The organism is Campylobacter blaseri, assembly GCF_013201895.1.
Taxonomy (GTDB): domain Bacteria; phylum Campylobacterota; class Campylobacteria; order Campylobacterales; family Campylobacteraceae; genus Campylobacter_B; species Campylobacter_B blaseri.
Genome location: NZ_CP053841.1, coordinates 57,672 through 288,357, shown reverse-complemented (window position 1 = coordinate 288,357; position 230,686 = coordinate 57,672). Strand labels below are relative to the sequence as shown.

Below are 230,686 nucleotides of genomic sequence, written 5' to 3'. Positions count from 1 at the left end.
TTTGCAAAAGGAAAAGTTTTTCTAGTTCCTAAAATTTGACATTTTTGATTTACACTTTTAGCCAAATTTAGCATTTTATTTGTATAAGTTGCAATGGCACAAGAGTATTCAAGTAAAACCTGAGTAAGCTTCCAAGCTTTGTGAATGTTTGCATACTCTCCTTCGTAAGCTAAAAGCATATCGCCCTCTTTTGCAAAACTTCTACTTGATTTTACAAACTTTACTTCACAATCTAAAATTTCAGCTATTTTTGCTGAAATTTCAGTGCAAGAAGCTACGCAATCAACTCTAGTAAAAAGCTCTAATCTTGCTTTAGTTTTTTCGTAACTTTGCAAACTTGTAGTCAAATCCATAAAAGGTAAATCTTCATTTATATACTCTAAAATTTCACTATTTGTTATCATTTTTGCACCTAACTTTTTTTATTTATTATATTTAGTATTATAAACAAAAGTGTTGAAATAATTATTAACACCAAGCTTAACATCATTGCCAAATCATAATCCCCATCAAAAACTGCATTATAAATAGCAAGTGAGAGAGTATCGGTTTTGTGAGTTATGTTTCCACCTATCATTAAGCTTATGCCAACTTCGCCTAAAGCACGACCTAAAGCAATAATTAGTGCTTGAAATATGCTTTTTTTAATGCTTGGTAAAACTATAAAAATAAGTGTTTTAAACTCGCTTTTTCCACTTATCAAAGAGGCCTCTTTTACATTTTTTGGAAAAAGTTCAATGGCTGATTGAACAGGTTTTACAAAAAGAGGAATTCCTGCTATAAAACCAGCTATAACTAAAGCTTTAAACTCAAATATAAAATATATATTCAAATTTGCAAAAAATGAGCCAATAAAACCATTTTTTCCAAGCAAAATCAAAAGAAAAAAGCCAATAGCAACAGGTGGAAAAATAAGTGGCAAAGTTACCAAAGCTTCAACTAGCCACTTAAGTTTTGAGTTTGTAGTTGCTAAAAAATTTGCTAAATACGTTCCAAAAATCATAAAAAGAAAAAAACAACAAGCTAAAATTTTAGCACTTAAAATAAATGGCTCATAGACCATATTTGCTTATAATCTCTTTTGCTTTTTTAGTTTGTAAAAACTCTAAAAACTCGCCACAAACTTCAAATTTAGAACAACTATCTAATTTTAAAGCTATGATTTGTATAGGTTCATATAAACTCTCATCAACTTTAACCATACCACCAATTTTATCCTTTATAGACAAAGCTTCACTTAAGTTAATAAATCCAGCATCAACTTCGCCACTTAAGACATAAGAGGCACTTTGAGGAACGGTTGAGACAAATAAAAGTTTATTTTCTATATCTAAATTTGCACTTTTTAGAGCTTGCGAGGAAGCTATGCCATAAATTGCTTTTTTGCTATCTGGTAAAGCTACTTTTTTTATATTTTCATTTGTTAAATCATTTATGCTTTTAATTTCTGTATTTTTTGGATATATTAAAACTAGCTTTCCATTACCTATCTTTTGTTCGCCAATTTTATCTAAATTTGAGCTATCAAGATATCTTTTATCGCCTATAATTAGTGTTATATCTTGATTTTTAGCTTGAGTAGTAACTTGCTTCATATTTCCAAAAATAGCTTCTATCTTATTTTGATTTTTGAAATTTTGCAAAAGCTCCAATGTCATCTTTTTATACCCTGCACCAGCTGCGATACGAATATCGCTAGCACCTAAACCCACTACCAAACAAAATAATAAAAATATTTTTTTCATTTTTATCCTTTAGTTAAATTTAAATTAAATGCCTTTGTACTAACGCTTACTTCGTCTGCAACTTTCAAATCCAAAGCTTCATCTACAACGATTTGAGTTATTTGCTGTCCAATGGAAACAGTAACTACAAAAATGCTATCTATTTTTTCAATATTTAAAATAGAGCCAGAAAATGAAAATTTCTGACTACCTTGGGTTTTGAGCAAAAGCTTTTCAGGACTTCCTTGTCTTGTTATTTTTCCATCTTTTAATTCAATCATCTCATTTGCTAGTTTATAAATTTCACTAGGATCGTGGCTTACGAGTATTGTTGTGGTTTTAAACTCATTGTGAATTTTTAAAATTTCATCTTGAAGTTTAGCTCTAAGATTTGGATCAAGAGCTGAGAGTGGCTCATCTAAAAGTAAAATTTTTGGCTTTCTCATCATAGCTCTACCAAGTGCCACTCTTTGTTTTTGTCCGCCACTTAGTTTATTTGGATAGCGATCTTTTAAATTAGCAATATCAAGCATATCAAGCAGTCTTTGACAAAGAGTTTTGTCTTTTTGCACAAAGAGTAAATTTTGCTCAATAGTTAAGTTTTCAAACAAAGCATAATCTTGAAAAACAAAGCCTATACGCCTTTTTTGTGGTGGTAAAAATATCTTTTCATCTTGCCAAATTTCATCATCAACTTTTATCAAGCCAACACTTTTTTCAAGTCCAGCCAAACACCTTAAAAAGGTAGTTTTACCACTTCCACTTTGACCACAGAGTGCTAAAAAAGTCTTATCTTGTATCTGCAAAGTAAGATCTAAAAGCATATTTTTATTTGCACCAAAAAGCTCTTTTTTGATATGTAAATTTATCATCTTATTTTTCCTATTTTGCCCTGTTTTTATGGTTAAAAAAATAAACACTAAAAAGCACTACAAAGCTCATACAAAGCATTATAAAGCTATAAATATGTGCTGATTTATAATCAAGAAGTTCAGTAAATTCATAAATAGCAATACTAGCAACCTTTGTCTTTCCTTCCATACTTCCACCAACCATTAAAACTATCCCAAACTCCCCAACAGTATGAGCAAATGTAACTACAAGTGCAGTTAAAAGTGATGGTTTGATATTTGGCAAAGCAATTTTAAAAAGTGTTGTAAGCTTGCCTTTTCCGCTTAAATATGATGCCTCAATTATATTTTTGTTAAGACTCTCAAAACCACTAAGCAGTGGCTGAAACATAAAAGGCAAAGAGTAAATACAGCTTGCAAAAACAAGTCCAGTAAAGCTAAAAACTAATTCTATTCCAAAACTTTCATATAAAAAACTTCCAATAAAAGAGTTTTTAGAAAATGCAAAAAGTAGATAAAAACCCATAACAGTAGGAGGTAAGACAAGTGGCATAGCACAGATACTTTCAATAATAGGCTTAAACTTACTTTTGCTTTGGCTAAGTTTCCAAGCAAGTGGTAAAACAAGAAAAAATAGCACAAAAGTTGTTATAAATGCTAATTTAAATGAGACATAAAATGGGGTAAATTCAATCATAACTCACCACAAAAACATCTGTTGCTTTAATCAAAAAAACCGCATTTTCTTCTACTTTTAAATTTAGTCTATTTGCAGAATCTGTAGTTATAATGCTAGTTATAAACTCTTGGTTTACTGATGCTACTACTTTGGTTAAGATTTGCCCTTTTTCAATGCTTCTAATCTTTACTTTAATTTGATTAGAGTAGCTTAACATATCATCATTAAGTCTACCAATGGCAACAGCACTTGATTTAAAGCCAAGAGTTACCTCTTGGTCTATTTTAAGATTAAGATCAAGGCTTACTAAGGATAAATTTCCAATTTGACTACTAAAATTTACCTTATGTAAAGCCCCATTTTCTTGAATCTTAACTACTTTTGCTAAAATCCTATTCATAGCCGTAAGTTTTAAAAATCTTTTTAGCTCTATCGCTTTTTAAGAAATTATAAAAATCTGTCGCTAATTTGTTATCTTCATAGCCTTTTAGCAAAATCATACCTTGATCAAGTGGAGTGTAGAGGCTTTTGTCAACCTCAATGTAGTTTTTACCCGCTATATACTCATTTTTGCCTACTAGTGCAGATTTTGGAATAAAGCCAATCTCAGCTGCACTCAAAGCATAAGGTAAAACTCCCGAAATGCTCTCAGCATAGACTAATTTTGAGCTAATCTCATCAAATACTTTTGCATTTTTAAATGCTTCCAAGCTAGCTATACCATAAGGTGCTGTTTTTGTATTTGCTACTGCAATTTTGTGAATGTCTTTATCTTTTAAAAGCTCTAGCCCACGGCTCATATCACGCGTTTTTGCACTAAACATTACCAAAACACCTCTAGCATAAATTTCAGCCTTGTTGTTTGTAAATCCATTATCATATAAATCATTAGCAAATTTCATATTTGCAGCCATAAAAATGGAGTAGTTAGCTCCATTTTTTATCTGAGTATTTAACTTACCACTACTTGCTAATGCAACTTCTATCTTGTCATCAGCTCGGTCTTTTAAAAACTCTTTTTTTAATTCATCAATTACATAACCAATATTTGCAGCCGCAGCTACTCTTATTTCAGAAGCACTTAAGATACAGGCACTAATTAGTAAAAATATGAATTTTTTCATCTTATAATCCTATCATAACCGATGTTGATTTAATAACTCCATAAGCTTCATCTCCAACTTTTAAGCCAAGATTTTTAATAGAGTTTATTGTAATTATTGATGTTAAAATTTGGTTTTCACCCAAATCTAAACTCACCTCAGCATTAACTGCACCCTCGTTTATCTTTGAAATTTTACCTTTTAAGACATTTCTTGCACTGATTTTTAAATCTTTTTCAGAACTTATCATAACTGATGTTGATTTGATAATAGCTTTTGCCTCTTTACCGATTTCAAGACCTAAATTTTCTACTGAGTTTTTTGTAATTATTGATGCAATTTTAACACCACTTTTTAACTCTAAAACAACTTCTGAATTAACCACACCTGGAGTTAATTCTACCACTTTTCCAACAAAAACGTTTCTTGCACTAATTTGCATTGCTATCCTTTGTAAATTTAATATATTACCACTATGGTAATCTGCGTTTTTTGAAATTTGCTCCAAAAAACTAGCCTGAATTTCCTCTATTTTTTCATAAGTTATGATAAGTTTTTTAGCATACTCGCTAAGATAGCTTCCGCCTCCAGACTTACCACCAGCCTTTCTTTCAACTAAAACTTCATCTGATAAATTGTTCATCAAATCAATAGTATCCCAAGCAGACTTATAACTCATAGGAACATTTTTAGCAGCTTGTAAAATCGAGCCTGTTTTTTCTATCTCTTTTAACAACTTTATTCTTTTTTCTAAAATAAAATCACTCTCATTCAATTTAATAATAAAATTTGATACTAGCTCCATAAAATTCTCCTGTGTAAAATTATACAATGCAAAAAGTTAATTATATATTAATATATATAACGCTTCAAATTTTGTATATTTACCTGTATAGCTTATAATTACTATTTTAAGGAGAACTAATGAAAAAAATATTTTTTATAATACTATTTTTATTTTCAACACTTTTTGCTAATAGGGTAATTTTGGAAACAAGTGAGGGAAATATAACGCTTTCTTTATTTCCAGAAGTTGCACCAAAAGCAGTTGAAAATTTTCAAACTCATATTAAAAATGGATATTATGATGGACTAATTTTTCACAGAGTTATAAAAGGCTTTATGATGCAAGGTGGTGATCCAACAGGAACCAGTAGAAATGGGAACTCTATATGGAATAAAGATTTTGAAGATGAGTTTATGGAGGGAGTTGAGTTTGATAAAGCAGGAGTTTTAGCTATGGCAAATGCGGGTCCAAACACAAATGGAAGTCAATTTTTTATTACATTTGATAAAACGCCGTGGCTAAATGGATATCATACTATTTTTGGTGAAGTTGTTGATGGTTTTGATGTGTTAAAAAAGATAGAAACCTCTCCTACAAACAAATATGACAGACCTATTGAAGATATAAAAATTATAAAAGCAATTTTTCAAGAACTTGTAAATTAATTATTTAATGAAATTTATATTAAGTTATAAAATTTCCTACATAGATTTCAAAATTTATGCATTAAGAAATGTTATAGTTATTTTGCTCTAATGCTTTTATAGCTTTATTTAAATTATGTTCTTTTACAAATATATAATCGGTATTGAATGTAGAGATAACAAAAATTCCTATATCATTTTTGGCTAAAATTTGAGTAATTGATGATAAAACACCAACTAAAGAGAAATCAAGAATTTTATCTATACAAAACCCTCACATACAGAGTATTATTTAATTGCACTCCTAAGAACATTATCGCTAAGACATAAAAGTTATTTTTCTTTGCTAGTTTGGATTTCTATTTTAAAACAACATCATAAAAATTAGCCACTTCACATATTAAAAATTTCTGCTCTATTAATTTTAAATTCACATTCTATCTATTTAATTATATTTTTTATTTTATTTATTTTTAAAGATTTTATAATTAGAATATACCTATAGCTAATCTCTAAACTATTTAGGATAAAAAAATGAAAATATTCTTTCAAAAAACGATTTTAATTACCTCATTCATCATTGCTTTATCTTTTTTTTGGTTCAGTAACAGCCTATATGCAACAGATAAAGAAAATGTTAAATCTATAGAGCTTTCAAACGATGTGTTGCTAGAAGAATCTTACAGAAATAAAATAGTTCACTATATCGGCATTGTTAGTGGAATCTATGAAACAAAAGAGGGAATTAAAAATATATATTTTGAAGATAAAAAATTTTCAAAAAGAATTATTGCAACAATATTTCCTAGTTTTGGTAAGATTGAAACAATCCATAGTGGAGATAAAGTAAAAGTTACTGGTTATGTCAAAATATATAAAAATAAAGCCCAAATCAATCCTTTGGATAAAAGCATGATTGAAATATTAGAATTTAAAAAAAATAAATGCATTGATAGTATTAATTTTTCAGACATTCCTAGCAATCTAGGTAATACTATTTTTTTGAATAACGTTAAGGCTTTAAATATTTATACTTTTACAAGTAAAAATGGCAAAAAGCATATTAATTTTAAACTATCTAAGGATGGATATATATACAATGCCATTGTATTTGAAGGTTTTTATAATGATAAGATAAAAGGTATACTAAAAAATAATAATTTATTTTGTGCAAAAGTAAAAGTGAGCGAATATAAAGGAGATATTTCATTAATTATTAAAGAAATATATGAATAATAACGATGCTCTATGAAATATTATTATATATGATTCCAATTATTACCGGCTTTGGGTTTGGTATTATATCTGGTCTTATTCCTGGAATTCATACAAATACTATATGCGCTATACTTCTATCTTTATTTTTTACAACAGCTCTTAATGATGTAAATGTACTATATATAGCTACTTTTATAGTTTCAGCAGCCATGACTCATACATTTTTTGATATTTTCCCAAGTCTTTTTTTAGGAATTCCGGGTGATGAAGTATATGCCCTACTACCTGGACAAAAAATGGTAAAAAGAGGGAAAGGATTAGAGGCATTAAATATATCAATAAGCGGTAGCTTGCAAGGATTTATATATTCTTTTATATTATGCATATCGCTATTTTTAATTATAGTCTATTATAATGATAAGGCTTTAATAAGGTTTGAAAATATAATTAAAGAAAATATGTTTTTAATCCTTTTGACCATTTCTATTTTTCTCATATTAACAGATAAAAATAAAATATTTTCCTTCTTTGTATTTATATTTAGTGGGATATTAGGTGTCTTAACTCTTGGCAGCCCGAATGTACCAAATCCTAACCTATCAGCTTTCAACGGTATCTTTCCAGCCCTTACTGGACTATTTGGACTAAGTGGGTTAGTGCTTGCTCTATTTGCCAGAACATCGCCTATATGTAAACAAGATAAAAATATAAAATTAAATGTAATAACAAAACCTAGAAGTTCGCTTCTTGGCTCCATAGGTGGGATCATAACAGGGTTTCTTCCGGGTCTTGGATCTGCTAATGCCGCAACCTGTATGCTGCTAATAGAAGATTTTTTAAATAAAAAAAATATAAATAAAAGCGAAAGCGAAAAAGAATATATAGCATCAACAAGTGCCATAAACACATCTGATGCTGTGTTTTCTATAATGACCATATATCTGATAGGCAAATCAAGATCCGGTGCCTCTGTGGCTATAGAGCAAATAATACCAAACATACTAATAAATCATGCTATGATAATGCTATCCTCCATGGGAATAGCTGCCTTATTATCATTTTGGCTAATACATAAATTAAAATATAAAATTATTGAATTTTTTTCAAACATATTTTATAAACCTTTAACATTTTGCATTATATTTTTTTTAATATTTGTAGTATATTTTACTACCTCTTTATGGGGGCTTTTTATACTTGCTATTTCGACATTACTTGGGATAATGCCATATATATTTAATGTAAGAAAAGGTCAAATGATGGGGTTTTTTATACTACCTACCATTTTATTTTTTTCAGGATATCAAGAAAATATAGTTTCTTATCTAAATTTAGAAGCTAAAATAAAAATATATCCAGAGCTAACTCTATACAATATAATAATAATTTTTTTCTCGGCTATATTTTTGGCTATATTTTTATATAGAATTTTAAAAAGGAAAGCTATTGAGAAATAAATATCTTTTTAATTTAATTTATTTTTTAACAATATTATTGCTATTTTTGATTATAGATATATTTCATATAGGCAATACTCTCATAGTAAATTACGTAGCTGATGGAGATACAATCCATTTTAATAAAGGCGTAAAGTGTAGACTTATGTATATTGATGCTCCAGAGAATTTTGAAAATAAAAAATTTCTAAGAGACTATAGTCAATGCCAAAATACAACAAAAAAAGAACTTCTAAATGCAGGTAAAAATTCAACATATTTTTTAAGAAGTATTATAAAAAAAGGTGATCAATTGACTGTAAAAATTATAGATACAGATCAGTTTAACAGGCAAGTTTGCATAATTTTTAAAAATAATGAAAATATAAATAATATAATGATAGAAGAGGGCTATGCAGTTCCTTATCAAAAATTTATACACACAAAAGACAGGGCTTTTTACAATGAATTAGTAAATAATAGCAAAAATAATAAAAAAGGAAATTGGGATAAATACTATGACTTCATGAATTGCCTACTAAACATAAGAAATTAATATTATAATAGTTAAATTATCTACTTTTATTGCTTTTTAAAACATCTATTCAGTTTATAAAACAAGTCTCTAGCTATTTTTAAGATATTAAATTATTGTTAATATTTATAGCAAATATAATTTTATTGGTATAGTTAGAAACATTGCAACATTAAAATGCTATAACTGCTATTCTTGGAAAACTGTATGGCCAAGAATGCTAGTATTTAGGGAATTCAGAGTAGAAATATATCCCATACTGGATTCGAACCAACTGTCTATTGTCCCCTTAGATAGATGTTTCTCTCAACATTTATAAGATTTTTTAGGTACAAATTTAATACTTAGTCTATATAACTTTTCTAGCTTAGCTATATAGGCTATTAATAAGTAACTAATTTAAAAAAGAGTTAATTAAAAAAATATAAACTTTTACATATTATTGGCTTAGGAATCTAATAAGCTATCTACCCCTTTTCTCTTTACCTCCCTCTAAAACACTTGAATCTTTTTTCTCAGCTTTAGAGTTTATTGCATCTGTAGGTATGTTAGAGAGAACCTCTTCATTATTAAGCATCAAAACTCCTTGTATGTGTATATTTATAAGTAAATTATACTAGAATTAGAACTTAAAATTAATTTAACCTTAATCTAGGCTAGAGAAGGGGGTATATAAAATGAGTATTGAAAATATGATTTATCTAGTATTTATATTGTAATTTGTATAATTTTCATATCTATACAAATAAAAATAAAGGATAACAGATATGTTTAGATTAGTGTTTCTATTAATAGATAGTTTTAGTTTAGCTAATGCTTATGAACTCTATGGGGTAGATATGAGAGATTTATCTATCTTAGCTAAGTACTTCTCAGCTGGAGAGCTTGGGAGAAAAGAGTTAATTTATAATTTAGTATTTCATTTAGTTGTATCTTTTGGATTATCTCTATCTTTACTATTTTATATTAAGCATTTACTAAAAACTAAATATAATAAAGATATTACAAAATACCTTATAATAATCTTTTTCTACTATGTGTTTTTATTATCCTAGCATCTGTTTTTTACTTAGTTTTAAATGAAGAAACTTTTAGAGAAATTTATTATAAAGATGTTAATTCTTCTTTAACATTTGAATACATTATCTTATGTTTGTTTATATATGTAAATATATGTATAAACCTAAGCTGATTTAAAAAGGGGAAACCCCTTTTTTAATTGTATAGCCTTTTCTCCATATTATATAAGGATAGGAATGTTTTACTAACGTTTCCCAGCCTCTAGTCTGTTCTGGATAATATTTTCTATCTACTTTCTGTTTATAACTATCATATAAATTTTTATCGTGGTTTTCTTAAGCTGTATAGCTATTTTTATTTTCTCTTTAAAACAATAGTGTATAATTTTAGAAATATTAAAGGATATTTTAAATGACTAGAATTGCTATTATGCTTTTTATTAGTTTAGGTTTTTTAAATGCTTATGAGTTATACGGAACTGATATAAGGGATTTATCTATATTGGTTAAATACTTCTCTATTCCTTTTTACCAAACAAACCCTTATCTTTTTTCAACTATTTTCCATATCACTATCTCTTTTGGTTTAGCTTCTTTAATTATTTTTAGTTACTACTACTATCAAGAAAAGGTAAAGAATAATCCAATTTCGTATCTTTACATACCTCACATTTACAATGTAGCTATGTTTTTTATAGCTCCAATTGAAAGTCTTTTTTTAGTATCTTTATATATACTTATTTTTTCTATTCACTACAACTTGAGAATTATGTGTGGTTTAGATGGGATTAGAAAGGATAGCAACAGTAGTAATGAAGATGCTGTTATTTACTCATACCTTATTACTACTATTGTTCTTATAAATATATTAGTATTAAACTAATATTATCCTAATGGTAAAGTATTTTCAAAACGATGTCCTCGTTGGAGGAATTTTTCACGTTCCTTAGCCTTTAGCATTTTTATATAACTATCATATATATTCTCATCTATTTTTTTCCTTAAACTATTTATGCTTTTTTCCATATATCCTTATTAAATCTATAAGGCAGAGATAAAACAAGAATTCAAAACCACTTATAGAATCAATATCTCATCTATTTAGGTAAGAAGTATGGGTAATGTATATTATTTTCTATCTATAATTTATGATGGTGTCCCGTACAGGGTTCGAACCTGCGGCCCTCTGATTAAGAGTCAGATGCTCTACCAACTGAGCTAACGAGACATAGGAAATTATTATATTACCTTTTTTATAAAAAAAATATTAAATATCTATCTTTAAAAGTGTTTTATTTTTGTAGGTTATTTGAAATTTTAGTGAGAAATTTAAAATTTTGTGCCTTGAATTAAAAGCTATTGTATTTTTTGGATGCTAAAAATAGTTCATTTTGTATCTTATCTTTTGCCTTAGCAATCTCTAAATTTTCAACTGAAAAAGGTAAACTTAAACTATAGTTTATAGTTGAAAATGGTTTAGGTAAAATCATACCGTCCCAACTCTTAAACTGCCAAAATTTACTAGCTTCATAGTTTAATGCATATATATCTAAATTTTGTTTTTGTGCAATTATTACAGCTCCATCTGCTACACTATGCTTTGGGCCTCTTGGACCATCTGGGGTTATGATAACATCCACCCCATTTCTTATCTCTTTAAAAGCATTTATCAAAGCTCTTGCCCCGCCTTTTGAACTAGATCCTCTGATCGCCCCTATTCCAAAATGGCTAATAACTCTAGTTATAATCTCACCATCTTTGTGATCACTTATAATGACTTTTCCCTGTTTTTCACCATTGTAAGCTTTGCTCCACCAGTGCCTATAAGCAAAGCTCATCATAGCAAGTCTTCCATGCCAAAATACTACAACGCAGGGCTTATTTGGTAAATTTGTATCTGTGAATCTTTTTTTGCAAGTTAGAAAAATTAGCCAAATTAAGAAAAATATCACCCATTCAGCTAAGCTTAATAATACTCTTTTTTTAAGAGACAATTTCCCCATAAAGCACCATTCGTTTTGGATTTGTTATTTTAACATCCAATGTTTTTCCAAGAAGCTCTTCGCTTCCTTTTACACTAACCATAAAGTTATTAAAGCTTCTTCCTGCTACTTGAAAACCATCTCTTAGTTCCTCAAAATATACCCTATGCACTTTTCCAAGCTCTTTTTGTGTTATTTCATCTAAAATTTGCGTATGCCTGTTTTGCAAAGTAGATAGTCTTCTACTAGCTATCTCATCATCAATCATAGGTAAATTTGCAGCTGGAGTTAGTGGTCTTGGGCTAAATTTAAAAGAAAAAATTTGCTCAAATCTAACTTTTTCAAGCACATCCATTGTATCTAAAAAGTCCTCATCACTCTCGCCTGGATATGCTACTATTATATCAGTACTAATGCTAACATCTGGACACATTTCTCTAAGCTTTAAAGCTCTATCTAAAAACCACTCTTTAGTGTAACCTCTTCTCATTGCTTTTAAAACTCTAGTTGAACCACTTTGTAAAGGCATGTGCATGGATTTGCAAATTTTGTCATTATTTACAAAAACATCTAAAAATTTGTCATCCATATGAAGTGGATGTGGGCTTGTAAAACGAATTCTCTCAACCCCTTTTACATCTGAAATTTTAACTAACAAATCACTAAAATCAATTTTTTCATGAGAATTTGAAAATCTTCTACCATAATTATTTACGTTTTGACCAAGTAAAAATATCTCTTTTGCACCACTATTAACGGATTTTTCAACCTCTTTTAAAATTAAATTTGCAGGAATTGAAATTTCATCACCCCTAGTTTGAGGCACGATACAATATGAGCACTTTTTATCACAACCTATCATGATGTTTACAAAAGCTTTGTATTTAGAGGTTCTAAAATCTCCAAAAGCATACTCGCTGTCATCATAGTTTATGTCTGTGCTTATGAACTTAGGTGTGTTTACAGCCTTTGAAATTTTAGATGTATTTCTTGCACCCAAAACAAAGTCAACATATGGAGCACGCTTAAAAATTTCATCTCCTAAATGGCTTGCAGTGCAACCTAAAACACCGATTTTAGCACCATCTTTTTTAACTTTTTCAAAAGAGCCAATTTCACTAAAAAGCTTATTAACAGGTTTTTCCCTGACTGAGCAAGTGTTTATAAGTATTAAATCTGCTTTTTTTATATCATCTGTTAAGGCATAGTCCTCTTTTGATTTCAGCTCTGCGATGATATGCTCACTATCTCGAACATTCATCGCACAGCCTAAAGTCTGTATGAAAAGTAATTTACTCAAAGGATATGAACCTCATACATATATTCATTTTCATCTAAACCATATTTTACTGTTCTAAGATATGCACTAAAACCCTCTTCTTCAAAGTACTCTATCAAAGCTATAAGGTCTTTATGTGAATTTTCTTTATCAAAGTAATAAATTTTTTGTCCAACTTTCTTAATTTCCTCTTCAATTTTATCTAGAGTTATCTTTTTTGGCGCTTCATCAAGCTCGATTCTTGCTATCTTTAACTCCATTTTCAATCCTTTGCTTTTTTTAATCTATTAGTATATCAAATTTTATGTAAAAAATGGTTTAAACAAAATACAAGGCTTGTAATAGTATAATCACATACTACTCAAATTTTAAATCCATTAAAGATTTATCATTGTTAAATAAGGAAAATTATGGAAAAAATTAGTGATATTATAGAATCAATTGCAAATGAAAAGGGATTACCTGTTGATGAGGTAAAACAAAGAGTTATGACAGCTTTTATAAATACAGCCAAAAAACTTTTCGGTGAAGAGTATGAATACGAAGCATCAATTGACCCTACTACTAAAAAGGTTAAATTGTTTCAAAAAATCTTAATAGTAGCAGATAATGATGAAAATTTAGAGACTTCTAACAACCTAATCTCTATAAAAAAAGCAAAAGGGATAGACTCTAGTGCAGAAATAGGAGATGAGTTAAGTTACGATATAGATTTAGAAAATTTAGGAAGAACTGCCTCATTTACCCTATCAAAAGAGCTTAACTACCATATACAAAGACTTTTAGAAGAAAAAATATTTGAAAAGTATAATGATAAAGTAGGTAATCTAATCTTTGGTACAGTTATACATATAGATTCAGATGAAACTACCTATTTAGAAATTGAAGACTTAAAAGCATTTATGCCTAGAAAAAGCAGGATAAAAGGTGATGAAATCAAAGTTGGCGATATTATAAGAGGAGTTATTAGAAGAGTTTTTGTAGATGAAAAACAAGGAATTAAAATAGAAGTTTCAAGAACCTCTCCTAAATTTCTAGAAGCCTTGCTTGAAGCTAGCGTTCCTGAGATTAAAGATGGTAGTGTCATAATAAATGCAAGTGCTAGAATTCCAGGAAGAAGAGCTAAAGTTGCACTTACTTCAATATCGCCAAGTATAGATCCAATTGGCTCAACGGTTGGAACAAAAGGTATTAGAATAAACTCAGTAAGCAAAGAGTTAAAAAATGAAAATATTGATGTTTTAGAGTATTCTGCACAACCTGAGATAATGATATCTCGCGCTCTTGCGCCTGCTGTTGTAAATGCTGTTAAAATAGATAAGAAAAAAGCAAAAGTCTATATAAATCTTGATCAAAAAAGTAAAGCAATAGGCAAAGATGGTATAAATATCCGCCTAGCCTCAATGCTTACAGGCTATGAGATAGAATTAATTGAACCTAGTCAAAAAGAAACTAGCACCCAAGAAACCCAAACCAAAGATCTAAAATCGCTTTTCGGTGATATAGATTAATTCTCTAAAATCTTACTAGGCTCTCCAAAGAGCCTTCTTAGCTCACTTAGCTTCCTATCATCTTTAGATTCTTGCGCAGAAGAGCTTTGTCCTTGAAGTTCGCTCATAAGTGAACTTAGTTTTTTCTTATGATCCATACTTCTTTCTTCTTCGTGCTCTTGTATTTTTGTGAGCTTTTCTAAGTCTTTATCTATTTTTAGGCTATCTCTAGCTTCATTTTTTTTTTCGGGCTTAATTTCTATCTTGGTATTGTTATCAAAAGTGCTTCTTAAAACCTCTAAAATAGCTCTTGAACCCCTTCTTAAAAGCTCTTGGTTTTTACCTTCTGCTCTTGATATTAAATATAGCTTATTTTCTTCAAATTTAACAAACTCAACATCCTCTTCAAAACATTTTCCAATATCATAATCCCTGTCATAAATCCTTGCTAAAAACCTATCATAAGGACTCTCTTCTGGTTTGTTTGCAACATTAGAAGCTAAGCTTTCTTTTTCTGTATCTTCTTGTTTTAATGGTTTAAAAGTGCTTTGTTTAGACTGTTCTGTGCTTTTTTCTATGATTTTATCTATGCTTTTTAAATTCATAGCCTCCATCATCAAAAACATAGTCATAGCCAAAGTAAATCCACCATCACTATTTATAAAAAGCATATTTTTTGCTTCGCTTAGTATCCTTAAAAATCTCTCATACATTAAAAAACTAAATTTTGGATCTCTGTTTAAAAATTTATCTTTTAAATTTGCTATTAATTCATCTATAATTGTTTCAGGATCATAATTTTCAAGTTCTTTTATAATAGAAATTGCACTATCTCTATCTTGTTTTATTATTATTTTTAAAATTTCTTCAATTTTTTGTGGATCTAAAATTCCAAGCATAGAAGCAATTGCATCTTGTGTTATGTTTTTATCTGAAAATACAATTGCTTGATCAAGCAAAGTAATACTATCCCTAAGAGAACCTGAACCTCTTCTTGCTATCATATCTAAAGCTTCAATTTCGTATGGAATTTCTTCTTTTTTAATTATATTTTCAAGGTGGTTTACTATCATATTTTTAGCAATGGGTTTAAATCTAAAGTGTTGTGTTCTTGAAAGAACAGTTGCAGGAAGTTTTAGAGGATCAGTTGTTGCAAGTATAAATTTAACATAACTAGGTGGCTCTTCAAGCGTTTTTAACAGTGCATTAAATGCCTCTTTTGTTAACATATGCACTTCATCAATTATAAATATTTTAAATCTAGCACTAGCAGGAGCGTATTTAGTTTGTTCTATAAGCTCTCTAATATCATCGATTTTTCTATTGCTTGCGCCATCCATTTCCACTATATCGATATGTCTTCCATCATTTGCCATTTGACAATTTGGACAAATTTCACAAGGTTTGCTTGTTGGGCCTTGATCGCAAAGTAAAGCTTTGGCAAATATTCTTGCACTTGAAGTTTTTCCACTTCCCCTAAGTCCACTAAAAAGATAAGCATGTCCCAATCTTCCGTCATCTAATGCGTAAGAAAGTGTTTTAGACACACTTTCTTGACCTATAAGCTCTTCATAGTTTCTTGGTCTGTATTTTAGGGCTAAAGCTTGCATTTTTCTACCTTGAAATTTTGTAGTTCTATCTTTTTGAATATCTTATTAATATTATAAAATCCAAAACTATCAACTAATAAAAAAAGAAATTTCATACTAAATTATTCATTCATTATAGATAAAAGTTCTTCATTGTCTTTTGTTTTAATCATTTTTGAATACAAAAATTTAAGCGCATCAATATCATCCATGGTTGCAATAGCTGAGCGAAGTGCCCAAATTTTTTGTAATCTCTCAGGGCTTTGAAGCAACTCTTCTTTTCTTGTTCCGCTTTTAATGATATTAATTGCTGGATAAATTCTTCTATCGCTTATATTTCTATCAAGTAAAATTTCACTGTTTCCAGTTCCTTTAAACTCTTCAAATATAACCTCATCCATTCTACTGCCTGTATCAACTAAAGCTGTAGCTATTATAGTAAGACTTCCGCCCTCTTCTATGTTTCTTGCTGCACCAAAAAATCTTTTTGGCTTATGAAGAGCGTTTGCATCAACACCACCGCTTAGCACTCTTCCACTTGGTGGAGTAGCTGTATTATAAGCTCTTGCAAGTCTTGTTATACTATCAAGCAAAATTACAACATCTTTACCCATTTCAACGGCTCTTTTTGCTTTTTCTATAACAAGTTCAGAAATTCTAACATGGCTAATTGCAGGCTGATCAAAAGTTGAGCTAAAAACTTCACCTTTTACAGAGCGTTGCATATCAGTAACCTCTTCAGGTCTTTCATCAACAAGTAAAACTAAAAGTTCTATCTCTGGATGATTTTTTGAAATTCCATGCGCTAGCTCTTTCATGAGTTCTGTTTTGCCACTTTTTGGAGGTGCTACTATGAGCCCTCTTTGTCCTTTCCCTATTGGCGCAAAAAGATCGATAACTCTACCCGTTACTTTCATAGGATCATACTCTAGTTTCAACTTTTCAACTGGAAAAAGTGGAGTTAAATTTTCAAAAAGTGGTCTTTTTTTGGCTTCTTGGATAGTTTTATAATTAATAGCTTCAATTTTTAAAAGCGCATAGTATTTTTCTTGATCTTTTGGCTCTCTTACCTGTCCTGTTACTATATCACCAACCCTAAGTGCAAATTTGCGGATTTGAGACATGCTAACATATGCGTCATTTACACTATCTGTAATGCTTGCATCAATCCCTCTTAAAAAGCCGTATCCATCGTTTGTTATCTCTAAAATACCTGTAAAAAGTATAAAACCACCTTGTTTAGTTTGGGCTTTTAGTATCTCAAAACAAAGTTCTTGTCTTCTGTAAGCACTTGGATTTTCAATATTCATATCCAAAGCTAATTTAACTAAAGAATCAATAGGCTGAGACCTTAAATCCTCTATACTATATCCATCAACTGGAATATGAGTTCTAGTTTGTTTTTTATTATTGTTTTCCATTTGTCCTCTTTGTAATTTTGGAAATATTTGTAGATTTTAATTTCTTAAAGTGTAAATACAATTTTAGTCAATTTTTACTTATTTGTTTATTAATCTATTTTAAAGTGATAGATAAAACACGCCACTCATGCAAAAAGCAAATAAAAATCTTTGCCAAATTTCTATAGTATAACCGCTATTTAACAGCATTTCTAGATCTTTATTTAGATTATTATTAATCACATTATGTGATAAATAAACTTTATATCCAGAATCAAACATATATAAAAGATAAAGCAAATATAATAGTCCACTATTTATCCCTAGCCCAAATATACAAAAACTTAAAAACAAAAAATTAAATTGCGTTAAAAGAAAAAATATAGGGTTTTTTGCCCATCTTCTAGCGTATCCATAAATTAAATCTTTAAATTTTGTAGAGTTATTAAGAGCTACATCTAGACATTCAAAAATAAAAAATAAAATTACTAAGTTTCCCATTTATCTTTCTTCTTTTAAATAACCTATTATACTGAGATATTTTGAATTTTTAAAATTTTAACTTATAAATTTGGCAATAAGTTCTGTTATAATAAAATAAAAAACTATAGACAAAAAACTTATAAATAAAGTTTAAGTAAAAAACTTGAAAAAACTTTATATAATAGATTTTTATTCCTAAAATATAAAGTTATATAGCCAATACTGCAATTAAAAACAATAATAACTAAATTTTTATCTATAGATTTATTTTCCATCATAAAACTAAACCCTATAAAATAAATCTCTTAAGGGTTATATATATTTAATATAAATTTAACTAAGATATCTTGCTACTTTTAAAAATCAAAAGCTAGAAGCATAAAAGAATTCCTTATTTTTTTAGGCATAAATTTCATCAAAAGCCCTCTATATCCCATAAACTTTAAAAATTCTTTACTGTGATAATATTTTTTATATTTAATTTTAAAGCTTGAATTAAATTGCAAAAACTCTTCTAGGCTATTATATCCTAAAGCAAATTTTGCCTTATTGTTTTTCATTGCGTCATGTTTGTTTTGATTTTTAGCCCAGTAATCTCCAAAAACAAAATCTCCCATTATAGTTCCTGAAAAATTTTCATTTATAGTTTTAAAAAGCATTTGAAGTCTTTCTTTATCAAAATACATTAAAAATCCTTCAAATATAAAACAAAATTGATGATTTTTAAACTTCCTTAGTTGTTCAATATAGTTAAAATCAAAAATATCTGTAGCTATTAATGTGCTTTTATCTTCAATGTATTTTTTCCTAATCTCAATAACTTCAGGCAAATCAATATCAAAAAATTTAGCCTTTTTACTCCAAATTCTAAGACTTCTACTATCAAGTCCAGCTGCCATATTTACTATAACAGGAGAATCATTTTTTTCAATAAAATCTCTTGCTAACTTATCAAAAAAATAGGCTCTTGCTATAACGCCACCTCTTGTGAAATATGAGTAGTTAAGATATTTCAACTCATCTTCATTGAAATTTTCTAGAATTTTTATAGCAAATTCATCATTTAAAATAGGTTTTTTACTTTTTGCCTCTAAGGCTCTACAATATAATGGTATTAAAAGTGTTTTAGAGACTATATCTTTCATACAATACTCCTTATAATAATCATTATCATATTATAACATAAAATGCTTTTTTTAGTAAAATTTGAATTATTTGTAAGCTATAAAATATAAATTATTTTGGAACAGGATAATAACTATAAGGAGATGTAAATCTCCTTTAATATTATTTTAGGGTCTGAATGTGTTCAGCCACTGCTTTCATATCTTCTTCGCTCATTGAAGCCATTTGACCTTTCATAACAGCACCCATTTTAAAATCATTTTTACTGCCTGCTTTATAAGCCATCATGTCTTCTACCATTTTATCAACTTCTATAGTGTTTAAAGCTGGAATTTTACCAAGATATTTTTTTTCTGCTTTTGCACCATGACATGCAACACATTTTTTATATAAAGTAGCTCCATCTGCAGCTACAACGCTACTACATGCCAGACCTGCTAACACTGATACGATTAAAAATTTTTTCATTTTTCTTCCTTTTTTATAAGTATTTATTAGAGAATCTCTAATGTAATAATATAGCATATAAAATATTAACTATTTTTAAACAAAAGTTAATCCAACACTCTTTTGTTTAAGCTTTATAATGCTAAATTTAACCATTGGACTGGTGTGGGTTAGATGATTTATCTCTCTTTAAAAGCACCTATGCTTAAAATTTTATCCATTCTTTTTTCTAAAAGTTCATCTATGCTTAATTTTTCAAGCTCCTCAAGTTCTTTTAAAAAGTATTCTCCTAGTGCTTTTATGGCACCATCTTTATCTCTATGAGCTCCCATTTCTGGCTCTTGTATAACATCATCAATTAGTTTATGTTCCATAAGTTCACTAGCTGTAATCTTCATAGCTTTAGTAGCTAATTCACTTTTGCTAGGATCATTCCATAAAATTGCAGCACATCCTTCAGGTGAAATTACAGAAAAGACTGAGTTTTGCATCATAGCAAGCTTATCAGCAACCCCAATTGCTAATGCTCCGCCACTTCCACCTTCTCCAATAACTATGGATACAATAGGAGTTTTTAAAGCACTTAACTCGCATAAATTTCTAGCTATAGCTTCGCTTTGACCTCTTTCTTCTGCACCAATTCCTGGATAAGCTCCTGGAGTATCAACCAAAAATAAAATAGGTAAAGAAAATTTCTCGGCTAATTTTGCAACTCTTAAAGCTTTTCTATATCCTTCAGGATTTGGCATACCAAAATTTCTTTTTAACTTATGCTTGGTTCCTCGTCCTTTTTGCTCTCCGATAATAACTGCTTTTTTGTTACCAATATAGCCTATATAACAAACAATTGCTGGGTCATCCCTAAAAGCTCTATCGCCATGAATTTCATATCCATCTTGAACTAGAAGTCGTATATAATCAAGTGCGTAAGGTCTATCAGGATGTCTTGCTAATTGCAGTCTTTGGTATTCTGAAAGATTCTTATAAGTTTTTGAAATTTCTTTTTTTAAATTTTTTTCTAAAATTTCAACTGCATCATCATCGCCTTTGATTTTTGCACTTGAAATTTCTTCATCAATCTGCTTTATACCTTTTTCAAAATCCAAATAACTAGCCATAATTAATCCAACTTTTTAAATATTATAGAACCGTTAGTTCCACCAAAACCAAATGAATTGCTCATAACTATTCGTATGTCAGCTTTTCTTTTTTCATTAGCTACATAGTCTAAATCACATTCTTCATCTTTTTCTATCTGATTAATAGTTGGTGGAATAATTCCTTCTTGCATAGCCATTAAGCATGTTACTGCCTCTATAGCACCTGCTGCACCTAAACAATGTCCTACTTGTCCTTTTATAGAACTAACAATAGGAACTGAATCTTTTCCAAAAATTTCTTTAAGTGCATTAGTTTCATTTCTATCGTTAACAGGAGTTGAAGTTCCGTGTGCATTTACATAATCAATCTTAGGATTACCAGCCATTTTAAGAGCTTTTTTCATAGCTCTTAGTGGACCATCTAAAGTTGGTGATGTTATATGATAAGCATCTCCACTCTCTCCAAAGCCAATAATCTCACCGTAAATTTTTGCCCCTCTTGCTTTTGCGTCTTCATACTCTTCTAAAACCAAAGCACCAGCACCCTCACCCATAACAAAGCCATTTCTTCCTTTATCAAAAGGCCTTGATGCAGTTTTTGGATCATCATTTCTATCTGATAATGCTTTCATAGCAGCAAATCCGCCAACACCTGTTGCGCAAATTGCCGCCTCAGCCCCCACAACTAGCATTTTTTTAGCACATCCTACCTTTATAGTTTTCACCGCTTCGCATATTGCATGAGTTGAAGCAGCACAAGCTGTAACACTAGAAAGATTTGGTCCTTTTAAGTTATGTGCAATGGAAACAATTCCACCAAGCATATTTACAAGTGATGAAGGTATAAAGAATGGAGATATTCTTCTTGGCCCTCTTTTGTCGCACACAATTGAGTTTTTTTCTATATTTGGAAGTCCGCCGATACCAGCTGCTGAACTAACGCCAAATTCTTCGCTATCAAAATTATCAAAATTTGCATCCTCCATAGCTTCAGAGGCAGCTTTAAGTCCAAGATGAATAAACCTATCCATCTTTTTAACCTCTTTGCCATCTTCCACCACTTCAAATGGATCAAAATTTTTTACTTCTGCTGCTATTTGAACAGGAAAATCAGTAGCATCAAATAGTGTAATGTAATCAACTCCAGTCTTACCATCGCAAATTGCTTTAAAAGAACTATCTTTATCAAGACCAAGTGAATTTATCATTCCTATACCGGTAATTACGACTCGCTTCAAATTTTCTCCTTAATGTAGGTATTGTAAATTATAATTTTTCTATATAGTCTACAACATCTTTAATGCTAATTAGTTTTTCAGCATCACTGTCTGGAATTTCAACTTCAAATTTTTCTTCTAAAGCCATAATTAACTCAACAACATCTAGTGAGTCAGCACCTAAATCTTCTACAATTTTTGACTCCAATTTAATAGCCTCAGGGCTTACATTTAGTTGCTCTACAACTACCTCTTTAACATCTTCAAAAATCGCCATTTCAGGACTCCTTTATTAAAATAATTTTAATTTTACAAAAATTAAGCTTTTACATAGTTGAAAAGCTTAAAAATAATTATAACATAAAATTTCATTTGTAAATAACAAATAGAATTTTATCTTTAAAATCTACATATACAATCCACCATTAACCTTTATAACATCACCTGTTATATAAGAAGAGTAATCACTAAGCAAAAATGCAACTGCATTTGCAACATCTCTAGCTTCTCCAAATTTCTTTAAAGGTATTGCTTCTGAGTAATTTTTTATAATCTCTTCGCTAAGCTTTTCAGTCATTTCAGTTTTTATAAATCCTGGGGTAATACAATTAAATCTTATCCCTCTTGCAGCACCCTCTTTTGCAAAAGATTTACTCATAGCTATCATTCCACCTTTGCTAGCTGAATAATTAACTTGTCCAATATTACCCATTTCACCAACAACTGAAGCTATATTTACAACAGCACCAAAACGCTTTTTACTCATAACTTTAAGTGCCTCTCTTGAACCTATAAAAGCAGAGTTTAAATTTGCATCAATTACGCTAGTAAAGTCTTCTAGTTTCATACGAATTGCTAATTTATCATTTGTGATGCCTGCATTATTTACTAAATAACTAAGCTCTCCGTCTTTTTGAACTATATCTTTTATAGCATTTACAAATTCTTCTTCATTCGTTGCGTCAAATTTAATCATTTCGCCATCGCCACTATTTTGTTTAATCTCTTCAAGTAATGACTCTGCGATTTCAGGTTTTGAGCGGTAATTTATCCAAACTTTCAATCCCATATCTGCTAAAACTTTAGCTATACTTGCACCTATTCCTCTACTTGCACCTGTTATTAAAACATTTTTTCCACTAAATTTCATATATTTCCTTTAATTATAAAGATAAAATTTATTATAACTTTTAAATATTAATATCTTTTAAAACAGAGCCTCGTCCATCTCTTTTGGAATTTCAAGCCCCATTATTTTTAAAATAGTTGGAGCAACATTACTTAATCGTCCATTTTTTATACTGTCTACTCCATCAGCTAAAACAAAACAAAAAACATCAAACGTTGTATGATTTGTGAGCATATTACCATCTTCATCTTTCATAGATTCACAATTTCCATGATCACTAATTTGCATATAAGCATATTTGTGCTCTTGTGCTTTTTTAACTATTTGCCCTAAACACTCATCAACTACCTCAACTGCTTTAATTGATGCTTCATAATTTCCAGTATGTCCTACCATATCTCCATTTGCAAAATTTACAACGATAAAATCCTCACCATTTTCAATGCCTCTTATAACTTCGTTACAAACTTCATATGCACTCATTTGAGGTTTTTCATCATATGTTTTAACTTTTGGACTTGGCACTAAAACTCTTGTTTCATTTAATACAGGCTCCTCTTTTCCACCATTAAAGAAAAAAGTAACATGTGCATATTTTTCAGTTTCTGCTGTATGAAGTTGTGCAAGTCCTGCATTGCTTATAACATCACTTAGAGTATTTTTAATGTTTTCATTTTTTATCAATACTGGAAAATTAAATTTATCATCATAATTTGTCATTGTAATTATATTTTTAATTATATTTTTTCTTTTAAATTCACTAAACTCATCACTACTTAAGGCATTTATTATCTCTTTAACTCTATCATTTCTAAAATTTATAAAAATAACACAATCTTCTTCTTGTATACCTCCAAAATCCATAAAAGAAGCAGGTTTAATAAACTCATCTGTAATATCATTTTTATATGAATTAAATATATACTCGCTAGGTTTTTTGCTTTGGAGATTTTCTCCATCAACTATAACCTTATAAGCCTTTTCTACCCTCTCCCATCTTTTATCTCTATCCATAGCATAAAATCTGCCACTAAGAGTTGCTAAATTTGCATTTTCTTCAAGATGTTTTATGAACTCCAAACTACTTTTTGGACCCACATCTCTACCATCTGTTATAGCATGAGCAAAAACCTCTTTTCCTAAATCTTTTGCAAATTTATAAAAATAGTCAAAATGTTTTAAATGTGAATGAACTCCACCATCGCTATAAAGCCCAATAATATGAATCCTTTTAGTTTTTTTTACTAAATTTATTAAATCGCTATTTTTCTTAAAGTCATCATTTTTAATAGCTTTGTCTATTTTAATTAAATTTTGATATAAAATTCTACCACTTCCTATACTCATATGCCCTACTTCGCTATTTCCCATTTGTCCTTCAGGAAGTCCAACTGCCAAACCTGAAGTTTTTATCATTGAATTTGCTGAGTTTTGAAAAAGCCAATTATAAGTTGGTTTTTTTGCATTTGCAAAAGCATTAAATTTATCATTTTCATTATAACCTATACCATCAGTTATTACTAAAATTGTTTTTTGTGCCATTTTCTCTCTTTTAAAAAAATATCTAAGCATATTATAGTAAAATTATCTTTTAACTTTTTAAAAGGTGGTAAATGTTCTTTTTTTTATATAAATTTTTTAATATTAATATTTTCAGTTATTTAACCTCAAGAGCTGGATTGGCATTTTTCATAGCATTTGTTTTAACAATAAAATTTATGCCTAAATTTATAACTTGGGCAAGAAATAAAAAAGCTAATCAACCAATCTATGAACTAGCACCACAATCGCACCAAAATAAATGCAAAACTCCAACAATGGGAGGGATAATTTTTACTCTAAGTGCAGTTATTTCAAGTATATTATGTGTAGATTTAGCTAGCCCTTTTGCTATAGGTGGAATAATGTGTTTAGCGGGGTTTGCCTACATAGGATTTAAAGATGATTATGCAAAGATAATAGGTGGTAAAAATCATGATGGTATGAGTGCAAAAACTAAATTTGCATTACAAATTTTAATCTCTTTGTTTTTGGCTATTTTTCTTCTTGTTTTTACAAATTTAAATATGGATATTTATATTCCTTTTTACAAATATCCTATAATAAATTTAAAGTATTTCATTGTTCTTTTTTGGCTCATAGTAATTACAGCTAGTTCAAACGCTGTAAATTTAACAGATGGGCTTGATGGGCTTGCTTCTATACCATCAATTTTTTCATTGATGAGTTTGGCTACTTTTATTTATTTAAGCGGACATGCTATTTTTAGCGAATACCTTTTTCTACCCAAAATTGTTGGCATTGGAGAAGTTATTATAATATGTGCTGCATTAATTGGTTCTTTACTTGGATTTTTGTGGTACAACTGCTATCCGGCTGAAGTTTTTATGGGCGATAGTGGCAGCTTAAGTGTTGGTGCTTTTATAGGATACTGCGCTGTTATTAGCAAAAATGAGTTCTTACTAATTCTTATAGGATTTGTCTTTGTGCTTGAAACCATGTCTGTAATCCTTCAAGTTGGAAGTTTTAAATTTTTCAAAAAAAGGATATTTTTAATGGCTCCTATTCATCACCATTTTGAATTGAAGGGCTGGGTTGAGAATAAAATTATAATAAGATTTTGGATAATAGCTCTAATTGCAAACATAATTGCATTAGCTTCAATTAAATTAAGATAAATTTAAGGTAAATTTATGAAAAAATCTCTTTTTGGATACGGAAAGACTATAAAAGCAATTGCAAAAAGTGGTGGTTGGGATATTTATGATGACAAATTTAATGATATTTCAAGTGATGAGTATGGTAACTATCTACTACCACCAAGTAAATTTAACCCAAACGAAAGTGAACTTGAGATAACAACTCCAGGGTTTTTACCAAATAAAAATATTATAAAATCAGCTAAAAATTTAATTAGTGAATATGATTATTTCAAAGATACAAAACCTATTAAAGTTTGGATAAGTGGAACAAATGGTAAAACAACTACCACTCAAATGATACAACATTTAATGTCTAAATTTGGGTCAGTTATGGGTGGAAATGTTGGTGATCCTCTTGGAAATTTAGATAAAAATGCAAAATTTTGGGTGCTTGAAACAAGTTCATTTACTATACACTATACAAAATTTGCATATCCTAAAGTGTATGCTTTGCTTCCCGTAACTCCTGATCACCTTAGTTGGCATGGAAATTTTGAAGAGTATGAAAAAATCAAACTAAAACCACTTTTAATGATGGATAAAAATTGCACAGCTATAATTTCAGCAAAATATAAAAATATAAAAACAAAAGCAAATGTTATCTACTATGATAATGAACAAGATTTGGCTAAATTTTGTGATGTAAACCTAGAAGATATAAATTTTAGAGTTCCATTTTTACTTGATGGGTTAATGGCTTTAAGCATACAAAAACTTCTAATAAATGAAGTTGATGTGGAGCTACTAAATACTTTTAAACTAGACAAAAATAGAATTGAAGAATTTAAAGATGGTCTTAATAGAATTTGGGTAAATGATACAAAAGCCACAAATTTAGACGCCACAATTCAAGCAGTTAGAAGATATAAAGATAAAAAAGTTCATCTTATTTTAGGTGGAGATGATAAAGGTGTTTGTTTAAAACCACTATTTGAAAGTTTTAAAAATATAGATTTAATAATTTATGCCATAGGATCAAATACAGAAAAAATAGTAAAGCTATCAAAAGAGTTTGAAATCAAATTTTATAGATGCGAATTTCTAAAAATAGCTGTTGAAGAAATTAGTAATAACTTAAAAATTGGCGAAATAGCACTTTTAAGTCCTGCTTGTGCAAGCCTAGATCAATTTAGCTCATACGAAGAAAGAGGAAATGATTTTAAAAAATATGTTCGAAATATAAATATTTAAACTATTTTAACTTATATTTAAGCTTTATTTGTATAAAATTATATTTCACTTTTTGGGTGGTTGGATAGCTCAGTCGGTAGAGCAGCAGACTGAAAATCTGCGTGTCGGCAGTTCGATTCTGCCTCTAACCACCATTTCTTTATAAAATCCCTTAAATATCAAGCTTTAATTTACATTAAGAAATCTTAATGTTCTAATTTTATATAAAATTTTTTATTTTTTACTCTATCATAATATATTTTACCTTTCTATAAATAACAATAAAGAGATGATAACCAAAGTTACTACTGAATTTATTACTAAATCATTATTTTTACTACTCATCTTTTGTACTCTTAATAAATATTTATTGGTTTTATCTTTATATTATTAAAAAGTTATTTTATAAAATTAAATATATAAAATAAATCCTACTATTTTTCAATATCTATACTATTTTTACTTAATTATAAACTACGATATAAAGTTTAAAAATTTAATTCCGTAGATGATTTTTAATAAATATTGCATAAAGAAAATATTAAATTTTTTGATATAAATTTCAAGGATAACAACCATAGAAAAATTGTTCAAATATAATTTTAAACTTATACAACAACTTTAATACAAATACAATAAAAGTCAAAATAAATAACGATAATATCTGCAAACAAACCATTAAATGACTTAAATAACAAAGCAAATCTAATCTTTGTAAGAGTAAATTTATTTTAAAAATTATAATAACTTTATTAATTAAACAATATAAAATTATAATAAAAACCTATTTGACTTATATTTAAAATATTTTATTATTTGTTTAAATTAATAATTTTAAAGGAGAATGCTATGGCAAACATATCAAGACGAAACATTCTTAAAATGGGCGTAGTTGGCGCTGGAACTTTAGCATTAAGTAGCATAAATGCGACTGCTGCCGCAAACGAAAAAGATGTTAAATTTGATGAAGAGTGGGATGTTGTAGTTGTTGGTTCTGGCTTTGCTGGACTTGCAGCAGGTTTAACAACAGCAAAAAAAGGAAACAGAGTTTTAATCCTTGAAAAAATGGGAAGAATTGGTGGAAACTCCGTTATAAATGGCGGAGCAATGTCACTTCCAAATAACCCAGTTCAAGAAAAACAGGGCATTAAAGATAGTAAAGAACTATTTATGCAAGATTGTCTAAAAGCTGGTCTTGGACTAAATCACCCAGAGCTTTTAGAAACTCTAGCAAAAAGAGGCAATGACGCATATAAATTTTTAGTTGAAGAGGGTGTTGTTTTTGATGAGAATGTTGTAGCACACTTTGGTGGACACAGTGTTCCTAGAACTCTAACTACAAAAAATCACTCAGGTTCAGGATATATTCATCCAATGGTTGAACAATTTCAAAAAATAGAAAATTGTGAGCTTAGAAGAAGAGCTAAATTTGATGATTTTATAGTTAATAATAATGGTCGTGTAGTTGGAGTTGCTATTAGAGAAAATTATAGGTTTGATGATAATCTTTATAGTGATGACCTTGAAAATACAAGTGGAGAAAAGAAAATAATCAAGGCTAAGAAAGGTGTAGTTTTAGCAAGTGGTGGATTTTGCAGAGATAGAATTTACAGAAAACTACAAGACCCAAGAATTCCTGATGATGTTGATAGCACAAACCATGCTGGAGCAACAGCTGGGGTTTTACTAAAAGCCTTTGATTTAGGTGCTTATCCTGTTCAAGTATCTTGGATTCAATTTGGTCCTTGGGCTTCTCCTGATGAAAAAGGTTTTGGTATGGCACCGCTTTTAACTCAAGAAGGTATGTTTAAATTTGGTTTTGCTGTTGATGTTAGAAATGGAAAACGCTTTATGAATGAACTAGCCGATAGAAAAACAAGAGCTGATGCTGAGTTTAAAATTTTAAAAGAAGCTCCAAATGCCTATCCTATCGCAATAGGTTATGAAGATTCATTTAGATTAATAAATCCTGATGTTGTTAAAAAAGCTCTTTCAAACGATAAACTTGTTGGGGTATGCCAAAGCCTAGATGAAATAGCAAGTAAATATGGTGTTCCACTAGATGGTTTAAAAGAGAGTGTGAAAAAATATAACGAAGGTATCAAGGCTGGTAATGATGAATTTGGCAAACCAGTTGATCAACTAAAAGGCGAACTATTTAAAGAAAATGGTCCATACTATGTAATCCGCCTTTCTCCAAAACCTCACCACACAATGGGTGGTTTAAAAATCAACGAAAAGGCTGAGGTGTTATCTTCAAAAACCGGAAAACCAATAGAAGGTCTATATGCAGCTGGCGAGATAACTGGTGGAACTCATGGTGCAAGTAGGCTTGGTTCTGTTGCTATAACTGATTGTATTATTTTTGGAATGATTGCTGGTGAAAATATTTAATTTTGATGAGGCATATGCCTCATCTTTAGGCTATTTTAATTAAATACACTAATGTTTTTTTTTACAAATAATCCTATTTACTATGTTTATAAAATCATAATATTAGTTAATATATCGATAATGAATATTAATTTAATATTCATTTAAATATGCATATTATATAATAATTTTTTTAAATAAATTTCTAAGGAATATTTTTGAAAAACTTAATCAAAATCGAACTAGCTATTGTTTTGTTATGCAATATTATGTCAGTTGTTCAAGCAAAAGATGAAAGTGTAATACTTGAAGCAACAGAAGTTGTTGGCCAAAAATTTAAAGAGAAAGACAAAGCTTATATGAAAAGTGGGGCTGTAAGTATACGAGATGAGATAAATAAACAAGACAAAGACTTAGATGCCGTTATCCGTTCAGCTCCTGGAACTTTTACGCAGATGAACAAAGCCTCTGGTGCGGTTAGTGTAAATATAAGAGGTGGTACTGGTTTTGGTAGAGTAAATACAATGGTTGATGGGGTAACTCAGACATTTTATAGTAGTGGTGGTGACACTGGTGGAAAAGGCGGTGCTGGTTCACAATTTGGTGCATCTATTGACCCTGCTTTTTTAACTAGTGTTGAGATAAATAGAGGTTCTTTTAAAGGAGCCGGTGGCTCAAATGCATTAATGGGCTCAGCAAATTTTAAAACTATCGGCGTAGATGATATCTTAAGATTTGATAGAAATATAGGCGGTATGATAAGATACCAAAATGGAAATAATGATATGAAACCTGAATATATGGTTGCACTTGCAGGAAAGAGTATTTTTGATTATGGTGGCTGGCTTGGAGTTTTATATGGATATAGCCGAAAAACTATAACTCAAAATTACAAAATAGGTGGTGGAGAAACACATAAAGAACGAATGGATAAAAAAGTTAATCACCTAATAGATAAAATTGCAGGTGCGGGTGGATGGTTTTGTAGAAGCGGTGATCAAGATTGCATAGACAATGAAGTTAGAAAATATAATGTAGTTCCTTTCGATCCTGAAAAAGTTAAACAAAAACCAGAAAACCATATTTTTAAAATCGAATATGGTGATGATTATAATATTTTAGAACTTCAATACAGAAAAGGAACTAATCACTTAGCAGGTCGTAGTATAGAAAATGATACCAAACAGATTAATTATAATTTTTCTATACCTGATAACAATTTTATGAATTTAAATTTATTATATTCAAAAAATGAAAATTCACAAAACTATGATATTGGTTCTAGTATAATAAACAGAACTATTATAAAACCCTTGAAAGGGTATAATAAATCAACCATATTTGATATAAGTAATACTTTTGAGTTTAATTTTCCTTTTGATACAACTTTAAATATAACTACTGGTGTTAATCGTCTAGAAAATAAATATTCAAGAAATCGTTATCCCGACGAATTAAGAATTTATAAAATTTGTGAAGAAGATGAGGAAAGTGATAATTGTTTAGTTCCAAATGGCGAAATTAACAAAAATGTTTTTACTGAAGAGGAAAAAATAAATGCTTCTTTGCCTACAAACTCCTTTTTTCCACAGGGTAATCAAAAATTTAAAACTCTTTATTTGGATAATCAACTTAAATGGAATATGTTTACACTTGATTATAATATAAATTTAGTTAGATACAAAAATAGAGGAGAAAGTTTTAAAACTACATTTTTAAGCGAAGATGATTTAGAAAACAGGTGGGAAGGTTTAAATGATACAAAAGATTTTTTAAAAGATGAGCTTGATGATGCAACATCACCCGAAATAATAAAAAATTTAAATGAACAATTAAACAATGTTCAAAAAAGAATTAATGAGCTAAATAAACATTGGGATTTTTCAAACAATGAATGGAAAGCCCCCGTTATAAATGTAACAGATCATTATAATGAGGTAAAAAATAACTTTGTAAACTACTCTATGATGTTGACAGCAAATATAAATGATTATTTTATACCTTTTATAGGATATTCTAAAACTCATAGAGCTCCTACTATACAAGAAATGTTTTTTTCAAGCTTAGGAGATGCTGGGGTAAATTTAGGGCTTAAACCAGAAACAGCGAAAACTAAACAGATAGGCTTTAATGGTTTTTTAGAAGGAGCTTTTACAGACAATGATAAAATTGGCTATAAATTTACAGGATATAAGACAAAAATTAATAATTTCATACACAATGCTTCTGATTACAGAAATATAGGAATAAAACTGTCAGATGGAGATAGTGCATATGTTAAAACTATATATCATAGAAATTATGATCAACTAGTAACTATAAAAGGTTTCGAGGCAGAATTTAGCTACGACATGGGAACATTTTTTGCAAATATAGCCTACGCAAGACAAAAAACTAATCAGCCAGCCTCTTATAGTGATATATCAAGAACTGCACAAAGTCCAACTTCTGAACAAGCAGATGCTCAAAGCTTTGGATTAACAAAAGTAACAATTCTACCTAATAGCTATGGTTCAATTGAACTTGGAACTAGATTATTTGATCAAAAGCTCACACTAGGTACTGTAATTAAATACTATGGCAAAAGTAAAAGAAGTAAATATGAAACTGTTGTAATGTGTGAAGGTGGAATTAGGGCAATTAGCAAAAAAGATGTTAACCCTATATCAGGTATAGTAACATATAGACCACCTCAATGTCCAAGAATAAAAGATAAATATGGCAACACTACAGGAAATCAATATAAAAGAGTTGGTGAAATAGCAGAATATGAAGAAGTAGAAAGCCAACCAATTATTTATGATTTATATGCTATTTATGAGCCTAATAAAAATCTTATGATAAAATTAGCGATTGATAACTTAACAGATGAAAAATATGTAAACCCACTTGATGCAAATAACGATTCAGCTTCTCAATATATAGTAGGAATTCAAACAGCGGGTGGTAGTGATAAAAATGTAGAATTTTTCCAAAATAACTTTGCTCGTGGAAGAACTTTCAAACTAAGTTTTTCTTATAAATTTTAATAAATTTACAATTCCTTCTTTAGCTTAGCAAAGAGGGAATTAAAAGTTTAAATTTATGATTTAATTATATCCAAAAGCTCAAAAAAAATCTTTGATAATTTTTTATCTTTTTTATATGCTAAAACCAAAGTTTTATCTAAATCTGGTTCGTCTATATCAAAAAGTTTTATGCTATTTTTTATATCTTCTGTGATAAATTGAGAGTTAATAAAACAAATTCCAAGACCTGAAATAACCATTTGTATAGCTATGCTAAATGATTCTACTTCGCATGATATTTTTGGTTTAAAATTATTTTTTAAAAATATCTTATCAATCAATCCTCTAGTTCTTTGAGAATCTCTTGGAAGTATAAATTTTTCTTTTTTTAAACTACTTAATTTTATTTTAGGATATTTTTCATTAGAATTTTGAAATTTTTTGGATAATTTATGATTTAATGAAACTGCTAAATATGTTTTCTCTTTTTTAATAATTTCATAAGAAATTTCATCTGTTTCAATAGGTAATGTGAAAATTCCAAAATCAATATATGAATTAAGAATAGCTCTTTTGATTGCAATAGAAGAATTTAGTTGAACTATTTTAACATTAATTTTAGGAAATCTTTTACAAAAATTAATTATATCTTTATAAGTAAATGCATATCCTATTTGAGAAAATGCTATTTTTAAAGTTTTTTTATTGCACACCAGCTCACTTATCTCATCTTTTAAATTTTTTTGCAAATTTAAAATAACCTTTGCTTTTGAAATATAAATTTCACCAGCATAAGTTAGCGCTAAATTATGTTTTCTATCAAAAATTTGGACACCAAGTTCATTTTCTAAATTTAAAATTGTTTGCGATAAAGATGGTTGCGTTACTTTTAGATTATGTGCAGCCACTGTAAAACTTTTCTCTTTAGCAACCTCTACAGCGAACTCCATCTGTCTAGTATTCATAATTATCCTTTGATAATATATGTCTGTATTATAGTTAAAAACTATTAAATTATAAATTAAAACTATTTGACTTATAACAAAAAAAAGTTTATTATTTTAATAGAATATTAAAATATTATATTAACTAAAAAATTTAATAATTTTTTTACAAGGAGTGTATTATGGCAAATATATCAAGAAGAGATATGCTTAAAATGAGCATAGTTGGTGCCAGTAGCTTAGCTTTAAGTAGCGTAAATGCTAATGCCTCAGAAAATGAAAAAGATATAAAATTTGATGAAGAATGGGATGTAGTTATCATAGGCTCTGGTTTTGCTGGACTTGCGGCTGGTGTTACTGCAGCAAAAAGAGGCAACAAAGTATTAGTTTTAGAAAAAATGGGAAGAGTTGGTGGAAATTCTGTCATAAATGGCGGTGGATTTGCAGTTCCCAATAATCCATTGCAAAAGAAAGAGGGAGTCAAAGATTCTGATGAACTTTTTATTAATGATTGTTTAAAAGCTGGTTTAAATATAAACCATTTAGAATTACTACAAACTATTGCTGAAAGAGCAAAAGATACTTTTAATTTAACTCTTGAGTGCGGAACTGAATACTATGATAAATTATCACATTTAGGAGGACACAGTGTTCCTAGAACTATAAATACTAAAAATGGTAGTGGTTCAGGCATAGTTCATCCAATGGTCGCTGCATTTGAGAAAATTCCTAATACTGAAATACGTAAGCGAACCAAATTTGATGATTTTATTTTAGAAACAAATAAAGTAGTTGGCGTAAAAGTTAAAGAAAATTACAAATTTGATCAAAAGCTAATTGATGATGATAATGAGAATACTAGCGGAGAAATAAAATTTATAAAAGCAAAAAAAGGTGTTATTTTAGCTAGTGGTGGTTTTTGCAATGATTTATTTTTTAGGCAACTTCAAGATCCAAGACTTGGTGTAAACACTGATACAACTAATCATCCCGGAGCAACAGCTGGTGGGCTTATTAGTGCTTTAAAGATAGGTGCTGCACCAGTTCATTTATCTTGGATTCAATTTGGTCCTTGGGCTTGTCCTGATGAACCTGGTTTCGGTGTAGGTACAAAATTTAATTCGGGTGCTAGTTTTAGATTTGGAATTTCAGTAAATCCAAAAACAGGCAAACGGTATATGAATGAGTTAGCAGATCGTAAAATTCGTTCAGATGCAATGTTTAAGGTCATTGGGGACGATAAAAATTATCCTATAAATTTATGCGATTCTCAAGTCTTGCAACATACAGATCCAGAGAGAATAAACAAACCTTTAAAAACTGGTATTTTAAAACAATTTAATACTCTTGAAGAATTAGCTGAATTTTACAATATTCCTAAAGCTGATTTTTTAGAAACAGTTAAAAAATATAATGAATTTGTTAAGAATCAAAAAGATTTAGATTTTGGTAAACCTCTTAGTCTAGCTACGACTAAAGGCGTAAATATTTCAAAGCCACCATTTTATGCTATGCGCGGAACGCCAAAACTTCACCATACTATGGGAGGAGTTAAGATTAATACAAAAGCTCAAGTTTTGGATATCAATGACAATCCAATCCCTGGATTTTATGCCGCAGGAGAAGTGACTGGTGGAACTCACGGTGCTAGCAGATTAGGAAGTTGTGCAATACTTGATTGTTTAACTTTTGGAATGATAGCTGGTGAAAATATTTAAATTTTAATTTTTTAAGGAGTTAGAAATGGCAAATATTTCAAGAAGAGATATGCTTAAAATGAGTGTAGTAGGTGCTGGTGCTTTGGCATTAAGTAGTGTAAATGCAAATGCTGCAGAAAATGAAAAGGCAGTCAAATTTGATGAGGAGTGGGATGTAGTTATCATAGGCTCTGGTTTTGCTGGACTTTCTGCTGGTATAACTGCTGCAAAAAGAGGCAACAAAGTTTTAATCCTTGAAAAAATGGGAAGAATTGGTGGAAACTCAGTTATAAATGGTGGAATTTTTGCTGTTCCAAATAATGACCTTCAAAAAAAAGAGGGAATTGAAGACTCAAATGAGAGATTTATAGCTGATTGCATGAAAGCTGGTTTAAATATAAACCATGTTGATTTGCTAACTCAAATAGCAAACAGAGCAAACGATGTTTATAAGCTAACTTTAGAGTGTGGTGCACAATACCGCGACAGACTTGAAATTGCTGGTGGACACTCGGTTCCAAGAACATTTTCAACAGCAAATGGTAGTGGTTCAGGTATAGTTCACCCAATGGTTGATTACTTCAAAAAAATGGATGGCGTTGAGCTTAGAACTAGAACTAAATTTGACGAGTTTATACTTTCAGATAGTGGAAGAGTTGTTGGTTTAAAAGTTAGAGAAGGATACAAATTTGACTCAAAATTGCTAAGCGATGATGATGAAAACACAACTGGAGAAGTAAAATATATAAAAGCTAAAAAAGGTATTGTCTTAGCAGCTGGTGGATTTTGTCGTGATGTCTTCTTTAGGCAACAACAAGACCCAAGACTTGGTCCTGATACAGATAGCACAAACCACCCAGGTGCAACTGCTGGAGTTTTACTAAAAGCATTCCAAATTGGTGCAACCCCTGTTCAAGTTTCTTGGATACAATTTGGCCCATGGGCATGCCCTGACGAAAAAGGTTTTGGAGTTGGTTCAATGTATAATGTAAACGCAAGCTTTAGATATGGAATTTCAGTAAATCCAAAAACTGGTAAAAGATATATGAACGAACTAGCTGACAGAAAAACAAGAGCTGATGCAATGTTTAGAGTTATAGGAACTGACAAAAACTATCCTATAAATATTTGTGATTCTGAAGCTGTTAAAAACCTACTTCCTAACCACTTAGAAAAACCATTAGAGGCTGGAATACTTAAAAAATTTGATACTTTAGATGATTTAGCTAAAAACTATAATATCCCTGTAAAAGAGTTTAAAGAGACAGTTGCTAAATACAATGAATATGTAAAAAATGAAAAAGATGTTGAATTTGGAAAACCGCTTGATAAAACAGTTGTAAATGATATAACTATATCAAAACCACCATTTTACGCTGAAAGAGGAGTTCCAAAACTTCACCACACAATGGGTGGACTACTTATAGATACAAAAGCGAGAGTTATCTCAACTATGACTAAAAAACCAATTGAAGGACTTTTTGCAGCTGGTGAAATTACAGGTGGTGTTCATGGAGCTAGCAGATTAGGATCTGTTGCGATTGCTGATTGCTTAACATTTGGTATGATTGCTGGTGAGAATATATAACACTATTTCGGAGAGATAATTCTCTCCGTTATGTGTAAATTTAGTTCAAAATTTAGTTTTTTAAAATACAAATAATTATAGTTTTTATCTATAAATTTATAATTTTTATCTATTTGACTAATTAAAGAAAATATTTTATTATTTAACGAAAATTAAATTTTTATATTAATTTTTAATTTTAATAAAACTTTTTAAGGAGAACTTAAATGGCAAATATGTCAAGAAGAGATATGCTTAAAATGAGCATGATTGGTGCTGGAACTTTGGCATTAAGTAGTGTAAATGCAAATGCCAAAGAGGCTAAAGATGTTAAATTTGATGAAGAGTGGGATGTTGTAGTTGTTGGTTCTGGTTTTGCTGGACTTTCTGCTGGCGTAACAGCTGCTAAAAAAGGTAATAAGGTTTTAATTATTGAAAAAATGGGAAGAGTTGGCGGAAACTCAGTTATAAATGGTGGAGTTTTCGGTGTTTGGGGAAACGATTTCCAAGAAAAAGAGGGCATAAAAGACAGTAAAGAGCTTTATATAAAAGATATTTTAAAAGCTGGTGGTGGACTAAATCACCCAGAACTAGTAGAAACATTGGCAGATAGAGTAAGGGATGCTTACCAACTTACTAAAGATTGCGGTGCAAAATACATCATGCTAAAACTTCACGGAGGTCATAGTGTTCCAAGAGGTGCTTTGGCTGAAAGCGATAGCGGTGCTGGAATAATTAGACCAATGTCAAAGTTCTTCCAAGATATTGATGGTTGTGAACTTAGAAGAAAATGTAAATTAGATCACATTATAACTGATGAAAGTGGCAAAGTTATTGGGGTTGAAGTTAGAGATGAGTATCAATTTGACAAAGATGCACAAAATGATGACAAAGAAAACACAAGCGGAACAACTAAATTTATAAAAGCTAAAAAAGGTGTAGTTTTAGCAAGTGGTGGGTTTAGTAGAGATAAACATTTTAGAAAAGCTCAAGATCCAAGAATTGCTGATGATTTGGACTCTACAAATCACCCTGGTGCAACTGCTGGAGTTTTACTTGAGGCTCTTAAAGTTGGTGCTGAACCTGTTCAGGTTAGCTGGATACAAAGCTTACCACTATCAAGCCCTGATGAAAAAGGTTATGGTGTTTCATCTGCATTTACTCACGAAAGTTTTAGATTTGGAATTATTGTAAGCCCAAAAACTGGTAAAAGATATGGAAACGAGTTAGCAAATAGAAAAATTCAAGCTGATTATGAGTTTAAATCAAAAAATGAAGATGGAGTTTATCTTTTAAGTATGTGTGATAGCAAAGCTGCAGCTGAAATGCTTCCTGAAAAGCTAGAAAAAGTTCAAAAAGTTGGTATTGTTAAAAAATTTGATAGCTTAGAAGACATAGCAAAAGAATACAATATGCCACTTGATGAGTTTAAAAAGACTGTTGCAAACTATAATCAATATGTAAAAGATGAAAAAGATCCAGAATTTGGTAAAAATCTATCAAAAGATATAACAAAAGGTTATGATTTTTCTGTTGCACCTTTTTATGTATCTCGTGTAATTCCAAAGGTTCACCATACAATGGGCGGTGTAAACATTACTCCAAAAGCTGAGGTTATTTCTGCTGATACAAATAAGCCAATTCCTGGACTTTACGCAGCTGGTGAGATTACTGGTGGTGTTCATGGTGCAGTTAGATTAGGAAGTATGGCTATTGCTGATTGTTTAACATTTGGTATGATAGCTGGTGAAAATTTCTAAAACTAGGTTGAATGTCTTAGGTCTAAAATGCCTAAGACTTCTAAAAATTGTTGTAAATTTAAAGGTTTTATATGAAAACAGATAAATTAATACTAATTTTCATGTCCTGTATGCTTATATTTACATTTTCAATTTCTAATGACAACAATACTACGCAAGTAGAAATCACAAAAGAGATGGAACAAAAATACCCTATTAAAGCCCATCACTCACAAATTGGGCTATCCTGTTTTGATTGTCATGAAAATCAAGGAAATGACCCTTTTAAATTTAAAAATATCGGAGACAAAGGTTGCATTTCCTGTCATGGCGATAAAAAACGTGTTGCAAAGAGATTACAATATATGGATATGCTAAAGGCAAATCCTCATAACTCAGTTCACGATGGTCCAACTTTATATTGTGATGAGTGCCACTATGAACACAAAAAATCAACAAATATGTGTTTAGAATGCCACGAACATGAAGTTCCAAGATGGATGGGAGTAACACCATGAAAAAGCGTATAATATTTCTAATTTTTGTAATTGGTGGAGTTTTTGGGCTAGTTGCTTCTTTGGGAGTCTATTATGGACTAGAACTTACTAGTGATGAGAGATTTTGTGTTGTTTGTCATGAAATGGATCCTATGGTAATAGCATACAATGATGATGTTCACAGCGGAAAAGGCAAAACTGGTGTGAGAGCTAGATGCGTGGATTGCCACTTGCCGCATGATAATATAATCAATTATATATATGCTAAAGCTAGAAATGGAGTAGTTGAAGGCTATATTCACTTCTTTGAAGATGTTGAAAATATAAACTGGCATGAAAATAGAGCAAGAAGAAAAGATTTCGTCTTTGATGATGGTTGTTTGCACTGTCATACAAATGTTTTTGACAATGCACTATTAACAGACAAAGCAAAAAAAATGCATGCACACTATAAAAAACTTTTGAATACAAAAGATGAGATTGGTTGTGCTAGTTGCCACGTTGAAGTAGGACATATGGGGCTTAATAATATGCTTAATTATTGGGATCCAAAATACCCTATCTACGAGGATAAAGCTTATGAAAAAAAAGAGGAGCTAAGAAGAAATTATTTTAAAGATAGTTATGTTCCATCTGTTAAAAAAAGCTCTAAAAAAGATACAAATAGTAGCGACGAAAATAGCTCTAAATAATACATAAGTTATAATATTTGGCTGAAATTTCAGCCAAATAATCTATCTCTTGCTTAAATTTACTAAACTAACAAACCACATATATAATTTATAAAAGGTAGTGATATAAAACTCATCACAACACCCATAGCGACAGCCGAAACTGCTAGTTGGGAATCTAGGTTTGCTTTCATTATCATAGCACTTGCTAAAACCATTGGTGGCATACCGCATTGAAGTATTCCTATAATCCAAGTTGAATCACTAAAATTTACTTTAAAAACTAAAGCTATTGCTATAAAAAATAGTGGAGCAAATAGCATTTTACAACAAAGCACAATGGCAGTTGATTTATAAGCACTTTTTATACTTCTAAAACCAAGTCCAATTCCTATGGCAAACAAAGCAACAGGAACAACACTTGCACTAAACATATGTAAAGAGTTAAAGATTACTTCTGGAATTTTAACATCTCTAAGTGCTAAACCTAAAATTAATGCAACAAATGGTGGAAATTTTAAAACTTTAATTGCATTTTGGATTAAAGACACTTTGGCTTCTGCACCAAAAGATAGTATAAAAGGTCCTAATATTGATATAGGAATAGCAGTTGCAAACTGATCATAAAATATTACCTCATTTAAGGCATCTTTTCCAAAAAATCCTGTAATTATAGGCATACCTATGAAAATAGTATTACCAAACATTGACAAAAGAACTGCACTTACTGTTGTAGCTTTGCTAAATTTAAACAACTTACATATTAGCAAGCTCAAGCAAGCCCCAAGTATAGTTGAGACAAAACCTAATGCTATAATATTTAAAAGTGTTGTGTCAATATTTACATGATAAATTTTGTCAAAAATCAAAGCAGGAAGTGCAAAAGTTAAAGCATAATCTATAAAAATAGATGAGTTTTTTTGTTCAAAAATTTTAACTTTTTTTGCAAAATATCCTGAAGCTATTAATATGAATATTGACAGTAAAGATGTAAACATTTTATAGTCCAAATTTAAAATTAAAACTCAAATTATAAGTCAATAAAAATAAAATAAAAATAAAAATATTAAATTTTGTTTTTCTAAAATATAATTATTAAAAATATATCTTATATAAATTTTTCTATTAATTTTAACTTATATAAATTATTGTATAATTTGAAGTTAAAAATAAAAAAGGATATAAAATGACCTATTTTCAATGTGATTATGCAAGTGGGGCTCACCCTAAAATCATAAAAAATTTAGTGGCTACGAATGAAGTAAACACTCTTGGATATGGAAATGATAGGTATTGTAAAAGTGCGGCACAAAAGATTAAAAAAGCTTGTGATACACCAAATGCTAATGTCCATTTTTTAGTTGGTGGAACTCAGACAAACTCAACTGTTATCTACTCTATACTTAGACCTCATCAAGGAGTAATCTCAGCAGATAGTGGGCATATAGCAGTTCATGAAACAGGAGCTATAGAGGCAAAAGGGCATAAAGTTTTAACCCTTCCTTCAGTAGATGGAAAAATAACAGCAAAACAGATAAGTGATTGTTTTGATATGCACAAAAATGACCCTGTTAGATTTCACACAGTTCAACCTGGAATGGTATATATATCCTTTCCAACAGAAACAGGAACACTCTATACTAAAAAAGAGCTAGAAGAGCTAAGTCAAATTTGTAAGGATTTAAATTTACCACTATTTGTTGATGGTGCTAGGCTTGGTTATGGGCTTATGAGCAAGGAGTGTGATATAACGCTACAAGACTTAGCTAAACTTTGTGATATATTTTATATAGGCGGAACAAAGTGTGGAGCACTTTTTGGAGAAGCTGTTGTTATCACAAATGATACTCTTAAAAAAGATTTTAAATACATAATGAAACAGTGCGGGGCACTTTTAGCAAAAGGCAGAATGCTTGGAGTGCAGTTTGATACTCTTTTTACTGATAATCTTTATTTTGAAATTTGCAAAAGCGCTGTGGATTATGCAGTAAGGATTAAAAAAGCATTTGAAGAAAAAGGGGTAAATGCATTAGCAAATTCACAAACAAATCAGCAATTTTTCGCACTTAGTGATGAGTATTTAGAAATTTTGAGTAAAAAATATCTATTTGAAGTATATGGGAAAACTAAAGATAATTTAAACTACATTAGAGTATGCACAAGTTGGGCAAGCAAAAAAGAAGATGTAGATGAGCTTATAAAAGATATAAAATCTTTATAATCTAAGTTTAAACTTTAAAATAAAAAGTTTAAAATAGCTAAAACTTTTAAGTTGCATTTGCTACAAAGGTTATAGCACACGCTTTTAAAGAAAATTTAAAAAAAGCATATATGAGATTGTGCCAGCTAGAATTGAAAGTAGGGAATTTCTGCTTAAAATTTGGGTTAAAACAACTATAAAAGTTGCCACAAGCTCCCTACTTCCATAAGGAGTAACACTAAAATCAATATCTTTTAAACAGTAAATTACAAGCATACCTATAACTGCACTTGGCAAAACTTCACCTAAATATATAACTATTTTTGGAATCTCTTTTTTACCGCTAAAAACAATAAATGGTATAAATCTAAGAGCTATAGTAACAACACTCATAGTTATAATTAAAATAGATGCATGCATATCAAAACCCATCTAATCTCCTTTTGATAGTTTTGTTCTAAGTAAAAGTAAAATAGCTGCAATTACTAGCATTGATGGTATTAAAAACATATCGCTTCCAAAAATTATCCTAGCTAAAAGAGTCACTAAAATTCCAATAATAGCTGAAATTCTATGTTTTTTAGCCATCCATTGCTCTGTATAAGCAGCAACAAATATAGCTGTCATAGAAAAAGTTATGCCTGATGTATCAAAAGGTAAAGATTTAGCAAAAACTGAACCAAATGCAGTTCCTAAAATCCAATAAAAATGGTTAAACAAAGAGATCAAAAACCAAAAAACATATCTATCATTACCCTTTGGATGTTTGTTGTCTGAAACAAGAGCATATGTTTCATCAGTTAATGCAAAAATCAAATATGGTTTAAATTTACCTGCATCTTTATATCTACTTATCATTGATATACTATAAAAAAGATGTCTTGCATTTATCATAAATGTAGTTAAAATAGTCATAAAAAGTGTCGCAGGAGCTGTTATCAAAGAGACTCCAACATACTGCATAGATCCAGCATATATAAATAAACTCATAGCAATAGCCCATAAAAGCCCATATCCTGCATCACGAAGCAATATACCAAATCCAAATCCTATAACCAAATACCCCACCATTATAGGCAGAGATTTTAAAAATGCTTGACTAATTAAATTTTTATTCAACAATATTTCTCCATTTTATTTTAGTAGTAATTATTATATAGAAATTTTTTAAAATTTTATTTTTATTAAAAGTATTTATCTATAATAAATCAAAAATTATTGATGTGAGTTAAAATTATGACAACAAAAAAGCAAAAAGCAAAAATATTTAAAGCACTAGGAGATGAAAAAAGAATTGAAATTCTAGAGCTTATTAAAGACAAAGAAGAGTGTGCTTGCACACTTCTAGAAAAGCTTGGCCTTACCCAATCAGGCTTATCTTATCATATGAAAATTCTATGTGAATCTGGAATTGTTATAAGCAGACAAGAGGGAAAATGGACCTATTATCAAATATCTAAAAATGGTGTTTTAAAAATATCAATGATTTTATTTGATATGGCAGGTATAAAATAATAGATTAATATTTATTGATATGATAAAGGTTTAATATGGAAAATATAAAATTAATACTTATTTTTATAGAAAATCAGTTTTTGAAAATGGATTGGCTTTATAACCTAACTACTTTTATTTTAAAAAGTATAGGAATTGATTTAGGCTCTAATTTTGGTGGAAGTCTTCATTTTTTTATATATGATGTTATAAAAATAACGATATTACTATGTACTTTAATTTTTCTTATCTCTTATATACAAAGCTACTTTTCACCTCAAAAAAGTAAAAAAATCTTAGTTAAATTTAAAGGTATTAAGGCAAATATAATGTCAGCCTTACTTGGAACAGTTACGCCTTTTTGCTCTTGCTCATCCATACCACTATTTATGGGTTTTACAAGTTCAGGCTTACCATTAGGGGTTACTTTTTCATTTTTAATCTCCTCTCCTATGGTAGATTTAGGAAGTTTGGTAATTCTTACTAGTATTTTTGGATTTAAAATAGCTGTTGCTTATGTAATTGCTGGTTTAATTATAGCTGTTATAGGTGGATTTGCTATAGAAAAATTAAAAATGGAAAAATATGTGGAAAGCTTTATCAAAAACTCAAATGCGCTAAATTTAAAAGAAGAGAGTTTAACTTGGCAAAGAAGAGTTGAGTTTGCAAAAAATCAAGTTATATCTACTTTTAAAAAAGTATTTAAATATATATTAATTGGTGTTGCCATTGGAAGTATTATACATAATTACATTCCTACAAAATATATAGAAGATTTCTTAGGCAACCAAAATCTATTTAGCGTAATTTTGGCTACTTTGGCTGGTGTTCCTATATATGCAGATATATTTGGTACAATTCCTATAGCAGAAGCTTTGCTTGATAAAGGAGCTTATCTAGGGACAGTTTTAGCTTTTATGATGGCTATTACAACACTTAGCCTTCCATCTTTAATAATGCTAAAACAGGTAATCAAACCAAAGCTTCTTATTTTATTTGTTGGAATTTGTATAATAGGAATAGTTATTGTAGGTTACTTGTTTAATGTATATCAACTAGTATTTTTATAATTTAAAGGAGATTAAATGAAACTATTTAGCATGTTTAAAAAAAAGTCTTTGAGTAAAGAAAATTTAGATAAAAACAGCTCTTTTAGTACTTCAAATGTTAAAATTTTAGGAACTGGGTGCGCTAAGTGTAATGAGCTTGAAAAGCTAACTACTCAATCATTAAAAGAGTTAAATATAAATACAAATGTAAAACATATAAAAGATTTATTTGAAATTTCAAAATACGGCGTTATGAGTACTCCTGCACTCGTTATAAATGAAAAAGTGGTAACTTGTGGACAAATTTATAAAAAAGAAAAACTCAAAGAGATTATAAAAGCAAATTTATAAAAATTTAATATTAAATTTAAAACTTAAAAATCTTAAAAATACAATATATTAAATTAATAAAATTAAATATAACTTATTTAATAAAACTATTTTTATAATGTTATAAAAGTCTATAAAAAACAATTGTATACTAAATTTCTTCTAAATTTAGAAGAAATTTAAGCAATATTTTTAAAAATATTGCTTAAATCCACAAAAAACAGAGATTTGCACTTTGTAAATTAATATTTTTTAAATATAATAATAAAATTTTATAGAAAGAGGAAAGTATGCAAAAAGTATCTTCTAAATCGCTTATTCTTATAAGCTTAACACTTTTTTCCATGTTTTTTGGTGCGGGTAACTTTATATTTCCGCCGTTTATTGGCAGTTTGGCAGGAGAAAATACACTCTTAGCAATGGCTGGCTTTTGTTTAACTGCTGTAGTGTTTCCAATTTTAGGAATTGCAGCAATTGCTAGATCAGGTGGTCTTTATAGTTTAGCTAGTAGAATTTCTCCGAGATTTGCTATAATTTTTTCAGTCTGTCTTTTGATGATTATTGGTCCTTTGTTTGCAATTCCTAGAGCTGGAAATATGCCTTTTGAAATTGCCATTGTTCCTTTTTTGTCAGAGGGCTTACAAAATTCCTATTTACCATTATTTATATATTCAATCATTTACTTTGTTATAAATTGGTTTTTATGCCAAAATCCATCAAGCATGATAGAAACATTAGGAAAAATTTTAACCCCTATGTTAATAGTTTTGATATTAACTATGTTTATTGCAGTGCTTATAAATCCTATGCATGTTGGAGAATTTTCACAACCGATAGGAAATTATGCTAAATTTCCTATAATAACAGGTGTTTTAGAGGGCTATCAAACAATGGACGCTTTAGCCTCTTTAAATTTTGGTTTACTAGTACTAGCCGCATATAGAAGTTTAGGCGTTACAAATGAAAAAGCAGTAGTTTCAGCCACAATAAAAGCAGGCGTTATAGCTGGAGCCATACTAATGACTATGTATATGATACTATCTTATATAGGTGCTAGTAGTATGGGAACATTTGGTGTTCAAGAAACTGGAGCTTCAATTTTATCAAATTCAGCCAATTTTCTTTTTGGCAAGTATGGAATACTTATTTTTGGTACAGCCATAGGTCTTGCTTGTTTAACTACAACAGTTGGTTTGATAAGCTCTATTAGTGAGTATTTTGAAAGCATAACAAAGATAAAGTATAAAACATGGGTAAGTATATGGTCTGCATTAAGTGCACTTATGGCTAATTTAGGATTAGTTGCAATTATAAAATACGCTATTCCTTTTTTAGGTGTTATATATCCACTAGCCTTAACACTAATAATTCTTTCTTTACTAAATGGATTGTTTAAATCAAATAAAATTATATATAGCTGGACTATATATGTAGTTCTTATAATAAGTCTATTTGGAACTTTTGATAAGAGTTTCCATATAACAGGAGCGGGCATATTTTCATTTTTACCTTTTTATGAACAAGGCCTAGAGTGGGTTGTTCCTGCTATAATTGTTGCTTTTGGAAGTCTTTTTATAGTTAGAAGCAAACTAAAATAACAATATATGCAAACCATCTAATAGATAGTTTGCATTTTATATCAAACCAATCTACTATTTTAGAAATACAAATTATAAGTTTAACTAATTTTGTATATATCATTATACATTGAAGTAAAAAGTGATAGCTTGAATATAATAAATAGTTTTATTTTGTAAAGTTAAACATGTCAGCTTTGCTCTTATTTTTTGATGCTATGAAAAAACTTAATAGCTAAGTTTTTAAGTCCTTTAAAATCAACCTTACCTGAACCAAGTGTTGGAATTGATTCAACCTTTTTAATTATGCTTGGTATCATTATGGAGCTTAAATTTGACATAGATATCTTTTTACTAATTTCTGATTCATCTTTTTCACCAGTATAAAATGCTACTATTTTTTCGCCTTTTTTATCATCTTCAACATTTGTTATAGCAATTATATCATCATCATCGAGCACTTTCATTAGCTCTGCTTCTACAGCTGAAAGACTTATCATCTCCCCACCAATCTTAGCAAATCTTGATAATCTATCTGTTATAAACAAGAATCCATCCTCATCAATATATCCAATATCACCTGTATTATAGTATCTTATACCATCAATAATTTGCATAACTTGCTCTGTTTTTCCTTCATCCTCATAATAGCTTTTCATAACTTGGGCACCACCTATTATTATAAGCCCTTCTTCACCATCTGGAAGGGTCTCATAGGTATTTCTATCAATTATCTTAACTATTGTAAAAGGTAGTGGCATACCAACGCTCTTATCTTTTGAAAAAACAAGCTCTCTTAAGCTACTTGGCTCTAAAATATTTGGAGCATTACAACTAATAACAGGTGCAGTTTCTGTTGTTCCATATCCTTCAAATATGGTAATTCCAAATTTATACTTAAACTCTTGCTTTACCCTTTCATTCAATTTTTCAGCACCAGAAACAGCTACTCTAACACTTTTAAACATTAAAGGTATTAATTTTCTACTTTTTGCATATATTCTAAAAAATGTAGATGTTCCAAATATAACTGTAGCGTTATATCTAGCTGTCATAACTCCTACACTTTTTGCATCAGTTGGGTCTGCTACATGAACACTTTTTATGCCTTCGCTAAGTGGTAATAGTGTTGTAATGGTAAGGCCAAAAGAGTGAAATATCGGAAGACTTGCCAATAAAACCTCATTTTTATCACTATTTAACAAAGTATAAACTTGGATTATATTTGCCATTATGTTTTTATGTGTTAAAACAATCCCTTTTGGAGTACTTTCGCTTCCACTACTAAAAAGTATAAATCCTTCATCATTTATATCTACATAACTAAAATATATCTCTTCTATTAAAACTCTTGGCATCAATAAAGCCTGTAAAAATGATATTTTTTTAGTTATAGGTTTTATATTTTTGCTTTCATCTTCTAAATAAATAAATTTATTCTCTAAAAAATATAGATCAAATCCCTTTAAAGCAAGTTTTTCTATAAATTTTTTTGAAGTTATAATGTGATCAATTTTAGCTTTATTCACAGATACCTCTAAAATTTTAGTAGATAAAGTGTAGTTTAAATTTACATTTATCTTGCCTAGTATGGATAGCGTTAAATTGACGGCGCTTCCCATTACAGAGCTTGGAAGAAGTATCCCAACATTTTTATCATCTTTTAACACTTTTTTGAACTGCTTAACAAAAACCAAAACAAGCGTTAGAAGCTTGAGATTATTTAGTTTAAGTCCAGTGCTGTCTACAATGCTCTCTTTAAAAAGATCAGCTTTTGCTGTTTTTAGCCAATTATAGTGTGCTGGTCTTGTATCTTCTAAATGTTTTTCAAGAGCCGAATATGACAATGTTACAACTTCACTTCTTAATTTATTTACAGAGGTATCGTCACTTAGTGGCTTTCCAAAGCTAATTCCCACATGTCTTCTACTTCCTGGTATATTTTTTTTAATATTTGCCCTTGAAAAAGTGGAGCCCCAAAGTCCACTTATATAAAAAGGAATTATTAAGGCACCGGTATTTCTAACACCTAGCTCATACCCTTTTTGGAATGTATCTAAATGTCCATTATAACTTATGTGACCTTCTGGAAAAAGAGCAACAACTTCGCCATTTTCTAAATATTTTTTCATACTATTTAATGCACTTTTTGTAGAACCAACGCCAATTGGAATGACTTTGAAAATTTTAAATATCCATTTTAAATACCATTTATCATAAAAACTTCTATGCATAACAAATTTAATAGGTCTTGGAGAGGCTATTTGAACTATAAGCCAATCAATAAAGCTTACATGATTACCAAGTAAAAGCACTCCACCCTTTTTAGGTATGTTTGTTACATCATTTATGCTAATTCTATAGCCTAATTTAAAAAATGGAGTTATTAAAAGTCTTGCGAAAAGATGCGGAAGTGATTTGATAGCATAAATTCCACAGATAAAAATAACTATAGAACAAGTTATAAAAATTTGCTTAGTGCTAACATTTAAACTAGTTAGCAGTATTGTTAGCATTAAAAAAGAAACCATAAATATATTTTGTATAAAATTACTTCCCGCTAAAGTTTTTCCTAAATTTTTCTCTTCTGCAAAAAATTGTATTTTTGCACTAAGTGGTACTATAAAAATACCTCCACTAAATCCAAACATCGCAGTGCATAAAGCCATATAAAAAGGCGAAGTGGCAGATGAGAACAAAACTAAAGATAAAAACATACCAAATGCTCCAAATGGAACAAGCCCTATCTCTATATGGTTTTTACTTTTCTCTCCTGCAAAAAATGCACCAGCAGCTATACTTATTACACTAACTGCTAAAATTAGCTGAATTGTTACGACATTGTTTTTACCAGTGATTGCTTCATAATGCGCTGGAAATACAGCAATTACAAGCTGAGAAATAGCCCAAAAAAATGAAAGACCTAAAATACAAAGCAAAATACTTTTATCTTTAAAAACTATATTTATATTTTCTTTAAAATATTTGAATTTAATATATTTATTAAACTCAAATTTGCTATTTTGATTACTTGGTTTAAAATATGGTATTTTAAATGCAAAATATGTCTCTAAGATAGATAATGCAAATAAAATAACACCTATGAACCAAACCGACTGCATGATAAGCTCAGGAGAAGATAGCTTTCCTGCAAATTTTTCAAAAATTACAGAAAATAGTAGCGATGATAAAAGTATTGAAGTTATCGTAACTGCTTCAACCAGACCATTTGCAGCACCAAGCCTGCTCTCTCCAACAATTGTTTTTATAAGTCCATACTTAGCAGGCGAATATATAGCACTTTGAGCAGCCAAAAGAAATGTCATAAAAAATGCAAGATAAAATAGTCCAAAATAGTATGCTATAGATATGATAAATGTAAAAGCTATGGCTGTTGAAGCTGCATATTTTGTTATGATTGTTCTTGAAAATTTATCGTTTAAAAATCCAGAAATAGAAAAAAGACCTATAAAAGGTAGTAGTATTAGTAAATTTACAATCGCTGTTAATATTACTAATTCATCTCCCTCAAAGCTTTTAATTAATATATTTTGAATGGTAATTTTATGCCCTAAATCTACCATTGCATTGATAAACATTACAACTATAAAAGGTCCAAAGCCTTTTAAACTAAATAGATTTTTCATAATAGCATCCTTCTTGAAGCTTAAATAACTATAATATTATATATTATAAGAAATATTTTTAATACTTATTTGATTTATAAAATTTCAAATAAGTATTAAATTCCCTTTCAGTCTTTAAAATGAGCAATATTATAACCTATTTTTCTTGATAAAAAAGTGAAATAAGCCAACTTAGCTAGCTTATTATATAGTTTAAGTGAAAATTTATTTCTACTAAATTTACAAGCTACTTGCAAATTTCTGATAGAATATATAAAAAATTAAAATGGAGCTCTTGATGAAAATAAGAATCACAGATAAAGATGTTATAAATTTACAAAAATTTATGGTTAACCACAGCAAAAAAGCAAAAAAGCAAAAGTTGGTTAGTTTTTATGCTATACCATTTGAGTTTATATTGGTTGGTTTAATACTAGATGGTTTTTTTAAACTAGTTCCTTGGATATCAATAACATCACTAGTTTTAGCAATCTTATGGCTTGTTTTTTATCCTAAATATTACAAAAGACTATGCAAAAAACAGATAGATAAAGCGATCCAAAATACTCCTAAATCAAATATAGAGATGAACTTAAAAATAGATAAAAACAATATCTCATTTTCACCGGATGAAAAACCAAAAATAAGTGAGATATTTGAAATTAGCACACTAAATAAACTAGCAAAAAGTGAAAATAACTTTTTCTTGGGATTTAAAGCTGGTCACCATATAGTGCTGCCAATAACAGATGAAACACAAGAAGAGATTATAAAATTATCAAAAAAACTTAATTTAAATATTTTATTAGTTGAATTGTAAAATAAGAAGAGTAGCATTCTACTCTTCTACCTCATTTCCTATTTTTTTGTATAAATCATGGTAATACTCAACAAATTCTTTTGTTTTAGAATGAGTTGGAAGATAAGAATTACCCATAAATTCACAAAAACCATCTAGAAATACCTTAGCATCCATTTTTTTATCATACATGATAGCTAGATGTTTATAGTTTTGCATACATCTTTCTTTAAATCTTTCATAGCCTTCTTTTGTAAAATCTACTCTTAATTTACCATCTTTAAATTCCAATACCTCACTCTCAAAAAGAAGAGTTAAGTGAATTAATGCCTCGCAATAATACGCTCTAACACTCTCAACCTCTTGCCAAGATATGAGGCCAACACTTCTTCTAATCAAATCATCAAAAACAGGAAGAATTAAATCATCTTCTTCATTATAAAAAAAGTTTATAAGCCCACCTGTAGTTGCTTTGTATTCTTCTATAAATTTAAAAACACCACTTCTATTCATAAGCTCTTCTGTGTCATAGTCTATAAAAAACATATGCCCAAACTCATGACCAATTGTACTCACTTCATAAACTCTTTTCCAAATTTCAGGTTTCTTTTTTAATATCTCTCGTCCATACTCTAAATAATCTTCTTCAAACACTTCACTGCTTATTTTCATATATGGCCTTGATTTTATACTTTTATAAACATGGTTTATAAAGGCAAATATTTTCTTGCCAGAGTTGCCACTTACAAACTCATCATTTGGAACAACTTGAGCACTAAAAAGACCATCTAACTCAGCACCATAATATATCATAGGTGTTGAGATATAAAGCTGAGTTTTGTCTATATTTGAATGAACCATTGACTTCATGATTTCATTGCTAGATGATATTTTACTGCAGATCTCATCAAAGCTATTCTTAATATTTTTCTTAAACTCTTCTTCGTTAAATTTGTTATCTTCTTTAAGCCTTATATCCCATTCAAAAGCAACTGCATGTGTATAGGCATCTTCATAATATTCCAGTGGATGTCCTACTTGAAGCTCTGATTTTACATTCATCCACGCCATTTCAGCGTCTCTCCATGACGATATTATGGTTTCATTATTTGTATCCATAAATGCAGCTTTTAGTTTTTTAAAATACTCTATATAGTTTTTCTCTTCTATATTTATTGCATATAAATTTAAGCTATCTATTAGGTTATCAAGCTCAGCTTCTAAATCCACAAACCCCTCTTTAAAAAAAGATGCGTATGGTTTTAAGACTGCACCATCTTCACTAAACTCTACAACCCCATAAGCTCTATCACACTTTTCTCCCCTTGGGGTTTTTTGATATAACTTGTTCTCTTTTATAAACTCTTTAGGGCTACTCATCTTTGAGAATTTCTTAACATTTTTGTCCACTACAGAGTGTTGCCACTCTTTTTGAAGCTTGTTCATAACAAGACCTATCTTGTGAACCCCATCAATAAGTGCTAAATTGAATTCATTTAACACTCTATTTTCTTTTGCTTTTAATATTAAATTTCTATGTAAATTTTCATGAACAAGAGCTGTAAAATCAAACATTTCATCTCTTAAGTTTAAAATTTCATCTTCACTATAACCTTTTTTCTCAAGCTCATTTAGCAAAGGATCTACTTTTAAATCTACTATTCTTCTTAAGATCGCTATCTTTTGTGCTTTCGTTGGATTTTTAAATCCACATATATCTGATGCTTTTTTTATATAATCATTGTCTAAATCATCATATAAAGCGCTTAATTCTTTTTTATTTTCATTTGCATATGTTAAAAGTTTATTAAAATCGTTCATATATCCATCCTTTTAAAGGGATAATTGTATCAATTTTTGCTTAATATTAAGAATATATAAGAATTTAATCTGAAATTTTATTTTGAATATTTGTATATATAGTTTAGTTATGAAATTTGGTGGAAATTCCACCAAATTTTTTAGCCAAGAAATTCTCTTTTAAAATACTCTTTTGGTGCTTTACAAAGCGCACAGGCTCCTGGAGCTTTTTTACCTCTGTGAACATGTCCACAAACTTCACAAACCCAAACATCTTCCTCTTCGCTCTCAAAGAAACCATCTTTATCAAGCATGTCTTTAAGTTCTAAATACTCTCTTTCGTGCTCAACTTCAACTTTTCCAATAGCTGTAAATAGTCTTGCTATAGCTTTTAAATCCTCTTCTTTAGCAATTTCTGCAAAATTTGGATACATAGTTTCATGTTCATATCTTTCACCAGCTGCCGCATCTAATAAATTTTTATCCATTTTATCGATTGGAGAACCTACTAATTCATGGTATGCCTTAAACTCGGCTCTAGCATGCCATTTTTCATTTTCAGCTGCTTCATAAAAGTGTCTAGCAATCGCATGATACCCTGCCTCTTTTGCTAAATCACCATATAAATCATACTTATTTCTAGCCATTGACTCACCAGCAAAGGCTTTCATTAAATTTACTTCTGTTAAGTTTTTAGTAACAAGAGTCATCTCTTCATCACAACAAGTTAGCTTTCCGCCATTGCCAACTTCTTGCACCTCAACTACATTTCCACATTTTTCGCATTTGTATGTTTCGTATTGTCTCATTTTAAATCCTTTATTATGTAATGAATTTCATTCTATCATAATAAAGTTGAATTATCAATATAATTTAACATTGATAATTCAAAATATGTGTAATTTAAACTTTAGTCTATTTTAGTGATTTATAATTTTCTTCTAGTTTTTGATATATATCATCGGCTTTTAAAATACCTGTTTTTAGTATTTCGCTCATAACAACATTATCTTCTTTGCCATTCCAAACTTTTTTATAGCTACCATCTTTATACCCGTTATCTTGTCTAAATTTGTTTAAAACATTTTTTCCAATGTAAATTTCAAAGAGTTTGTGCAAATTTACACCACATTTTAAAGATAGTCTAAAATAGTTTGTTAAAAGATTATGTATCTCAAAGTTAAAGCCGCTAGTATCGTGTATAATTATCTCAACATCATTTATAATCTCATATATACTATACTCACTCATATCATAAGGGTCTATACAAAAATCGCCAAAACCACTAACAGAAGCAACATCTTCAACTACACAATCTATATCTTTATGCGGATAAGCTTGCTCCAAAACATAGCTCATTATAAAATGCCAAATATCCACTATCTCAACTGCAACATTTTCTTCATTGGTAGGTTCTTCTATATTTTTCCAATGTTTCCAAGCAAAACTATCAATTAGCTCAGCACACTCCATATAAATACATCTTTTCCAGCTTATTAGCTTTCCTTTGTTAGTGTAACCCTCTTCCCATTTTAATCCATTTGTCTCATTGTTGAGGTGTTGTTGCATAACAAACATCTCTTTTAGTATTTTCTTATATTCCATTTTATTCCTTATTTTAATTAGAATATTCAATTAAATTCTAATTTTATAGATTCGTTGTCAATAGTTCTTATTTCATTTTTTAAAATATTCCTAGCTATATCTTGAGCCTCTTTTAGGCTATGTAGCTTGCAACTTCCGCACTGATATATATTTAATTCAGGTATATCATCTTCGCTTTTTACAGCTAATACATCTTGCATTGAGTTTTTCCAAGCATTGATTATATCTTTATCTTTTGGCACCCCAATAACACTCATATAAAAACCAGTTCTGCAACCCATAGGAGAAATATCTATAATCTCTACGCCACTACTATTTAAATGATCTCGCATAAAACCTGCAAAAAGATGTTCTAATGTATGCATCCCTTTTTCACCCATAATCTCTCTATTGGGATTACAAAATCTCAAATCATATACGCTTATGCTATCGCCTTTTGGAGTTTTCATAGTCTTTGCAAGACGAACTCCTGGCGCTTTCATTTTAGTATGATCAACTGTAAAACTGTCTAGCATTGGCATTATATTATCCTTTAATTTATTTTTTGTATTGTATCAAAATGTAGTAAATTAGCTAAATGATATCGCGAAGATACCTGGTTTTGGTATCTCTTTTATCCCATTTTTTATAAACAGATCGTCCTTAATTCCATAGATATTTAAAATGTGGTCAGAAAAAGATAGCTTTATGTTTTTATTATTTAACTCATCTAAAATTTTAGCTAATTTAAGTATAAAACTAAGCCAAATTACATCTTTTTTAGATGGTAGCAACTTTTCATATTTAGTGTATTCATCTTCACTTATATTTTTTTTACCATTTAACTTAATAATAGTTGCTATTAGGGCTTTTTGCTTATGTGTATACCCATAATTAAGTGAGTTTAGTATAATATAGCTTGAATGTAAATGTCTTGAATAAAAACTTACTCTTAACCCTATATTTAAAAGCTTTGAAGCAGTTATTAAATCTTTTTTATAGACACTGTCTACTTTATGAAGCGGATACAATGCATCGTAAATTTTACTAGCATATTTAGTTATATTTGGTCTTTTAACTGCTATAAATCTATCTTCTAGGCTTTTTAAACTTGGATTAAACCCTGCTGGAAATTTAGAGTTTTTACCAATTAAATTGGTTAAAAATACCCCTTCCCTAACTCCAGCACCACTAGTTTGTATATATTTACCTTTCAACAGTTTAACTATTTTTTTATATATAAAAGCTCCACCTCTAATGGTGTCATATCGATCTTTTTTAATTGGAAATTTAACCAGTTCAGTAGCTTTAGAGTTTGAAATTTCATTTATTAATTTGCTATATTTAGAATACTCATATGAAAATCCATGTATTGTTTCAAGTGGATAGTTTTCTATTCTTAAAATAGCTTTAGAAATCGCCCTTAGACTTCCGCCTATTGCTATGATATTTTGATTTTTAAATTCTTTTGGCACATTTTTTATAATATCATCAATAAATTTATCTAACCCATCTAGATTCTCTTTATCGTAAAAAAGCTCTTTTAGTCTTACTGTTCCAAGATTTAAAGATATGGTTTTAACTACTTTTCCATCCTCTAAAAGAGCAAGCTCTGTTGAGCCACCACCTATATCTATAGTAGTCGCGCTTTTAAAACTTGGAAGCAAATTTGAGGCTGCAATTCCTCCAAGATATGCCTCCATATCCCCATCAGCCACTTTTATATTAATGCCTATTTTTTTTACTCTATTTATAAACACATTTCTATTTGAAGCATCTCTTAATGCTGATGTTCCAACAGCTAAAACTTTATTAATTTTGTATTTTTGAATAATCTTTTTAAACTCATTAAATGCCTCAATGCAATTATCCATAGCCTCATCACATATAACTCCATTTTCACTATATGAGCCCTCACCAAGCCTTACTTTTATCTTATATTCACCTAGTGTATAAAAGCCCAGCCTGCTTGTGCGTTCAAATATAGCCATTCTCATGGAGTTGGAGCCTAAATCAATAACTGCTACTTTTTTTGACATCTATTTATCCTAATTTTTATCTAAATTCCGCAAATCAATAGGAAGTTCTATCTTGGCTACCGCTCCGCTTTTACCATCGGTTCTATTTTTTATACTAATTTTTGCATTCATAGCTTGTGCCGCCCCTTTTGCTAAAAATAGCCCAAGACCAGCACCGCCTTCATTTCCATATCTTTTAAAAGGTGCAAAAAGGTCTGCATCTTCATTAATCCCAATGCCTTCATCAATAACATATATTTTTAAAATTTTATTTCTAGCTTCTGATTTAACATATATATTTGAGCCCTCTTTTGAGAACTTAATAGCGTTTTGTAAGAAATTTTGCAAAATATGTAAAAATAGCTGTGGCTGTATATTCATATATAGCTCAACTGGCTTAAGATCCGTTTTTATATTTTGCCCTTTAGCTTTTGCTAGAATTTGAAAATTTGTACAAATTTCTCTAAGATATGCTATTATATCTTTTTTAACAGCAGGTTCAAATTGCGCATCTTCTTGCCTGCCTATCTCCAAGATAGAACTTATCATCTTATTCATATTATTTATAGAGTTATTGTTGTTCTGTAAAGCCTCTATGTATTTTTCTTTTTCTCTGTCTTTTAGGAGTGTTACTTCATTTTTTGTTTTCATTACAGCAAGCGGGGTTTTAAGTTCGTGAGCTATTCCTATAAAAAGCTCTTTTTGATACTCCATAAAAGTATGAATTCTATCAATTAATCTATTTATACCCTTGCTCAATGGCTTAAACTCAATAGGTATACTTGTTTCATCTATATGCGTTAGAACGGTTTCATCCAACTTTGATAATCTTCTACTAAGTATTTTTATAGGAAGGAGTATAGTTCTAGATAAAAACATAGCATAAAAAATAATAAGCAAAGACATTGTTACATTTATTATGATTATATCAACTAAGATTTGAGATACAATATTATCGTAAAATGTGGTGTCTGTTTTTAAAACAATCAGATCTGATTTTACGGGGTATTGCAGCTCTAAAAATGTTCTATTTTCCAGCTCTGTTTTTAGGTACTTAGGCTTTTTCAAATCATATTTGTTTTCTATAATATTAGTAGTTACTATACTATGTCCTAAATCCTGGCTATAAAAACTGCTTATTTCTTTATCAATTTCATAAATTTGTGAAATTTTAATAGCGTGTTGGTTTAAAATTTGCACCACATTTTCAAAAATATTAACCTTAATATAGTGGTATAACATAGTTGAAAATATTATAATTAGCATTGCCGAAGCAGATGCTAATTGTAATATAAATTTAGATCTTAAACTTTTTTGGGAAAACAAAATCTATATCCGCGTCTTCTAACGGTTTCGATTGTAGAGATATTAAGTGGTTTGTCCATTTTTTGACGAATTTGATTTATCGCTACTTCGATAACATTTGGTGTAACAAGTTCAGGCTCTTCCCATATAGCATCTAAAAGCTGTTCTTTGCTTACTATTTGATCACTATGTCTAGCAAGGTGTGTTAAAACTTCAAATGGTTTTCCTTTTAACTCTACTTCTTTTCCTAAATATGTAATTTTTTCTTCATCTGGGTCAATTATGAGATCTTCTATTTCTATAACATTTGTTCCACCAAATCTAAGCCTAGCCTCGATTCTAGCAACTAATACATCAAAATCAAATGGTTTTTTTATATAATCGTTAGCACCTGCTTTTAGTGCTTTTATTTCGCTCTCTTTATCATCTTTAGCAGAAACAATCACAACAGAAGTTCTAGGGCTTTTTTGCTTGACAATGTTTATTAAATCAATACCATTGCCATCAGGTAACATCCAATCTGCCAAAACTAAATCATAGTTTCTTATGCCTATATAGTACTCTGCATCTTTAAAACTTTCTGAGCTATCTGCTTGATATCCAAACTCTTGAAGTCCTTCAACAATAGTCTTGTTTAAAGTGATTTCATCTTCAACTATTAATATTCTCATTAACGTTCCTTAACTTAAATTTTAATTAGATTATATCTGTTTTTAAGGAAGAATTCAAGTTTAATTAAAATAATTTTCCAATGAAGCCCCAACACAAGCACTCTTAATAATCTCTTTTTTCATTATTTTAATATGCAAATAGGTTAGACTTTTATACTTTTTCTTAAATTTAGCTTCAAAAAACTCTAAAGCATCCTCAACTTTCATAAATTTTTGTTTTTTAAAGCTTTTTTTTATATATTTACATACATCTGCATAATCTATAAATTCACCTGCTTGAAATTTAACACTTACTATAATTTTTTGCTTTTTTTTTCGCTCAAAATCCAAAATCCCTATAATTGTTTTAAACTCTAAATTTTCAACTAAAACAGTTATCATTATGCGACCTTATCTTCCTTGCGTTGAATTAGTCTAACTATATTTGGAATATGTTTATAAACAATTATAAAGGCTATAAAAAATATCGGTGCGTGAGTATTTATACCGACCATATCAAAATGAAGAATAAAACTAAGCAAAACAAAAGAGAATATTCCACTAAGTGAAGCTATGCTTGATATTTTCAAAAACTTACCAACTAAAAGCCAAACAACTATACCTATAAGTGCTTCAATAGGCAAAAAGAACAAAAACACTCCAAAACTTGTAGCAACACCTTTTCCGCCCTCAAATTTTAAAAATATTGAAAAACAGTGCCCTATAATAGCTAAAACTGCCATAGTCCATAAAACATTTATATCAAAACCCATAAAACTAGCGATAATTATCGGTAAAAGTCCTTTTAGTGCATCGCATAAAATGGTAATAAGTCCAAATATCTTAGCCTTTTTAGGATCTTTTTCTTTTAAAACCCTAAGCACATTTGTAGCACCTATACTACCACTTCCTGAGTGCAATAAATCAACATTTCCAAAATACTTAGCTATAAGCAATCCAAAAGGAATTGAGCCTAAAAGATAGGCAATTATGTACATTATAATATTTGCGTTCATCTATAACCTTTTATTTAATCAATCTATAATTTTACTAAAATTTTACTAACTTTTCCATAAAAGAGCAATTTCTTCATTAAATATATCGCTTTTTTTAGCTTGAATTTCAACTGTTCTAATATCTAATTTTCTTATATTATAAGTCTCTTTTAGATTTTTTAATTTCTCCTTTTCGATTTCTAAAAGCTCTTCAAATTCACTTTTTATTTTATAAACTTCTTCTTGCGCTAGTCTTACGTCTTCCCTCTCATCTAAAACTCTACCCGCACTTTTAGCACTAGTTGCTAGTTTTCCTGCATTTGTTTTACTTATAGTTTTAGAACTAAAAAATGCCCCTAAAATTGCACTTCCTATGTTTATAATAGCATCAAGCCCTTTAGATCTCACATCAGCTTTTTCTTTTTCTAGTTTTTTAATAGCTCTGTCTAGTCTTATTTGAATTTTTTCTTTTTCTTTGTCAAATTTCTCTTTAAATTTGATTGTTTCTTCTTCTAAAATTTCATTACATTTATCATGAAGTCTTAACAAGAATTGATCTTTATTTTCACCGGGTTTTGATAAGGTATCAAGAGCACTAAAAAGCTCTAATTTAATATTTCTATAAATGTAATCTTTAAAATCTTTCATCTGTTCATTTAAATTCTTAGCCCCTGCAATATAACTTGGTAAACTTGTAAATTTACTACCCTCTTCCTCTTTAGTCTGAGTAGTTCTAACTAAATCTTCTTTAGCTTCTTCCCAATTTACCCTAAACGTATCTTCAAGTAAAAATGCCAGATTTACATCTTTAGTAAATTTAGCTTTATTGACATCGTAGCTAACTTTTGCAGTTGCAAAGAGATATGGTTTTAAGTTCAAAGAGCTTGTGTAACTATATAGCTCCTTAATGTCTTTTGATATAACTGGCTTATTTGAGTTTGAAGATGAGCTAAAACTAATCGCAGTTTGAAGTGATTTTTTACCACTCATTAGATTGCTAATTTGTTCACTACTTAATGGTCCTTTAAGATAATTTAGTGCAAATCTCGTTCCAATCACACTAAGACCATCTTTATGTATATTTTTTGCTAGAAATTTTCTTTTTTCTAAATTTGAAAGCAGTTTCATTAAGCTATCTTTGTCAAATTCACTACCACTAATGTCACTAAGCCCGCCTATAACTCTTTCTTTATCTTGCAATGTTTGAAGACGACCTATAAACCATGTTCCTATGTTTGAAAGCCCTTTGTAATCTAAATCAACAGGGTTTTGAGTAGAAAGTACACAGCCAATCCCATAAGCTCTTGCTTGTTTTAAAAGTGTAAGCATTGGAGTTTTTGAAGGGGGGTTTGAAGTTGGTGGAAAAAATCCAAAAATTTCATCCATATACAAAATGGCTCTAAGAGAGCTAGTTCCTTCTGTGCTTCTCATCCAACGAATTATCTCATTTAAAAGAAGTGTTACAAAAAACATTCTTTCGCTATCACTTAAATGAGAAATAGTAAAGATATTACATCTTGCTTTGCCCTCTTTTGTAAATAACATTTTTGAAATGTCAAGTCTTTCACCCTCGCACCATGCTTTGAAATTTGGATTTGCTAAAAGCCCATTTATCTTCATAGCAAGTTCCATCCTTTTTACACTTGGGAAAAAAGTTTCAACATCAAAAACGCCTATTTTATCAAATGGTGGTTTTGCTATTTGGTGAATTAAATCAGTAATTGATACATTTTTGTTTGCACTAAAATTATGTAAAAATATATTTTGAATTAAAACAATCTCAGGCGATGTTAAATTTTCAGAATTTACTCCAACTAACGATAAAATAGAACTTGTTATAGCTAAAATATAGTTGTTTAAATCTTCACTATCTAGCCCCATAGGTGCTTTAAAATCACTAAGCAAACTTATACCAAGCCCAGCACTACTTTTTGGTGTGTATATATTTACATCAACACTATCTTTTAAAAGTTTAATCCTATCAATGCTTTGATATGTTGAACTAATGCCCTTTTGCCATAAATTTGCACTATCTTGTGCTAACTCTTCAATACTTTTACCTTTGTTATTAGCCTCATCCTTATCCATATATGGTAAAAAGTCCTCTTTTTGCATATTTGGAAATGTTAAAGCCAAATTTGTCATATCTCCCTTTGGATCTATCACGATAGAAGGGATATTATCAATGCTAGCTTCTTCAAGCAAAGTTATACCAAGTCCTGTTTTACCACTTCCTGTCATACCTATTATGGTAGCGTGTGTATTTAAGTCTTTGTTTTCATATAGATATGGCTCTTTATCTTCTTTAATGCCCAAGAAAAAATATTTCAAACTTTCTTGTAGTGTCTGCATACTCTACCTTTAAAATTTATTTTTAGTATTATAACTAAAAATACTATTAAAATATTTTTTAGAATTTAAAAATATCTGATAGGCAAACTATCTTAAGGCTGAGTAAATATGAATTAAGGTTATTATATATTAAATTAGATAGATTTATAATGTATAAAATTTAAAAAAGCCTACGGAAATAAAACCGTAAGCTTTTAGTATTAGATTATTTATTATAACTTGTCTGAATTGTGTCCAAGATAGTCAGCAACACCATCTGGAGTAGCTTTCATAGCTTCATCGCCTTTATTCCAACCAGCAGGGCAAACTTCGCCATGTTCATTTGTAAATAGCATTGTATCTACCATTCTAACCATTTCATCAATATTTCTTCCAAGTGGTAAATCATTAACAACTGCATGTCTAATAGTTCCATCAGCATCTAGTAAAAAACTGCCTCTTAAAGCAACTGCTTCTTCAAATAAAACATCAAAATCTCTTGCAATTTGCTTAGTCATATCAGCAACAAGTGGAAATTTAACTTTACCTATACCGCCTTGGTTAATCGGTGTGTTTTTCCAAGCAAGGTGAGTAAATTCATTATCGCAACTAACGCCTATAACTTCAATTCCTCTTTTTTTAAACTCTTCATATCTTTTATCAAATGCAATTATCTCACTAGGACATACAAATGTAAAGTCTTTTGGGTAGAAAAATACTACCGCACCTTTTTCGCCTATATTTTTATAAAGATTAAAATCTTCAACTATTGTATTATCACCAAGCACTGCTGTACCTGTGAAATCTTTTGCTTTTGTAGTAACAACCATATTATTCTCCTTAATAAATTTTATTATTTACGAAATTATATCCATATAACTTTAAATTAAGATAAAATCGCTCTTTATTTAAAACTTTTGAATAATTTAATTTTTATTAAATAGCATTATGTTATTATATTAACCTATTTAAAATTTAATTTAGGAGAAAAAATGGCAGTAAAGATTACAGATACCTGTATAAGCTGTGGCTCTTGTATAGATGAGTGTCCAGTTGAAGCTATTGTAGATGATTCAGATAATCCAAACGGTGAAGATATATACTATGTATATGCAAATAAATGTGTTGAATGTGTAGGACACAATGATGAGCCAGCTTGTGCTAGCGCTTGTCCAACTGATGGTTGTATAGTTTGGGATGAAGTAGTTGATTCTCAACCTCATAGAGAAGAAATCGGTGATGACTTAAGAAAAGGCGACACACCAGCTGTAGATTAATACACACATAATTATAAAGCTCATTTTTGGGCTTTATAATTTTTTAACCTAAAATTTGATATTATCACTATCTTATAAATTTCTAAAATTTAATTATATTTAAGGAGACTTAATGCAACAAACTTTATCTATTATAAAGCCTGACGCAGTAAAAAAAGGTGTTATTGGTAAAATTCTTGACAGATTTGAAAGCAATGGCTTAAGAATTGCAGCAATGAAAAAAATTCAATTATCAACAGAAGATGCAAAAGCTTTCTATGCAGTTCACAAAGATAGACCTTTCTACGGAGAATTAGTTGAGTTCATGACAAGTGGTCCAGTTGTTGTATCTATACTAGAAGGCGAAAACGCAGTTGCTAAAAACAGAGAACTTATGGGCGCAACAAATCCAAAAGAGGCAGCTCCTGGAACAATAAGAGCAGATTTTGCCGATAGCATTGATGCAAATGCAGTTCATGGAAGTGACAGTCTAGAAAATGCAACAATTGAAATAGCATTTTTCTTTTCAAATAGAGAAATATTATAAAATTTGAATATAGCTTTTAGCAAAATATCAAAAGAACCTATCTCTTTTGAATTAAAGGTTGATAACTTAATTTTTAAAGGTAATCTTAAAAGAATAGATAGTAAGCTAGTGAATTGCAAAGGTGTTATTTTTGGCACATTTGAACATATTTGCGATAGTTGCGGAAGTGATTTAAATATTAATATAAATGAAAACATAGCGCTTATTATAAGCGATGGAATTTACAAAGACTCCAAAGAATCACTTGAAGATGTTATGGAGTTTTTTGATAATAATATTAACATAAAAGATATTTTGCATAGTGAAGTAGAAGCCTATAAAAGCGACTATTTTTATTGTGATAATTGTAAAATTTATAAAGGAGAAAAATAATGGCAGTTCCAAAAAGAAGAGTCAGTAAAACTCGTGCAGCAAAAAGAAGAACACACTATAAAGTAACACTTCCGGTACCTGTTAGAGATAAAGATGGCAGCTGGAAAATACCACATCGTGTAAACAAAACAACTGGCGAATACTAATGACTAAAATAGCTATAGATGCTATGGGCGGAGATTTTGGCCCGAATCCAATAGCTGAAGGTGTTATAAGTGCTTTAAAAGAGAGAAAATTCCATGCTTTTTTAGTTGGAAAAACTGATATTTTAAAGCCACTTATCCCAAATGAGCTTGAAAAATTTGTAACCTTTGTTCAAGCAGATGAAGTATTTGAGATGAAAAACGACGCCACTAATGTTTTAAAGAAAAAAGAGACTAGTATTTATAAAGCTATAGAGCTTGTAAAAAATGGCGAATGCAAGGCTGTGGTTTCTGCTGGTCACAGCGGTGCAACTATGAGTCTTGCTACTCTTAAAATCGGTAGGTTAAAAAATGTTTCTCGCCCTGCTATAGCAACACTGATGCCAACCTCAAAAGAGACTAAAACTTTAGTTTTAGATGTAGGTGCAAATGTTGATTCAAAATCAGAGCACATTTTTCAATCTGGTGTTATGGGTGAAGCATACGCAAAAGAGATAATGAAAATAAAAAATCCTAAAATTTCTATACTTTCAAATGGTGAAGAAGAGTGCAAAGGCGATAGCGCCACAAAAGGTGCACACCAAATGTTAAAAATATTAGATACATTTGTGGGAAATGCAGAGGGCAATCAAATTTTTGATGGTTCTGTAGATGTTGTTACATGCGATGGTTTTATAGGAAATATTGTCTTAAAGACATCAGAAGGTGTAGCTGATGCTATGAATAAGCTCATTAAAAAAGAGGTAAAAGGCTCATTGATAGCAATAGCGGGAGCTATTTTAATGAAAAATGTATTTAAAAGGGTTAAAAAGGCTACAGATTATGACGAATATGGTGGTGCTCCTCTTTTGGGAGTTAAAAACTGCGTCATCATTAGTCACGGTAAAAGTAGTCCAAAAGCTATTAAAAATGCTATTTTTCAAGCATTGGAATTTGCAAATTCTAATATTAACTCTGTTATTGAGAAAAGACTAGAAGAATTAAGCCTAACCAAATCAAAGGAAGCTATATGAAAAAAGCATCAATGATATCCATAGGCGCATATGTGCCAAAAGAGATATTAACAAATAGTGATCTTGAAAAAATGGTGGATACCAATGATGAATGGATAGCTCAAAGAACTGGAATTAAAACTAGACACATAGCAAAAAATGAATCAACAAGTGATCTTGGCTATCAAGCTAGTAAAATAGCCATCAAAAGAGCTGGGCTTAAAAATGAAGATATTGATTGCATTATCTGCGCAACCATAAGCCCCGATCATCTTTGCATGCCATCAACTGCTTGTAAAATTTCTAATTTACTTGGCATTAAAAATATTACTGCTTTTGATATTAGTGCTGCTTGCACAGGCTTTATATATCTACTTGAACTAGCAAAATCTTTAATAGAAAGCGGTGTTAAAAAAAATATTTTAATTATCGGTACTGAAAAATTGAGTTCAATTGTTAATTGGAAAGATAGAACTACTTGCATTTTATTTGGTGATGGGGCTGGTGCTGCTGTTATTTCTGCAAGAGATGATAATAGTATTTTAGATGTCCATACAGCAAGCGATGGTGAATATGCAGATCTTCTAACAACCCCAGGATGTGGCTCTATACACCCAGCAACACATGAAATGGTCGATCAAAATTTACAATTTATACATATGAAAGGCAATGAGGTATTTAAAGTCGCGGTTAATACATTAACAAAAGATGTAATTGATATTTTAGAAAAAAATGAGATAAGTCCAAAAGAGATAGATCTTTTTATTCCTCACCAAGCAAATTTAAGAATAATAAACTCAGTAAAACAGAAATTAAAACTAACAGATGAACAATGCATCGTTACTGTTCAAAAATATGGCAATACAAGCTCAGCTTCAATTCCCATGGCTATAAATGATGCTTATGAAAGTGGAAGGCTAAAAAAAGGTGATTTAATGCTTTTGGATGCATTTGGCGGTGGCTTTACTTGGGGTTCGGCACTGCTTAAATTTGGTGGAATTTGACATCAAATTTTAATTAAAGAAAATATTAAAAAATTTCACTTCTTTTTTTATGCCATATTTGCAAGTACTAATTACTATACATAATCAAATTTTATTTATCTATTTTAAGCTACTTAACAAAATAAATATTACTTAACCTAAACATAGTTTTATTTAATTCATATAAGCAATTAGTAATTAATCCCCATGCAAGTAAAATTATTATCTCTTAACTCTTTTTATTGCATATTGCTAATTATCATTGTAATGTAAGTAAAAATTCATGACTTCTAAGTGATCTTTCTTATAAAAATTAATTAGCTTATTTTGGCTATAAATTACTGTATAATATTTTGCTTGTTTAAAATATTTTGTTTAAATTTTATAATATTACTAAACAAATTAATATTTTGAGTATTAAAAATTGCATAATACCCAAAATATAAAATTACTAAAATTTACCCATTTTTTCTAGCAAACTCTCGCATAAAATCAACCAAAACCTCAACATTTTCATAACTAACTGAATTATAAATAGAAGCCCTAATTCCGCCTAGATGTCTATGTCCTTTTAATCCTATCATACCATTTTCCATAGCCTCTTTAACAAATTTAGGCTCTAGCTCTTTGTTTGCAACTATATTATAACTAACATTCATAATTGATCTTGAATTTCTTTGTGCATGCCCTTTGTAAAAACCATCTAACTCATCAATACAACCATATAGTAGTTTTGCTTTTTCACCATTCAAACTAGCTATCTTATCGAGCCCACCTTTTTCTATAATCCAATCAAGCATAAGATCAAGCATATAAATTCCAAATGTATTTGGGGTATTGCTCATAGAATCAGCCTTCATCTGAGTTTTATACCTTAAGATATTTGGAACTTTATCGCTAACTCGTTCAGCCAAATCTTTTCTTATAACAACCATTGTTACACCTGCTGGACCTCCATTTTTTTGGATACCACCATAAAAAATTCCAATATTATCCAAGCTTACTTTTCTTGAAAAAAGATCACTTGAACTATCTACCACAAGTGGTGCTTTTGTTTTTGGAAACTCTTTGTATTGTGTTCCATAGATTGTATTATTTGAACAGATATAAAGATAATCCGCTTCATCATCTGTCTTGTAGCTAGTTGGAATTCTATCAAAATTTGTATCCTCACTACTTGCTATAACTTCATAGTTAATGCCTTGAATTTGGGCTTCTTTTATAGCCTTTGTTGTCCAAACGCCTGTATTTATATACTCGGCTTTTTTGCCCGTTGAAAGGTTCATTGGAATTTGAACAAATTGAAGTGAGGCACCGCCTTGTAAAAATAATACATCATAATCATCACTAAACCCATATAATTTTTTGATTTTATCTCTTGCATTAAATAGTATATTTTCAAAAATTGGGGTTCTATGTGAAGCTTCTATTATTGAATATCCAAGCCCATGATAACTCAAAAACTCCTCTTGTGCTTTTTTTAAAACATCCAAAGGAATTCCACTTGGTCCTGCATTAAAATTTATAACTCTATCCACTTTTTCTCCTTATTTTATAACTGCTTTTTTGCTGCTATTTTGAGAATACAAACTAATCTCATCGCCACTTTTTAAACAATCTAAATTGATAATTTTACCATCTTTTTTTATCTGAACTAAATTTTTAGTTATTTTAAAAAATTGATTTTTTTCTTCTAATATTAACTCTTTTGTTCTAAGATCATTTTCGAGTTTTAAAATTTTGTTTTTAAAGAGATTTTCAAAATTTTGTTTTGAATTTTTTAAATTTAACAGATTAAGCTCTATTTTTTTACCAATTGCTACATTTTTAAAATTTGATTTTAAATTTTTTAATCTATTTGTTCTATTTTCTAATTTCTTTAATAATTCGTTTCTATAATCTATATATTTTATGTCCAACCACTGAATAATCCCATCTTTATCAGGCATTAAATCAATTATACTTGCGGTTGGTGTAGCGCTTCTATGGTCACTTACAAAATCAAGTATAGTGTAGTCTATCTCATGTCCTATAGCACTTATAATAGGGGTTTTAGCGGCGAAAACTTCTCTTGCAAGTCTTTCGTCATTAAAACACCACAAATCCTCTTTGCTTCCCCCTCCTCTTGCTATAATAATTGCATCATAATTATTATTATCTGCTTTTTTTAAAGCTTGGATAATGAAATTTGCAGCTTCATCACCTTGCATAAGTGAGTTGTAGGTGTGTATTGAACAAAGATTATACCTATGTCTTGCAGTTTTAATAATATCTTGATAAGCAGCTGATGTTATACTTGTTACAATAGCTACTTTTTTTGGAAAACTTGGAAGGATTTTTTTATATTTTAAATCAAAAAGCCCCTCTTTTTCAAGTTTTTCTTTAAGTTGGTTAAATGCCAACTCTAAATCACCAACTCCCTCCACTCTCATAGAGTTTACAATAAGCTGGTATGAGCCACTAGGCACATATAAACTTACTTTTGCGCTAACAACCACCTCCATACCATCAACAACATCAAATTTAATCTTTTGATTATTAAATCTAAACATTGCACAACTTATAGAGCCTTTAGCATCCTTTAGGGTAAAATACCAATGCTTTGAACTTTGGTTTTTAGTCAGTCTTGAAATTTCGCCTTTAACCTCTATATTTGCATAGCTTATTTCAAGTAAAGACTTAACTTGTTCATTAAGTTCACTTACACTTAAAATCATAGATTTTTAATTTTTTTAGCCACAAATAGAGTGCAGGCATTAAAACTAAAGCTTTCTATATGCTCTATTTCAAAACCTGCCCCTTTTAACTCTTCTATAAAATTTTCTCTACTTAAAAATGTGTCTATAGAATTTGGTAAATACTCATATGCTTCTTTGTCTTTTGATATAAACTCACCAATTTTTGGAAGAACTTTTTTTATATATGTATCGCGTGCTATATCAAACAATCCTCTTCTATCTGTTTTTGTAAACTCTAATACAACAGCGTATCCACCAATTTTTAAAACTCTATTAAACTCTTTTAAAGCCTCTTCTCTTTCAACCACATTTCTAATACCAAAACTAATGCTTAAAACATCAAAAATATTATCTTCCAAAGTAAGATCATTGGCATCTGCTTCTATAAATTCATGTTCTGGGAATTTAGCTTTAGCTTCTAGCAGCATTCCGCTACTTGGATCAACCCCTATAAGTTTACTTAGATTTGCATTATAACCTTTTGCCATACTAGCCCACAAACCGACCATATCTCCTGTGCCACAAGCAACATCTACTATAGAAAGATCTCTATTTATATATTTTGATAAAATATATGAGCAGGCAACCTTCCTCCATCCAACATCCATTCCTAAACTCATAGCACGATTTGCCTTATCATAGGTTGGCGCTATCTTGTTAAACATATCTATGATTTTGCTTTGCTTATCCATAAATTCCCCTTTTAGTAATATATTTTTATTAAATTTTCAATTTTATTTAAACTTTTAATAAAACTATCTTTGTTGTCTAAAAATTTTTCTCTATGTTTAAAAATATCTATAGCTGTATTTTTTCTATACACATCTAAACTTTTATTTATGTCACCCTTATCGTACATATTTATTATTTTATGTAGTTCATCTTTATATTCTAATTTAATAAGGCTTTTATTTAGTTTTTTAACTTTTTTAAGAGTTTTTTTAAATATGCTTAAATCAAATATACTATTAAAAATATTTAAAACGGTTTCAAATTCCATTAGCCCTTGCTTGCACTCATAAATACCTCTGTTTATAGAATCCTCGTTAATATACTCTAACTTATCTTTTATTTTGGAAACTTTATTATAAATATAATTTACTACAAACCTTTTTAATTCTGTTGTTCTGTTTTTATAAAAATTATTGTTAATAGTTAAAAAAATCTCATAATCTAATAAAAAATCAGTAAATTCGCTTGATTTTAAAAAATTATTTGAATATTGTTTTGCTTTTACAAATTTTAAACTTTTTACTATATTTTCAGTATTGTCTCGTTTTTGAAAATATTTTATATTCTTTTCTGCATCATATCTATCTTTTATCTTTATATAAATTTCTCTTATATTTTGAAAAAGATCGTTATACGTATCTTTCTCAAATAACTCTTTTGATATTATAAGCAAGCTCATATTTTGCAAAAATAGTATTTCTAGCTTTTTTAGATTTTCTAATTCACTATATTCAATATAGCTTTCTTTAGCTCTTAGTATATTAAAAACATTTTGATTTAATGCTAGTCTAAAACCATCATAAGCATCGATATATCCAGGAAAATTTAGTTTAAAAGTGGGATTTTTTTTTATAGCTAATAAAGATTGTGCAAAATTGAAGTTAATGTTTGGATTTCCCCATAAGACTAGATTCTCGGTACTGAAACATTCATCATCAGTTATCTCTTTTAAGTTTAAATCCTTAAATATTTTTCTATTTTCAATAGATATATCACCGTTAATACTACCACGTTCTGCTATTAATATAATAAGTCCTGATAAATTTCTTAGATATACATCAAGATCGAAATTAATTTCATCAACAACAAATTTATATCTTTCTTTAACTATAAGTTGTGATATTCTACTTTTTTTAGCCTTTTTATATTTAGATTTTAAAACTATATTACGACTATCTTTATTTGTTTCGTTTTTATTTTCTACAATACAGTAATAATTAAGATTTTCTTTTTTATATGCTATTTTTATATCTTCATCTAATTGTAGATAAAAATACTCTATATGAAATTTATTTAATTCAATTTTATAATTGGTAAGCCTGTGAAATATATCGACATTTTCAAGTAAAAATTTCTGTCCTATTTTCACAACTTACCTCCATTAAATATTATTTGTATTTTAACAAATTATACTTAAAGTTTAAGCTATTTTTTACATTTTGTGCAATTATTTGTATTTACGACAACACTTATCTTTTCTATTTTTTCACCAATATTTTTTTCTAGTTTCTCTTTATACTCATCAATAAGTGCAGTTTGCTTGTCGCAGTCATAAACCTCTCCGCAATTTTTACAAATAATGTGAATATGCGGCTCTTCGTTTATATCAAATTTGACTTTTTGATTTGATATGCTTAGTCTTGAGACTATGCCTTCATCTATTAAAGTATTTAAATTTTTATAAACTGTTGCAAGCGATACAGATGGATGCTCTTCTTTTATTGTTTCGTAAAGCTCATCAATAGTAGGATGAGTACAGCGAGATAAAATTTTAAGGATTAAAAGTCTTTGGTGTGTGGCTTTTAATCCATGCTCTTTTAAAAGCTCTATGTGACTCATTTATATTCCTTTTTTCTTTAAGTCTACCATAAAAGCCTTTAAATTAAAGTTAATATTATCTAATATTTTTTATTATTTGATATTTTTTTAACAATTCCCTCAACATCTATCTCTAATTTCTTCTCAACAAGCTCTGAGTTACCATGGAAAATAAAAGAGTCTTCATACTCAAAAGATACTATCTCAACATCAAAAATTTTATTCTCTTGCAAAAATGTAGATAAAATACTTCCAATTCCACCTTTTTTTGCAGAATCACTAAACACATACCATTTTTTAGATGTTTTTGCTAAATTTATTAAAAATTCCTTGTCAAGAGGTTTGGCAAAAACTAAATCAAACAAATTTATCTTCATATCTTCTAGGTGCTGCATTACTTTATATGCTTTTCCAACACCATTTCCATATCCTATGAAGCTAATATTTGCCTTGTTGTCTACAAGAAGTTCCGATTTTGCAAATGCAATTTTTTTAGAAGCAATCTCATCTTCTAAATGAAATGAACCTCTTGGATATCTTATAGCTAAAGGTCCCTTATGGATATATGAATACTCTAAAATTTCCTTAAAACTTTGCTCATCTCTTGGGGCACACATTGAAATATTTGGAATTGCATTTAGATAACTAATATCAAAAGCTCCCTGATGAGTCTCTCCGTCTTCTCCAACAATCCCGGCTCTATCCATAGCAAAAACAACATTTAAATTCATAATAGCACAGTCATGGATAACTTGATCATAAGCTCTTTGCATAAAGGTTGAATATATAGTAATATATGGCTTAAAACCCTCTTTTGCCATAGCTGCCATAGATGTTACTGCGTGTTGTTCAGCTATTGCAACATCCCAAAACCTATCAGGAAATTTATCTATCAAAAGATTCATTCCAGTTCCATCGGGCATTGCAGCTGTAACTCCAACTATATTTGTATATTTACTAGCTAAAGTTAATAAATTTTCTGAATATATCTTAGTTGCATTTTTCCTACTACTTTTCTTAATAGCCTCTCCGTTTTTTATATTAAAAGGTCCAACTCCATGCCAAGAAGCATTGTGCCCCTCAGCTTTTTCATATCCTTTACCTTTTAATGTTTGAGCATGAATTATTACAGGTTTGTTAAGCTTCTTAGCTATTTCAAAAGAGTCTATTAAACTTTTTATACTATGTCCATCAACAGGTCCTATATATTCAAGTCCAAGCTCTTCAAAAAACATACCAGGAGTTATAAGTTTAAAACCCTCTTCAAATCTTTTTGCCAAATACGCAGCAGAATCGGGAGCATACTCTAAAAGCTTATTTACTCTTGCTTTAAATTTTTGATAACTTTGTCCTGCCATTAGTTGTGATAGATATTTACTCATAGCCCCAATTGGCTTTGAGATAGACATTTCATTATCATTTAAGATTATAACACAGGGGTATTTTCTATCTCCTAGCTCATTAATTGCCTCATATGCCATACCAGCACTCATAGAGCCATCGCCTATTAAAACCACAGGAAGCCTATCTTCACCTTTTAGTTTTATGGCTTTTGCTGCACCAACAGCAAGTGAAATAGAGGTTGAACTATGTCCTGCAACAAAGTAGTCTTCCTTGCTCTCATTTGGCTTTGTATATCCACTAATACCATTAATTTGCCTAAGCGTACTAAATTCTTCCCATCTATTAGTTAGTAGCTTGTGTGCATAGCTTTGGTGGCTAACATCAAATATAAATGGGTCTTTTTTTGAATCAAAAACATAATGCATAGCTACAATTATCTCAACTGCACCAATATTAGAGCTTAAATGTCCACCATTTTTACTAACTACTTCTAAAATTCTATCTCTAATATCCTGACAAAGACTTTTTAACTCTTCTATATTTTTATTTTTAATATCCATTATCTACACCTATATTTCAAATACCTTCATTGCATTTTATCTATAATTTGTAAAGTATTTTTTAACTCCTTTAAGACTAGTTTATTTTGATAAGGTAGTCCTATAGTTATCCTAATGGCATTTATACCATAACCTTTTAAATCTCTTAATATAATCCCTTTTTTAAGCATATTGTCATAAATTTCTGTTGAGTTTTTATCCTTGAAGATAAATGTTATAAAATTTGTATAACTATCTATTATCTTAATATTATGTTTTTTGGCAAATTTTTCATATCTTTTCATCTCTTTAAGGTTATTTTTAAGTGTTTTTTCTATATATTTTTTATCTTTTAAGGCCTCTTTTGCAGCTTCTAAACTTATAGTTGTTACATTAAAAGGTGCTCTTAGCTTTAAAAGATTGCTCGTTATATTTTCATTTGCTATACCATAACCAACTCTCATTCCTCCAAGCCCATAAAGCTTAGAAAAGGTTCCTAAATATAAAACATTATTAAATTCAAAAATTAAATTTCTTACATCAATTCCCTTTTTTACATCTTTAAATTTTGCAAATTCATTATATGCCCCATCTACTACAACTAAAGTATCTGCATCAACTTCTTTTATAAATTTATATACATCTTCTTTATCCAAACACTCTCCAAGTGGATTGTTTGGAATACATAAAAATATAATATCAATTTCATCTTTGTGTGCTTCGTAAATTTCTTTAAACTCTTCTAAATTATGCTCTTTTGAAGTTGTTTTGTAAATTTTTGCCCCAAGATGCTTTGCGTATATTTCATACATAGAAAATGTGATGCCACTAGTTAAAATAGCACTATTTTCATCCATCTTAGCATGAACTGCAAACTCTATTATCTGATCGCTGCCTGAGCCTATTATTATATTATTTAAATCTACTTCATATTTTTTTGCAAGTGCTTTTTTAAGCTCAAACATACTATCATCTGGATAAAGATGAGCTTTGTTTGCATTTTTCTTTATAGTTTTTTGTACATTTTTACTAGTTCCCATAGGGTTTTCATTGCTTGCTAGTTTTATTACATCTTTTTCTTTAATGCCAAATTCTCTTACTATAAGCTCTATTGGTTTTCCTGCTTCGTAATTTTCAATATTTTCTAAGTTTTTGTTAAATTTCATATCTTATCTCCATTTAAGTAGCTACCAAGCCAAACTATTTCATTGCCTATTTTTTCAGCTAAATTTAAAATATTTTTTACTTTTTGATCATCAATATGCCCTTCAAAATCTATATAAAAAATTGTTTTAAAATCTTTTTTCTTGATAGGTCTACTCTCTAATTTAGTTAGATTAATACCTTCATTTCTAAACATATTTAAAAGATTAGAAAGCGCCCCTGGAGTGTGGTCTGTTTGTGCCATAATAGATGTTTTATCATCTCCTGTTTTTTCATTTTTAAAATCACTTAAAATTAAAAACCTAGTTCTATTTGCTAAATTATCTTCAATCTTTTCAAACATGATCGGTAGATTATACAAATTTGCAGCTATATGTGAGCAAATAGCAGCTGTATTTTTGTTTTCATAAGCCTCTTTTGCAGCTAGTGCAGTAGATTTTGTAGCTATAAATTTAGTACTCATAAGATCGTGATCTTCTAAAAATTTAAGACATTGATTATACCCTTGTGGATGAGAATATATCGTTTTTATATTTTCTAAATTTTCACAACTGCTAGCAAAAGAGTGATGTATATCCATATAAATTTCAGCCACAATATGAACATTTGGATACTCTTTAAGACAATCAAGCGTAGTTCCAACTCCGCCTTCTGTGTTGTTTTCTATAGGAACAACTCCATATTTTGCATTTTTATTATCAACCTCTTTAAAAACTGCTTCGATGTTTGAGAGTGGCATATATGAGCTAATAGAACCAAATCTTGATTTGGCAGCTTGGTGCGAATATGTTCCATATGGCCCTAAAAAAGCTATTGTTTGTGGTTTTTCTATATTTCTTGAAATTGAAAATATTTCAAAAAATATAGCCTCTATGGCTTTTTTGTTTAAATTTCTTAAATTTAGGCTAGTAAGTCTATTTATAATCGCCCTTTCTCTCTCTGGTCTATATATGTTTTGCCCAGATGATTGTTTTATTTCACCTATCTTTTTTACATACTCCATTCTTTTACTTAAAAGCTCTATAATTTCGTTATCAACCGCATCTATAGACTCTCTTAACTCATCTATATTTTTCATTCTTCCCCCAACAAATCCACCTCATTTGCTATTAAATCTTCAAATGTTTCTCTTTTTCTGATTAGTTTAATTTTATTATTTATTATGGCAATTTCAGCAGCCCTAAGTCTTGAATTGTAATTACTTGACATAGAAAAGCCATAAGCTCCTACATTTTTTACTACTAATAAATCACCACTTTTTAAATTTGGAAGCTCTCTATTTTTACCTAAAAAATCTCCACTTTCACATACAGGACCAACTATATCACAATTAAAAAGCTCATCATTGCCATTTAAAGCAACTATCTTATGATATGCATCATATAAACTAGGTCTTAAAAGATCGTTCATTGCACTATCTACAATAACAAATCTCTTATTATTATTTATTTTTTCATATAAAACTTTTGTTAAAAGCTCCCCCGCTTTAGATACTAAAAATCTGCCTATTTCGCAAACTATTGTTACATCTTGACCTTTTAGTGCAGCTAAAATCCCCTGTGCATACTCATAAAGGTTAATCTCTTTTTCATCTTTGTATCTTACGCCGATACCACCACCTATATCAAAGAATTTTATATCTATCTCTAAAGTTTTAAGCTCTTTCATTAGTTTAGCAACAATGCTTGCTGCTTCATGAATTGGTTTTATATCTGATAACTGGCTTCCTATATGAAAATGTATGCCTATTGGATTTAAAAATTTGCTATTTTTAGCTTTGATATACATTCTTTTTGCCTCATCAATACTAACACCAAATTTATTTTCATTTAATCCTGTTGATATATAAGGATGTGTTTTAGGATCTATGTTTGGGTTTACTCTTATGCTAATTCTTGCTTCTATATTTAACTCTTTAGCTATTGCTTCAACTCTATTAAGCTCAGCAAAGCTTTCAATATTTATCATTAAAATATCATCTTTTAAAGCGCTTTTAATCTCACTATCTTTTTTACCTACACCTGAAAATATAATTTTGTACTTCAATGCTCCTGCTAAAAGTGCTTTTTTAACTTCGTTATAGCTAACACAATCAAACCCAGCACCTAAATTTGCTAAGTATTTTAATAGGCTTAAGTTGGAATTTGCTTTTACAGCGTAACAAATAAGAGATTTTCTTGCATAAAAAGACTCTTTTAATTCTAAATATCTTAATTTTACTTCATCAAAATTGTAAATATATAAAGGAGTTCCATAAGTATTTGCTAAATTTTCATAATTCATATTCTATAAACCTTTTTAATAAAATTTGATTTTACTAAAAATTTACTTAAAAAGCGTTAATTTTTCTTAAAAAGCAAGCATACAGAAAATATAGCCAAAAGGATTATTGGCATAATTATGCCAATTTCTGGAGCAATAACTCCTGTCAAAGAAAATCTTGTAAGGATAAAAAGCACTCCCCACAAACAAAGTGTTGTTATAAAAAATATAAAGCTTAAAAATGCTATATTAAAAAATCTGCCCGTAGCAGGTAGATAAAAAAATAAAATTACAACCATAATAGGTGCAAAAAATGGTGTAAAAATAAGACTATATAAATTTGCTTTTATCCCATCAATATTAATGCCTTGATTTTTAAAGGTTTTTATAGAACTAATTGCATCTTTTATTGAATATGTATTTGATTTATTATAAATTTTTTCTATTGATGAGGGATTAAATCCTTTTAAATCATAAAATTTATCTTTTTTTTCTTGTTTTAGTCCTTTAGCTCCAAGTTTTAAATCAGATGGAAATGTAACTAAATTCACATCAAAAAAACTCCACTTTTCTGAGTCATAGTTTGCTTTTTTAGCGAATGTGATTGTCTCTAAATTATCTTTGTTTGTGCTAAGAATTCTAATGTCGCTAGCCGCATTTGATTGAGAGTTAAGTCTTTTTATATATATATATTTATTTTCATATTTTAAAAACATACTATTACTAACTTTTCCAATGTTATTAAAATTTTCTAAATTATTTCGGTACTCATCGACATATGCAAACCCAGTTGTATTTGAATATACATATATAAAAGTTATCACTAAAGATATAAAAAATGGTGTTCTTATAAGCTTAATTTTGCTTACTCCAAGAGAGTAAAGACTTACTAATTCATTACTTCTTATCATATTTATCTTAGCTATAATCATAGCAAATATTAAACTTAAAGGAAGTATATAAGCTATAGCACTTGCTGCTGTAAAAAGCAAATATAACACAGCCAAATTTGCACTTTTTGGAAAGTCTTTTAAGTTGGTTAAGATATCTATACTTACATAAAAAAACTCTAGTGCTATAAAAAGAATAAAAAAATATTTTAGATAAACAATGGCTAAATATCTTGAGTATAATTTTGGCATATTATATGCCTTTTCTAGTGAAACTGTTTCTAACAGTTGCTAAATCGCTTTTCACAAGTTCTAAAACAGCTTTTTTTGAGTGTGTTAAAAACTCCTCTAAATATTGTTTTTCATCTTCGTTAAATTTACCTAAAACATGGTCTATAGCGGAATTACTACTTTTACCTATACCAAGTCGAACTCTTTCATAATCATTTCCTATCAAACCATCTATAGACTTAATGCCATTATGCCCGCCACTACTTCCGCCTTTTTTAAATCTTACAGCCCCATAATTTAAATCTAAATCATCATGTACAACTATGATTCTTTCTGGCTTATAAAAATCTTTAACAGCTTTTACGGAATTTCCACTTAAATTCATAAAAGTATGTGGTTTTAAAAGAAGAAGTGAGCCCTTTTTATAAAGCTCACCTTGAAATTTTGAAGATGTAATGTCTATATAAGCATCATCAATTATTTTATCTATAAGCATAAAGCCTATATTATGTCTTGTTAAATCATACTTTTTACCAATATTTCCAAGACCAACAACTAAAATCATTATACTTACTTAGCAGCAAGCACTCCAACTACAGCAACATTATCACCTTCTAAGATGGTAACTCCAGCTGGAACTTCTATATCTCTTACTATTATAGAATCACCCGTATCAAGACCTGATACATCTAGTAAAAACTCATTTGGCAAATCTTTGCCTTTGCACTGAACTGGAAGTCTTTTTTTAGACTGCACTAAAACACCTTTGTTTTTTAGTCCTATTGCAGATCCTTTTGTTTTAACAGGAATGTAGTATTTTGATAAAACATCATCTAGCACTACTCTTAAGTCAACATGGGTTAAAGTATTTGTTACTGGATGTTTTTGATACTCCTCAACTACTACTTTATGTGTTTTATCTCCCACTTTTATATCAAAAGCTAAAGTTTTTTTATCTCTAACGTGTTTTATGAACTCATTAACTTTAAAAGCTGCATTAATATTCTCAACGCCTTTAGCATAGATATTAGCGATTAGATAACCATCTCTCTTTAAAGTCTTTGCCGACTTTTTACCGATACTCTCTCTAATTATACCTTCTAACATCATTTTCCTTTCTTAAAAAATAAATAACTGGTAATTATATATTATTATTACTAAATTTAATATAAATTTTTAATCAATATCCTCTAATGCAATATCAATATCACAATATAATTCTTTTGAATTTTTTAATTTATCATCTTCTTTTTTAGACATAATTACATTTTTTATATCTATATCTAAATCTCCTCTATTTGTACTTTTATCTAGTGCTTCTTCTCTTGTTATAGCCCCTTCTTTAAATAAATCTAAAAGATGTTGATCAAATGTTTGCATACCATATGTATTTCTACCATCTTTAATAGCATCAGTAATTTCATGAGCTCTATTGCTTATTATCATCTCTTTAATTCTTGCATTTTTACGAAGTACTTCGACAACAGGTCTTCTATAACCATCTTTAGTTGAGATTAATCTTTGAGATATTACTGATTCTAAAACAGAAGCTAATGCTAATCTAATTCTTTCTTGTTCATAAACTTCAAACATAGAAATTATCCTATTTACTGTCTCTTTAGCATCTATAGTATGGATAGTTGAAAAAACTAAATGCCCTGTTTCAGCCGCCCTTAACGCTGTTTCAATTGTCTCTAGATCTCTCATTTCACCAACAAATATAATGTCAGGATCCTCCCTTAAAGATGCCCTTAAAGAATCTGCAAAATTTGTGCAATCTTGTCCAACTGCTCTTTGGTTTATAATACATTCTTTATCTTCATAAATATATTCAACTGGATCTTCAATGGTTATTATATGAGCTGGTCTAATGTTATTTATCCTATTTAACATACTAGCTATTGTTGTAGTTTTACCGCTTCCTGTAGGTCCTGAAACTAAAATTAATCCTCTCATAGAAGTATCACATATATCTTTTAATACTTTAGGCAATTTTAACTCATCTATAGTTGGAATTTTTGACAGTATAACTCTAAATACAGCACTAATACCGCTTATTTGATAAAATACATTAACTCTAAATCTATACTCTTTATTTAAGATATAAGTAAAGTCTAAATTTTTCTTTTCTTCTAAAACTAAAAACCTTTCGCCTAAAATAATTCTCATAATACCAATTATCTCTTCTTTTGAGAGATTATTTTCACTTAATTTAAAAATATCACCATTTATTCTTCCTCTTATATTTGATCCTGATTTTATATGTAAATCACTTCCACCATGATCAATTAAAAATCTAAGATATTTATCTAGCCTTTCTTTTGCAAGCTTAATTTCTTTTTCATCCATCATTACAATATCCTCATCTCTTATTTTAGTGATTTTAAAATTTCTTGAAATGCTATTTTAAATTGTTTTAATCCATCTTCCAATAAAAAAGCATAGGCTTTATCCATATCTATAGAACTACCTATTTTTTCAAAAAAAGCATCTATTTGACTATCTGAATATGGCTGTTTTAATTTATTATCTATTTTTATAAATTCTTTTATTGTATCTAAAGGGGCTGTGTTTATTGAGTTTTTATACATAAGTTCACTTACATAATAGCTAGGCTCTAAGCTAGCTCCTTTTACGCCCGTGCTTGCAAATAAGGCTCTAACATTACATTGGTTAGTTTTTTGGATTAAATTATAGCATTTAGAAGCATTCATAATTCCAATCCGACCTGCTTTAAAGCCATTTTTTACCATCTCTTCATCTAACAATCTATCAAACCTACTAACAAATACGCTTATAACAGCTTGTGGTAATTTTTGTTCACTATGTGTATTTTTAAAAGTTTTTGTTCCATTTTGCAAAGCCAATAAACACTCTTGTGTTTGCTCTGGTGAAAAAATTAAAGTTGCATTTACATTAACCCCTTTTGCTATAAGTTTTTCCATAGCCACATAACCCTCTTTAGTAGCAGGAACTTTTATCATAACATTTGGCATATTTATACTTTCAAACAGCCTAATACCTTCATTATATGTAGCATTAGCATCATTACAAAGTTCTGGATCAACCTCTAAACTAACAAAGCCATCATCACTATTTTCATAGTTTTTAAGCAAGATAGTGGCTGCATTTTTAATATCTTTAGTAGCCATTAACTCATAAATTTCTTTTGGACTTTTATCTTTAAAATCATTTTTATATTTATCATAAGCTTTTGAGTTTAAAATAGCATTTTTGAAAATAGCTGGATTTGAAGTAGCTCCATTGAAAATTTCATCTTTTACAAAATTTTTAAACTCACTATCTATAAAATCTCTCTCTAAAAAATCGCACCAAAGACTAAAATTTCCATTATACATATTTTTTGATCTCCCTTAAATCTCTTTTATCTATTACATAAGTGGCCTCTTTTTTAAGCACCTCATGTGCACAAAAAGCTATATTAAGCCCTGCTTCTTTAAACATAGATATATCATTTGCACCATCTCCTACGCACATAACCTCTTCTTTTTTAAGTCCCAACAATCCTTTTAGTTGTTTTAACATTAGCCCTTTTGACTCATTAAACATCATCTCCCCACCAGCTAAACCTGTAGTTATGCCATTTTTTGTATGGAAATAATTTGCAAAACTAGCATCGAATCCAAGTTTTTCTTGCGCGACATCAGTTCCTATATGAAATCCACCACTAAAAACTACAACTTTTATGCATTTTTCTTTTAAATAAGATATTATCTCTTTTGCGCCATCTATAAAAGGCAAATTCTTAGCTAACTCTTTAGCGTCTTCTTCCTTCATTCCTTTTACAAGAGCAACCCTTTTGGAAAAACTTTCAAAAAAGTCAAGATCTCCAGCCATAGCTTGATTTGTAATATCGGCAACTTCTTTTCCAACACCCATATGTTCAGCAAATTTAGTGATAGTTTCACCGTCCATTAATGTATTATCAAAATCAAAAATGCAAAGTTTTATCAATTCTTATCCTTATCTTATTTGGTATGCATTGTATCTTATTAATCTTTTATATTCTCTAAAAAAAGTCTATTTTTCTTAAATTTAGCTTGATATATTTTATCAGTAACTGCATATGAGTTTAGATTAAAATATATCATATCATTAAATTCAACAACCTTATCTTGATGATAATGCCCCTCTATAACATATTCTGCCTTGTGTTTACTTAATCTGTATTTGGCAAATTCTTCAAAATTATTCATTTCTTTATATAACTCTTTATCTTTTTGATGTTTTAAAATAGATTTTGTAATTTTAAAATTTGTAATTTTATCTAAAAAATTCATAAATTTTAAAAAAGTTCTATTTCTTAGAAATAAAAGTATATATTTTGTAATTGGAGGTAAAAAAATATCGCCATGAGCCATGCTAACATCTTTGCCTATTTTGGTTTTAAATCTTACAGGTTGATTTTGGATGTCAAATACCTTAATATTTGGAAATACTCCACTTATATTATAATCATGATTCCCTTCAAAATAATAAATTTCATTTGTTCTAGAAAGTTCATTTAATAAATCAATCTCTTTTTGATAAAATTTTTTTGAATACTCTGTAAAGCTTAGAAAATCAAAAATATCTCCCATTAAAAATATTTGTGAAAATTCATATCTATCATTTTTAACATCTTTTAAAAATTTATAAAAGTGGTCTTTATTGGAATTTTCATGAGCGTCGCTTATAAAAATTGCACCCTCTTTTATTTCATAACTATTATGCAATTTTTAAAGCTCCTTTTACTTGGTATGTATTAATTAAAAATTTATCTCTTTATATTCTATTTTGATAATTTCAACCTCACTGACTCCACCTGGTAAGTTTAAAGTTACTTCATCGCCCTCTTTTTTTCCTAGAAGTTGTTTTATGATCGGGGTATTTGTGCTAACTAAACCTTTTGAAATATCACTTTCACTAGCACCTACAATTGTATATGTTTTTATATCGCCCGTATCCACATCCTCAATAGTTATAGTTGAACCAAATTTGACTCTATCGTGCTCGTAATTACTTGGGTCAATTATCTGTGCACGACTTATAATGTCGCTAAGTTCGGCTATACGTCTTTCTATAAAGGCTTGTTTTTCTTTTGCTGCGTGATATTCTGCATTTTCTTTTAAATCACCGTGGCTTCTTGCTATGTCAATTTCTTTAACTATATATGGTCTTTCAATCTCTTTTAATTGCTTAAGTTCAGCAGTTATTTTTTCATAACCATAAATTGTCATGGGTTCTACCATTAAATTTCCTTTTTAATTCTAATTATACTTGATTTTTTTAAATCTACGCTTTTATCAAATTTGCAACATTTTTTGCACTACCAAATTTGAGATACTGTCTTAACTCTTTGGCTGAATTTGCAAACTCTTTATAGTCGCAATCCCTGTGAGCTTTTAGTAAATTTTGCACATTTACATCATCTTGCAAAAGCTCTTTGTGAAGTGGTTTTTTACCCCAAAAAGTAAAAATTATATTAGCTAGTCCTGCATGTTTTATGTTTTTAACAAATAGCTTTGCTATAAACATATCAATATTTTTTGCCTTGTAACATAGAACAAAAGGAGTTCCAACAAGTGTGGCTTCAAGTGTAGCAGTTCCCGAACAAACAAATGCAAACTCACTTTTTAAAAGTGCCTCTTTGGTGTCAAATAAAATCTCATATTCACTCACATCTCCATAAAACTGGGCAATTTTATCTTTTAAATGTGGTGGAACTACTAGCTGTTTTTTATAATCTTTATAGTTTTTAATAAGCTCGTTAAAAATAGGCATTAATTTTGAAATTTCAGCCCTTCTTGAACCGGGTAAAAATGATAAAACTCTATTGTTGCTATAATCTGTTTTTGTTTCATTAATAATGTCAAGCAATGGGTGTCCAACATAAACTGAACGGTTATAATACTCTTCATCAAAAGGCAAAATTGAGGCTAAGTTATCACAATATTTCTCAACTTTTTCTACCCTTTTTTGTTTCCAAGCCCAAACTTGCGGGAGAATGTAGTAGGTTATAGGTGCTTTCACATTTGCCTCTTTTAACGCTTTTGCCAAAGGAAGATTAAAAGCAGGAGAATCAATTAACAAAATATGTTCACACTCCTTAGCCAATTCAACCATCTTTTTTATAGCCCTTTTTGCTTTGAAAATAAGAGGTAAAACTTCCACAAAGCCCATAGCTGAAAACTCGTCACTGCTCATAAAAGGCTTTCCAAATTTAGGAGAAAATATCCCTTTTGGTTCATACTCATTAAGCTCATCTAAAACCTTTTTTAAGTGTAAATTTGCTGATGGTTCAAGTGCTGAAATTAAAATTTTCTTTTTTATCATATCTTCATCATATTCCTGAAATTTTTATTTGATTATAACAAATTTATGTTAAACTTATAGAAAAAGGACTTTTAACTTTGAAAGAAATTTTAATTACAAATGATGATGGTTTTGAAGCTCTTGGCATAAATGAACTTGTAAAAACGTTAAGAGATATAGCTCACATTACAGTTGTAGCTCCAAGCACTGAAAAATCAGCCTGTGCACACTCTTTAACCCTTACAAAACCACTAAGATTTATAAGTATTGATGATGATTTTTATAAGCTCGATAACGCAACTCCAGCCGATTGTATCTTTTTAGCACTTCACACACTTTTCCCTAACAAAAAGCCAGACCTTATTATAAGTGGTATAAATCATGGGGCTAATGTAGCTGAAGATATAACATATTCAGGAACTTGTGGTGCTGCTATGGAAGCAGTTTTGCACGGTATTCCTTCCCTTGCTGTATCGCAATTTTATATAGGAAATAGTTTAGAGGAAAATGGTTTTGATTTAGCTTGCAAAATAACTATAGATATTGTTAAAAAGATTTTCAAAGACGGATACCCTTTACCACCTAAAAAATTTCTAAACTTAAATATTCCAGCAGTTAGTAAAAATGACTATAAAGGCTTGAAAGCCGTAGGTGCAGGTGAAAAGTTTTATACAACAGACGCACAACTTAATAAAAATCCAAGAGGGTTAGAGTATTACTGGCTTGGAAAAATGAACATAAACTATGATGAAAACAAAAACAAAAATACAGACATAAAGGCTTTGATTGATGGGTATGCAAGTTTGACACCAATAACTTTAAATTTAACTGATTTTAATGAGCTTGAAAGTGTGGAAAAATGGCTGAGATGATAGATAGATTTACAAGAAGCAGATGGCTTTTTGAAGATAATTTTGAAAAGCTACAAAATGCCAAAGTTTTAGTATGTGGTTGTGGTGGAGTTGGTGGAGCTTGTATAGAAGCACTTTATAGAAGTGGAGTTATAAACTTAACTATAATTGACTGTGATACTTTTGAAATTACAAATCAAAACAGACAGCTTGGAAGTGAAAATATTGGAGAAAAAAAGGTAGATGTCTTCAAGGCTAAATTTGAAAACATTACCCCTATTTTTGCAAAAATAGATAGTGATTTTGTAGATAAGTTTGATTTTAGCGAGTTTGATTTTATAGTTGATGCAATTGATGATATAAATGCTAAGGTAATGCTAGCTAACAAAATTATAACTAACAACGATAACAAAACTAAATTTGTTAGCTCTATGGGTGGAGCAAAACGCCTAAATCCTGAGCTTATAAAGATAACTAACATTTGGAAAACAAATACAGACCCGTTTGCTAGAAAATTTAGATATGAACTTAAAAAATCAGGTTTTAAAGGCAATTTTGATGTCATTTTTTCCACAGAACTTCCAAAAGATATGAAAAATTTAGGAAGTTTTATGGGTGTAACTGCAACTTTTGGACTATTTTTAGCTAGTTATGTTGTAAAAAAACTAATAGAAAACAGGATATAAAATCTAAATAATTTATATCCTGTATATAAATTAAAATCCTAATTCTTCTTTTATTAAAACTATAGTAGTTCTACCTTTGTCATCACCATTAATATAGCTAAATTTATTAGCTATATTTTGAGCATTATATTTACCCTCTTTGCCATGCTCTTTAGCTGCTTTGTTTATTCTTTCTATATTTTTGGGAATTGCTACTTCATTTATTCTTTTTATGGCATCTTCAAAATTATCTACAATTTTATTAACTCCTGCAAACAAAAGCACCTTTTTAGGTCCAAAAATTTGAGCAGCAACTCTGTTTCCACTACCATCTGCGTTTAAAAGCTCTCCATTTTTAGTGATAGCATTAGTGCTTGTTATATAGATATCTGCAAGTAACCCCTCTCTTCTTCTTTTGCTGTTTTCTTCTGAAGATATGCCTTTTTCATATTGGTTTAAAAGTTTAATATCTTTTAAATCAACTAAATAATCCAAAAGTCCAATTTGCTTAACTGTTATTGAACCTCCAAGTCCGACAACAGCATCTTTAAAAATAACTTTTTTTGCATATTCTAAAGCCTCTTTTGAGCTTTCAACTACAACAACTTCAAATCCGTTTTTGGTTAAATTTTCTATACATTTTTGCATATTTACCTCACTTTTTTAATTTTATTTCTTGAAACTCTATACATTTTTGAAGGAGTTTTTTCAAAAAATTCACTGTCTACTACCTCATCTGCCACACTTTTGGCAAACTCTTCATTAAATTTTTCTCCATGAAGATTTGCAGAAGTGGAGTATAAAAACAGAAATTTATCTAAAAACTCATTGTGCTTTTTGTCTTTTACAACTCTTATGCTTTTTAAGTTTGGATATATAATAGTTGATTTTTTTGCTTTTCTAATGAAATTTTTATGCCTATTTGGAACTCTAGCTAGAAGTTTTAACTTTTTTAAGCTAGATGTTGTCATAATACAAGGTGTATTTAATGCTCTATTTTTAACCTTGTTTAGCTCCTTAAAATCATTACTTAAAAAACCAGCAGTTGTATCAGTTTGTGCTAAAAAAATCATAAAACTCCTTATATTTTAAAATTATATCATATAAAATTAATTTTAAAATTATGCAAATTAAATTTAAAGTTAACTTTATAATAAAAGTGATAAAATTGCACATTAATTTTTGGCAAAGGGGATTGAATGAAAAATGTATTAGTTAAAACAATTTTAGCTAGTTCTTTAGTTGCAAGCTCAATGCTTGCTGAGGGTCTTTTTGTAGGTGGTGAAGCTGGGTATTATAAAACATCTACATCGCTTATAGAAGATCCAGGCTTGCCTACAGAAAAAAAGGTTACATTTAAAAAATCTCATGCATCATTAGGTTTTAAAGCTGGATATGACTTTGATATGTATAGAGTTTATGGAGAGTATATTCACAATTTTAAAGCAAAAATTAATTTTGAAGACGGAGCATATATATCCCAAAAATCAGATGACATATTAATTGGAGCTGACTACACACCTAAAATTACAGATAATTTTAAATTTGTTGTTGGTGCATTTGGAGGTCGCTCTAAAATGAAATATAAAGTAAAAAATGATTTAAATGAAATATTTAAATTTTCTGGACATGGCTGGAAAATAGGTGCAAAAGTTGGTGGAATTTATGAAATAAATTCTCAAAATGAAGTTGAATTTGGTGTTAAGGCTGCATTTGCAAAATATAAAAGTCTTGATAATAAACCAAAACCTTATGGTGCTTATATAGGTTATAACTACAAATTCTAATTTTATTAGGTTGCTTTTACAACCTAATTTTAACCAATAAACATTCAATTTATTTATAAATTTAATAAAAACTTCAAGATAAAAGCAATAAAATTTCTAGGAAAATTTCAAACAATAGTTTTAAAATATTTTGATACCTTTAAAACCTAAAACTCTATAAAAAGCTAAAACTTATCAAAACTAAAATTATATTAAATACTATTATTTGATTTTATATAATGATAGGATAAATCAATGACTACAATTAATGTTGAGCATAAAAGTATCACAAATTTAGAGAACTTCCCAATTATGTTTTTTACTGTTATCATGGGTTTTAGTGGGCTTACAATGTCATATGAAAAGCTAGACAACATTTTTCATATCTCAAATGTAATTTTTGAAATTTTAAAGTATTTTACAACGATATTATTTTTTATGATAAGTGGCTTTTATCTAGCAAAGTTCATAAAATATCCAAAAGCTGTTAAAGAAGAATTTTCACACCCAATCAAAATCAACTTTTTTGCAGCTTTTTCAATATCTGTTTTACTTATATCAAATTTATGGAGCAAACACGCACTAATCTACAATACATTTTTTTACACTGGTATGGTAGTTCAAACTTTTTTAACATTTTATGTTATATCATTTTGGATAAATAATAACCTCTCAATCAACGCATCAAATCCATCTTGGTTTATGCCAATAGTAGGAAATTTAGTAATCGTGTCAGCAGCTAGAGAAAGTTCTCATTATTTGTGGTATTTTTTTTCAATTGGAATGTTTTTTTGGATAGTTTTATTTACAATTATTTTTTATAGAATTATATTTCACGACCAATTAGCACAAAAATTTATGCCAACACTTTTTATAACAATAGCTCCACCATCTATTGCATTTGGAGATTATGAAAAACTCTCAAGTAATTTTGACAACTTTTCTTTTGTATTTTTAAGCTTATCTATATTTTTTACAGCACTCATACTTTTTATGTATAAAAACTTTATAAAACTTGAATTTTTCCTGTCATGGTGGGCTTTTACTTTTCCTGTAGCAGTTGCTTGTAAAGCCTTTTTAAAAGCTTATGAAATAACAGGCGATACTTTTTTTATAGTAATTGGTCTACTTGCATTTTTGGCACTATTAATTTTAATTTGCATAGTAACTTATGAAACATTAAAATCTTTAATTAAAGGTGAAGTATCGGTATTTGGATAAATCTCAATTTATAAGGGCTGTTTGTATAGCCCCTATAAAATGTATCTAACTATCTTCTTTTTATAGAGCATCTATTTAAAAAATAACATGCAGGGCAAAAACCAGTTACACCAACTACGAGTGGAATTAAACCTATAAGTGCCCACCAGCTTCTATAAAAATACCAAATTCCAACTATTAAAGTAAGTCCTATTATAACTCTTATAACTCTTGATTTTGTACTAACCACTACAAACTCCTTGAAATTTATAAATTTGGTAGTATAGTAACAAATACCAAAATTTTAATCTGTGATATCATCACAATAAATTTTATAAAATAGTTATAACTCCTCTTTTTTGTTCAATTATTTTTTCTTTTTCCAACTCTTTCAATACTCTTGAAATGACCTCTCTTGCACTTCCTAAATGGTTTGCTAGTTCTTGATGTGTGATTTTAATAACACTATTTTTGTTATTTTTATTTAAAAAATCAAGTATTCTATCATTTAGTGGAGAAAAAAGTGCCTTCTCCATTGTGGTTACCACAGAGTTAAACCTTTTTGACATCAAATTTAAAGTATGTTCTGAAATTTGTGGATATTTGGCTTTTAATTTTTCAAAAATTATAGTTGGTATAAGTAAAAATTTACAATCTTGTGCAACTTGCAAATTTAACTCCTCATTAAAAGTAGCCATATTGCAACAATTAGAACACAACATACACTGCTCATTTTCTTTCAATACAAAAACCGTAATCTCTTTAAATTTATTTGAACTTATATATGCCCTTAAAATTCCACTTTTAACAATTATATAGCCGTTGCATTCACTGCTATTTTGATATAAAATTTCATCTTTTTTCATAAATTTATTTTTGGTATTTTTTATGATTTCTTCCGTATCTTCTTTTTCAAAATTAAACTTATCTAAAAAGTTTTTTTGTAAAAAATAAATATCTTCTTTACTAAGCATATTCAACCTTTTGTGATTTTATCACTAAATTATTATAACATTATAGATAAGATTGTATAAAAAATAATTTAAAAGGTATAAAATGAATGAAACACCAAATTTAGTAAAAAAAGAGGTCTCAAAATTGCAAAATTTCCCTATAATGTTTTTTGCAACTATTATGGGTTTTAGTGGACTTGGAATGTCTTATGAAAGACTTAACCATTTTTTTCATCTGTCAAATGTAGTTTTTGAGTGCATAAAATACTTTACAACTACACTATTTTTTATAATTTCGGTAATTTATCTTATAAAATTAATTAAATACCCACAAGAGGTAAAAAAGGAGTTTTTTCACCCTATAAAAATTAACTTTTTTGCAGCTTTTTCTATTTCGCTTTTATTGCTTTCTATTTTTTGGAAAACCAACACTTCTGTTTATAGTGCATTTTTTTATTTAGGACTAGCTATACAAACCTTTTTAACATTTTATGTTGTATCATTTTGGATAAACAATAACCTCTCAATAAACCACTCAAATCCCGCTTGGTTTATACCAATAGTTGGAAATTTGCTTGTTCCACTTGCAGATATAAATAACGCACCATTTGTATGGTATTATTTTTCTATAGGGCTATTTTTTTGGATTATTTTATTTACCATTATATTTTATAGAATCATCTTCCACGACCAGCTTGCTAAAAAGTTTATGCCAACACTTTTTATAATTATAGCACCTCCTGCGATAGCTTTTGTTGGATATATAAAACTAACAAATAGTTTTGATGCGATGTCATATATATTTTTAAATTTAACTATATTTTTTGTAGTTTTGATACTTTTTATGTATAAAAACTTTTTAAAGATGAAATTTTTCCTATCTTGGTGGGCTTTTACTTTTCCTATAGCTGCAGCAAGTTTAGCATTTTCAAAAGCCTATGAATTAACTCATAATAACTGGTTTATAATGGGTAGTATTTTTAGTTTTGTTGGTCTAATTATGCTAGTTAGTATAGTTACTTTTTTTACTATAAAATCAATAAAAAATGGTGAAATTTGTATATCTGAGTAACAAAATATAATTTATCAATTAGATATAAGTTTATTTATTATTTTTTTGTATAATGATAATCTTAATTCAAAATAACAATCTTAGGAGAAAAAATGAAAAAACTACTACTTAGTTTAATTCTAGCGTTCTCTTTTGCAAATGCGAAAGACAAACTAACTATATATTTTGATGCAGGCGGAAGTGCAGGAGATGCATTTGGAACCGTTATATCAAATGGAGCAAAAGCTGCGGCTAAAGATTTAAATGTGGATTTGAAAGTCTATTTTTCAGACTGGAATCCAAATAAAATGCTTGAAAACTTTAGAACTTATAGTGCAACAAAACCAGATGGAATAGTTGTAATGGGACATCCAGGAGATGAAATCTACAAGCCTTTGATAGATAAAGCTATAAAAGATGGAATATACGTAACTTCAATAGACACTCCACTTAAGGAGACAAGAAAAGAAAATGGCTCTAAAGGCTTTGGTTATGCAGGAAGTGACAACTACTCTTCAGGCATTGCTATGGGTAATGAAGCAATTAGATATCTTAAACTAAAAAAAGGCGATAAAGCTTTAGTTTGGGGGCTATTAAGCCAACCTGAACGCGGACTTAGAGCAAAAGCTATGATAGAAGTTTTGGAACAAAATGGAATAGTTGTTGACTATATTGAAATTTCACCTGAAATAAACAAAGACGCAACACTTGGACAAAATGTTTTTGGAGCTTACATGGCTAAACACCCTGATACAAAAGTTGCGTTTATAGATCACGGCTCGTTAACTGCACAAATGGGTCAATTTATGAAAAACTTAGGGCTTGATAAAGACAAACTTAGCATTGCTGGTTTTTCACTTTCACCTGCAACTCTAGCTGGCATTAAAGATGGCTATGTTGATATAATAGGCGATGCACAACCATTTTTCCAAGGATATTTTAGTATAGTTCAAATTTATATGAGTAAAAAATATGGATTTTCTGGATTTCATGTAGATACAGGTGGCGGTTTTGTAACTAAAGAAAACATTGATATGATCGAGCCTTTAATCAAACAAGGCATAAGATAAGTATGATAAAAATCAAAAATGCACACAAAAGCTTTGGCAAAACTGAGGTTTTAAAAGGCATTGATTTTAGCTTAAAAAAGGGCGAAGTAGTCGCCCTTTTAGGCGATAACGGTGCAGGGAAAAGCACATTTATAAAATGCCTTTGTGGATTTGATAAATTTGATAAAACTGATGAATTTAGCATTTTTGGCAAAGAGATAGACAAAAAAAGATATAGCCTAAAAGAGTCTAGAAAACTAGGTATTGAGGTTGTTTTTCAAGAAAACTCCTTAGGGTTAGAGCAAGAAATTTATAGAAATATCTTTGCAAATAGACATATTACAAAATTTGGACTAATAGATAGAAAAAAAGAGATAGCAATTACAAATGAAATCTTAAAAAATTTTTTAGGTTTTAATGGAAAAGGGCTAAATGCCACAACAAAAGCATTAAATTTAAGTGGTGGCGAAAAACAAGGTCTTTGCATAGCAAGAGCTATACATTTTAACTCTAAAGTTTTAATCTTAGATGAGCCAACAACGGCACTTGGCATAAATGAAGCTGCAAAATTTATGGGATTTTTAAAAAAATTAAAGCAAAAAGGTATGAGTGTAATTATAATAACTCACAACCTAAATCAAGCTTTTAATATTGGGGATAAATTTGTTCTTTTAAGAGACGGTCTTATTAAAAGTGAGTTTTTAAAAGAGGAAATTTCAAGCTTAGATGCTTTGTATAAGGCATTTTATGAATAAAAAAAATGTAATTATAAGTTTAGTTTTAATCTTTATTTTGGCACTTTTTGCCTCATTTTCGCCCGGAGTTTTTTTAAAACCAAATATATATTTTAGCTATCTTTCTAGCATTCCTATAATCTTAATTTTATGTATAGGTTTGCTTCCGCTTATAATAGCTGGAGAGTTTGATATGAGCTTTCCTGCAACTATGGCAATGGGAGGGTTTGTATTTTCATACACTTTTAACACTACAAACTCTATGTTTTTGGCTTTGATTTTGGCTCTATTTTTTGGAGTTATAGCAGGGGCATTAAATGCCTTTTTAGTTGTAAATATAAAGGTAAACTCAATAATTGCAACCATTGGAACTCAATTTTTCTTTAGAGGACTTGCTGTTGTTTTAAGCAGTGGGCTATCTTTGTCTTTAGCAAATGCAAATGGTTTATTAAAAGAGATTTTTGTGGGTAGAGTAACTCCATTTGAAATACCTATGCAAGCTTTTTGGGCAATTATAATATGTCTATTAACCTATCTTTTCATATTTAGACACAAATTTGGAGATAGTGTTCTTTTTACAGGAGATAACGAAAAAGCTGCTAAAATGCTTGGTATAAATGTGGCTAAAACCAGGTATATTCTTTTTATAAATATGGGCATTATGAGCACACTTGCAGGGATAATTTTAAGCTTAGAGTTTATAAATTGGTGGCCAACTCAAGGCGAAGGGTATATGCTTTTAGTTTTTGCAGCTATTTTTATAGGTGGAACTGGAGCAAAAGGAGGAAGTGGGAGTATTTATGGAACTATCATTGGAAGTATAATAATTGGCATAATGGAAAGTGGCATAGTTGCTATGGGATTTGATGCTTTTTATACTAGGGTTGTATATGGTGCGATTATAGTAATTTCGGTTATATTTTACTCAAAATTTGAAGAGAGTAAAAATTAATTTATTTAACATAATCCAAAGCTTTTTGATATTTTGTTATTCAAAATCATTACTATTTAGCAATTCAGAATTTTTATTTCGTCGTTTAGATAACTTATTACTTATCATTTAAAGTCTTTACTACTTTATCATTAAAATCTTTACCGTCTTATAATTTATAACACTTGTTATCTAGCCATTCAAGCTAAGCATTACAAAGAATATCAAAATTTAAAACAAAAATAAAAAACAGATATAGTAAACAAACAAGCATTAAAACCTTAAGGAAATTCTTTACAAATACTTAAGATGATTTAGTGAAAATTTTAAGATTATAAGGTAGTAAACAATAAGAGTAAATAGAAGTAAATTTAAGATGACTTATAGGTTGTTAATATATCCTAAGTAATGATAATATCCTCTAATAACGCTTCTGTTAAAAACTTATAATATAATAACAAAAACAAAAAAGATAACTAGGTAGAGAATTTAAAATAACTAAATAAAATTCACTCAAAATTGCTAAATTTTAGAGTTCAATATAATGTATAATATTTATAAAAAATAAGATGTAAAATAAAAATTAAAATACTAGCAACCAAATAGTTGCTAGTATAAATTTAACCAATTAGTCTTTTAACCACTCTTGGATACTTTTAACCTCTAATGCTGTTTTGTCTTTGAGTGTAGAGATAGACCTAGAAGCAACTAATGCCTCTTTTATAGTTCTAAAATATGGAATGTTATATCTAAGTACGCCCTCGCGAATTTTAGCACCATCTTCTGTATAGCTTTTACTATCGCTTGTATTAATCACTAGTTTAATCTTTTCATTTTTTATCCTATCTTCAACATTTGGGCGACCTTCGCTAATTTTATAAATTAATTCACTATCTATATTGTGTTCTTTTAAAAATTTATGCGTTCCTGATGTAGATACTAATTTAAACCCTTCTTTTATTAAATTTTTAGCTAAACCTACACTATCTTTTTTATCTTTGTCGGCCAAACTCAAAAACACTTCACCTTCTACAGGTAGTAAATTATTAGCTGAAATTTGAGACTTTATAAAACTTTTTTCAAAACTGTCACTTATGCCCATAACCTCACCTGTGCTTTTCATCTCAGGTCCTAAATCAAGATCAGAGCCTACTAATTTATTAAAAGGAAAAACGCTCTCTTTAACACAAATTTGTTTTTTCATCTTTGGTTTTAATATACCTTTTTCTTCGTATACAATATTAAAAGTATCGTAAAATTTAAGTGATTCTCTTAAATTTCCTTGCCACATTACTCTTGTAGCAACCTTTGCCATAGGAATACCTGTTGCTTTGCTTACAAATGGAACAGTTCTGCTAGCTCTAGGATTAACTTCAATCATATAGAGTTCATCTTTATATATGGCAAATTGTATATTCATAAGTCCAATTACGCCTAAACTTAAGGCTATATCTTTTGTTTTTTCTTCTATTTCATCTATCATTTGCCTGTTTATACTATAAGGTGGCAACATTCCCGCACTATCGCCTGAATGAATTCCAGCCTCTTCAATATGTTCAATAATCGCCCCTATATAAACATCTTTTCCATCACTAATCGCATCAACATCAAGCTCAATTCCATCTTCTAAAAACTTATCAAGCAACACAGGAGAGTGGTGGCTAACACTAACTGCTTCGTCCATATATGCTTTCAGCTCCTCTTCATTATGAACTCTTTTCATAGCACGACCACCTAAAACATAACTTGGACGAACTAAAACAGGATATCCTATATTTTGAGCCTTTTTAAGTGCATCTTCTTTACTGATAGCTGTGTCATTTACAGGTTGTTTTACACCAATTTCTTTTATGAATTTACTAAATTTCTCTCTATCTTCAGCCATATCAATAACTCTTGCACTTGTTCCTATTATTTTAGCTCCAAGCATTTGAATTTTTTTAGCAAATTTAAGTGGTGTTTGTCCACCAAAATGAACTATTATGCCATCTGGATTTTCTCTTTCAATGACTGTTCTTACATGTTCAAAATCAATTGGTTCAAAGTATAAAATATCGCTTGTATCATAATCCGTGCTAACTGTTTCAGGGTTGCAGTTATACATAATTGTTGTAACTCCTAAATCACGCAAAGCATAGCTTGCATGCACACAACAATAATCAAACTCAATGCCTTGACCAATTCTATTTGGTCCACCACCAATTATTAAAACTTTTTTGTTTTTATTATCAACTGGTAAATCTTTTAACCCATCATTTGGAGTTTTTGAATAAAGATATGAGATATCTGTATGAAGTTTTCCTGCACTTGTATCAACCTTTTTATAAACATGGGTAATGCCAAATTTTGACCTTGCAAAATATATATCATTTTGTGTTAAATCAAGATTTTCTTTTTTGTTTATAAGATAGGCAATTCTTTTGTCTGAAAAGCCCATAGATTTAATCTCTCTTAGTCTCTCTTTATCATTTAAAATATCCATATCTATGCTGTTTTCAACATCTACTATCTCTTGAATTTCTCTTAAAAAATACTTTTCAATTTTAGTTAAATCATAAAGCTCATCAATACTATAACCATTTCTAAATGCTTGAGCTACATATAAAATTCTCTTATCATCAGCATGTCTTAATTTGTATCTTAAATCTGTATCGCTTATCTTAATATCATCAAATCCACTTAATCCACTTTCAAGTGAACAAAGTGCTTTTTGAAGGCTCTCTTTAAAATTTCCACCTATACTCATAACCTCGCCAACACTCTTCATTGCAGTGCCTAGCTGAGGATCTGCACCAGCAAATTTCTCAAATGCAAATTTAGGAACTTTAGTAACTATATAATCAACTTCAGGTTCATAATAAGCCGATCTTCCTGTCATATCGTCTTTTATCTCATCAAGCGTAAAACCAACAGCAAGCATAGTTGAAACTTTTGCGATAGGATAACCTGTTGCTTTACTAGCAAGTGCTGAGCTTCTTGAAACTCTTGGATTCATCTCTATAACAACCATTCTATCGCTTTTTGGATCAAGTGCAAACTGAATGTTGCTTCCACCACAATCAACCCCGATAGCACGGACTATATCAAAGCTTGCTTTTTTCATTTTTTGATAATCTTTGTCATTCATAGTTAAAGTTGGAGCTATGGTAATACTATCACCTGTGTGAATTCCCATTGGATCTATATTTTCAATAGGACAGATAACAATACATTGATCTTTTGTATCGCGTATTATCTCCATTTCCATCTCTTTCCAACCAAGCAAACTCTCTTCTATCAAAATTTCATGAATTGGGCTTATTTGTATACCATTTGCAGCAAGTTTTTTAAACTCATCAATATTATAAGCAACCCCACTTCCTGCACCACCTAATGTATAGCTTGCTCTTATAATAAGTGGAAACCCTATCTCTTCAGCAGCTTTTAAAGCTTCTTCCATATTATAAGCATAACTTGATTTTGGTAAATCCATTCCTATCTCAACCATAGTTTCTTTGAAAGATACTCTATCTTCACCTCTTTTTATCGCCTCAGGACTAATACCTATAAATTTAACCTCTGGAGCTTCTTTACTATCATAAACCTCCATTCCAACATTTAGTGCTACCTGACCGCCCATAGTAGGCAAAATAGCATCTATTTTTTCTTTTTTTATAATTCTTAAAATACTATCTTTTGTTATAGGTTCTATATAGGTCGAATCAGCAAAATCTTGATCTGTCATTACTGTTGCAGGATTTGAGTTTATCAAAACTACTTTATAACCTAATTTTTTTAGAGTTTTTACGGCTTGAGTCCCACTATAATCAAACTCACAAGCTTGACCGATTACAATAGGTCCACTACCTATAACTAACACTGATTTAAAATCATCTCTTTTTGGCATTCATCTCTCCTTTATGACGATATACAAAAATGTCGGTATATTTTCTTTAAAATAAGGTTCTATAATGGCACTTTTGTATAAGTCATCGTCTACTATCTCTTTTATTTTACCAACAGGAACTCCAGCAAAAAAGATATTATCCATTCCACTAGTATAAACCTCTTCTCCAATCTCAGGTTTTAGCCATTGTGGTATAAACTTCACTACTACATTTTTACCATCTCCATTAGCAATTCCTGGAATTTTGCTATCACCAATAGCAACAGAAAAAGATGACTTTGGATCGGTTTGCAATATAGCCACAGCATTACCATCTTTTTGAGTTATTATTCCTGCTGTATTTCCTTGATAAATTGCACCACGAATTTCATCTTTTTTAATACCTTTAAAATCTATCCAAAATTTACTATAATCACTGATATTTACATATGATAATATCCTTGAAATTTGTACATCTGGAGAAAATTGTATTGATTTTGTATCTTTTAAAATTTGATTTAATTCATTTGCAACTGTATTTAGTAGGGTTGATTCTTTTCTTAAAATTTGATTTTCTGTTCTTAATTTTTGAATTTCTTGTGCTTGATAAAAATGGTTATTGATTTTATTTGTAATAAATTCTTTACCATTTTTAAAAGCACTAACAAAATTATTTGAAATGCCTACAATACTTCCTTTTATATTTGAACCAATATATATAGATAAGCTTAAAAAAATAGCTATAAATAATATTGGCTTAAGTTTATTCATCTGATAATTGTCTTAGTATATTCATCTCTTGTAAGGCTTTTCCTGTTCCTTTAGCAACTGCTAAAAGCGGTTCATCTGCAACATATACAGGTAGTTTTACTATATCGCTTAAATATTTATCAATTCCTCTAATTAAAGCTCCTCCGCCTGTTAAAACTATACCATTTTCAACAATATCTGAAGCAAGATCAGGTGGCATTAATTCAAGAACAGTTTTCAAAGCGTCTGCTATCTCTTTTAAGGCCTCTCTCATAGATTCTCTAACATCTTCACTAGTAAGTTCTACCCTACTTAAAAGACCACTTATTTGATCTCTTCCTTTAACTATAGTCACAAGCTCTTCAGGAAGTTGAATAGCAGTTCCTACTTTCATCTTAATATCTTCACCGGTTCGCTCACCTATTAAAAGATTATATTTTTCTTTTACATAATTTACTATGCTATTATTAAACTTATCGCCTGCTGTTCTAATTGATTTGCTTATTACAAGCCCACCAAGAGATATAACCCCTATTTCAGTTGTTCCACCACCTATATCAACAACTAAACTTCCTTTTGGTTCTTGCACAGGAAGCCCTGCTCCAATAGCAGCTGCCATAGGCTCTTCAATCAAAAATACCTCTCTAGCCCCTGCCATTAAAGCACTATCTCTAACAGCTTTTCTCTCCACTTGAGTTAATCCATAAGGAACTGATATAATAATTCTAGGACTTATAAACATCTTTCTTTTATGGGTTTTTTCTATAAAATATCTTATCATTCTCTCAGTCATATCAAAATCGGCTATAACGCCATCTTTCATAGGGCGAATTGCCTCTATATCTCCTGGTGTTTTTCCAACCATCTCTTTAGCTTCATGTCCTACTGCTAGAATTTTTTGTTTGCCATATTTTTGATTTTCAACTGCAACAACACTTGGCTCATTTATAATAATACCTTTATCCTTTACTAAAATAAGAGTATTTGCCGTTCCTAAATCTATACCCATATCGCTTGAAAATAGCCCTAAAACTGTATCTAATAACATCTTTTTCCTTTATTATTCGCTAAGTATATCTTGCTTTATTAAAATTGGTTTTTCTTTGCCATCTACTACATCTTTTGTGATAACCACATCATAGCCTTTTAGCTCTGGCAGATCAAACATAATATCAAGCATAATCTCTTCCATTATACTTCTAAGCCCTCTTGCACCTGTTTTTCTCTTAATAGCTAAACTAGCTACTTCCAAAAGTGCCTCTTCATCAACTTTAAGCTTTGCTCCATCTATTGCAAATATCTTTTCATATTGTTTTAAAATAGCATTTTTAGGCTCAGTTAAAATTCTTACCATATCCTCTTTATCTAATTCATCTAAAGTTGCAATTATGTGAAGTCTTCCTAATAATTCAGGAATTATTCCATAATGAACCAAATCATCACTTTCAACTAAATGCGTTAGATTACTATTTTCTTTTTTTGTTCTTTTATCTTGATTAAAGCCCAAAACATTTTTGCCTATTCTTCTATTAATTATTTCATTTAAGCCATCAAATGCACCACCACAAACAAATAAAATATTTGTAGTATCAATTTGAATAAATTCTTGATTAGGGTGTTTTCTGCCACCTTTTGGAGGTATATTTACAACACTTCCTTCAATAATTTTCAATAGTGCTTGCTGAACACCCTCTCCACTAACATCTCTTGTAATGCTTCTATTTTCACTCATACGAGAAATTTTATCTAACTCGTCTACAAAAACAATACCTTGTTCAGCTTTTTTTATATCGCCATCAGCGGCTTGTAAAAGCTTGGTTAAAATATTTTCAACATCTTCTCCAACATAACCAGCCTCAGTTAAGCTTGTCGCATCACAAATTGCTATTGGTATATCTAGATATCTTGCCAAAGTCTGTGCCATTAGAGTTTTTCCACTTCCTGTTGGTCCTATAAATAAAATATTTGATTTTGAAATTTCAGTGTCATCTTTAACATCATTTTGTTTAAATATTCTTTTATAATGATTATAAACCCCAACACTAAATGCTTTTTTAGCCCTATCTTGACCTACAACATAACTATCTAAAACATCTTTTAACTCTTTTGGGGTTATATGCTTTATACTTTCATTGTCTAAATTTGAGATATCAACATCTTTATTTTCTCCACCATGTATAAACTCATATGCCATATCTACACATTGTTCACACAAATAAGCATCTTTTTTATCGTTTATTAAAAATTTTACCCCATCTTTTTGTGGTTCTTTACAAAAACTACAAATTTTAACCATCAAATTTTTCCTTTTTTTAGAGGAATTCCTCTTTTTGTATTTATTATAAATTCGCACATATCTTTTACATTTAAATTATCACTATTTTTTAATAAAATTTCAGCTTGTTCTTTTATGTTCTCACCTTGATTAAAAATAAATTTATAGGCTTTATTAATTATTTCAACCTCATCTTTAGGGAATCTTCTTCTAATGCCAACTAGATTTAATCCTCTAATATAAGCCCTATTTCCCTCAGCTAAACAAAATGGTGGAATATCTTGAGACAAAGCACTAGCTCCTGCTATCATAGCACTTTGCCCAACTTTTACAAATTGGTGAATAGGAGTAAGCCCTCCAACAACAGTAAAATCTCCAAGCTCAACATGTCCTGCTAGTGTTGCGTTGTTTGCCAAAATAATATTATTTCCTACTATACAATCATGCGCTATATGACAATATGCCATTATAAAAGCATTATCTCCGATTCTTGTAAAACCATCGCCTTTATGAGAGCCTGAGTTTATAGTGCAAAACTCATGAATAACTGCATTTTTACCTATTATAAGCCCTGTTTTTTCGCCGTTTACGAAGCTCATATCTTGCGGAATCTCACCAACGATTGCATAGCTAAAAATTTTACTATTTTCTCCAATAGTTGTGTTTCCAACAACTCTTGAACCTTGTTTTATAATACTATTTTTACCTATTTTTGCATCCTTGCTTATAAATGCAAATTGCTCAACTATAACGCCATCTTCTAAAATAGCACCATCTTCAACAATAGCAGTATTATGGATATTCATTATTTATCCATTATCATTGCTTGAAATTCAGCTTGGGCTGCTAATTTATCATCAACATAAGCTTTTCCCTCTAAAACCCAAATTCTACCTCTATGTTTTAAAACATTTATCTTATAAACAAGCTTATCGCCAGGTCTAATTGGGTGTCTAAATTTCGCCTTATCAATAGTCATAAAATAGACTACTTTGTTTTCAAAATCCCCATCATCATCGCTTTTAAAAGCTAACACTCCACCAGCTTGTGCCATACCTTCAAGTATCATAACTCCTGGATAAATAGGATGTCCTGGGAAATGTCCTTGGAAAATGTGGTCTCCAATTGTTACATTTTTATAAGCTTCAATACTTTCGCCAGGACTAACTTCAATAACCCTATCAATAAGTAAAAACGGATATCTATGCGGAAGTATTTTCATAATATCATTTACATCTAACATGTTTAACCTTAATCATTAATTAACTTAATATTTTAACAAATTCTTACTAAATTTTCCTTGATATGAATAAAATACTATATTAAATTTATCTTCTAATTATTTTGTTTAATCCTACCTAGTCTATCAATGAATTAATATAAATTTAAACTACTCAATTTAGATAAATTTAAATTTTATACCAATGTCCTTTAAATGTTTTTGCATATTTCTAAACTCTCTTTTACATCAAGATAAATCTTAGATTTTGCTTCAACTCTTGCACTTGAAATTTGTATGTTTTCAACTATAATTATAGGTGAAAAGCTATCTCTAAAAGATATCTTTTCTCTAAGCCTAAGCTCTTCTTCTATGCTCAAAGGATTCTTATAAAGTTCATTTAAATTTTTATAATTTAACCCGCAAATTTTATTAAATTTAACAAGAGATAATATCCTAATTTGCTCTTTATTAGTATAAAACTCATCGCATTTTTTATCTATCTTAAATTTAACCAAATTTCTTTCAAAGTGTGAATTAAACAAAAAATAGCTCCTAACAACCTTTTCATCAAATTTAACCTTTGCATTTAAAAGTCGGTAATTTATAATTTTATCTCTTAAAATCTTAAACTTAATACCTTCATTTTCTAAATTCTCAACTTTTTTATAAAAGCTTAACCTATCATCGCAGCTATTTGGCAAAGCTCTTTTAAGCACATCACTCATAAGCTCATACTCTAAGCTCTCTTTATTTTGCATCTTCATAGCATAAATACAACCACAATAGTTTTGATGATAAAGCATATCTTTTTTAGCCAAATCAAACTGCTCTTGTGTGCCACCTTTTTTTCTATAATCAGGTGCTATAAACTCAAGCTCATACTCTTTGCAAATTTCATCCAAAGATTTTACAAGCTGCTCATATGACTTTTTTGGACTCATTAAAAGTGTTGTTGTGATTAAATTATGCCCTATTGATTTAGCAAATTTAGCTGTAGCATCCATTCTAAAATCAAAACATTTTTGACATCTTTCCCCACGCTCTTTTTCATTTTCAAGCCCCTTTACACACAAAAACCAAGAGTTGATATCATACTCTCCTAAATGAACATTAATTCCCATTTTTTTAGAACTTCTAACAACATCTTGATACCTCAATAAATACTCACTATAAGGGTGGATATTTGGGTCGTAGAAGTATCCAATTATCTCTTCATTTGGATACTCTTCTTTTAGCCTTTTTAAAAAATAGTGCGAGTCAACCGAGCAGCAAATTTGAACTACCAACTTAACTCTTTATTTAGTTAAATCAGCCAAAACTTTAATGGCATGATCTTTTGCTTTTACACTTTTATAAACTTTGGTTATAACTCCGTCTTTGCCTATAACAAATGTAGTTCTAACTATGCCTAAATACTCTCTTCCATAGTTTTTTCTAACTTGATAAACTCCATAAAGTTTACTAACCTCTTTTTCTTCATCACTTAGTAAGATATGTTTAAGGCTCTGTTTTTCTATGAAATTTTGATGTGATTTTATACTATCTGGACTAATGCCAATTACAACAGTATCATTTGCTAAAAACTCATCATAATTTTGTGTAAATTCACAAGCTTCAGTAGTGCAACCTGGGGTATTATCTTTTGGATAAAAATACAAAACAACATTTTTGCCTATAAAATCTTTTAAAGATATTTCCACACCATCACTATTTTTTAGACTAAACTCAGGTGCTTTATCTCCAGCTTTTAAAGTTACTTTTCTCTCTCTATCCTCTTTTAAAAACTCTTTTACTTCGCTCATTTTTCTCTCCTTAACTCTTCAATACTTTTTCCACCAAAATAGAAGTGGCTTGGCTCAATTTCCTCAAAGCAGATTACAGTTCTTTCTGGTAGCTTTTTTAGATTATTTACAATCACATCTGTTATCTCTTTTGCAATTTTATTTTGAATCTCTTTTGAGGGTGCTGGGGTTGTAAGTTTTACATTAATAAATGGCATATTTTTTCCTTTTTAAAATATTTACAACATTATATCAACTTTTAATTATGCTTTATTAAATAGACAAATCTAAATTTTATATAACTCTTAGTATAAAAAACTTATCTCAATACTTCTCACTATATTTTATGTAACAAATAAGAAATTTTATTACATATGGTAACAAAAATAGTAAAAAAGTATCATTTTAAGAAAAAATTTTTTCTATTTTGTAAAACTGATAAAAAATTATCGTAGAATGAAAATAACTTTAAAAAAGGAGCTTATTATGAGCAAAACGACTAAAGTTTTAACAGGACTATTGTTTTTAGTATCTTCAGTTTTTGCAGCTGATTATTCTATTAAATTCTCTCATGTTGTGAGTGCAGATACACCAAAAGGCAAAGCAGCAAACTATTTTGCAAAAAGAGTTGAAGAGCTAACAGATGGAAAAATAGAGGTTCATATTTTTCCAAATTCTCAACTTTACACAGATGCAGCGGTTATGAAAGCGCTAAAGATGAACAATGTTCAGATGGCTGTGCCTAGTTTTTCAAAATTTACTAGAATAGTTCCACAAATGCAACTTTTTGATCTGCCATTTTTGTTTAGAGATACAGAGCATCTTCATAAAGTTATAGATGGAGAAGTTGGTCAAATTTTAAAAGATATGGTTAATAAAAAAGGCTTTATAGCACTTGATTTTTGGGATAATGGCTTTAAACAATTTAGCTCAAGCAAAAAAGGAATCATTAAACCAGATGATCTTATAGGTCAAAAAGTAAGAATTATGAGTTCTAAAGTTTTAGAAGAGCAGATGAAAATCCTAGGCGCAACACCACAAGTTTTACCTTTTTCAGAGGTTTATTCAGCTTTACAACAAGGTGTAGTTGATGGCGCTGAAAATCCTTTAGCAAATTTCTATACTGAAAAATTTTATGAAGCTCAAAGTGATTTAACAATGAGTAATCATGGATATTTGGGATATTTAGTAATAGTAAGTGAAAAATTTTGGAAAAAGCTACCAAAAGATTTACAAGAAAAAGTAACACAAGCAATGAAAGAGGCAACTGCTAAAGAAAGAGAGATGGCTAAAGAGATGGAAGATGAGTTTATGGCTAAGATACAAGATTACGCACAAAAAACTCAAAAGATAAAAATTCACACTCTTTCAAAAGAACAAAGGGATGAATTTAAGAAAAAAACAGAGACTATATATCCTGAATTTTACGACAGTATAGGCGAAAATTTGATCAAAAAAACCCTAAATCAGTGATAGGTAAAACCAATGTCAAAGGTTTTTAGATATATTGATATTTTTATCTCCAATGCAAATAAAAACATAGCTGTTATAGGAATTTCCCTCGGGGTTATTTTAGTTTTTGTAAATGTTGTGCTTAGATACTCTTTAAGCTTAGCTCAAATATTTGTAGAAAAAACAGGTATTGGGGAAATTCTTATGAATTTCCTTACTATTTTAAATGGGAACATGACATGGGCTGGAGAGTTGACTAACTATCTTTTTATTTGGTCTGCGCTTTTTGGTGCAGCTTATGGGTTTAAAAAAGGAATTCACATATCAGTTACTATTATGTTAAATGCACTACCGAAACTGCTTGCAAAAGCACTACTTTTACTATCTCATATTATAACATTTGCCTATCTTGCTTTTAGTTCCTATTTAGGAATTAAGCTAATTATACTACTTATGGAATTTGATGAGATAAGTGTAGATTTAAATATACCTATGTGGATACCGCAACTTGTTCTTCCTATAACCTTTTTTACAGCAGCTTTTAGAGCAGCTGAAAAAGTATATGAGGTTGCCACTACAGGTGCAGATGAAGTGTTGCAACAAAGTGAAGCAGAGTTGATTCGTGATTCTGTAATAAAGGATTAGCTATGATGATGCTAACTCTATTTGGTCTACTTTTTTTATTTATACTTATAGGCGTTCCTGTTGCTGTTGCATTAGGCTCTAGCACTATGATATCAGCTATGTTTTTTAGTGATCTTGATTTAATAGGCATAACTACTCATGTTTTTGATGGACTAAATAAATACTCATTAATGGCAATTCCTATGTTTATTTTAGCAGGTGCATTTTTATCAAAAGGAAGCGCTGCAAGCAGAATAATAGAATTTGCAAAAGCATTAGTTGGACATCTGCCTGGTGGCTTACCAATTGCGGCTATTTTTGCAAGTATAATTTTTGCAGCCGTTAGCGGAAGTTCGCCTGCTACTGTTGTAGCCATAGGCTCTGTAATGTATGGAGCTATCAAGCAAGCTGGTTATCCTGAAAAATATGCCATAGGCACAATAGCAACAGCAGGAAGTCTTGGGATACTAATACCACCTTCTATTGTATTTATCGTTTATGGAGTTACTGCAAACGAGTCGATAGGTAGGCTTTTTATGGCTGGAGTTATTCCTGGACTAATTATAGGCTTTATGCTTATGGGTGTTACCTATTTTGGTGCTAAAAAACTTGGTTTTAAAAGAACTAAAGCAGCTTCACTTAAAACAAGAGTTCGTGCTTTTAAAGATGCTTTTTGGGCATTAATGCTTATAGTTATAGTAATAGGTGGAATTTATGGTGGAATTTTTACCCCTACTGAAGCTGGTGCGGCTAGTGCTGTTTATGCTTTTTTTGTCTCAGTTTTTGTATATAAAGATTTAAAAATAAAAGATTTATATCCTATAATTTTAGATTCAGCTATGACTAGTGCTATGATATTTTTTATTATAGCAAATGCTATGATATTTTCTCATTTTTTAACTGATGAGATGATACCACAACATATAACACAATTACTATTAGATGCAAATGTTGGTAAAATAATGTTTTTAGTAATAGTAAATCTTTTACTATTTTTAATGGGTCAATTTATGGAACCTAGCTCTGTTGTTATGATAACAGTTCCACTTTTACTTCCAATAGCCACAACTCTAGGCATAGATCCTATACATTTTGGGGTTGTTATGGTTGTAAATATGGAGCTTGGTATGATAACACCACCAGTTGGATTAAATCTCTTTGTCGCAAGTGGTGTAACAGGACTGAGCCTAAAAGATGTTGTTGTGGCATCTTTACCTTGGAGTATCACAATTTTAGCAGGGCTGCTTCTAATAACATATGTACCTGAGATATCCCTATTTTTACCAAATTTAATGTATGGTAAGTAGTTTTAAGATGGATTTTTCCATCTTAAAATATACCCACCAGCTTTAAATTCAATTAAACTTCTTTTTATAATGCCTATTTTACTATGTCTATTTAGCCAATCTATAATGTTTTATTAAAAAATTTAAGATATAATTATTTATTAAATTAAAAAAGAAAGAAGAGTAAATATGGCAACAATCAACGAAGCTAAATATATCTGGCTAGATGGTAGTTTAATACCTTGGAATGATGCAAAAATTCACATCTTAACACACTCACTACACTATGGAAACGCTGTCTTTGAAGGTGTTAGAGCATATCAAACCAAAAAAGGTATTGCTATTTTTAAGTTAAAAGAGCATACAAAAAGACTACTTGATTCAGCAAAGGCTTGTCTTATAAATGTCTCATACTCTTTAGGAGAGTTAGAAAAAGCTCAAATTGAAGTTATGCAAAAAAACGAATTTAATGATACTGTATATATAAGACCTATTATATTTTTAGGGTATGGAACTATGGGAGTATCTCACAAAGAATCACCAACACGAATTGCAATAGCCGCATGGCAATGGGGTGCTTATATGGGAGAAGAGGCTCTTGAAAAAGGAATAAAAGTTATGATAAGTTCTTGGAGAAAAAATCCTCCTTTTTCTATGATGAGCAAAGCAAAAGCAAGTGCAAACTACTTTAACTCTCAAATGGCACATCATGAAGCAAAAGTTTCAGGGTGTGATGAAGCACTTTTACTTGATAGTGAAGGATTTGTAGCAGAAGGTAGTGGGGAATGCTTTTTTATAGCAAGGGATGGTGTTATTATAACTCCACCAAACGATACTAGTTTAGAGAGCATTACTCAAGCAACTGTAATTGATATAGCAAAAGATTTAGGATATACTGTTGAAAGAAGGCGTATAACTAGAGATGAAATTTACATATCAGATGAAGCGTTCTTTACAGGAACAGCTGCAGAAGTTACTCCAATAGGGGTGATAGATTCTAGAGTAATAGGTAATGGAAAAGCAGGCTATATAACAAAAGAACTTCAAAAAGCTTATTTTGATGTAGTTACAGGCAAAAACCCTAATTACGAAAAATATTTAACATACATATAAAGGAAAAACATGCCAGCAGATTTAAATGATTATTTTAACAGGAAAAAAAACAATAACGGCAATGAAAACAACAATAGACCAAATATTGACTTTAAAATGCCTGATTTTAAAGGTATGGGTAAATTTTCACCTCTATTATATATAGGTCTATTCATAATAGCATTTATATTTTTAACAAAACCTTTTGTGGCTATTAAATCAGGTGAAGTTGGAATCAAAGCAAGCTTAGGAAAGTATGAGGTAAACCCACTTCAGCCAGGACTTCACTTTTTTATACCTGGAATTCAAGATATATTTGTGATGGATACAAGAGTAAGACTTATAAACTACACCTCAGGTGAAGACGCAGGAGAGGCAAGAAATCCCATAGGCTCTGGAATTATTAGAAAAAACTCAATCTCTGTTTTAGATGCTAGAAACTTACCTGTAAGCATAGATATTACAGTTCAGTATAAACTAAATGAAGCAACTGCACCAAACACCATAGCACAATGGGGCTTTAGTTGGGAAAATAAAATCATAGATCCACATGTTAGAGATATAGTAAGAAGTGTTATAGGTAAATATACAGCTGAAGAGCTTCCTGTAAATAGAGAACAAATTGCACTATCTATAGATAATGAGATAAGAGCCAAGATAGATTCTCTTCCAAATACTCCGGTTAATCTACTAAACGTTCAACTAAGAGAAATAATACTTCCTGAAAAAATTAAAGAGCAAATTGAAAGAGTTCAAGTAGCAAAACAAGAAGCTGAGAGAACAAAATATGAAGTTGAAAGAGCTAACCAAGAAGCACTTAAAAAAGCAGCTCTTGCAGAGGGTAATGCAAATGCAGTTTTAATTGAAGCTAAAGGTCGTGCAAATGCTGTTAGAATTGAAGCTGAAGCAGCAGCTTATGCAAATACAGAGATAGCAAAAAGCCTAGATAGTAATATTTTAAGTCTAAAACAAATAGAAACTCAAGCTAAATTTAACGAAGCTTTAAAAGATAACAAAGATGCTAAAATTTTCTTAACTCCTGGTGGAGCTGTTCCAAATATCTGGGTTGATACAAAAGACAAAGCTAGACAAAGCGCAATGGATAGATAAAAGGTTAAAATTTGTTAAGTAATGAGATAAAAATTGATTGGCAAAAAGTTAATGGACTACTTCCTGTTATAGTGCAAGATGAAACCTCAAAAGATGTTTTAATGCTTGCGTATATGAACAAAGAAGCATTTAATTTAACATTGACATCAGGTTTTGCTCATTACTTTTCAAGAACAAAAAAAAGAATTTGGAAAAAAGGCGAAGAGAGCGAAAATACTCAAGAGGTCAAAAAGATTTTTTTAGACTGTGATAACGACACTTTACTTTTATCTGTTAAGCAAATTGGTGTTGCTTGCCATACAGGCTCTAAAAGTTGCTTTTTTAATGAGATAAAACTAAATGGTGAATTTACAAAAACACTAAATATTAAAAAACCATTAAATTATGATGTTTTAGATGAGTTATATCACATAATACTTGATAGAAAACTAAATGCAAACCCAGAAACTTCTTATGTTGCAAAAGTTTTTAATCGTGGGGAAAATGCAATTTTAAAAAAGGTTGTGGAGGAGTCTAATGAGCTTACTTTAGCCTGCAAAGATTTAACTAAATTTAATACCTATGATGAGTTTAAAAAAGAGCAATTTGGAGAGCATATAAAAGATAATCCAGAGTATGATGTTGTTTATGAGGCTAGTGATTTAGTCTTTCATCTCTTAATAGCACTTGCAATGCATAATATCCACCCAAGCAGAATTTATGATGAACTTGCAAGAAGAAACGGCATAAGCGGTATAGAAGAGAAAAAATCTCGTAAAATCTGAACTTAAATTGTAGTTTTAAAAAATATATAATTTCTAAACGAGTATTAGCACAAAAATTTATGCTAATACTAATATACAATCAATATACTAAGACATATACAACTTGTGAGCCATGAACACCAAGAACAGGGGTAAGTTCTATATCAGATGTTCTTGAAGGACCACATACAAAAACTATATTTGTTGGAAGTCTTTGATCTTCTTTTTTTATCTCATTTAGTGCAATTGAAATACTTTTTACTATATTCTCTTTTTTTAATAAAACTATACAAACTTTTGGAGTTAGACTTAAAAGTCTTGGCTGTTCTTTGCTAGATGTAACACAAAATACACCATGAGAACTAACGCCTTTTCTAGCTTCTATAATTGAAACATCATAATCAAAAAGTCTTTCTTTAAATTCCTCAACAGGCATATCAAATACAAAATCTTCATTAACTTTTAGAGATTTTATATCAACAGGAATATTTTTTGGACGAATTAAACGAGATACATTCTCTTTTTCAATTATATTTTTTATATCTTTTTTTAAATTTGAGCTTTTTATAACAAATGCTTTATTTTCCTTTGCTCTTAAAATATACTCTTCAACTAAATCTTCACTTTCATTATTTATAAATACAACTGGATCTTCTCCGATATGTGGTTTATTAACAGCACTAGTTTCAACCGCATCTAATATAAACTCTCTACTATTCATAAATAACTCCTTGCATTTCTTTCATCTCTTTATGAAGATCAAATTCAAATTCCCCAAGATCCTTATAAGCAACCCAGTTTTTGATAACTGGTATCCTATCTCCAAATTTATGAACAATGCCATTAAACATAATAGCACTTTTCATAGCAGTTCTAAATGCAAAACCATTCATTTGAACTTTAGAATAACCCTTAAATACCATAGCTTCTATTTTATTCTTTTTTAGCTTATCTGTTCCAATTGGAGGATTTTTACCTTCTCCAACCTTATCTCTTCTTAGTTTTCTAATTAAATCAGCAAGTGGAATTTTCACAGGACAAACCTCACTACATCTTCCGCAAAGTGAACAAAGAGTTAAAATTCCACTATTTGTATCCATCCCAAATAGTTGAGGCGTAATAACCTCTCCAATAGGTCCTGGATATACAGCTTTATAACTATGTCCTCCAACTTTATCATAAACGGGGCAGAAATTCATACACGCACCACATCTAATACATCTTAAAGCTTCATAATACTCTTTATTTGTAAGCATTCTGCTTCTATTATTATCAAGCATAATTATATGGCACTCTATTGGTCCATCTAACTCACCTTCTTGTCTAGGTCCTGTTATGATGTTATTATAATTTGTTATAAATTGCCCTGTTGCTGAAGGTATAAGAAGTGTATTTAGCATAGCAGCATCTTCAAATCTCTCTACTATCTTTTCTATGCCACAAATATTTACAGTGATATCGGGTATAGTTGTGCACATTCTACCATTGCCTTCATTTTCAAGCATCCAAATTGCACCCTCTTTACTTATAGCAAAATTTACTCCGCCAAGTCCCATTTTTAGAGTTTTAAACTCTTCTCTCATATACTCTCTTGCTATTGCATTTAGTTTTTCTGGTTCACTTTCTAATGGTGCATTTAGATGCTCTTTAAATATCTCGCCTATTTCATAACGGTTTTTATGAATGGCTGGAACAACGATATGAACAGGTGGTTCATCAATTAGCTGAATAATCAACTCTCCAAGATCGGTTTCAATAGCATCAATGCCTTTTTCTTTTAAGAAGTGATTCAGGTGAATTTCTTCACTTGCCATTGATTTCCCTTTTAGAATTTTAGAGATATTTTTTTCTAGCATTAATTTATAGATAATCTCACAGGCTTCATTTCCATCTTTTGCCCAGTGGATTATAAAACCGTTTTTTGTTGCATTTTCTTCAAATTCTAAAAGTCTTTCTTTTAAATTAGTAAGAGTATTATTTTTTGATGCCTTACCTGAGTCTCTTAACTCTTCCCAATTTGTAAAACGCTTTTGAATTAAATTTTTCCTATTTGTTTGCAAGGTATGCATAGCAGAACTCAAATTTTCTCTTAGTTGCTTATCATTAATTTTTTCTGTTACTACCCTTGAATGATCTACTTTCATAGCACTTCTCCATTTATTCTTTTTAACAAGAAGTCATAAAGATGAATTGTCTTTATATCCTCTTTGTTGCGGCTTATTGTGCCTGCTATATTCATCAAGCAACCACCATCACTACTTATAAGATATTTACAGCCTGTATTTTTTATATCCTTTATCTTCTCCATTGCCATAGCATTTGAAATTTCTGGCTCTTTTACTGCAAAAGTACCACCAAAGCCACAACACTCTTCTTCATGTTCTAATTCAATCAACTCAACATTTTTAAGTTTTTTTATTAGTGCTTTTGAACTTTCTATGCTTTTAGCAATTCTTAAAGCATGGCAATTACTATGCCAAGTAACTTTTATAGGTTCACCCTTATCTTCTAGTTTAATATCTAAAACCTTATCCAAATAGACACTTAAATCATAAACACGAGAACTAAAGTTTTTTATTGCCTCATAATCTTTGTCATCTTTAAATAACTCTAAATAATCATGCATCATCATACCGCTACAAGAACCACTTGGAACTAAAACAGGATAATCTTCATTAAATAATTTTGCATTATATAAAGCTATTTTTTTTGTATCCTTAAAATAACCTGTATTAAACCCCGGTTGTCCACAGCAAGTTTGATCTTTTTTAAAAATTACCTCTATGCCTTCTTTTTGCAAAAGTAAAATTGTATTTTTTACCATTTTTCCCATAAGGGCTGTTCCCAAACAAGTCGAAAATAAATAAACTTTTTTCATATTTTTCCTTAGATTAAAATATTAACTTATAATTATAGGTATTAGCATCGGAAATAAGTTTATTATAACCCAAGTTATGATGCCACCAACTACAATATAAATCAGTGAATATTTGATAGTAAACTTTAATAGTTCACTCTCTCTGCCAACTAAACCAACTGCAGCACAAGCAACTGCTATACTTTGTGGACTTATCATTTTTCCAGCCATTCCGCCAACTGTGTTTGCTGCTAAAAATATAGTTTCAGGTATGTTAAGTTGAGAAGCTGTAACTTGCTGAAGTGTTCCAAAAAGTAAATTTGAACTTGTAACTGAACCTGTTAAAAATACTCCAACCCAGCCTATCATAGGTGAGAAAAATGCAAATGCCTCACTTCCTGTATTTGCCAAAGCTAATCCCATGGTTGCAGCTTGTGCACTATTTTTAGCTATAAAAGCATATGCCACAACAAGACCTATTGTAATAATTGGCATAATCATCTCTTTAAATGTCTCTTTTGCTGCTTCAATGGCGATTGTTGTTTTTATTTTTAAAGTAAATATAGTGCATATTGCCGCAATTAGTATGGCAAGACCAATTGCTTTTATCGCTTGAAATGTATACATTGTGTCTAATGGTTCGTCACTTAAACTAAGTGGAGTTGTTTGAATAATACTATCTTTTAAATATGGTAAATAAAATTTAATATCAGCAAAAGATGCATATGTTTTTATTAGAGGCGTTGTCCATACCACTATAAAAATAATTAAATATATAAATGGTGACCATGCTTTTAAAATATCTCTAATTCCTATTTTACTCTCATTTCCAAATTTCTCTTTACCATCTAGCCTATAAACATATTTTATTTTATAAAATTTTAAAAATAAAACAGTTATTATTATTGAAAATACAGAAGATGTTATAGCAACAAGCTGGGGTCCTAAAATACTAGCTGTTAAATACTGAGTTATAGTATAACTAAAAGCAATAACACAAAGTGGTAAAAATGTTTGCTTAATACCTTTAAAACCATCCATCAAAAATACTATAAAAAATGGCACACTTAAAGATATTATAGGTAGCATCCTTCCAACCATCATTGATAATACATTTGCATCAATGCCTGTTGTTTGTGCCATTGCTACAATAGGTATCCCAACTGCCCCAAATGCCGCAGGAGCTGTGTTTGCTATCATAGAAAACCCTGCTGCGTATAGTGGATTTAGTCCAAGTCCAACAAGTAAAGCCGCAGTTATTGCAACAGGCGCACCAAACCCTATAGCTCCCTCTAAAAAAGTTCCAAAACAAAGCGCAATTATAATAACTTGTATTCTATGATCTGGAGTTATTGTAGTAATTGAGGCTTTAAGTATTTCAAAATATCCTGATTTTACGCTTAACTTATAGAGAAAAATAGCTGTTAAAATAATCCAAGCTATTGGCCAAAGTCCTGTAAAAAATCCTTGAAAAAAGCTCATTATAGACATACCTATTGGCATTTTATAAACTATAATTGCTATTATTAAACTTAAAATTACTGTGATAAAGGCTGCTACATAGCCTTTTAACTTTAATACAACTAATGATGTGAAAAATAAAAATATAGGCAAAGCTGCAACAAATGCACTTAGCCATATGTTTGAAAATGGATTATAAATTTGTCTGTATAGTTCCAATGAATTAAACCTTTTGATTATATATAAAGATAGAATAATATCATTATGCTCCTTTTAGTAAGTATATCAAAAAATATTAATTAAATAAATTAAGAATAAAACAGAATTTAATATAGTCTATTTTAAATATAAAATATTACCGCATAAATATACTTTAAAATTTGAGAATAATCCATTTATTTTATAAGTATTACTATCTTTTACTATTATGATTTATATGTATTTATAAAGTATTTTTAAATAAAATAATATTTTAATTAACTTACTAAGATTTAGTAATTTACATCCCTAATTAGCTATAAAAATTGTGTTTAATTCACTTTCAACTTAAGTTAAAAATAAAAATGTTGTAAAGTGCGGCTTAAATATCTCATTGTTTACTAATAGTTATTTCACAAAATAATTTCCATCAAAGCTTACAAGTGAGTATTTTCGTTCACTTCCCATAGCATTTACAAGTTCATCAATTTCCAAAAACTCTAAACTGTCTGCACCTATGTATTTACAAACCTCATCTTTACTCATATTTGCACTAATTAGCTCTTTAGTTGTTGGTGTATCAATGCCGTATAAATCTGGAAATTTTATCTCAGGAGCTGCGATTTTAATATGTATTTCTTTTGCGCCCGCATGTTTTAAAAGCTCAATTATCTTTTTAGAAGTTGTACCCCTAACAATGCTATCATCAATAACAACAATTCTTTTATCTTTCAAAAGCTCTTCCATAGGATTTAGTTTTAATTTCACTTTTAAATTTCTCATCTCTTGAGTTGGTTCTATAAAAGTTCTTCCTACATAGTGATTTCTTACTATTGCCATCTCAAAAGGAATGCCACTTTCTTGTGAATATCCTAAAGCTGCTGGAACCCCACTATCTGGAACAGGTATAACCAAATCTGCTTCAAATTTGCTTTTTTTAGCCAAAACTCTACCTAACTCTTTTCTAACATTATAAACATTTTTTCCTTCAACTGTGCTATCTGGTCTAGCAAAATAGACATATTCAAAAGCACAAATTCTAGGATCAATATCTTCAAAAAGCTGAATGCTTGTATACTCAGTTTTTCCCTCTTCAAAAATAATCATTTCGCCTGGCTTTACATCTCTTATAAACTCAGCTCCAACTAAATCAAATGCACAAGTTTCACTAGCAATTATATATCCAGCATCTTTTAATCTCCCAATGCTAAGTGGTCTTATGCCATATTTATCTCTTATAGCAAATATCTTTGATCGTCCCATTATAAGCAGACAATAAGCACCGACTATATCGTTAAGTGCGTCCACTATACGCTCTTTTAGGGTCTCTTTTTTACTTCTTGCTATTAAATGAAGTATATTTTCAGTATCCATATTTGACTGAAATATTGCTCCCTCTTTTATAAGTTCTTGTCTAACACTGTTTTTATTTATTAAATTTCCATTATGAACTATAGAAATTTCACCCAAATCATAATTGGCAAAAACTGGTTGAGCGTCATTTTTTGAACTATTTCCTGCAGTTGAATATCTATTATGCCCAATAGCTATATTTCCTTTTAAACTAGCGATTTTTTCTCTACTAAAAACATCAGTAACTAACCCTTGAGCTTTATGAGTTGTTATGTGGTGGTTATAACTTACGCTTATGCCACTTGATTCTTGACCACGATGTTGCATAGAAAATAGTCCATAATAGGCTGTTTTTGATGCTTCATTTGAATTAATAACTCCTACGATTGCACACATTTTATATCCCTAAACAATCATTTATAGAATATAAGCCGTTTTTTTGAGAACTCAGCCAAATGGCAGCTTTTATAGCACCTTTTGCAAAGGTTGCACGACTTGTTGCTGTATGTGAAATTTCAATAAATTCACCATCTGTATAAAATCCAGCCGTATGTTTTCCTACTATATCGCCACCTCTTAAAGACATAACAGCTATCTCATCTTTACTTCGCTCTCCTATATCTCCATCTCTACCGCTAACTCTTACCTTATTTATATCTAGATCTCTTGCTTTTGCTACAAACTCGGCGAGTGTTAAAGCAGTTCCGCTTGGTGCATCTTTTTTATGCTTGTGGTGCATTTCAACTATCTCAGCATCATAATCTCTCAAAGCTTTTGAAGCCAAAAATGCAAGTTTATTGAGTATCGCAACTCCTAAACTCATATTTGTAGCATATAAAATTGGCATTTTTAAAGAGCACTCTTTTAACAATACCATAGTTTCATCATCTAAACCAGTTGTTCCTATACAAAGTGGTTTTGGACTATTTATAGCAAATTTTAAAAGTTCTTTTGTTCCGCTATTTAATGTGAAGTCAATTACAACATCGCTATTTTTAAAAAATGTATTTAAGTCTTGTGTGAAAATTTCTATATCACTTCTGTTTTTATCAAAAGCAGAATTAGCTTTTGCATTAGATTCTTCTTCCAAACACTCTAAAATAGTTCTCCCCATACGCCCATTTGCACCATGAACACCAATTTTTATCATATAAAATCCTTTAAATTTGCAAAAAATTAGTATAGCTAATTTTATATAATAGTATGATAAATTTATAAACTAAAGCCCTAGTTAAAGGGCTTCAAAAAATTAAGATTTTGGATCTATATGTTTAAATATAGATAGTTCTGGGGCTTTACCTTCATATTTTTCTATGTTAACCAAAGCAGTATGAGAGATATTTCCATTTGCAAGTTTTGATGTTGGCATATCAATTGTCAAAACATTTGCACTACCATTTTTACAAATAGTATTAGCCTCTTTTGAATTGAGTGGATCATACCATGCACCCTCATCAAGTTTCACAACACCTTGCATAATATCTTTTGTAACAACAGCTCCTGCTAAAACTTGACCTCTTTTGTTAAATACCCTAACAATATCTCCTGTTTTAATGCCCTTAGCTTTTGCATCTTTTTCGTTTATCCATATAGGTTCGCGGTTAGCAACTGCATAGCTATCTCTTAAAACGATGTTATTTTGTTGAGAGTGAAGTCTGTTTGTTGGGTGAACACTTATCATATGAAATTCAGCAGGTTTTTGTTTCATTCCAAGCCATTCAATAGGCTCAAACCAAGTTGGGTGTGCATGACAATCATCATAATTCATCTTTTCAATAGTCTCAGAATAAATTTCTATAAGTCCTGATGGAGTTCCTAGTGGCTCCAAAATAGGATCCTCTCTAAAATCACCATATCTTACATAGTCAAATGATTCCATATTTTGAACGAACTCAATAGGTTTATTCTCTTCCCAAAACTCAGCAAATGGTTTCATAACAACACCATTTAACTCTTCAAGTTGCATACCTTTAGCTTGCTCTCTTGCTTTTTCATAGAAATATTCTATCCATTCAAGTGCAGTTCTACCTTCCGTATACTCTTTTTCTACACCAAATTTTTTAGCTAAATCTGTAAAAATTTCATAATCATCCCTACTTTCTCCAACCTCTTCAACAGCTTGTCTCATAGGAACAATAGATAAATTTGAATAATCCCCTGTCATAGAGATATCATCTCTTTCATAACTTGTAGTTATAGGCATAACAATATCAGCCATTCTTGCTGTTGGAGTCCAATAAATTTCATTTACCACAACTGTTCTTGGTTGTCTCCAAGCTTTGATATTTGTATTTGTATCTTGATGATGAACAAGTGGATTTCCACCAACCCAATATATAAACTCAAGTTTTGGATATGTAATTTTTTTACCATTATGGTCTATTGTTTTTCCAGGATTTAAAAGTGCGTCTGCTATTCTAGCAACTGGTATAGCATGGCTTGTTGCTTTTTGAAGCCAACTTTGACCTGTTCCGCCATTTGAAGTTCCAGAACCTATACCTGCTACAATTCCTGCTTTTGCAGTTGGAACACCTCCGTTACTATAGTGATAGCTTAATCCAAATCCACCACCAGGAAGACCAATTTGTCCAAGCATAGAACATAGTGTTACTAAAGCCCAATGAGGTTGTTCGCCATGATGAGATCTTTGCATACCCCATCCACTCATAATCATAGTTCTATTTTCATAAAACATATGAGCTAGCTCTTTTATAGTTTTTTCATCAATTCCACAAATTTCTGACGCCCATTTTGGTGTTTTTTCAGTTTTGTCCTTGCCTTTTCCTAATAAATAAGGTAAAAATTTATCAAATCCATGAGTATAATTTTCTATAAATTCCTTGTCATATTTACCACTAGTATAAAGTTCATGCATCATACCAAGCATCATTGCAACATCTGTATTTGGTCTTGGTGCTATCCATTGTGCATCTAAATATTTGCAAGTTTCATTTTTGATTGGATCTATGAAAACGATTTTCTTACCACTTTTTTTAAGCTCTTCAAAATACTTAAATCCAAGCTCATCAGTTATAGTCCATGCGATTCTAAGAGTTGATATAGGATTTGCACCCCAAATTACTACTATGTCTGAATGCTCTAAAACTAATGGCCAAGCAGTTTGTTGCTCATAAACTTCAATAGTTCCTAAAACATGAGGCATAATGATTTGTGAAGCTGCGGTTGAATAATCTCCCAAACCTCCTACAAAGCCTCCAATGCTATTCATAAATCTATGAAGTAGTATTCTTGAGTTTTGAACATTTCCTGAACTTTTCCAACCATATGAGCCTGCATAAATGCTGTCATTTCCAGTAGCTTTTATAGTCTTTTTAAGCTCTTTAGCTATTAAATCAATAGCCTCTTCATAACTAACTCTAACCCACTCATCAGCACCTCTTAGCTCTCTTTTTGGGTCATCAGGGTTTTGTAAATAACTTTTTCTAACATATGGATATTTTACTCTATCTTTTGCATAAACAAGCTCTGCGATATGATCTTGGAGTGGATTTTTAATCTCTGATGTTTTTTTCAAAGCTTCACTTTTAACTATTTTTCCATCTTTTATAGTTAATTTCAATACTCCCCAGTGTGCTCCTGTAACAACTTCACCATCTTTTATAAGCTTAAATCCTTTTTTAGCGTTTTGTGCTGAAAAAAGATTAGTTTGCATAAATAGTGGCATACTAGCAGCTGCTGCTAAAACCTTTAAGCTTTTTCTTCTTGATAAATCTGTTTTTATATGTGACATCATCTCTCCTTAATCTTTTTTTGTTGTTTTTTGTAAGAACTGAGTTACTAAAAATCTATCTTTTTTATCAATTGCTGTTCTATCAACCATTGACTTAAATACACTTGGCCATTGATTTGCATTATACTCGTTTATCCCGTGAAGTTGATGACAGGTAGAACAATTTGCAGTAAATAGCTCATTTGCTCTTTGCATCATAGACTCTAAATCTTTATGAAAATTTTCATTTTTAACATATGTAATTACGCTAACCTCAGCCCACTCTTTATCGTCTTTTATCATTTCTCTTCTAACATTGGAATTTTTTCTAAAAGCAGCATTTAAAATTCTTTTTCCTTTAGTAAAATAAAGAGCTTGTTCTTTTCCATTTTGAACATATCCTTTTATTTTAACTTGTAAAAAATCGCCCTCTTTATTTAAAATTTCCACAGGCGCTGTTGGCAGAAGCCTTCCAACGACTTTTTCTCCTTTTGGTGTTTCATATAGTGATTTTACTACATCAGAATATACTATATCTCCACCAAAAAGGTAAGAACTACATAGCAAAGACAAAACTAATATCTTTTTTTTCATAACAATCCTTTTTTATAAGTTTGGCTTAAATTATTATACAAAAAATTACTAAATATTAAATTATTTTTAATATTTTTAAGAAAAATATTTTATAAGTTATATTTTATTTATAAATATTTTGTTAGGTTTGTTAGGTTTAGTATAAAAGCAAACTCTTTTTGCCTGTAATCTAGCAAAGAGAGTTTGCTTTATATATTTTGTTTTCTATTCTAGGCTTTCTAGATAACTCATAGCACTAAGAGCTGCTGTTGCCCCATCGCCTGCTGCCGATACAACTTGTTTTGGTGCATCAGCTCTTATATCACCTGCTGCAAAAAGACCTTTTAAGCTAGTTTCCATTTTAAGATTAACCCCTATTTGCCCACTTTCAGTAATGCCACAAATGGGCTTATCGTTTTCATCTTTTATAACATTATTTCTTACATCAAGACCTACAAAAGTGAAAACCCCTGGAACATCTATCTCTCTTGTGGAGTTATCTTTAAATTTAACTCTAACACCAGTTACACCCATTTTATCACCATAAACCTCGTCTATCTTTGCGTTTAGAACAAACTCGATTTTTGGATTATTTTTTGCTTTTTCTAGTGTTGTTGGTGCTGCTCTAAAGCCTTCTCTTCTGTGAATTAAATATACTTTTGAAACTATGTGTGAGAGATATATTGCCTCTTCAACAGCAGTATCACCGCCACCTATTACAGCAATTTCTTTATTTTTATAAAAAAACCCATCGCAAGTTGCACAAGTACTAACACCTCTTCCAAAAAACTCATCTTCGCCTTTAAAGCCTGCTCTTCTTGGTTTTGAGCCTGTGCAAACTATAACAGCTTTTGCAAGGTATGTTTTACCACTTTCATCAAGAAGCGTAAAAGCTCCATCTTCATTTTTTGATACTCTTTTTATAGATGTTCTTTCTTGTTTTAATCCAAATCTCATGGATTGCTCTATCCATGGTTGCATAAAGCTATTTCCATCCATTAAAGTGGCAACCCCTGGGTAGTTTTCAATCTCTGAGCTTCCTGTTATTTGACCACCAAGTATTCCAGATTCAAATAAAACTACATTTTTTACACCGCCTCTTGTAGCGTAAAGTCCTGCTGCAAGACCTGCTGGTCCGCCGCCTATAATTGCTAAGTTTATCATTTTTTCTCCTGTAATTTTATTATAGATAAAATTTAAAAATAAGTTGTATTTAAAATAAAATTAAATTTTGAAGCCAAGAAGGCTTCAATTGTTCATATCATTATAGTAGTGAATTTATCTTATCAGCAATAGCTTGTTTTGATTGAGCACCAACTAATTGTTCTTTAATTTCTCCATCTTTAAAAAATAGTAGTGTGGGAATTGATCTAACACCATATTCTACTGCTAAATCTTGCTCTTCATCTGTATTTACCTTACAAATTTTAGCCTTACCATCAAATTCTTCAGCCAGTTCATCTATAACAGGCGCAAGCATTCTGCACGGTCCGCACCATGGTGCCCAAAAATCAACTAACGCCACCCCTTCTTTTACAACATCAAAATTACTTGAAGTAAGTTCTATGTATTTTGCCATAATCTCTCCTTTAAAATTTTATCAACATTATATAACAATTTTATTAAATAAAAAAACAATAAAATTTATTAAATAGTAATGTTTCTTATAAATTCCACCTTTACGCCATTAACTATAACTATATCAAGCTGATAATCTTGACTGTTTTTAGTTTTGGATAGATAAAATCTTATAGTTTTTAAAATTTTATCTATTTTTGTTGGTGTAACTCTATAAATGGCCTCATAGTCACCCTTAGTTGATTTAACCTCTATAAAATGAAGTATATTATCTTTAGTTGCTATGATGTCAATCTCTCCAAATTTGGATCTAAAATTTCTTTTTATAATTTCAAATCCTATATTTTCTAGATATTTTACCGCTCTATCTTCGCCTTTATATCCAAAAATATACTCTTTTAAACCCAATCTTAGTCTTCTATCCTTATCATAAAAGGTCTTCCATCTACAAAATCCTCTTTTTCAAGCAAAGACATCACTCTTTTAACATCTGCCTCTAAACTTGTATGAGTTATAAAAAACAAAGTTGTATGATTTTCATTTTTATTTCTTGGTTTTTGTAAAAATGTATCTATAGAAAGTTTATTGTCACTCATTAGATTAGTAATCTTAGCAAGCACTCCTACTTTATCTTCAACTTTAACTCTAAGATAATATTTCGTTCGTATAGAGCTTGTAGGCAAAAGTTCTATTTTTTGAATTTCAGATAGCTCTTTATATCCAAGCATTGGGTTTTTGTTCTCTCTTGCTATATCTACTAAATCTGCTATCACAGAACTTGCAGTTGCGTCCCCTCCAGCACCAGCACCATAATACATACTTTCGCCCAATGCGTCTCCATAGATACTAATAGCATTCATAACTCCATCAACTTTTGATATCATCTTCTCTTTTGATACTAAGGCTGGATGAACCCTAAGCTCTGCTTTGTTGTCTGTTTTTTTTGCTATTGCAAGAAGTTTAATCTCATAGTCAAATTCCTTTGCAAAAAATATATCTTCAGATGATATTTTCTCAATTCCCTTTATAAGAATGTCTTCTGGGTTTCCATGAACACCATATGCAATACTAGCTAAAATAAGTAGTTTATGAGCAGCGTCATAACCCTCAATATCAAATGTCGGATCAGCCTCTGCATAACCTAAATCCTGCGCTTGTTTTAGCGCTTCTTCAAATTTGATACCACTTTGCATCATATTAGTTAGTATATAGTTGCTAGTCCCATTTAAAATTCCAACTATTTTTTCTATCTTATTAGCACTAAGCCCCTCTCGTAATGCCTTTATTATAGGAATTCCTCCTCCAACACTTGCTTCATATCCAAAAGAAGTATCGCCTGCTTTTTCTTGAAGTGCATATCTATGGTAGGCAAGCAAGGCTTTATTTGCGGTAACAACCGCCTTTTTTTTATCTAAAATTTTACTTATTATTTCATATGGCTCTTCAATGCCCCCCATAAGCTCTACATATACATCAATATCATCTCTATCTATAACACTATCAATATCATCTGTTAACTCTATATCACACTCTCTTGGTTTTTTTAAGTCTTTGACAACTCCTATAACAGGCTCTATATGCTCACCTGCTCTTGCAGCTATCATGTGTCTATTTTTTTTAAGTATGTTTATCACTGAAGTTCCAACAGTGCCTACACCTAAAATTGCTATTTTCATTAAACCTCTTTAAGATATTTTTTTATATTTTTTGCAGCCTGTCTAATTCTATTTTCGTTCTCAATTAGCGCTATTCTAACATAATCATCTCCAGCTAAACCAAAGCCTGCTCCAGGACTTACTGCTACGTTTGCTTTATTTAAAAGCTCTTTTGAAAACTCTATACTTTTTAAATGAAGTACTTTTTCTGGTAATTTTGCCCATAAAAACATAGAAGCATTTGGTTTTTTAAGCTCCCATCCTGCATTTGCAAATGCGTCTATTAAAACCTCTCGTCTTTTATCATATATATTTATATTTTCCTCTATTATATCTTGTGGTCCATCAAGTGCTATGGTTGCAGCAACTTGAATAGGAGTAAACATGCCATAATCATACCATGATTTTATCTTCTTAAGAGCTGCTACTATTTTTTTATTTCCACAAACAAAACCAACTCTCCAGCCAGCCATGTTATATGATTTTGATAAGGTGTATGTTTCAACAGCGACATCTTTTGCGCCATCTATTTCAAAAATTGAAGGTGTTTTATACCCATCAAAAACAAGTTCAGCATAAGCAATATCGCTAATTATATAAAATCTTTTCTCCTTAGCCATCTTTACAAGCTTTTCATAAAAACCTTTATTTACTGTAACAGTAGTTGGGTTGTGCGGAAAGTTAACTACAACATATTTTGGCTTAGGAATACTATCTTCAAAGGTCTGTTTTAAATCTTTAAAAAATTTATCCTCATCTAATAAAAAATTTTCATCATAAGCAAGTTGGATTTTAACAACGTTTCCGCCTGAGATTATAAAAGCTTGCGTATGGATAGGGTATGCTGGATCTGGAACAACTGCAACATCTCCCGGGTTTATTATAGCCGTTGCAAGATGGACAAAACCCTCTTTGCTTCCCATTGTGGCAACTATTTCAGTATCAGGATCTAAATCAACATCATATTTTCTTTTATACCAATTAGCACAAGCTAGTCTTAGTTTATAAATTCCTTGTGATACAGAATATCCATGAGTATTGTCTTTTCTAGCACTTTCACAAAGTTTTTCAACTATGTGGCTAGGTGTTTTCCCATCTGGGTTTCCCATAGAAAAATCAATTATATCCCTGCCACTTCTTCTAGCTTCCATTTTTATAGCATTAATTTGTGCAAATACATAGTTTGGAAGTCTCTCTATAGTATTAAAACGAATTTCATCAAACATCTATTTTCCTTTATAAGCTAAATTTTAATCCCTGCTTTATATTATCTAAACTACTAGCATCATCTACTTGGATGTAATTTGCTCCCTCTGGCAAGTTAACATTTAAGCTTTGTCTTGGTTCATTTATATTTTTCTCTTCAATTAATTTTAAATTTGAATCATATATTCTAATTTTAGGATGCCAAATATCACCTTGTTGAACTGAAATGCTTATAGATTTTTTATCTTTTATATTTATAAAATATGGTTTAATTGGTTTCTTATATTCAGATCCAAAGGTAGGACCATATAAATTTGACTCTTTCGTATTTAATGTATATTTATATGACGTTTTTGAAGACTTGATTGCATCTGTGATAAAAATATTGCTTTTTTTAAGTTCTTTATATATCTCACCTGGATCAGGAATTTTAGAAGCTTTTACTATAATAGAATAAGAAGAATTATCTGAGTTTTCAAATTCAATATTTTCGTAATCAAAATAGCCTAAATTAAATAAGCTATCTTTTATTGACTTAATTAGTATAGAACCATTTCCATTTGAGTCAAAAGTAAGCTTTATATTAACTTTTTCATTGCTTAGCAAATTTAAACTGCCATCTTCTTGTAGTTTTTTGGTAATTAAGTCGATGTTTGGATTTCCATTTTCATCTGTTAAATTCTCCATACCAATAGAATTACCACCTAAATTTGAAGCTATCTGCTCGGCACTAGCTCCAAACAGAGATATAGAAAAAATCAAACCTAAATAAAAAGTTCTTACCAAGCTTTTCCTTTGTTTAGTTTTACAAACTCATCATATGTTATCTTTTTAACTTTGCCATTTTTTATATGCAATCTATATGGATTTTTATTTTTAAATGTCTCTTTTTCGCCATCTATGTCCAAAGAAAATAATCCATGCCCTGTTAGGATTAGCTGCTCTTTACTTAGATCAATCTTATACTCTTTATCTGTAGTTAAAGTTGATTTATTTCCACTTTTTAAATCAATAATCCCTATCCACATATTCTCACTTGGAATAATGCTAACACCTTTAGAAGCTATAGTTACTTCATCTTTAGCTAAATTATCATCTGCAATAAGCTCAGAATTATCATCTAGAGTTAAATTTTCATCTTCATTTAATGTAGTATTTTGCTCTAAATTTACAGCAATCTCTAAAGCGTTTAACTTTGTATCATTATCCTCTTTAGTTTCGCTATATTCTTCATTGTTAGCTATAATTCCTATGTTTTCAAGTTTGTTTTCTACCTCTTTAACCATTGGAGTTGTGTTATTTTGATATATGTTAACGCTTTGTGTATTTTTTGAAAAATAGTTTTCAAAATTATATAATTCGAATTTAAAAACAACAAAAATCAATACAGCTAAAATAAGTATCCAAATTAAAAATGTAGGAAATTTTCTACCCTCTTTTATAACAATCTCTTTTTGCTTAATGCTATTAGAAAATACTGGACCACTATCTTTAAGATAATATTCTGAATTATGTGTGTTATACTCTTCAATCCATTCATCTAAATCTAAGCCATACTCTCTTTCAAGTATTTTTATAAAGCATTTTGCATTTTTGGATTTAAGTTCATCATAATTCTTATCAACTATAAATTGTATGTATTCAGGCTCTATATGAGTCTCTCTTGCTACTTCATTAATGCCAATTTCTTTAATTTTATCTAAAGAATTAACTACTTTTTTTTCATCCATTTATTATCCTATCGCAAATTATAGCAAATGCTGCACTAACATTTAAAGAATCCCAATCATTGTTCATTTTTATGCCTAGACAATCATCACATTTTTGTAAAACCTTGTTAGGAATTCCTTCCCCTTCGCTACCCATTATTAGAGCTTTTTTTGAGCTAAATTTAACTTCTTGAACACTCTTTCCACCTTTTGCACTACCGTAAATACTAAATCCAACCTGTTTTAATTCATTTATTAAATCAAGCCCATTTTTTATAGTGCAAATTGGTATCTCATAGGCTGCGCCACTACTAGCTCTTATTATACCTTCGATTGATAAACTATTGGATACAATGACTATACCATCAGCACCTAAGGCATATGCTGTTCTAGTTATAGCGCCTATATTTCCAACATCGCTTAAACCATACAATATAACTAAGAAATTTTTGTTTTTTAATCCATCTATGCTTGCAAATTCAAAGTCTTTAACTTTGGCTAAAAAACCTTGATGATTTCCACCTCTTGCCATTGCTTGGGCTTTTTTATTATCAACTCGCTCTATCCTAACACCAGAGCTTGCAATTTTTCTAAATGTCTGTTTATCGCACTCTTTGGCAAGATAGATGGTTTCTAACTTCTCTTTATGCCTATCTAAAATATGTAAAAATAATTGTTTTCCGTAAATAATCATCTTAAGATAATAGCAAAAACTTCTTAAAAATAATATTATTTTATTAAATTGTTATAAATTTCTTTTACGCTTTTGCCTGTTATTTTAGAGATTAGTTTTGCTTTTTGTTTTGGAGGGATATCTAAAGATTCGATATCTTGAAGGGTTATTTTTTCACTATTTTGGTTTTTGGAGGCTTCTATTACAACACTCCATTCTCCATTTAAGTTTTTATCCTCAAGAGCAATTTTTAAATTTTTTGCACTATCTATATATTTTGTTTCAAACTTTTTGGTTGCCTCTTTAATTAAAAAAACTCTTCTATCTTTATCAACTTCGCAAATATCATCAATTAAACCGATAATTCTTTTTGGAGATTCATATAGGACTACAGGATAGATAGAATTTAGCACATTTTGAATTTCAATTTTTCTAGCTTCGCCCCTATTTGATAAAAACCCTAAAAACGTAAACTCTTTTTCTACAATTCCACTTGCAACAGCGCTTAATAAAAGAGCATTTGAACCACTTAATACTTCATAAGCAAGCTTTTTTTCTTGCATATATCTAACAAGATGAACACCAGGATCGCTAATACAAGGCATTCCTGCATCACTCATATATATGCACTCTTTTTCAAATATAGACTGGTCGATATTAAAAATAAAGTCTTTCTCATTATGGGAATGAACAGAGTAGAAAATTTTTTCTTTTATGTTGAGATTATATCTATCTTTAAGTAAATTTATAAGTTTTTTTGCAACTCTTGTATCTTCGCAAAAGACAATCTCAGAGCTTGAAATAACATTCAATGCACGCTCTGAGATATCTGCTAAGTTCCCAATAGGGGTAGGAACAAAATATAGCAATTTTTAGTTCATGCCGTATTTTTTCTTAAATTTCTCAACTCTACCAGCTGAATCTACTATCTTTTCACTGCCTGTGAAGAATGGATGGCATTCTGAACAGATGTCAACTCTTATTTCAGGTTTGTTTGATTTTGTTTGAAAAGTGTTTCCACATGCACAAGTTGCAGTGCATTCTATATATTCTGGATGTATATCTTTTTTCATTATAATTCCTTTTTTTAGATCTAAATTCTAAATTGAAGGCTGATTATACTACAAAATTAATAAAAAATCAAATTTACAATATCATTTTTGATGTAGCTGCCAAAATAGCAGTGTTTGATCTAAGTATATATGGAGAGTTTAGAGCATACTTTTTTTCAAACATATTTTTTTCTCTTTTGCTAAATCCACCCTCTGGACCTATGAATAAAATCTCATCTTTGTTTGCATTATCTATGTTTTCTCCACCAAAATCAACTAAAGAAATTTTACTGAATTTATCTTTTAACTCATCACTACTTTGACAAATTTCCATCTCTAAGATAGAATTTCTACCACATTGTTGTGATGAGCTTATTAAAATTCTCTCAAATCTTTCAAAATTTAGTTTTATATTTTTTTGCGAAAAGTCACAATATACAAAAATTAATCTCTCAACACCTATTTCATTTAAACTAGGTAGTGTTTTTTCTATAACACTATCTTCAACAACTGCCCATGCAATACTAATATTGCTTTTTTTATCTTCTACACTATTTTTAAAAATCAGTTCTAAATTTATACTTTTTCTTAAAATTTCCCGTATCTCATAGATGTAGTTATAGCCATCTTTTAAATTTCTAACATCAAGCCTATCACCTACTTTAACTCTTCTTGCTCTAAGATGTTTAAATTGCTCATTTTCTATCTGTAAATACTCATCGCTACAATTTTTTGAATATAAAAAAACCATTATATATAACTCGCTATTAAAATTATAATTAAATTTATCATTATTAAATTTCTCATTTTCTTCTTAAATGGTGAATAGTTTTTAGTATAGTAAGCTCTTTTCAAAGCTTTAAACCCAATGGCTCCAAAGCCTATCATAACTATAAATACTATAATCATTACAATAACACTGTAGCTAAAATTAAATCTTAAAATCGGTAGCAAATTTGCCCCAGTTACAAAAAGCATAGCCATAACTGAGTAGTAAGCTGGTAAAAAAAGTCTTATTCTTTTTGCATATTTTGGACCTTCGCCAAATTGTGTAAGAATGAGATGTAAAATAGACATCAAAAAAACCAATAGCGCAAAAAACTTATGAAGACTTAGGCTTGTTTCGTATAACTCCATCATTTAGCAATCTTTTTCATCTATAAAGCTAATTCCATTTTTCATTTTATTAAATAGCTCTTTATCGTACCACTCACCAACTACCTCATCGCTAAATTTGATATCTTCTAAATTTATGATCCCCATATTTTCATTGTAAGCATCATCTCTAAAACATTGAGCATAACCTGTAGTTGTCTCATGAACTATAATACTATGAAGCCTTACTTCCTTTTCGCCATTTTGCATTTTTGTAAGAGATAAAAGCCTATCAATCAAAACAAAAAACACTCTGCAAAACTGCTCTGCACTTGGATTGTATGGAATTTCAACCCATCTTAAAGAGTGTTTTTTGATATCGTTTTTATACTCATCGCTATCACCACTAAATATAGTAGTAGAGTGATCAAAACTATCAATTAAAGTTTTAATACCTTGTTTCATAAGTCCAAAATCATACACCATAGAGGCGTTATCTAAGAAATTTGAACTAAGCAAAACTTCACACTTATATGAGTGTCCATGTATGCTAGTTCTACATCTTTTTGAACTACAAAATCTAACTATATGTGCGTTTTCAAAATTGTAAATTTTTCTTATAATCATCTAAATTCCATCTTTATCATCAAATATTCTAATATGAATTCTATCACTATAATTATATCCATTTTCAAGACAAAAATTAAAAGTATATTTTGCATTCTCTTCTAGCTCTTTTTTGTTTTTAGACATAGGCATACAAAAAACACTATTTGGTGCATTTTTTATAATATCTAAAATTTCATCTTTTAAAGTAATCTCTTTAGATATTACAAATTTATAAAAGCTATCTTTTGAACTATTTTTAATCGTATTTAAAGCATTGTAATTTAATCTTTTTTCGTTTTTTTCTAAGCTATTAGATAGTTTAGGGCTTATACAAAAAATACATTTTTTGTAATTTGGAAAATTTATAAAATCAACCTCTATACTCCCATTTGTTTCAAAATGAACCTCATACTCAAGCTCTAATAACCTACTAACAAACTCATAAAAAACACTATTTTTATAATGCAAAAGAGGTTCTCCGCCTGTTATTACAATTATTGGTTTATGATTTAATTTTAAAGAGTCTATTTTTTTAAATAGCTGAGAGGCAATATCTATATTTTCATATTCAAAATGGCTTGTGTAGACAGCTCTAATAGTATCACAACCAACCAATGCTTCATTAGTTTTTGGTGAAATTTGCTTTACATTAAAGCCTCTACATCTAAGATTACACCCTGCAAAACGGAAAAAAATAGCACTTGATCCTGCATATTTTCCCTCGCCTTGTATGCTATAAAACCACTCCACTAACTTGAGCAATATCACCCACCTGTTTCGTAAAATGCTCTACTTGAAATTTCATTTTCAGCAATTGTGCCCCATTTATTCTTTTCAGGTTTATTTCTTAAAACCTCTCTAAGTATCTCAACAGCCGCATTAATATTGCCATCTTTTAAAGCTTTTTTAATACTAAGTGCCTCTTCAAAATACAAACAAGGTATCAAAAGCCCTTCTGCACTAAGTCTTATTCTATTGCAAGAGTCACAAAAATCATGCTTATGTGGATCAATAATTCCAAATTTATATCCATCATCTATCTCATACATAGTTGATGGAGAATTTGCTAGTTTGCCAACCTCTTTAATACTATATTTTTGTGAAATTATGTTTAAAATTTCATCTCTTTTAAGCCCTACTAGCTCATCGTTTGCGTGTGTATTTTCCATGTATTCTATATATCTTATGGTTGCATTTTTTGATTTTGCAAACTCCAAAAGAGATATAAGCTCATTTTCATTTATGTTTTTTAGGGCTACTGTATTTATCTTTGCTTTTAGCCCTACCTCAATTGCTTTATCAATTCCTAGTAATACCTTATGTAAAACATTTTTTTGTGCTATTTGTTGTGCTTTTTTAGGATCTAGAGTATCAAGAGATACATTTATTCTTTTAAGCCCTGAATCTTTCAAAAGTTGTGCGTAGTTTTGTAAAAAATATGCATTTGTTGTAAGTGCTAAATCAATTTCAGGTGCATAATCACTTATCATTTTAATAAATTTATCCAAGTCTTTTCTAACAAGTGGCTCACCGCCTGTAATTCTTATCTTTTTTATGCCCTCATCAATTGCAACTTTTATAAACATAAACAGCTCTTCAAAGCTTAATAAATTTTCTTTTGGAACCCAGCTAAAAGGGGTATTTGGCATACAATATTTACATCTAAAATTACATCTTTGTGTTACTGAAATTCTTAAGTAATCAACAACTCTACCATGTCCATCTATTAACAATTTAAATCCTATCTTTTTCTTTAATGATACAATTATTTTGTAAATGCAATATAGATAATCTTTTTATAATTGTCTTATTAGGCTTTCTATATCTTTCAAAGATTCAAGTGTTGGATTTATTTTTTTATCTATTTGGGCATCGATTTGCTCTGAAAAATCCCCAATATCTAGATCATCAACAATTTCATTCAAAGATTCTAAAGATTTTTTTAAAGTAAAAATTTCAGCCATATTATCGCTAATTATCTGATCGTATCTATCAAATCTTTTATTTGTCTGTTCATCTTTTATATAAAATAAAATAAGCATTAAAAACAAAACTACACAAAGCCCTAAAATAATAATAGTATCAATGCTCATACTCTCTCCTTGCTGTTTTTAGATATATAATCTAACATTTTAGCTAATTTAAAATAAAATAGTCATTATTAAATCAATATATGTTAAAATATTTTACTTAAGGAGATATATGTTTGTAGAATTTGCTATTATTGGAACTACTGCTAGCGGTAAGAGCAACTTAGCTCTTGAAATAGCCCAAAAGTATAATGGTATTATACTAAGCCTTGATTCTCTTTCAGTTTATAAGGAGATAGATATTGTAAGTGCTAAACCAAGTAAAAATGAACTTAGCTTGGTAAGGCATTTTGGGATTAATTTAATATATCCAAACAAACATTTTAGTGTTGGCAATTTTATAAAAGAGTATAGACAAGCAAAAGAGCATGCTAAAAAGTTAAATGTACCCTTAATAATCACAGGTGGCAGTAGCTTTTATCTAAAAACCATGCTAAGTGGCCTTAGTCCAAAAATAGATAATGTAAAAACGGATCTAAAAAATGATGAAATTTATGAAATTATTAAAGATATAGATCCCCAATTTGCTTTAAAATATAGCCAAAATGATAGTTATAGGCTTTTAAAATGGTATAGTATATATAAAACAACAAATCAAATTCCAACAAAATTTCTAAAAGAAAACACAAGCAAGCCCACCATTAATCATCTTAAAATTTTTGAAATTAAAACAGATAAAGAGATATTAAGAGAAAAGATTAAAGCAAGAACCAAAAAAATGTTTGAAGCTGGTCTTTTAGATGAAGCAAAATATCTTTTTAGTAAATATGATAATAGCTTAAAAGCTTTAAACTGCATAGGACTTAAAGAGTGCAAGGATTATTTTGATAATAAAATTTCAAAAAATGAGCTTGTAGATCTTATAACAATCCATACAGTACAGCTTGCAAAGAGACAAAGAACTTTTAATAAATCAAAATTTAAAGATAAAATCTCTTTAGATATTGAGTCTTTAAAAGTGGCTATAGAGGATTTTTTAACCTTTAATAACCACTAATTATAATCATAGAGCTAAGTTTAAGAGTTGAAAAAATATACTCCACTACAATTGGTGCAAAAATAGACAGCAGTGCAGTTAAAATTAAAACAAATCTTACTAATTTTATGGAAATTTCTATCTTTTCTAGCGGTTCTTTTAAAAACATATATACTACAATTTTTAAATAATAATAAACTGCAATAGCACTATTTAAAACCATAATTACAGCAAGTATATTATACTCTACACTCAAAATCGAACCTATAATATAAATTTTACCCCAAAAAAGGCTAAAAGGCGGTATCCCTGCTAAGGAAAACATAAAAATAGCCATAATTAAAGCTAGTAGCGGTTGCTCTTTTATAAGTCCGGAAAAATTCTCAAATTTTACTTTTGATTTTTCATTATTTACATTCTCCATAACCCAAACCACACTAAAAGCTCCTAAATTTGCAATAGCAAACATAATCCAGTATAAAAACAGACTCATAGTTGCTTGAGTAGTGCCAACAAGAATGGCAGCCATTGCAAATCCTGCATTAGATATAGAGCTAAATGCAAGCATTCTTTTTACGCTTTTTTGAACTAAGGCTGTTATATTAGCTAAAGTCATAGTTAGGACGATTATAATGTATAATACATTGCTTATCCAATCAATACCAGCTAGCAAAAAAGAATCAAATATTCTTAGTCCAATTACAAAAGCTGCTATTTTAGGAACTATAGAGATATAAGCAGCCAAAGGAGTTGAGGCGCCCTCATAAACATCTGGTAGCCAAGTATGAAATGGAACTAAAGAGACCTTAAATCCAATCGCAACAACTATAAAGATAGTTCCAGCATATAGTGTTAAATTACTTTTCATCTTAGCTTCAGATATTGCACTATATATTGTATGCATTTCAACGCTTCCTGTTACAAGATAGAGTATGGCACAACCAAAAATGAAAAAACCAGAGCCCACAGATCCCATAACAAAATATTTTAAAGCAGCTTCCACAGAGTACTTTGTGTTTTTTAAAGCAATAAGTGTATAAAGTGCTAAGCTAGATAGCTCTAAGCCTATTATAATTAAAATCAAATTATCACTACTTACCATAAATTCATACCCAACTAACATGAATAGAAAAAGACTATAGAACTCAGGCTTACTAGTTTCACTACTATAATTGTCTTCAAATTTCAATGCCATAAAAAATATCGATGTTGCTATGATTAAAATTATGGAAAATACAGCTATACCGTCCATTAGCACAATGTTAAACATTCCTCTAAAATTTGCCAATGGACTGCTAATTGTTATAAAATTTAAAATTAGCCCAACTATAGTTAAAGATAGATAAAATCTGTTTGAAAGCTCTTTTTTTACCATGCTTATGCAAAGTATCCCTAATGCAAAAAAGATTAATAAAATCATTGGAGCAATTGATGATAAATTTAAAGCTTGGATATCAAAAATAATTCTATTTAACATCTAAACTCCTTTTAGTATTTGAGTTTTCTATATAGCTTTTTGTTGTGTTATTATCAGTTTTTTGATACATAAAAAATATACTATTTTGAACGGATTTATCTATATTTGTTAAAAGTAAATTTGGATAAATTCCTAAAAATATAGTTAAAAAGACTATTGGTACTATTGCAAAAAGCTCTGATATGTTTAAATCTTTTAAATTTCTGTTTTCTGTTTTTGTGATTGGTCCAAAAAATGTTAATTTAAAAAGATTCATACTATATATAGCCCCCATTATTATGCCAAATCCTCCAAGAAATGCGTATATAGGATTTACTTTAAATATTCCAAGTAAGCTTAAAAACTCCCCTGGAAAACCCATAGTTAAAGGAAGTCCAATGGAACCTAATAAAACTATACAAAACAAAGTTGCATAGATAGGCATAGTTTTTGCAATACCACCAAACTCACTTAATATCTTTGTATGTCTTCTTTCATATAAAAAACCAATAAGCATAAATAGACCACCACTTATGACCCCATGGCTTATCATTAAAAATATCGCACCACTAATGCCCTCTATACTCATAGAAAAGACACCAAGAACAATAACTCCCATATGTGCTATAGAGCTATAAGCTATAATTTGTTTTATATCTTTTTGTCCAAAAGCTATAAAAGATGTGTAAATTATCATAATAATAGCTATTATGGATATAAAATCTGAAAAATATACACTAGCATCAGGAAACATAGGAAGTAAAAATCTTACAAAACCATAAGTTCCCATTTTAAGAAGTATGGCAGCAAGTAAGATTGATCCAACAGTAGGTGCTTGTCCATGTGCATAAGGAAGCCATGTATGAAATGGAAACATAGGAGTTTTAATAGCAAAGGCTATAAAAAATGCTAAAAATATCCAAATTTGAGTGCTTGTAGGAAGGTTTAAATTTTGCCACTCTAGTATATTAAAGCTATAATATCCAGTAGTTTTATATGAAAGATAAGACATAGTAAGTATCCCAACAAGCATAAACATAGATCCAAAGAATGTGTATATGAAAAACTTTACAGCAGCATAAATTCTTTTACCACTTCCCCAAGAACCTATAATATAGAACATTGGCAACAAAGATAGTTCCCAAAATGTATAAAATAAAATAGCATCTAAGCTAAGAAAAACACCCATCATGGTCATTTCTAAAAACAAAATACTAATTATTATATGCTTTAACCTATCCTTGATAGTTAGACTTATAAGTGATACAAAAACTATAAATGAGCTAAGAACTATCAAAAAAAGTGAAATTCCATCAACCCCTAAATGATAATTAACATTAAGTGAATTAATTAACGGAATAAACTCCATCATTTGAATAACAGAAATTTCAGAAGAGAAATTTATCCATACTAAAATAGTAAAACAAAATTCTATAAAGCTAACTATTAAAGAGTATGCTCTAATGCTTTTCTCATCCACGATAAAAGCAAACAACGCTGCTATGAGTGGAAAAACTATAACTAAGCTTAAAATATACCCCATTAATTCCCCTTAATAAAAAATGCTAAAAGCAGCAAGACAACAAACCCAGCAACTAGCCATCTAAGCATTAGTGATAGATTTCCACTATGAATCTCATCTGTTTTCTCTCCAAGCTTAGATATACTATTTGCCATACAGTCAACTGTTTTGTCAATAATGGTATTATCTAAATTTACACATATATTGGCTATTTTATAATATCCATTTATAAAGACTTTACTATAAAGCTTTGGTATATTGTATTGGTTTAAAAGCAACTTATAAATTAAATTGTTTTCTAGTTTTGGTTTAAAAATATCAAATTTATATGCATATATTGCAAAAATAGTACTTAAAGCTACTAAAACTAAAGTTATAACTATTAAATATATGGCAACTGAGTGCTCAATATTAATTACAAAATCAGGAACTACTTTATTTATAAACATATGAAATTTACTATCTGAAAACCCTGCTGTTAAAGACAAAATCCCAAGTGGAGCTAAGGCAATAAGCATAAATATTTTTGCCTCGTGTGGATGATGTTCATATTTAGCTTTTCCAAAAAATACAAGCATAATAAGCCTAAAACTATAAAATGCGGTCATCATAGCTCCGATTAAAAGCATTATCCATATTATAAAATAATCACTTGAAAAAGCAGCCTCTAAAATTTTATCCTTTGAGAAAAACCCAGCAAATGGATAAAATCCACAAAGTGCAAGTGAGCCAAGTATCATTAAAATAGCAGTTGGTTTCATATATTTGTATAATCCACCCATTTTTTTAATATCAAGTTCATCATTCATAGCATGCATAATATTTCCAGCTCCTAAAAATAGAAGTGATTTAAAAAATGCATGTGTCATAAGGTGAAATAGTGCTATAGAGTATGCCCCAAGTCCAGCTGCTACAAACATATAGCCAAGTTGAGATAAAGTTGAATAGGCTATTATCTTTTTTAAATCTCTATTAACAAGTGCCATAGAAGCTGCAAAAACTGCAACAAATGCACCAAGATAGACTATAAAATTACTAACAAAAATGGCTTCTGAAAAAACAAAATTTATCCTAATAACTAGATAAACACCAGCTGTAACCATAGTAGCAGCGTGTATTAAAGCAGAAACAGGTGTTGGTCCTGCCATAGCATCAGCAAGCCATGTATGAAATGGAAATTGTGCTGATTTCCCCATAGCACCTATAAACAAAAATCCGGCTATCCAAAAGATAATATTTTTCGGTAAGTTCGGAGCCGCCAAAAACAGATCTTCATATCTTAATGATCCTGCATAGTTGTATATTAAAAATATAGCAATAAGCATTCCAAGATCTGCTATCCTGTTCATTATAAATGCTTCATTGGCACACCAGCTTATACCTTTTTTCTCGTACCAAAAACCAATTAAAAGCCAAGAGCAAAGTCCAACTCCCTCCCAGCCTATAAAAAGTCCTATAAAGTTATCACTCATAACAAGAACTAGCATCGAAAATACAAAAAGCCCTAGATAGCTAAAAAATTTATTAAACCCTTCATCATGCTCCATATAACCGATTGAATAAATATGAACTATGCTTGATACTACTCCAACTGTTATCATCATAATGGAGCTAATTGGATCAATTATAAACCCAAAATCAATTTTTAGCATCCCTACATATATAAAATCACTTAAATATATAGATATATCGCCCTCAGTTGCAACTATTTCAAGAAGTATAAAGGAATTTAGAGTGCTTAAAATAATTAAAAAACTAGAAATTATGCCTATTAGAGTATTTTTTTTACTTTGAGCAAACACTCCTGCTATAAAAGAGGCTAAAAGTGGTGCAAAAAGTGCAATTAAAATATTGTATACCATAAACTTAGCCTTTTGCATTCATTAAACTGTCAATCTCTATGGTGCCAGTTTTTTTATACCAACGCACTAAAAGTGCAAGCCCAACTGCTATTTCACTAGCTGCAATAGCAATTACAAACATTGCAAATACCTGACCTGTCATATCGTTATGAAAATGACCTATTGCAACTAATGCAACATTTGCAGAATTTAACAAAATTTCAGTAGAGAAGAACAGCATAATAAGATTTTTTCTCTTCATAATGCCTATAAGTCCTAAGGTAAACATTATGATCGAGACTGCTAAATAGTGATTTAAACCTATCACGATAAGACCTCCTCTTTTTTATCCATATCTTTATGCACTAATACGATTCCACATATCATGGCAACTAAAAGCATAACAGCAACAAGCTCAAAAACAACTAAATATTTTGTAAAAATTATGATTCCAAATAGTTCTGTATTGCCTATTTTAGGAGTTATTGCATATTCTGTTTTTAAATTTTGATTAACTATTGGAGTTAAAATCATTAAAAAAAGTAAAAAAGCAGAAAAAACGCTTAGGGAGTAAATTAATTTTTGAGATCTTACCCTCTCGTTTACTTCAACTTGAGCATCAAAAAACATCATAGAAAAAGAGTATAAAACCACAACAGCACCTGTGTAAACTATGATTTGTACAATCCCTATAAAATCAGCATTTAACAAAAAGAAAAATCCTGATATGAATATCATACCCCCTGCAAGCGCAGTCATCGCATATAGTGTTTTTTTTGAAAATATACTTACTCCAAATAAAAATATAGAAGATATTGCAAAAAAATAAAATCCTATTATCTCAATCATTTTCTTGATCCTTTTTTATATAAGTAGTTGGGGTTAATTTGACTTTAAAATCAGCATCATTTGGCAATGCACCATATCCTTCAAATTCTTTTTGCTCTTTTAAGTCTTTTATATTGGTTAAAAAATCTTCTTTAAATCCATAATATGCTCTTTGTTCGCTTGCAAACTCATAATCACCGCCATGGACAATTGCAAGTTCAGGGCAAACATCAGCACATAAACCACAATAAACACATCTTCCTAAATTTATAGAGTAATTTATAACTTTTTTTCTTCCATCTTCTCCAAGCTTTGTATCCATAGCTATGCAATTACTTACACAAATTTTCTCACAAAGTCCACAACCTATGCATCTTTCATTTCCACTTTCAGCAAGCCTTAAAAGCTTATGAACTCCTCTATATCTTGCATCAATATTGACTTTTTCCATAGGATAAAACATAGTATGGTTACTGTTTTTTTTAAGCATCTCTCTTAGCACTACACCAAGTCCTACAAAAAGCTCTACGCTAAAAGTCCTTTTAAGAAATCTTCTAAATTTATCAATATTAGTTTTAATAGGTTCTCTATCATCTAATCTTAAATAAGTTCCCACTATACGCCCCTCATAAAAGTACAATGCCTGTTATAAAAATCATAGCTAAAGAAAGTGGCATTAAAACTTTCCAGCAAAGAGCCATTAGCTGATCTGGCCTTAAATGAGGCCATGCAGCTCTTGCCCATAAAAAGAAAAAGAAAAAGAAGCTAGCTTTTATAATCATTGAAAGAGCTCCTGGTATAAACCATGTTGAGTTAAATCCCCCAAAAAACAGAAGTGCTATTAAAACAGAATATGTAATAATGTTTGCATATTCAGCTATGAAAAATATACCAAATCTCATTCCCGAATAAGCCGTAGTACATCCAGCTACAAGCTCTGGATCATTTTCAGTTAAACAAAATGGTGTTCTATTACACTCTATAAAAGATGCTATTAAAAAAATTATAAAACATATTGGCTGACTCCATACAAACCAATTTCCAATACCTCCATTTTGTGCATTTACTATATCTATAATAGATAAAGACCCAACCATCATGATTATTGGTATTAGGCTAAGTATGTTGATTATCTCAAAGCTTATTAGCTGTAGAACAGTCCTCATGGAACCAAGTAGGCTCCATTTATTATAGCTTGCAAGGCCTCCAATTAAAAGCCCATAAATACAAGTTGAACTAGCTCCTAATACAAAAAGTATGCCAACGCTAATATCACTAAGCATTGGAGTTATAGTTCGTCCAAATATTGTGAATTCAGGCAAAAATGGAATAGGTGCCATGGCTACAAATGCACCTGCTGATGATATAAAAGGTGCAATTTTAAAAATAGTTCTATTTGCATTAGCAGGAATTGTATCTTCTTTACAAAAAAGCTTTATCATATCGGCAGCTACTTGAGCTATCCCTGCAGGTCCGACCATCCAAGGTCCAATACGGCGTTGCATATATGCTAATACTTTTCTCTCTAAATATGTTCCAAGCCCAGCAAGAGTAGCTATAACAGCTAATATTATCAAAGCTTTTATGGCGGTTTCAATTAGCATAAAAGTAGTATCACTCAAACTTCACTCCTTTTTAATGAAACTTTACTATATCTAGAACCGTCAAAAAACTCATCTACATCAATCTTATCATCAAAAAACGGCAGATACGCACCATCTGTTTTGTTATCTAGCTCAATACGCAAAGATAATGTCTTACCATTCCTATCTATAGATATTAAATCTTTATCTTCCAATGAGTGAGTTTTTAAGAACTCTTCTCCAGCGTAAAGCTTAGCAACACTATTTAATGCAGACGCTCTATTTGTAAATTTGCTAAATTGTCCTATAGGATTTGCTTTATATATGGTATTTTCTTCGTCTATTAATTCATTTTTACTAATAATCTCAAACTCATCTTCTATAGACTCTGTATGTTTAATATTGAGTTTATAACCTCTATGACTTTTACCTGAATTATCATAGGAATTTTCTAAATCATCAAATTTGATATTTTTAAATTTACTGCCTAGCTTATCTGTATAGTCTGCACTATACTCATATCCTAAATTAAGTGCTTTTAAAATATCATTTAACTCATATCCATCATAGCTTAAAGCTGGGTTTGTAGGAACTACTCTTTTTTCTAAATTTACAAAAGTTCCTTCTTGCTGATTAAGGGCTGGTGCATCTAAATCACATCCATGAACTCCAAGAGTTATATCGCCATCTTCATTGTATCCTAGCGTTTTACCATCCATCATCTCATCTAACTCACAAATTAAAGCTACTCCTAATGAGTTAGTTCTTGGTGGTATTATCAAAACATTAAATTCACTATATTTTTGAATTAATCCTGTTAATTTAGCTAGCAAAATAGCATTTTTACTAGTTATAAAATCCTCTCCTATAATAAGTGAGAATTTAGTTTTTTTATCTAAAAGTTTATCAATCTTCTCTTCATCAAGTCCTAACATCTTAGAGTATTTTGAAACATTAATCAAAATTTCCTTTTTTGTTTTTACGACAACCTCAACCTCTTTTTCTTCTTCAACCTCAACCTCTTTGCCATCTTCATCTTTTACTTTTTTCTTGACTATTTTAGTTTGAGTCTCTTTTTTATCTACTAAGATATCTTTTTTAATATTCTCAAATTCACTATCAAATTTATCTTGTAGCCATTTTGGTAAGTTTTTACCAAATTTTTGAAGTATCCAAAGTAAAATTTCAATGTCTAAATTTGATGAGTGTTTACACCCTAATAAATTCTTTGAATACCCTTCAACAACACTATCTTTTAATGGATGAAAATACAAAGCACTGGCTTTATTTATCTTTAAGGCATTATTTAATTTATAGCTAATATTTGGTGCATCATGTCTTAAAAATGAGCCTGCGCTTATTATAAAATCTGAACTTTTTATAGTATCAAAATCGCCATTATATAAGTCTGCTCCACTATATTTTGAAAATTCTTTTAAAAATTCTTGATATTTTTTTGCCTCTTTATTTACTAGTTTAACATCAAATTTATCTTTTAATATTGATAACATTTTTGCCTCTTCATTTGTTATAAAGCTATTAAATTTGATGTTTTTAATTTTATTTTCTTTAAAGGCTTTAATAATTCTTTCTAAAACAATTCTATCTTTATGTGCTTTTTCATTGTGAAAATCAAATCCAAATCTAGCTGCTTTATTCAGTTCGCCAAAATCAAAATCTGAACTTACTCTATAAATTTTATCTTTTCTATCTTCTATACTAGCTGGTTTTACATCATAATATATAAGCTCACAATCACTTGAATGTGGATTTGAAGCTCCTATTTTAGTAAGCTCCCAGGCATTTGATTTATATTTAAAACTAGAAACAGTTAAAGCGCCAACAGGACAAACTGCAGCACACTCCCCACAAGAATCACAGCTCAAGCCATCATCATTTCTTCCAATTAAACTTTTTTGAAATTTATTCCAAACAGCAAAAGCCTCTTTTGGCATTGTCTCTTTTAGGCTTTTATCAAATGGTTCTGAATTTCTTGGTACGGTTTTTAAGGCGTTATTACCCATTTTATCTTTACAAACTGTTACGCAACGTTCACAAACTATACAAAGAGATGGATCATAATCAATTAATCCCCAGTTTTGCATAGGTTTATATGTGTCCTTTATAGCGTATTCTTGTGTATCAACACCCATATGAAAAACAAAATTTTGAAGTTCACACTCACCACTTTGGTCACAAGTTCCACACTCTAAAGGGTGGTTTATGCAGTATGTTTGCATTATAGCTTTGCGTTCATCTTCTATATCAGGCGTACTAGTTATGACATTCATTCCATCTTTTGCTTTAGCATTACAGCTATAAACTCTTTTTCCATCTGCTTCAACCATGCAAAGCCTACATGCTAATGTTGGAGAGCAGCCACTAAGATAACAAATAGCAGGTATAAAAACACCGTTACTACGAGCTATTTTTAGTATTTGCTCACCCTCTTCACATTTGTAAGTTTTGCCGTTTATAGTTATTTTTACCATTTTAAACCTTGCTTATTTTAGCTAGCTCATACCTATAATAATTATTGTCATCAATACCTAAAAGTGCGATAGTTCCCTTTAAATCATCATCTAACTCAAATTTCATATTCACATCTAAAGTTTTTGTTTTAATGTTTACATAATCTCCATCCTTAATTTTTGCCACCATGCAAAAATAGCGTCCACCTACAAATTTATTATCTAAATTATGTTTAAAAACAACGGCGCCATCATAATCCTCAGGCTCTTTTAACTCACTAAGCTCTACTGTTTCAAATTTTAATTCTTTGCCTTGCAGGTTTATAATTTTTAAGTTAAATTTATCTTGTATGATTTTTAAAAATGATTTTATATTCTTTTCATCATCTTGGTAATTTAGCAAATTTTCATCAAGTATCATAAGCTCACAGCCATTTAAAAACTCAACTATTTCCTCGACTTCCTCTTCTCCTACACTGCTTTCCCCACTTAAATAACCGGTATCAAGTTCACTAAAATATTCTCTATCATCAATCAAAGCACAAATCATGGCTAAAACATAAGATAAGCTTCCTATTTCACATTTTATAGATATATTATTTTTCATTATATCTTCATCAAAAGGGCTAATTGTTAAAAACTCGTCCTCTTTGTATTTATTAAAAAGCTCTTTACTTTCAAAACTAAGAATTGATGTAAGATTTAAAATTTTCATATTTTTCCTTTTTTTACAACTATTGTCCAATCAACTTGGTTAAATTTTATTGAATTCATAAGCGTTGAGTTTAATCCCTCGACAAGATTAGCACTTTTTTGCACAGACGAAAAATCACCTATCTCAAATAAAAATACCATAACTTCACCATTATAAGAGGATTTTATAATCTCGCCCATTCTTGTAAGAAAATCTTGCCCTAGATGTCTTAAATCATATCTTTTCATCTATCCACCTCTCCAAGAATAATATTTGTGCTACAAATTATGGCTGAAACATCGGCTATATAGTGTCCTGGTAGTAAATCTTCATAAATACCACAATGCCAAAAGCTTGGTGTTCTTATCTTAAGCCTATATGGTCTACTATCTCCGGTTGAATATATATAGTATCCAAGCTCTCCTTTGTTTGCCTCGGTTGCAAGATATATTTCGCCTTTTGGAGGTTTTAGTCCTTGTGTAACCAAAACGAAGTGTTGCATTAAAGAGTAATTTTGAGTCATAATTTGTTCTTTGCTTGCACTTACAAATTTAGGATCATCGGCTAGTATTTTTGGCTCGCTTTCATAGTAGAGATTTACACATTGTCTTAAAATTTTAACACTCTCTTTCATCTCTTGAATATAGCACTTAAATCTTGCATAACAATCCCCCTTAGTTGCATATGGAACATCAAAATCAAGCTCATCATATATTAAATAAGGCTCTTCTTTTCTTATATCCCACTGAACTCCGCTTGCCCTAAGCATAACTCCACTACATCCCCAACTAAGTGCCATCTCTTTGCTTACAACACCAACATCTTGAGTTCTAAGAAGCCAAATTCTATTTGAATTAAGAAGATCTTCATAGTCTTTAATTCCGGTAAGTATCTTTTCACAAACCTCTAAAAGCTCGTCTGTCCAACCATCACTAAAATCAAGAAAAACACCACCTATCTTAATGCTATTATGTGTAAGTCTTGCACCACAATAAGACTCAATCACATCTAAAACATACTCTCTTTCTCTAAAGCAGTATAAAAATACAGTCATAGCACCGATATCTAATGCATGAGTTGCTAAAAAAAGTAAATGGGCTGCAATTCTATTTAACTCTAATAGTATAGTTCTAATTATTTGAGCTCTTCTTGGAACATTTATGCCACACATTTTTTCAACAGCAGCACATAATCCGTAATTATTTGCACTTGAAGCGGTATAGTCAATTCTATCAGTAACTGGCATAAACTCATTATATATCATGTTTTCTGCCATCTTTTCCATACCTCTATGCATATATCCAATTCCAGGCATAGCTTTTGTTATTTTTTCTCCATCAACTTCAAGCACAAGTCTTAATTGTCCATGTGCTGCAGGGTGTTGTGGTCCAAAATTTAATACCATTTTTGAATCATTTTTTTGAAATTCAATATTTTCAAAAAAAGGTCTTAATTTAGTAGGGTTTTGCATACTATCTTCTCTTCTTTAAAATTTTAAATTTATCTCTTTTTACTTTTTTAACCAAAGGAACTCCGCCCTCTTCTTGATACTCTTGCAAATATGGCTCTTTTGGAGGCTTGGCTCCATATTCTGCCTCATGATACAATCTACTAAAATTAAATGTATCTTTACTATCTACTTTTGCACTATCTCTATTTTCTTCACCAATTTCATCTCTATACTCTCTTCCAAATATCTTATCTACCTCATACCACTTAGCATGCTCATCGCCTTGAAGTGGATAGCTTTTTAAAAGTGGATAACCATACCAATCATCTGGCATTAAAATTCTTTTTAATTTACTATGTCCTTCTATCCAAACCCCAAACATATCATAAAGCTCTCTTTCAGCCCAATCAGCACTTTTATAAAGAGCTGTAACGCTTTGTAAAAACTCTCCTTGTTTTACAAAACACTTAACCCTGGCTCTTCTTTTATGTTTAATGCTTAAAAGCTGGTAAAATACTTCTATACCACCTTTTTTTTCTATAAAATCAACTCCACTTATCTCGGTTAGAATTTCATATCCATAATCTCTTAGTTTTTCTAGAGCTTTTAGGTTGTCGTTCTTTTCTATAAAAACAACCATTTGATCATACTCTACATATGATTTTATTATTTTCATATCATCCAATGAAGCTAAATCATCTTTAAAGATAGTTTCATTGACATCTATTTTTTTGCTCTCTAAAGGCACATAAAATCTATCTTCATAATAATTTTTTGTGCTTGTATCTTTTATAAGTTTTTTTCTCATCTAAACAAGCCTTTTTGCTTTTTGTTTTCTTCTAGGAATTTCTTTTCTTATTTTTTTCTGAAGTATCATAAGAGCATATTGCAATGTTTCTGGTCGTGGGGCACAGCCTGGAAGATAGATATCAACAGGGATTATTCTGTCTACTCCTTGAACAGTTGAGTAGGTATTAAACATACCTCCTGTATTTGCACAACTTCCCATGCTTATAACCCATTTTGGTTCAGGCATAGAGTCATAAATTCTTCTTGTAAACTCAGCATGTTTTTTAGTAAGAGTTCCAGCAACTATCATCACCTCAGCATGTTTTGCACTTGCTCTAAAAATTGTTCCAAATCTATCAAAATCAAATCTTCCTGCACCAGTTGCCATCATCTCTATAGCACAACATGCAAGCCCATAACTTACAGCCCACAATGAGTTACTTCTACCCCATTGAATTAACTTATCAACAGTTGTTAAAACTATTGGAAGACCATTTTCTTTAGCGTAATCTACTTTATGGAGTGCCACTCTAATGCTCCTTTATGCCATGCATATATAAAACCTATAATTAGCAAAGTTATAAATATAACCATCTCTATAAAGCCAAACACTCCAAGTATTTTGAAATTTACAGCCCATGGTATCATAAAGATAATCTCAACATCAAAAAGTATAAATAAAACTGATACAAGATAGAAATGAGAGTTTATTTTATTTTGCTGTTTTATTGTTTCTGGACCGCATTCATATACTGAAGACTTAAGTTTATCATCATTTTGATTTGCCAAACTAGTGCTAACCATGGATGAAAGCTTTACTATAACCCAAAAAAGCCCAAATCCTAAAATTAGCATTACGAAAACACCAAAATAAGGATGTTCAAAAGATATATGAGACATCTGCACCTCTTTATTTTTAATAATTAATTCTATTATATGCTAGCTTTGAAAATGGTAAAATAAATTTTTTAGACTTTAGTTTTAAATATTAATGGTAAATTTATAGAATTTAGATGATAATTACAAAAAAAGGATTGTGATATGAAAAAAATTATATATTTAATTATAAGCTTAATTTTTATAGGTTGCTCAAATACAGCTGAGTATAACACCAACATGGAAATGGCAAGTGCAAATGAAAGCCTATCAGCAAACAAGCCGCTTCAAAAAGCATACATATATATAAGCAGCGAATCTTTAAAAGCTAAAAAGATAAAATCTAGCACATCTCTTGGTAAAGATAACTTAGAAATTAATCTTGGAAGCTATGCAGAGCAAGGAACACTTAGATTTTTCAAACACTATTTAGCAAATTTAGAAGTAACGAATGATAAAGAAGTATTAAGCTCTAGTAGCCTAATAATAATTCCAGATATAACAACTTTTGAGTATGGTTTTTATAGCGATGATGGTTTTGATGTGGATTCTAAGCCATTTGTAAGATATGATTTGCAACTTTCAATCTATAAAAATGGTAGTAAAATTTATAATAAAAATATATCTTCTATGGAAAGAAATTACGGAGAGAAAACGTTTTTTGGAATGGGAACTACTAGCTATATGCAAATTGGTCCGATTTTTCAAAAAGCTATAGCTAATGATTATAATACTAATGCAGTTCAAATTCTAGACTCTATAAACAAAGCAAAATAATTAAAACTGCTCTTTTGACTTTAGTTTATTAAAAATTAAAGCCAGCACCTATTTTTAAGTGCTTGACTTTTTTAAAAAAACTTTGTATAATTCATCTTCATTTTAAAAGATTACAGAGTTCGGGGCGTAGCGCAGTCTGGTAGCGCACTTGGTTTGGGACCAAGGGGCCGAAGGTTCGAATCCTTTCGCCCCGACCATTATGGTGAGTGTAGCTCAGTCGGTTAGAGCATCAGATTGTGGTCCTGAGGGTCGTGGGTTCGATTCCCATCACTCACCCCATTTATCCTGTTGCGCTCGTAGCTCAATTGGATAGAGCAACAGACTTCGGATCTGTAGGTTGAAGGTTCGACTCCTTTCGGGCGTACCATTCAAGCTTTAAAATGTACTTATGCGTCCATAGCTCAGCTGGATAGAGCAACGCCCTTCTAAGGCGTAGGTCAGAGGTTCGAATCCTCTTGGGCGTACCACTTTTTGCGGACGTGGTGAAATTGGCAGACACGCCAGACTTAGGATCTGGTGCTTTACGGCGTGGAGGTTCAAGTCCTCTCGTCCGCACCACCCAACTTCAAACCTCACATAAATTTGTTTCTAAAGGCAGCATTTTGATAGCAACAAAGATAAGAATTTATGATTTCTATCTAGATATCTTTATTCAAGAAGAGAGTTTTTATAAAGATAATATTCCAAAACTTACTTTTATAAACTGGTCATCAAAAGATAATTGTTTATTAGAAGATGATTGCTATAAAAAATTTAAAATATATTATGAATTAACTAAAAAATCACCTATATTTATAAAATCTGAAATTTTAAACCGATCAATACCATCACAAAACTTAATGCTTGAAGCCATAGAACAGATAAATGAATACATATTTAAAAAAAGACAAATTTTCAATCTTCCATTAGATTTATCAGTAGGAACAAATTTTCAACAAAAAGTTTGGAGAGAACTTCAAAAAATACCATATGGAAAAACTATAAGCTACAAACAACTAGCTAACAATATAGGTAAAATTTCTGCCTACCGTGCGGTTGCAAACGCCAATGGAAAAAACCCTTTTAGTATTGTGATACCTTGTCATAGAGTTATAGCCAATGATGGTGGTATAGGTGGGTATAACGGAGGAGTAGATAAAAAGGTCTTTCTTTTAAATATTGAAAACACTTAGTTATCTTTTTCCTCATGCTCATTGCTAACATCTGTCAGGTTTTTTTGAAATTTTGTTAGCATTTTAGATATATAGATTAAATTTTCAGTTGATTCTATAGCTAAATCTTCTACTGCACTTATTTTTTTTCTTAACCTATTTTTCTTAGACTCTTCAATATCTAAATTTTCAAGTGCTTTTCCTATACCCTGAACTATCTCTTCTAGCTCGTCTGCTATATTCTCAACCTTTAATATTGTGTTACTTGAATCAACCATCGCTTTATTTACTTTTTCCATATAGTCTTTTAAATTTTCTGATACTTTTTTAAGCTCGTCATCTCTAGGGTTTAATATAGCGCTACTGCTTTCTACATTGCTGCTAAGCATTTTGGATTTTTCTATAAATTCTTGCATACCTAAATTTATCTGCCTAGCTAAGCTATATGCATAAAATGCACCCAAAATTGAGAGTATTGATATAATATATAAACTTATAACAAATGTTTTATTTTTAGCCTCATTTTCTTTTGCGTATAAAGATACAACCTCATCCATAGTATTAAGGAGAGTTATATTATTTTGATAAATGTATTCTATGGAGTTATTAATCTTACTTTCAAATTTAATTAAATTTTCTATATAGCTTTTGTATTCTTGCCAATAATTATAGTTATTTGAAACATATAGATATAAAGTTTTATCTTTTTTTATATTTTCGTCATTAAAAAAACTAGAAATTGTCTCATCATATAGCTTTTTAGCTTCTAAAAATAGAGCATAGTTTTGCTTATCTCCATCTTTTAAATACCTCTTAACAAACATTCCCATTCTTTGAGTAAGCATTCTTTGACGGCCCGATACATTTATATAATATGGTGAAAATTTCTCTTTTTCCATAATTTCAACAATTTCATCAGACCTATTTAAAAGCTGTTCTGTTTTGATGTTTAATATCTTTGTATCATTTTTAATATGGCGGATTATTTCTATAGCACTTAAAATCTCTTTTTTAAATGGAATCCATTTATTTTTAACCTCATCTAATTTGTCTTCCAATCTTTTGTTATCATAACTACGTAAAATACTATCTTTTTTTGTTATTATTGTTAAACTTTCAAGATTGGATTCAAATTCCTCTAACGCACTATTAATATTTCTAAAATCATAAATATCTTTAAAATGTAGAAAAAACATCTCTTTGCTTATCTTTTGAGTTAACATTCTTTGTTTGCCTGATATATTTACTATATATGAATCTTGTTCTGATCTATATGCCATACTAAACCCAGAAGCGATTAAAACAATAACTAAAATTGTAAAAAGCCCTCCTATGATGTTAAGTCTTGTCTTTATTGAGTTAATCTTTACCATTCTTCGTCCTGTTCGTAAATTTCTCGCAAACCTGCTTCGTTTTTAATCTCTACCGTGTTTTTATTTACCTCTATAAGTTCATTTCTTGATAATTTTGCTAAAACTCTTGATAGTGTTTCAGGCTGTATATGAAGCATGGAAGCCACTTCGTACTTTTTAAGTTCATTAAGTTTTGAAAGATCATTAACTATCATAGATGCCACTCTAGCAGTAACATCATAAACAACATGTTTAGTTATAGTTTCTTCTAAAAGTTTTATTTTTTTATGGTCGCATTTTAAAAATTCTAAAGCTATTTTATCATCACATTTTATAAGATTTGATAGATATTTACCATTTACATAAAGCACCTCACTATCTTTTGTAAATTCTATATTTGCATAGCTTCCACTATTAAAATCCAAACTACCATAGTTTAAACTAGTTACTGCAGAACCATTAAAAAGATGATATAAAAAAATCTCATTTCCTAATCTATCTGTTTTATATAGTTTTACTTCTCCACTTAAAAGATAGTAAAAATAGCTTTTAACTTCATCTTCGTATTGGAGTATTTCTCCTTTTTTATACTGGGTTATTTTAAAATTACTAGCTAGTTTTCTAATAGATATATCGTCTAAATGGAGAAAAAAAGGTAAACTTTTTAGTGTTTGAGCTACTTTTTCGCTACTCATTTAAATTCCTTAAGCATATTCATCTATATACTTATACCCAAATAAATTTAATGTTTTTTTCTCATTGAGATATTTATCATCTCTACAGCCAAAGAAAAAGCCATAGAAAAATATATATAGCCTTTTGGTATATGAACTCCTAAGCCTTCTGCAATTAAGCTAACTCCGATTAGTATCAAAAATGCTAATGCAAGTATCTTTATAGTTGGGTTGTTATCAACAAATTTACTAATTGAACCACTTGCAAACATCATAACTCCAACAGCAACAATAACAGCTATAATCATAATCTCTATATGCTCAGCCATACCAACTGCGGTTATAACACTATCAAGCGAAAAAACAATATCTAAAATTGCTATTTGAATTATTACACTGCTAAAACTAATAATTTTTGTATTTTCAATATGTTTTTCTTCTTCGCCTGATACATTGTGATGAATTTCCATTGTGGATTTTGCAAGCAAAAACAGACCTCCACAAATTAAAATTATATCTCTTCCTGAGATTTCTAAACCCATTATAACTATAAGTGGTTTTGTTAACTTCATAATTAAAAATAGGCTAAAAAGTAGCAGTATTCTAGTTAGCATAGCAAAAGCAAGACCTAAAATTCTTGCTTTATCTCTTTTTTCTTCTGGAAGTTTACCACATAAAATTGCAATAAAAATTATATTATCAATACCCAAAACTATCTCAAGCCCAATTAGTGTAAAAAGACTTATCCAAGCCTCAGGATAAGCTAACCACTCAAACATTTTAATACTTTAGTAAAGAATATTAAAATGAATTTGCATGAACGAACAATAAGAATTGTTGTTAATCCTAATAAATTTTATATCATAGTTCATATCTATCCATTTTATCGCAAAATTCCGGATCATCACTCTCATCACATGCTTTTTCTATATAAATTAAAGCCTCATGTGTGCTATGCTTTACTCCTTCTCCATTATGATACATCGTTGAAATAGCAAAACATGATTTTGAAGCTCTGCCATCACAACCTTTTTTAAAAAACTCATATGCTTTTTCAAATTCTTTTTTCTCATAATGAAAAACCCCTATATTATGACAAGCTTTTGCATTGCCAGCTTCGCAATCTTTTATCAATAAAGTATCATCTGCAAAAACAAAGCTTAAAAGTAGCCCTAAACATAAAATAATTTTTTTCATTTTCATCCTCTACTATAGCTTATATCTATCCATTTTATCGCAAAATTCTGGATCATCGCTTTCATCACACGCTTTTTCTATATAAACTATAGATTTAAGCGTACTTCTTTTTACTCCTTCTCCATTATGATACATCGTTGAAATAGCAAAACATGATTTTGAAGCTCTGCCATCACAACCTTTTTTAAAAAACTCATATGCTTTTTCAAATTCTTTTTTCTCATAATGAAAAACCCCTATATTATGACAAGCTTTTGCATTGCCAGCTTCGCAATCTTTTATCAATAAAGTATCATCTGCAAAAACAAAGCTTAAAAGTAGTCCCAAGCATAAAATATATCTTTTCATCATCATAACTTTTAGGATTAACCAAAAATTCTATAGATATCGTCTAAAAGAAAATATTTTTTATCAGCTGTGCCTTTGTAGAATGGATTTAGTGTATTCTCATATGCTTCTTTAAAAAATCCCTCTTTGCTTAAATTAATAAGCTCTTTATTTAAAGCACTAAGTAAATCTTTATTGCCTTTTTTAACACCAATAGCATAATAACTAGCAGTTCCAAAACTTTCGATATTTACCTCTAGCTTTTTATCTAAGATAGGATAAGCTAAAACAATTAAATTAGCTCCAGCAAAAGCATCGCCCCTTCCAGCTTTTAGCTCACTATAACAATGAAACATATCTTCACAACCCTTTACATTAAAACCAGCTTTTTTAAGATCTTTTTCAGCCTCAGTATCGGTTTCTACAAGAATAATTTTACTTCTTAACTCTGATATTTTTTTGTAATGATCATCTTTTTTAGTTAAAATTCCTGTATTTACAGCAAAATATGGCATAGAAAAATCAACAAGATTTTCTCTTTCAGGGTCAATTATAAACTCAGCTATTACTAAATCTACTTGATTGTTTTGAAGTGCTTCAATACGGTTATGAGTGGTAACTTCTACAAGCTCAACTTTTCCATTTTCTCCAACTATATCTCTTACTATACGTTTAGCAAAATCGATATCAAATCCAGTGAAATCCCCATCTTCAACACTACTAAAAGGTGGTTCATCACCTAAAACACCAACTCTAATAACACCATTTTGTTTAATTTCTGCCAAAGTGTTGCCAAAAAGAAACCCAGCCAATATACATAATGATAAAATTACTTTTTTCATAAAAATCCTTAATTTTAAAAAATCGTAAAGTATAATTTAAAAATTTGATAACCAATCTCCAGTTTAAATATAAATTTTACAATTGATTGTATATTATTCTAACTGAAATTTTATTTAATTTATATTATCTATATAAATCTATAACACTAATTTTTAATTTTCTAAAAATAAAATATATTTAAATATGTAATTATAAAAATTATAATTACACTATTTTAACCACACAAAATCTCTATTATCGCCTCAGACAATAACTCATGCTCTATTTTATGGATTTGCTCTTCCCATTCATCTAAACTCATATCTCTAGTTCGTTCAAATGCCCTTTGTTTTATAAGTTTACCGCCATCAAGTTCTTCACTTACATAATGAACACTAACACCACCTAACATCATACCACTCTCAAAGCTCTCTTTTATGGCATTTGCTCCTTTAAAAAGTGGAAGAATCGAAGGGTGCAAATTAATAGCTTTTATCCTGTTTGTAAAAATAGGGGTTAAAATTCTCATAAATCCTGCCAAAATAACTAAATCCACATTAGCTTTTTTAATTACCTCAACTAATTTTTTGTCAAATTCTTCTCTATTTTGAAATTTATTATTTTCAATAATCATAGTTTCAAGCCCAAATTTTTTAGCTCGTTCTATTCCAAAAGCATCTTTTTTATTACAAATTAGCAAAGCACACTCTATCTTTATTCCATTAAAAACCCTATTATGAACTTTTTGTAAAATATTTTCTAAATTTGAACCATTTCCGCTAAAAAGTATAGCAATTTTTTTTATAAACATTTTATCCCCTCAATTATATCAAATGGCGTAATCGCATACGAATTATACCTACATTTTTTAATGCTTAAAGCATGAGCCAACACTCCATTTATAGCGGCATTTAAAGGTGTGTAGTTTTGAGCTAAAAGTCCACCAATAATACCAGCCAAAGCGTCCCCACTTCCAGCTTTTGATAGCCTGCTATCTCCACAAGGCATGATATATAGTTTTTCTTTATAAGCAATTATGGTATTTGCCCCTTTTAAAACTAAAACATTGTCATAGTTTTTACTATAAAGTTTTGCATACTCAAATCTATTTTTTTGAAGTTTTGTAACACTAACATCTACAATACCGCAAATTTTAAGCAAACTAACAAACTCTTTTGGGTGTGGTGTTAAAACTAAATTTTCATTTTTTGTTATCAAATCCAAAATTTCATCTTTATAAAAAAGATCAGCATCAATTACTACATTTTTATCTATTAACTCTTTTAAATTTAAATGATGATTTCCTAAACCACAACCACAAACTATAGTTTTTGCATTTGCAAAAGAGCTTTTTTGCATGATTATAGGGCTTAGATTTTCTATATTTTCATTACTAACTAAACTAACTAACCCAGCTCCAATACTAACTGCACTCATTGCACAAATTTCAGCTGCACCCTTCATCTCTCCACAAACTATATATAGGTGTCCATAGTCTGATTTATTACTATTTTTTTTCTCCCTAAAAGGTAGTTTTAAATCATTTTTTGTTAGCAAGAAGTAGTTAGTTTGTGTCTCAAAATTTGCTCTGCTAACTCCTAAATTTACTACTTTAATTTTACCAACAAAATCTTTTGCTTCATCTAAAAATAGAGCCAATTTTAAAGCTCCCATTGTAATAGCAACATCAGCCTTAAAAGCAATATTATTAATTTGTCCAAATTTATTTATACCACTTGGGATATCAACAGCAATCTTTAAACCTTTTTTGGCATTAATTGTATTGATAACTTCGTAGATTCTTGGCTCTAAATCTCTATTTAAGCCACTCCCAAATATAGCATCTATATAGCAATCATATTCATCAATCTCATCAATTCTATCAACAATCTTAATTCCGCAGCTCTTAGCAATGCTAAGTTGAAATTTAGTCATTTCGTTTAATTTATCACTAACTAACAGTAAATAACATTCATAATCTTTTGCTAATTTTCTAAGCGTACAAATACCGTCGGCTCCATTGTTTCCACCTCCACAAACAGCTAAAATTTTACTATTTCTTGTTAGATTTTTTCTAATCTCTTTTTCAATGCCACTTGCTGCATTTTCCATCAAAATTTCTTTACTCAATCCAAAATGTTCAATACATTTTCTATCAAGTTCATTCGTGCTTAAAAATATCTTTTTCATATTACACTTCTCATTCTAAAACTAAGACTTTCTAAAATATGAAATTTATTAATCGCCTCTTTATTTTCTAAATCTGCCACAGTTCTTGCAACTTTTAAAGTTTTATTTATGCCACGCTGGGATAATTCAAATTTTGAGATAGCTAAATCCAAAGTATCTTTTGCACTATTTTCTAAAATACAAAATTTGTTTATTTCGCTATCTTTTAGCTTTCCATTTAGATCGTTTTGATTACGATTTTTTTGAATTTTAAAAACTTTTAAAACCTCTTTATACATCTCTTTACTACTAATATCACTTCTATCATCTTTGTTTATCTCCTCCATAGCAACATACAGATCAATTCTGTCAAGCAAAGCAGATGAGATAGCATTTTTATATCTTTTTATTTCAATTTCTGAGCATATACAATTCCCACTTTTATTAAATAGATTGCCACAAGGACAAGGATTTTGTGCAGCTACAAAAATAAATTTTGTTTTGTATTCAATCTTTGAGTTTACTCTTGAAATAAGTATTTTATTATCTTCAAGAGGCTCTCTTAAACTTTCTAAAATTTTCTTACCAAAATGAGGAAATTCATCAAAAAATAACTCTCCTCCGTTTGCCAAAGCAACCTCTCCTATCTTTGATCCACCAAATATTGAACTTCTTGTTGCTGTATGATGTGGGCTTCTAAATGGTCTTAATGGCGAAAAATCTATATCTTTATAGTTTAATGATTCATAAGCCGTGGTTAATAAAATATCCTTTGTGCTTTGTGGTGGTAAAATATATCTAATTCTTTTAGCACACATACTTTTTCCACAACCAGGACTTCCTTCAAACAAAATATTATGCATACCACAAGCTGCAATCAAGCTTGCTCTTTTTGCCCTAGTTTGCCCTTTAACATCCTTAAAATCTAATTCATAATTAAAATTTGGAATATAATTTTTTCCATTTATGGTAATACTATCTCTAAAAAGCGGATGAGTTTCATCTACATAACTATTTTTAGCAAATTCCTCATCTTTAAAAAACATAATAGCATCTTGCAAACTATCTACTGCATGAACATCTAAATTTGGTATTGTAGCTGCTTTTAGGGCTATATCTTTTGGAACTAAAACTTTTGCGATTTTTACTTTCTCGCTTAAAAAAAGCAAAGTTGAAAAAAGTGAGCTTGTGCTTTTAACCTTACCATTTAGCCCAAGTTCACCAAAAGCAAAAAAATTACTGTCGAAATTATCTTTTTGTAAAGCTATCAAAAGAGCTATTGGCAAATCAAAAAAACTACCATTTTTAGGCATATCCGAAGGAGATAAATTTATAACAATCTTTTGTGGAGGAAAAGAGAAATTTAAAGAGAGAAGTGAAGATTTTATCCTATTTTCACTCTCTTTTATAGTAGTACTTGCAAGACCTATAATGTTAAAAGATGGAAGTCCTCTTAAAAATGTTGATTCTACATTTATTATATGTAGTTCATCTGTAAAAATTGCACACTTTAAGGACTTCATTTTTTCTTCAATTTTTTCTTCAACTCTTTATCAAATTTTTTTCTTTTTGTATATCCTATTTTTTCTATAAAAAGATGTCCATTTAAATGATCTATCTCATGTTGTATGCAAACAGCTAAAAGTTCATCTGCTTCTAGTTCTTTATGATTACCAAATCTATCTTGATATTTTAATACTATATTGTTTGGCCTTGTTACCTCTTCATAAAAATCAGGAACAGACAAACAACCCTCTTGAAAGGTTATCTCTCCATCTTTATATGTTATAACAGGATTTATAATCTCAATCAAATCTGCTTTATCTTGGATATTCTCTTCGTTAACTAAGTTTATAATTAAGGCACGAATTGGCTTACCAACTTGAATAGCAGCTAATCCAATGCCTTTTTTTGCTATCATAGTTTCATACATATCATCTAGAAATTTATGTAAATTTTCATCAAATTTAGTAACTTCTTCTGATTTTTCAAATAATATCTTATTTGGGTATGTTAAAACTTCTAATATCATTATTTAAAACTTTTATCCAAAACTTTATCAATCATACCATACCTCATAGCCTCATCAGCACTCATAAAAAAGTCTCTTTCTGTATCTTTTTTAATCTTATCTAGTTTTTGACCTGTGTTTTTAGCCAAAATTTTATTTAAAGACTCTTTTATTCTAAGTATCTCTTTTGTTTGAATTTCAATGTCAGTTGCTTGACCTTGTGCTCCACCTAGTGGTTGGTGTATCATAATTCTTGAGTTTGGCAAAGCATATCTTTTACTTTTTTCTCCACAACTAAGTAAAAATGCACCCATTGAGGCTGCTTGACCTATGCAAATAGTGCAAATATCAGGTTTTATATAGTTCATAGTATCATATATGCTAAATCCACTTGTAACAACTCCACCAGGGCTATTTATATAAAGATAAATATCTTTTTCAGGATCTTCTGCTTCTAAAAATAAAAGTTGTGCAACTATCGCACTTGCAACAGCGTCATTTATCTCGCCACTTAGCATTATAATCCTATCTTTTAAAAGCCTAGAATATATATCATAACTTCTCTCACCTCTGCTAGTTTGTTCAACTACATAAGGTATATAAAAACTCATTTATTCGCCTTTTTCTTCTTTTTTACTTTTATCAAATAGATCATTGAATAATTTTTCCTCAATCAAAGCCATTTTAACAGCTGGCAAAACTCCTTGATTTTTATAAGCCTCTAAATGTTCTTTTGGATCAATGCCCGATCTATAAGCTTCAAAATAAATAGCTTGAAGAACCTCCTGATCACTAACATCTACATTTCTAGCTTTTGCAAGAGCATCAACTATAAAAGTAAGTTTTACACTTTTTTCAGCCTCTTCTCTAAACTCATCTCTTTTTTTAGTTAAAGCATCTTTATCTTCTCTAAATTTCTTCATATCATCTTGCGAAAATGTATTCCATGCATTTCTAAACTGAAGGTCTATCTCTTGTTCAACAATTGTTTTTGGAAGATCAAAAGTTACTTTTTCAACTATAGCATCTACAAATTTTGGTTTTAACTCTTCATATAAAAGTTTTTGAAATTTATCTTCTCTAATTTGAGTTTTGATTCTCTCTTCAAGTTTTTCTTGACTTACATCTTCTTCATTAGGCATAAGTTTTTTTAAATCTTCTTCTTCAATAGCATCTTTTACTTTTTTAGTTTGAATTTCATGAAGTTTTACTTTAAAAACTACATCTTTTCCTGCTAAATGCTCAGCTTGATACTCTTTTGGAAATGTTACTTTTACATCTTTTTCTTCGCCAACTTTTATTCCAACCATCTCATCTTCAAAACCTGGTATAAATTGGTTTGAGCCAATTTCTAAAACATAATTTTCAGCTTTTCCGCCCTCAAATGGCTCACCATCTAAAAAGCCTTCAAAGTCAAATTTAGCAAAATCGCCTTTTTCTAAAGCTTCTTTTTCTGCTTTTTCAAGTGGAGCTATCATTGTCAATAGTTCTTTTACCTTTTCTTCAACCTCTTTTTTAGTAACTCTTGGTGTTGAATACTCAGGAATTACATCTTCATAACCTTCTACAGATAATTCTGGTTTAAAAGATATCTCCATTTCTACATCTATATTTCCATCTTTTTCATCAAACTTAGAAAAAGCTGGCTCGCCCAACATATCTTCTGTTTTTTTATCTAGCTCTTTTAATGCTTCGTTGATAACCTCTTTAAAAAGATCTTGTTTTGCATCTTCTTCTAGTTCTTTACCATATCTTTGCATAACAATATTTACAGGAACTTTTCCTTGTCTAAATCCGTCCATTTTGACATTTTTTGCAGCTTTTTGTGCCATTTCTTTTGTCTTTTTACTTATGCTATCTGCATCAAGTTGTGCTTCTACTAAAGCATTTGCTGAATTTAATAGTTTTGAAGTAACTTTCATTATTTTCCTTTTTTATTTTAAAGTATTAATTTATTAATATACCAAAATTTACCTTATTTTTAATATAAATTTTAAAATTTATCCTCTTAAAAGAGAACTTATTATAAAATTACTAGAAAAAATGAGGTAGTTATGTCAAATCAAGAAAATTTTGAAAATGCAGTTAAAACAATGCTTAAAATAGTCGGAGAAAATATAGATAGAGATGGCTTAAAAAAAACACCTACAAGAGTTTTTAAAGCTTTTGAATTTCTTACAAGTGGCTATAAAGAAGATCCTAAAACTGTTTTAAATGATGCACTTTTTGATAGCACAAATAATGAAATGGTGCTTATTAAAGATATAGAATTTTACAGCCTTTGCGAACATCACCTTTTACCTATTATAGGAAGAGCTCATGTTGCATATATTCCTAATGGAAAAGTTGTTGGGCTTAGTAAAATTCCAAGAATGGTAAATATATTTGCAAGAAGACTTCAAATTCAAGAGCAAATGACAGAACAAATAGCCCAAGCGATTCAAGATGTAATCAAGCCACAAGGCGTTGGTGTAGTTTTAGAAGCAAGGCATATGTGTATGGAGATGAGAGGTGTAGAAAAAATCAACTCAAAAACCACAACTTCAGCATTAAGAGGCGGCTTTATATCTGATCATAGAACCAGAGAGGAATTTTTCTCTTTAATAAATTCTCCAAAATATTCAAGGTTTTAATATTCAATCTAATTTATTTGTTAAAGCTAAAATTTAACTAAATTGATGTATCATTTTTAATAAAGATAAAAATTGTCCTAATTAAAAATGGATATCAAAAACTGAAAAGGTAATTATGAAAAAAGTTTATTTAGATAACAATGCAACAACAATGATGGATCCAGAAGCATACGAAGAGATGCTTCCATTTTTCAAAGAAAAGTATGGAAACCCAAACTCACTGCATGATTATGGAACACAAACTCACAAAGCTCTTAGAAATGCAGTTGACACTCTATATAGGTGTATAAATGCTGGTGATATGGATGATATCATAGTAACTTCCTGTGCGACTGAAAGCATTAACTGGACACTAAAAGGAGTATATTTTGATAAAATTTATACAGGCGAAAAAGACCATATAATAACAACATCGGTTGAACACCCTGCTGTATCTGCAACCTGTGCATTTTTAGAATCTCTAGACACTAAAGTAACAAGGCTTGGTGTAGATGGAGATGGTCAAATAGACCTTAATGAATTAAAAAATGCAATGACTGATAAAACTGCACTTGTGAGCATAATGTGGGCAAACAACGAAACAGGAACTATATTTCCTATAAAAGAGGCTGTACAGATAGCTCATGAAGGTGGCGCATTATTTCATACAGATGCAACTCAAGCAGTTGGAAAGCTAAAAGTAGATGTCAAAGATGTTGGCGTTGATTTTATGAGCTTTTCAGCGCATAAATTTCACGGACCAAAAGGAATTGGTGGGCTATATATAAAAGATAGCATAAAGCTTACTAGCTTACTTCATGGAGGTGAACATATGGGTGGGCGAAGAAGTGGAACTTTAAATGTTCCTTATATTGTAGCAATGGCAAAAGCTCTTGATAATGCAACTAAATTCATAGAGATGGAAAATGTTCATGTAAGAAGATTAAGAGATAAGCTTGAAGATGCACTTTTAAGCATTCCTGATGTTGCTGTGATTGGGGATAGAAAATATAGAACCCCAAATACAATACTTGCTTCTATAAAAGGAGTTGAAGGAGAAGCTATGCTCTGGGACTTAAACAAAGCTGGAATTGCTGCTTCAACAGGATCTGCTTGTGCTAGTGAAGCGCTTGAAAACAACCCTATAATGGAAGCAATTGGAGCAGATGTGGAATTAGCACACACTGCACTTAGGTTATCACTTTCAAGATTTAATACAGAAGAAGAGATTGATTATGCTATTGATGAGATTAAAAAAGCCATAACAAGACTTAGATCAATTTCTAGCACATTTGCCTATACGCCATCATGGCATAAAAGCGGATTATAATTAATAAAAAGGATAATAAATGGCAAAAAATACACTAATAGGTGGTTCAATTTGGGATGAATATTCTCAAAAAGTTCAAGATAGAATGAATAACCCTTTACATATGGGTGAAATCACAGAAGAAGAAGCAGAAGAAAAAGGATTAAAATTAGTTGTAGCTGATTTTGGTGCTGAAAGCTGTGGCGATGCTGTAAGGCTCTACTGGTTAGTAGATGAAAAAACAGAAATCATAAAAGATGCTAAATTTAAAAGTTTTGGTTGTGGGACTGCTATTGCAAGTAGTGACACAATGGCTGGGCTTTGTATAGGTAAAACAGTAACAGAAGCTGTAAAAATTACAAATATTGATGTTGAAAAAGCGATGCGTGATAATCCAGACACTCCAGCTGTTCCGCCACAAAAAATGCACTGTTCTGTTATGGCTTACGATGTTATAAAAGCAGCTGCTGCTAGCTACAAAGGAGTTAACCCTGAAGATTTTGAAAATGAGATAATTGTTTGTGAATGTGCAAGAGTTAGTCTTGGAACAATTAAAGAGGTTATAAAAATCAATGATTTAAAATCTGTTGAAGAGATAACTCAATACACAAAAGCAGGTGCGTTTTGTAAAAGCTGTATAAAACCTGGTGGACATGAAAAAAGAGAATATTATTTAGTTGATATCTTGGCTGAAACAAGAGCTGAAATGGAAAAAGAAAAACTTGAAGCTATTGCAAATGCAAAAACAAGCGATAGCGGTATAGATATGAGCTTTGAAGAGCTTAATACCATTGGCCAATTTAAAGCAGTTGAAAAGATAATGGATAGTGAAATTCGTCCTATGCTAGCAATGGATGGCGGTGATTTAGAGATAATTGATATCAAAAAAGATGAAAAAGGAATTACAGACATTTATATAAGATATCTTGGTGCATGCTCAGGCTGTGCTAGTGGAGCTAGTGGAACTTTATACGCAATTGAAGCTGTATTAAAAGAAAATCTATCTCCAAACATAAGAATTATGCCTATATAAAATTTAACCCATTTTTTGGGTTAAATTTCTTAAAGTTTCTTATAGTGCTCGTGTCCAAAATATACAAATTTATGATTATTTATCTCATAAAGAGTTAAATCCATATCAAAAAGCTCTTTTAGATCATCACTTTTTATATCTTGCCTTAATTTAACTCCTAAAATTTTACCTTTTTTTAGCATAACTAAACTGTCTGCATAGTGTAAAGCATGATGAATATCATGTAAAACAACTAGAGTGATCATATCTTTTTCTTTTGTGATTTTCTTTACTAGCTCCAACATTTCATGTTGATTTTTTGGATCTAAGTGAGATATTGGTTCATCAAGCAATAAAATTTTTGGCTCTTGAAGTAAACAAGATGCTATTAAAACCTTTTGCCTCTCGCCTCCACTTAAATTTGACACTGGTATGTCAAGCCATTCATTTAAATTTAATAAATTTGATATCTCTTCTATTTTTAAATGATCACCCTTAGATAAACTCCCATTGCTAAGCGCTCTTCTTCCAAGCGCTAAAACTCCTTGAACGCTTAAATTTGAAGCATTAAAAAACTGAGACATATAAGATACTTTTTTTGCTATTTCTACTCTATTTAATTCAAGTAGACTTTTTTCATCTAATTTTATTTCACCCTTTATATCATCTATTAAATTGATGATTGATTTTAGCATGGTGCTTTTCCCTGCACCGTTTGGACCAACTATGGCATAAAAATTACCACTTTTAAATTTTAAATTTATTTTATTTAAAAGCTCTCTTTTGTCAATTTTTACATATAAATCCAAACACTCAAGTATCACTTTTTTTCCTTATAAGTAGGTATAAAAATAGTGGTACACCCATAAAAGATGTAACTATTCCAATTGGCATAATAATTGGCGGTAATATAAATTTTGAGATGACATCAGCTGTTATTAAAAGAATTGATCCAAATATAGCTGAAAAGGGTATAAGAAGCCCATAAGAAGTTCCTATAACTAACCTTGTTATATGTGGTGCTACAAGACCAACAAAGCCTATAATTCCAAAATAAGCAACAACAACGGCTGATGATAATGTTGCAAAAATTAGTATAGTTATTCTTAATGCTTTAACATCAACTCCCCTTGCTTTAGCTCCCTCATCACCAAAACTAAGAGCATCCATTTTCCAATGATTTTTCCATAAAAACAAAATTGATAGAAAAAAACAGATGGATAAAATAGTTAAATTATTCCAAGTAGCTTTTCCTAAATCACCAAATGTCCAAAAAATTGCAGCAGCAGCATTTAAATCACTAGCAAAAAATTGAAGCATCATCGTAGTAGAGCTAAAAAGAGCCCCCAAAGCAACACCAGCTAATACTAAAGATGATGAGTCCATCGTAGATAACTTAGTTCCCATATATAAAATCAAAATCATACAAACCATACTTGATATAAAAGCACAACCGACTATGCCTACACTTTGTAAAATACCGCTGTTTTGCTCCAATACACCAAGAGCTATAATAGCAAAGCTAGCACCAAATGCGGAAGCTTGAGCTATCCCTATAGTGTATGGTGAAGCTAGCGGGTTTCTTAATACTCCTTGCATAGCACAGCCTGAAATTCCTAAAAGAGCACCACCTAAAATAGCTGCAATTGTTCTAGGAAGTCTAATAGAATAAAGTATCATACTTTTTTGTGAATCCAAAAAAAGATGTGGAATTATACTAAAATCTAACTTTCCATTTCCGCTACTTATTGCAAAAATAGCACTTAAGGTTAATAAAAATATAGAAAGTATGGTCCAAAGAAAAATTTTTTTATATCTTTTTTGTTGGAACTCTTTATATTGCATCTACTATATTCCTAAAAACTGCCTGTAAATCTCGTCTTTCTTTCCTTCTAAATCAACATTTGCACCTAAAGCTTTAGCCACACTCCATGCATTAATGAATGTATTATCTAAGTTGGTATTATAAAAATTAAAAGGTAAAAGCCAAAATACTTTATTGTCATTAAAGGCTTTTAGGCTATTAAAAAAATCTTTCTTGTTTTCCATTTCAAGTTCAACATTTTTTCTACCACCTTCGTCTATAAATATAACATCTGGATTTACACTTAAAATTCTTTCGATATCAATAAAAACGTGTTTATTGGATCTATCAACTAAAGAATTTTCAATTCCCAAAATAGAAAATGGCAAATAGTCTCCCTCAGTGCTTCCAATTCCCCATGAGCCTTTATAGTTTACTCCACCAATATATACTGATTTTTTATTTATAGGCAGGCTTCTTAGCTCTTTTTCTTGCTCTTCCATATATTTTATAAGTTCTACTGCTCTATCTTTTGAATTAGTTATCTCTCCTAATGCCATGAGAGATTGTTTCATAGTTTTTAAATTATTTTCACTTAAATCATCACTAGAACTGTAACTTATAACAAAAACGGGTAATTTAGTTTTTGTTTCTATAAGTTTAACTTGATCTTTGCTCATAGCTGAGGCTATAATTAAATCAGGATTAGCCTCAATCAAAGCCTCCATTGATGGTAGTTTTCCACTTCCTCCCTCGCCTATTGTTGGTTTTTTATCTAATTTTTTATTTTTTATTACAATATTATAAGGAGCATGCATATCATCTCTTTTTTCTCTATTTTCAATGCCAACTATCCTATCTTCAAGCCCTAAATAGACCCCAAATCTAAGTGCACCAGAGCCAACAAAAACAAGATTTTGAGGATTTTCAACCACTATATCTCTATTAAAAGCATCAACAACCCCAAAAACAAAGCTATGAAGCATTAAAACAAACAATGCAACTCTTACCATACCACAACCTCCAATTTTACATCTGTTTTATTTAATATTTTATTATCTTTATCTATAAACTCTTCTAAAGCCCTCTTTATGATCTCTCTATTTGGACTTATTTTATGCATTTTAAGATGCCAAGCTTGATCATCCACCATATCTTCAAAACTAAGCCTACTTTCCCATGTTGTTTCAAGTGGCATGCTTTTATGTTTAATATTATTATCTCCAAGCCACTGTTTTAATAAATTAGAAGTATTATTAATACGAAGTTTGTGATTATGTGCTTGAAAAACTTTATCCATGATTTTTGAACTTCTCTTTCCTGCCCAGCCTAACCAAATTTTACTTTTAGCTATTTTATTAAATTTTAAAAAAGAGTCATTGTTTGCAAGAGCTGGTGTCATGGCTCCAAAAGCTATATCGTAAATTTTTTTACTTTTAAAAGATAAAAAGTCATCATTTATGCAAGTTATTTTATCACTTAAGCCGAGCTTTAGGGCATCTTTTTTTAAAACCGCTAACATTTGTTTTGAAAAATCTAATGCATCTACGCTTTTAGCTATTCTAGCTAATAAAAAAGTATATGCACCAGTACCACACCCAATCTCTAAAATTTCTTTATTTAAGTAATTAATGCCCCATTTTTTAGTTATATCTATAAGATCTTTTTGAAAAATACTCTCTTCGTCTTTGAATCTTGGGTAAAATTTCTCTTTGGTATCCCATATCTGCGATAGTTTTGTAGTGTCTTGTTTCATATTATCTCTTTTATTGATGCTATAAAAAAACATATTATAACAAATTTAAAAGAAAAATAGATGGTTAAAATTTGGTAGTATTAAAGTTTTGAGAGCCTAAGCTCCCAAAACTAATAACTAAATGGTGATGTTGATTTAGAGGGTAGTATAGTAGTGTCTGAGTTTAAGATATTTTTTGTTTCATTATCATCAACTTTAAAACCGCCTCCAAATGCCTTATAGACTAGAACAATACTATTAGCAACATCTAAATTACTAGCAGCAAGTCCTAATTTAGCATCTAAATAGCTTCTTTGTGCGTCTAAAAGCTCTATATGATCACTATATCCAGCATTATATCTTTTGTTTGCTAAATTATAAACCTCTTTTTGTGAGTTTTCTAAGTTTTTCATGCTTTCTTGTTTTTTAATTGAGTTTTCTCTTGAAACAAGCGCAGTTCTAACATCTAAAAATGCATTTTTCAATGCCTTGTCATAGTTTATAAAACTTGCATTTTGCTCTAAATTTGCTATTTCTACTCTCTTTTTAGTTCTGCCAAAATCAAAAAGTGGACCCACTAAAGATCCTCCAATATTCCAGCTGTCTTTATTATCAACAAAAAGCCTATCTAACTCAAAACTCGTATATCCAAGAACACCTGTTAGAGAAATACTTGGAAAATAGCCAGCTTTTGAAACCCCAACTAAGAAATTTGAAGCTCTGAGTTGTTCTAGAGAGCTTGCAACATCTGATCTTCTAAGCAGTATATCTGAAGAGATGCTACTTGGAACTTTTGGTATATGAATAGAAAAATCTTCTGAAGTATCTATATTTTTATATAAAATTTCATCATAACTCTTTCCTGTCAAAACAGCTAAAGCAGCATTTGCAATATCTATATTGTTTTCCACCTCAACTAATCTTGCGTTTGCATTTGCAACTAGACTTTGTGTTTGGGCATAAACTATAGAGCTTATAATACCTGCATCAAGCTGATTTTTTCTATATCTTAAAGTATTTTTATAACTTATAAGAGTTTCATTTAAAATTTCTTTTTGTTCTTCTAAAAATAGTAAATTAAAATATCTATTTACAACCTCACTAACTATACTTAGTTTTGCGGTTTGATAATCATAAACACTAGCTTGAAAAATAGACTTTTTAGTCCCTACGCTATTTCTAACTTTTCCCCAAAGGTCTAACTCATAATCAAAAAGTGCGCTTGCGCTATATACACTCCTGGTGCTTGAATGAGAAGCACCAGGAGTGTTGTTTGTTCTAATAGCACTACCTTGATAAGATATATTAGGTAAATATTCCAATTTTTCTAATCCAAGTTTTACCCTTGAAACCTCAATGTTATTTAGTGCTAAAGCTAAATCCGAATTATACATTAATGCATCATTAACTAATAAATTTAACTTAGGATCATTAAAGTCTTCCCACCACTTATCTTTTATATTAATATTTTCATATGTAGCTCTAAAACTTGTATCTTTTTGTGGAGTTACTGGTTTAAAAGAACATCCGGTTAAAAATATAGTCATAGCAACTATATGTAGAATTAATTTTTTATTCAACATGGTTTACCTTTTCGTCCTTCTTTATTGTATTTTGGCTACTTTTTCCTAACCATTCATTAAATTTCTCTAGTAGATAATAAAACATCGGTACAAAAAATATAGCTATCGTTGAAGCTGCTATCATTCCACCAATAACACCTGTTCCAAGTGAAAATCTACTTGCTGCTCCTGCTCCTGTGCTAAATACCATAGGCAAAACTCCTAAAGTGAATGCTAAAGATGTCATAACAATAGGTCTAAATCTAAGTCTAGCAGCAGCTATACTTGCATCAAATATATTTTTGCCTCTTTTCGTATGCTCTTCCATCGCAAATTCCACAATTAAAATGGCATTTTTAGCACCAAGTCCTATAAGTAAAATAAGCCCTATCTGAAAATATACATCGTTATTTACATTTGCAAAATATATAGCTATCAATGCCCCAAAAACAGAAAATGGAACAGCTGTTAGAACAGCTATTGGCATTAGCCATCTTTCGTATTGTGCTGCTAATATTAGATAAACAAATATGATTCCAAATATAAAAGCAATCTTTCCTGTTCCTGTTGCAGCAACCTCTTGATAAGATGATCCAGACCAACCTATATGATATTCTTGTGGATTTAAAACATCTCTAAATACCTCTTGAATTACCTCTAAAGCTTGCCCTGAAGTATAACCAGGAGCTGGATCTCCCATGACTTTAGCTGCTCTAAGACCGTTAAATCTGTTAACACTATCAGGACCAACACTTCTTTTTAATTCAATTAATGAGCTAATAGGTATCATATCTCCTGTTGTCTTACTTTTAACAAAGATATTTCTAAAAACTGTTTCAGAATTTCTAAAATTAGAATTGGCTCTAAGTCTTACTTTAAAAGTCTTTCCTAAAATATTAAAATCGTTTACATAGTAAGTTCCAATTGTTGAGTTTATAGTGATAAAAATATCTCCTATATCTACGCCTAACATTTTAACTTTATCTCTATTTATACTAAGATCATATTGAGGAAAATTAGTATCAAGCGTTGTTCTAACCATAGTTAACTCTGGTCTTTTGTTTGCTTCTATAACTAGTTTTTGCATATCTTTTTCTATGTCAATATAACTTTTTCCAGTTAAATTTTGAGCAAAAAATTCAAATCCTCCAGTAATAGATAGCCCGTTGATTGGAGGTGGATTAACAACAAAACTCATCGCATCTGTATTGTTATAAAATATTTTATTATATTTATTAGCAACCGCAAAAGATGATTGTGCTTTGTCTTTTCTCTCTTCCCACGGTTTTAAATTAATAAACATAATAGATGCATTTTCTCTTAAAGAACCAGAAATTACATCATACCCTGACATAACACCAATTGTCTGAATATTTTCATCTTGTTTTGCTATTTGATAAAGTCCTTCACCATGTTTTGTAGTTTTAGTAATAGAAGTTGCAGATGGAAGAGTATTTATAATCATTAAACTACCCTTATCTTCACTTGGAACAAGTCCTGAAGGAATTGATTGAAAGAGAGTAAAAACACCAAACATCATAATAGCAACAGCTATAATAGATGGTATAATATGCTTTAATATTTTTGCAACTCCTGTTGAAAATATATTTGTGCTGACATCAAAAATTTGGTTAAATTTCTTAACTATCCACCAAGGTTCTTTTCTCTCCCTATTTAACATAGTAGCACATAAAGCTGGTGTTAAAGTAAGGGCTACAAATCCTGAAATAGCAACTGAAACAACGATAGTTAGAGCAAATTGTTTTTGAATAACACCAACAAGACCATCCATAAATGCCATAGGAGCAAAAACAGCAATTATAACCAAAACACTAGATATAACTGGTGCCATTATTTCACCCATTGCTTGAGAAGTTGCCTCTTTTACACTAATTTCTAAATTTTCTTCTAAAATTCTTTCAACATTTTCAATAACTATAATCGCATCATCCACAACTATACCAATTGCCAAAATTAAAGCAAATAAGGTTATCATATTTATGGAAAAGCCCATAGCTAACATTCCTGCAAATGCCCCTATAATTGAAACAGGAATTGCAATCATTGGTATAATTGTAGCTCTAATATTTCCTAAAAATAGATACATAACTATTAATACAAGAATTATAGCCTCAATAAATGTCTTTACAATCTCTTTCATTGTAGCTACAACAAACTTGGTTGTGTCATATGCGGTAATATAAGTAAGTTTGCTTGGAAAATCTATCGATAATTCTTTTAATTTCTCGCCTACTGCATTAACTACTGCTAAAGCATTTGAGCCAGTTTGTGCAAATATTAAAATAGGAGCTGTAGGATTTCCATTTACCTTACCATCAAATACATAACTATCTGAACCAAGCTTTATGTCGGCTACATCTTTTAATTTTAGCATTGAGCCTCGCTCATCACTTCTTAAAATAATATTTTCAAATTCTTTTGCGCTTTGAAGTCTTCCTTCAGATTTTATAGTATAGACATATGGATTATCTGTAGAGGTTGGTTGCTCTCCTAGCTTACCTGTTGCATATTGGGAGTTTTGTTCTCTTATAGCACCTATAACTTCTGGAATTGTTAAATCATATTTTTGAAGTAAATCAGGTTTTATCCAAATCCTCATAGCATACTCTTTACTTCCTAATAAAATAGCATTACCAACACCAGGAACTCTTTTTAATTCATCTAAAACATTTATATTTATATAGTTGTTTAATTCAACTATATCAAGTTCACCATTTGGATCATAAAATGTTAAAACTTGAAGCATGTTTGGACTAGCTTCAAAAGCATTAATACCAACTCTTCTAACCTCTTCAGGAAGACTCGGTTCGGTAGATCTTATTCTATTGTTTACATCAACTAAGGCTTGTTGCGGATTTGTTCCAACCTTAAAATAGACATTTAAATCCATATTCCCTGATGAACTTGAGGTTGATTCCATATAAATCATTCCATCAACACCATTTATGGCATTTTCTAAAGGAGTTGCAACCGTATCTGAAATAGTTTGTGCATCTGCACCAATATATGTAGCCTTAACAGCAATTCTAGGAGGTGTTAATTGAGGATACTCTTCAACAGGAGATACCTTCATAGATACAAGTCCTACAAGAACTATAATTATAGATAAAACGGCCGCAAAAACAGGTCTATTTATAAAAAATCTTGAAAACATTATTCAGCCTTTGCTTCCACAGCAGGAGCCCCAGGTCTAATTTTCATAAAATTATTTATAATAATTTTATCTCCTTCGCTTAAGCCCTTTGAAATAATTGCATACTCACTTGTTTGATATGAAATTTCTATTGGAGTTGTAGTAACTTTGCCATCTTTTAAAAGAAAAACGTAAGAGCCTTGCACATTTTGTTTAATTGCAACTTGAGGTATTTTAAAACCACCTTTTTGATAAAACCCACTGAGTTTTACAGTGCCAAAATAACCCGGTAATAACTCTTGTTGTGAGTTCTCAAAAATAGCTTTAGCATCAATAGAGCCAGTTTGATTATTTACAACTTTATCTATAAATATAAGTTTTCCATTGTATCTTTTGTCGTTAATAATTAAAGTAGCATTTGTATCTTTTTGAAGCCATTCTTTATTTTCTTTTTTTTGATTAATATTTAACATATCAACATCTGCAATAGCAAATTTTGCATGAATAGGGTTTAGATTAGTAAGCCTTACTAATTTATTATTTTGTAAGGTTATAAATGTGCCTTTATCTTGATAAGTATCCCCTATAATGCCATCAAATGGAGCTCTAACTAAGGTATAGTTTAAATCTATATTTGCATTTTTCAAAGTAGCTTGTGCACTTTCTATATTAGCTTGTGCGCTTTTGTATTCAGAAACAGAGTTATCAAATTCTTGTTTTGAAATAGAATTTGTCTTTTTCAGCTTTAAGGCTCTGCTATAATTTAATCTTGTTCTTTCAAAATTTGCTTTAGCCATTTGTAAATTTGCATTTGATATCTCTTGTGCAGCTTTATATTTTTTAGGATCAATTAAAAACAGTTTGTCCCCTTTTTTAACACTATCGCCTGGTTTAAAATACTGTTCAAGAATTGTTCCACTTACCTTAGATACTACATCTACGCTTTGCTTACTAACAATTTTTGCTGGGTAACTAAATGTTATAGGAATATCTTCTTTTTTAGCAACAAATACTTTGACTTGTATTGGTGGCATTTGTTGTTGTGTGTTAGCTTTACTTTGTTCACTTTTATCATTTTTGCTCCATGGCATATTGCATCCTGATAATAACATAACCACCGTAATAAAAACAAAAACTTTAGTAATTTTGTTCATCTTATCTATCCTTTTTATAAAAACTATTTTATAATTGTAATTTAAATTACAAAATAGCTACTAATTTTACTATTAAAACTTTAACTTGTCAACAAAACCAATTAAATTTTATTTTAAAATACCATATAAAAATATTTTTATATACTTTTTTAAATGTTGATCTAGTTCTTTTTTATTTATTTCAATGTTTTCATCATAAAATAGAGCATTAAAAAAGTATGGTTCTCTAATTAAATTTAAAAAATTAGAGGCGATTTTCCCAAGCTCTTCTTCGCTAAATTTACCTATTTTTTCATCTTTTTTAAAAAATTCCACTAAATTTTTTTCTTTAAACTCTGATAGCTTCGAGCAAAAAATATTTCTCATATTGCTATTTTTTTGTAAAAACGCTTCATTTAATATTAATCTATGAAAAAGTATGGAGTTTTTACTAAGAACCAAAGTTAAATAAATTTGCCCAAATTTAAATAGATACTCTTCAAGATTTAAGTTTGAATCTACTTTTATATTCTCTTCAATATCTTGTGTAAAATTCTCTATACCATTAATAATAATAGCTTTAAACAGTCCCTCTTTATTTCCAAAATACTCATATATAGTAGAAAGAGATCCTCCGCTTTTTTCAACTATATCATTTAAGCTAGTTTTTTTATATCCGTTTTGTAAAAAAAGTTCTGAAGCTGAATTTACAATTTTCTTAAATCTATCTTTTGTTTTAAAACTATTTGAATGGGCCACTACTTCTCCTATATAATCTAATTGTTATTTTACCTCTTATCTTTTAACATTTAACACTAAAATTATATTTTAATACTTTTTATAACAAAATAACTAAAAAATTTGTAATAATATTTTTTTTAATGTATAATGACTTCTTACATTTTATGAAAGGTGGTGAGGATAGTGCCAGGAATTAAGGTATATCCAAATGAGTCTTTTGACGAAGCTTATAGAAAATTCAAAAAACAAACAGATAGAAATCTAGTTGTTACTGAAGCAAGAGCAAGAAGATATTTTGAACCAAATACTGAAATCAGAAAAAAACAAAAAATTTCTGCTCGTAAAAAAATGCTTAAACGTCTGTATATGCTTAGAAGATATGAATCAAGACTCTAACCATGTGGGCACTAACTAACTCAAGTTAGTTAGTGCTATTTATTGCAATATCCCATTTTATAATACTTTTAGCCTAAATTTGTAATAATATAACAACTATTATTAGGAGTTAGTTATATGCAAAAGCTAAGTGTTCAAGAAGCAGCTCAAAAATTAGGAATTTCAAAAGAAGCTATTTACAATAGAATACGTAGAAATACCATTGAGAGCGTTGAGGAAGATGGGGTAAAATATGTAATATTAGATAGCAATGTTAAAAAAATAACACCCGCAAACACAACAAGAAAAACAACTAACAAAAGTAGTAATAGTGAATTTATAAAATACTTAACAAATGAAATAGAGTATTTAAAACTAAAAAATAAATCCCTAGAAGAGGATAAAGAGAATCTTTTTAGAGAAAAAGAGGAGCTTTTAATTTCAAGTAAAAATGAAATAAAAAATATGTATAAAGAAAGAGATGAAAAATTGCAATATTTTTTATCTCTTCTTGAGAAACCAACAATGACTAAAAAAGATCAAATAGAAGCAAAAGCTATAGATATAAAAGAAGATGGCAATAATTGGCTTAAATTAAAAGAGTATCTAAATTTATTTGAATTTAAAAAAAAGAAGAGGAAAAAAGTTAAAAAAATAATTGTGGAAAGTGCATATGATAATCCTGACATTAAAATTATAGGAGGAATGCTTTTCATACATAAGGATTTAGACATAAATAGCTTTACAAAAAAGGATGAGATTGAAAAGAATTAAAAAAATATCAAAAAGAACCCTTGCTAGTGGTTTTGGGCTTATTTTAGCTGGTGGTTTAATTGGAGGTTGCACATCAGAGTCAAAAGAGCAAAGCAGACTTGAACAAAACCAAGCAGCAGGCGCATTTGTAGTAATTGAAGAAACCGCCCCTGGAAAATATAAAGTTTCAGAAGAATTTCCTAGCAATGAAACAAGAATTGTCTTAAAACAACTTGATGGCACTGAAAAAGTTTTAACAAAAGAGGAGATGGACACACTAATAGCACAAGAAAATGCAAAAATAGATGCAGGAACTTCAAATTTAACAAACAATAATGCACAACTTTCAAGTGGTGGAATGAGCCTAGGTGAAGTAATTCTTGCAAGTGCAGCTGGAGCAATAATTGGAAGCTGGATAGGCGGAAAACTTTTTAATAGTCCTGCTTATCAAAACCAAAGACAAAGTGCATACAAAAGTCCATCAGCATATTCAAAAAGTGTTAATAGCTTTAATAAGGCAAAAAGCACAGGATCAACCTCAAAAACAAAAAGTGGAAAAAGTGGATTTTTTAGTGGTGGGTCTAAAAGCTCTGGTTCAAAAAGTTCATTTGGAGGCTAATAATGTTAAAATTTAAAGAGATAGAGCCACTAGATACAGATTATCTACAAAACATAGGGTTTGAGTGGCACACAGATGAAGATAACACACAATATGTTAGTAACAAAGTGCTAGAAATATCCCAAAATGAGGCAGAAAAATACTATGAAGCTGCTAACGAACTCTATGGTATGTTTGTAGAAGCTGGACAATATGTAATAGACAATGATTTATTTCATGAGCTAGGAATTCCTTTTAATCTAGTTGATTTGATAAAAGATAGCTGGGAAAATGATGTTCATTGGCATCTATATGGAAGGTTTGACTTAGCTGGCGGGATTGATGGAAAACCTATAAAATTAATTGAGTTTAATGCTGATACCCCAACTGCTGTATTTGAAACATCTATCATCCAATGGGCGCTTTTAAAACAAAATGGTATGGATGAAAACTCGCAATTTAACGATCTTTTTAATGCAATAGTTGAAAATTTCAAAAGACTTGTAACTCTTAGCGAATCTACTGAAAATTTTAATGAGCTTTATAATGGGTGGAAAATTCTTTTTAGCTCAGTAGCTGGAAATAAAGAAGATGAAATAACAACTAGATTTTTACAAGCTGGGGCAAATGAGGCTGGTTTTGAAACTGAGTTTGCATATGTAGATGAAGTTATTTTTGATGATGATGAGGGAATTTTTTATAATGATAAAAACTATGAATTTTGGTTTAAGCTTATACCTTGGGAACAGATTGCAATTGATGAGGGTGAGCTTGCTTTAATACTTAAGAATATAGTTAAAAATCAAAAAGCAATCATTCTAAACCCTGCTTATACACTACTTTTTCAAAGTAAAGGAATTTTAAAAATACTTTGGGATCTTTATCCTGACCATCCACTTTTATTAAAAAGCTCTTTTGAGCCGTTAGCGGGAACAAAAATGGTTAAAAAACCATTTTTTGGACGAGAGGGTGCCAATGTTACCATTTTTGATGAAAATGGTAAAAAAATAGCTCAAGAGAGTGGCGAGTATGAAAATCAAAAATTTTTATACCAAGAGTACTATGAGTTTAACAAAGATGAAGCTGGTAACTCATACCAAGCAGGAGTGTTTTTTGCCTATGAAGGTTGTGCCTTAGGCTTTAGAAAAGGTAGTGAAATTTTAGGGAATTTTGCAAAATTTATATCTCATTATATAAGATAATTTTCTTAAATTTCATTATAACCTTTAGAGTTTTTATTGTGCAGTAAATTAGCTAAAATCTCTATGCAATTCTTAAAAAAATCTTTTAATTTAATATATTTTTTAATATATTATTTAATATAAGGTATAATTAATAAAATTCAGAAGGAGATTATTATGAAAATAGTATGTTTAGATGCAAAAACTTTAGGATTTGATGCTAATTTAGATGTTTTTAAAAAGTATGGTGAGTTTGTATCTTATGATTACACAGCAAATGAAGAGGCTATTGAAAAACTAAAAGATGCCGATGTTGTTATAACAAATAAGGTTTTAATTACAGATGAAGTTATGGCTAACACAAACATAAAGTTAGTTTGTATAACAGCAACTGGAACCAATAATGTTGATTTAGAGGCAGCTAAAAAAAGAGGTGTTGTTGTTAAAAACGTAGCTGGATACTCTACTAACAGCGTAACACAACTAACATTTGCTGGACTACTTTATATGGTTAACAAGCTAAATTATTATGATAACTATGTAAAAGATGGCAAATGGGCAAAGAGTGAAATTTTTACCAACCTAGATGAGATAATAACAGAGATAGGTGGTAAAAAATTTGGTATTATTGGGCTTGGAACTATTGGAAGAAAAGTAGCTAGCATAGCACAAGCTTTTGGTTGTGAAGTAAGTTATTACTCAACTAGCGGTAAAAATGCTAACAAAGAGTATAAAAGCGTTAGTTTGAATGAGCTTTTAAAAGAGTGTGATATTATTTCTATACATGCACCACTTAATGAAAATACAAAAAATTTAATTGATGAAAAAGAGCTAGCAAAATTAAAAGAAAATGCAATTATAATGAACTTTGGTAGGGGTGGCATAATAAATGAAGAAGCTTTAGCTCATGCTATAGATAATAGTTCTATAAAAGCTGTTGTAGATGTTTTAGAAACAGAACCTATGGAAAAAAACCATCCATTTTTAAACATTAAAAATAAAGATAATATATTGATAACACCACATATTGCATGGGGTAGCAAAGAGGCTAGAAAAACACTAATAGACATGGTTGCAAAAAACATAGAAGATTTTATAAGCAGCAAGTGATTTTATCACTTGCTAAACCCATTTTAAAATGTATTAATATTTATTATGTTAGACTTACTAAATTAAAATAAATAAAAAATTCAAAAGGCTTTAAGATTATGTCGTATTTTAAAAATATTGCACAAAATTTTGCAATAAACTATGCCCATAGCAAAATGAAAGACTCTTTATACAAAAGTCTAAATATTGATATTATAGATAAAAACTATCAAAAAATTCCAGATGATGGTAAAAAATACATGCTCTATGCCCATGTTCCATTTTGTCATGTATTTTGTCCATATTGCTCTTTTCATAAGTATAAATTTGAAGAGAGCTTATGTAGAGATTATTTTATAAATTTACGTGAAGAAATGAAGCAGATAAAAGATGCTGGATATGACTTTGAAACTATGTATATAGGTGGCGGAACGCCTCTAATAGATCCTGATGAGCTCTTTAAAACAGTTGAGCTTGCTAAAGAGTTGTTTGGTATAACAGATGTATCTTGTGAAACTGATCCAAATAATATAGATCCTAAAATTCTAAAAAGATTTAAAGGTTACATTGACAGAATTAGTGTTGGCGTTCAAAGCTTTGATGATGAAATCTTAAAAAAAGTTGCAAGATATCATAAATTTGGCTCTCAAGAAGTTTTAATAGAAAAATTACAAAATGCTATAGGGATACTTCCGGCAACAAGCCTAGATCTGATTTTTAATCTACCTTTTCAAACAAAAGACCAGCTTATAAAAGATATAGAAATTTCCAAAATGCTCTCCCCTGAACAGATAACGTTTTACCCTCTTATGAAATCATCAATAACAAGAGATTCAATAGCAAAAACCTTGGGTATAAGTGATGAAGATAATGAAAAGTATTTTTATGATGTAATAAGAAAAGAGATGGATAGTTATTTTCAAAATAACGCTTGGGCATTTTCTAAAACAAAATCCAACTTAGCTGATGAATATGTAGGCTCAAACCACGAATATGTAGGTGTTGGAAGTGGTGCATTTAGCTTTTTAAATAAAAAGCTTCTAGTAAATGCCTACAATCTTGAAGATTATGGCAAAAGAATAAAAAGTAAACAAAGTCCAGTTATAGCGACTTGTGAGTTCAAAAAAAGCGAAATACTTAAATATGTGTTTCTAACAAAACTATTTGATGGTAGCGTTGATATAAAAAACTTTAACGAATCTAATAGTGCCAATATTAAAAAAGATCTTTTTGTTGAGTTAAAGCTTCTTAAGTTAGTAAATGCAATTTATGAAGAAGATGGTGAGATCAAACCAACTGAGTTTGGAGATTATCTATCGTTAGTACTAATGAAGGACTTTTATACAGGAATGGATAAAGTTAGAGCTGCATTTAAAGATGATGCAAAGATAAAATCAACTAAAAAACTAAAAGTAATGGAAGAAGATGATGTAAATTACCTTAACCTAGATGAGAAAGCCCAAAAAAGGGCTTAATCATCTCCAAATTAAAACATCTTCAAGAGAGTGTCTTATCTTAGGAGTTGCCTTGTCATCGCTGTATCCAAGTGGTATTACGATGCAAGGTTTTAAATGTTTTTGAGTATTTGAAAGTTTTGCATCTACAAACTGAGCCAATTTTTCATAATCAAATCCGCCTATTATACAACTCTTAACCCCTTTTGATTCTGCTATATTTACCAAATTTGCAGTTGCCATGTAGCACTGTAAATCAGCATAATGCTTTAACTCTTTTTCATCCATTTGACCAGTTCTATTACTAACCATAGCATGATACATTTTTATCTTTTCTTCACTTTTGCCTTTAGCAGCAATAGTATCTAATAGATACGGATCTTTGTTTTGAAGGTCAATTCTAGATATTACAATAACAGCATGAGAGCAATTAGAAACTTGTTTTTGGTTATTACAAATTTCACCCAATTTTTGTAGATCGTCTGATTTTGAGATAATCATAAATTTCCAAGGCTCTAACCCTAGCGAACTTGGAGTTAGTCTTGTTAAATCAATTATATCTTTAACCACCTCATCATCTATCTTTTTATTATTAAAATTTCTGCATGAAAATCTATTTAACATTATATCTTTCATCTTTTCTCCTTTTATAGTAATCCTACTTTTTTATCTTTATCAAAAGATGCATTAAGTTCTTGACTTATCTCCCCCAAGAAATCATCCATTGTAAAAATATCATTTTCTCTAACCGCCACCTTTAAAGCAGTGTTTTTTAACACCAAAACTATTTGAGCTCCACTAAGCTCAAATTTAGCAAGCTTTTTTACATCAAATTCATCTTCAAAATTTGCATTTTCAGGTAGTACTTTTTGCCAAATTCTAACTCTATCGTTAAAATCTGGTTTTTTAAACTCAATTTTAAAGTCAAATCTTCTTGAAAAAGCACTATCAAAGCTTTTTAAAAAGTTTGTAGTTGCTATTAGAACCCCTTGAAACTCTTCAATCTGCTCTAAAAATATATTTTGCATTTGATTGTGCATTTTATCTACACTACTAGAACTATTCTCAAGCCTACTAGATAGAAACTGATCCGCCTCATTTAGTAAAAGAACTGGCTCACTTTTACTATCTTTACAAATTTGCTTGTAAGTATCAAAAATTTTCCTAACATTTTGTTCACTCTCACCAACATATTTTGATAGTATTTTTGAACAATCAAAACTAATAACTTGTTTTTTAAGACTTTTAGCAAGACTAACCGCACTCATAGTTTTACCTGTCCCAGGAGGCCCATAAAATATTATCTTAGCATCAACACCTTTTCTAGTCTTAATACCCCAACTACTAAGCTTTGCTATAACCTTTTTATCAAGTTGTTTAAGTATGGCCTCTAAAATCTCTTTTATCTTATCATTTAAAACAACATCATTTATATCTGTTTTTGGCTCTATGAGTTCAAAAATTTCACTATCTTTAACTATAGTTTCAATAAGCTCTTTCTTGCTAACTTTTGCAGCTTTTGGATGTATTATATCTTGTAAAACATCTTCGTTTATAAAAAAGCTTTTAATTATATTTCCAAAATTTGATATAGTTTCATCATAATCAATCAAACCGCTACTTATAAGTCTTCCGCCCTCTTCAAAAAGAGCTCTATTTTCTATCCTCTCTATATCATTGTTGCTAATTAAATCAATTAAGGTATTTATATCTCTAGCTAGATTAAAGTTATTAGAGTATTCTTCTCTAAGAAGGGCTAAAAAGACCGTTTGCTCTTTTTTATCTAAAGAATTTGTCTTAAAAATTTGCTCAACCTTTAAAGGAAATTTGCTTATTTCAACTCTTTTGCTAATTATCTCTTCTATCCTAGATATATTTTCATCTACTCTTTTTTTGCCAAGTTCTGATTTTATAACAAGTTTTTTCTGATAAAGCTCTATCCTATAAAATTGATCTTTTAGGTATTCTAGGTGATCTTCATACGCAGATACCTCTGGAAAATTATACTCTATCTTTCCATCTTCTAAAATCTTCAAAAAATACTCACTCAGCTCAACCTCAGCATGTAAAAGACTTAAATTTGAAGATTTTAATGAGTTATTTGTGTTTGAGCTATCAAAAAAACCTAAATTTTGATCAATATACCCTAGTTCTAATAAATTTTTTATATTCTCTAAATTGTTTATATATCTATAGTTATCATCTTTAAAAACTGATTGTAAAATAGAGTAAACACTGCCTGTCTTGCTCCCCTCTAAAAAGTTTTTAGTTAAAAATTGTAAAATTTTAATCTCATCATCATTACACTCAAGTTCTTTACAAAACTTGCAATTTTCCAACCTATTTTCAATAAAATTTATAATATTTTGCATTTTCTATCTAAAATCTATAATTAAAACTTACATTTGCAAATGTTATGGATGATCTTTTAAATGTTCCAACAACATTGTTAAAAGGTACTTGATCGTCAGAAGATTCAACCTTTCTTTTTTGTCTATCTTGGTATAAAAAACCAACACCAATATCTAATTTCTCATTGACTTTATAATTTCCACCAAGTGAGTATACATATGCTTTAGTATCAGGAAGCTCAAATCTTACTTTATCGTTATCTGTAGCCTTTTCATCTATTGCAAAACCAGCCATTAAGCGAAGTTTTTCACTATAATCATATGCTAAACCAAATCTAAAAGTATTTGTATCATGCCAATTTTTCTCCACTGGTCTATCAAATATCCCACCAGCTGGATTTTCTACAGCATAGTTAAAATCAAACTCTTTTAATGCTGACCAATATGTTCTATCATATGCAAACAAAAATGTAAAATCATTATATCTATATGATGTTGCAAGGGTTAAAATAGCAGGTAGTGGCACTGTAATACTTGCCGACCCATCATAGTCAGGTAATCCTGTAAGGTTTTTTGACTGAATTTGAGCATCCCCTTTTAGAGTCATATTTATTTTTGATCTATATATAGCACCAAAGGATAGATTAGAAGTTGGCCTATAGCTAAGTGCTAAATTATAACCAAAATCAATACTATCGCCTTTTATATCTCTTTTAGCAACTATGATATCTTTTGGAAGTCTTGGGTTTACAGCCGCTCCCGTAACCTCATTTCTAGCCTCTCCTTTAGAGTAAAGCATTCTAACCCCACCAGCGATCGAAAGTTTATCATTTATCTCATAAGATATACTAGGCGCAGCTTCAATAACCAAAACTGTAAATAACTTAGATAGTGATCTTGGGTATGGATCCCTCCACTTCATAGTAAGTCCAGCTGGAGAAGTAAGACTAAAACCAACTCTAGTTCTATCATTTATATATGGAAAAACCATATGAAAAGTAGGAAGTAAAAATGTATTTGGTCTAGAGCTTGTGTTGTAGTTTAAAGGCCCATAGGCATTTGACTTATTTTCAAAATCAAGCTTACTTGCGCGTATAAAAGAAAAAGATCCTGTCATATGGTGCTCTGGGCTTAATGTTGCCATGTTTGCAGGGTTATAATAAGCAGCGTCTGCACCAAAGCTAGTTGCTATATTTGTAGCAGCTAGTGCAACACTATCTCCACTTTGCTCAGGAACCCTAAACCCAGATCCATAACAAACAGCTGATACCGTCAAAGCTAAACATATATGTTTTATTTTCATTACTAATTGCCTTTTATAAAATTTCTTAAAAGTTTTATCTCTTCATCCCAAATACTATCATCTATAGTTTCTAGTATCAAAGGGATTTCATCTATATTTTCATCTTGCATTATGCATTCAAACGCCTCAAGCCCTATAGTTCCTTTTCCTAAGCTCTCATGCCTATCTTTTCTAACTCCAAGTTCATTTTTAGAATCATTTAAGTGCATACCACTTAAATATTCATAACCAACTATTTTATCAAACTCAGCCATTGTCTTTTTATATGCACTTTTATCTCTTATATCGTATCCGCCTGCAAAAAAGTGACAAGTATCTATACAAACTCCAATCCTATCTTTATCAACACATTTATCAATTAAATAGGCAAGATGCTCTAACTTATAGCCTAAATTTGAACCTTGTCCTGCTGTATTTTCTATAACAAGTTTGATATTACTACTATTTAATAAAGCATAATTTATAGACTCAGCTATATTGTTTAGGCATTCCTCTTCACTAATTTGCTTTAGGTGAGATCCTGGGTGAAAGTTTAAAAGCTTTAATCCTAGCAAATTCACACGCTCTATCTCATCCATAAAAGCATCTAAACTTTTTTCTCTTTTTTCTAACTCTGGATGTCCTAAGTTTATAAGATAGCTATTGTGTGGTAAAACATGTTCTGATTTAATATTTGCTGTTTTTAAATTCTCTTTAAACTTTGCAATATTATCATTACCAAGTGGTTTTGCACTCCACTGTCTTTGATTTTTAACAAATAGTGCAAAAGCATCAGCGCCTATATTTTTAGCATTAATGGGGGCATTTTCAACCCCGCCACTGGCACTAACATGGGCTCCTACTCTTTTCAATGAATGTTCCTTATTAGCATCTTTATTTTGTTTTTACTGTCTTTATAAAAAGTTTCATTATTGCAAATTTTATATGTTAAATAGCTTAAATTTTGCTCAAATCCACAGTCTGTTGTAACTAAATTTCTACTACTATAAATTGGATTACTTTTTAATATATCATTTAAAAACCCTCGATAGTGTAATCTTCCAAAAAACTCTTGATTAAATTTAAGCTCATCTTTGCAAACACCATTCATACATATCCTATCTATTATAGAAATTTCAAATATGGCCATACCTGAGCTATAGACTTGCAGTTTTGTAGAGTTTTTAGTAGTTTTTATAAACCCAGCATCATTTATTTTAATCATGGGTGATATGATAGTAAAGTTTACAGCTTGTGGCTTTACTGGTTCTTTTATGGAGCAACCTGTTAAAAAAATAGCTGTAGCAAACACTAAGCTTTTTAAAATTTTTATTCTCATTTAATCTACCTTTAAGTTTTTATGAAGTATAATTACACTTCCTGTTTAGGAAATGGCCCCTTCGTCTAGCGGTTAGGACATCGCCCTTTCACGGCGGTAACACGAGTTCGAGTCTCGTAGGGGTCACCACCTACTTTTAAACACACTTTAACACTTAACCAAAACATATAAAATATTTTGAAAATTAAGTTTAGCTAAAAATTTTAAATATCTCCTAAAATTTAACCTGTTTATACAAATTCATATCCAATTCATTAATTTATCTATTTTCACACTACAAATTTTTAACAAAAATATACCTAAACATATTAGCAAGATGTTCATTGATTAACTAATTAGTATTAATATTTCAGCTCATAATTAATCAAAAGGATGCTTTGTTGAAAACCATTTCTCAGTATAAACTTATAGTTGTTTCCGCTCTATTCTTAACAATGTTTTATAATTTTTCATTTATAAAAAATATCATTAATACATACTCTATAGAAAATTTTAATTTTATATATATCTTTTCTATATTGCTAGTTTTAACCAGTCTTAATGTTTTTTTATTTACTCTTATCTCTTCAAGATACACAACGAAGCCTATTTTAATTGCAGTATTAATAATCTCTTCTTTTACAGCATATTTTATGGATACATATCATGTTGTTATTGATGATAGTATGATAAGAAACACTTTTCAGACAGATATAAAAGAATCATCTGATTTATTTTCATTAAAATTATTAATTTATCTATTTTTTCTTGGATTACTTCCATCTTTTTTGATATATAAACTAGATATTCAATATGGCTCTTTCAAACAAGAACTATTTTCTAAACTTAAAATACTTTTTGTCTCTATTGCTATTATACTGATAATTTTATTTTCATTTAGTAAATTTTACACATCATTTTTTAGAGAACATAAGCCTCTTAGATATCATGCAAATCCTGATTATTGGATATATAGCATTGTAAAATACTTTGCTGAATCTGCCGATGCCGGAGAGGTTGCTCTTAAAGAAATAGGCAAAGATATAAAAATAGATGAAAATTTTAGTAATCCCGAAAATAAAACAGAGTTAATAATTATGGTAGTAGGCGAAGCTGCAAGAGCTGATAGATTTTCAATAAATGGGTATGAAAAAGAGACAAATCCCTTGCTGAAAAAAGAAGAAATTTATAGTTTTTCAAATTTCTACTCTTGTGGAACTTCAACAGCCGAATCTGTTCCTTGTATGTTTTCTATTTTAAATAAAAGTGAATATAGCGATAAAAAGGCTAAATCAACTGAAAATGTAATAGATATTTTAAAACATACAGAACATGTAAAAGTATTGTGGAAAGACAATAATTCAGACTCAAAAGGAGTAGCTCTTAGAACAGAGTATGAAAATTATAAAGATCCACAAAATAATCCAATCTGCGATGAAGTTGAATGCAGAGACGAAGGTATGTTAATTGGTCTTGAAAAATTCATAGAAAAAAATAAAGGTGAAGATATATTGATAGTTCTTCATCAAATGGGAAATCATGGACCAGCTTACTACAAAAGATATCCAAAAGAATTTGAAAAATTTACACCTGTTTGTAAAACAAATCAGTTTGAAAAATGCACCTCAGAAGAGATAAGTAATGCTTATGATAATGCTATTTTATATACTGATTATTTTTTATCAAAAGTAATAAATTTTCTAAAACCATACTCTAAAACCCATGAAACTGCAATGTTTTATATGAGTGACCACGGAGAAAGCTTGGGCGAAAATGGAATTTATTTGCACGGACTCCCATATTTTATGGCGCCAAAAGAGCAAAAACATATACCTGCATTAATGTGGTTTGGAGAAGGAGAGATAAGAGAGGATATAGATATTGAAAAAATACCATCTTTGTTAGATAAAAAATTTACCCATGATAATCTTTTTCATACTTTATTGGGTATATTTGAAGCACAAACAAAAATTTACAACCCGAATATGGATATATTGCATGATATTAGAAAATAGCAACAAACAGCTAATTTTAACAGCTGTTTTGTTTGTTTTTACTATATTGCTGTTTGAACTTACAAACTTAGATATATTGGTTCAAAACTATTTTTATAACTTTGAAACAAAATTATGGACAATTGATAGCAAAAATACTTTAATAAAATTTTTTATGTATGATGGGTTTAAAAAATTATTTATTGTGTTTGGAATTTCTATATTAATATCTCTTCTTTTTTTTAGAAAACATAAGTTTATTAAAGAACACATACAAGGTCTTATCATAGTTTTATTATCTATAATTTTTGTACCACTAATTACTGTTTGGCTAAAAGATATTACAAATATGCCATGTCCCTATAAAATAATAAATTATGGTGGAGAATATCCTAACATAAAGCTTTTCGAGCCATATCCTATAGAATTTAAACAACTATCAAGAACAAAATGTTGGCCAGCAGGACATGCTAGCATTGGTTTTTCTTTAATGTCTTTATACTTTTTATTTAAGCAACCAAGGTTTAAAAATATAGCTTTAATAGTTGCATTAATACTTGGCTGGAGCACAGGTGGATATAAAATTTTAATAGGTGATCATTTTTTTAGTCATAATATAATAACTATGTTACTGGCTTGGATGATTATTTTGATAATATATAAAATAACAAATTTAAAGGTAAAAAATGAGAAATCAACCAAAATATAACTTCTTTAAAAATACCGCTTATGCCTTAAATGGGCTAAAAGATATGGTAAAATCAGAGACATCTTTTAAAATAGAACTTTTAGTATGCATTGCATTATTGCCCATAATTATCTTTATAGATACAAGCCTAACAAATAAACTTTTAATGTTTATAACTCTTTTTGGAATGCTTATAGCTGAGGCTATTAATAGCGCCATAGAAAGAACGGTTGATCTTGTAACGCTTGAATATCATGAAATGGCAGGTAAAGCAAAAGACGCTGGAAGTGCGATAGTTTTTTTAAGCATTTGTGTGTTTGTTATAACATGGCTTTCAATATTAATTAATGTTTTTAAAATTTTATAGTACACAAAAAAGGATATTTAATGAAAGAGATTATAGAAACTAGTGAACTTCAAGATGTATTTTGGCTTATGAATGAACTTCGCCCAGAGTTAAAGGCTAATGATTTTATAGAAAAAGTTAAATTTCAGCAAAAAACCATGAACTATAAACTATTTGCTTTTTATGAAGAAGGTGAGCTAGTAGGATTATGTGGCATTATGCCTTTTTTTGTTTTGTATCATAGTAAATGTCTATATATTTGTGATTTTGTTGTTGATTCTAAAAAAAGATCAAAAGGATATGGCAAAAAATACTTAGAGCAAATTCAAAACTATGCAAAAGAGCAAGGGTTTAATGAGATTGAGCTAAGCTCAAATTTTACAAGAGTAAAAGCACATGAATTTTATGAAAAAAAGATGGATATGGATAAGACAGGATTTGTATTTAAAAAGGTATTAAATTGAGTGTTTTAAAACAAGTTATTAAATGATATTTGATATACTTCATTAAATTATTTTAAAAGGAGTAGATATGGAAATTTTTAAAACAACTTTTTTAATGGTTGGACTTATGCTACTTTTTGTCTTTGTGGGATACGCCGTTGCTGGAACAGGCGGTATGGTTATAGCTTTTTTAATGGCTTGTGGGATAAATTTATATAGCTATTTTTTTAGCGATAAAATAGTTTTAAAAAGATATAACGCGATAATGGTTGATAGAAATAGTGCAAGCGGGCTTTTTGAAATGGTAGAACGACTTACACAAAAAGCAAATTTACCTATGCCAAAAGTATGCATTATACCTGATAAAACTCCAAATGCTTTTGCAACAGGAAGAAACCCAAATAATGCAGTTGTAGCTGTTACCGAAGGACTTTTAGATCTTATGAACGAAAAAGAGGTTGAGGCTGTTTTGGCTCACGAATTAAGCCATGTAAGACACTATGACATCTTAACAGGTTCAATTGCCGCGGTTTTTGCTGGAGCTATTGCAATGCTTGCAAATTTTGCTCAATTTGGTGCAATGTTTGGCGAAAGAGATAGTAACCGCTCAAACCCTATAGTATTATTAATCATAGCCATAGTTGTCCCAATAGTTGCTTCTATAATTCAAATGAGTATTTCAAGAAGTAGAGAATTTGAAGCTGATAGAGGGGCTGCCTTACTAACAGGAAGTGGAAAATGGCTAATATCAGCACTATCTAAATTAGATAGCTATGCAAGAGGTGGTCATATGCTAAAGAATGCTAGTGAAAGTAGTGCTCATATGTTTATCATAAATCCATTTAGCGGGGTAACAAAAAACTTTTCATCTCTTTTTAGAACCCACCCTAGCACAGAAGATAGAATCAAAGCTCTAAAAGAGATAGATGCAAGATTAAATGGCTAAAAATGCATATAAGCGAAGGTATTTTAAATCAAGAGATAATTATCTCTACCTCTGTGATAGCTCTAGCTTGTGTTTTTTATACAGCTTACAAGCTAGATAAAAATGATATTGCAAAAACTGCTTGTATGAGTGCAGTTTTTATTATAGCCTCTTTTATACATGTGCCTATTGGACCTGCTTCTATTCATTTAGTTTTAAGCGGTTTAATAGGTGCTTTTTTAGGGATTAATGCGATTTTGGCTATATTTATAGCTTTAACACTTCAAGCTTTTTTATTTGGTTTTGGTGGGGTTAGCGTGATTGGGGTAAATTTGATTATAGTTGGTTTTCCTGCTTTACTAGGAAGATATTTTCTAAGGCTTTCTTTTAAAAAATACAAAAAAACAATGTGGTTTTTAGCTGGTTTTACCCCTATTTTAATCTCATCTGCGCTTCTTAGTTTAATTTTAGTTTTAAATGGTAAAAGCTTTATAGCTATAGCAGCTTTAATATTATTCTCAAATTCTATACTTATGGTTGTGGAAGGGGTTATTACAATGTTTGCGTTAAATTATATTTATAAAATTGATAAAGGAATTTTAAAATGCTAAGAGTTGTTTTTTTAATGTTTTTATTTTGCTTTGCAAATGCTCATAATTTGGAAATTTTTCCTGAAAAAGATGGAGATATCCTAACCATAAAAGCATTTATGCATGGAAGTGATCCTTGTGCTAACTGCTTAGTAAAGATAACTAGTGATAAAAATATATTAGCCACAACCAAAACCGATTATAAAGGCTATGCTAAATTAGAAGTTAAAGAAAATAAATTTGAAATTACCGTAACAGATGAGCTAGCTCACAGTAAAACAACTCTTTTTCCGCTAGATAGAAACTCAAATCTTAGCATATTCACTAAATTTATTATCTCTTTTGTTTTATTATTTTTAATTTTTGAAATATTTTATCTCATAAAAAGGAAAAAATGAAAAATATATCTTTTCTTATAATTTGCTTTATTGTGTTTGCCTTTAATGTGGCACTATCTGCAAATATATATTTAATTTTTTTCTTGCCTATTTTAATTTTACTAACAATTAGGTATAAAAATATATTTGATATCTTAAAAAGGCTTTTTTGGTTAAATATATTTATAATTGCCGTTGTTCTAAGCCTTGCCTATCATAAAGATTATCAAAATGCTATGCTAATATTTTTAAGATCAAATTTGATAATAACATTCATGTTAGCGGGATTTTATAATATTGATGAGTTTAAAATAGTATCATCAATATCAAATTTAGGAGTAGGAGATAAGCTTAGTTCACTATTTTACTTTACAGCTAAATTTCTATATATAATAAAAGATATTTTTGTTCGCTTTAAAAAAACTCTAAAATCACGCGGTTTTAATCCTAAATTTTCACTATTTTCTTATAAGGTTTATGGAAATTTAGTTGCTATGATTTTTTTAAATGCTTTTTATAAGGCAAATATACTTGAAAAAACCATTTTAGCAAGAGGATATAGGGGAAATTTGCATAGACAAAAGGAGTGTTTAAAATTAAGTTTTTTTGAAATTTCATTTGGCATAATAATTTTTCTTACTATGATATTTAAAAAAGGGGGTTTAATTTGAGTTGCTCTGTTAGTTTAAAAAATATATCGGCAAAAAATGGCGAAAAAGAGATTTTTAGAAATGTAAATTTACAAATATCACATAAAGAAAAAATTGCCATAATAGGCTCAAATGGTTGTGGCAAAACAACACTTTTAGAAATAATCGGTGGACTAAGAGGACCTAGTGGTGGCGAGATAGAGATATTTCACGAAAAAATACCAAGCTTAGATGAGTATCAAAAATACCGCTACTTAGTTGGATATCTTTTTCAAAACAGCGACGATCAATTTATATTTCCTAATGTTTTTGAAGATGTTATGTTTGGACTTTTAAATAGTGGAGTAAGTCGTGAGGAAGCTAAAAAGAGAGTAGAGTTTATACTTAAAGAGCTAGATATTTGGCACCTAAAAGACAAGATTGTTTTCCATCTTTCTGGAGGCGAAAAGAAAATTGTTGCAATAGCTGGAGTTTTAGTTACAATGCCAAAGATAATCTTGCTTGATGAACCTACAACTGGGCTTGATTTTAAAATGCAAGAAAAAGTGGCAAATATTATAAAAAATCTTGATTTAAGTGTAATTATAGTATCTCATGATAAAAAATTTTTAGGTGATATAGTAGACACTATTTACTATTTAAATAAAGATGGATTAGAAAAATAGTATAATTTTTATGCTATCATAATAGCTATTACATACAATTTAAAAGGAATATTATGAAAAAATATATATTAGGAAGTGCGGCACTTAGCTTACTACTTCTGGGCTGTGCCCCAAAAGGTAATGATTTAGGAGGTAATGTATATGACCCATATGCATTAAACTCAGAGCAAAAAACTAAGGTAGTTACTATTTTAGATACCTTGCCTGCTAAAATCGCTGTAGATAACTCAGATAACAAAATAATGGCACAAACTGTTGGTGTTGTTGTTGGAGCTGCGACTGGCGCTATTATAGGCTACAATGCTGGTGGCGGTAAAAGTGGTGCTGGAGCCGGCGCTGGTGGTGCCATAGGTGGCGCACTAGGTGGCGCTGGTGGTGGCATGGTTAGTGATAAAAAATTAGTTGAAGGTGTAACAATTATATATCAAGACGGAGATAAAAAACTTAGCTCAACTCAAGTAGGTAGGCTTTGTGAGTTTAAACCTGGAAATGCTATTATGATTATAACTAGTAAACATGATACTAGAATTCAAGCTAACTCAGCATGTCAAAATAGTAAAAAATAGCCTTAATTGGAGGATAAATGCATATAGATATAAATAGGGTTCAAATCGAACCTACATGGAAAAAGGTTTTAAAAGATGAGTTTTTAAAACCATATTTTGCCTCGTTAAAGCAAAATTTACTTATTTCCAAAAAAGAAAATATAATTTATCCTCCAAGCAATTTAATATTTAATGCTTTTAATTTAACCCCATTTGAAAAGGTTAAAGTTGTTATTTTGGGGCAAGATCCATATCATCAACCAAACCAAGCTATGGGACTTAGTTTCTCTGTGCCAAATGGCATTAAACTACCACCTAGCTTAAAAAATATCTACAAAGAAATTGAGGATGATTTGGGTGTAAAAGAGCCAAATAGTGGAGATTTGACATATTGGGCGAAACAAGGTGTTTTACTTTTAAATTCAACTCTTACAGTTGAGGCAAACAAGGCAAATTCACATTCAAATTTAGGTTGGCAAACATTTACTGATAGTGTTATAAAAAAGATAAATGATGAAAAAGAAAATATTATATTTTTATTATGGGGAAATTATGCAAAAGTGAAAGCAAATTTAATTAATCAAAACAAACATTTTATCCTAACTGCACCTCATCCTAGCCCCTTAGCAAGAGGTGGCTTTTTTGGTTGCAAACATTTTTCAAAAACGAATGAAATTTTGTTAAAACTTAATAAAAAGCCAATTGATTGGAATTTAAATAATAGTCAAAATATTATATAATTTAAATTAAAAAACAAAGATTACGAAGGTAACACAATATGAAATTTAAAAATTAATTATTATACTTTTAGTATTTTGCAGTTTTATTTTTACTATATACACTCTTATTTTTTTAAATTACTATTTTCATAGATATGATAAGGCGAGAATTTTATTATATGAATCAATAATGAATGAAGAAATTAAATTTTGGAAAATCATTGACATAAAAAAAGACAAATTAAGTGTTGATAGTTTGTTGGAACTTATAAAAAAGCAAGAAAAATATAAGTATAAATTTTATAAAGATTGCTTAGAAGTTATAGAAACTGAAAATAATAATTCGCAATGTGAGTTTAGATTTAATTTTAATTTTAATTATTTAGATGAAATGCAACAAATAATGCTTGTTTATAATTTTGATAAAGAAACAGTTGAATTTCATAAATCTTTGTCATTAGATTGGTATTTTAATGATAATAATCAAAGATGCAGGAACTACCAAACAATGGGAGAATATTATATGTATAACTATATAGGAAATGAAAAATATCCTAGGTTTGATCTATATCAATCTTGGGGTGAAACTTATTGTGAAAATTTAGAATTTAATAAAAAGGATAAACTATCATTTAAATAACCAAAGAATAGTTTGCTTATGAATAGAAAAGATAATAAACAAAAAAGATTATTTTTATTGCAATGCCTTAGCTAGTTATAAAATGTTGTAAGTTTATACAAAAAACTATTTGATATTTTTATAAAATCTTCTAAAATAAATCATAAAAATTGTTATAAATATACTAAAATATTGAATTGCTATAAAGATAAAATCTTGCAAACTACAAAACTATACCAATTTCAGTCAATACTTATAATTTAGGTAATAATTACCATTGTTCTATGAAATTAAAGTTAAAAATTTAAATATTAAATGAAATGTAATCTAGTTTAATATATTTTAAAGCCAGAAAGTTCTGGCTTTTTAATTACATTAAGTAAATTCTTAATTAAAGGCTTTGTTGCTATAGAGCTTGTTTTGCTTTTTCAACAACTACGCTAAAAGCGGCTGGATCGTTCATAGCCATATCAGCTAGAACTTTTCTATCAAGATCTATTTCAGCTTTTTTAAGTGCATTTATAAATTTAGAATAGCTTATACCATTTAGTCTGCACGCTGCATTAATTCTTACTATCCAAAGTTTTCTAAAGTCGCGTTTTTTACTGCGTCTATCTCTATATGCATAACACAAGCTTCTTTCAACTTGTTCTTTAGCTTTTCTGAAGTGTTTTCTTCTACCGCTATAAAAACCTTTAGCTAACTTTAAAATCTTTTTATGGCGTTTTCTTCTAACTACGCCTGTTTTTACTCTTGCCATATTTATTCCTTTACAAATTGGCGTCCATTAATGGATCTTGCCCTTAATCTTTATTTAGAATAGGGGAGTTTAAATGACTCTTGTCAAAACCTTAAGTGACTATACTTATTTACAAAGCATTTTTTTTACAGCTTTAAGATCTGAACTATCGACATATTTTTCTTGTCTTAGATCTCTTTTACGCTTTTGAGACATTTTTGTCAAAATATGGCTTCTAAATGCTGAGCCTCTTTTGATCTTATTCTTGCCTACATTAAAACGTTTAGCTGCACCACGAACCGATTTCATTTTTGGCATGCTAATCCTTTTAAATTTTAAGAATGAAAATTAATTATATCCAATTTTTCTTTATTTATAATTAATTACCTGTGTTTTTATGATGTATCGCTCTTTTTTGCTTCTTAATATTTAGCTCTTTTTGAACTATTTGCATAAAATTTTCTGTTAGAAGAGCAAACCCTCTATAAAAATTTGTATTTGAATGGGTTTTAATATTGTTTAAAAAGTAAAATATATATGGCAACATCTCATCTTTTAAAAATATTTTTAATTCGTCTATTTTTTGGTTTTCAAAACAAAATGCTAGAAATGCAAACTCATTTGCTACGCTGTCACTTGGTAAGGCATCAAATGGTTTTTTAAATTCACTATTTAAAAAGTGCTTTTCTACTTTTGTACTATTTTCTGAAATCATATCACCAAATATGGAGTAATAATACGATGCATAGGGTGGAGCTTTTAAAAAATAATCATCACATAAAAATAACCTTGTAAAGTCCACCTCTATATCTTCAAATTTCTCTTTTTTAGCAAGCTGTAAATATTCTAACCCTTGCTTTAAATTTAAATCACTATTTTCATAAAACCATGATAGTGCTAAATTTTCATCATTTATTTTTAAAAATAGCTCTTTTCTTGGCTCGGCAAATACCTGCATAAAAAGTTTTGATATAAATGCAGGTATCTCTTTATCAGTGCATAACATTAGTGTTAATCATTCCATAAAAAATTGCTCTTGTAAAAAGAACTCCCGCTAAAGCACATAATAATGCAATAGTTGCAATAAATTTGCTTTTATTTCTTAGGTAGTTATTCAGATACCATATCATTATACCGGCACCTATAAAGCCTGTTCCATATAGTATATAATCACCATACCTACCACCTAAAAGTTCAAATGGATCAGTTGTTCCTGCAACCGTAGTGCTTCCAAGGTGTAGTGTTTGAAATATTATAGAGGTCATTAGTATTCCAGAACCAAAAAGTCCTACTAAAAATGCCATTTTTTCTTCATGCTCATCTTTAGCGAAAAATAGATGATACATAAACCCACCTAAAAATAACATAGATGAAAAGAAGTAGAAAAATGTTACATCAAACCTCCAAGTTGTAACAGTTTTTTGCATAGTTCCATATGCCCCAACCATAAAAAATATACATAAAAGACCAAATATCAATGTTATAAATAAAAATATCTTCTTAGGCTTTAAAAACAAAACAAAAGCAAAAAGCATAGTTAGTCCACCAGCTGCTACTTCATTGTTCATCCAGCCTATATGCCACTCATTATTTGCATAAAAAATACCCATTCTTCTTATGAAATTTAATGCATGTGTTATATCTCCAAGGTGAAATACAGACGGCAACATTGCTATTGCAAAAGCAATAGCTGTAAAAATTCCAAAAAACTTAAGGTCGCTTTCATCTTTATATCCATTTAGATAAGCTGGAGTATATACAAATATCATACCTACAACTGCTTGCGCTAATACTGTAAAAAGAACTAGTGGAAGTTCATGTCCAACCATCTCAAAGAATGTCATCTTCTACTCCTTGATATTTATGCGGTAAATGCATTTTACCGCTTTTTTCATAGCTTGGTTTCGTATTTTTTTCTGGAACTATTGCTAAATTTGGAAGAGTTGCTGTTTCACTAGGAAGTGGAGAACAACTTGCTAAAGATGTTTTATATTTATCTCTAAGTTCATTTATATCTCCATAGTCTAATGCTCTAAAAGGACAAGAGCTAACACATACAGGGTCTTTGCCCTCATCTAGTCTATCTATACATCCATCGCATTTATTCATATGCCCAGTATGCTTGTTAAATTGTGGTGAGCCGTAAGGACAAGCCATTGCGCAAGCTTGGCAACCTACACACCTTTTATCATTTACCATGACAATCCCATATCTAGTTTTCATCATTGCACCAGTAGGGCAAGCTTTCAAACAAGCTGGATCCATACAATGATTACAGCTAATAGTAGTGTAGTATGCATAGACACTTTGACTATGGATTACATTATTTTCATCTACTGTAAAATCTCCACCTTCATATTCATATACTCTTCTAAAATTTACACCTATTGGGCTATCTTGATAGTCTTTACAGGCCATTTGGCAAGTTCTACAGCCTATGCATCTACTTTGATTTATCATAAATCCAAATTGATCACTTTTTTTCATAGTTTACGCCTTTTCTATTTCTACTAATATTGAATGAACACCGTTTGCTTTAGCAATAGCGGTTGGTTGGTTTGTGGTTAGTGTGTTTACACAACATCCTACATCTACTCCATTTTCATCAAATTTAGCCCAACCACCTTGATATGTAGCAGCTGTTCCTGGAATAATTCTTGAAGTAACCCTAGCTACCCCTTTAATCTTACCTATATCATTTCTTACTATAACTGTATCGCCTGTTTTAATACCTCTTTGTTTTGCATCAAGTGTATTAATCAGTATCTCTTGAGGGTTTATCTCTCTTATGACCCCAGCGTCCCAAAAGCTTGAATGGGTTCTTCCTTTATAGTGATATCCAAAAAACTGAAGAGGATATTTCTTTCTAAGTGGGTCTCTTGCCCCCATTATAACATCTTCAAAAACAGGTAAAGGATTTATCTTTTGTCCTGGCATTAGTTTCCAAGTCTTACTCATATCATACAGAGTTGAAGAAAATATCTCTATTTTTCCAGATGGTGTATTTAAAGGATTTGCATTAGGATCTTCTCTAAAATCCTTAAATACAACTAATGGCTCTACTAGCTCTGGAGATTTCCAAATTTTTCTTCTTTTTATTTCATCATAACTAGGTAAAAATGGATTTTTATCTTTTGCCACATTCCATGACCATCTCATCCAATCTTCCCATGTTTTTCCATCTGTAAATTTATCTTTTAACTCTTTACCCCCAAGTTTTTCTGCTAAAAGTGTGCAAATATCAAAAGCACTTTTTGCTTCACCTTGAGGCTCGATGGCTTTTTCTCCAATAGCAAGATAAGGCATTGTGCTACATTTACCCATAGATGCTTGAAGTAAATCTTCTTGCTCAAACACCATTGCACTTGGTAGTATATAGTCTGCAAAAGAGTTTGAGTGTGTTCTAGTTATGTTTATATCTACAATTAACTCATAAAGACTCTCATCTTCCAAAATCTTACTAATTTCACTAACACAAGCGTGTTGGTTTGTTAGACAGTTTCCAGCTGTATTTATCATAACCTTAATAGGAACTTTTAAATGACTAGCTCCTCTAACGCCATGCTCCAAAGCGCTCATTTTACTACCTAACCTTATACCCTCATACCACATAAAGCACGGTATGGTTGTTTTGACTGGATTATTTACAGAAAGTGAACCTAAACTATATGATTTACTTGAACCAGACCTTGCACCTGTACCACCGCCAAGTATCCCCACATTTCCTGTTAAACAGGCCAAAGTGGCTATAGCTCTACTTTGCTGTTCTCCGTTTTGATGTCTTTGTGGTCCCCACCCTTGATCTATATAGCAAGGTTCAGCAGATGCAATCTCTCTTGCTAGTTTTACAATCCTATCACTTGAAATTTGTGTTATTTTCGATGCCCACTCTGGAGTTTTTGGAGTTTTATCATCCCCCGTTCCCATTATATAATCCATATAAGAACCGTTGCTAGGAGCACCTTCTGGAAGTGTATCTCTTGTAAAGCCTACACAATATTTATCCATAAATTCTTTATTATATAGATCTTCTTTAACCATTACATAAGCAAGTGCAGCAATCAAAGCAGCGTCAGTTCCTGGAGCTATAGGTATCCACTCATCAGCAACACCAACCATAGTATCAGAATATCTAGGATCAATACATATAACTTTTGTATTACCACGTCTTGCCATTTCCTGAAAAGAATATCCAGTTGAAGCACCACCCATTCTAGTTTCAACAGGGTTTGAGCCAAACATAACAGCAAGTTTTGCATGCTTAACATTTTCTATATCTCCTCCCCATGCCCAGCCGTAAAAATGCTCTAATCCATTAGCTATTTGACCGGTTGAATAATCATTATGATAACCCAAATACCCACCATAAACACCAAGAAGTCTATGGAAAGATCCATCTAGCCATCCTGCCATTATAGAACCTATTGTTCCTGTTCCATAAGGATTATAAAATGCTTCATTGCCGTATTTTAATTTGATTTCATTCATTTTGTTAGCTATATCTGTTAGTGCCTCGTCCCAGCTAACCCTTTTAAATTTACCCTCGCCTCTTTTTCCAACTCTTTTTAGAGGGTAAAGAACACGGTTTGGATTATAGATACGGTATCTAGTTGATCTACCTCTAAGACAGGCCCTAACCTGTCTTTGCTCATAACTATCATTACCTGTATTATCTGTTGTGATATGACTAATAATTCCATCTTTAGTATGTGCCTTTAAAAGACATTTGCTTCCGCAATTCACAGGACAAAATCCAACAAATTCCTCCTGTTTTTCTGGGAGAACTGTTTTGCTAAAGGAGGTTGTAGCAGCTAAAGTTCCGCTAATACCACTCCATTTTAAAAAATTTCTTCTACTAACTTGCAAAATAACTCCTTAATATATTTCAAATTAAAGCTAAATAAGGCTAACATTTTTTTACTTAAGGGGCTATTAGCGATAAAAATTTTCTTGATTGTTTTTAAGTAGTTTAAAATATAAAATATTTGATTATTATAAATTAGATAGTGAGAAATTTAGGGGCTATTACCCCTAAGAATTAGCTTTTCTTTGGGGTGACAAGCATATTTACATATCTGCCTTCAAATTTAGGTTCTTTATCTTTATCTCCAATATCTTTGATCTCTTCAAAAACATTATTCAAAAGCTCAACACCAAGTTCGGGACTTCCCATCTCTCTGCCTCTTAAAAAAACACGAAATCTAACATATTTACCCTCTTCTAAGAAATTTCTTGCATGTTTCATTTTATAGTTAATGTCATTTTGTGCAATTTTTACAGAGAGTTTTATCTCTTTAATATCGATAGTTTTTTGTTTTTTTCTTGCTTCTTTTAGCTTTTTTTCTTGTTGGTAGCGAAATTTACCATAGTCCATAACTTTACAAACTGGTGGTTTTGCATCAGCAGAGATTAAAACTAAATCAAGTCCTGCCTTATTTGCTATATCTAGCGCCTCATCACGGCTTATAATGCCATAAGCCTCACCATCATCGCCTATGCAGCGAACTTCTCTTGCGCGAATGTCTTCGTTTAAATATACCTGTTTTTCTTTACTCAAAAGTGCACCTCATTAAGTTTTTCCTTTAGAAATTTTATAAATTCATCTAAGCTCATCTCAGATCTTTGTTTAGCTCTTCTATCTCTTAGAGCAACACTTCTATTTTCAACCTCACTATCACCAATTACTAGTATCATAGGAACATGGGTTTTTTCCGCTGTTCTTATTCTTTTATTTAATGTTTCATTTTTATGTAAAATTTCACTATCAATTTCTAGCTTTTGAAGCATTGTAGCAATCTCTTTTGCATATTCATAGTGGTTATCACTAATTGGAATTATGCTAACATTTGTAGGAGCTATAAAAAATGGAAGCTCTCCTGCTGTGTGTTCTATTAAAATTCCTATAAATCTCTCAAAGCTTCCTAGTATTGCACGATGAATCATAACAGGTCTTTGTTTTTCGTTATTTTCATCAATGTAACTTAAATCAAATCTTTCAGGCAAATTAAAGTCAACTTGGATAGTTCCACATTGCCATTTTCTATTTAATGAATCTTTGATTTTTATATCAATTTTTGGTCCATAAAATGCTCCACCGCCCTCATCAATTCCATAACTTAAGTTATTATCATCAAGTGCAGTTTTTAAAGCATCTGTTGCCATTTCCCAAATTTTATCATCACCAATAGCTTTTTCTGGTCTAGTTGAAATTTCCATCTCATAATTAAATCCAAAAAGTTTCATGATATTGTCTACAAAATCTAGTATCTCAAGAATGTTCTCTTTTATTTTAGAAGGTTCGCAAAATATATGCGCATCATCTTGGGTAAATTCTCTAACCCTAAAAAGACCATGCATAACGCCACTTTTTTCATGTCTATGAACAACTCCATACTCAAAAAATTTAAGTGGTAGATCTCGGTAACTTCTTATATCGCTTTCATAAACCTTAACATGCCCAACGCAGTTCATAGGCTTTATGCCGTATTCTTGCTCATCAATTGTAGTAAAATACATATTTTCTTTATAATTTGTATAGTGTCCACTTATTTTCCATGCATCTGATTTTAAAATTTCAGGCCCCCTAACAGGCTGATAACCCCTTTGTCTATGGATTGGAAATAAAAACTTCTCTAATTTCGATCTAAGTCTTGCACCATTTGGTAGCCATATTGGAAGTCCTGCTCCAATTTGCTCATCAAATGTAAAAAGCTTCATCTCTACACCAAGTTTTCTATGGTCGCGTTTTTTTGCCTCTTCAATCATCTTTACATGTTCATTTAAGGTTTCTTTATCTGCAAATACAACACCATAAATTCTTGTTAGCATTTCGCGTTTTTCATCACCGCCAAGGTATGCTCCTGCTATCCTTGTTAGTTTAAAAAATCTTAAATATCTAGTATTTGGAACATGTGGCCCTCTGCAAATATCTTCAAAACTGCCTTGCGTGTAAAGACTAACTTCTCCATCGGGAATTCTTTTTAAAACCTCTTGTTTTAAATCATCATCTTTAAATTTTTCTGATATTTCTTTTTTCGTAGATACTGTTTTTATGATGTTTTGCTTAGAGTCTATAAGCTCTTTCATCTTTTTTTCAATATCTTTTAAATCACCCTCACCAAGTTTACTACCATCTTCTTTAAAAGCTCTAAAATCGTAATAAAAACCATCTTCAATAGCTGGTCCAACAAAAAATTTAGCGTTTGGATAGAGTGAGATGATGGCTTCCGCCATAAGGTGAGCACAGGAGTGGCGTATAACTTCAAGTGAATCTTTGCTGTTATCAAAATAAATAGGAGTTGCTTGGTCTTCACGTCCATTGATACTTTGAGTATCAACAATCTCTCCATTTAATTTATATGCGATAATATCGCTATTCATGCATCATTTTCCTTTTTTAATTTATTTCTTATTAAGTACATTTTAATATTTTAGCTTATTATGATTTAAGTTAAACTTAATGTTTTAAAATAGATATCCTTATTTTAGCCATCTTTGCAAGACTAGTTCTTTTATCTATTTTTAATTTTAATAAGCCAATCTTGCAATGTTTTTTCAAACCCTATTCCACTACTTTCATAAAATTCCAACTCTTTTTCTAGATAAACTTGTTCAACATAGCCATTATAATCATGTGGATAAAGATAGTTTTTCTTTTCTGGATCTGTATTAATTAGATATTTTGGAATTTCTAAAGCTCTATTTTCTTTAACATATTTGATTGCTCTTTTTATAGCTTTATAGCTAGAGTTTGACTTTGGAGAACTAGCAAGATATACAACGCATTGTGATAAAATAAGCATAGCTTCTGGATAACCTATTTTACTAACAGATATTAATGTGTTAGTTGCTAAATTTAAAGCATTTGGATTTGCATTGCCTATATCTTCACTTGCAAAAATCACAAGTCTTCTTCCTATAAAGTCTGCACTCTCTCCACCATCTATAAGCTTTGCAAGGTAATATAGTGCCGCATTTATATCACTTCCCCTAAGGCTTTTTATCATTGCGCTTGTTAGGCTATAGTGAGTATCTTGTGAGCTAACACCATCTTTAATAGGCATAGCTCTTAGCTCTTTTAATGTGGCTAATTCTATTTTAGAATTAATCTTTAAAGCATAATCAAGCAAATTTAACATAGCTCTAGCATCTCCGCCACTTGAGTTTATTAAGTAATCTTTAGCCTCTTCTTCTATGTTAAATTCTAGCTTCTCTTGAACCCTATTTAACAATTTACTTAAATCTTCATTTGTCAAAGGCTTAAACTCAAAAAGCATAGAGCGAGAGCGAATTCCACTACTTAAAACAAAAAATGGATTTTCAGTGCTAGCCCCTATAACAACTGCTCCATTATTCTCCATAGGTATTAACAAAACCTCTTGTTGTGTTTTTGATAGTCTATGAACCTCATCTATGAAAATTAGTGGTTTTATAAGATTGCCTTTGTATCTATCTAGAATTTTACGGATATCTTCTACTTTTAAACTACTTCCATCAAGCTCAAAAAAATCCATATTAAGCTCGTTTGCTATAACTTTTGCCAAAGTTGTTTTTCCACTTCCTGCTGGTCCAAAAAGCATAATATGTGGAATTTCACCCATTTTAATTAACTTATATAAAGGCTTATCTTCTCCTACTATATGACTTTGTCCGCAAATTTCTTCAATAGTTTTTGGTCTAAACTCTAATGCTAATCCCATATTATTCATCCATCAAATGCCCAAAACCAACACCAAACAAAAATGGCAAAGCAAAACTATCAGCACCAACTCTTTTTTGAATTATGTATTTTGCTATTTTATTTTCAACTTCAACATTTGGAGCAAATACTACCTCTGTTCCACCAATTCCAAGTATCGCATTTTCTAACTTTTCACACCAAAGCATATAGTCATTTAGTATCTTTTCTACAACTTTTAAATAAATTTCTTTTTCCAAATTTTTACTAAATTTACTGAATTTAATCTTCTCATAAAGATCTAAAATATCCTGAAGGGATGTTTTTATATTTTTAAAAGACTTTTTAACCTCTTTAAGCATAGCTTTTTTATCATCATGGCTTTTTAAAAAAACAGGGGATTCTTTTAACAGTGTATTTCCTAAGTTCATAGAATACTCTATAATATTTTCAGTAAATCCATATGAGGTTAAAAAATCTTTTTCTTGCTCCTCTTTATCAAAAAGTTCTGTTATCTTTTTTTTACTATCTTTGATAATTAGCAAAAGCCCTATAACAACCTCTTCATTCATATTTAACCCCTAAATTTAACCATAAAAAATAGCATCAAAACTATGTATAACTTTGCCTTTGAAATAAATTCTATCTTCAACTACTCTAAACTCAAGCTCCTCTTTGCTTGTTGGATAGACTTTCATTTTGTTGCTTAGTGATTTATGTTTAAATCCTGCATAAAAACAAGCTGCCATACCAGTTCCACAAGCCATTGTTTCAGCCTCAACTCCACGCTCAAATGTTCTTACAAAAATATTGTCATCTTTAATTTGTGCAAAATTTACATTTGCATTATATTTTTCTCTCATTGCCTTTGCAAGTTTAAAATCCACACTTTCAATATCACTAACAAAACTAACTAAATGTGGAACTCCAGTATCATAAAAATACCAAGTATAGCCATTTTCCTCAAATTTATGTGCTAACTCTTTTGGCTTTGTTAGTTCAATTTCTACAATAGAAATTTTATCTTTAATATCATAAATTTTACCATTTATCAAACCTGCATTACTTAAAAAGCTCATATCTTTTTTTGCTAAATTATTTTCGTAAGCAAACATACAAGCCGCTCTAGAACCATTGCCACACATTGATGCCAAACTCCCGTCGCTATTATAAAATTCCCATTTAAAATCATATTTTTCATCGGGTAAAATAACTATAAGTCCATCAGCTCCAATGCCATTAAATCTATCACAAATTTTTCTTGCCAACTCACTTCTATTTTTACTCACCAAAGAGACAAAAATAGCAAAGTCATTTCCACTTGCACTATATTTAGATATCTGCATAATCTTCCTTTAATTTTTGTAAAAACTCACTAACTAAATTTTCTAAATGTTCTAAATCGCCACTATTGTCAATTATATAAGTTGATAAAACTTTTTTTTCTTCAATATCAATTTGCAAGTTTAATCTTTTTAAAACTTCATCTTTACTAAGTGAATTTCTTTTCATAACTCTTTTTATTAAAATGTCTTTTGTAGCATAAACTAGGAGTATTTTATCAAATTCTTTATACTTTTTACTCTCAAAATAAAGTGGTATATCTAAGAAGTAAAGCTTTTTATTCTCTTCAAAAATATTAGCTTGTCTGTAAATTTCAGACTCTATTTTAAAACTAAGCATATCTTCAAGTTTTTTAAGTAAATTTTTATCCGAAAAGACCAGTTTTCCAAGTTGTTTTCTATCTACGATTCCATTAATTACAAATTCATCTCCAAACTCAAGTGCTATTTTTTGGCTTATTTCATCTAAAGCTTTGTGGCTTATTTTGTCTGCATCAATTACATCGTAACCTTTTTGTTTTAAAATATCACAAACGCTACTTTTTCCACTTCCGATGTTTCCAGTTATAACAACACCAAAAAAATATTTTTCTCTACTACTTTTCATATTTAGCACCATTTTATCAATTTTTAGTTAAAATTATACCTAAATTTTAAAGGATGTTTAAATGATAAGCTATAAAGATGCAGGCGTTGATATAGATGCTGGAAATAATTTTGTAAATGCCATAAAACCATTTGTAAAATTAACTCTTAACAACAATGTTTTAGGTGGGATTGGTTCTTTTAGTGGGGCATACAAGCTTCCAACAGGTTATAAAAATCCAGCACTTTTAGCAGCAACTGATGGAGTTGGAACTAAACTTAGACTAGCCATAAAAGCAGAAAAATATGATACCATTGGTATTGATTTAGTAGCAATGTGTGTAAATGATTTAATCTGCAATTTCGCAACTCCTCTTTTTTTCCTAGACTACTATGCAACCGATAAACTTATAGTAGAAAAAGGTGTTGATATAGTAAAAGGTATAAGCGAGGGTTGTAAGTTAGCAAATTGTGCATTAATTGGTGGCGAAACAGCTGAAATGCCTGGCGTTTATCAAAAAAATGATTTTGATTTGGCTGGATTTGCTGTAGGAATGGCTGAAATTGATGAGATAGATAGAACAAAATTTGTAAAAGAGGGAGATATTTTACTTGCACTTCCAAGTAGTGGAATTCACTCAAATGGATACTCTTTAGTTAGAAAAATACTATTTGAAAACATAGGTATGGACATTAATGATAAAGTAGACGATAAAAGAATTATTGACACGCTTTTAACTCCAACTAGAATTTATGTCCAAGAGTTTTTAAATTTTAAAGATAAAATAAATGCTTTAGCACATATTACAGGTGGAGGAATTAAAGAAAATTTACCAAGAGTTTTTCCAGATAATTTAGGTGCTGAAGTTAAATTAAGTGCTATAAAGACTCCTGAAATTTTCAAATTTTTATCAAAATATGTTAAAACTGAGGAGATGTTTAAAACCTTTAATATGGGTGTTGGTATGATTATAGTAGCTAGCAAAGAAAATGCTAAATTTATAACTAAAAATAGTGATGCTTACGAGATTGGCAAAATTATAAAAGGTAATCAAAAAGTTAAATTTGTTTAACTTTTAAATATTAAAGTAGCTAAATTTAGTTACTTTAATAATATTTTATATTTAATTTAAGAGTAAATAAAGTATCTTGCTACTCTTAAATTTAAAGCCAAATGGGTCTTTTACTTTATGGTATAATTGACGAATTACTATACTAATCTTAATAAGATCATTGAGTCCTAAGATTTTTATCTTAGGACTCAATCAAAAAAGGATAATTTTGACTACATTCTTTAATGTATTGGATATAATAAGAATTATTGTAATTATTGGAACTATTTTATTTTGTATATCATTATGGATAAACAAAAAGAAATCTTTTGGGCAAAGCTTGTTTTATTTCGCTTTTGCCCTGTTTTTTCATATTTTAATTCCGACTGAAGATATTTATTCTATAGGACAACTAGGAGAACCAGGTAGGGGATATCCTTTTTATACTGCTTCAGTATTTAATTTAGCATTTTTTGTATTTATATTCTTGTCTTTTATATATCATTTAAATTTTAACAAGATAAAAAAATAACTATGTTTTATATAGCTATTTACTTGAAAATTTATATTTTATGAAAAAATTACTATTCATTGTAGCAATAGCATTATTTTTAATAATTCTTAGTGGAGATCCAAATTCTTTGTTAATGGAAAATGGAGTATATCATTATATGTTTATGATTTTATGTGCAATTATAGGACTTATATTAGCAATGTAAATTAAATTCTCTTCAAATTCTTGGTCTTAGTATTAATTATTTATCTAAAAAATTTACCTACTCATACCTCTATCACTTGATATACATCTTTCTAATTCTCTTTTGTTTTGAGTTGCAAATTTTCTAATTTCAGAGATACTACTTTTAATACATCATTTGCCTTGCTTTTTAAAATATTTGATAGAATTTGGTATTTCTTCTGTGAATTTTCTAATTTTCTTGAAGCAATGGTGGCTCCGATTGGACTTGAACCAACGACCCCCACCATGTCAAGGTGGTGCTCTACCAGCTGAGCTACGGAACCAAAAAGGGTATTATACTTAAAATAGATAAATTTGGCTTAAAACCAAATTTATCTATATAATTGTTATTCTGCCTCTCTAGCTAATTTTCTTCTGCCTACTATCTTAGCTACAACAAATCCAACTATACCAGAGATCAAAGATGCCATAAGTATTGCAAGTTTATCAGTTCCTTTATAAAGTTCTATTGAAGCTTCCCCATAAGCAAGTCCATCAACAAACAAACTCATTGTAAAGCCTATACCGCAGATTATACCAACTGCATATAGTTGAGCCCAATTAGCATTTTCAGGCAAGCTTGCTATTTTTAGTTTTACAATAATCCAACTAAACAGGAAAATACCAATCTGTTTTCCAAAGAAAAGTCCGAAAAATATACCCATGGGAACAGTTCCAAAAAGGTGTCCAGCATCAAGTCCTTTTAGACTAACTCCTGCATTTACAAATGCAAAAAGTGGAAGTATTATGAAATTTACAGGTGTTACTAAAGCACGCTCCATATCATGAAGCATTGAGTTACCAGGTGTTGTGTGAAGCGGTATCGTAAATGCAGCTACAACCCCAGCAATAGTTGCGTGAATTCCTGAGTTTAAAATTAAAACCCAAAGGATAAGACTTAAAATAACATATGGGGTTTTATTAAATATTTTTTTCTTATTAAGAGCTATCATAGCACCTAAAACAACAGCTGCTAAAAGAAGATATAGTAAATTTAAGCTACTTGAATAAAATAAAGCAATAATTAAAATAGCACATAAATCATCAATTATCGCTAGCGTTAAAACAAATATCTTTAAACTAGTTGGAACTTTTTTGCCAAGTAGCGCTAAAACCCCAACTGCAAATGCAATATCAGTAGCTGTTGGAATCGCCCAACCTTTCATAGCAACAGGGTCACCCCAGTTAATAATAACAAAAATTACTGCTGGTAAAACGACCCCACCAAGTGCTGCAATACATGGAAGTATAACTTGAGATATTTTACTAAGCTGTCCTTCTACCATTTCACTTTTAAGATCTAGTCCAACTATGAAGAAAAATAGAACCATTAAAGCATCATTTACCCAAAAATGTAAAGATTCATCAAGCTTAAAATCACCTATTCCCATAGTGATTTGCAAGTGAACAAACCAATCATAAAATTCGCTGAGACCTCCAACGTTTTTAAAAATAAGCGCAAACACTGCCGCAAGCATTAAAAGAACACCTGAGCTACTTTCGTTAGACAGTAATTTATCTAAAAATTTTTTCATAAATTTCCTTTTAATTTATCTTAAATTATAATCTACCATAATTAGAATTAATTGTAGTTTATTTTTAATTATTTACTCTTTTTTAACCTTTTGTTTTCTAAAAAAAACTGCAAAATTATTAAAAAAACTGCAAAATTTATAATTACGTCTGCAAAATTAAAAACAGCAAATTCAAACCACTTATGCCAAAAAACATAATCAACAACACCTCCGTGTATAAATCTATCAAGCAAGTTAGAACTACCTGCACCAATAAGTAACGAAAAAGCAATTAAGTGATTTTTAAAAAGTTCTTTTTGAAAAATTAAATATAAAAATAAAACAACTATTAAAATGAGCTGGAGAAATTTTAAATTTTCTCCTAAAAACTCAAACATAGAAAAAGCTACACCTTTATTATATGTAAGAATTAGTGAAAAATACTCTCCATTCCATCTAAATCCATCTATAAAAATTTGCTTAATTGCCTGATCTAAAACCATAACAGCTATAAAAATAGCTACGAATTTAACTAAACTCTTAATCATTTAAAGCTTTTTTGAAAAAATTTACAACTTCTTTCATTTTCTCATCTAAGATTTTTTGATCTTTTCCTTCTAATAAAAGTCGTATTAATTTTTCAGTTCCTGAATATCTAAAAAGTGATCTAATCCCTTGCAATTTTAAAGATTCCTCTAATTCTTTTAACCCCTCTATGCTGTTAAGATCTTTTTTTACTGATATTGTTAAATTTGTTAAAATTTGAGGATATGGTTTTATCATTGAGCCTAGCTCGCTTGCTGTTTTTTTATTGGCTAACATACAAGCACTAAATTGCAACGCACTTGTTATTCCATCGCCTGTTTTAGCGTAATCTCCAAAGATAACATGGCCGCTTTGCTCGCCACCAAAATTTATATTTTTTTCTTTCATCATTTCTAAGACAAATTTATCACCCACGTTGCTTCTTAAAACCTCAATCCCATTTTCTTTTAAATGATCATCAAGTGCAGCATTACTCATAACAGTTGCTACTATTTGATTGTTTTTTAATCTATTTGTATTTTTTAAATATATTGCTAAAACACCGAGCAAGACATCACCATCAATAATATCCCCATTTTCATCAACCACAACTACTCTATCAGCATCACCATCAAAAGCAAATCCAACATCAGCTCTTAGTCTTTTAACCTCGCAAGCTAATTTTTCAGGGTGTAGTGCTCCACAATTTTCATTAATATTTTTTCCATTTGGATTATCGTTAATTGTTATAACTTCTGCACCAAGTTCTTGAAATATAGTTGGTGCAACCCTATAACTAGCGCCATTTGCAACATCAAGAACAATTCTTAATGACCTTAAATTTAACTCTTTTGGAAATGAGTTTTTTATATGAACAATATATCTTCCTATAACATCATCAACTCTTTTGGCAGCTCCAATTTCCATCATTGTTTTTCTTGCTTCTTTTATAAGCTCTTCATTATGCAAAATTTCTTCTATCTTTTGCTCTTCATCTGTGTCAAGCTTAAAGCCTTGATTGTCAAAAAATTTAATACCATTATCATAGTAAGGGTTGTGAGAAGCGCTTATCATAATACCCGCATCACATCTCATATCCTCGGTTAAAAATGCAACCGCAGGAGTTGGCATAGGTCCAATTTGCCTAACATTGTAACCAATTGAAGTAAGACCTGCAACAATAGCTGTTTCTATCATATAACCACTTCTTCTAGTATCTTTACCAACTAAAATCATATTTGTAGCGGAGTTTTTGCGGAAATATATGCCAGCTGCAATTGCTATCTTCATAACAAACTCAGCAGTTAACTCTTCTCCTGCTTTTCCCCTAACTCCATCTGTACCAAAATATTTCATCTACAATTCCTAAATTTTAAGTTTGGAAATTTTAACATATATTTAGCAAACCTATTCTTAAAAAGGGTATTAGTTTTAATTTATACTTAAATTCAGTTCTTTTTAAAAAAAAAGTGTGTATAATCCACATCTTATAACTATATAAAATTTAAAAAGGTGTATAAATGGCAAATCACAAATCTTCTGCAAAAAGAGCAAGACAAACTGTCAAAAGAACAGAAAGAAATAGATTTTACCGAACAAGACTTAAAAACATAACAAGAGCGGTAAGAGAAGCAGTTGAAGCTAATGATGTAGAAAAAGCAAATGAAGCATTTAAAATAGCTAACAAAAACATACATGGCTTCGTTAGCAAAGGTATTCTAAAGAAAAATACTGCTGCAAGAAGAGTTTCAAGACTTTCAAAATTAGTTAAAACATTAGAAAATAACTAAGTAAAAGATAAGATGTTAGCTGGCAAACTTCAAACATTTCTAGATAGATATAGTGAATTATCAAAACTATTAAGTGAACCAGATATAGCCAGTGATATTGAGCGAATGACAAAGCTCTCAAAAGAGCAAAGTTCACTAGAAGATATAAACAATGTAGCTATATCTTATCTTAATGTCTTAAACGATATTGAAGAAAACAAACTTCTTTTGGAAGATCCTGAGTTTACAGAACTTGCAAAAGAGGAATTAAAAGAACTAGAACACCAAAAAATAGAACTTGAAGATGAGATAAAAATTCTACTTATCCCAAAAGATTCAAATGATAATAAAAATATATTTCTTGAAATTCGTGCAGGAACAGGTGGTGATGAAGCTGCTTTGTTTGCTGGGGATCTTGCAAATGCATATTTAAGATATGCAGAGCTTAGAGGGTATAAAACAGAAGTTGTATCACAAAGCGAAGGTAGTGCTGGTGGCTTTAAAGAGATTATTCTTTTAATAAAAGGCAAAGGTGCTTACTCAAGGCTAAAATATGAAGGCGGAACACATAGAGTTCAAAGAGTGCCTGAAACTGAAAGCCAAGGAAGAGTTCACACAAGTGCTATAACAGTTGCAGTAATGCCTGAGGCTGAGGATTCCGATATACAAATAAATCCAAATGATTTAAAAATAGATGTTATGAGAAGCTCGGGAAACGGCGGACAATCAGTGAATACTACCGATAGCGCTGTAAGAGTCACTCACATTCCAACAGGTCTTGTAGTTGTAAATCAAGATGGAAAATCTCAGCATAAAAACAAAGACGCCGCTATGAAGGTTTTAAAAGCAAGACTTTTTGAAATACAAGAGCAAGAAAGACTTGAAAAAGAGAGAGCCCAAAGAAAAGATCAAGTAGGGACTGGCGATAGAAGTGGTAGAATTAGAACTTACAACTACCCACAAAATAGAATCAGCGACCATAGAATCAACTTAACACTTTATAGACTAGATGCCATTATGGGTGGTGGGCTATTTGATGAAATTATAGACCCATTAATCACAGAAACACAAACACAAGCGCTAGAAGAAGAGGGTCTAGCCTAAATTTTATTTTAAAATTATTCTTTACTTGCTATAATTAGCACATTAAGGAGAGGTTATGAAAAAAATTATTGCTTGCCTGGATGGAAACTCATTAGATAACTCAGTTTGTGATTATGCTATTTTTATATCTAAAAGTCTAAATTTAGAGATAACATTTTTACACATTATACATATGCAAGCATACGCTCCAAATTTCTTAGGTCTTGCAGCAGGAAGCCTAATAGTAAATGAAACTAGTGACATCCCTTATAATATAAACTATAAAGAGCCATCAAAAGAAGAGCTTGAAAATGCTAATGCGCTTTTAGAAAAAGCAAAAAAATATGCAGATAGTAGAGGTATAATCTCAACAACGCAAGCAGTTCATGGAGATTATTTAGACACACTGCTTGAATATGAAAATGTCCACTCTTTTGTGATTCCTCTAGAAAAAGATGACGAAGAGATAAGAGATAATGTAGCTGTATTACTTAGAGAAGTTAAAGCTCCTATTTTATTTATAAATAAAGCCTTTACTCCTATAAAAACGGTTTTACTAGCATTTGATGGACATGAGGCATCTATAAGAACTTTAAATTTCATACAAAATAGTAAAATATTTGGCGATGATTTAAACTATCATATTATAAACATTAATAAGAGCAAAGAAGATTCTGAAAAGATACTCTCAAAAGCTAAAACAATTTTAAAAAATAAAAATGCAAAATATATAACTCTTTGCAGTGGAGAAATCGCAGAAGAGATTATAAAATACAGACGAAGTAATAATATAGATATTATAGCAACAGGTGCATATACAAGAGGCATAATATCTAGTTTTTTCTTTGGAAGTACCTCAAAAGAGATAGTAAACAACGCTATTGTGCCGATTTTATGCGTAGGTAAACTTTGATAAGCTCACTTGAAATTTATAAAAAAATTTTAGGTGACAAGAAAGTTGATATTATTGAATTTTTAGTTTTAAAATGCGATAAACGTGGGTTTATAACACTAACAATAGATGAAATATCCAAAGAACTAGATACTAGTAAACCAACTATTATAGCCACCTTTAACCTCTTAAGAAGTAAAGGTACTTTAAAACGCATCAAAAATGGTGTTTATAAAATCACTCTTTAAAGCCCTTTATATAAATTAACAAAGCTATAAATGTAGAGCTCCCCATAACTATACTTAGAAAAAGTGGATTGTTTGCTTTTAAAAACCCCACACTAAATGACGCACCACCTGCAAAAGCAAATTGCATAGCACCAAGCACAGCAGAAGCAGCGCCGGCTGATCTTTCTTTATAGCAACTCATGGCAAGCGATGTAGCATTTGGTATTATAAAACCAAGTGTTGCTAAAGTTAAAAAGAGCATTATTTCAAAATACAAAAACTCCACTTTAAAATATCCTAAAGCTATTAAAATGATAACAAAAAAACTAGCTAAAAAAAGACCTATTTTTAAAAAATTTTCAGGTGAATGTTTTAGCACTAGTTTACTGTTAATTGCCGATACCAAAGTAACACCAAGAGCATTTAAGCCAAAAATTATCCCGTATTTATATGTACTAAGTCCAAAATACTCTACAAAAACAAAAGATGAACCTGTAATATAAGCAAACATCGCCGACATAGGCATGGCAAGAGATAATGCATATACTATAAATTTTCTATTTTTTAAAATTTCAATATAAGTTATAGCCATTTTTTTAAAACTTAGTTCATCTTTTTTACCAACTCTAGAGCTGTCTTTTAACCAAAAATATATCATAAACAAAAGCATAACTCCTAAACTAAAAAGCATGATAAAGATAATTCTCCATGATACAAAATGAAGGATTAAACTACCAAATGTAGGTGCTAACATAGGAGCTAAAGATGCAACTACCATCATTATGGCAAACATTGAAGCAGCTTCATTTAATTCAAATTTATCGTTTATAACAGCTCTTGCAATCACAATTCCAGCAGAACCGCCTAAGGCCTGTGTGAATCTAAAAAATATAAAAGCGTAAACACTATCTACCATAGCACAAGCAAAGCTTGATATTACAAATATTGTAATTCCAAAATATAATGGTTTTTTTCTACCATATATATCGCTTAGTGGTCCATAGATTAATTGGCCAAAAGAAAAAGCTATGAAAAACACAGCCAAAGATAACTGCATGTAAAATTCATCTGTTTCAAAGATTTCTCTTATCTGCGTTAAAGCTGGCAAATACATATCAATAGAAAGTGGCGCAATGGCACTCATAAATGCCAGAACTAAAACTAGCTTGATTTTATCAAATTTATAAGTTGTGTTTATTGTTTTCATAATTTAAATTTTATATATTTATATTAAATTTTATTTTAATATTTTATTTTAATAAATAATTACAATTATATCTTTTCTAATGTTAAATTTTAAGTATTTTTTGTTAAAATCACAGATTAAGGGGTTTTTTATGTCTAAAAGTTTAATGTCTGAAATTGCTTTAATATTTGTAGCTATTTCGTGGGGTGCTACATTTTTACCTGTTCAAAGTGCCATTGAAAGCATAAATGTTTTTAGTTTTTTATTTTTTAGATTTTTAGTATCTACAATCTTAATGTATCTAATATCTTTAAAATTTGGTATTAAATTTACCAAAAATTCTATCTTATATGGAGCCTTGCTTGGTCTGTTTTTGTTTGGTGGATTTTCATTTCAAACATATGCTTTAAAGTATACATTAAGCTCAACTGTGGCATTTATAACTGGATTATATGTTATTTTAGTTCCTTTTATAATGTTTGTATTTTTCAAACAACACGTTAAACTTACTACAATTTTTGGTGGTATTGTAGCTCTAGTGGGACTTTACTTTTTAAGTGGTGCAAATAGTTTTGATCTAAATTTAGGCGAGCTTTTAACTATAATTTGCGCTGTATCGTATGCGCTTCATATAAGCTTTACAGGCGTTTATGTACATAAAAGTAATATCTATGCCTTAGTTACAACACAATTTGGCACAACGGCTCTACTCTCTTTAATATTTGCAATATTTTTCTCTAATAATAATCTAAACACAATGGCTATCTTAGGTGGGTTTGAAATTTGGCTAAATATAGAGCTTCTATATGCCATAATTTTAACAGCAGTTATAGCAACTGTTTTTGCCTTTTTTGTCCAAACTTTAGCACAGCAATACACAACAGCTGCTAAAACTGTTTTAATATTTACGCTTGAACCTGTTAGTGCAGGTGTCATTGGATATCTGTGGGCAAATGAAATTCTAAGCAAACCCCAGATATTTGGAGCTATCTTAATCCTTCTTGGAATTTTAATATGTGAAGTTGCCCCTCTTTTAATAAAGAGAAAAAATTAAAGACTTTTTAGTCTTTTAAAAATTACAACCATAAAGAAAAAGATCGATGCAACCATTATAATGCTAGCGCCACTTGTTATATCAAATTTATAACTAAGAAGTAGACCTACAATGCAAAAGATTGATGAGATAATAGCCGAATAAACCATCATTTCCCCAAGTCTTTTAGAGAATATCTCAGCAATGTATGGAGGAATAGTCATCAAAGATATTACTAAAATTAGCCCAACAACTTGAATGGTTCCAACTACACAAAGTGCCATCATAGCAACTAGTACGTAATAAAATAGCGTTGAGTTTACACCCTTTAATCTAGCAAACTCACTATCAAAACTTATAGCACAAAATTGCCTATAAAACACGCACATCATTATAATGAATATGATATCAACCATAGATACAAAATAGAGCGTATTTTTATCAATAGCTAGTATAGAACCAAAAAGATAGCTCATCAAATCAACATTATATCCTGGCGTTAAATCTATCAAAATAATACCAAAAGCCATACCAAATGCCCATATGGCTCCAACTATTGAATCAAACCTCTCTTTATCTTTTAAGGTTATAAAAGCCACTAAAAGCGCTAAAAATATTGAAAATACAGTAGCGCCTAAAAGTGGAGCTATGCCAAAATAAAAAGCAAGACCTATGCCACCATATGCAGCATGAGAGATACCTCCTGCTATAAATGTCATTCTATTTATAACAACTAACGATCCAACAATTCCACAAGCAATACTTACTAAAATTCCGCCCAAAAAGGCGTTTTGCATAAAAGTTAAACTCAATAATTCTTGCAAGAACACTCCCTTAAAATAAGCTCAACATCACAAATATGAGTATGCTCTTCTCTTAAATGGTTAAAAAAGTTATCTTTTTTCTCTATATCAATTTCATGCATAACTAGTTTTTTGTTTATGTGCCCTACTTTTGTAGCGTAGTTTATGGAGATATTAACATCGTGGCTTATTACTATTATGCCTTTTCCGTTTTTATTTATCTCTTTTAATAGATCATAAATTTCAATTTGCCCTTGCGTGTCAATACTAGCTGTTGGCTCATCTAGCAAAAGTATCTTAGCGTCACTACAAAGGGCTCTTGCTATATAAACTCTTTGTCTTTGACCACCACTAAGCTCACTAATTCTTCTTTTTGCGCAAGCTTCCATCCCAACTAATTTAAGTGCTTCCAATGCATCTTCTTTGCACTCTTTTGTATAAAAACCAAATTTCTTTTTATCAATTTTACCCATTAAAACAACATCTAAAACACTAATAGGGAAATTTTCATTTATAGGTATGAATTGCGGAACATATCCTAATATAGATGAAACATCTTGTGGTTTTTTACCATAAATTTCAATACTTCCTTGCTTAGGGGTGATTAATCCTAGCATTATCTTTAAAAATGTACTTTTTCCACCACCATTTGGACCTATTATAGTTAAAAAATCATTTTTATTATATTCTAAATTTATATCTTCTAAAACTAAATTTTCATCATAACCAAAGCTTAAGTCTTTTACTACTATCTCACTCATAATATACCTATTTTATCAGCAATTAAAAACATAAACACACCTAAAATTAGCATTAAAAATATGCCAAAAAACTCAATATATATTTTAAGGTTTTTAAATTTACTAGTTCCTATTTTATTGGCTTTAAATCCTATAACAGCTGCTAAAAATATAACAACTGACATACCTAGTGCCATAAAAATAGCACTTATAAAGCTTAAAAAGTAACTTCCTATATTAAAAGCCACAACAAACACAAGTATAGTTCCAGGGCATGGAATTATAGCCGCACTTAAAGCTATGAACCACTCATTTTCACTCTTTTTATGCCCACAACAACTAGAGCATTTACAACCTGTTTGATGTGTATTACCCTTAATCTCTTTAATCTTATCAGCAAACAAAAACAGACTAACAAGTATTATAATTATAGCTGAAACCTTGGTCGTTAAAGAGATGTTGTTACTTGAAACAGAAGATGCCACCAAATCAACTCCAAACATACTAACAACAACTAACAAAAAGGCACCTATAACATGAAAAATTCCGATTTTAAGTGAAAAAATAAAGCTTTTTAGATAGTTTCCACCATTTGCTAAAAAGTAACTCGTTGTTAGCATTTTTGCATGTCCAGGTCCTGCTGCATGAAAAAAACCATATAGAAAAGATATTGAAATTATGCTAAAAATAGTTAAAAAGCTAAACTCTGCACTATTGGCAAAAAGGGATTTAAGTTTTTTAAGTGTTTTTAGTCCATACTCATCTATGAAATTTTTACTTACTTTTTCGCTATCTATATTGCTATTTTTAATTAAAGATTTTAAACTCTTTTGTTTTTGAGTGCTAATATTTCCTTTTTTAAACTCAATAAATGTAGCATTTAAATTTGAATTATAAATAGCATATAAATTATCCAAAATCATACTTTTGCCACTATTTAAAAAGCTAAAATTAAAATATCCCTCATCATCATTTGCAACTATTTTTAATATTCTATTATCTTTTATAGGGAGTTTTACCTTTTTAATAAACTCAAAAACATATCTTCCATCAACCAGACTTGATTTTGAGTCTATAATCTCGCCTTCAAGTTCGTGCGTTTTTCCATCTGGCATATCATAATATTCATATTTCATTAGATAATTTTTTCTTTGAAGATAATCAACCATAGCAAAATTTACCTCAGCTAATTCATCCTCATCAAGCTTTAAATTTCCATTTAAATCATATCCTTCTAATGTTAAATCTGTGAAGTTTTTTGAAAAATGCCACGATACTTTTATGCTGTTAAGCTCTTCTTGTGTGGTATTAAAATCTAGATAGATATGCGCTGTTGGGGTCATTAAAGCACATAATGCACAAGCTGATGCCTGTGTTGTAAAAAACACAGACACCAAAAAAATCAAAATTCTTTTAATCATATATTGTTTTCAAAGCTTTTAACTACTTTTTCCATACCTTTCATCCAATCTTGTGGAAGTGGATCTAACTCAACTACTTTTATACCACTTTCCTTTGCTATAATATTAGCAGATTTTTTTGAAAATTGTGGTGCTACAAATATAACTTTTATATTTTCTTCTTTGGCTAGTTTGATTAGTTTTTGAAGCTCTGCAGGTTTTGGCTCTTTACCCTCTTTTTCAACTGGAATTTGTTCAAACCCATATCTTTTTGCAAAATATCCCCAAGATGGGTGGAAAACCATAAATTTTCTTCCTTTTAGATCTTTTAATCTATCTTTTATATCATTGTGTAATGCATTTAGCTCTTTTATGAAACTTGAAGTTCTAGCCTTATAAAGTTCCTCATTTTCAGGATATGCTTTTATAAGTGCTTTTTCTATATTTTGGGCTTGTACTATAACAAGTCTTGGATCTAGCCAAATGTGTGGGTCAAGTCCTCTGTGAGTATGGCAAAACATTTCTCCATTTTCATGTTCGTGGCAGTAACAATCACTATCTTTTTTAGGATCACATCCAACCTCTTCTTCAATCTCATGCTCATTATGTGTAGCGTGTTCGTGATCTTCATGATGTTCGTGCTCTGCCTCACCGTGTTCATGATGTTCATGGTGCTCGTCGTGATCGTGATGATGCATAGATCTCTTAACCACTCCCTCATCAGTAGCAACTATGTTTAGGCTTGGAATTTGTGATTTAAATTTCTTAAGCCAAACTTTTTCGAAAGGAACCCCTATTGAAAAATATATATCTGCATTTTCAAGATGTTTCATTTGTGATGATTTTGGCTCATAACTTGCTGGACTAGCCCCTGGAAGCACCATAACATCAATCTTTACAGTATCTCCTGCTATCTTTTCAACAAAATATTTTTGTGGCAAAATGCTAACTACTACATCTCCCTTTGCAAACAAAGAGATAACACCAAATAATAAAGTTAGAAGAATTCTCACCTTTAATCCTTTAAAAAAATTTATGAAAGTATAACAAATGCAACTTAGTTGCAACTTATAATTATACACTTTTAGTTTATATTATGTAAAATTTGTTATCATTCCCACAAGGATATAAATATGGATATTAAAAAATTTTTAAATGAGCATGGCATAACCCCAACTTCTTTAAGAGAAGAGATTATAAACATACTCTCTAATATAGAAAAACCTATTAGCTGTGATGAGTTAGTAGAACAAACATCTGCTAACAAAACAACTATATATAGAAATTTAACTCTATTTGAAGAGAAAAATATACTTATCTCAAGTGAAACTAACAGAAAACACTTCTATGAGTTAGCAAAAGAGGCAAAGGCGTATTTTGTTTGTGATAAGTGCCATAAAATGGAAGAAATCACCATGCCAAATTTAGATAAAAAACATGTTAAAAGTGTTGTTATAAAAGGGATATGTGATGAATGTTACAAATAACAAATGGGATAAAAAGTCAAAAACATATAATAAATTTAGTGGAAATTTGAATGATTTTCAAAAGAAATTTTTTAAAGTTTTAGATGAATTTGGTGTTGATTTTAAAGGTAAAACAATGATAGACATAGGGTGTGGAACAGGTGCGTATACACTATATCTAGCCAGATTGTGCAAAAATATACTAGGTATCGATAGCTCCATTAAAATGCTTGAAGAGTTGGAAAAATCTGCAAAAGAATTTAATATAACAAATGTAAAAACTAAAAATTTTAGCTTTGATGAGTTTGAAAGCAGTGATAAATTTGACATTGCTTTTTTAACTATGAGTCCGGCACTTCAAACAAAAGAGCATTTTCAAAAATTTATCGATCTAGGTGAGCTTAAAATTTATCTAAACTGGTATAAACCAAGACATTCGACACTACTTGAACCGTTTTTTAAAAAATATGGTAAAAACAGCCTAACAAACAGAACTAGTATGTTAAAATCTTATTTGGAAATATCTAAAATTCCATACAAAAGTGAAATTTTAACAGAAATGAGAATTCAAAACAGAAGTTATGAAGAAGCGGTTGAAAATGTGCTTTGGCATCTTGATATAAATAACTTAAATTTCAATGAAGACGAAGTTAAAGATGAGATAAAAGCTATGCTTGAGGGTGGATTTATAAAAGATACCATAAACTCAAAAATGCAACTTTTAGTCTTTTAGAAAATTATCTTTGAATTTTATATAGATAGGTCTTAGTGCATGTCTATCTTAACGGTTTCATTTGTTTCTTTTTTCATATCTTGATGATTGTTGTTAAAAAAATCATTTATTTTACTATTTCTAGTTAAAGCGTTTTTATGTTTTTCTTCATCTTTATGCATATGTGCTTTACTAGATCTTCTTTGATCTACTACCTCACATGGTGTCATCTCTTTTTCATCACTAACAACCATGCATTCGCCCATTTTTCTAGCGTTGTTTTGAGCATTTAAACTAATACCTAAAACAAATGCTAACCCTAAACCAAAAAATAATTTTTGCATTTTTAGTCCTTCAATATTGCTAATTTATCCAAATGGAACTCCATATATAAAGCATTATAATTGATTTATATATTCTGTATCTTATATCAACATTTTTAATGTAATGATAATTTTGGGTTAATCATTTTTGTTAGTAGTTGTTAGCAATTAGTTTTATTACCATCAAATTTTACACAACTCTCAAACTATTAATCTACAAAAAACAAAAAAATATCTGTTTTATTACCATCAAATTTTACACAACTCTCAAACACTTTAGAAGATTTAATCAATTACAATAAGTTTTATTACCATCAAATTTTACACAACTCTCAAACGCTGTTGTTAGTATAACAAGCAATGAAGGTTTTATTACCATCAAATTTTACACAACTCTCAAACTCACTATTCGTTAGAAAGATTATTCTTAGAGTTTTATTACCATCAAATTTTACACAACTCTCAAACTATCGGAGATTAAGTTTCCCTCAGCAATTCGTTTTATTACCATCAAATTTTACACAACTCTCAAACACAGGGTAGGATAATGTTTTTCAACATTTAGTTTTATTACCATCAAATTTTACACAACTCTCAAACTATATAGTAGCCATCTTTATTCACATTTTGGTTTTATTACCATCAAATTTTACACAACTCTCAAACTCGTTATTGTAATTAATCAAATCTTCTAAAGTTTTATTACCATCAAATTTTACACAACTCTCAAACCTCAAATGAGATTTGAGCTTGCAACGCATACACAACATGCGATATTTGTACTAGATAATTGCCATATTTTACCACAATCTTATAAATTTAACATCTTACCTCGCATAAGTCTTCGTCTATTATTACAATTTCTTCATTTTCAAGTTTTATTTTATAATTTGATTCAAGCAGTAACACATTAAATTTTCTAAGGATTATCTCTCTATAAAGCTCTAAAAGCTCATTATTAGAAAAGATTGATTTTAAATTTACAAAAACAAAAATTTTAATGTCTAAAACTTCTCTTTCTATATTCATAAAATCAACTATATTTTCTAGCAAAGTATCGCTTTGAATTATCTGTATATTAAGTATTTTAACAAGATTTTCTATACTAATATCTGCTCTAAAAATGCTATCATAAGAGCTTAATATCATATTAGAAAAATCGTTTAATTTATTTACTAAGCTTAAGCTATTTTCATAAAATTTGGTTTGACAATCTTTAATTATGTTTTTTTGAATTTGAGTTATGATTTTTCTTTCATTTTTGAAAAGATCTAAGACATCTGGATTAAAACTTAAAGTTTTGTCATACTCAAAGTTATCATTATCATCGCTTATTATAAAACCGCTTCCATAGTTGAAATCTTTTAAAATTTCCCTATAAATTTCTGGTTTTTCTATATATAAAATTTGAACTTTGTTTTCATTAAATTGAATTGGTTTGCTTAAAATTTCATGATATATCTTCATAGTAAAACAACTCTATCGCTTGAACTTACAACACTATCTTTTTGCTCTCCTATTATATATTCCATTTTATTAAATTGTTTCTCTGTTATGCTAAGAAGTATAATGTTTCCTTTTTCTGGTGAATTAGCTCTTACTCTTGAACTTAATAGGTTTGCACTAGTTTGATTTAAGACAATCTTTGAATATACAGAATTTTGAAGCATCATAAATCCATTTTTTAGTAAAAATTTATGAAATTTACTATAATTTTTTATATCTTTACTAGTTTTAGTCGGCAAATCAAAAAATACTATAACTCTCATATATCTAAAACTCATCATAAATTTCCAAAAGCATATTGTTTTCATTTAATGAATCAAGCACACTTTTTACATATACATTTATAGCACTCATTAAAAATTGCTCCTTATTTTCTATCATAACTTTTTTGTTAAAAAGTTCTAGCATACAGATTTTTTCCTCTTTTTCAAAAACTTTTGGTTGTAATTCATAAACCATTTTATCAACGATTGGTCTAAAAATTTCCATTAAATCACAACTTAGATTAAAGTAGTTAAATCTATTGTCATGAAAAAGCCCTATTTGAGTTATATATCCATTTGATGAAATTTCTTTATTAAAAGTTGAAAGAAGCAAACTATAACCATAGTTTAATGCTGCATTTATAGAGTTATCACTATCTCTTGTAAATTTCATACCAAAAAGTGCATTAAAATAAACCTTAGCAGCATGTCCTTCTCTGTTTGTTTCATCATTTAGTTTTATTTCTGATATGTATTTTTCTAGTAATTTAGCCTCTTTTTTATAATCAAAGATTATTAAATTATACATTTGTTTATATATTTTCTCTTTGATGATTCTAGTCCAAATTTGAGCTTTCATTTCATCTTTCCATAACATTTGCTTTTTGATTTTTAAACTAGAATCATGACTTCCATACATTGGAGCAAGTTCGGAAAATGGGTTGTGAAAAGAGTCACAAAATATAACTTTAACTTTCCTTTTTATTAGCTCGTTTAAAAGTGCTGTTGTTAAAGATATAGCGGTTGAATCAATCACCAAAACCGCTATTTCATTCAATGCTATTTTACTAATGTTTTCTTTTCTAACTACCAAGTAACCAAACTTTAAATCAAGCTTAGCTATTCCATTTATACAAACAGTTCTCCAGCTCATAATTTATTTAAATCTATCTCCTTTTTATAAAAACCTGATATTGACTCAAAGATAATTTTGTATGTTTTATTATCAGATAGGTTTTTAACAAATTTTACTGATCCAGCATTAGGACTTCCGCCAATAAGACTTAAATTTGCATTCTGAGCGGTTGTATCAAATAGCTTTAAAAGCTCACTTAATAATAAGCATTTATCTTCTAAACTAAGAGATATAAATTTTTCTCTTCCATCTTTTAAAGTTTCAATTTGACTTGCTGGCTTGTTTTTATAAGCAGTTTCATGCTTTTTAGTTAGCCTATCATAAAGCTCTAGCAACTCTTTATCTTCTATATCAAATTGATATTTGTTTATAAAATACTCTTTTTTAAATCTCTTAGCTTCATTTATTTTATCTACTATTTTAAGAACTTTTTTAAGTAAAAGCTCTTCTTTGCTATTTAATATAAGCTGCACAGCATTTCTGCAAAGTATTTTATCTTCATTGTTTCCTGTCATTTTCATTAAATAACCATCAACTTTTATGAGTGAGTTTTTAAGTAGTTTTGGAAGCTTTATAACAACATCTTCAAAACCTAGATTATTTTGACAATACTCTTTAAGAGTCAATTTTCCATTTTCAATATCTTTTTTCAAATAAATAGGAATTGTATCAATTCTTAGTTGTCTATTTTTACCTTTTTTATATTCAAATATAAAAAAATATGCCATAGATTTGCCATTATATCCGCCATATCTGCTAGTGTTTTTAAGTCTTGGATCGGCTTTTAGTGGTATTAGCCCCTCTTTTGCCTTAACTGGTTGTTGATTAAAAAGTCCTCCATTTGCCTCATAGCTCATATAAGTTACCAAATATGGATTTTTATTTATCATTGTGTCTTTTACAATTTTTATACTCTTTTTAGCATCCCAGCCAAACTCCTGACCTCTTATAATATCCCTTTCTAAAAGCTTTTCAATCTTTAAGTTATAATGTTCACCTTTATACTTTTTGAAAAAGTTTCTTGGATTTTTAGTAAATTTGACATTATATGCATTTCCAACAGCTATATTTAGATAAGCATCTTTTGCATGGTGTAAATCATTTAAATCTCTACATTTTATCAAATCAAATTTTTGCCTAAACTCACTAACAATTCCTGCTTTTACATACACAATTTCACTATTTTTGTATAGATCTTTTAAAAGAGTAGCAACAGCTTTTGTGCTTTGTCTAGTTTCAACTAACTGCCTAGCTATAAACTCTGCCTTTTCATCTTCACTTAAAGGGGTAGTTCTTGTAAGGCTATGTAGTTTTTTGCTACTCATTAAACCTTTATCTTTTAGCATTTTCCAAAAAGATCTCATTTTATTTTGAACTTCAAATGATACAGGAAAAACATCTGTTTTATCTTTATTGCTTATCTTGTTAGTAAGAACTAAGTTATCAAAACTATCATCTTTTTTAATAGATCTTGGTATGATGTGATCTATATCATAAATATTTTCATCAAAAAGCTTACTTATATCTATATTATTACCTGCATAAATGTCTTTTCCAAATTGCATATAATAAAGATATAATTTTTTTGAGTTAAGTCTGCTTTGCTCCTCTTTTTCAAGATTAGTTTTTACTTTATCAAACTCGATCCCAAACTCTTTAACCCCGTCTTTTTTAATGCTTTTATAAAGCTCTAAAAGTTGATCTTTTCTAGATTTGGTTCGTTCTTTTCTACCTTCCTCTCTTGCCATTTCTATAAATATCTTTTTAGGTGGATATTTAAAAGCAGATATTATCTCATCAATCAACCTAAGTGACTGCCAAATTCCCCTTTTAACAGATGGTCCAACATAAAGATTGTCTAGTAAGCCATAACTAAGACCAACATCTAAAAGATTATTTTGCTTTTTATATTCATTGTTATGCTTTTCTATCTCATTTTTAAACTCATCACTAACTAACTGCATTAAATTTTTGTTAGTATCTTCTAGGATTTGTATAAGGGTTTTATCATTACTTTTTATGCCAACTAAAAGTTTTTTACTCAAACTTCCAAAACCACTATATTTAAGGGTGCAAAGCCTATCTAATGTTTTTTCATCTAGACTTGGTGATATATCTAAAATATAGCTTTTAAGCATTTTCTTATCATAGCCAAACAAAGCTATATATTTTATAATCTCCTCTTTTTCTTCATCGCTTAAACTATTTCCAACTATTTCCTTTAACTCTATATATGATTTTAAATTTGATGTTAGCTTGTCATCAACGCCTTCAATTATTAAATTTTTATCATAGTATCCATTGTTTATAAGGTGTTTTTTAATGCTACTTTTACTAACACTTTTTTGTTTTTTAAATAGATTTTCATACAATTCTTTCTTTAACTCAACAGATATATCTTCATCATTAACTTTCAAATTATTAAGCTCATTTAAAACGCAATATTTTGAAAAAAGTAGTGAGTTTTTAGGCAAAACATCCTCTCCTAACAGATATGAACATTTGTTAGTCATTTTTGTTATGAAATTTTGTGCTGATTGTTTTATATTTACAACTTTATCAAAATTCCAAGGATAAATTTTTTCATTGCTATTTTTTACTATCCATGCATTGCCACCCTTATCTTTGTGATAATCATTTAATGGTCCTACATAAAATGGAATTCTAAATTCAAAAATAGAAATGATCTTATCTTTAATATCTTTCAAAAATGGATAAAATTTTGTTTGGTTATCTATGATTTTTATAAGTTCAGATTTATGAATTTGATGTGGAATAACTGAATTTCCATCAATTAATCTTGGTAAAAAATTTCCTAATTCAATATCATCTTTTATAGTTTTAACTATTTGGCTATCACTTTTGTTTATAATTTTTTTAATGTAAGCATAGAAATCATCTTTTGTAGTTTTTTTATGCTCATCTTTTAATTTTTTAGTTTTAAAATGCCCTACATAAGCTGGATAATTATCTTTAGTACTACTTTTAAATACCTCATTAAATTTATCTTTACCATACTCATTTAGTATTAAATCTTTAAGCTTTTTTAAATCTTTTTTATGCTTTTTATAGCTTTTTATCTTTGATTCCGAAATTGTGCTTGAATCTTTCATGATTTTTTGAAGTAATATATAATCAAAAATATCTTTTAATGGCTTAATGAAGTTTGCATCTTCTCCAAATTTAGCTAATAAATTATCAAAATTTTCATCAAAACTATCACTCAGTAGAGAAATTTCTATCTTTTTTTCTTCACTTTCTGGAAAAAATATCTTTAAATTTCCTTTACCACATAGTAAATTTACTATTTGTGTTAATACCTTTTTCTCATCAAATTTTTCTGAGCTAACAGTTATTATCTCTTTTAATTTTGCTTTTTTATCACCTAGCCTTAAACTCTCATCTTTTAATACTTCTTGAAAATTATCTAAAAAGTCTACATTAATATCTAGCGCAAGAAGTTCATCTATTAGATTTTGAGTTAATTCGCTAAAATTATTTTTGTTATCGCCTATTTCACCGTCAAATAAAAAATGTCCTCTTTTTTTAACGATGTGGTGTATTGCTAAATAAACTAATCTTAAATCAAATTTTTCATCTTTTGTTATAAGATCATATCTTAAATGATAAATACTATTATACTTTTTATGAAAATCTCTATCTTTAAATTTTATATCATTAAATAGTGTATTTGTTTGGTTCTCGCCTTTATCATCGGCAAAAAATTTACTATCTTCTAATCTTTTAAAAAATTTATTATCAACTTCGTCTATTTCGCTAGAAAAGAGATTTCTTAATAGCCCTAATCTCCATTTTACCCTATCGCCTCTTCTTCTAGATGAGCGAAATCCTCGTCTCTCAGCAGCAGGCATAGCGTCATCAAAAAGTCTAACACCCCAAGTTTTTTGACCTTTAATTTTTAAAATATTATAAAACTCATCGCTAACAGCCCAGCCAATTGAATTTGTTCCTATATCAAGCCCAAGATAGTAACTTTTCTTATCTAGCATTTATAGCTCCTTATTTAAATTACTATAAATTCTAGCTTATTTTAATATAAAATATCATTAAAAATTTAGGTATTATTAAATTTATATTTAAGAAATATTTGCTATAATTATTTTGCATTAGGTTTGAATTACCATCAAATTTTACAAAACAAGAGAATCGCTCGGCTTTAACCGATGTTTCCTTGACAACGAGTTCAAATAAACATTAATGCAAACCACCCGCAGGGGTAAGCAGTGTGCTTATTTAAGAAGTCTTAAGACTTCTTAATATCTTACATTATTTGTTTCCATAAAATTTCTTAGGTCATCGTATTCTGAATTTGTTAGGTATCTCCATTTACCAGGTTTTAACATCCCTAAATCAACCCGTCCAAAGCTAACTCTTTTTAGATCCACAACCTCTAAATCAAAATAGCCAAAAAATCGTCTAAGTTCTCTGTTTTGACCTTCACTTATCATAACTTTAAGTTTTGTATATCCGCCACTTGAACCAAGTACAGAATATACTAAAAATGGTTTAAATTCCATAGATTTAATCGTAGTTTTTTCGTGAGCCCCCTTTGTAGCATCGGCTGCAAAAAAACCTTCTTGCATAGCTTTTACAACCTCATCACCAACCAATCCTTTTACTTTTAGATAGTAAACTCTTTCAATATCACTTTGCATTAAAGCAGTTGCAATAGCCGGTGCATCTGTTAGTAAAAGTAGTCCCTCGCTTGCAAAATCAAGTCTTCCTATGCTTACAAATTTCCTAAACCCATTAGGTAAAGAGTCATATATAGTTTTACGACCTCTATCATCTTTTTTTGTTACTAACTCGCCTTTTTGTTTGTGATAAACTATAACACTAAATTCTTTTTTAAGCTTTATGAAACGACCATTAATTCGAACTTTATCCTCATGAGTAACTTCACAAAAATCAGTTATAACTTTTCCATTTACGCTAACCTTTCCATCTTTTATAAGCTCGTCAGCTTCTCTTCTTGAATACCCAGTATTATGTGAGATAAACTTATTTATCCTAATTTTTTCCATTTTATAATCCTAAATTTGTTAAATCGTGTATATGTAGTGTACCTATGGGAATATTTTTTTTATCAACTACCGCGATAAGTTGAATTTTATAACTCTCTATAATCTCTAATGCTTTTGAGGCTAAAATTTCGATATTATTAATAGTTTTTGGGTTTTTGGTTGCATATTTTATAGCACTATCTTCTATATCAAACCCATCATTCATCAAAGCTCTTCTTAGATCTCCATCGCTCAGTATAGCTACTAACTCACCTTTTTTGTTTGTTAGTAAAACAGTTCCAAGTTTTCCGTGTGTCATAACATCTATTGCATTTTTTAATGTTGTATCATCGTTTAATATAGGCAAATCAGATGTTCTCATAACATCTTTAGCTTTTAGATAAAGCCTTCTTCCCAAGCTTCCACCCGGATGGAAATTTGCAAAATCTTCAACTTTAAAATTTTTCATTTTCATCAAACAAACTGCCAAAGCATCGCCTAATGCAAGGGTTAAAGTTGTGGATGTTGTTGGTGCTGCACCTATGTGGCATGCCTCTTTTATTATATTTAAAAGAATTACTTCATCTGAAAATTTAGCAAGAGAACTCTCCGAGCTACTTGTCATTGAGATAATCTTAACACCATATCTTTTTAAATGTGGCATTATTTTTATAAGCTCATCACTTTCGCCACTAAAGCTAATCGCTAATATAATATCTTCTTTTTTTACCATACCCAAATCGCCATGTAAGGCCTCAGTTGGGTGCATAAAAAAGCTGGGCGTTCCAGTACTTGCAAAAGTGGCTGCCATCTTTGCACCTATATGTCCACTTTTACCAACTCCAGTTACCACAACCCTACCTGTGGAGTTAAAAAGGATATTTAAAGCATTTTCAAATCTATCGTCAAGTAGATCGATCTGCCTTAAAATCTCCTCTCCTTCTATTTTCAAAACCTCTTTGGCTACATTTAAAATTTCACTCACATTTTTTCCTACATTAGGTATATAACTGGAACAATTGTTGGATACTTTTTAAGTCTTCTAAAGATATGTTTTCTAACTGCTTGTCTTATTTGACTCTCTAAAGCCCTTGGATCTTTTAGAAGTTCAGTTTTTAGGTTGGCTAAGAACTGCATTAAAATAGCTTCCATCTCTTTTGTTAGTGTTTGTTGTTCATTTTGAGCAACTATACCATAACTAACAACTCTTGTTTTTATTAAGTGTTTATCGTTACTATCTATTTGAGCTATTATCATCACAACACCAGCATCAGCTAGATTTTGACGATGTTTAACGATATCATCCGCAATCTGTTTATTTACTTGATTATCTATATAAACTTTTCCGGTTCTAACAGTTTTTACCCTTTTTAAATAACTATTTGAAACCTCCATTTGATCACCATCGCTCATAAGATATATATTTCTTTCATCGATACCGCATGAGATAGCTGTCTCTTTATGCTTTGCTATATGATTATACTCTCCATGAATTGGCAAAAAAAACTTTGGTTTTGTCAGGCTAAGCATTAGTTTTTGTTCTTCTTGTGCAGCATGTCCGCTTACATGAATCTCACTAAAGTCTTGATATGCAACCTTTGCACCACTTTTAAGTAAGAAATTTAAAACCTTTGAAACACTTGCTTCATTTCCAGGAATTGCTTTTGCAGATATTATAATTTGATCAGTTGGCTTAATTTTAATATATTTATGCTCATCAGTTGCCATTCTATAAAGTGCACTCATGGTTTCTCCTTGAGAGCCTGTTGTGACTATTAAAACTTTATTATCTGGGTATTTACCAACTTCATTTGCATCTATAAATATCTCTTTTTTGAGATCTATATACCCAAGCTCCATAGCAGTATATAAATTTCTTTCCATAGATCTTCCAATAACACAGACTTTTCTGCCATGCTTTAATCCATGATCTACTGCTTGATAAACTCTATGGATATTAGAGCTAAAAGTACTCATTATAACTCTACCTTTTGCATGTGAAAAGATATTATCAAATGTCTTACCAACACTACTTTCACTTTTAGTTATGCCTTCTCTATGAGAATTTGTACTATCACTCATTAAAAGCAAAACACCTTTTTCTCCGTAATATGCAAATCTTCCTAAATCACTTGGATATCCATCAATAGGACTATGATCAATCTTAAAATCCCCTGTATGGATGATAGTTCCAGCTTTTGTTGTTATAGCAAGGGAGCTAGCATCAATTATAGAGTGAGTTATATGTATCCATTCTACTTCAAAATCACCTATTTTATAAATTTTTCTTTTTTCAATCGGTCTAAAAAAACTTCTCTCTGCTTTAAGTCCATGCTCTTCAAATTTATTTGAAATCATTCCAAGAGGCAATGGTGTTGCATATATTGGATATTTGAATTCTTTAAAAAAGTACGGCATAGCACCTATGTGATCCTCATGTGCGTGAGTTATGATTATACCATCAATCTTATCTTTTATCTTTCTTATATAGTCAAAATCAGGTATTAAAATGTCAACTCCGAGCATGCTTTCATTTGGAAAACTCATACCAACATCAACGATAATAGCACTATTTTCTGTTTCAAAAACAGTCATATTGCCACCTATTTCACCAAGTCCACCAAGTGGAGTTACTTTTATCTTCTCATTGTTAGCTTTTTGTAAACTTAGTGGATGAAGTCTTCTTTCATGAACTAGCTTATTATCTACTATTGATTTTTCTATAGCCTTTTGCCATGGCTCATTGCCCACTAGTGTTTTTAGAACATTAGATCTTTTGCGTTTATTGCCACTTTTTCCATTGCTAGCTGATTTATTTTTTTGATTTTTTGTGTTAGCAGGATTGTTAGCAGTAGCCTCTTTTTGTAAATTTTGCTTTCGTCTTGCTCTTCTGTGTGGCTCTTCTTTACCACCTATGTTATCGCCTATTTTCTTAACAGACTCTTGTTTCTTTTGAATTTTCTCTTCCATCGTTTTTTGCCTTTAAAAATTTAAATATATTTATAAATAAGGCGGTATTTAATTGATGGGCTCTTATGTTTGTTTCTAAACTATTTTCAGATAAAAACTCCATTATTGAGCTTTTGTCAAATTTTGAAGATAAATTTTTTAAAAGAGTTTTTCTTGGTTGCATAAAAGCAGTTTTTAAAAAACTTTGAAACTCGCTATATTCTAGCTCAGTTTTAAACAAAATTTCTAATCTTTTAGTTTTAATCAACCTAATAACAGAAGAATTAACCTTAGGAGATGGTTCAAAGCACTCAGGAGGAACATCAAAAAGTAGCTCACAGCTACCTTGTAAATTTGCCAATATAGTTAGTGGGCTAAATTCCTTTTTGCTACTAACTGCTGAGAATTTCTCAGCAACCTCTTTTTGTATCATAACTATCAAGCCACTACACATGTAATCATCTATCGCATTTAAAATGATTCTAGTGGCTATGTAATATGGCAAGTTGGCAACTAAAAAGTATTTTTTATCGCTTAAATTTTTTCTTTGCCATACTTCAAGCACATCACCTAACTCTAATTCCAGTCTATTATCTTGTATCTCTGTATAAAATTTATCTTTTAAAATAGAATAAAGCTCTACATCAATTTCATAACTTTTAACTTTTGAAATTTTTAATAATTCCTTAGTTAAATCACCTAAGCCAGCCCCAATTTCAACCACACTATCAACGTCATTGGGAATCGCTTGGATGATTTTTTCTAATATATGTTTGTCTTTTAAAAAATTTTGACCAAACTGTTTTTTTGCCTTTATCATTTTGTGATTATACACAAATATAGTTAATAAAGCTCTTAATTAGGAAATTTTGGTTAAAATTACTCTAAAAAAGGATGTTTATGGAAACTTTTACAAGAAGAATTATACCTTGTCTAGATGTAAATAATGGAAGAGTTGTAAAAGGAATAAATTTTGTCAATTTAATAGACGCTGGAGATCCAGTAGAGGTTGCTAAAAGATATAATGAAGAAGGTGCTGATGAGCTATGTTTTTTAGATATAACTGCAACTCATGAAAAAAGAAAAACTATTGTTAATATGGTAGAAAGAGTCGCAAAAGAGCTTTTTATACCACTAACAGTTGGTGGAGGCATAAAAACAATTGATGATATTTCTGCCTTGCTTGATGTTGGCTGTGATAAGATTAGTGTAAACTCATCGGCTGTGCAAAACCCTAATTTGATAGACGAAGCTGCTAAGAAATTTGGATCTCAATGTATAGTTGTTGCCATTGATATTAAAAAAATAGGTGATAATTATGATGTGTTTGTTAGTGGAGGAAGAACTAATACTAACAAAAAAGCACTTGTTTGGGCTAAAGAGGTCGAGAGCCGAGGATGTGGTGAGATATTACTAACATCAATGGATAAAGATGGAACAAAAAGTGGGTATGATTTAGAGATTACAAACAAACTAAGCACCAATTTAAACATACCTGTTATTGCTAGTGGTGGTGCAGGTTCTATGGAAGATATGAAAGATGCCTTTTTGTATGGTGCTGATGCTGTTCTTGCTGCTTCTGTTTTTCACTTTGGCGAAATTAAGATAAACGAACTAAAAAAATACCTGCTTGAAAATGGTATTAATGTTAGATTATAAAGTTATTGTTTCACGTGAAACATTATAAAATTTAAAAGGATAAATTTGCAAAATTTACTTGATTATACAAAAAAAGAGCTGGAAGAATTTATAAAACCAAATTTTAGAGCGAAACAAATTTATGAATGGGTTTATAAAAAAAATGCTAAAAGTTTTGATGATATGCTAAATTTGCCAAAAACTTTAAGAGAAGATTTAAACGAAAAATTTTATATAGACCCCTTAAAGAAAATAAAATCAGAAAAAAGCAGTGATGGAAGTATAAAATATCTGTTTGAATTAAAAGATGGAAAAACAATTGAAACAGTTTGGCTTCCTATGAAAGATGAAATTTATGATGAAGATGGAAATTTATTAAGACATAGTAGATATACCGTTTGTGTTAGCTCCCAAGTTGGCTGTAAAATCGGCTGCACTTTTTGCCTAACAGCAAAAGGTGGTTTTGTTAGAAACTTAACTCCGGGCGAAATTGTTGCACAGGTTCACTACGCAAAAAAGGATAATAACATACCATATGAGCGAAGAGTAAATATAGTCTATATGGGTATGGGAGAGCCATTAAATAATCTTGAAAATGTAAAAAAAGCTATAGAGATATTTACTGACAATGACGGACTAGCAATAGCTCCAAGACGCCAAACTATTTCAACAAGTGGTCTTAGTTCACAGATTAAAAAACTAGGAGAAATGGATTTAGGAGTTTTACTTGCCATATCTTTGCATGCTGTAAATGATGAGCTTAGGGAAAAACTTATGCCTATAAATAGAGCCTACAACATAGCTTCTATAATGGACGCTGTTAGAAATTTTCCAATTGATATGCGAAAAAAAGTTATGTTTGAGTATCTAATGATGGATAATTTAAATGATAGCATTAAAGATGCAAAAACTTTAGTAAAGCTACTGCACGGAATAAAAGCAAAGGTAAATTTGATCTATTTTAATCCCCATGAAGGCAGTGAATATAAACGCCCTAGCATGGAGAATATGGAAAATTTCCAATCGTATTTAAGAGATCACGGAATAACTTGCACTATAAGAGAGTCAAAAGGTTTAGATATAAGTGCGGCTTGTGGGCAGCTTAAAGAGAGAGCAAAGATAAGCGATAGATAAAAACTTTAAAAATGGCAACTAAACTTAAAAGGATAAACTATGCCAAGAGCAAAAACAAAAGATGATTTAATCAAAGATTCTAAAGCAAATTTTGAAAAACTTTGGAAATTCATAGATAGTATGAGTGAAAAAGAGCTAAAAAATGAGTTTAATTTTTTAGATGATAAAAAGAAAAAAGAGGCTCATTGGAAAAGAGATAAAAATTTAAGAGATATTTTGGTACATTTATACGAGTGGCATAGACTTACTATACTTTGGATCTATTCCAATCAACAAGGAGTGCAAACAGAGTTTTTACCCAAACCATATACATGGAAAACATATGGTGTTATGAATGAGGAGTTTTTCAAAAAACATCAAAAAACTTCGCTCAATGAAGCAAAAGATATGCTAAAGAAAAGTCATGAGGAGATTATGGAGATAATTAGCAAATTTAGCAATGAAGAGCTTTTTAGTAAAAATGTATTTGTTTGGACTAAAACTACGACTTTAGGGAGTTATTTAATCTCCTCAAGTTCAAGCCACTATGAGTGGGCTTTAAAAAAACTAAAAGCACATAGAAAAAAGGTTGAAAAATTATAAATTTAAGA

General features: G+C 30.0%; 242 protein-coding genes, 9 tRNA genes and 1 CRISPR repeat array (2 of these 252 only partly in view). Of the genes, 85 read left to right on the top strand and 166 right to left on the bottom strand.

What is annotated here, in order from left to right; translation table 11 throughout:
• The 8 genes in view from modD to CBLAS_RS01495 are tightly spaced (at most 10 nt apart) and all read right to left on the bottom strand, a layout consistent with a single transcriptional unit that may run on beyond the window.
• A protein-coding gene (modD, locus tag CBLAS_RS01530; RefSeq protein WP_106871029.1) for a ModD protein crosses the window boundary here: on the bottom strand, nucleotides 1-404 show its start. Its footprint begins 433 nt before the window's first position; the window shows 404 of its 837 coding nt (coding positions 1-404); it begins with the start codon at nucleotides 402-404; its stop codon lies beyond the left edge, outside the window.
• An 8-nt stretch (nucleotides 405-412) separates the two neighbouring features.
• The gene (locus tag CBLAS_RS01525; RefSeq protein WP_106871027.1) at nucleotides 413-1,063 is read right to left on the bottom strand and encodes a molybdate ABC transporter permease subunit; all 651 of its coding nucleotides are present in this window, start codon (nucleotides 1,061-1,063) and stop codon (nucleotides 413-415) included.
• Nucleotides 1,053-1,745 carry a molybdate ABC transporter substrate-binding protein gene (gene modA, locus CBLAS_RS01520; RefSeq protein WP_106871025.1) on the bottom strand — a complete coding sequence of 231 codons (693 nt, stop codon included), beginning with the start codon at nucleotides 1,743-1,745 and terminating at the stop codon, nucleotides 1,053-1,055. Before modA (CBLAS_RS01520) ends, CBLAS_RS01525 begins: the two co-directional genes overlap by 11 nt.
• A gap of 2 nt (nucleotides 1,746-1,747) precedes the next feature.
• Nucleotides 1,748-2,596, bottom strand: coding sequence for an ATP-binding cassette domain-containing protein (locus CBLAS_RS01515; protein WP_106871023.1), 849 nt, complete (start codon nucleotides 2,594-2,596; stop codon nucleotides 1,748-1,750).
• Between the two features lie 10 nt (nucleotides 2,597-2,606).
• Nucleotides 2,607-3,272, bottom strand: coding sequence for a molybdate ABC transporter permease subunit (gene modB / locus CBLAS_RS01510; RefSeq protein ID WP_106871021.1), 666 nt, complete (start codon nucleotides 3,270-3,272; stop codon nucleotides 2,607-2,609).
• A complete protein-coding gene (locus CBLAS_RS01505; RefSeq protein WP_106871019.1) occupies nucleotides 3,265-3,654 on the bottom strand; it encodes a TOBE domain-containing protein in 390 nt (129 codons plus the stop codon). Before CBLAS_RS01505 ends, modB begins: the two co-directional genes overlap by 8 nt.
• On the bottom strand, nucleotides 3,647-4,378 hold the full coding sequence (gene modA / locus CBLAS_RS01500) for a molybdate ABC transporter substrate-binding protein (protein WP_106871017.1): 732 nt from the start codon (nucleotides 4,376-4,378) through the stop codon (nucleotides 3,647-3,649). The genes CBLAS_RS01505 and modA (CBLAS_RS01500) overlap by 8 nt, the downstream gene beginning before the upstream one ends.
• Before the next feature lies 1 nt (nucleotide 4,379).
• A complete protein-coding gene (locus tag CBLAS_RS01495) occupies nucleotides 4,380-5,162 on the bottom strand; it encodes a TOBE domain-containing protein (RefSeq protein ID WP_106871015.1) in 783 nt (260 codons plus the stop codon).
• A gap of 119 nt (nucleotides 5,163-5,281) precedes the next feature.
• Between CBLAS_RS01495 and CBLAS_RS01490 the strand changes: the two genes are divergently transcribed.
• The gene (locus CBLAS_RS01490; protein ID WP_106871013.1) at nucleotides 5,282-5,809 is read left to right on the top strand and encodes a peptidylprolyl isomerase; all 528 of its coding nucleotides are present in this window, start codon (nucleotides 5,282-5,284) and stop codon (nucleotides 5,807-5,809) included.
• 61 nt (nucleotides 5,810-5,870) lie between these two features.
• Here the strand turns inward: CBLAS_RS01490 and CBLAS_RS09735 are convergent, their stop codons facing one another.
• Complete coding sequence (locus CBLAS_RS09735; protein WP_420912990.1) at nucleotides 5,871-6,044, bottom strand: ACT domain-containing protein; 174 nt, start codon at nucleotides 6,042-6,044, stop codon at nucleotides 5,871-5,873.
• Between the two features lie 278 nt (nucleotides 6,045-6,322).
• Between CBLAS_RS09735 and CBLAS_RS01480 the strand changes: the two genes are divergently transcribed.
• The 5 genes from CBLAS_RS01480 to CBLAS_RS01460 all read left to right on the top strand — a co-directional run bounded on the left by CBLAS_RS01480 (nucleotide 6,323) and on the right by CBLAS_RS01460 (nucleotide 10,879).
• Nucleotides 6,323-7,024 (top strand): single stranded DNA-binding domain-containing protein, encoded by a 702-nt coding sequence (locus CBLAS_RS01480; protein WP_106871011.1) that lies wholly within the window; start codon nucleotides 6,323-6,325, stop codon nucleotides 7,022-7,024.
• A gap of 29 nt (nucleotides 7,025-7,053) precedes the next feature.
• Nucleotides 7,054-8,463 carry a tripartite tricarboxylate transporter permease gene (locus tag CBLAS_RS01475; protein ID WP_157940019.1) on the top strand — a complete coding sequence of 470 codons (1,410 nt, stop codon included), beginning with the start codon at nucleotides 7,054-7,056 and terminating at the stop codon, nucleotides 8,461-8,463.
• Nucleotides 8,453-8,998, top strand: a complete 546-nt coding sequence (locus tag CBLAS_RS01470) for a thermonuclease family protein (RefSeq protein ID WP_106871008.1) — start codon at nucleotides 8,453-8,455, stop codon at nucleotides 8,996-8,998. Before CBLAS_RS01475 ends, CBLAS_RS01470 begins: the two co-directional genes overlap by 11 nt.
• A gap of 746 nt (nucleotides 8,999-9,744) precedes the next feature.
• Entirely contained in the window at nucleotides 9,745-10,032 is a 288-nt protein-coding gene (locus CBLAS_RS01465) for a hypothetical protein (protein WP_106871006.1), read from the top strand.
• A 376-nt stretch (nucleotides 10,033-10,408) separates the two neighbouring features.
• Entirely contained in the window at nucleotides 10,409-10,879 is a 471-nt protein-coding gene (locus CBLAS_RS01460; RefSeq protein ID WP_106871003.1) for a hypothetical protein, read from the top strand.
• 2 nt (nucleotides 10,880-10,881) lie between these two features.
• On the opposite strand, the gene CBLAS_RS01455 is transcribed toward CBLAS_RS01460, so the two are convergent.
• The 5 genes from CBLAS_RS01455 to CBLAS_RS01435 all read right to left on the bottom strand — a co-directional run bounded on the left by CBLAS_RS01455 (nucleotide 10,882) and on the right by CBLAS_RS01435 (nucleotide 13,517).
• Nucleotides 10,882-11,022, bottom strand: coding sequence for a hypothetical protein (locus CBLAS_RS01455; RefSeq protein WP_157940018.1), 141 nt, complete (start codon nucleotides 11,020-11,022; stop codon nucleotides 10,882-10,884).
• Between the two features lie 126 nt (nucleotides 11,023-11,148).
• Nucleotides 11,149-11,224 (bottom strand) — tRNA-Lys (locus tag CBLAS_RS01450).
• Nucleotides 11,225-11,345: 121 nt separating this feature from the next.
• Complete coding sequence (locus tag CBLAS_RS01445) at nucleotides 11,346-11,999, bottom strand: lysophospholipid acyltransferase family protein (RefSeq protein ID WP_106871001.1); 654 nt, start codon at nucleotides 11,997-11,999, stop codon at nucleotides 11,346-11,348.
• Nucleotides 11,980-13,278, bottom strand: a complete 1,299-nt coding sequence (gene miaB, locus CBLAS_RS01440; protein WP_106870999.1) for a tRNA (N6-isopentenyl adenosine(37)-C2)-methylthiotransferase MiaB — start codon at nucleotides 13,276-13,278, stop codon at nucleotides 11,980-11,982. The genes CBLAS_RS01445 and miaB overlap by 20 nt, the downstream gene beginning before the upstream one ends.
• Complete coding sequence (locus CBLAS_RS01435; protein WP_106870998.1) at nucleotides 13,275-13,517, bottom strand: HP0268 family nuclease; 243 nt, start codon at nucleotides 13,515-13,517, stop codon at nucleotides 13,275-13,277. The genes miaB and CBLAS_RS01435 overlap by 4 nt, the downstream gene beginning before the upstream one ends.
• Nucleotides 13,518-13,667: 150 nt before the next feature.
• On the opposite strand from CBLAS_RS01435, the gene nusA reads away from it, so the two are divergent.
• On the top strand, nucleotides 13,668-14,768 hold the full coding sequence (gene nusA / locus CBLAS_RS01430) for a transcription termination factor NusA (protein ID WP_106870996.1): 1,101 nt from the start codon (nucleotides 13,668-13,670) through the stop codon (nucleotides 14,766-14,768).
• Here nusA and CBLAS_RS01425 read toward each other — a convergent pair.
• From CBLAS_RS01425 to gpmI, 10 genes are all read right to left on the bottom strand, one after another.
• Nucleotides 14,765-16,357 (bottom strand): DNA polymerase III subunit gamma/tau, encoded by a 1,593-nt coding sequence (locus tag CBLAS_RS01425; RefSeq protein WP_106870994.1) that lies wholly within the window; start codon nucleotides 16,355-16,357, stop codon nucleotides 14,765-14,767. The two genes, nusA and CBLAS_RS01425, sit on opposite strands and share 4 nt — an antisense overlap.
• A gap of 101 nt (nucleotides 16,358-16,458) precedes the next feature.
• Nucleotides 16,459-17,757, bottom strand: a complete 1,299-nt coding sequence (gene rho, locus CBLAS_RS01420) for a transcription termination factor Rho (protein ID WP_106870992.1) — start codon at nucleotides 17,755-17,757, stop codon at nucleotides 16,459-16,461.
• Nucleotides 17,758-17,856: 99 nt separating this feature from the next.
• A complete protein-coding gene (locus CBLAS_RS01415; RefSeq protein WP_106870990.1) occupies nucleotides 17,857-18,237 on the bottom strand; it encodes a hypothetical protein in 381 nt (126 codons plus the stop codon).
• 338 nt (nucleotides 18,238-18,575) lie between these two features.
• Nucleotides 18,576-19,364 (bottom strand): class I SAM-dependent methyltransferase, encoded by a 789-nt coding sequence (locus tag CBLAS_RS01410; protein ID WP_106870988.1) that lies wholly within the window; start codon nucleotides 19,362-19,364, stop codon nucleotides 18,576-18,578.
• A gap of 142 nt (nucleotides 19,365-19,506) precedes the next feature.
• Nucleotides 19,507-19,812 (bottom strand): c-type cytochrome, encoded by a 306-nt coding sequence (locus CBLAS_RS01405; protein WP_106870986.1) that lies wholly within the window; start codon nucleotides 19,810-19,812, stop codon nucleotides 19,507-19,509.
• 158 nt (nucleotides 19,813-19,970) lie between these two features.
• Nucleotides 19,971-20,909: an acetyl-CoA carboxylase carboxyl transferase subunit alpha gene (accA, locus tag CBLAS_RS01400; protein ID WP_106870984.1), complete on the bottom strand. Its 939-nt coding sequence runs from the start codon at nucleotides 20,907-20,909 to the stop codon at nucleotides 19,971-19,973.
• Nucleotides 20,910-20,911: 2 nt separating this feature from the next.
• On the bottom strand, nucleotides 20,912-22,129 hold the full coding sequence (locus CBLAS_RS01395) for a beta-ketoacyl-ACP synthase II (protein WP_106870982.1): 1,218 nt from the start codon (nucleotides 22,127-22,129) through the stop codon (nucleotides 20,912-20,914).
• Nucleotides 22,130-22,157: 28 nt separating this feature from the next.
• Nucleotides 22,158-22,385, bottom strand: a complete 228-nt coding sequence (gene acpP / locus CBLAS_RS01390; protein ID WP_106870980.1) for an acyl carrier protein — start codon at nucleotides 22,383-22,385, stop codon at nucleotides 22,158-22,160.
• A gap of 129 nt (nucleotides 22,386-22,514) precedes the next feature.
• Nucleotides 22,515-23,258, bottom strand: a complete 744-nt coding sequence (gene fabG, locus CBLAS_RS01385; RefSeq protein ID WP_106870978.1) for a 3-oxoacyl-ACP reductase FabG — start codon at nucleotides 23,256-23,258, stop codon at nucleotides 22,515-22,517.
• Nucleotides 23,259-23,315: 57 nt separating this feature from the next.
• Complete coding sequence (gpmI, locus tag CBLAS_RS01380; protein WP_106870976.1) at nucleotides 23,316-24,779, bottom strand: 2,3-bisphosphoglycerate-independent phosphoglycerate mutase; 1,464 nt, start codon at nucleotides 24,777-24,779, stop codon at nucleotides 23,316-23,318.
• Nucleotides 24,780-24,850: 71 nt separating this feature from the next.
• On the opposite strand from gpmI, the gene mraY reads away from it, so the two are divergent.
• From mraY to CBLAS_RS01355, 5 genes are all read left to right on the top strand, one after another.
• Nucleotides 24,851-25,915: a phospho-N-acetylmuramoyl-pentapeptide-transferase gene (mraY, locus tag CBLAS_RS01375; RefSeq protein WP_106870974.1), complete on the top strand. Its 1,065-nt coding sequence runs from the start codon at nucleotides 24,851-24,853 to the stop codon at nucleotides 25,913-25,915.
• Between the two features lie 15 nt (nucleotides 25,916-25,930).
• Nucleotides 25,931-27,130, top strand: a complete 1,200-nt coding sequence (gene murD / locus CBLAS_RS01370; protein WP_106870971.1) for a UDP-N-acetylmuramoyl-L-alanine--D-glutamate ligase — start codon at nucleotides 25,931-25,933, stop codon at nucleotides 27,128-27,130.
• 58 nt (nucleotides 27,131-27,188) lie between these two features.
• A tRNA-Phe gene (locus tag CBLAS_RS01365) sits at nucleotides 27,189-27,264 on the top strand.
• 694 nt (nucleotides 27,265-27,958) lie between these two features.
• Complete coding sequence (locus tag CBLAS_RS01360; protein ID WP_106870969.1) at nucleotides 27,959-29,503, top strand: flavocytochrome c; 1,545 nt, start codon at nucleotides 27,959-27,961, stop codon at nucleotides 29,501-29,503.
• A 197-nt stretch (nucleotides 29,504-29,700) separates the two neighbouring features.
• A complete protein-coding gene (locus CBLAS_RS01355; protein ID WP_106870968.1) occupies nucleotides 29,701-32,511 on the top strand; it encodes a TonB-dependent receptor plug domain-containing protein in 2,811 nt (936 codons plus the stop codon).
• Between the two features lie 53 nt (nucleotides 32,512-32,564).
• Here the strand turns inward: CBLAS_RS01355 and CBLAS_RS01350 are convergent, their stop codons facing one another.
• Nucleotides 32,565-33,455: a LysR family transcriptional regulator gene (locus CBLAS_RS01350; RefSeq protein WP_106870966.1), complete on the bottom strand. Its 891-nt coding sequence runs from the start codon at nucleotides 33,453-33,455 to the stop codon at nucleotides 32,565-32,567.
• A 161-nt stretch (nucleotides 33,456-33,616) separates the two neighbouring features.
• Here CBLAS_RS01350 and CBLAS_RS01345 point away from each other — a divergent pair, with 161 nt between their 5' ends.
• From CBLAS_RS01345 to CBLAS_RS01325, 5 genes are all read left to right on the top strand, one after another.
• Nucleotides 33,617-35,152 (top strand): flavocytochrome c, encoded by a 1,536-nt coding sequence (locus CBLAS_RS01345; RefSeq protein WP_106870964.1) that lies wholly within the window; start codon nucleotides 33,617-33,619, stop codon nucleotides 35,150-35,152.
• A 25-nt stretch (nucleotides 35,153-35,177) separates the two neighbouring features.
• Nucleotides 35,178-36,719, top strand: coding sequence for a flavocytochrome c (locus CBLAS_RS01340; RefSeq protein ID WP_106870962.1), 1,542 nt, complete (start codon nucleotides 35,178-35,180; stop codon nucleotides 36,717-36,719).
• A gap of 206 nt (nucleotides 36,720-36,925) precedes the next feature.
• Entirely contained in the window at nucleotides 36,926-38,458 is a 1,533-nt protein-coding gene (locus CBLAS_RS01335; RefSeq protein WP_106870960.1) for a flavocytochrome c, read from the top strand.
• Nucleotides 38,459-38,529: 71 nt separating this feature from the next.
• Entirely contained in the window at nucleotides 38,530-38,955 is a 426-nt protein-coding gene (locus CBLAS_RS01330) for a cytochrome c3 family protein (protein ID WP_106870958.1), read from the top strand.
• Nucleotides 38,952-39,626: a cytochrome c3 family protein gene (locus CBLAS_RS01325; protein WP_106870956.1), complete on the top strand. Its 675-nt coding sequence runs from the start codon at nucleotides 38,952-38,954 to the stop codon at nucleotides 39,624-39,626. The genes CBLAS_RS01330 and CBLAS_RS01325 overlap by 4 nt, the downstream gene beginning before the upstream one ends.
• Before the next feature lie 62 nt (nucleotides 39,627-39,688).
• Here the strand turns inward: CBLAS_RS01325 and CBLAS_RS01320 are convergent, their stop codons facing one another.
• Nucleotides 39,689-40,603: an AEC family transporter gene (locus CBLAS_RS01320; RefSeq protein ID WP_106870954.1), complete on the bottom strand. Its 915-nt coding sequence runs from the start codon at nucleotides 40,601-40,603 to the stop codon at nucleotides 39,689-39,691.
• Nucleotides 40,604-40,791: 188 nt separating this feature from the next.
• On the opposite strand from CBLAS_RS01320, the gene CBLAS_RS01315 reads away from it, so the two are divergent.
• Nucleotides 40,792-41,826: a threonine aldolase family protein gene (locus CBLAS_RS01315; RefSeq protein WP_106870952.1), complete on the top strand. Its 1,035-nt coding sequence runs from the start codon at nucleotides 40,792-40,794 to the stop codon at nucleotides 41,824-41,826.
• Nucleotides 41,827-41,910: 84 nt separating this feature from the next.
• On the opposite strand, the gene CBLAS_RS01310 is transcribed toward CBLAS_RS01315, so the two are convergent.
• The gene (locus CBLAS_RS01310; protein ID WP_206603289.1) at nucleotides 41,911-42,237 is read right to left on the bottom strand and encodes a branched-chain amino acid transporter permease; all 327 of its coding nucleotides are present in this window, start codon (nucleotides 42,235-42,237) and stop codon (nucleotides 41,911-41,913) included.
• Nucleotides 42,238-42,924 carry an AzlC family ABC transporter permease gene (locus CBLAS_RS01305; RefSeq protein WP_206603288.1) on the bottom strand — a complete coding sequence of 229 codons (687 nt, stop codon included), beginning with the start codon at nucleotides 42,922-42,924 and terminating at the stop codon, nucleotides 42,238-42,240.
• 117 nt (nucleotides 42,925-43,041) lie between these two features.
• Here CBLAS_RS01305 and CBLAS_RS01300 point away from each other — a divergent pair, with 117 nt between their 5' ends.
• From CBLAS_RS01300 to brnQ, 4 genes are all read left to right on the top strand, one after another.
• Nucleotides 43,042-43,320, top strand: a complete 279-nt coding sequence (locus CBLAS_RS01300; protein WP_106870950.1) for an ArsR/SmtB family transcription factor — start codon at nucleotides 43,042-43,044, stop codon at nucleotides 43,318-43,320.
• Between the two features lie 35 nt (nucleotides 43,321-43,355).
• Nucleotides 43,356-44,369, top strand: coding sequence for a permease (locus tag CBLAS_RS01295; RefSeq protein ID WP_172658162.1), 1,014 nt, complete (start codon nucleotides 43,356-43,358; stop codon nucleotides 44,367-44,369).
• A gap of 15 nt (nucleotides 44,370-44,384) precedes the next feature.
• Entirely contained in the window at nucleotides 44,385-44,699 is a 315-nt protein-coding gene (locus CBLAS_RS01290) for a thioredoxin family protein (RefSeq protein WP_106870948.1), read from the top strand.
• Nucleotides 44,700-44,968: 269 nt separating this feature from the next.
• Nucleotides 44,969-46,276: a branched-chain amino acid transport system II carrier protein gene (gene brnQ / locus CBLAS_RS01285; protein WP_106870946.1), complete on the top strand. Its 1,308-nt coding sequence runs from the start codon at nucleotides 44,969-44,971 to the stop codon at nucleotides 46,274-46,276.
• A 182-nt stretch (nucleotides 46,277-46,458) separates the two neighbouring features.
• Here brnQ and CBLAS_RS01280 read toward each other — a convergent pair whose 3' ends face one another.
• Nucleotides 46,459-49,902 (bottom strand): acyl-[ACP]--phospholipid O-acyltransferase, encoded by a 3,444-nt coding sequence (locus CBLAS_RS01280; RefSeq protein WP_106870944.1) that lies wholly within the window; start codon nucleotides 49,900-49,902, stop codon nucleotides 46,459-46,461.
• 277 nt (nucleotides 49,903-50,179) lie between these two features.
• Between CBLAS_RS01280 and CBLAS_RS01275 the strand changes: the two genes are divergently transcribed.
• Nucleotides 50,180-50,701, top strand: coding sequence for a hypothetical protein (locus tag CBLAS_RS01275; RefSeq protein ID WP_106870942.1), 522 nt, complete (start codon nucleotides 50,180-50,182; stop codon nucleotides 50,699-50,701).
• A gap of 18 nt (nucleotides 50,702-50,719) precedes the next feature.
• On the opposite strand, the gene ciaB is transcribed toward CBLAS_RS01275, so the two are convergent.
• The 11 genes from ciaB to CBLAS_RS01220 all read right to left on the bottom strand — a co-directional run bounded on the left by ciaB (nucleotide 50,720) and on the right by CBLAS_RS01220 (nucleotide 62,193).
• Complete coding sequence (gene ciaB, locus CBLAS_RS01270) at nucleotides 50,720-52,501, bottom strand: invasion protein CiaB (protein ID WP_106870940.1); 1,782 nt, start codon at nucleotides 52,499-52,501, stop codon at nucleotides 50,720-50,722.
• A gap of 140 nt (nucleotides 52,502-52,641) precedes the next feature.
• Nucleotides 52,642-53,289, bottom strand: coding sequence for a ferritin family protein (locus CBLAS_RS01265; protein ID WP_106870938.1), 648 nt, complete (start codon nucleotides 53,287-53,289; stop codon nucleotides 52,642-52,644).
• A 106-nt stretch (nucleotides 53,290-53,395) separates the two neighbouring features.
• On the bottom strand, nucleotides 53,396-54,085 hold the full coding sequence (gene dut, locus CBLAS_RS01260; protein ID WP_106870936.1) for a dUTPase: 690 nt from the start codon (nucleotides 54,083-54,085) through the stop codon (nucleotides 53,396-53,398).
• 26 nt (nucleotides 54,086-54,111) lie between these two features.
• The gene (luxS, locus tag CBLAS_RS01255; RefSeq protein ID WP_106870934.1) at nucleotides 54,112-54,606 is read right to left on the bottom strand and encodes an S-ribosylhomocysteine lyase; all 495 of its coding nucleotides are present in this window, start codon (nucleotides 54,604-54,606) and stop codon (nucleotides 54,112-54,114) included.
• Nucleotides 54,607-54,654: 48 nt separating this feature from the next.
• Nucleotides 54,655-56,103, bottom strand: a complete 1,449-nt coding sequence (locus tag CBLAS_RS01250) for a Ppx/GppA phosphatase family protein (protein ID WP_106870932.1) — start codon at nucleotides 56,101-56,103, stop codon at nucleotides 54,655-54,657.
• Nucleotides 56,104-56,112: 9 nt separating this feature from the next.
• A complete protein-coding gene (locus CBLAS_RS01245) occupies nucleotides 56,113-57,348 on the bottom strand; it encodes a sensor histidine kinase (protein WP_172658161.1) in 1,236 nt (411 codons plus the stop codon).
• Nucleotides 57,349-57,386: 38 nt separating this feature from the next.
• Nucleotides 57,387-58,058: a homeostatic response regulator transcription factor HsrA gene (gene hsrA, locus CBLAS_RS01240; RefSeq protein WP_106870928.1), complete on the bottom strand. Its 672-nt coding sequence runs from the start codon at nucleotides 58,056-58,058 to the stop codon at nucleotides 57,387-57,389.
• 60 nt (nucleotides 58,059-58,118) lie between these two features.
• A complete protein-coding gene (locus CBLAS_RS01235; RefSeq protein ID WP_106870926.1) occupies nucleotides 58,119-58,439 on the bottom strand; it encodes a dihydroneopterin aldolase in 321 nt (106 codons plus the stop codon).
• Nucleotides 58,439-59,053, bottom strand: a complete 615-nt coding sequence (gene plsY / locus CBLAS_RS01230) for a glycerol-3-phosphate 1-O-acyltransferase PlsY (protein WP_106870924.1) — start codon at nucleotides 59,051-59,053, stop codon at nucleotides 58,439-58,441. The genes CBLAS_RS01235 and plsY overlap by 1 nt, the downstream gene beginning before the upstream one ends.
• A gap of 45 nt (nucleotides 59,054-59,098) precedes the next feature.
• A complete protein-coding gene (locus CBLAS_RS01225; protein WP_106870915.1) occupies nucleotides 59,099-61,384 on the bottom strand; it encodes an ATP-binding protein in 2,286 nt (761 codons plus the stop codon).
• Nucleotides 61,385-61,596: 212 nt separating this feature from the next.
• Nucleotides 61,597-62,193, bottom strand: a complete 597-nt coding sequence (locus CBLAS_RS01220; protein ID WP_106870913.1) for a peroxiredoxin — start codon at nucleotides 62,191-62,193, stop codon at nucleotides 61,597-61,599.
• Between the two features lie 162 nt (nucleotides 62,194-62,355).
• On the opposite strand from CBLAS_RS01220, the gene CBLAS_RS01215 reads away from it, so the two are divergent.
• From CBLAS_RS01215 to CBLAS_RS01190, 6 genes are all read left to right on the top strand, one after another.
• A complete protein-coding gene (locus CBLAS_RS01215; RefSeq protein ID WP_106870911.1) occupies nucleotides 62,356-62,640 on the top strand; it encodes a DUF362 domain-containing protein in 285 nt (94 codons plus the stop codon).
• Between the two features lie 112 nt (nucleotides 62,641-62,752).
• Complete coding sequence (gene ndk / locus CBLAS_RS01210) at nucleotides 62,753-63,166, top strand: nucleoside-diphosphate kinase (protein WP_106870909.1); 414 nt, start codon at nucleotides 62,753-62,755, stop codon at nucleotides 63,164-63,166.
• Nucleotides 63,167-63,169: 3 nt separating this feature from the next.
• The gene (locus CBLAS_RS01205) at nucleotides 63,170-63,538 is read left to right on the top strand and encodes a hypothetical protein (protein WP_106870907.1); all 369 of its coding nucleotides are present in this window, start codon (nucleotides 63,170-63,172) and stop codon (nucleotides 63,536-63,538) included.
• A complete protein-coding gene (gene rpmF, locus CBLAS_RS01200) occupies nucleotides 63,538-63,684 on the top strand; it encodes a 50S ribosomal protein L32 (protein WP_106870905.1) in 147 nt (48 codons plus the stop codon). Before CBLAS_RS01205 ends, rpmF begins: the two co-directional genes overlap by 1 nt.
• The gene (gene plsX / locus CBLAS_RS01195) at nucleotides 63,684-64,694 is read left to right on the top strand and encodes a phosphate acyltransferase PlsX (protein ID WP_106870903.1); all 1,011 of its coding nucleotides are present in this window, start codon (nucleotides 63,684-63,686) and stop codon (nucleotides 64,692-64,694) included. The genes rpmF and plsX overlap by 1 nt, the downstream gene beginning before the upstream one ends.
• A complete protein-coding gene (locus tag CBLAS_RS01190; protein WP_106870901.1) occupies nucleotides 64,691-65,677 on the top strand; it encodes a beta-ketoacyl-ACP synthase III in 987 nt (328 codons plus the stop codon). The genes plsX and CBLAS_RS01190 overlap by 4 nt, the downstream gene beginning before the upstream one ends.
• A 437-nt stretch (nucleotides 65,678-66,114) precedes the next feature.
• Here CBLAS_RS01190 and serC read toward each other — a convergent pair whose 3' ends face one another.
• The 18 genes from serC to lpxB all read right to left on the bottom strand — a co-directional run bounded on the left by serC (nucleotide 66,115) and on the right by lpxB (nucleotide 83,710).
• Complete coding sequence (serC, locus tag CBLAS_RS01185; protein WP_106870899.1) at nucleotides 66,115-67,194, bottom strand: 3-phosphoserine/phosphohydroxythreonine transaminase; 1,080 nt, start codon at nucleotides 67,192-67,194, stop codon at nucleotides 66,115-66,117.
• 9 nt (nucleotides 67,195-67,203) lie between these two features.
• Nucleotides 67,204-68,373, bottom strand: coding sequence for an exodeoxyribonuclease VII large subunit (gene xseA, locus CBLAS_RS01180; protein WP_106870897.1), 1,170 nt, complete (start codon nucleotides 68,371-68,373; stop codon nucleotides 67,204-67,206).
• Nucleotides 68,370-69,086, bottom strand: coding sequence for a bifunctional demethylmenaquinone methyltransferase/2-methoxy-6-polyprenyl-1,4-benzoquinol methylase UbiE (gene ubiE / locus CBLAS_RS01175; RefSeq protein WP_106870895.1), 717 nt, complete (start codon nucleotides 69,084-69,086; stop codon nucleotides 68,370-68,372). The genes xseA and ubiE overlap by 4 nt, the downstream gene beginning before the upstream one ends.
• Nucleotides 69,087-69,097: 11 nt before the next feature.
• Entirely contained in the window at nucleotides 69,098-70,495 is a 1,398-nt protein-coding gene (locus CBLAS_RS01170) for a hypothetical protein (RefSeq protein ID WP_106870893.1), read from the bottom strand.
• Between the two features lie 56 nt (nucleotides 70,496-70,551).
• A complete protein-coding gene (locus tag CBLAS_RS01165) occupies nucleotides 70,552-70,965 on the bottom strand; it encodes a Fur family transcriptional regulator (protein ID WP_106870891.1) in 414 nt (137 codons plus the stop codon).
• A gap of 59 nt (nucleotides 70,966-71,024) precedes the next feature.
• A complete protein-coding gene (gene dxs, locus CBLAS_RS01160) occupies nucleotides 71,025-72,848 on the bottom strand; it encodes a 1-deoxy-D-xylulose-5-phosphate synthase (protein ID WP_106870889.1) in 1,824 nt (607 codons plus the stop codon).
• Between the two features lie 26 nt (nucleotides 72,849-72,874).
• Complete coding sequence (gene hisC, locus CBLAS_RS01155; RefSeq protein ID WP_106870887.1) at nucleotides 72,875-73,993, bottom strand: histidinol-phosphate transaminase; 1,119 nt, start codon at nucleotides 73,991-73,993, stop codon at nucleotides 72,875-72,877.
• Nucleotides 73,990-75,069, bottom strand: a complete 1,080-nt coding sequence (gene pheA, locus CBLAS_RS01150; RefSeq protein ID WP_106870885.1) for a prephenate dehydratase — start codon at nucleotides 75,067-75,069, stop codon at nucleotides 73,990-73,992. Before pheA ends, hisC begins: the two co-directional genes overlap by 4 nt.
• A complete protein-coding gene (gene lysA / locus CBLAS_RS01145) occupies nucleotides 75,066-76,274 on the bottom strand; it encodes a diaminopimelate decarboxylase (protein ID WP_106870883.1) in 1,209 nt (402 codons plus the stop codon). The genes pheA and lysA overlap by 4 nt, the downstream gene beginning before the upstream one ends.
• Nucleotides 76,275-76,330: 56 nt before the next feature.
• Entirely contained in the window at nucleotides 76,331-77,395 is a 1,065-nt protein-coding gene (locus CBLAS_RS01140) for an LptF/LptG family permease (protein ID WP_106870881.1), read from the bottom strand.
• 1 nt (nucleotide 77,396) lies between these two features.
• Nucleotides 77,397-77,939: an aminoacyl-tRNA hydrolase gene (gene pth, locus CBLAS_RS01135; protein WP_106870879.1), complete on the bottom strand. Its 543-nt coding sequence runs from the start codon at nucleotides 77,937-77,939 to the stop codon at nucleotides 77,397-77,399.
• A gap of 5 nt (nucleotides 77,940-77,944) precedes the next feature.
• The gene (locus CBLAS_RS01130) at nucleotides 77,945-78,481 is read right to left on the bottom strand and encodes a 50S ribosomal protein L25/general stress protein Ctc (RefSeq protein WP_106870877.1); all 537 of its coding nucleotides are present in this window, start codon (nucleotides 78,479-78,481) and stop codon (nucleotides 77,945-77,947) included.
• Between the two features lie 69 nt (nucleotides 78,482-78,550).
• A complete protein-coding gene (locus tag CBLAS_RS01125; RefSeq protein WP_206603287.1) occupies nucleotides 78,551-79,726 on the bottom strand; it encodes a type IV pilus twitching motility protein PilT in 1,176 nt (391 codons plus the stop codon).
• 17 nt (nucleotides 79,727-79,743) lie between these two features.
• Nucleotides 79,744-80,733, bottom strand: coding sequence for a transaldolase (locus CBLAS_RS01120; RefSeq protein WP_106870875.1), 990 nt, complete (start codon nucleotides 80,731-80,733; stop codon nucleotides 79,744-79,746).
• A complete protein-coding gene (gene serB / locus CBLAS_RS01115; protein ID WP_106870873.1) occupies nucleotides 80,726-81,349 on the bottom strand; it encodes a phosphoserine phosphatase SerB in 624 nt (207 codons plus the stop codon). The genes CBLAS_RS01120 and serB overlap by 8 nt, the downstream gene beginning before the upstream one ends.
• A gap of 38 nt (nucleotides 81,350-81,387) precedes the next feature.
• Nucleotides 81,388-82,110: a UDP-2,3-diacylglucosamine diphosphatase gene (locus CBLAS_RS01110; protein WP_106870871.1), complete on the bottom strand. Its 723-nt coding sequence runs from the start codon at nucleotides 82,108-82,110 to the stop codon at nucleotides 81,388-81,390.
• A 33-nt stretch (nucleotides 82,111-82,143) separates the two neighbouring features.
• Nucleotides 82,144-82,626 carry a transcription elongation factor GreA gene (greA, locus tag CBLAS_RS01105; protein WP_106870869.1) on the bottom strand — a complete coding sequence of 161 codons (483 nt, stop codon included), beginning with the start codon at nucleotides 82,624-82,626 and terminating at the stop codon, nucleotides 82,144-82,146.
• 43 nt (nucleotides 82,627-82,669) lie between these two features.
• Nucleotides 82,670-83,710, bottom strand: coding sequence for a lipid-A-disaccharide synthase (gene lpxB, locus CBLAS_RS01100; protein WP_106870867.1), 1,041 nt, complete (start codon nucleotides 83,708-83,710; stop codon nucleotides 82,670-82,672).
• Nucleotides 83,711-83,787: 77 nt separating this feature from the next.
• Here lpxB and surE point away from each other — a divergent pair, with 77 nt between their 5' ends.
• Complete coding sequence (gene surE / locus CBLAS_RS01095) at nucleotides 83,788-84,561, top strand: 5'/3'-nucleotidase SurE (protein WP_106870865.1); 774 nt, start codon at nucleotides 83,788-83,790, stop codon at nucleotides 84,559-84,561.
• Entirely contained in the window at nucleotides 84,549-85,226 is a 678-nt protein-coding gene (locus CBLAS_RS01090; RefSeq protein ID WP_106870863.1) for a ThiF family adenylyltransferase, read from the top strand. Before surE ends, CBLAS_RS01090 begins: the two co-directional genes overlap by 13 nt.
• A gap of 30 nt (nucleotides 85,227-85,256) precedes the next feature.
• Here CBLAS_RS01090 and CBLAS_RS01085 read toward each other — a convergent pair whose 3' ends face one another.
• The gene (locus tag CBLAS_RS01085; RefSeq protein ID WP_106870861.1) at nucleotides 85,257-85,853 is read right to left on the bottom strand and encodes a lactate utilization protein; all 597 of its coding nucleotides are present in this window, start codon (nucleotides 85,851-85,853) and stop codon (nucleotides 85,257-85,259) included.
• Nucleotides 85,854-85,855: 2 nt separating this feature from the next.
• Complete coding sequence (locus tag CBLAS_RS01080; protein WP_106870859.1) at nucleotides 85,856-86,278, bottom strand: Sua5 YciO YrdC YwlC family protein; 423 nt, start codon at nucleotides 86,276-86,278, stop codon at nucleotides 85,856-85,858.
• 126 nt (nucleotides 86,279-86,404) lie between these two features.
• On the opposite strand from CBLAS_RS01080, the gene CBLAS_RS01075 reads away from it, so the two are divergent.
• Both CBLAS_RS01075 and CBLAS_RS01070 read left to right on the top strand, forming a co-directional pair.
• Entirely contained in the window at nucleotides 86,405-86,992 is a 588-nt protein-coding gene (locus tag CBLAS_RS01075; RefSeq protein WP_106870857.1) for an outer membrane beta-barrel protein, read from the top strand.
• Nucleotides 86,993-87,226: 234 nt separating this feature from the next.
• A complete protein-coding gene (locus tag CBLAS_RS01070) occupies nucleotides 87,227-88,192 on the top strand; it encodes an SLAC1 anion channel family protein (RefSeq protein WP_106870855.1) in 966 nt (321 codons plus the stop codon).
• Between the two features lie 49 nt (nucleotides 88,193-88,241).
• On the opposite strand, the gene CBLAS_RS01065 is transcribed toward CBLAS_RS01070, so the two are convergent.
• Both CBLAS_RS01065 and CBLAS_RS01060 read right to left on the bottom strand, forming a co-directional pair.
• A complete protein-coding gene (locus CBLAS_RS01065) occupies nucleotides 88,242-88,421 on the bottom strand; it encodes a YgaP family membrane protein (protein WP_106870853.1) in 180 nt (59 codons plus the stop codon).
• Nucleotides 88,422-88,503: 82 nt separating this feature from the next.
• Entirely contained in the window at nucleotides 88,504-89,145 is a 642-nt protein-coding gene (locus tag CBLAS_RS01060; RefSeq protein ID WP_106870851.1) for a Crp/Fnr family transcriptional regulator, read from the bottom strand.
• Nucleotides 89,146-89,227: 82 nt separating this feature from the next.
• On the opposite strand from CBLAS_RS01060, the gene CBLAS_RS01055 reads away from it, so the two are divergent.
• From CBLAS_RS01055 to CBLAS_RS01040, 4 genes are all read left to right on the top strand, one after another.
• Nucleotides 89,228-90,196, top strand: a complete 969-nt coding sequence (locus tag CBLAS_RS01055) for an SLAC1 anion channel family protein (RefSeq protein WP_106870849.1) — start codon at nucleotides 89,228-89,230, stop codon at nucleotides 90,194-90,196.
• Between the two features lie 92 nt (nucleotides 90,197-90,288).
• Nucleotides 90,289-91,245 (top strand): sugar ABC transporter substrate-binding protein, encoded by a 957-nt coding sequence (locus CBLAS_RS01050; protein WP_106870847.1) that lies wholly within the window; start codon nucleotides 90,289-90,291, stop codon nucleotides 91,243-91,245.
• A gap of 2 nt (nucleotides 91,246-91,247) precedes the next feature.
• Nucleotides 91,248-91,979 (top strand): ATP-binding cassette domain-containing protein, encoded by a 732-nt coding sequence (locus CBLAS_RS01045; RefSeq protein WP_106870845.1) that lies wholly within the window; start codon nucleotides 91,248-91,250, stop codon nucleotides 91,977-91,979.
• Nucleotides 91,972-92,910 carry an ABC transporter permease gene (locus tag CBLAS_RS01040; protein WP_157940017.1) on the top strand — a complete coding sequence of 313 codons (939 nt, stop codon included), beginning with the start codon at nucleotides 91,972-91,974 and terminating at the stop codon, nucleotides 92,908-92,910. Before CBLAS_RS01045 ends, CBLAS_RS01040 begins: the two co-directional genes overlap by 8 nt.
• A gap of 607 nt (nucleotides 92,911-93,517) precedes the next feature.
• Here the strand turns inward: CBLAS_RS01040 and carB are convergent.
• The 9 genes from carB to CBLAS_RS00995 form a co-directional block, all read right to left on the bottom strand.
• A complete protein-coding gene (gene carB / locus CBLAS_RS01035; RefSeq protein WP_106870841.1) occupies nucleotides 93,518-96,775 on the bottom strand; it encodes a carbamoyl-phosphate synthase large subunit in 3,258 nt (1,085 codons plus the stop codon).
• Nucleotides 96,776-97,525, bottom strand: a complete 750-nt coding sequence (gene mreC, locus CBLAS_RS01030; protein ID WP_106870840.1) for a rod shape-determining protein MreC — start codon at nucleotides 97,523-97,525, stop codon at nucleotides 96,776-96,778. It lies immediately after the preceding gene.
• Entirely contained in the window at nucleotides 97,518-98,552 is a 1,035-nt protein-coding gene (locus CBLAS_RS01025) for a rod shape-determining protein (RefSeq protein WP_106870838.1), read from the bottom strand. Before CBLAS_RS01025 ends, mreC begins: the two co-directional genes overlap by 8 nt.
• A gap of 12 nt (nucleotides 98,553-98,564) precedes the next feature.
• On the bottom strand, nucleotides 98,565-99,800 hold the full coding sequence (gene clpX, locus CBLAS_RS01020; protein ID WP_106870836.1) for an ATP-dependent Clp protease ATP-binding subunit ClpX: 1,236 nt from the start codon (nucleotides 99,798-99,800) through the stop codon (nucleotides 98,565-98,567).
• Nucleotides 99,800-100,588 carry an acyl-ACP--UDP-N-acetylglucosamine O-acyltransferase gene (lpxA, locus tag CBLAS_RS01015; protein ID WP_241517588.1) on the bottom strand — a complete coding sequence of 263 codons (789 nt, stop codon included), beginning with the start codon at nucleotides 100,586-100,588 and terminating at the stop codon, nucleotides 99,800-99,802. The genes clpX and lpxA overlap by 1 nt, the downstream gene beginning before the upstream one ends.
• Nucleotides 100,585-101,022 (bottom strand): 3-hydroxyacyl-ACP dehydratase FabZ, encoded by a 438-nt coding sequence (gene fabZ, locus CBLAS_RS01010; RefSeq protein ID WP_106870833.1) that lies wholly within the window; start codon nucleotides 101,020-101,022, stop codon nucleotides 100,585-100,587. Before fabZ ends, lpxA begins: the two co-directional genes overlap by 4 nt.
• A gap of 188 nt (nucleotides 101,023-101,210) precedes the next feature.
• Complete coding sequence (locus CBLAS_RS01005) at nucleotides 101,211-102,287, bottom strand: epoxyqueuosine reductase QueH (RefSeq protein WP_106870831.1); 1,077 nt, start codon at nucleotides 102,285-102,287, stop codon at nucleotides 101,211-101,213.
• A 9-nt stretch (nucleotides 102,288-102,296) separates the two neighbouring features.
• Entirely contained in the window at nucleotides 102,297-102,803 is a 507-nt protein-coding gene (gene bcp, locus CBLAS_RS01000) for a thioredoxin-dependent thiol peroxidase (RefSeq protein WP_106870829.1), read from the bottom strand.
• Nucleotides 102,800-103,000 (bottom strand): tautomerase family protein, encoded by a 201-nt coding sequence (locus tag CBLAS_RS00995; protein ID WP_106870827.1) that lies wholly within the window; start codon nucleotides 102,998-103,000, stop codon nucleotides 102,800-102,802. Before CBLAS_RS00995 ends, bcp begins: the two co-directional genes overlap by 4 nt.
• A 268-nt stretch (nucleotides 103,001-103,268) precedes the next feature.
• On the opposite strand from CBLAS_RS00995, the gene CBLAS_RS00990 reads away from it, so the two are divergent.
• The 6 genes from CBLAS_RS00990 (at nucleotide 103,269) to hisIE (ending at nucleotide 109,110) form a co-directional block, all read left to right on the top strand.
• Entirely contained in the window at nucleotides 103,269-104,255 is a 987-nt protein-coding gene (locus CBLAS_RS00990) for a DctP family TRAP transporter solute-binding subunit (protein ID WP_106870825.1), read from the top strand.
• A 12-nt stretch (nucleotides 104,256-104,267) separates the two neighbouring features.
• Nucleotides 104,268-104,879: a TRAP transporter small permease gene (locus CBLAS_RS00985; protein WP_106870823.1), complete on the top strand. Its 612-nt coding sequence runs from the start codon at nucleotides 104,268-104,270 to the stop codon at nucleotides 104,877-104,879.
• A 2-nt stretch (nucleotides 104,880-104,881) separates the two neighbouring features.
• A complete protein-coding gene (locus CBLAS_RS00980) occupies nucleotides 104,882-106,165 on the top strand; it encodes a TRAP transporter large permease (protein WP_106870821.1) in 1,284 nt (427 codons plus the stop codon).
• Between the two features lie 168 nt (nucleotides 106,166-106,333).
• The gene (locus CBLAS_RS00975; RefSeq protein ID WP_106870819.1) at nucleotides 106,334-107,257 is read left to right on the top strand and encodes a branched-chain amino acid transaminase; all 924 of its coding nucleotides are present in this window, start codon (nucleotides 106,334-106,336) and stop codon (nucleotides 107,255-107,257) included.
• Nucleotides 107,258-107,266: 9 nt separating this feature from the next.
• Nucleotides 107,267-108,346: a prohibitin family protein gene (locus CBLAS_RS00970; protein WP_106870817.1), complete on the top strand. Its 1,080-nt coding sequence runs from the start codon at nucleotides 107,267-107,269 to the stop codon at nucleotides 108,344-108,346.
• 11 nt (nucleotides 108,347-108,357) lie between these two features.
• Nucleotides 108,358-109,110: a bifunctional phosphoribosyl-AMP cyclohydrolase/phosphoribosyl-ATP diphosphatase HisIE gene (gene hisIE, locus CBLAS_RS00965; protein WP_241517583.1), complete on the top strand. Its 753-nt coding sequence runs from the start codon at nucleotides 108,358-108,360 to the stop codon at nucleotides 109,108-109,110.
• A 79-nt stretch (nucleotides 109,111-109,189) separates the two neighbouring features.
• Here hisIE and CBLAS_RS00960 read toward each other — a convergent pair whose 3' ends face one another.
• From CBLAS_RS00960 to CBLAS_RS00845, 24 genes are all read right to left on the bottom strand, one after another.
• On the bottom strand, nucleotides 109,190-109,810 hold the full coding sequence (locus CBLAS_RS00960; protein ID WP_106870815.1) for a LutC/YkgG family protein: 621 nt from the start codon (nucleotides 109,808-109,810) through the stop codon (nucleotides 109,190-109,192).
• Nucleotides 109,803-111,233 carry a LutB/LldF family L-lactate oxidation iron-sulfur protein gene (locus tag CBLAS_RS00955; RefSeq protein ID WP_106870812.1) on the bottom strand — a complete coding sequence of 477 codons (1,431 nt, stop codon included), beginning with the start codon at nucleotides 111,231-111,233 and terminating at the stop codon, nucleotides 109,803-109,805. The genes CBLAS_RS00960 and CBLAS_RS00955 overlap by 8 nt, the downstream gene beginning before the upstream one ends.
• On the bottom strand, nucleotides 111,230-111,967 hold the full coding sequence (locus CBLAS_RS00950) for a (Fe-S)-binding protein (protein ID WP_106870810.1): 738 nt from the start codon (nucleotides 111,965-111,967) through the stop codon (nucleotides 111,230-111,232). Before CBLAS_RS00950 ends, CBLAS_RS00955 begins: the two co-directional genes overlap by 4 nt.
• A gap of 21 nt (nucleotides 111,968-111,988) precedes the next feature.
• The gene (locus CBLAS_RS00945; RefSeq protein ID WP_106870808.1) at nucleotides 111,989-113,626 is read right to left on the bottom strand and encodes an L-lactate permease; all 1,638 of its coding nucleotides are present in this window, start codon (nucleotides 113,624-113,626) and stop codon (nucleotides 111,989-111,991) included.
• A 387-nt stretch (nucleotides 113,627-114,013) separates the two neighbouring features.
• On the bottom strand, nucleotides 114,014-115,354 hold the full coding sequence (purF, locus tag CBLAS_RS00940) for an amidophosphoribosyltransferase (RefSeq protein ID WP_106870805.1): 1,341 nt from the start codon (nucleotides 115,352-115,354) through the stop codon (nucleotides 114,014-114,016).
• Between the two features lies 1 nt (nucleotide 115,355).
• Nucleotides 115,356-116,108, bottom strand: coding sequence for a 4-hydroxy-tetrahydrodipicolinate reductase (gene dapB / locus CBLAS_RS00935; protein ID WP_106870803.1), 753 nt, complete (start codon nucleotides 116,106-116,108; stop codon nucleotides 115,356-115,358).
• Nucleotides 116,109-116,207: 99 nt separating this feature from the next.
• Nucleotides 116,208-118,709: a molybdopterin guanine dinucleotide-containing S/N-oxide reductase gene (locus tag CBLAS_RS00930; RefSeq protein WP_106870801.1), complete on the bottom strand. Its 2,502-nt coding sequence runs from the start codon at nucleotides 118,707-118,709 to the stop codon at nucleotides 116,208-116,210.
• A gap of 9 nt (nucleotides 118,710-118,718) precedes the next feature.
• Nucleotides 118,719-119,282, bottom strand: coding sequence for a hypothetical protein (locus tag CBLAS_RS00925; RefSeq protein WP_106870799.1), 564 nt, complete (start codon nucleotides 119,280-119,282; stop codon nucleotides 118,719-118,721).
• A gap of 204 nt (nucleotides 119,283-119,486) precedes the next feature.
• Nucleotides 119,487-120,425 (bottom strand): thioredoxin-disulfide reductase, encoded by a 939-nt coding sequence (gene trxB, locus CBLAS_RS00920; protein WP_106870797.1) that lies wholly within the window; start codon nucleotides 120,423-120,425, stop codon nucleotides 119,487-119,489.
• 100 nt (nucleotides 120,426-120,525) lie between these two features.
• Nucleotides 120,526-120,840, bottom strand: a complete 315-nt coding sequence (trxA, locus tag CBLAS_RS00915; protein WP_106870795.1) for a thioredoxin — start codon at nucleotides 120,838-120,840, stop codon at nucleotides 120,526-120,528.
• Between the two features lie 68 nt (nucleotides 120,841-120,908).
• Nucleotides 120,909-121,247, bottom strand: coding sequence for a YraN family protein (locus CBLAS_RS00910; protein ID WP_106870793.1), 339 nt, complete (start codon nucleotides 121,245-121,247; stop codon nucleotides 120,909-120,911).
• A 2-nt stretch (nucleotides 121,248-121,249) separates the two neighbouring features.
• Nucleotides 121,250-122,515: a homoserine dehydrogenase gene (locus CBLAS_RS00905; RefSeq protein ID WP_106870791.1), complete on the bottom strand. Its 1,266-nt coding sequence runs from the start codon at nucleotides 122,513-122,515 to the stop codon at nucleotides 121,250-121,252.
• Nucleotides 122,515-123,720: an LL-diaminopimelate aminotransferase gene (locus CBLAS_RS00900; RefSeq protein WP_106870789.1), complete on the bottom strand. Its 1,206-nt coding sequence runs from the start codon at nucleotides 123,718-123,720 to the stop codon at nucleotides 122,515-122,517. Before CBLAS_RS00900 ends, CBLAS_RS00905 begins: the two co-directional genes overlap by 1 nt.
• A 10-nt stretch (nucleotides 123,721-123,730) precedes the next feature.
• Complete coding sequence (locus CBLAS_RS00895) at nucleotides 123,731-124,486, bottom strand: hypothetical protein (protein ID WP_106870787.1); 756 nt, start codon at nucleotides 124,484-124,486, stop codon at nucleotides 123,731-123,733.
• Nucleotides 124,480-125,430 carry a hypothetical protein gene (locus CBLAS_RS00890; RefSeq protein WP_106870785.1) on the bottom strand — a complete coding sequence of 317 codons (951 nt, stop codon included), beginning with the start codon at nucleotides 125,428-125,430 and terminating at the stop codon, nucleotides 124,480-124,482. The genes CBLAS_RS00895 and CBLAS_RS00890 overlap by 7 nt, the downstream gene beginning before the upstream one ends.
• A complete protein-coding gene (rlmB, locus tag CBLAS_RS00885) occupies nucleotides 125,423-126,103 on the bottom strand; it encodes a 23S rRNA (guanosine(2251)-2'-O)-methyltransferase RlmB (RefSeq protein ID WP_106870783.1) in 681 nt (226 codons plus the stop codon). Before rlmB ends, CBLAS_RS00890 begins: the two co-directional genes overlap by 8 nt.
• A 35-nt stretch (nucleotides 126,104-126,138) precedes the next feature.
• Nucleotides 126,139-126,951, bottom strand: a complete 813-nt coding sequence (rsmI, locus tag CBLAS_RS00880) for a 16S rRNA (cytidine(1402)-2'-O)-methyltransferase (protein ID WP_106870781.1) — start codon at nucleotides 126,949-126,951, stop codon at nucleotides 126,139-126,141.
• Nucleotides 126,952-126,954: 3 nt separating this feature from the next.
• Nucleotides 126,955-127,155, bottom strand: a complete 201-nt coding sequence (rpmE, locus tag CBLAS_RS00875; protein ID WP_106870778.1) for a 50S ribosomal protein L31 — start codon at nucleotides 127,153-127,155, stop codon at nucleotides 126,955-126,957.
• Nucleotides 127,156-127,228: 73 nt separating this feature from the next.
• Nucleotides 127,229-127,885: a 16S rRNA (uracil(1498)-N(3))-methyltransferase gene (locus tag CBLAS_RS00870; protein ID WP_106870776.1), complete on the bottom strand. Its 657-nt coding sequence runs from the start codon at nucleotides 127,883-127,885 to the stop codon at nucleotides 127,229-127,231.
• Nucleotides 127,885-128,274 (bottom strand): hypothetical protein, encoded by a 390-nt coding sequence (locus tag CBLAS_RS00865; protein ID WP_106870774.1) that lies wholly within the window; start codon nucleotides 128,272-128,274, stop codon nucleotides 127,885-127,887. Before CBLAS_RS00865 ends, CBLAS_RS00870 begins: the two co-directional genes overlap by 1 nt.
• Nucleotides 128,275-128,856, bottom strand: a complete 582-nt coding sequence (locus CBLAS_RS00860) for a 6-pyruvoyl trahydropterin synthase family protein (protein ID WP_106870772.1) — start codon at nucleotides 128,854-128,856, stop codon at nucleotides 128,275-128,277. It lies immediately after the preceding gene.
• Nucleotides 128,857-129,603 (bottom strand): 7-carboxy-7-deazaguanine synthase QueE, encoded by a 747-nt coding sequence (locus tag CBLAS_RS00855; RefSeq protein WP_106871207.1) that lies wholly within the window; start codon nucleotides 129,601-129,603, stop codon nucleotides 128,857-128,859. It lies immediately after the preceding gene.
• Nucleotides 129,603-130,571, bottom strand: a complete 969-nt coding sequence (gene moaA, locus CBLAS_RS00850; RefSeq protein ID WP_106870770.1) for a GTP 3',8-cyclase MoaA — start codon at nucleotides 130,569-130,571, stop codon at nucleotides 129,603-129,605. The genes CBLAS_RS00855 and moaA overlap by 1 nt, the downstream gene beginning before the upstream one ends.
• Before the next feature lie 63 nt (nucleotides 130,572-130,634).
• A complete protein-coding gene (locus CBLAS_RS00845) occupies nucleotides 130,635-130,931 on the bottom strand; it encodes a hypothetical protein (protein ID WP_106870768.1) in 297 nt (98 codons plus the stop codon).
• A 109-nt stretch (nucleotides 130,932-131,040) separates the two neighbouring features.
• Here CBLAS_RS00845 and miaA point away from each other — a divergent pair, with 109 nt between their 5' ends.
• A complete protein-coding gene (miaA, locus tag CBLAS_RS00840; protein WP_106870766.1) occupies nucleotides 131,041-131,925 on the top strand; it encodes a tRNA (adenosine(37)-N6)-dimethylallyltransferase MiaA in 885 nt (294 codons plus the stop codon).
• Here the strand turns inward: miaA and nuoN are convergent.
• Genes nuoN through CBLAS_RS00770 form a run of 14 tightly spaced genes read right to left on the bottom strand, consistent with a single transcriptional unit; the run spans nucleotide 131,912 to nucleotide 145,438 of the window.
• The gene (nuoN, locus tag CBLAS_RS00835; RefSeq protein WP_106870764.1) at nucleotides 131,912-133,381 is read right to left on the bottom strand and encodes an NADH-quinone oxidoreductase subunit NuoN; all 1,470 of its coding nucleotides are present in this window, start codon (nucleotides 133,379-133,381) and stop codon (nucleotides 131,912-131,914) included. The genes miaA and nuoN overlap by 14 nt on opposite strands.
• Nucleotides 133,371-134,903: an NADH-quinone oxidoreductase subunit M gene (locus CBLAS_RS00830; RefSeq protein ID WP_106870762.1), complete on the bottom strand. Its 1,533-nt coding sequence runs from the start codon at nucleotides 134,901-134,903 to the stop codon at nucleotides 133,371-133,373. Before CBLAS_RS00830 ends, nuoN begins: the two co-directional genes overlap by 11 nt.
• Complete coding sequence (gene nuoL, locus CBLAS_RS00825) at nucleotides 134,903-136,744, bottom strand: NADH-quinone oxidoreductase subunit L (RefSeq protein ID WP_106870760.1); 1,842 nt, start codon at nucleotides 136,742-136,744, stop codon at nucleotides 134,903-134,905. The genes CBLAS_RS00830 and nuoL overlap by 1 nt, the downstream gene beginning before the upstream one ends.
• A 4-nt stretch (nucleotides 136,745-136,748) precedes the next feature.
• Entirely contained in the window at nucleotides 136,749-137,051 is a 303-nt protein-coding gene (nuoK, locus tag CBLAS_RS00820) for an NADH-quinone oxidoreductase subunit NuoK (protein WP_172658159.1), read from the bottom strand.
• Nucleotides 137,048-137,572: an NADH-quinone oxidoreductase subunit J gene (locus CBLAS_RS00815; protein WP_106870756.1), complete on the bottom strand. Its 525-nt coding sequence runs from the start codon at nucleotides 137,570-137,572 to the stop codon at nucleotides 137,048-137,050. Before CBLAS_RS00815 ends, nuoK begins: the two co-directional genes overlap by 4 nt.
• Complete coding sequence (gene nuoI / locus CBLAS_RS00810) at nucleotides 137,565-138,131, bottom strand: NADH-quinone oxidoreductase subunit NuoI (protein ID WP_241517587.1); 567 nt, start codon at nucleotides 138,129-138,131, stop codon at nucleotides 137,565-137,567. Before nuoI ends, CBLAS_RS00815 begins: the two co-directional genes overlap by 8 nt.
• Nucleotides 138,132-138,177: 46 nt before the next feature.
• Nucleotides 138,178-139,173 carry an NADH-quinone oxidoreductase subunit NuoH gene (nuoH, locus tag CBLAS_RS00805; protein ID WP_172658158.1) on the bottom strand — a complete coding sequence of 332 codons (996 nt, stop codon included), beginning with the start codon at nucleotides 139,171-139,173 and terminating at the stop codon, nucleotides 138,178-138,180.
• Nucleotides 139,170-141,626, bottom strand: a complete 2,457-nt coding sequence (locus CBLAS_RS00800; protein ID WP_106870752.1) for an NADH-quinone oxidoreductase subunit G — start codon at nucleotides 141,624-141,626, stop codon at nucleotides 139,170-139,172. Before CBLAS_RS00800 ends, nuoH begins: the two co-directional genes overlap by 4 nt.
• 1 nt (nucleotide 141,627) lies before the next feature.
• Nucleotides 141,628-142,320, bottom strand: coding sequence for a hypothetical protein (locus CBLAS_RS00795; protein ID WP_106870750.1), 693 nt, complete (start codon nucleotides 142,318-142,320; stop codon nucleotides 141,628-141,630).
• On the bottom strand, nucleotides 142,317-142,547 hold the full coding sequence (locus CBLAS_RS00790) for an NADH-ubiquinone oxidoreductase subunit E family protein (protein ID WP_106870748.1): 231 nt from the start codon (nucleotides 142,545-142,547) through the stop codon (nucleotides 142,317-142,319). Before CBLAS_RS00790 ends, CBLAS_RS00795 begins: the two co-directional genes overlap by 4 nt.
• Entirely contained in the window at nucleotides 142,544-143,770 is a 1,227-nt protein-coding gene (gene nuoD, locus CBLAS_RS00785; RefSeq protein WP_106870746.1) for an NADH dehydrogenase (quinone) subunit D, read from the bottom strand. Before nuoD ends, CBLAS_RS00790 begins: the two co-directional genes overlap by 4 nt.
• A 1-nt stretch (nucleotide 143,771) precedes the next feature.
• Entirely contained in the window at nucleotides 143,772-144,557 is a 786-nt protein-coding gene (locus CBLAS_RS00780; protein ID WP_106870744.1) for an NADH-quinone oxidoreductase subunit C, read from the bottom strand.
• Nucleotides 144,558-145,067, bottom strand: a complete 510-nt coding sequence (locus CBLAS_RS00775) for a NuoB/complex I 20 kDa subunit family protein (protein WP_106870742.1) — start codon at nucleotides 145,065-145,067, stop codon at nucleotides 144,558-144,560.
• The gene (locus CBLAS_RS00770; protein ID WP_106870740.1) at nucleotides 145,049-145,438 is read right to left on the bottom strand and encodes an NAD(P)H-quinone oxidoreductase subunit 3; all 390 of its coding nucleotides are present in this window, start codon (nucleotides 145,436-145,438) and stop codon (nucleotides 145,049-145,051) included. The genes CBLAS_RS00775 and CBLAS_RS00770 overlap by 19 nt, the downstream gene beginning before the upstream one ends.
• Nucleotides 145,439-145,579: 141 nt before the next feature.
• Between CBLAS_RS00770 and CBLAS_RS00765 the strand changes: the two genes are divergently transcribed.
• The 7 genes from CBLAS_RS00765 (at nucleotide 145,580) to CBLAS_RS09515 (ending at nucleotide 147,363) form a co-directional block, all read left to right on the top strand.
• On the top strand, nucleotides 145,580-146,191 hold the full coding sequence (locus CBLAS_RS00765; RefSeq protein WP_106870738.1) for a hypothetical protein: 612 nt from the start codon (nucleotides 145,580-145,582) through the stop codon (nucleotides 146,189-146,191).
• Between the two features lie 120 nt (nucleotides 146,192-146,311).
• A tRNA-Pro gene (locus tag CBLAS_RS00760) sits at nucleotides 146,312-146,388 on the top strand.
• 5 nt (nucleotides 146,389-146,393) lie between these two features.
• A tRNA-His gene (locus tag CBLAS_RS00755) sits at nucleotides 146,394-146,470 on the top strand.
• A gap of 11 nt (nucleotides 146,471-146,481) precedes the next feature.
• Nucleotides 146,482-146,558 (top strand) — tRNA-Arg (locus CBLAS_RS00750).
• 23 nt (nucleotides 146,559-146,581) lie between these two features.
• Nucleotides 146,582-146,658 (top strand) — tRNA-Arg (locus CBLAS_RS00745).
• A 6-nt stretch (nucleotides 146,659-146,664) separates the two neighbouring features.
• Nucleotides 146,665-146,749: transfer RNA gene (locus CBLAS_RS00740), tRNA-Leu, on the top strand.
• 44 nt (nucleotides 146,750-146,793) lie between these two features.
• Complete coding sequence (locus CBLAS_RS09515; RefSeq protein WP_241517582.1) at nucleotides 146,794-147,363, top strand: methylated-DNA--[protein]-cysteine S-methyltransferase; 570 nt, start codon at nucleotides 146,794-146,796, stop codon at nucleotides 147,361-147,363.
• Here CBLAS_RS09515 and CBLAS_RS00730 read toward each other — a convergent pair.
• The 12 genes from CBLAS_RS00730 to tig all read right to left on the bottom strand — a co-directional run bounded on the left by CBLAS_RS00730 (nucleotide 147,360) and on the right by tig (nucleotide 157,816).
• Nucleotides 147,360-148,715, bottom strand: a complete 1,356-nt coding sequence (locus CBLAS_RS00730; protein ID WP_106870736.1) for a type IV pili methyl-accepting chemotaxis transducer N-terminal domain-containing protein — start codon at nucleotides 148,713-148,715, stop codon at nucleotides 147,360-147,362. The genes CBLAS_RS09515 and CBLAS_RS00730 overlap by 4 nt on opposite strands.
• The gene (locus CBLAS_RS00725; RefSeq protein ID WP_106870734.1) at nucleotides 148,709-149,389 is read right to left on the bottom strand and encodes a Crp/Fnr family transcriptional regulator; all 681 of its coding nucleotides are present in this window, start codon (nucleotides 149,387-149,389) and stop codon (nucleotides 148,709-148,711) included. The genes CBLAS_RS00730 and CBLAS_RS00725 overlap by 7 nt, the downstream gene beginning before the upstream one ends.
• A gap of 47 nt (nucleotides 149,390-149,436) precedes the next feature.
• Nucleotides 149,437-150,147, bottom strand: coding sequence for a TerC family protein (locus CBLAS_RS00720; protein ID WP_106870732.1), 711 nt, complete (start codon nucleotides 150,145-150,147; stop codon nucleotides 149,437-149,439).
• Nucleotides 150,148-150,229: 82 nt separating this feature from the next.
• Nucleotides 150,230-150,565, bottom strand: coding sequence for a tetratricopeptide repeat protein (locus CBLAS_RS00715; protein WP_106870731.1), 336 nt, complete (start codon nucleotides 150,563-150,565; stop codon nucleotides 150,230-150,232).
• Nucleotides 150,566-150,577: 12 nt separating this feature from the next.
• Nucleotides 150,578-150,913 (bottom strand): tetratricopeptide repeat protein, encoded by a 336-nt coding sequence (locus CBLAS_RS00710; RefSeq protein WP_106870729.1) that lies wholly within the window; start codon nucleotides 150,911-150,913, stop codon nucleotides 150,578-150,580.
• Between the two features lie 17 nt (nucleotides 150,914-150,930).
• Nucleotides 150,931-151,734, bottom strand: a complete 804-nt coding sequence (locus CBLAS_RS00705) for a transporter substrate-binding domain-containing protein (protein ID WP_106870727.1) — start codon at nucleotides 151,732-151,734, stop codon at nucleotides 150,931-150,933.
• Nucleotides 151,735-151,949: 215 nt separating this feature from the next.
• Entirely contained in the window at nucleotides 151,950-152,525 is a 576-nt protein-coding gene (gene purN / locus CBLAS_RS00700; protein ID WP_106870725.1) for a phosphoribosylglycinamide formyltransferase, read from the bottom strand.
• On the bottom strand, nucleotides 152,516-153,904 hold the full coding sequence (locus tag CBLAS_RS00695) for an NAD(P)H-hydrate dehydratase (RefSeq protein WP_106870723.1): 1,389 nt from the start codon (nucleotides 153,902-153,904) through the stop codon (nucleotides 152,516-152,518). Before CBLAS_RS00695 ends, purN begins: the two co-directional genes overlap by 10 nt.
• Nucleotides 153,901-155,406, bottom strand: a complete 1,506-nt coding sequence (locus CBLAS_RS00690; protein WP_106870721.1) for a YifB family Mg chelatase-like AAA ATPase — start codon at nucleotides 155,404-155,406, stop codon at nucleotides 153,901-153,903. Before CBLAS_RS00690 ends, CBLAS_RS00695 begins: the two co-directional genes overlap by 4 nt.
• Nucleotides 155,403-155,915 (bottom strand): peptide deformylase, encoded by a 513-nt coding sequence (gene def / locus CBLAS_RS00685; protein WP_106870719.1) that lies wholly within the window; start codon nucleotides 155,913-155,915, stop codon nucleotides 155,403-155,405. Before def ends, CBLAS_RS00690 begins: the two co-directional genes overlap by 4 nt.
• Entirely contained in the window at nucleotides 155,915-156,505 is a 591-nt protein-coding gene (gene clpP / locus CBLAS_RS00680; protein ID WP_106870717.1) for an ATP-dependent Clp endopeptidase proteolytic subunit ClpP, read from the bottom strand. Before clpP ends, def begins: the two co-directional genes overlap by 1 nt.
• On the bottom strand, nucleotides 156,506-157,816 hold the full coding sequence (gene tig, locus CBLAS_RS00675) for a trigger factor (RefSeq protein WP_106870715.1): 1,311 nt from the start codon (nucleotides 157,814-157,816) through the stop codon (nucleotides 156,506-156,508).
• A gap of 132 nt (nucleotides 157,817-157,948) precedes the next feature.
• Here tig and folE point away from each other — a divergent pair, with 132 nt between their 5' ends.
• The 3 genes from folE (at nucleotide 157,949) to CBLAS_RS00660 (ending at nucleotide 160,848) form a co-directional block, all read left to right on the top strand.
• Nucleotides 157,949-158,527, top strand: a complete 579-nt coding sequence (gene folE, locus CBLAS_RS00670) for a GTP cyclohydrolase I FolE (protein WP_106870713.1) — start codon at nucleotides 157,949-157,951, stop codon at nucleotides 158,525-158,527.
• Between the two features lie 115 nt (nucleotides 158,528-158,642).
• Nucleotides 158,643-159,836 (top strand): NifS family cysteine desulfurase, encoded by a 1,194-nt coding sequence (locus CBLAS_RS00665; protein ID WP_106870711.1) that lies wholly within the window; start codon nucleotides 158,643-158,645, stop codon nucleotides 159,834-159,836.
• A gap of 19 nt (nucleotides 159,837-159,855) precedes the next feature.
• Entirely contained in the window at nucleotides 159,856-160,848 is a 993-nt protein-coding gene (locus CBLAS_RS00660) for an iron-sulfur cluster assembly scaffold protein (protein ID WP_106870709.1), read from the top strand.
• Nucleotides 160,849-160,877: 29 nt separating this feature from the next.
• On the opposite strand, the gene CBLAS_RS00655 is transcribed toward CBLAS_RS00660, so the two are convergent.
• The 8 genes from CBLAS_RS00655 to CBLAS_RS00620 all read right to left on the bottom strand — a co-directional run bounded on the left by CBLAS_RS00655 (nucleotide 160,878) and on the right by CBLAS_RS00620 (nucleotide 170,974).
• Entirely contained in the window at nucleotides 160,878-161,651 is a 774-nt protein-coding gene (locus CBLAS_RS00655; protein ID WP_106870707.1) for an ABC transporter ATP-binding protein, read from the bottom strand.
• Nucleotides 161,641-162,672, bottom strand: coding sequence for a FecCD family ABC transporter permease (locus tag CBLAS_RS00650; protein ID WP_106870705.1), 1,032 nt, complete (start codon nucleotides 162,670-162,672; stop codon nucleotides 161,641-161,643). The genes CBLAS_RS00655 and CBLAS_RS00650 overlap by 11 nt, the downstream gene beginning before the upstream one ends.
• Nucleotides 162,673-162,675: 3 nt before the next feature.
• The gene (locus CBLAS_RS00645) at nucleotides 162,676-163,644 is read right to left on the bottom strand and encodes an ABC transporter substrate-binding protein (protein WP_106870703.1); all 969 of its coding nucleotides are present in this window, start codon (nucleotides 163,642-163,644) and stop codon (nucleotides 162,676-162,678) included.
• Complete coding sequence (locus CBLAS_RS00640; RefSeq protein WP_157940016.1) at nucleotides 163,638-164,387, bottom strand: class I SAM-dependent methyltransferase; 750 nt, start codon at nucleotides 164,385-164,387, stop codon at nucleotides 163,638-163,640. The genes CBLAS_RS00645 and CBLAS_RS00640 overlap by 7 nt, the downstream gene beginning before the upstream one ends.
• Before the next feature lie 110 nt (nucleotides 164,388-164,497).
• Complete coding sequence (locus CBLAS_RS00635) at nucleotides 164,498-165,949, bottom strand: efflux transporter outer membrane subunit (protein WP_106870699.1); 1,452 nt, start codon at nucleotides 165,947-165,949, stop codon at nucleotides 164,498-164,500.
• Entirely contained in the window at nucleotides 165,939-169,103 is a 3,165-nt protein-coding gene (locus CBLAS_RS00630) for an efflux RND transporter permease subunit (RefSeq protein WP_106870697.1), read from the bottom strand. The genes CBLAS_RS00635 and CBLAS_RS00630 overlap by 11 nt, the downstream gene beginning before the upstream one ends.
• Nucleotides 169,103-170,236 carry an efflux RND transporter periplasmic adaptor subunit gene (locus CBLAS_RS00625; protein WP_106870695.1) on the bottom strand — a complete coding sequence of 378 codons (1,134 nt, stop codon included), beginning with the start codon at nucleotides 170,234-170,236 and terminating at the stop codon, nucleotides 169,103-169,105. Before CBLAS_RS00625 ends, CBLAS_RS00630 begins: the two co-directional genes overlap by 1 nt.
• 108 nt (nucleotides 170,237-170,344) lie before the next feature.
• Entirely contained in the window at nucleotides 170,345-170,974 is a 630-nt protein-coding gene (locus tag CBLAS_RS00620) for a TetR/AcrR family transcriptional regulator (protein WP_157940015.1), read from the bottom strand.
• 165 nt (nucleotides 170,975-171,139) lie between these two features.
• Here CBLAS_RS00620 and rpsU point away from each other — a divergent pair, with 165 nt between their 5' ends.
• The 6 genes from rpsU to CBLAS_RS00590 all read left to right on the top strand — a co-directional run bounded on the left by rpsU (nucleotide 171,140) and on the right by CBLAS_RS00590 (nucleotide 176,427).
• Nucleotides 171,140-171,352: a 30S ribosomal protein S21 gene (gene rpsU / locus CBLAS_RS00615; RefSeq protein ID WP_106870691.1), complete on the top strand. Its 213-nt coding sequence runs from the start codon at nucleotides 171,140-171,142 to the stop codon at nucleotides 171,350-171,352.
• A 117-nt stretch (nucleotides 171,353-171,469) separates the two neighbouring features.
• Nucleotides 171,470-172,105 carry a MerR family transcriptional regulator gene (locus CBLAS_RS00610; protein ID WP_106870689.1) on the top strand — a complete coding sequence of 212 codons (636 nt, stop codon included), beginning with the start codon at nucleotides 171,470-171,472 and terminating at the stop codon, nucleotides 172,103-172,105.
• On the top strand, nucleotides 172,092-172,703 hold the full coding sequence (locus tag CBLAS_RS00605) for a UPF0323 family lipoprotein (protein ID WP_420912989.1): 612 nt from the start codon (nucleotides 172,092-172,094) through the stop codon (nucleotides 172,701-172,703). Before CBLAS_RS00610 ends, CBLAS_RS00605 begins: the two co-directional genes overlap by 14 nt.
• Before the next feature lie 2 nt (nucleotides 172,704-172,705).
• Nucleotides 172,706-173,884, top strand: coding sequence for a glutathionylspermidine synthase family protein (locus tag CBLAS_RS00600; RefSeq protein ID WP_106870685.1), 1,179 nt, complete (start codon nucleotides 172,706-172,708; stop codon nucleotides 173,882-173,884).
• A 156-nt stretch (nucleotides 173,885-174,040) separates the two neighbouring features.
• Nucleotides 174,041-174,973: a D-2-hydroxyacid dehydrogenase gene (locus tag CBLAS_RS00595; protein ID WP_106870683.1), complete on the top strand. Its 933-nt coding sequence runs from the start codon at nucleotides 174,041-174,043 to the stop codon at nucleotides 174,971-174,973.
• A gap of 98 nt (nucleotides 174,974-175,071) precedes the next feature.
• Nucleotides 175,072-176,427: a coproporphyrinogen III oxidase family protein gene (locus CBLAS_RS00590; RefSeq protein ID WP_106870681.1), complete on the top strand. Its 1,356-nt coding sequence runs from the start codon at nucleotides 175,072-175,074 to the stop codon at nucleotides 176,425-176,427.
• Here the strand turns inward: CBLAS_RS00590 and CBLAS_RS00585 are convergent, their stop codons facing one another.
• The 5 genes from CBLAS_RS00585 to CBLAS_RS00565 are packed head-to-tail and all read right to left on the bottom strand — an operon-like array spanning nucleotide 176,428 to nucleotide 181,378.
• The gene (locus CBLAS_RS00585) at nucleotides 176,428-177,042 is read right to left on the bottom strand and encodes a nitroreductase family protein (protein ID WP_106870679.1); all 615 of its coding nucleotides are present in this window, start codon (nucleotides 177,040-177,042) and stop codon (nucleotides 176,428-176,430) included. It lies immediately after the preceding gene.
• Between the two features lie 11 nt (nucleotides 177,043-177,053).
• On the bottom strand, nucleotides 177,054-178,778 hold the full coding sequence (locus CBLAS_RS00580) for an ATP-binding protein (RefSeq protein WP_106870677.1): 1,725 nt from the start codon (nucleotides 178,776-178,778) through the stop codon (nucleotides 177,054-177,056).
• A 7-nt stretch (nucleotides 178,779-178,785) separates the two neighbouring features.
• Complete coding sequence (locus tag CBLAS_RS00575; protein ID WP_106870675.1) at nucleotides 178,786-180,060, bottom strand: OmpP1/FadL family transporter; 1,275 nt, start codon at nucleotides 180,058-180,060, stop codon at nucleotides 178,786-178,788.
• Between the two features lie 2 nt (nucleotides 180,061-180,062).
• Nucleotides 180,063-180,911 carry a deoxyribonuclease IV gene (gene nfo, locus CBLAS_RS00570; protein WP_106870673.1) on the bottom strand — a complete coding sequence of 283 codons (849 nt, stop codon included), beginning with the start codon at nucleotides 180,909-180,911 and terminating at the stop codon, nucleotides 180,063-180,065.
• Complete coding sequence (locus CBLAS_RS00565) at nucleotides 180,908-181,378, bottom strand: hypothetical protein (protein WP_106870671.1); 471 nt, start codon at nucleotides 181,376-181,378, stop codon at nucleotides 180,908-180,910. Before CBLAS_RS00565 ends, nfo begins: the two co-directional genes overlap by 4 nt.
• A 54-nt stretch (nucleotides 181,379-181,432) precedes the next feature.
• Between CBLAS_RS00565 and CBLAS_RS00560 the strand changes: the two genes are divergently transcribed.
• From CBLAS_RS00560 to CBLAS_RS00500, 13 genes are all read left to right on the top strand, one after another.
• Nucleotides 181,433-181,507 (top strand) — tRNA-Glu (locus CBLAS_RS00560).
• 251 nt (nucleotides 181,508-181,758) lie between these two features.
• Nucleotides 181,759-183,372, top strand: a complete 1,614-nt coding sequence (locus tag CBLAS_RS00555; RefSeq protein ID WP_106870669.1) for a phosphoethanolamine transferase — start codon at nucleotides 181,759-181,761, stop codon at nucleotides 183,370-183,372.
• The gene (locus tag CBLAS_RS00550; protein WP_106870667.1) at nucleotides 183,356-184,060 is read left to right on the top strand and encodes a phosphatase PAP2 family protein; all 705 of its coding nucleotides are present in this window, start codon (nucleotides 183,356-183,358) and stop codon (nucleotides 184,058-184,060) included. The genes CBLAS_RS00555 and CBLAS_RS00550 overlap by 17 nt, the downstream gene beginning before the upstream one ends.
• On the top strand, nucleotides 184,038-184,406 hold the full coding sequence (locus CBLAS_RS00545; RefSeq protein ID WP_106870665.1) for a diacylglycerol kinase: 369 nt from the start codon (nucleotides 184,038-184,040) through the stop codon (nucleotides 184,404-184,406). The genes CBLAS_RS00550 and CBLAS_RS00545 overlap by 23 nt, the downstream gene beginning before the upstream one ends.
• 20 nt (nucleotides 184,407-184,426) lie before the next feature.
• The gene (locus tag CBLAS_RS00540) at nucleotides 184,427-184,849 is read left to right on the top strand and encodes a GNAT family N-acetyltransferase (RefSeq protein ID WP_106870663.1); all 423 of its coding nucleotides are present in this window, start codon (nucleotides 184,427-184,429) and stop codon (nucleotides 184,847-184,849) included.
• A 67-nt stretch (nucleotides 184,850-184,916) separates the two neighbouring features.
• Complete coding sequence (gene htpX / locus CBLAS_RS00535) at nucleotides 184,917-185,774, top strand: zinc metalloprotease HtpX (protein WP_106870661.1); 858 nt, start codon at nucleotides 184,917-184,919, stop codon at nucleotides 185,772-185,774.
• A gap of 2 nt (nucleotides 185,775-185,776) precedes the next feature.
• Nucleotides 185,777-186,364, top strand: a complete 588-nt coding sequence (gene cbiM / locus CBLAS_RS00530) for a cobalt transporter CbiM (RefSeq protein WP_106870659.1) — start codon at nucleotides 185,777-185,779, stop codon at nucleotides 186,362-186,364.
• Entirely contained in the window at nucleotides 186,358-186,741 is a 384-nt protein-coding gene (locus tag CBLAS_RS00525) for a hypothetical protein (protein WP_106870657.1), read from the top strand. Before cbiM ends, CBLAS_RS00525 begins: the two co-directional genes overlap by 7 nt.
• Nucleotides 186,738-187,391 (top strand): energy-coupling factor transporter transmembrane component T family protein, encoded by a 654-nt coding sequence (locus tag CBLAS_RS00520; RefSeq protein ID WP_106870654.1) that lies wholly within the window; start codon nucleotides 186,738-186,740, stop codon nucleotides 187,389-187,391. Before CBLAS_RS00525 ends, CBLAS_RS00520 begins: the two co-directional genes overlap by 4 nt.
• Nucleotides 187,388-188,035, top strand: a complete 648-nt coding sequence (locus CBLAS_RS00515) for an energy-coupling factor ABC transporter ATP-binding protein (protein WP_106870652.1) — start codon at nucleotides 187,388-187,390, stop codon at nucleotides 188,033-188,035. Before CBLAS_RS00520 ends, CBLAS_RS00515 begins: the two co-directional genes overlap by 4 nt.
• Nucleotides 188,036-188,088: 53 nt before the next feature.
• Nucleotides 188,089-188,601: a hypothetical protein gene (locus CBLAS_RS00510; RefSeq protein WP_106870650.1), complete on the top strand. Its 513-nt coding sequence runs from the start codon at nucleotides 188,089-188,091 to the stop codon at nucleotides 188,599-188,601.
• A gap of 17 nt (nucleotides 188,602-188,618) precedes the next feature.
• The gene (gene ung / locus CBLAS_RS00505; protein WP_106870648.1) at nucleotides 188,619-189,320 is read left to right on the top strand and encodes a uracil-DNA glycosylase; all 702 of its coding nucleotides are present in this window, start codon (nucleotides 188,619-188,621) and stop codon (nucleotides 189,318-189,320) included.
• Between the two features lie 169 nt (nucleotides 189,321-189,489).
• The gene (locus tag CBLAS_RS00500; RefSeq protein WP_172658157.1) at nucleotides 189,490-189,939 is read left to right on the top strand and encodes a hypothetical protein; all 450 of its coding nucleotides are present in this window, start codon (nucleotides 189,490-189,492) and stop codon (nucleotides 189,937-189,939) included.
• Between the two features lie 385 nt (nucleotides 189,940-190,324).
• Here the strand turns inward: CBLAS_RS00500 and rplT are convergent, their stop codons facing one another.
• The 12 genes from rplT to coaE form a co-directional block, all read right to left on the bottom strand.
• Nucleotides 190,325-190,678 (bottom strand): 50S ribosomal protein L20, encoded by a 354-nt coding sequence (gene rplT / locus CBLAS_RS00495; RefSeq protein WP_106869298.1) that lies wholly within the window; start codon nucleotides 190,676-190,678, stop codon nucleotides 190,325-190,327.
• A gap of 105 nt (nucleotides 190,679-190,783) precedes the next feature.
• A complete protein-coding gene (gene rpmI, locus CBLAS_RS00490; RefSeq protein WP_106869300.1) occupies nucleotides 190,784-190,975 on the bottom strand; it encodes a 50S ribosomal protein L35 in 192 nt (63 codons plus the stop codon).
• Nucleotides 190,976-191,036: 61 nt separating this feature from the next.
• A complete protein-coding gene (locus CBLAS_RS00485; protein WP_106869302.1) occupies nucleotides 191,037-191,663 on the bottom strand; it encodes a TorD/DmsD family molecular chaperone in 627 nt (208 codons plus the stop codon).
• The gene (locus CBLAS_RS00480) at nucleotides 191,650-192,501 is read right to left on the bottom strand and encodes a dimethyl sulfoxide reductase anchor subunit family protein (RefSeq protein WP_106869304.1); all 852 of its coding nucleotides are present in this window, start codon (nucleotides 192,499-192,501) and stop codon (nucleotides 191,650-191,652) included. The genes CBLAS_RS00485 and CBLAS_RS00480 overlap by 14 nt, the downstream gene beginning before the upstream one ends.
• Complete coding sequence (locus tag CBLAS_RS00475; protein WP_106869306.1) at nucleotides 192,488-193,144, bottom strand: DMSO/selenate family reductase complex B subunit; 657 nt, start codon at nucleotides 193,142-193,144, stop codon at nucleotides 192,488-192,490. The genes CBLAS_RS00480 and CBLAS_RS00475 overlap by 14 nt, the downstream gene beginning before the upstream one ends.
• A 3-nt stretch (nucleotides 193,145-193,147) precedes the next feature.
• Nucleotides 193,148-195,523: a DMSO/selenate family reductase complex A subunit gene (locus CBLAS_RS00470; RefSeq protein WP_106869308.1), complete on the bottom strand. Its 2,376-nt coding sequence runs from the start codon at nucleotides 195,521-195,523 to the stop codon at nucleotides 193,148-193,150.
• Nucleotides 195,524-195,695: 172 nt separating this feature from the next.
• Entirely contained in the window at nucleotides 195,696-196,214 is a 519-nt protein-coding gene (gene infC / locus CBLAS_RS00465; protein WP_106869310.1) for a translation initiation factor IF-3, read from the bottom strand.
• Nucleotides 196,211-198,037: a threonine--tRNA ligase gene (gene thrS, locus CBLAS_RS00460; RefSeq protein ID WP_106869312.1), complete on the bottom strand. Its 1,827-nt coding sequence runs from the start codon at nucleotides 198,035-198,037 to the stop codon at nucleotides 196,211-196,213. Before thrS ends, infC begins: the two co-directional genes overlap by 4 nt.
• 131 nt (nucleotides 198,038-198,168) lie before the next feature.
• Nucleotides 198,169-199,356 carry a replication-associated recombination protein A gene (locus tag CBLAS_RS00455; protein WP_106869314.1) on the bottom strand — a complete coding sequence of 396 codons (1,188 nt, stop codon included), beginning with the start codon at nucleotides 199,354-199,356 and terminating at the stop codon, nucleotides 198,169-198,171.
• 1 nt (nucleotide 199,357) lies between these two features.
• A complete protein-coding gene (locus CBLAS_RS00450; protein WP_106869316.1) occupies nucleotides 199,358-199,906 on the bottom strand; it encodes a hypothetical protein in 549 nt (182 codons plus the stop codon).
• 15 nt (nucleotides 199,907-199,921) lie between these two features.
• Nucleotides 199,922-200,680 carry a diaminopimelate epimerase gene (gene dapF / locus CBLAS_RS00445; protein WP_106869318.1) on the bottom strand — a complete coding sequence of 253 codons (759 nt, stop codon included), beginning with the start codon at nucleotides 200,678-200,680 and terminating at the stop codon, nucleotides 199,922-199,924.
• The gene (gene coaE / locus CBLAS_RS00440) at nucleotides 200,667-201,284 is read right to left on the bottom strand and encodes a dephospho-CoA kinase (RefSeq protein WP_106869320.1); all 618 of its coding nucleotides are present in this window, start codon (nucleotides 201,282-201,284) and stop codon (nucleotides 200,667-200,669) included. The genes dapF and coaE overlap by 14 nt, the downstream gene beginning before the upstream one ends.
• 61 nt (nucleotides 201,285-201,345) lie before the next feature.
• On the opposite strand from coaE, the gene purM reads away from it, so the two are divergent.
• Nucleotides 201,346-202,335, top strand: coding sequence for a phosphoribosylformylglycinamidine cyclo-ligase (gene purM, locus CBLAS_RS00435; RefSeq protein WP_106869322.1), 990 nt, complete (start codon nucleotides 201,346-201,348; stop codon nucleotides 202,333-202,335).
• A gap of 551 nt (nucleotides 202,336-202,886) precedes the next feature.
• A complete protein-coding gene (locus CBLAS_RS00430; protein WP_157943546.1) occupies nucleotides 202,887-203,033 on the top strand; it encodes a hypothetical protein in 147 nt (48 codons plus the stop codon).
• A gap of 91 nt (nucleotides 203,034-203,124) precedes the next feature.
• Here the strand turns inward: CBLAS_RS00430 and CBLAS_RS09390 are convergent, their stop codons facing one another.
• The 5 genes from CBLAS_RS09390 to glmM form a co-directional block, all read right to left on the bottom strand.
• The gene (locus CBLAS_RS09390; RefSeq protein WP_157943547.1) at nucleotides 203,125-203,298 is read right to left on the bottom strand and encodes a hypothetical protein; all 174 of its coding nucleotides are present in this window, start codon (nucleotides 203,296-203,298) and stop codon (nucleotides 203,125-203,127) included.
• Nucleotides 203,262-203,337, bottom strand: a tRNA-Val gene (locus CBLAS_RS00425). Before CBLAS_RS00425 ends, CBLAS_RS09390 begins: the two co-directional genes overlap by 37 nt.
• Before the next feature lie 63 nt (nucleotides 203,338-203,400).
• Entirely contained in the window at nucleotides 203,401-204,588 is a 1,188-nt protein-coding gene (nhaA, locus tag CBLAS_RS00420) for a Na+/H+ antiporter NhaA (RefSeq protein ID WP_106869326.1), read from the bottom strand.
• A gap of 68 nt (nucleotides 204,589-204,656) precedes the next feature.
• On the bottom strand, nucleotides 204,657-205,115 hold the full coding sequence (gene lspA, locus CBLAS_RS00415) for a signal peptidase II (protein WP_106869328.1): 459 nt from the start codon (nucleotides 205,113-205,115) through the stop codon (nucleotides 204,657-204,659).
• Nucleotides 205,108-206,448 carry a phosphoglucosamine mutase gene (gene glmM, locus CBLAS_RS00410; protein ID WP_106869330.1) on the bottom strand — a complete coding sequence of 447 codons (1,341 nt, stop codon included), beginning with the start codon at nucleotides 206,446-206,448 and terminating at the stop codon, nucleotides 205,108-205,110. Before glmM ends, lspA begins: the two co-directional genes overlap by 8 nt.
• 164 nt (nucleotides 206,449-206,612) lie before the next feature.
• Between glmM and rpsT the strand changes: the two genes are divergently transcribed.
• Genes rpsT through CBLAS_RS00390 form a run of 4 tightly spaced genes read left to right on the top strand, consistent with a single transcriptional unit; the run spans nucleotide 206,613 to nucleotide 209,084 of the window.
• On the top strand, nucleotides 206,613-206,882 hold the full coding sequence (gene rpsT, locus CBLAS_RS00405) for a 30S ribosomal protein S20 (RefSeq protein WP_106869332.1): 270 nt from the start codon (nucleotides 206,613-206,615) through the stop codon (nucleotides 206,880-206,882).
• Nucleotides 206,883-206,894: 12 nt separating this feature from the next.
• The gene (gene prfA, locus CBLAS_RS00400; RefSeq protein WP_106869334.1) at nucleotides 206,895-207,965 is read left to right on the top strand and encodes a peptide chain release factor 1; all 1,071 of its coding nucleotides are present in this window, start codon (nucleotides 206,895-206,897) and stop codon (nucleotides 207,963-207,965) included.
• A 55-nt stretch (nucleotides 207,966-208,020) separates the two neighbouring features.
• Nucleotides 208,021-208,857, top strand: a complete 837-nt coding sequence (locus CBLAS_RS00395) for a universal stress protein (RefSeq protein WP_106869336.1) — start codon at nucleotides 208,021-208,023, stop codon at nucleotides 208,855-208,857.
• A complete protein-coding gene (locus tag CBLAS_RS00390; protein WP_106869338.1) occupies nucleotides 208,854-209,084 on the top strand; it encodes a replication/maintenance protein RepL in 231 nt (76 codons plus the stop codon). The genes CBLAS_RS00395 and CBLAS_RS00390 overlap by 4 nt, the downstream gene beginning before the upstream one ends.
• Here the strand turns inward: CBLAS_RS00390 and CBLAS_RS00385 are convergent.
• A complete protein-coding gene (locus tag CBLAS_RS00385) occupies nucleotides 209,074-210,270 on the bottom strand; it encodes a multidrug effflux MFS transporter (protein ID WP_106869340.1) in 1,197 nt (398 codons plus the stop codon). The genes CBLAS_RS00390 and CBLAS_RS00385 overlap by 11 nt on opposite strands.
• 130 nt (nucleotides 210,271-210,400) lie before the next feature.
• Here CBLAS_RS00385 and CBLAS_RS00380 point away from each other — a divergent pair, with 130 nt between their 5' ends.
• Complete coding sequence (locus tag CBLAS_RS00380; protein ID WP_106869342.1) at nucleotides 210,401-211,303, top strand: DMT family transporter; 903 nt, start codon at nucleotides 210,401-210,403, stop codon at nucleotides 211,301-211,303.
• On the opposite strand, the gene CBLAS_RS00375 is transcribed toward CBLAS_RS00380, so the two are convergent.
• From CBLAS_RS00375 to CBLAS_RS00360, 4 genes are read right to left on the bottom strand one after another with little or no spacing between them, the layout of a single operon-like run.
• Nucleotides 211,300-212,106: a metal ABC transporter permease gene (locus CBLAS_RS00375; RefSeq protein ID WP_106869344.1), complete on the bottom strand. Its 807-nt coding sequence runs from the start codon at nucleotides 212,104-212,106 to the stop codon at nucleotides 211,300-211,302. The genes CBLAS_RS00380 and CBLAS_RS00375 overlap by 4 nt on opposite strands.
• Nucleotides 212,091-212,846: a metal ABC transporter ATP-binding protein gene (locus CBLAS_RS00370; protein WP_106869346.1), complete on the bottom strand. Its 756-nt coding sequence runs from the start codon at nucleotides 212,844-212,846 to the stop codon at nucleotides 212,091-212,093. Before CBLAS_RS00370 ends, CBLAS_RS00375 begins: the two co-directional genes overlap by 16 nt.
• Nucleotides 212,843-214,246, bottom strand: coding sequence for a HoxN/HupN/NixA family nickel/cobalt transporter (locus tag CBLAS_RS00365; protein ID WP_106869348.1), 1,404 nt, complete (start codon nucleotides 214,244-214,246; stop codon nucleotides 212,843-212,845). The genes CBLAS_RS00370 and CBLAS_RS00365 overlap by 4 nt, the downstream gene beginning before the upstream one ends.
• Nucleotides 214,243-215,238, bottom strand: coding sequence for a metal ABC transporter solute-binding protein, Zn/Mn family (locus CBLAS_RS00360; RefSeq protein WP_106869350.1), 996 nt, complete (start codon nucleotides 215,236-215,238; stop codon nucleotides 214,243-214,245). The genes CBLAS_RS00365 and CBLAS_RS00360 overlap by 4 nt, the downstream gene beginning before the upstream one ends.
• A 120-nt stretch (nucleotides 215,239-215,358) precedes the next feature.
• Here CBLAS_RS00360 and CBLAS_RS00355 point away from each other — a divergent pair, with 120 nt between their 5' ends.
• Entirely contained in the window at nucleotides 215,359-215,712 is a 354-nt protein-coding gene (locus CBLAS_RS00355; protein WP_106869352.1) for a Fur family transcriptional regulator, read from the top strand.
• Entirely contained in the window at nucleotides 215,696-216,424 is a 729-nt protein-coding gene (locus CBLAS_RS00350; protein ID WP_106869354.1) for a class I SAM-dependent methyltransferase, read from the top strand. Before CBLAS_RS00355 ends, CBLAS_RS00350 begins: the two co-directional genes overlap by 17 nt.
• A gap of 32 nt (nucleotides 216,425-216,456) precedes the next feature.
• Here CBLAS_RS00350 and CBLAS_RS00345 read toward each other — a convergent pair whose 3' ends face one another.
• The 9 genes from CBLAS_RS00345 to rsmA all read right to left on the bottom strand — a co-directional run bounded on the left by CBLAS_RS00345 (nucleotide 216,457) and on the right by rsmA (nucleotide 228,144).
• The gene (locus CBLAS_RS00345; protein ID WP_106869355.1) at nucleotides 216,457-216,747 is read right to left on the bottom strand and encodes a hypothetical protein; all 291 of its coding nucleotides are present in this window, start codon (nucleotides 216,745-216,747) and stop codon (nucleotides 216,457-216,459) included.
• A 150-nt stretch (nucleotides 216,748-216,897) separates the two neighbouring features.
• Nucleotides 216,898-217,458: a CRISPR direct-repeat array (repeat unit 36 nt; unit sequence GTTTTATTACCATCAAATTTTACACAACTCTCAAAC).
• 87 nt (nucleotides 217,459-217,545) lie between these two features.
• Nucleotides 217,546-218,193, bottom strand: a complete 648-nt coding sequence (gene csn2, locus CBLAS_RS00340) for a type II-A CRISPR-associated protein Csn2 (RefSeq protein WP_106869357.1) — start codon at nucleotides 218,191-218,193, stop codon at nucleotides 217,546-217,548.
• A complete protein-coding gene (gene cas2, locus CBLAS_RS00335) occupies nucleotides 218,190-218,540 on the bottom strand; it encodes a CRISPR-associated endonuclease Cas2 (RefSeq protein ID WP_241517555.1) in 351 nt (116 codons plus the stop codon). The genes csn2 and cas2 overlap by 4 nt, the downstream gene beginning before the upstream one ends.
• A complete protein-coding gene (gene cas1, locus CBLAS_RS00330) occupies nucleotides 218,500-219,369 on the bottom strand; it encodes a type II CRISPR-associated endonuclease Cas1 (protein WP_106869359.1) in 870 nt (289 codons plus the stop codon). The genes cas2 and cas1 overlap by 41 nt, the downstream gene beginning before the upstream one ends.
• Complete coding sequence (gene cas9 / locus CBLAS_RS00325; protein ID WP_106869361.1) at nucleotides 219,366-223,361, bottom strand: type II CRISPR RNA-guided endonuclease Cas9; 3,996 nt, start codon at nucleotides 223,359-223,361, stop codon at nucleotides 219,366-219,368. Before cas9 ends, cas1 begins: the two co-directional genes overlap by 4 nt.
• 264 nt (nucleotides 223,362-223,625) lie before the next feature.
• Nucleotides 223,626-224,387, bottom strand: a complete 762-nt coding sequence (locus CBLAS_RS00320) for a pseudouridine synthase (RefSeq protein WP_172658222.1) — start codon at nucleotides 224,385-224,387, stop codon at nucleotides 223,626-223,628.
• Between the two features lie 10 nt (nucleotides 224,388-224,397).
• Complete coding sequence (locus tag CBLAS_RS00315) at nucleotides 224,398-225,360, bottom strand: KpsF/GutQ family sugar-phosphate isomerase (RefSeq protein WP_106869365.1); 963 nt, start codon at nucleotides 225,358-225,360, stop codon at nucleotides 224,398-224,400.
• An 8-nt stretch (nucleotides 225,361-225,368) separates the two neighbouring features.
• Nucleotides 225,369-227,345: a ribonuclease J gene (locus CBLAS_RS00310; RefSeq protein ID WP_106869367.1), complete on the bottom strand. Its 1,977-nt coding sequence runs from the start codon at nucleotides 227,343-227,345 to the stop codon at nucleotides 225,369-225,371.
• Nucleotides 227,308-228,144, bottom strand: coding sequence for a 16S rRNA (adenine(1518)-N(6)/adenine(1519)-N(6))-dimethyltransferase RsmA (gene rsmA / locus CBLAS_RS00305; RefSeq protein WP_106869369.1), 837 nt, complete (start codon nucleotides 228,142-228,144; stop codon nucleotides 227,308-227,310). Before rsmA ends, CBLAS_RS00310 begins: the two co-directional genes overlap by 38 nt.
• Nucleotides 228,145-228,224: 80 nt before the next feature.
• Between rsmA and hisF the strand changes: the two genes are divergently transcribed.
• From hisF to CBLAS_RS00290, 3 genes are read left to right on the top strand one after another with little or no spacing between them, the layout of a single operon-like run.
• The gene (gene hisF, locus CBLAS_RS00300; protein ID WP_106869371.1) at nucleotides 228,225-228,983 is read left to right on the top strand and encodes an imidazole glycerol phosphate synthase subunit HisF; all 759 of its coding nucleotides are present in this window, start codon (nucleotides 228,225-228,227) and stop codon (nucleotides 228,981-228,983) included.
• A gap of 45 nt (nucleotides 228,984-229,028) precedes the next feature.
• The gene (gene rlmN, locus CBLAS_RS00295; RefSeq protein ID WP_106869373.1) at nucleotides 229,029-230,096 is read left to right on the top strand and encodes a dual-specificity RNA methyltransferase RlmN; all 1,068 of its coding nucleotides are present in this window, start codon (nucleotides 229,029-229,031) and stop codon (nucleotides 230,094-230,096) included.
• 39 nt (nucleotides 230,097-230,135) lie between these two features.
• Nucleotides 230,136-230,678, top strand: coding sequence for a ClbS/DfsB family four-helix bundle protein (locus CBLAS_RS00290; protein WP_106869375.1), 543 nt, complete (start codon nucleotides 230,136-230,138; stop codon nucleotides 230,676-230,678).
• A 2-nt stretch (nucleotides 230,679-230,680) separates the two neighbouring features.
• On the opposite strand, the gene CBLAS_RS00285 is transcribed toward CBLAS_RS00290, so the two are convergent.
• Nucleotides 230,681-230,686, bottom strand: partial view of an RluA family pseudouridine synthase gene (locus tag CBLAS_RS00285; protein WP_106869377.1) — the 3' end only. The gene runs 924 nt beyond the window's last position; the window shows 6 of its 930 coding nt (coding positions 925-930); its start codon lies beyond the right edge, outside the window; it ends in the stop codon at nucleotides 230,681-230,683.

Excerpts from the sequence above, each read along its gene's own strand:
- nusA (WP_106870996.1), top strand. The coding sequence starts at position 13,668 with ATGGAAAAAATTAGTGATATTATAGAATCAATTGCAAATGAAAAGGGA.
- CBLAS_RS00690 (WP_106870721.1), bottom strand. The coding sequence starts at position 155,406 with ATGAAGTCCTTAAAGTGTGCAATTTTTACAGATGAACTACATATAATA.
- CBLAS_RS01350 (WP_106870966.1), bottom strand. The coding sequence starts at position 33,455 with ATGAATACTAGACAGATGGAGTTCGCTGTAGAGGTTGCTAAAGAGAAA.
- cas9 (WP_106869361.1), bottom strand. The coding sequence starts at position 223,361 with ATGCTAGATAAGAAAAGTTACTATCTTGGGCTTGATATAGGAACAAAT.
- CBLAS_RS00710 (WP_106870729.1), bottom strand. The coding sequence starts at position 150,913 with ATGAAAAGATATATTTTATGCTTGGGACTACTTTTAAGCTTTGTTTTT.
- CBLAS_RS01060 (WP_106870851.1), bottom strand. The coding sequence starts at position 89,145 with ATGCTTAGTAAAGAAGATATTTATTTTTTACAAAAAAACTTTTTAGAT.
- CBLAS_RS00635 (WP_106870699.1), bottom strand. The coding sequence starts at position 165,949 with ATGTTGAATAAAAAATTAATTCTACATATAGTTGCTATGACTATATTT.
- CBLAS_RS01455 (WP_157940018.1), bottom strand. The coding sequence starts at position 11,022 with ATGGAAAAAAGCATAAATAGTTTAAGGAAAAAAATAGATGAGAATATA.
- CBLAS_RS00985 (WP_106870823.1), top strand. The coding sequence starts at position 104,268 with ATGTCAAAGGTTTTTAGATATATTGATATTTTTATCTCCAATGCAAAT.
- CBLAS_RS01300 (WP_106870950.1), top strand. The coding sequence starts at position 43,042 with ATGACAACAAAAAAGCAAAAAGCAAAAATATTTAAAGCACTAGGAGAT.
- mraY (WP_106870974.1), top strand. The coding sequence starts at position 24,851 with ATGTTCTTTTTTTTATATAAATTTTTTAATATTAATATTTTCAGTTAT.
- clpP (WP_106870717.1), bottom strand. The coding sequence starts at position 156,505 with ATGAGTTTTTATATACCTTATGTAGTTGAACAAACTAGCAGAGGTGAG.
- CBLAS_RS01055 (WP_106870849.1), top strand. The coding sequence starts at position 89,228 with ATGAATGAAACACCAAATTTAGTAAAAAAAGAGGTCTCAAAATTGCAA.
- CBLAS_RS00830 (WP_106870762.1), bottom strand. The coding sequence starts at position 134,903 with ATGGGGTATATTTTAAGCTTAGTTATAGTTTTTCCACTCATAGCAGCG.
- CBLAS_RS00970 (WP_106870817.1), top strand. The coding sequence starts at position 107,267 with ATGCCAGCAGATTTAAATGATTATTTTAACAGGAAAAAAAACAATAAC.
- CBLAS_RS00975 (WP_106870819.1), top strand. The coding sequence starts at position 106,334 with ATGGCAACAATCAACGAAGCTAAATATATCTGGCTAGATGGTAGTTTA.
- CBLAS_RS01265 (WP_106870938.1), bottom strand. The coding sequence starts at position 53,289 with ATGAGACAATACGAAACATACAAATGCGAAAAATGTGGAAATGTAGTT.
- CBLAS_RS01490 (WP_106871013.1), top strand. The coding sequence starts at position 5,282 with ATGAAAAAAATATTTTTTATAATACTATTTTTATTTTCAACACTTTTT.
- CBLAS_RS00510 (WP_106870650.1), top strand. The coding sequence starts at position 188,089 with ATGAAAAAATATATATTAGGAAGTGCGGCACTTAGCTTACTACTTCTG.
- CBLAS_RS00730 (WP_106870736.1), bottom strand. The coding sequence starts at position 148,715 with ATGGTAAAGATTAACTCAATAAAGACAAGACTTAACATCATAGGAGGG.
- folE (WP_106870713.1), top strand. The coding sequence starts at position 157,949 with ATGTCAAATCAAGAAAATTTTGAAAATGCAGTTAAAACAATGCTTAAA.
- brnQ (WP_106870946.1), top strand. The coding sequence starts at position 44,969 with ATGCAAAAAGTATCTTCTAAATCGCTTATTCTTATAAGCTTAACACTT.
- cas1 (WP_106869359.1), bottom strand. The coding sequence starts at position 219,369 with ATGAGCTGGAGAACTGTTTGTATAAATGGAATAGCTAAGCTTGATTTA.
- gpmI (WP_106870976.1), bottom strand. The coding sequence starts at position 24,779 with ATGGCACAAAAAACAATTTTAGTAATAACTGATGGTATAGGTTATAAT.
- rpsT (WP_106869332.1), top strand. The coding sequence starts at position 206,613 with ATGGCAAATCACAAATCTTCTGCAAAAAGAGCAAGACAAACTGTCAAA.
- plsX (WP_106870903.1), top strand. The coding sequence starts at position 63,684 with ATGACTAAAATAGCTATAGATGCTATGGGCGGAGATTTTGGCCCGAAT.
- rpmI (WP_106869300.1), bottom strand. The coding sequence starts at position 190,975 with ATGCCAAAAATGAAATCGGTTCGTGGTGCAGCTAAACGTTTTAATGTA.
- rlmB (WP_106870783.1), bottom strand. The coding sequence starts at position 126,103 with ATGATTATTTACGGAAAACAATTATTTTTACATATTTTAGATAGGCAT.
- CBLAS_RS01460 (WP_106871003.1), top strand. The coding sequence starts at position 10,409 with ATGACTAGAATTGCTATTATGCTTTTTATTAGTTTAGGTTTTTTAAAT.
- nuoL (WP_106870760.1), bottom strand. The coding sequence starts at position 136,744 with ATGGTATACAATATTTTAATTGCACTTTTTGCACCACTTTTAGCCTCT.
- CBLAS_RS00870 (WP_106870776.1), bottom strand. The coding sequence starts at position 127,885 with ATGGTTTTTTTATATTCAAAAAATTGTAGCGATGAGTATTTACAGATA.
- CBLAS_RS01425 (WP_106870994.1), bottom strand. The coding sequence starts at position 16,357 with ATGCAAGCTTTAGCCCTAAAATACAGACCAAGAAACTATGAAGAGCTT.
- CBLAS_RS00845 (WP_106870768.1), bottom strand. The coding sequence starts at position 130,931 with ATGAGCATTGATACTATTATTATTTTAGGGCTTTGTGTAGTTTTGTTT.
- CBLAS_RS00290 (WP_106869375.1), top strand. The coding sequence starts at position 230,136 with ATGCCAAGAGCAAAAACAAAAGATGATTTAATCAAAGATTCTAAAGCA.
- CBLAS_RS00795 (WP_106870750.1), bottom strand. The coding sequence starts at position 142,320 with ATGAAAATTTTAAATCTTACATCAATTCTTAGTTTTGAAAGTAAAGAG.
- CBLAS_RS00600 (WP_106870685.1), top strand. The coding sequence starts at position 172,706 with ATGTTAAAATTTAAAGAGATAGAGCCACTAGATACAGATTATCTACAA.
- def (WP_106870719.1), bottom strand. The coding sequence starts at position 155,915 with ATGATATTAGAAGTTTTAACATACCCAAATAAGATATTATTTGAAAAA.
- CBLAS_RS01345 (WP_106870964.1), top strand. The coding sequence starts at position 33,617 with ATGGCAAATATATCAAGAAGAGATATGCTTAAAATGAGCATAGTTGGT.
- CBLAS_RS00705 (WP_106870727.1), bottom strand. The coding sequence starts at position 151,734 with ATGAAAAAAGTAATTTTATCATTATGTATATTGGCTGGGTTTCTTTTT.
- trxA (WP_106870795.1), bottom strand. The coding sequence starts at position 120,840 with ATGGCAAAATACATAGAACTTACTTCAAGTAATTTTGATGTTGTAAAA.
- CBLAS_RS01275 (WP_106870942.1), top strand. The coding sequence starts at position 50,180 with ATGAAAATAAGAATCACAGATAAAGATGTTATAAATTTACAAAAATTT.
- csn2 (WP_106869357.1), bottom strand. The coding sequence starts at position 218,193 with ATGAAGATATATCATGAAATTTTAAGCAAACCAATTCAATTTAATGAA.
- lspA (WP_106869328.1), bottom strand. The coding sequence starts at position 205,115 with ATGATTAAGAGTTTAGTTAAATTCGTAGCTATTTTTATAGCTGTTATG.
- fabG (WP_106870978.1), bottom strand. The coding sequence starts at position 23,258 with ATGAAATTTAGTGGAAAAAATGTTTTAATAACAGGTGCAAGTAGAGGA.
- CBLAS_RS00455 (WP_106869314.1), bottom strand. The coding sequence starts at position 199,356 with ATGGGATTAGCATTAGAGTTTAGACCAAAAACTATTGAAGAAATTTGC.
- CBLAS_RS00480 (WP_106869304.1), bottom strand. The coding sequence starts at position 192,501 with ATGACATTCTTTGAGATGGTTGGACATGAACTTCCACTAGTTCTTTTT.
- CBLAS_RS01325 (WP_106870956.1), top strand. The coding sequence starts at position 38,952 with ATGAAAAAGCGTATAATATTTCTAATTTTTGTAATTGGTGGAGTTTTT.
- miaA (WP_106870766.1), top strand. The coding sequence starts at position 131,041 with ATGTTTGTAGAATTTGCTATTATTGGAACTACTGCTAGCGGTAAGAGC.
- plsY (WP_106870924.1), bottom strand. The coding sequence starts at position 59,053 with ATGAACGCAAATATTATAATGTACATAATTGCCTATCTTTTAGGCTCA.
- CBLAS_RS00350 (WP_106869354.1), top strand. The coding sequence starts at position 215,696 with ATGAATGTTACAAATAACAAATGGGATAAAAAGTCAAAAACATATAAT.
- CBLAS_RS00550 (WP_106870667.1), top strand. The coding sequence starts at position 183,356 with ATGATATTAGAAAATAGCAACAAACAGCTAATTTTAACAGCTGTTTTG.
- CBLAS_RS00905 (WP_106870791.1), bottom strand. The coding sequence starts at position 122,515 with ATGAAAATAGCAATTTTAGGTGTAGGCACTGTTGGAACTTCAGTGATA.
- CBLAS_RS00500 (WP_172658157.1), top strand. The coding sequence starts at position 189,490 with ATGAATGAAGAAATTAAATTTTGGAAAATCATTGACATAAAAAAAGAC.
- trxB (WP_106870797.1), bottom strand. The coding sequence starts at position 120,425 with ATGATAAACTTAGCAATTATAGGCGGCGGACCAGCAGGTCTTGCAGCA.
- CBLAS_RS01085 (WP_106870861.1), bottom strand. The coding sequence starts at position 85,853 with ATGCAAAAATGTATAGAAAATTTAACCAAAAACGGATTTGAAGTTGTT.
- CBLAS_RS00475 (WP_106869306.1), bottom strand. The coding sequence starts at position 193,144 with ATGAAAAAAAGTGATCAATTTGGATTTATGATAAATCAAAGTAGATGC.
- dut (WP_106870936.1), bottom strand. The coding sequence starts at position 54,085 with ATGGAATATAAGAAAATACTAAAAGAGATGTTTGTTATGCAACAACAC.
- CBLAS_RS01495 (WP_106871015.1), bottom strand. The coding sequence starts at position 5,162 with ATGGAGCTAGTATCAAATTTTATTATTAAATTGAATGAGAGTGATTTT.
- CBLAS_RS00720 (WP_106870732.1), bottom strand. The coding sequence starts at position 150,147 with ATGTTTGAGTGGTTAGCTTATCCTGAGGCTTGGATAAGTCTTTTTACA.
- cbiM (WP_106870659.1), top strand. The coding sequence starts at position 185,777 with ATGCATATAAGCGAAGGTATTTTAAATCAAGAGATAATTATCTCTACC.
- CBLAS_RS01220 (WP_106870913.1), bottom strand. The coding sequence starts at position 62,193 with ATGGTTGTTACTACAAAAGCAAAAGATTTCACAGGTACAGCAGTGCTT.
- CBLAS_RS01315 (WP_106870952.1), top strand. The coding sequence starts at position 40,792 with ATGACCTATTTTCAATGTGATTATGCAAGTGGGGCTCACCCTAAAATC.
- lysA (WP_106870883.1), bottom strand. The coding sequence starts at position 76,274 with ATGAATTATGAAAATTTAGCAAATACTTATGGAACTCCTTTATATATT.
- CBLAS_RS00380 (WP_106869342.1), top strand. The coding sequence starts at position 210,401 with ATGTCTAAAAGTTTAATGTCTGAAATTGCTTTAATATTTGTAGCTATT.
- ciaB (WP_106870940.1), bottom strand. The coding sequence starts at position 52,501 with ATGAACGATTTTAATAAACTTTTAACATATGCAAATGAAAATAAAAAA.
- CBLAS_RS01340 (WP_106870962.1), top strand. The coding sequence starts at position 35,178 with ATGGCAAATATTTCAAGAAGAGATATGCTTAAAATGAGTGTAGTAGGT.
- CBLAS_RS00780 (WP_106870744.1), bottom strand. The coding sequence starts at position 144,557 with ATGAGAAAAAAACTTATAAAAGATACAAGCACAAAAAATTATTATGAA.
- CBLAS_RS01070 (WP_106870855.1), top strand. The coding sequence starts at position 87,227 with ATGACTACAATTAATGTTGAGCATAAAAGTATCACAAATTTAGAGAAC.
- carB (WP_106870841.1), bottom strand. The coding sequence starts at position 96,775 with ATGCCAAAAAGAGATGATTTTAAATCAGTGTTAGTTATAGGTAGTGGA.
- CBLAS_RS00640 (WP_157940016.1), bottom strand. The coding sequence starts at position 164,387 with ATGAAACAAGACACTACAAAACTATCGCAGATATGGGATACCAAAGAG.
- tig (WP_106870715.1), bottom strand. The coding sequence starts at position 157,816 with ATGAAAGTTACTTCAAAACTATTAAATTCAGCAAATGCTTTAGTAGAA.
- CBLAS_RS00815 (WP_106870756.1), bottom strand. The coding sequence starts at position 137,572 with ATGATTGAGATAATAGGATTTTATTTTTTTGCAATATCTTCTATATTT.
- CBLAS_RS00665 (WP_106870711.1), top strand. The coding sequence starts at position 158,643 with ATGAAAAAAGTTTATTTAGATAACAATGCAACAACAATGATGGATCCA.
- ung (WP_106870648.1), top strand. The coding sequence starts at position 188,619 with ATGCATATAGATATAAATAGGGTTCAAATCGAACCTACATGGAAAAAG.
- CBLAS_RS00980 (WP_106870821.1), top strand. The coding sequence starts at position 104,882 with ATGATGATGCTAACTCTATTTGGTCTACTTTTTTTATTTATACTTATA.
- hsrA (WP_106870928.1), bottom strand. The coding sequence starts at position 58,058 with ATGAGAATATTAATAGTTGAAGATGAAATCACTTTAAACAAGACTATT.
- CBLAS_RS00865 (WP_106870774.1), bottom strand. The coding sequence starts at position 128,274 with ATGATGGAGTTATACGAAACAAGCCTAAGTCTTCATAAGTTTTTTGCG.
- CBLAS_RS01120 (WP_106870875.1), bottom strand. The coding sequence starts at position 80,733 with ATGTATAATGGAAATTTTAGTCTTTGGTGCGATTTTTTAGAGAGAGAT.
- CBLAS_RS00950 (WP_106870810.1), bottom strand. The coding sequence starts at position 111,967 with ATGAAAAAAGTTTATTTATTTTCGACTTGTTTGGGAACAGCCCTTATG.
- ubiE (WP_106870895.1), bottom strand. The coding sequence starts at position 69,086 with ATGGATAAGCAAAGCAAAATCATAGATATGTTTAACAAGATAGCGCCA.
- murD (WP_106870971.1), top strand. The coding sequence starts at position 25,931 with ATGAAAAAATCTCTTTTTGGATACGGAAAGACTATAAAAGCAATTGCA.
- CBLAS_RS01040 (WP_157940017.1), top strand. The coding sequence starts at position 91,972 with ATGAATAAAAAAAATGTAATTATAAGTTTAGTTTTAATCTTTATTTTG.
- CBLAS_RS01335 (WP_106870960.1), top strand. The coding sequence starts at position 36,926 with ATGGCAAATATGTCAAGAAGAGATATGCTTAAAATGAGCATGATTGGT.
- CBLAS_RS01250 (WP_106870932.1), bottom strand. The coding sequence starts at position 56,103 with ATGTCAAAAAAAGTAGCAGTTATTGATTTAGGCTCCAACTCCATGAGA.
- CBLAS_RS01290 (WP_106870948.1), top strand. The coding sequence starts at position 44,385 with ATGAAACTATTTAGCATGTTTAAAAAAAAGTCTTTGAGTAAAGAAAAT.
- CBLAS_RS01130 (WP_106870877.1), bottom strand. The coding sequence starts at position 78,481 with ATGTTAGAAGGTATAATTAGAGAGAGTATCGGTAAAAAGTCGGCAAAG.
- CBLAS_RS00395 (WP_106869336.1), top strand. The coding sequence starts at position 208,021 with ATGAAAAAAATTATTGCTTGCCTGGATGGAAACTCATTAGATAACTCA.
- hisC (WP_106870887.1), bottom strand. The coding sequence starts at position 73,993 with ATGAAATTTAACAAAAACTTAGAAAATATTGAAAATTACGAAGCAGGA.
- modB (WP_106871021.1), bottom strand. The coding sequence starts at position 3,272 with ATGATTGAATTTACCCCATTTTATGTCTCATTTAAATTAGCATTTATA.
- CBLAS_RS00525 (WP_106870657.1), top strand. The coding sequence starts at position 186,358 with ATGCTAAGAGTTGTTTTTTTAATGTTTTTATTTTGCTTTGCAAATGCT.
- CBLAS_RS01165 (WP_106870891.1), bottom strand. The coding sequence starts at position 70,965 with ATGAGTCACATAGAGCTTTTAAAAGAGCATGGATTAAAAGCCACACAC.
- CBLAS_RS01360 (WP_106870969.1), top strand. The coding sequence starts at position 27,959 with ATGGCAAACATATCAAGACGAAACATTCTTAAAATGGGCGTAGTTGGC.
- rpmF (WP_106870905.1), top strand. The coding sequence starts at position 63,538 with ATGGCAGTTCCAAAAAGAAGAGTCAGTAAAACTCGTGCAGCAAAAAGA.
- CBLAS_RS01445 (WP_106871001.1), bottom strand. The coding sequence starts at position 11,999 with ATGGGGAAATTGTCTCTTAAAAAAAGAGTATTATTAAGCTTAGCTGAA.
- CBLAS_RS00790 (WP_106870748.1), bottom strand. The coding sequence starts at position 142,547 with ATGAAAAGATATGATTTAAGACATCTAGGGCAAGATTTTCTTACAAGA.
- CBLAS_RS01075 (WP_106870857.1), top strand. The coding sequence starts at position 86,405 with ATGAAAAATGTATTAGTTAAAACAATTTTAGCTAGTTCTTTAGTTGCA.
- dxs (WP_106870889.1), bottom strand. The coding sequence starts at position 72,848 with ATGGATATTAAAAATAAAAATATAGAAGAGTTAAAAAGTCTTTGTCAG.
- CBLAS_RS00540 (WP_106870663.1), top strand. The coding sequence starts at position 184,427 with ATGAAAGAGATTATAGAAACTAGTGAACTTCAAGATGTATTTTGGCTT.
- CBLAS_RS01310 (WP_206603289.1), bottom strand. The coding sequence starts at position 42,237 with ATGGGTTTTGATATGCATGCATCTATTTTAATTATAACTATGAGTGTT.
- CBLAS_RS00545 (WP_106870665.1), top strand. The coding sequence starts at position 184,038 with ATGAGAAATCAACCAAAATATAACTTCTTTAAAAATACCGCTTATGCC.
- CBLAS_RS00695 (WP_106870723.1), bottom strand. The coding sequence starts at position 153,904 with ATGAAAAAGATATTTTTAAGCACGAATGAACTTGATAGAAAATGTATT.
- CBLAS_RS00955 (WP_106870812.1), bottom strand. The coding sequence starts at position 111,233 with ATGAAAGTAGATCATTCAAGGGTAGTAACAGAAAAAATTAATGATAAG.
- rplT (WP_106869298.1), bottom strand. The coding sequence starts at position 190,678 with ATGGCAAGAGTAAAAACAGGCGTAGTTAGAAGAAAACGCCATAAAAAG.
- nhaA (WP_106869326.1), bottom strand. The coding sequence starts at position 204,588 with ATGAAAAAATTTTTAGATAAATTACTGTCTAACGAAAGTAGCTCAGGT.
- CBLAS_RS01505 (WP_106871019.1), bottom strand. The coding sequence starts at position 3,654 with ATGAATAGGATTTTAGCAAAAGTAGTTAAGATTCAAGAAAATGGGGCT.
- CBLAS_RS01025 (WP_106870838.1), bottom strand. The coding sequence starts at position 98,552 with ATGTTATTAGATACAGTTTTAGGGCTATTTTCAAGCGATATGGGTATA.
- modA (WP_106871025.1), bottom strand. The coding sequence starts at position 1,745 with ATGAAAAAAATATTTTTATTATTTTGTTTGGTAGTGGGTTTAGGTGCT.
- CBLAS_RS01280 (WP_106870944.1), bottom strand. The coding sequence starts at position 49,902 with ATGAAAAATCTATTTAGTTTAAAAGGCTTTGGACCTTTTATAGTTGTA.
- CBLAS_RS01080 (WP_106870859.1), bottom strand. The coding sequence starts at position 86,278 with ATGATTTTTTTAGCACAAACTGATACAACTGCTGGTTTTTTAAGTAAT.
- CBLAS_RS00310 (WP_106869367.1), bottom strand. The coding sequence starts at position 227,345 with ATGGAAGAGAAAATTCAAAAGAAACAAGAGTCTGTTAAGAAAATAGGC.
- rsmA (WP_106869369.1), bottom strand. The coding sequence starts at position 228,144 with ATGATAAAGGCAAAAAAACAGTTTGGTCAAAATTTTTTAAAAGACAAA.
- CBLAS_RS01330 (WP_106870958.1), top strand. The coding sequence starts at position 38,530 with ATGAAAACAGATAAATTAATACTAATTTTCATGTCCTGTATGCTTATA.
- CBLAS_RS01480 (WP_106871011.1), top strand. The coding sequence starts at position 6,323 with ATGAAAATATTCTTTCAAAAAACGATTTTAATTACCTCATTCATCATT.
- CBLAS_RS01050 (WP_106870847.1), top strand. The coding sequence starts at position 90,289 with ATGAAAAAACTACTACTTAGTTTAATTCTAGCGTTCTCTTTTGCAAAT.
- CBLAS_RS00450 (WP_106869316.1), bottom strand. The coding sequence starts at position 199,906 with ATGAATGAAGAGGTTGTTATAGGGCTTTTGCTAATTATCAAAGATAGT.
- CBLAS_RS00430 (WP_157943546.1), top strand. The coding sequence starts at position 202,887 with ATGAAAAAATTACTATTCATTGTAGCAATAGCATTATTTTTAATAATT.
- htpX (WP_106870661.1), top strand. The coding sequence starts at position 184,917 with ATGGAAATTTTTAAAACAACTTTTTTAATGGTTGGACTTATGCTACTT.
- nuoD (WP_106870746.1), bottom strand. The coding sequence starts at position 143,770 with ATGCAAAACCCTACTAAATTAAGACCTTTTTTTGAAAATATTGAATTT.
- mreC (WP_106870840.1), bottom strand. The coding sequence starts at position 97,525 with ATGAATAAACTTAAGCCAATATTATTTATAGCTATTTTTTTAAGCTTA.
- CBLAS_RS00715 (WP_106870731.1), bottom strand. The coding sequence starts at position 150,565 with ATGAAAAAAATTATTTTATGTTTAGGGCTACTTTTAAGCTTTGTTTTT.
- dapB (WP_106870803.1), bottom strand. The coding sequence starts at position 116,108 with ATGATAAAAATTGGTGTTCATGGTGCAAATGGGCGTATGGGGAGAACT.
- CBLAS_RS00580 (WP_106870677.1), bottom strand. The coding sequence starts at position 178,778 with ATGCAAAATATTATAAATTTTATTGAAAATAGGTTGGAAAATTGCAAG.
- CBLAS_RS01245 (WP_172658161.1), bottom strand. The coding sequence starts at position 57,348 with ATGCTAATTATAATATTTTCAACTATGTTATACCACTATATTAAGGTT.
- CBLAS_RS00725 (WP_106870734.1), bottom strand. The coding sequence starts at position 149,389 with ATGAGTAGCGAAAAAGTAGCTCAAACACTAAAAAGTTTACCTTTTTTT.
- CBLAS_RS00770 (WP_106870740.1), bottom strand. The coding sequence starts at position 145,438 with ATGTCTCATATATCTTTTGAACATCCTTATTTTGGTGTTTTCGTAATG.
- CBLAS_RS00565 (WP_106870671.1), bottom strand. The coding sequence starts at position 181,378 with ATGAGAATAAAAATTTTAAAAAGCTTAGTGTTTGCTACAGCTATTTTT.
- clpX (WP_106870836.1), bottom strand. The coding sequence starts at position 99,800 with ATGGTTAAAATTTGTAGTTTTTGTAAAGAACCACAAAAAGATGGGGTA.
- CBLAS_RS01190 (WP_106870901.1), top strand. The coding sequence starts at position 64,691 with ATGAAAAAAGCATCAATGATATCCATAGGCGCATATGTGCCAAAAGAG.
- CBLAS_RS00630 (WP_106870697.1), bottom strand. The coding sequence starts at position 169,103 with ATGTTTTCAAGATTTTTTATAAATAGACCTGTTTTTGCGGCCGTTTTA.
- dapF (WP_106869318.1), bottom strand. The coding sequence starts at position 200,680 with ATGCAGATATCTAAATATAGTGCAAGTGGAAATGACTTTGCTATTTTT.
- CBLAS_RS01435 (WP_106870998.1), bottom strand. The coding sequence starts at position 13,517 with ATGGAGTTAAAGATAGCAAGAATCGAGCTTGATGAAGCGCCAAAAAAG.
- CBLAS_RS00990 (WP_106870825.1), top strand. The coding sequence starts at position 103,269 with ATGAGCAAAACGACTAAAGTTTTAACAGGACTATTGTTTTTAGTATCT.
- modA (WP_106871017.1), bottom strand. The coding sequence starts at position 4,378 with ATGAAAAAATTCATATTTTTACTAATTAGTGCCTGTATCTTAAGTGCT.
- CBLAS_RS01410 (WP_106870988.1), bottom strand. The coding sequence starts at position 19,364 with ATGAAAGATATAGTCTCTAAAACACTTTTAATACCATTATATTGTAGA.
- CBLAS_RS00995 (WP_106870827.1), bottom strand. The coding sequence starts at position 103,000 with ATGCCATTTATTAATGTAAAACTTACAACCCCAGCACCCTCAAAAGAG.
- CBLAS_RS00575 (WP_106870675.1), bottom strand. The coding sequence starts at position 180,060 with ATGAAAATAAAACATATATGTTTAGCTTTGACGGTATCAGCTGTTTGT.
- CBLAS_RS01235 (WP_106870926.1), bottom strand. The coding sequence starts at position 58,439 with ATGATAACTGTTTTAGTTGAAAATTTAGAGTTTAAAACAATTATAGGG.
- ndk (WP_106870909.1), top strand. The coding sequence starts at position 62,753 with ATGCAACAAACTTTATCTATTATAAAGCCTGACGCAGTAAAAAAAGGT.
- xseA (WP_106870897.1), bottom strand. The coding sequence starts at position 68,373 with ATGATTTTAAGTGTAAGTGAACTTAATGAACAAGTTAAGTCTTTACTT.
- CBLAS_RS00800 (WP_106870752.1), bottom strand. The coding sequence starts at position 141,626 with ATGGTAAAAATAACTATAAACGGCAAAACTTACAAATGTGAAGAGGGT.
- CBLAS_RS00900 (WP_106870789.1), bottom strand. The coding sequence starts at position 123,720 with ATGTTTGATGAAATTCGTTTTAATACTATAGAGAGACTTCCAAACTAT.
- lpxB (WP_106870867.1), bottom strand. The coding sequence starts at position 83,710 with ATGATAAAAAAGAAAATTTTAATTTCAGCACTTGAACCATCAGCAAAT.
- purN (WP_106870725.1), bottom strand. The coding sequence starts at position 152,525 with ATGTTTATAAAAAAAATTGCTATACTTTTTAGCGGAAATGGTTCAAAT.
- coaE (WP_106869320.1), bottom strand. The coding sequence starts at position 201,284 with ATGAAAAGTAGTAGAGAAAAATATTTTTTTGGTGTTGTTATAACTGGA.
- CBLAS_RS01475 (WP_157940019.1), top strand. The coding sequence starts at position 7,054 with ATGATTCCAATTATTACCGGCTTTGGGTTTGGTATTATATCTGGTCTT.
- greA (WP_106870869.1), bottom strand. The coding sequence starts at position 82,626 with ATGGTAGAACCCATGACAATTTATGGTTATGAAAAAATAACTGCTGAA.
- CBLAS_RS00625 (WP_106870695.1), bottom strand. The coding sequence starts at position 170,236 with ATGAACAAAATTACTAAAGTTTTTGTTTTTATTACGGTGGTTATGTTA.
- CBLAS_RS00610 (WP_106870689.1), top strand. The coding sequence starts at position 171,470 with ATGCAAAAGCTAAGTGTTCAAGAAGCAGCTCAAAAATTAGGAATTTCA.
- CBLAS_RS00765 (WP_106870738.1), top strand. The coding sequence starts at position 145,580 with ATGAAAAAAATTATATATTTAATTATAAGCTTAATTTTTATAGGTTGC.
- CBLAS_RS01045 (WP_106870845.1), top strand. The coding sequence starts at position 91,248 with ATGATAAAAATCAAAAATGCACACAAAAGCTTTGGCAAAACTGAGGTT.
- rho (WP_106870992.1), bottom strand. The coding sequence starts at position 17,757 with ATGGAAAACAATAATAAAAAACAAACTAGAACTCATATTCCAGTTGAT.
- nuoN (WP_106870764.1), bottom strand. The coding sequence starts at position 133,381 with ATGTTAAATAGAATTATTTTTGATATCCAAGCTTTAAATTTATCATCA.
- fabZ (WP_106870833.1), bottom strand. The coding sequence starts at position 101,022 with ATGTTAGATGTAAATGATATTATGAAAATACTTCCGCATAGATATCCG.
- CBLAS_RS00650 (WP_106870705.1), bottom strand. The coding sequence starts at position 162,672 with ATGCAATATAAAGAGTTCCAACAAAAAAGATATAAAAAAATTTTTCTT.
- CBLAS_RS01140 (WP_106870881.1), bottom strand. The coding sequence starts at position 77,395 with ATGCCAAAATTATACTCAAGATATTTAGCCATTGTTTATCTAAAATAT.
- CBLAS_RS00485 (WP_106869302.1), bottom strand. The coding sequence starts at position 191,663 with ATGTTATGCACTGATAAAGAGATACCTGCATTTATATCAAAACTTTTT.
- CBLAS_RS01405 (WP_106870986.1), bottom strand. The coding sequence starts at position 19,812 with ATGAAAAAATTTTTAATCGTATCAGTGTTAGCAGGTCTGGCATGTAGT.
- purF (WP_106870805.1), bottom strand. The coding sequence starts at position 115,354 with ATGTGTGCAATCGTAGGAGTTATTAATTCAAATGAAGCATCAAAAACA.
- rpmE (WP_106870778.1), bottom strand. The coding sequence starts at position 127,155 with ATGAAAAAAGATATACATCCAGAATATATAGAATGCACTGCAACTTGT.
- purM (WP_106869322.1), top strand. The coding sequence starts at position 201,346 with ATGATAAGCTATAAAGATGCAGGCGTTGATATAGATGCTGGAAATAAT.
- CBLAS_RS01090 (WP_106870863.1), top strand. The coding sequence starts at position 84,549 with ATGGCTGAGATGATAGATAGATTTACAAGAAGCAGATGGCTTTTTGAA.
- CBLAS_RS00960 (WP_106870815.1), bottom strand. The coding sequence starts at position 109,810 with ATGAATAGTAGAGAGTTTATATTAGATGCGGTTGAAACTAGTGCTGTT.
- accA (WP_106870984.1), bottom strand. The coding sequence starts at position 20,909 with ATGGCTAGTTATTTGGATTTTGAAAAAGGTATAAAGCAGATTGATGAA.
- hisF (WP_106869371.1), top strand. The coding sequence starts at position 228,225 with ATGGAAACTTTTACAAGAAGAATTATACCTTGTCTAGATGTAAATAAT.
- luxS (WP_106870934.1), bottom strand. The coding sequence starts at position 54,606 with ATGCCAATGCTAGACAGTTTTACAGTTGATCATACTAAAATGAAAGCG.
- CBLAS_RS00365 (WP_106869348.1), bottom strand. The coding sequence starts at position 214,246 with ATGATTAAAAGAATTTTGATTTTTTTGGTGTCTGTGTTTTTTACAACA.
- CBLAS_RS00925 (WP_106870799.1), bottom strand. The coding sequence starts at position 119,282 with ATGAAAAAAAAGATATTAGTTTTGTCTTTGCTATGTAGTTCTTACCTT.
- CBLAS_RS01295 (WP_172658162.1), top strand. The coding sequence starts at position 43,356 with ATGGAAAATATAAAATTAATACTTATTTTTATAGAAAATCAGTTTTTG.
- pth (WP_106870879.1), bottom strand. The coding sequence starts at position 77,939 with ATGATTTTAGTTGTTGGTCTTGGAAATATTGGTAAAAAGTATGATTTA.
- thrS (WP_106869312.1), bottom strand. The coding sequence starts at position 198,037 with ATGAATAGCGATATTATCGCATATAAATTAAATGGAGAGATTGTTGAT.
- cas2 (WP_241517555.1), bottom strand. The coding sequence starts at position 218,540 with ATGAAAACAATATGCTTTTGGAAATTTATGATGAGTTTTAGATATATG.
- CBLAS_RS00645 (WP_106870703.1), bottom strand. The coding sequence starts at position 163,644 with ATGGTAAGAGTTGCATTGTTTGTTTTAATGCTTCATAGCTTTGTTTTT.
- CBLAS_RS00595 (WP_106870683.1), top strand. The coding sequence starts at position 174,041 with ATGAAAATAGTATGTTTAGATGCAAAAACTTTAGGATTTGATGCTAAT.
- CBLAS_RS01415 (WP_106870990.1), bottom strand. The coding sequence starts at position 18,237 with ATGGGAAACTTAGTAATTTTATTTTTTATTTTTGAATGTCTAGATGTA.
- glmM (WP_106869330.1), bottom strand. The coding sequence starts at position 206,448 with ATGAAATATTTTGGTACAGATGGAGTTAGGGGAAAAGCAGGAGAAGAG.
- CBLAS_RS00660 (WP_106870709.1), top strand. The coding sequence starts at position 159,856 with ATGGCAAAAAATACACTAATAGGTGGTTCAATTTGGGATGAATATTCT.
- CBLAS_RS01125 (WP_206603287.1), bottom strand. The coding sequence starts at position 79,726 with ATGATGGATGAAAAAGAAATTAAGCTTGCAAAAGAAAGGCTAGATAAA.
- pheA (WP_106870885.1), bottom strand. The coding sequence starts at position 75,069 with ATGAAAAATATAGATGAGTTAAGAGAGTCTATAGATGCGGTTGATAAC.
- CBLAS_RS00860 (WP_106870772.1), bottom strand. The coding sequence starts at position 128,856 with ATGATTATAAGAAAAATTTACAATTTTGAAAACGCACATATAGTTAGA.
- prfA (WP_106869334.1), top strand. The coding sequence starts at position 206,895 with ATGTTAGCTGGCAAACTTCAAACATTTCTAGATAGATATAGTGAATTA.
- CBLAS_RS01320 (WP_106870954.1), bottom strand. The coding sequence starts at position 40,603 with ATGTTTACATCTTTACTGTCAATATTCATATTAATAGCTTCAGGATAT.
- CBLAS_RS01515 (WP_106871023.1), bottom strand. The coding sequence starts at position 2,596 with ATGATAAATTTACATATCAAAAAAGAGCTTTTTGGTGCAAATAAAAAT.
- CBLAS_RS01215 (WP_106870911.1), top strand. The coding sequence starts at position 62,356 with ATGGCAGTAAAGATTACAGATACCTGTATAAGCTGTGGCTCTTGTATA.
- CBLAS_RS01525 (WP_106871027.1), bottom strand. The coding sequence starts at position 1,063 with ATGGTCTATGAGCCATTTATTTTAAGTGCTAAAATTTTAGCTTGTTGT.
- CBLAS_RS00370 (WP_106869346.1), bottom strand. The coding sequence starts at position 212,846 with ATGAGTGAGATAGTAGTAAAAGACTTAAGCTTTGGTTATGATGAAAAT.
- CBLAS_RS00585 (WP_106870679.1), bottom strand. The coding sequence starts at position 177,042 with ATGAAAGATATAATGTTAAATAGATTTTCATGCAGAAATTTTAATAAT.
- CBLAS_RS00345 (WP_106869355.1), bottom strand. The coding sequence starts at position 216,747 with ATGCAAAAATTATTTTTTGGTTTAGGGTTAGCATTTGTTTTAGGTATT.
- CBLAS_RS00890 (WP_106870785.1), bottom strand. The coding sequence starts at position 125,430 with ATGGATGAAAAAAAAGTAGTTAATTCTTTAGATAAAATTAAAGAAATT.
- bcp (WP_106870829.1), bottom strand. The coding sequence starts at position 102,803 with ATGAGCGAAGTAAAAGAGTTTTTAAAAGAGGATAGAGAGAGAAAAGTA.
- acpP (WP_106870980.1), bottom strand. The coding sequence starts at position 22,385 with ATGGCGATTTTTGAAGATGTTAAAGAGGTAGTTGTAGAGCAACTAAAT.
- CBLAS_RS00355 (WP_106869352.1), top strand. The coding sequence starts at position 215,359 with ATGGATATTAAAAAATTTTTAAATGAGCATGGCATAACCCCAACTTCT.
- CBLAS_RS01465 (WP_106871006.1), top strand. The coding sequence starts at position 9,745 with ATGTTTAGATTAGTGTTTCTATTAATAGATAGTTTTAGTTTAGCTAAT.
- CBLAS_RS01225 (WP_106870915.1), bottom strand. The coding sequence starts at position 61,384 with ATGCAGACACTACAAGAAAGTTTGAAATATTTTTTCTTGGGCATTAAA.
- CBLAS_RS00520 (WP_106870654.1), top strand. The coding sequence starts at position 186,738 with ATGAAAAATATATCTTTTCTTATAATTTGCTTTATTGTGTTTGCCTTT.
- CBLAS_RS00385 (WP_106869340.1), bottom strand. The coding sequence starts at position 210,270 with ATGAAAACAATAAACACAACTTATAAATTTGATAAAATCAAGCTAGTT.
- CBLAS_RS00930 (WP_106870801.1), bottom strand. The coding sequence starts at position 118,709 with ATGTCACATATAAAAACAGATTTATCAAGAAGAAAAAGCTTAAAGGTT.
- CBLAS_RS00590 (WP_106870681.1), top strand. The coding sequence starts at position 175,072 with ATGTCGTATTTTAAAAATATTGCACAAAATTTTGCAATAAACTATGCC.